This window comes from Ferrimonas balearica DSM 9799, from assembly GCF_000148645.1.
GTDB lineage: Bacteria > Pseudomonadota > Gammaproteobacteria > Enterobacterales > Shewanellaceae > Ferrimonas > Ferrimonas balearica.
The window spans coordinates 568,851-795,524 of the sequence record NC_014541.1; the positions used below are offsets into that span (position 1 = coordinate 568,851).

Consider the following 226,674-nt stretch of genomic DNA (forward strand, 5'->3'; position numbering starts at 1 on the left):
TTCTGGTTTTGGTCCGAACCACATCGATTACGTACTGGGCATCGTTAAGGCCTACACCACCCGCGTGGGCGGTGGTCCGTTCCCGACTGAGCTGGATTGCGAAGTGGGTGAGCACCTGGGCGTTAAAGGTCACGAGTTTGGTGCCACCACCGGCCGTAAGCGCCGCACTGGCTGGTTTGACGCTGTGGCCATGCGCCGCGCCGTTCAGATCAACGGCATCACCGGTTTCTGTCTGACCAAACTGGACGTACTGGACGGTCTGAATGAGCTGAAGATCTGTACCGGTTACCAGATGCCGGACGGCACCGTGCGTGACGTACCGCCGATGGACGCCGAAGGCTACGAAGTGGCTGTACCGGTTTACGAGTCCATGCCGGGTTGGGACGCCAACACCTTCGGTGTGACCGAGCGTGACCAGCTGCCGAAAGAGGCTCTGGATTACATCGCTCGCATCGAGCAGTTGCTGGAAGTGCCGGTGGACATCATCTCCACAGGTCCGGACCGCAACGAAACCATGATCCTGCGTCACCCCTTCGCGTAAGGGTTGAAAACGGGGCCTGCGGGCCCCGTTAAAGTATCTTCTGGCCGTGTCGATAACCTGATCATGAAACGGACTCTACTGACTTTGCTGATGCTGATGGCCCCGGGCGCCCTGGCACAAGAGATGCGGGCGGTGGAGCTGTACGGCCAGGACGAACTGCTGAGCATGATTCGCGCCAATACCCACCTGATGCGGGTGAAGCGTGACGACTGCCAGTTGGTTCAGGATATCCAGGCCCGAGCCGATGTCCTCAAGCTGCCGGCCTACCAGTTTCTCTGGGCCGATATGAAGCTGTACGGGGTGTGCGTTGAGAAGGACGTGCAAACCGGTTTTGATTACCTGCGACTGGCCGCCGATCAGGGGCTGCCGGACGCACTCGAGCAGTTAGGGCGCTACTATCTCGAAGGGCGCTTTGTGGTTACTGACGAGGCCATTGGCCTGCGTCTGACCCGGATGGCCGCCTCCCTTGAGCACCACCGGGCCCTACTGACCCTCGCCCGCTACTATGCGGATGGCGAGGGCAGTCCACTCGATTATCCCGAAGTGTATCGCTGGCTCCACCGTGCTGTGTTTGAGACGGAAGCGGAACGTCGGGAAGCCGAACAGTTGAAAAATCGCCTGGCCCAACAGCTGCCGCCCAGTGTGCGCGAGCAGACCCGCCAGGCCGCCCTGGGTCGCTAAACGACCATTAGGGTTATACTTTCACCCACTTTCCAATCATTGGCAGTCAAATGAGTCACGATCCCCATTTTCAGCGGGAGGCGGAAAAGTACGCCAACCCGATCCCCAGCCGTGAATTTCTTATCGAGCGCATGCGCGAGCACACCGGTCCGGTGTCCCGAGAAGAGTTAGCGGCCCATTTTCAACTTGAGGGCGACCAGTACGTCGCACTCTGTCGCCGTCTGCGCGCTATGGAGCGCGATGGCCAAATCGTTTACACCCGCAAGGGCCGCTACGGCCTGCCGGAGCGGATGGACCTGCTGACCGGTGTGGTGCTGGGTCACCGCGACGGTTTCGGTTTCTTCCGTCCCGATGATGGCTCGGACGACCTCTACCTGTCCGAGCGCAGCATGTACTCCGTGCTGCACGGTGACCGTGTGCTGGCCCAGGTGGACGGCATGGACCGTCGCGGCCGCAAAGAGGGCCGCATCGTTCGCATCATCGAAGAGCGCAGCAAAGAGCTGGTGTGCCGTTACTTCAATGAAGACGGCATCGGTTTCGCTGTGCCGGATGATGCCCGCATCTCCCAGGACATCCTGATCCCGGAAGATGGCCGCGCCGGTGCCCGTGATGGCCAGGTGATCGTGGTTGAACTGGTTAAACGACCGGCCCGTCACACTCACGGCATTGGCCGGATCAAAGAGGTACTGGGTAACGAGATGGCCCCGGGCATGGAGATTGAGATCGCCCTGCGCAGCCACGACCTGCCGCACCAGTTCTCTGAAGCGCTGTTGCAGGAAACCGCCGCCATCCATGACGAGGTGCAGGAAGCGGAGAAGCAGGGTCGTAAAGACCTGCGTCACCTGCCGCTGGTCACCATCGACGGCGAAGACGCCCGCGACTTCGACGATGCGGTCTTTGTTAAGCCCAAGAAGGGCGGCGGCTGGCGCCTGTACGTGGCGATTGCCGACGTGAGCCACTACGTGCGTCCGGGTACCCACCTGGATGACGAAGCGCTGGCCCGCGGTAACTCCGTGTACTTCCCGGCTCAGGTGATTCCGATGCTGCCGGAGAAGCTGTCCAACGGCCTCTGCTCGCTCAACCCGCACGTGGATCGCCTCTGCATGGTGGCGGAGATGACCGTCTCTGCCGCTGGCAACCTGTCCGGTTTTGAGTTCTACCCTGCGGTGATGCACAGCCACGCCCGCCTGACCTACACCAAGGTGGCGGCGATGCTGGAGGGCGATCAGGCCCTGATCGAACAGTACGCTGAGGTGTTCCCGCACCTGGAAGAGCTGAATCGCCTCTACATGGCGCTGGACCATGCCCGTCAGGAGCGTGGTGCCCTGGTGCTGGAAAGCGAGGAAACCCAGTTCCTGTTTAACGCCCAACGTCGCATCGAGCGCATTGTGCCGCGCACCCGTAACGTCGCGCACAAGATGATCGAAGAGTGCATGATTCTGGCCAACGTGGCAGCCGGCAAGTTCGTGAAGAAGCATCAGGGTGAAGTGCTGTACCGGGTCCATGAAGGCCCGAGTGCTCAGAAGCTGGAAACTCTGCGCGACTTCCTGGGTCAACAGGGCCTCTCCCTGGGTGGCGGTGAAGAACCGACCCCGCAGGACGTGGCGGAGCTGCTGGCCAAGACCGAAGGTCGAGCCGATGCTGAGCTGATCCAGACCATGGTGCTGCGCTCCATGAAGCAGGCGGTTTACAGCCCGGAGAACATTGGCCACTTTGGCCTGGCGCTGCCGAGTTACGCCCACTTCACCTCGCCGATCCGTCGTTACCCGGACCTGGTACTGCACCGTGTTATCCGTTACCTGCTGGCCAAGCAGGAGAACCCGGCGTTGCCGCTGCAGGTGCTGCAGGCGGATGGTGCCTTCGGTTACGACAGTGGCCCGCTGGCGGAGCTGGGTGAGCACTGCTCCATGACCGAGCGCCGTGCCGATGACGCCACCCGTGACGTCTCCGATTGGCTTAAGTGTGAGTTTATGCTCGACCACGTTGGCGATACCTTCGATGCGGTGGTCAGCGGCGTGACCAGCTTCGGCCTGTTTGTGCGACTGAAGAACCTGCACATCGACGGCCTGGTGCACATCTCCACTCTGGAGAACGACTACTACCACTTCGATCCGATCCGCCAATCCCTGATCGGCGAAGGTGGCGGCCGTCGCTACCGCCTGGGTGACCCGGTGGAAGTGAAGGTGCTGGCAGTGAAACTGGACGATCGCCAGATCGATCTGGGCCTGCTCGAAACCGGCAAGAAGGCCAGCAAGAAAGGCCCGCGCAAATCCAGCAAAGGCAAATCCGGCCCGGCCAAATTCGGTAAGCCCCGCAGCGGTGAGAGCACCGAAAAGCGTGGCACCAAGAAACCCAAATCCAAGCGGAACAAGCGGTAAATGAAACACGAAATGGTGTTTGGCCTCCACGCGGTGGAGGCCTTGATGCAGCGCCAGCCCGAGCGGGTGATGGAGCTGTGGGTGATGAAAGGGCGTGACGATGAGCGCCTGACCCGAATTGCCGAACTGGCACAGCAGTTTGGCGTGCGGCCCCAGCTGGCGGCCCGCAAGGTACTGGACGACAAAGCGGAATCGACCCAGCACCAGGGCGTCGTGGCGCGCTGCAAGCCAGAGCCGGTGAAAGGCGAGCACGAACTGGACCAGCTGCTGGATGGCGTCGATACGCCCTTCCTGCTGGTGCTGGACGGTGTGACCGACCCGCATAACCTCGGCGCCTGTCTGCGCAGTGCCGATGCGGCCGGCGTTCACGGCGTGATTGTGCCGAAAGACCGCTCCGCCAGTCTGGGTCCCATCGTCCGCAAAGTGGCGGTGGGCGCCGCGGAATCCATTCCGTTGTTCCAGGTCACCAACCTGGCCCGCACCCTGCGTTCGCTGCAGGAGCGTGGCATCTGGATCGTTGGTGCGGCAGGTGAAGCCACCCACACCGTTTACCAGAGCAAACTGACCGGCCCGCTGGCGATTGCCATGGGAGCGGAAGGGAAGGGCCTGCGTCGACTGACCCGCGAACATTGCGATGACCTGATCAGCATCCCGATGGCCGGCGCAGTATCCAGCCTGAACGTGTCCGTTGCCACCGGCATCTGCCTGTTTGAAGCGGTGCGTCAGCGCCTGGGCTAAGCCCTCTGGTCCAACAAAAACGCCTCCATCATGGAGGCGTTTTTTTATGGGCGCTTACCGGAACGAGTAGATCAGGTTCACCGTCGACACCACATCGTGGTTTTCCGTGCCCACCGGCACCTTGTCGGTGTACTTGATGTCAAACCCCACCTTCAGCGCCAGGTCGGCCCAGAACTGGTTACGGTAAGCCAGGTTCAGGTTGGCGATGGTATTGCGGTTGCCGGTTTCCACCGAGGCGTCGGCGTTGAAGGTGGTGTACTCCTGCAGGCGGTGCTCCAGCTTACTGGCCAGACGGACAATCCCTTCGTCGTTGGTGGGGTCGCTCATGTCGTCAGAGTTGGACAGGTTGGCTTCGTTGTAACGGTAACCGGCACCCACCTCCAGGGTAACCTTGGTGCGCTTGGCATCCAGCGGGGTGTAACCGTATCCGAAGGAGTAGGTGAACTGCTTCAGGTAGGAACCGAATCGATCCCACAGCATGTCGCCACGACCATAGAGGTACTGAGTGCCCTCCAGTTTGTAGTCAGACTGATACTGAAGCTGGTACTGCTCCGCCGTGGTTTTTTCATCATCGGCGGCGAAATAGGCGCGGGCCACCGCTTCCTGTCGGGCATTCTCTGTGTCGTACACCAACTTTCCGCGCGTGTTGAAGTTGGCGGAGTTGGTGTTGCCGCTGTTGTATTGCATGCCCAGTTCCACTTCGGCGTCCAAATCCGTCGGTGGATCAGAGTAGTTGGGCGGCACCAGCGCCAGACTCGGGGCGCTAAACAGCAGGGCGGGCAAATAAAGAAGCGGGCGATTCACAGGGGGTGGTTCTACACTTTCCAGGCCATCAGGGTCCGCTCAGTCTATCTCTCAATGGGCTGAAATTGCTACTCAGTTTAAAAATGGTTAATGCGCTGCGCCGGCCCGCCAGATTGCTGCATTTTTGATTGTCTTCTGAGTCCCGTTCCGGTAACATGCGCCGGCTAATTCGGCCAAACCCCTTTTGTTCCTTGCCTCATAGGTCGGGCCGAGCCATTTGAGGCTAACTAACCGTAAGGAGCGATAATGCGTCATTACGAAATCGTCTTCATGGTTCACCCTGACCAGAGTGAACAGGTTCAAGGCATGATCGAGCGCTACACTGCGACCATCGAGAAAGACGGCGGCAAAATCCACCGTCTGGAAGACTGGGGTCGTCGTCAACTGGCTTACCCGATCGAGAAGCTGCACAAAGCACACTACGTGCTGGTAAACGCTGAAGCGACTGCTGAAGCCGTTGCTGAGCTGGAAACCAACTTCCGTTACAACGACGCGGTTATCCGCAGCATGGTTATCCGTACCAAAGCTGCTGTAACCGAAGCTTCTCCGATGGCCAAAGCCAAGGAAGAGCGTCGTGAGCGCGAAGAGCGTCGTGAGCGTACTGAAGCCAAGCCGGCTCAGGAAGCTTCTGCCGAGTAAGGATTGAGTTCCGTCAACCGCCTGGTGCTGACGGGCACTGTGCCCAGAGCGCCCAAGACCCTGACCGGGATTAACGGTGTCCCCCACAGTTATTTTCTGTTGGAACATCGCTCGATGCAGATGGAAGCGGGCCATAAACGCCCGGTTTACTGCAAGATTCAGGTGGTCTTGAGTGGCCATGACACTCAACCGTTACTGCGCTATCTGGAATTAGGCTGCAATATCACCGTCGCTGGCTTCGTAGGCTGGCAGCAAGGCCGAGATGGCCAATCAAAGCTGGTATTGCACGCCGACACGATAGAACCGATTTGCTAGGAGACTGCCCCTATGGCACGTTATTTTCGTCGTCGCAAGTTCTGCCGTTTCACCGCTGAAGGTGTAACTGAGATCGACTACAAAGACATCGCTACTCTGAAGAACTACGTTACTGAGAGTGGCAAAATCGTACCGAGCCGTATCACTGGCACCAGCGCTAAGTACCAGCGTCAGCTGGCTCGCGCTATCAAGCGTGCTCGTTACCTGGCTCTGCTGCCGTACACTGACCTGCAAGGCTAAGTCCTTACACGTTCAACTTTAAGTAGAGGAAAGGTAATGGACGTTATTCTGCTGGATAAGGTTGCCAAACTGGGCGGCCTGGGCGACAAAGTTACTGTTAAATCCGGTTACGCTCGTAACTACCTGCTGCCGCAAGGCAAAGCAGTTGTAGCCAACGCTGCTAACCTGGAAGTGTTCGAAGCTCGCCGTGCCGAGCTGGAAGCCAAAATGGCTGCAGACCTGTCTGCTGCTGAAGCTCGCGCTGAGAAGCTGGCTGCTCTGGAAGTGGTAGAAATCGCCTCCAAAGCTGGTGACGAAGGCAAGCTGTTCGGCTCCATCGGTACCCGCGACATCGCTGACGCTCTGACCGCCGCTGGCGTTGAAGTAGCGAAAGCTGAAGTACGTCTGCCGGAAGGCGCTCTGCGTCAGTGCGGCGAGTACGACATCGTTATCGCTCTGCACAGCGACGTAACTGCGACCGCTAAGATCGCCGTTGTTGCTTCTGCCGAGTAAGCGATTACGAACGCAAAAAAAACACCGCCTCCGGGCGGTGTTTTTTTATGCCTGAAATTCGGTTTCAGGGTTGGACTTTGGCCCGCTTCTCTACGGCGTTCAACACGTCGTACAGTCCCACGGTGTTGGCCTGGTTGGCCAGCCAGCCCGGGATCTTGCCGCCGGGATCGGTGTAGACCCAGTAGGTGGCTTTGGTTTTGCCATCGGGCAGGCGGCTCAAGGCCCAGCTGCCGTCGCAGATCTCCAGTCGTACCACGCCCTGTTTCGGCTCGGGGCCAAACTGGTTCATCTGGGTCCAGTAGCGGTAGTACTCGCCCGCTTCGGCATCGGCCTCATTGACGATCAGCAGGGTGTAGTCGCGCTTACTGACCAGCGGCGGGTCGACCCGGTGATAGACGTACTGGCCCCCATTGTCGGCGTCACCGACGATCTCGATGTCGTCGATATAGGGCATAAAGTCGGGATAGTGCTGGATATCGCTGATGGTCTGCCAGACCTGTGCCACCGGGGCATCGATCACCGCCTCCATCTTGACCTCTTTGACCTTGGTGCCTGGCACCTTGCGGGTAAAGACCTGAGCCTGACTCCGGTCGGACGCCAGCTCCCACTGGCCCCCTTCGGCGGGCTCAATGCGAACCGTGTTGGCGGCCTGCACCAGGCCGGTAAAAGCCAGTGCCAGCACCAATGACCATATACGGCGGGTTACCATAGCAGGATACCTCCCCACACCACGGCCACCTGACACAGGGCGATAAACACGGCGGCAGAGCCGATGTCCTTAGCCCGTCCGGACAGTTCATGATGCTCCGGGCCGATGCGGTCCACGACCGCCTCTACGGCGGAGTTCAGCAACTCCACAATCAGCACCAGCACCACTACGGCGATCATAAACAGCCGCTCCAGCACGGAGACGTCAAAGAAGAAGGCGGCAACAATGAGCACCACAGCAAGGAACAGTTCCTGACGGAACGCCTCTTCGTGGCGGTAGGCGGCTTTCAGGCCCTGCATGGAGTAGATACCGGCCTGAAAGAAGCGCATCACGCCGCGGTTTTTGTTTTCCGGTTGAGTCATATAGGTCTCTCACTGTTACACGATAACAATGATACCTCTCCGCTTCGTATTCGCGCCAAATCCATTTTCAGATTGACCATTTCCGGTTCAGACAGCTTAACCATTCCCCCGTTTACTTTTGGTGTGATTCGGTTGCCTTGTTGAGTAAATCACTGTTTTTTAAGGTTCTTAAAATGTTTCGCTTTCGTTATACTCCCTCGCTCTTGGGTTGCGTCGGAATATTGACGCATCGGTGACAAAAAAACGTCAGCAGGGGATGGGCAGGGAACCGCTGACGACTCATAGGGATGAGTGGATGGCTACGGATTGGCAAAAACGGCATGGCTTGGTGTTGTGTGCGGCGTTATTCAGTTTTGAACTGAGTGCGGCGCCCATTGTTCTGAATGGACCCTCGTCGGGCTGGATTCCGGTTCTGGCCGGAGCGCGGTTTGACCCGATTGATGACGAGCAAGCGCAGACCACCGGCCTCGATCTGGTCGGCGATGCACAGCATCCCCAGTTCTATACCGTCTACGACGACAACAATAGTGTCGACGAGTCCGATGACGTGGTGGCTTATCGCTTTCGGGTTGGCAGTGGCAATGACAGCAATGTCTACCTGATGGGGGTGGACTCCGATGGCGATGCCGTGCTGGATATCTTTATCGCGGGCAGCGGCAAAGAAGGCAAGATCTACATCTGGGGCAGCGACGACAAAAAGAACATCCCCGCCGGCCGGGTTGCCAATGACGGTCCCAGCACCACCACCATCGACACCAAGAATCCCCCGTACGAAATCGCGACCGACCCGCAAAACTACTCCCTGAACCCCGTCAGCAGCGTCGACAGTGACGCCTCCACCACCGACTTTGGCCCGCTGGATGGCGAAGACCACTTTGTCAGCTTTACGCTGCCGTTTTCGGCCATCAAAAGCGCCCTCAACAGCGTGAAAGGCCAGGTGGTCAGCAAAGACACCACCCTGCGTTACGTGGTGTTCTCGCTGAACCAGACCAACAGCATTAACGGCGATTTTTCCGGCATCAATGACAAAGATCCCGGTGTCTATGACAAGACCTACGAAGAGCTCGGGTTGTTTGTTCCGGTGGCACCGGATTACGTACCGCCCAGCAACGAGGCGCCGATTGCCGTTGCTGACACCGCCTCGACTCTGGAAGATTCCTCGGTTCTGGTTGATGTCCTTATCGGAGACAGCGACCCTGACGGTGACCCGCTGACCATCATCGGTTTTACGCAGCCTGCGTTCGGCATCGTTACCCAGGAGGGCGAGCAGCTCCGCTATGCCCCGTCATTGAACTTCCATGGCAATGACAGCTTCACTTACACCATCAGTGACGATGGGGGGCTCAGTCACAGTGCTGCAGTGGCGATTACCGTGACGCCGGTGAACGATGCCCCTATGGCCAACTACGTTGAGAAAACCATTGCCGAAGGCGCCAGCCTGGTGGTGGCGATGGCGGAGTTGGGGTCGGATGTCGATGGTGATGCGCTGACTCTGGCGTTGGGTGCTCTGCCTGAGGGCTGGAACCACACCGTGACCGCAAGCAGCGTCACGATCGTCCCGCCGGTGGACTTTAACGGAAGCCAAAACATCGGCTTCACCGTCACCGATCCCGCAGGTCTTTCCGACGGCAACACCATCAAGGTGATCGTCACGCCGGTGAACGATGCGCCGGTGGCGATGGATGACAGCACACGTACCTCTGAGGAGACGGCGGTTAATATCGACGTGACTGCCAACGACAGCGACGTGGATGGTGATGCGTTGCGGGTCGAGAGCATCAGCAATCTGGATCCGGCTAAGGGCAGCGCCACATTCAGCGGCGGCACCATCACCTTTACGCCAGCCCAAGACGTGACCGGCGAGGTCAGCTTCAGCTACACCGTGACCGACGGGGCGGTTGGGGCCGCAGGCCTGACCGACACGGCGACTGTGACAGTCACCATAGACCCGGTGAACGATGCACCGGTGGCGATGAATGACAGCGTGCGCACCGCCGAGGAGACGGCGGTCAATATCGACGTGACTGGCAACGACAGCGACGCGGATGGTGATGCGTTGCGGGTCGAGAGCATCAGCAATCTGGACCCGGCAAAGGGCAGCGCCACGTTCAGCGGCGGCACCATCACCTTTACGCCGGCCAAGGATGAGACCGGCGAGGTCAGCTTCAGCTACACCGTGACCGACGGAGCGGTTGGGGCCACAGGCCTGACCGACACGGCGACCGTGACAGTCACCATAGATCCGGTGAACGATGCGCCACAAGCCAATGATCTCAGTCGCACCATTGAGGCGGGCGCCAGCCTGACCGTACCGGTGTCCGAACTGGCGAAGGACGCTGACGGTGATGCCCTCGACTTCACCTTTGTGACCCTGCCCCAGGGCTGGACGGCCAAAGTGGAGGGCGGCAATGTGGTGGTCACGCCAGTGGCTGACTTCAGCGGCAGCCAAGGGGTTGAGTTTACCGTTGCGGATCCCAGTGGAGCCCAGGCATCAGCCACCATCACGATTACCGTGAACCGGGTAAATGAAGCCCCCGTGGCCAATAACATCAGTCGTACCATCGCCGAAGACAGCAGCCTAACTGTGGCGGTCTCCGTATTGGCATCAGACCCGGATGGTGATGCCTTCGAACTCACTTTTAGCACCCTGCCACAGGGCTGGGTCGCCAAGGTCGAGGGCGGTAACGTCGTGGTGACGCCACCGACCGACTTTAACGGCAGTGAGCCGATCCCTTTCACCGTTACGGATCCCAGTGGGGCAGAGGCCGCGGCAGTCATTACGGTCACGGTCGAACCGGGTAACGATGCCCCCGTGGCGGTTGATGATACGGCCACCACTACGGAAGACACGCCGGTCGCGATCGACATCCTCAGAAATGACAGTGACGTCGATGGCGATGCGCTGTACTTCAACGGCGTCACCGGACTGGCTGCCGACAAGGGCCGTGCCGACTTCGCCAATGGCGTGCTGACGTTTACTCCGGCCGCCCACGTGTTCGGCGAGATCCGGTTCGATTACACCATCAGTGATGGCGATAATGGCCAGACCGACAGCGCCAGCGTGACGGTTACTGTCGACCCGGTGAACGATGCGCCGGTAGCCGTTGCCGACAGCACCACCACCGAGGTGGGCTCGCCGGTGGTGATCCCGGTGCTGGACAATGACTCCGATGTTGATGGCGATGCGCTCAAGGTTATCAGCGTGGTACTCGGCGACCCTGCCCAGGGCAGCGTCAGCTTCAGCGACAACAGCATCACCTTCACCCCGGCAGCAGGCTTTATCGGCAACGCCAGCCTGACCTACACCATCGCCGACCCCAGTGGCGCTGAAGCCTCAGCCAACGTATCGGTACAGGTTGTTGCTGCCGATTCGGAACCGGTGGCAGTCGATGATGAAGCCTCGGTCAACGAGGATGAATCGGTACAGATCCGCGTACTGAATAACGACAGTCACGGTGGTGCCGGCCTCAACCCGGCCAGTGTCCAGGTGGTTGACGCGCCGTTGCACGGTGAGGTCAGTGTGGATGTTGGCAGTGGTGTCATCACCTACCGCCCGACTGAAAACTATGATGGCAGCGACAGCTTCACTTATCAGGTGCAGGACAACGGTGAGCGGGTTTCCGCACCGGCGACTGTCCGGATTGAAGTGTTGCCGGTCAACGATGCGCCGGTTGCGGTAAACGACACCTTTGATGTGACCGAGGATGGTGAAGTCCTGCTGACCCTGCTGAATAACGACAGTGACCCGGACAGCGGCGATGCCCCTCAGCAGGACAGCATCGAGTTCCTGTCCCAGCCGGAACAGGGCACGCTGACGCTGCGTGATGGCCAGTGGTACTTCCAGCCTGAGGCTAACCAGACCGCGTCGGTCGAGTTCGAGTACCGGGTCGCTGATGGGGAAGGGGTTTACTCTGACGGAGCCAGAGTGTTTGTGCGCATCGAGGCCGTTAACGATGCCCCGGTTGCACGGGCCGATGAGGCTTCAACCGACGAAGATACGGCGCTGCTGCTGGACCTTCTGACTAACGACGAAGATGTCGATGGTCAGTTGCTGCCGGGCCAGATCGAGATCACCGTACCGCCGACTTCGGGCACCGTCTCGCAGGACAGCGAGGGTAACTGGTACTACACCCCCAACCCCAATGCTTCCGGTCAGGACAGCTTCGAATACCGGCTGGTGGACGAAGAGGGGCTGGCGTCTGAGAGCGTCGTGGTGACCGTTACCATCAACGCGGTCAATGACATTCCGGTCGCCAATGATGACGCCGTGACCCTGGCGGAAGATGGCGATTTCGCCATTAACGTGCTGGGCAATGATGAGGATATCGATGGCGTCTTGCTGGCGGCCTCCGTCACTGTCGTGGCTCAACCCGAGCATGGCACCGTCGAACTGGACCGTACCACCGGCCTGCTGCGCTACCAGGCCGGCGATAACTATTTCGGCGAAGACCGCTTCCAGTATCGGGTGCAGGATGACGCCGGCGCCTGGTCCAACGATGCCACTGTGGTGGTGACCATCAGCGCCGTTAACGATGCGCCGTTGGCCAATGCTGACCGGGTCGAGATGGATGAGGACCAGGGGACAACCTTAAACCTGCTCGGCAACGACCAGGACGTTGATGGCCGCTTGGATCCCACCTCCATAGAACTGAAAGACCTGCCAGAGAGCATCCGCGTTGAGGTTCAGGCCGATGGCAGCCTGCAGATCTCCCCGGCGCAGGATTTCAGTGGTGAGGTGACCTTCAGTTACCGCGTTGCCGATGATGAGGGTGAGTACTCCGATTGGGCGCTGATCACCGTGGTTGTCCGAGCACAGAATGACGCGCCGGTCGCGGTGGCGGACCGCTTTGAGCTGGATGAAGGCGGCGTCCTGCAGGCCAGCGTGACCGACAACGATTTTGATGTGGATGGTGACGCGTTCAGTGCCCAGCTGGTGAGCCAGCCGCAGTATGGCGCGGTAACCCTGCAAAGTGACGGCAGTTTCCGCTATCAGCATGATGGCGGCGAGCAAACCCAGGATCGCTTCGAGTACCAGATTCATGATGGAGAGTTCGACTCGGCGCCCGTGACTGTGACCCTGGATATCCGCGCGCTTAACGATGCGCCGGTGGCGCAAGCGGATGCAGTGAGCACCCGCGAAGACGAATCGGTTGCGATCGCCGTACTGGCCAATGACAGCGATGCGGATGGTGACCCGCTGACGGTTGCGGTCACCGTGGCGCCCAAGCTCGGGACTGCCGACGTGGTGGAGGGTCTCATTCACTATCAACCACAGCCCAATCGTTCTGGTGTGGATTCGCTGAGCTATCAGATCAGTGATGGCAAGGGTGGAGTCGCGACCGCGCAGGTCACCATTGAGATTCGTGCGGTTAACGATGCACCGGTGGCCAACGATGATGTGGCTGAAACCGCAGAAGATCAGGCGGTCAGCATTGATGTGCTGAGTAACGACAGTGACCTGGATGGCGATACGCTGAGCCTGTCTCTGGTGAACCAGCCGGCTCGGGGGGAGGTGCAACTCTCCGCTGGTCAGGTCCGCTACCAGCCTGAGCCCAACGACCATGGCGAAGTCACCTTCCGCTATGCCATTGACGATGGCAATGGCGGCCGGGACGAAGCCCAGGTGCGTGTGGTTGTGGTGCCGGTCAATGACCCGCCGGTAGCGAACGATGACTGGACCGCAACCTCGGTACGCCAACCAGTCGTGATTGCTGTGCTCGATAACGACGTCGATGTGGATGGCGATGCCCTGGTGGTGGTTAACGCATCCGTGGATTACGGACAGGTCGAGGTGCTGGCGGATCAGACTCTGCGCTTTACCCCTCAGCCGGACCGACTGGAAGCCAGCCGTATTAGCTATCGCATCAGCGATGGCAAAGGCGGCGAGTCCTCAGCGCTGGTGCAGGTGATGGTGGACAGTGATAACCGCGCCCCGGTGGCACAGGACGATGAGGTCATTCTTGCCAACGGGCAGTGGCAGGCCCGCATTGCGGTGCTGGATAACGACAGCGACCCGGATGGCGATGCGCTTACCGTCATCGGCGCCGCTGGCGGCTATGGCGAGGTGATGATTGAGGCGAACCAGCTGGTTTGGCAGGGCGACAGCAACATGCCGGGCAGCGTCATCATCGAGTACCGCATCAGCGATGGCTTCGGTGGCGAAGACAGCGCCATCGTGCAGCTGCTCAGTGACGATGCCCTGCGTCCCGTGGTGACGGCACCGGCACCGGTCTGGGTGGACGCCGAAGCGCTGTTCACCAAGGTGGACCTTGGCACGGCGACCGCGGTTGACCGTTTTGGTACGCCGCTGCCGGTGAGCCTGGTGGATGGCGTGCCGTTCTTCCAGCCCGGTGAAAACACCGCGCTTTGGGAGGCCTGCGACGACGAGGGGCGTTGTGGCACTGCGCCCCAGAAGGTCTATGTGCGCCCGCTGGTGTCCCTGGCCAAAGATCAGGTGGTGCTGGAAGGCCGCGAGGTCGAAGTGGAGGTGGTGATGAACGGCCCCCACTACCAGTACCCGGTGGTGGTGCCTTACACCCTGAGCGGCACGGTGGATGACAGTGAGCACACCCTGGTTGAGGGTGAGCTGCTGATTGAGTCCGGCACCTCCGCCCTGCTGACCTTCGAGACCCTTGAGGATGGGGTTGCCGAAGCGGATGAGACCCTGGTGGTTCACCTGGACCCCAGCGTGAATCCCGGCAACAAGCGTGACCATCAGGTCACCATTACCGAGGGCAACCTGCCGCCGGAGCTGGCGTTGAGTGCGGCCCAGGATGGTGAACCCCGTCTGGTGGCCAGCCAGGAGCTTGGCATGATGGTCATCGCCGCGACCCTGACCGACCCCAATGCCGGGGATCAGCATCAGTGGCAGTGGCATCACGACAGCATCCTGGCGGATCTGGATGTGACGGAGGAGCGCTTCGAGTTTGACCCGGCAGAGGTTGATCCGGGCCTCTACACCCTGACCGTGGAAGCCTGGGATCAGGCGGGACTGACCGACATCACCAGCATCACCATTGAAGTGGTGGCGGCGCTGGCTCCGCTGGAGCCGGGTGCTGACAGTGATGGTGACCTGATCCCGGACCTGGATGAAGGTTACGTTGACCGTGACTTCGATGGCATCCCGGATTACCGCGACCAGGTGGTGGACGAGTGCAATGTGCTGCCGGAAACCGGTGACAACTGGGATGGCTATATCGTAGAGGCGGATCCCGCGGTGTGCCTGCGCATCGGCCGGTACACCACCAACGGCGCCTCCGGTGGTGCCCAGGTGCTGGCTCAGGACATCGGCACCGCCCGCAATGATCTGGTGGAAGACACCGAAGCCACCAATGTCGGCGGCATCTTCGACTTCATCGCGTACAAGCTGCCGGAAGCCGGCCAATCGGTACAGGTGGTGCTGCCCCAGCGCCTCGCCATTCCGGCCAACGCGGTGTACCGCAAATTCCTGCCTGAAGAGGGCTGGGTCACCCTGATTGAAGATGGTGATAACCGCCTGCACTCCGCGCCGGGCGAGCCGGGCTTCTGCCCGCCTCCGGGTGGGGATGTCTGGACGCCGGGGCTGAATGAAGGCCACTGGTGTGTGCAGGTCACCCTTGAGGATGGGGGACGTTACGACGCGGACGCTCTGCGCAATGGCAGCGTGACTGATCCGGGTGGAGTCGCGGTGATGCTGAACAACAACCGTCCGCCCCTGGCGAATGGCGATGTGGCGCGGGTGCGTGACGGTAAGCGCATCGTTATCCCGGTACTGGACAACGACAGCGACCCGGATGTGGACCCACTGCGCATCGTCGCGGTCAGCGCGGCATTGGGTGAGGTCAGCATCAACGATGACCAGACCCTGGACTACCGGGCGCCGCTGGGTTACCTCGGTGCTGATACCTTGTCCTACAGCATCAGTGACGGCCAGGGCGGCAGTGCCCAGGCCAATGTGGCGGTGGATGTTTACCTCAACCGAGGCCCGCTGGCGGTGAATGATGTGGCTGAGTTGTACAACAACGATACCGCCCTGGTGAGTGTGATGAGTAATGACAGTGACGCCGACGGTGACACCCTGCAGCTGGTGTCGGCCAGCGTTGATATTGGCAGCGTCACGGTGGAAGCCAATGGCCAGTTGCGTTACCAGCCGCCGCAGGACTACATCGGCCCGGCGCTGGCGACCTACACCATCACCGATGGTGAGGGGGGTGAAGCCAGTGCTGAGGTGCAGTTCAGCGTGCTGGGTAAACAGCTGGTCAAAACCGAAGGGGGCAGTTCCGGCAGCCTGAATGCCATCGGTCTGGCCCTGCTGGCCTTGCTCGCACTGGGGCGCCGCCGCGTTCTGCCCTGGTTGGCTTTGGTGCTCGGGGCGTCCGCCCCTGCACTGGCGGAGGAGAAACCGCTGGACCCGCTGAAACCCTGGTTCGTCACCGGTAATCTGAGCTGGGCCAGCAGCGATGTGTCCACCTCCGACCTTAATCGCGACCTGGCCGATGCCGGACTGAATGCTCAGGTATTGTCTCTGGACAAAGAGCGACTGGGTTGGGGCGTGGGCCTGGGGTACCGCGTTACCGAGCGATGGTTTGTGGAGGCCGGCTACCTCAATATCGACGAGGTGGACCTCACCATTGAAGGCGTGTTTCAGGATCCAGCGACCTTCTTCGATGCGGTGGAGCACGTTTACCCCGAATCCGGCCATGGCCCCTATGCCCAGCTGGGTTATCGCCTGCCATTGAGCGAGCGCTGGGGGTTGACCGGCAAGGTCGGTGCCTTCTTCTGGGAGGGGGACTACGAGTCTGTGGCGCTCAATACCGGTATGGGCACCGGCAGTGATAATCCTGATGGCACTGATCTGCTCTATGGGGTGACGCTGGATTATCGGGTCAGCCGCGATTGGCTGGCGTCCCTTCAGCTGCAGCGGGTCGAGTTTGACCGTTACCCCGCCATGCTGCTGGGCTTCAACCTCAGCTACCACTTTGGCGGCAGTGCCGCACCCGCTCCGGTGCTGGCCCCAGTGCCGGTGGACAGTGATGGCGATGGCGTGATCGACCCGCAGGATGCTTGCCCGGATACGCCGATGACCCATGCGGTGGATGGTCGAGGCTGTACCCTGTGGCGCACTGAGGCGATGGAGCTGGAACTGGTGCTGCTGTTTGCCAACGACAGTGCAACGATTCCGGCCACTTACGACGTGGTGCTTCAGAACCTGAGCGAGCAGCTTGCCCCGCTGGCGGACTACCAGGTGGTGATTGAAGGCCACGCTTCTGCCCCGGCTTCCTCCCGCTACAACCTGAGTTTGTCAGAGCGGCGTGCCCAAGCGGTAGGCGAGGCGCTGAATCAGCGTGGAGTCGAGTCCGCCAACATCACTTATGTCGCCCGAGGGGAAGAGATGCCTGCGGTGGCGGGGAACACCGAGCACGCTTACGGTCAGAACCGCCGGGCGGTGGTGATGGTGAGCTTCACCGAGAAAACGCCGGTGCCGCGCCCGTAATCTCGAGCCTCCGTAACAAAAAAGCGCGACCTCAGGGTCGCGCTTTTTGTGTGCATCAGGCCGGTTGTGCGGCGGGCAGGGGGCGCTCCACCGGTTTGGCGTTGATGGGCAGGTGCAGCACGGCGGCAATCAGCGCCATCACGACGGTCAGCCACCAGATGGGGGTATAGCTGCCGGTGGCGTCATAGATGCGACCGCCGAACCAGGCGCCCAGGAAGCTGCCAACCTGGTGGGTAAAGAACACCAGACCATAGAGGGTGGCCAGGTAGCGCGGGCCGAAGATCTGCCGTACCAGGCCGGAGGTCAGCGGTACGGTGCCGAGCCAGCAGAAACCGATGGCGGCGCCGAACACGGTGGCACTGTGGGTGCTGATGGGGAACATCACAAAGGCGGCGATCACCGCGGCACGCAGCACGTACAGGGCAAACATCACGTGGCGCTTGTCGTAGCGGTCGCCCATCATGCCCCAGAAGTAGGAACCAAAGATGTTGAACACACCCACGTAAGCCAGAGCCATGGCGGCGGCGTTGCTGGGCAGGCCGAGATCCGCCAGGTAGCTGGGCAGGTGGGTGGCGATAAACATCACGTGGAAACCACAGACAAAGAAGCCCAAATGGATCAGCCAGTAACCGGGGTGACGGAACGCTTCGGCCAGCGCCTGCTTCAGGGTTTGCTCTGGCGCGTCGTTGCCGGTGCTGGTGTCGGTTTGGGGCATCCGCATAAACGCACCAAAGGCCACAATCAGGGCACAGCCGATGGCAAACACCTGCAGCGCACTCTGCCAGCCAAACTCGGTCAGCAGGGTTTGGGCGCCGGGGATCATGGCGAACATGCCAAAGGAGCCAGCGGCGGTGGTCAGGCCGAACGCCTTGGCGGCGTGTTGGGCCGGCACCACACGGGCCACCGCGCCCAGCACGATAACGTAACTGGTGGCAGACAGGCCCAGGCCAACCAGCGCGCCCAGAGTCAGGTACAGCCACTCCGGTTGAGCCGCTACGGAGGTCAGCGCCAGACCGAGGCCGTAAGCCAGGCCACCGCAGACGATCACCCGGCGCGGACCATAGCGGTCAGCGGCCATGCCAACAAAGGGCTGGAACAGGCCAAACAGCAGGTTCTGCAGGGCGATGGCCAGGCTGAAGAACTCGCGGCCGACATCAAAACTGGTGCTGATGGGGGCCATAAACAGGCCGAAGGACTGACGGATCCCCAGGCTCAGGATCATGATGGCGATGCCCAACCAGACCAGGGCAGGGTAACGACGCAGGCTCATGACTGACCCTCCGCCATGTGGTGGTCCTGATGACCACCCTGGTGGCAACCGGCATTCACGGCTTGCCCCGCCAGGGCCTGAACCATGCGGGGGGAGTGGTGAAGGGTAAGCAGGGTCGCTGCCAACAACAGGCAGGGGCCCAGCAACTCTCTGAACAGGGAACGGTGTTGCATCGTGTATCCAGTGTTTTAGGGGAATAAAAAACACCCCCCTCAACTGAGGGGGGTGTCCTTGTTAATCTGTCAGGCGTTGGCGTCTCCGCGCCGTCGCGTCAGGGGCACCAGTCTGCGGTGCCCTGCTGAACCAACTGCTCCTGTAACAGGCGTTGGTCCAGCGCTTGGTTGTCCAGCCATACCCGGGCGGTGAAGCCGTCGGCTTGCTCCTGCAGCTCTGATAACTCAATGGTGTGAGCGTCGGCCAGCAGGGTTTCAACCCGTTTCAGCGCCACCGCTGCCGCCCCCGCTTCGTCGGCACACTGGCCGGGAAACTGGGGAAATGCTGCGCCAGTGACCTGCAGGGTCAGGGTTTGGTCCGCCATCTCGGGCCAGTCCGCCATCTGCACTCGCAGGCGGTCGGCGCGTTCAACCGCCAGCACCTTGCCAACGGTCAGCCGTTCACTTGGCTGTGGCAATACCAGCGGCTCCACCGGCGGTACGTAGGGGCGGTTAAAGGTGGTGTTAGTGACACCACAAGCACTGAGCAGGCTCACCAGAATGAGCGGAACAAGCGTTTTCATGGGCGAAAGACTCCGTTTTCAATGGCGCCGTTTATACCACAACTTGCCATCTCCCGGCGCGCCTTCCCGCTCAGACTCAGGCCCGGGCCCGCATCTGTGCCGGTTCGCTCTCCGCCTGCCACTCCGCCAGCTTGTCGCGGATCTGGGCCAGCGACGGGCCACGTCGGTCAGAGCGGCCCAGCAACTGGCACAGCCCGTAGGCGTACTGGTCATAGAGGGCCGGGTCTTCGGCGCAGCGCTCGTCATCGTCGCACTGGATCAGCGAGCCGCGAATGTAGCTGCCCACCAGCGCCACCCGGTCAAACGCCCGGTCAGCACTGAGGTCCGTGACCCAATGGCGATAGGCGTCGTTGTAGTGACGCTGCGCTTCCTTATAAGCGGCACGGTGTGGCTCAGAGCCCGCCTCCAGAATGTCCGGGTTGGGCATCAGGCGGTGCAGGACAAAGCGCTTATGGAAGCGCTGGTCCCACAGCAGCCAGCACTGGTGCAGCAGAAACGCGTCCAGTGGTGACTGAGCTTCCGCGGCCAATTGCTCAGCGCGCTCCAGGCTTCGGGACCAGCGATGGCGGCACAGCGCCAGAACCAGATCCGCTTCCTGAGGGAAGTGGTTGTAGATGGTGCCGCGGCTGATGCCGGACGGTGCCACCAGGTGGGAGCGCCGCAGCGTGAAGGTTTTCTCACCCTCAAGCAGTCGTTCAGCAACTTGTGCCAGATAGCGGTCCCGTTTGTTCCAGTCACCCATGATTTCCTGCCTTATCGCCAGTAGCCTTCACTGTCCTTGCTCACGTTTCCAGCATAGTGACGAGCAGTACAGGGGTAAATCGAGTTATTCTCATAGCCCTATTTCCTGAGTTAATACCCATGCTGAAAATTGAGCTGTTAGAGAGTTTCATCGCCATTGCCGAACTGGGCAGCCTGTCACGGGCTGCGGAGCGGCTGTGCCGCACCCAGTCAGCGGTGAGCCTGCAGCTCAAGCGGCTGGAGGAAGCGGTAGGGCAGCAGTTGCTGAACCGGGACCACAAGGGGGTCAACCTGACGCCCAGTGGCGAACGCCTGCTGAACTACGCCCGCCAGATGGTGAAACTGAACCAGGAAGCGTTGAGCGAACTGAGTCAGGAGCCGGAGCGGGAAGTGATCCGCCTGGGCCTGCCAACCGATTACGTGGTGCGTTACCTCACCACCTCGCTGCTGGAGTTTATCCGTGAGTTCACCGCCATTGAGCTGGTGCTGGATACCGACGTCAGTGGCAATCTGTACCGCCGCCTGGAGCAGGGGGAGCTGGATCTGGTGATCGGCACCCATTGGGAGCCACAGCCTAATGCCGAGATCCTGGTGGAGCGTCGTTTCCACTGGGTCGGCAAAAAGGGCGGCAACGCCAAGACCCGTCGCCCCATCCCGCTGGCGCTGTACCCGGAGAACTGCCCGATTCGGGCCCAGGTGTTCGCCCATCATCACCTGAACATGGTGCCGGTGCGGGCGGTGCTGTCGACGCCGTCGCCGGAAGCGATCTGCATGGCGGTGGAGAATGACCTGGCCATCGCGCCGATCGCGGACTTCCGCATCCGTGACACCATGGATGTGCTGGAGCCGGAGGAGACCGGCCTGCCCAAGCTGCCCACCTTTAATGAGGCGGTGTACCTGGGCAAGACCGTACCCACCCCGGCCATCAGTCAGCTGATTGAGCTGTTGCGTACCCACCGCCAGGCGATCATCGGCGAGTGAACCCCGAATCAGAGACAAAAACGGCGCCCAATGGGCGCCGTTTTGACGTTCTGGCCTGAGTGGATCAGTACTTGGTCTTGGTCAGGTCGCAGCGAATCGCCTCACCGCGCATCGCCGGGGTATCCGGGCGCTCGGAGGACTCACACAGACGGGTGGTGCCGTAGTCGTTGCGTTTGTCGTGGGCATTGGAGCGGGCCCACACGGTCACAATCGCTTTCTCTTCCGGCTTGGCATGGCAATCGGCGCCGTTGTAGTTAAAGGCGTGGATGGTGTTCTGATGGAAGTAAACCAGGTCATCCTTGTGCGGTGAGGTGGAGGTCCAGAACATCGCCTCATTGTCCATGCCCGCATCAAACTCCACTTCCCGCAGGGTGTCGGTTTCGCTCAGGGTTTTCACCAGCGGGCTGTTCTCGCGCACCGCAAAGTTCTGGAACTCGTCGGCACAGGCCGGCTCGCGGATGGTGTAGTAGATCTCGGAGATGGCGTGGTTGTGGTAGGGGTAGAACGAGTCGATGCGCTGGGCCACCATGCCCACTTCGGCCCCCACCTTCTCGCCGTTGATGGCCTCGATCCGCAGCAGGCCCCAGTGACCAAAGACTTCGGCGTAGGCGTAGCTGCCGCGGGTTTTGTCGAAGTTGCGCAGGTTGCGCTGACTCTCTTCGGCGTACATCGGGAACCAGCCCACCGAGGCCCACAGGTTGGGCAGGGCATTGGCGCTGACGTCATAGGGGAAGGCCTTGGGCATCACTAGATCGTCGCCGGTCACCATCTTGGCAAAGTGCTTGGTGAACTCACGGCCGTAAGCCTGCACCTCCGGGTCTGTCACTTTGGTTTCGAAGAACTCGCTGAAGGTGGTGCGGTTCAGCCACTGGGCCACCGGTGAGCGTCGCTCCAGCTCGCCGCCGGGGCTGTAGATCCAATCCACGTCCTCGCGGGCACCAAAGCAGGCTTTGGCCTTGTCCGGGTTATTAATCACCGCGTAGATGTGCTTCACCATCAGCTGCATATCGCGCTGGTCCATGATGCACATGTACTGGGGGCCTTTGAGGTCGTGGGTGTTGGTTTCCACCATGCTGAGGTCGGAGTGGCGGCAGTTGCCGTCGGTGCTACTCAGAGCCACGGCGTAGGCTTCGAGGTATTTGAGGGTTTCGTCCCACAGCTGGTCGACATAGGGCTGCGCTTCCGGGCTGTACTCGGCGGGCGCATCGAGGCAGGTGAACGTGGCGTTGTTGATTTCGTCGGGGTCCAGAAAATCCGGGACAGGGGCGGCCAGCGCGCTCTGACAGCAGAGCAGCGTCGCCAATAGGGCAATGGGTTTCATGGGAGTACCTTCCGCTCGGTGAAACGGTTGGGGAAAAACGGGGTGGAAGGAACAACGGGCGGGTTCCGGGAGAGAGTGGAGGCGCCCGAGGTTCCCCCTGCGTGAGTCTGGGGAAAGGGCCCGCTGCAGGGGGCAGGCCCTTATCCGTCAGGTCCGGCGCTTACTGCTTATGGGCCGGGTATTTGAAGGTGTGGCACTGGTCGCACATCGGCGGCTTGGTGCCGTGCTCGGAGTGACACTCCACGCACGGGATGTCTTTGCCGTAGTGCAGGTTGTTGTGCGGGTTCTGCCATTTGTCCTCTTCCGGACGGGCGGTCTGCTCAGCCAGTTCGTCCACGTCGTGGCACACCTGGCAGGCGTCGTCCGCCGGGTAGCCCTTGGGGGCGCCCTGGTGACAGGTTTTGCAGTCGAGGCCGGCGTCTTTGTGCCAGTCGCGGATCTCCATGGCCTGGGCAGAGAGAGCAACAGAGCCCAGCACCAGGGTGGACAGCATCAGTGTAATTGCGCGTTTCATGGTCATTTCCCCTTATGCTTTGCCAGCGGCTGCGGTGCGTGCGGCAGTGATGCCCATCACCATGCACTCCGGAATGGAGCAGCTGCCCAGACGGCTTACGCCGTGGATACCACCGGCCACTTCGCCGGCAGCCAGCAGGCCCTTGATCGGCTTACCGGTCAGTGAGTCCTCCACCTGTGCCATCTGGTTGACCTTCACGCCACCCTGGCAGTAGTGCACTTTCGGCCACAGGCGAACCACCATAAACGGTGCCTTGATGTGTTTGCCCTTGGCTTCGCCCATCGGCTTGCCAAACTGCTCGTCCACACCGCTGTCGACGTAGCGGTTGTACTCTTCGATCTGTGCCTTCAGCGGCTTCAGCGGTACGTCGAAGTGCTTGGCCAGGTCTTCCAGGGTGTCGAATTTCCAGCCCACACCGTACTTCAGTACCTTCTTGCAGTTCGGGTGCTTATCGGCATCGTGGTAGTGGGTGATCATCAGCGGCGGCACCGGGTTGCCTTCGGCATCGCGGTTGCTCAGCTCGGCGTCGGCACGGGTCTTACGGTCCGCAATCTCGTTCATAAAGCGCTGGCCGGTCAGGCGGCTGACGGCGATGGAGTGCGGGAAGTTGAAGATGGAGTAGTTGGACACGTAGCCGAAGCCACCCTCATCCGGAGAGGCCCACGGGCCGGACTGGATGTGGGCCAGGTGCACCGGTACGGCACCAATGCGGAACATCTCCAGCATCGCTTCGCCGGTGGCACCTTTGATGTTGGTGCAGCCTACGTCGCTGGTTAGGGTCGGGTCCTGAGCCATGCGCAGGGCGATGTTCTGGGAGAAACCACCGGTGGCCACCAGCACGGCAGTGCGGGCGCGTACGTTGAGGGTTTCGCCTTCAGACACTTTGCGGTCGGCGTAGTAGCGGGTTTCGATGGTCACCCCTTCGATGGCGCCATCTTTGCCACGGATAAAGCCACTCATCCGGCAGCGTTTGTTCATCTCCACACCTTTGCTCAGCGCCATCTTGTAGAGGGGCTGGGTGATGCCGGCGCCACAGGCGACGGTGGTCTGGTAGGTACGCGGGGCGCTGTGGCCACCGAGCTGCTGCAGGTAGGGCAGGTATTCGGCGCCGGCGTCGAAGGTCATCTGCAGGGCTTCGTTGGCGTGTTCCGCCACGTGACGCAGCAGGGCTTCATCGGCGATGCCGCGGCCGGATTTGAGCTGGTCGGCCACCATCTGGTCAACCGAGTCTTTCACGCCCTCTTTCTTCTGCATCGGGGAGCCGGGAACCGCGAACAGGCCACCATTGATGGAGGAGTTGCCGCCAAACGTCGGCATCTGTTCAAAGATGGCAACGGACTTGATGCCCTGCTTTTTCGCTTCGATGGCAGCGGCCAGCGCGGCAAAGCCGGAGCCGATGATGACGAAGTCGTAGGTTTTGTCCCACTGGGTGTCCTTGCTGGAGGTGCCAGCCAGGGTGGGGGCAGCGACAGCGGCCAGGCCGGTGGCGCCGAGACCCTGCAGCAGTTTGCGGCGGGTGTTGTTAATGGTTTGCTCACTCATGGTGTATACCTCGTAAGTCGGTTAGCCAGAGCAAGGTTAAAGTCGGAACGCGTTCCAAACTGTGGTGCTGGGGTAAAGGTTCCCGAAAGCCTTGTTTTTTCCGCTCCTTTTGAGCGGGTGAGCAAGAAATGAACAGAACTTGGGGGTGGGGCACGGATTGGAACCCGGTGCAAAAACGGGTGGGCGTCCGGTTTGCCGGGTGAGGGACAAAAAAGGGTTTTTTATCCGACACAAAGCTGTGGAGCAGGCCCATGTTTCTGGCGGCGGACCACCGCATGAACAGGATTAAAGCGCGGATGGACAATTGTCCTATTGCCCGGTCGTCAGCGAGGATACACTTCGCGCCGTTTGCCAATCCGGCCTGTCTTTTTAGGGTACGCTTCAGTGAATGTCCTGTTGATCGATGGTCACCCCGACCTCAGCACCTCCACCGCGAACGCGGCGATCCTGTCCCAATTTGACGCTAACACCGACTGGCGCATCCACCACCTGGGTGGGCGTGAACTGGTGGTGGCGGATGAGCAGGCTGCACTGCTGGCCGCCGACCTGGTGATTGTGCAGTTTCCACTGTACTGGAGCACCTTCCCCCACGTTCTGAAAAAGTGGATCGACGACGTCTTTACCTACGACTTCGCCTTCGGTCCCAACGGCAGCAAGCTCAAAGGCAAAAAGCTGCTGTTCTCAGTGACTGCCGGTGCCAAAGCCAGTTCCTACAGCGAGGAAGGCTTCAACCTGATGCCGTTCTCCGCTTACCAGCGCGCTTTCGAGCACGCCTTCGTTGCCGCCGAGATGACCCTCCTCGACACCGCCATCACCTTTGAGATGAACGCGGACCCGAACGAGGGCGGGGATAAGGACGCCTGTCTTGCGCTGGCCCAACAACACGCTGACAACGTGATGTCGATTGTCGCTTCATTGAACCACTAATCTTTCCGGGAACCTCTCATGTTTCAATCTCTGTTGGGTGTTATCGCCCTGCTGGCCGTGGGCTACGCCTGTTCGGAAAACCGCAAAGCGATCAGCTGGCGCCCGGTGATCGGCGCGTTTGCCATTATCCTCGGCATCGCCGCTTTCGTTCTGGCCACTGACACCGGCGGCCAGGTGCTGCTGAGTGTATCCAGCGCCGTGGGCCAGGTGTTTGGCTACGGCGCGGAAGGCATCAAGTTTGCCTTTGGCAGCCTGGTGGACTTCAGCGTTGAAGGCATCGGCTTTGTCTGGGCGCTGCAGGTGCTGCCGCAGATCATCTTTACCGCGTCCCTGACCTCACTGCTGTACTACCTCGGCATCATGCAGTGGTTCGTGCGCATCATCGGTGGTGGCCTGCAGAAGGTGCTGGGCACCTCCCGCGCCGAATCCATGAACTCCGCCGGCAACATCGTGCTGGGCCAGACCGAAGCGCCGCTGCTGGTGAAGCCGTACCACCCGGTACTGACCCGCTCCCAGATCTTCGCCGTGATGGTGGGTGGCGTTTCCTCCATCGCAGGCTCCATCCTGGCCGGTCTGGCGGGCATGGGCGTCGACCTCAACTACCTGATCATGGCGTGCTTTATGTCCGCGCCGGCGGGCCTGATGTTCGCCAAGCTGATCCTGCCGGAAACCGAGCCGACCATCGACGAAGTGCCGGAGCTGCCGGACGATGAGAAGCCCACCAGCTTTATCGACGCCATCTCCAAAGGTGCCATCATGGGTATGGGCATCGCTGCCATCGTGGGCGCGGTGATCATCGCGTGTATCGGCCTGATGGCGATGCTGAACGGTGGCCTGGGCGCCATCGGTGCCAAGATTGGCTACGAGCAACTGAGCGTGGACGTGATCCTGGGCGCGCTGTTCTACCCGGTGGCCTGGCTGATCGGCATCTCCGCCGATGAAGCGATGATGGCCGGTTCCTTCCTGGGCCAGAAGATCGCCATGAACGAGTTTGTGGCCTTCGCCAGCATGAACAATGTGGAACTGAGCGCCCGCTCCACCGCCATCATGACCATCGCCCTGTGTGGCTTTGCCAACATCGGCTCCGTGGCCATGGTGGTGGGTGCCCTCAGCAAGATGATTCCGGAGCGTTCCGGCCTGATCGCCCAGCTGGGTATGAAAGTGCTGCTGGCCGCCACCCTGGCCAACCTGATGAATGCCGCCATCGTCGGTCTGTTTGTCTGAGCCGGAATCGATGAGCGAGAAACAGCCGCACATTCTGGTCAGCGCCGCTGACGTTTCTGAGCGGGTGATTGTCTGCGGTGAACCCAACCGGGTAAACCGCATCGCCGCCCACCTCAGCGAACCGCAACTGCTGGCGGACAACCGCGAGTACCGGGTGATGAAGGGCCAATACAACGGCGTGACCATCACCCTGTGCAGCACCGGCATCGGCGCCCCCTCCGCCATGATCGCGCTGGAGGAGCTGCACCAGTGTGGCGTTCGCCAGATGGTGCGGGTGGGCTCCGCCGGTGCCCTGCAGCCGGAGATCGAGCTGGGTGAGCTTGTCATCGCCGAAGCGGCGGTACGCGACGAAGGCGGCTCCAAAGCCTACGTCGATGCCGCTTATCCGGCGGTGGGCGACCGGGAACTGACCCAGGCGCTGGTGCAGTACTGCCGCGACGCTGGTGTGCCGCATCACTGTGGTGTGGTGCGCTCCCACGACAGCTTCTACACCGACGATGAAGCCCGCCTGTGCGACTACTGGCACGGCAAGGGGGTGTTGGGGGCCGATATGGAAACCGCTGCGCTGATGACTCTGGGCCGGCTGCGCGGCATGGCGGTGGCGGCGGTGCTCACCAACGTGGTGCGCTACCAGCAGGACGTCAAAGCCGGGGTGGCCGACTATGTGGCTGCGGATGAGGCGATGGCCGAGGGCGAAGCCCGGGCCATCCGCGCGGCGTTGGCGGCACTGACCCGCTAAACCGGTCTTCTCATCGGGAAATCACGGGCAGTCGTTTCGGCGACTGCCCGTTTTCGTGCGCGGACAGGTGTTATTACGCGGCAAAAATGCGTATGTTGCGGCAAGTTTGGTTCGAAGCTGACGTTATGCGACTGAGCCCCTACTCCTCGACCCGTTTTGCCCCGTTGCTTGAGCAACACCACGACGCTTTTACCGCCGCGCTGTCCGAGTGCCGGGTGGGGGCCGCCCAATTCCAGGCGGACGACCTGCTGTTGACCCAGGGACAGGCGGTGGACCGGCTCTACATCGTGCCTACCGGCAAACTTGCCTTTCACATCACTGCCATCAATGGCCGCCGTTTTCAGCTGGGCGAGGTGCAGTGCGAGCACCACATCATTGGTGAGATGGAGTTCTTCACCAACACCCCCTGCCAGTGGAGTGTGATGGCGATGGAGCCGCTCCAAGCGGAAGTGCTGTGCGTTCAGCGCCTGCAGCAGCAACTGACCGCCAATCCCATTCTGTCGCTGTTCTTCGCCTCGGCCTTGGCGTTCGATTACCAGGAGTCGCTGGCCATCTCTACCCACCGCCTGCTGCACCCCATCGCCTACAACATCGCCTTTGACCTGTGGCAGCGTCGCCACAGCAAGATGACTTTGGACGCCTTCAATCGCGTGGAGCAGGAAGCGGAGCGCTTCGGCACCTCCAGCCGGGTGTACCGCCGGGCGGTGAAATCGCTGATAGAGCAGGGCCTGGTCGAGAAACGCGGGCACAGCATTGAGGTGGTGGACTGGCCCAAGCTGGAGCGGTTTATTGCGCTGACGGTGGAGTAGGGCAGTAAAGCCGCTGTTCAAACATCACAACGCCCCGGGCTTTTCTGGCCCGGGGCGTTTTTTAGTCTGCAGCGGCCCGTTCGGTATCTTGCTGCCCCAGATCGGCCTGGTTCAGTACTTCAAGAATATGCTGGTGCACGGCAACACGGCGTTTCTCCTCGACCGTCATCCAGTAGATCAGGTCACGTACCGCGTTATTGGCAAACAGGAACAGCGCCATATAGTTGATGCGGTAGTCCCCATAGGCCGCCTTGGCCAGGGATACGGCAGCCACCACGCCGTAGGCGATGGCGCACATACGGGTGTACACCACCTCGTTGATGCCGGTCAGCTTCTTCCATACCCACAGCATGATTTTGGGGATGGCGATGGCCAGCCCCTGGCTCATCCAGGCGCGGAAGTCATAGCCCTCCAGGTAGGCTTCCCGGGCCAGGTCAGCGGCGCCGGTTTTGATGCCAACCGGATTCATCAGCATCGAGTAGCCGGGGAAGCCCAGGCCAGCGCCGCCTCCGGCGGTGGTGTTGCTGCCGTTGATGTCCGAAAGGATGTGGCAAAAGAACGTCATCAGCGCGGTCAGGATGTTCTCGACGCTGTATCCGCCCTGCATCGCCCGTCCCGGATTGGCCACGGTGACCATCTGCTGCAGCTCCGGCGAGTAGAGGGTGCAGGTGCCCTGGATCTGGTCGCGGATGGCGTGCACCGCGCCGAGCAGGTCATGGGCCGGACTGTCGAAGTGGTGGCCTTTGCAGTTGAGGTTGCTGAAGGCACCCTGTTCATACAGTTCCCGGTTATGGGCGAAGGCTTTTTTGTATTCTCCCAGCTGGTTTTGCAGGTCTTCTCCCTGCAGCGACGACAGCAGCTTCTTGTCGGAACCGGTCAGGTCCTGCCAGTCCATCTTAATGTGACCGCTGTTGGCGGCGTCGTAACTGACATGGTGCTGGGACTCCAGTGACTGGATGCCCGATTTGTCGAGCCCCGCCTGCTCCATGGCGCTGCCGATCTGAACTTTACCCACAAAGAGTTCAACCAGACCGCCCAGCAACCCCGCAAAGCTGGCCACCCACAAGTCGGCGTCACTCATGCGCAGCGTGTTGTCCTCGCGGATGCCGATGATGGTTTGCTGGCAGGCCAGCAGATGCTCCGGCGTGGTCAGGTCAAACAGGGTGGCGGGCGGCGCTTCATCGATCAGTTCGGTGATCGACTTGCGCCGGATGGTGATGGTGGACTCGCAGGGCGCTTCCCCCAGTGCAGCCAGCGCCGCAGCGGTGGCACTTCGGTCTATGGTGCTGCCCAGGGCATCGCGGCTCAGGATGGAGCGGGTGGCGATGTCACCCTCCTCCAACCCCAACGTGGCCAGTGCGGCGTGGGTGGCACTACGATCCGTCGGCGCAAACTCCGATTGTTCGACCCGGCGCTGCAGGTCAACCTGGGCGTTCAGCAGCCCCTGCCAAGTGACGTTTTTAGTCATTGTCTGCTCTTCTTCGGGGCGGTCAGGAACGGGTTTCCGCTTCCAGTTGCTGAATGCGGTCGGTCAGTTTGCGGATCACCACGGCGTCGAATTCGCTGTTGCGCAGCAGGAGTTCGCGTTCCTGGTAGAGGTGTTGCAGCTCGACCAGTTTCTCGGCCATCGCCAGTTTGACGATCTCGGTGCGGATCACATCGTTGTTTTTAAAGTCGTCCAGATGCCAGGAGAGCCAGCCGGCGGCCAGCAAGGGTTTCAGCTTGGCCGGGACATCGGCCTCGTCAATCTGGCGGATGGCATCGGGGAGCTCACTCAGGATGCAGACACCGATGGCCAGGTAGACCTGGAAGGTCAGCATCAACAGCGGGGAATCCTGGGCTTCGCGGGCACTGGAGCCGTATTTGATTTTGCCCAGTTCCGCTTCGAGATAGGCGCGTGGTGTCTTGCCGTAGGTGGCCAGGTCCAGTGTGCTGTGCAGGTAGCAGTATTCGTACAGCTCACGCACCTCCTCGCGACGGTACTCCTGATGCAGGCAGGCGGTCAGGTCCGATTCACGGCCGATAAGGCGTCGGTTTTTGAGCATGGCGCAGGCAAAAAACGCCGCCCAGGTGTTGCCTTCATACTGACCACGGATCAGTTCGTTAGCGAGATTGTCTTTCTTAATGTCGAACAGCAGGTTCAGGTCGCTCATGATTCAGCGCTTACTCTTGTTATGTTGTGCCACTGGGGATCACCGGCTCAGGTAACGGGTCAAATCGGCCCGTACCGCAGCATCAATCGAGGGCGGGTCGAGCACCTCCATCTCCGGTGCCCAATACTTGATGAGAGGGATGATCTGGCGGGGGTGGTGGACCTCGCTGCGCAGGATCATCCCGCCGTCGGGTAACGTTTCAATCGTTTCCTGGTAGGGCAGCAGTGACCGCCGTTGGAAGTAACTGGCCACCTCGGCGGACACTTTGACGGTGACGCCGAGACGTTCGGAGCCGAAGAAGATGCCATCCGCCTCTTCAATGGCGCGCTGGATGGCCGGGTCAGGCTCAAAGGTATCCGGCAGAGACAGTTGATTGCGGATGGCGCTGAGCTGGAAGGCTTTCAGCGCAGCCCCATCGACCGCGGCCAGATACCAAATCCCCTTGTTATTGACCAGCCGGTAAGGCGCCAGTCGCGGATAGACCTTGCCTTTATAGTGCAGGCTGACGCAGTGGTGGGCGTTGATGGCCCGGGTCAGCTTGTCCAAAGATTGGCGCAGGCCTGGATTGTCTTCGTAGTGGTAGCCCTTGATCAGGTAGGGGCTGGCTAAGGTGTTGCTCAGGATATTGGCGATAAAGCCCGCATCCAGGCTGGGAAACAGTTGGCTCACCCCTACCAGGCTGGAGAAGTTGCGGATGTCCTGATTGGACAGTTTTCCCATGGCCGCAGCGGCGAGGTGGAAACGGTCACCCGACTTGTCGATTGGGAGAAACGCCAGCCGGGCATTGATGTCCCGCTGCAGGGTGCGCTTGTTGACCCCGTATTGTTCAGCCAGGGCGCTCATGCTCAGGGATTCCCCCGAGTTCAGGCGCACCAGAATATCGGCGAGGCGATCCGCCAATGTGGTTTTATTGCTCATGCTATCCAGCACTGTGTGGTGATGTTCCGGCAACCTTACCGAATGAGGGTGACAGCCGGTGTCACCCTGTACAAAACGGGATGGGCGTTAACTCATTGTTTAGAGGGTTTGTTTCCCGGAGCGGATAGATAGCAAATCGCGGTGTTCAATTCCGTCGGATAGCGCCAGCTTCCTGAATATTGTTTGCCTTTTTCGGGCTGTGGGGGATCTGGAGGGCGGGAAGGCGTCGGTGTTTGTCCTGATTGGCCGATGGAACCAGCCACTTGGTTATTGCGGTTTCCGTCTTTGTTTCAGGCTTCGAAGCCAACCAGACAATCGTTTCGCCCAGCGACGCCAGAATGTGGGGGGAGGGCAAGCGGCGCTAAGCGTTGTGTCGCGACGCGAAGTTACACAGCATCAAGAAGCTGACAGCACGAATGGTGCATACGAAAAAGCCCCAGTCTTTCGACTGGGGCTTTCTCTGTATCTGGTACCGGGAGGGGGACTTGAACCCCCAAGGTGTCACCACCGGCGGATTTTGAATCCGCTGCGTCTACCAATTCCGCCATCCCGGCTTAGGAGTGGGCATTATATACCGAAGTCACTGCGCGGCAAGTCCAATTCCGCTGTTCGGGCAATTTCTGCGCACTCCCCGGTGAAACGCTCTGGTACACTGCCCGCAGTGACCAAACAAGGAGCGAAGATGTCATCCCTTGCCAACGCCCCGCGGGCGTCTCTGGGTCGTCGACTGGCGGCCTGGGTATACGATTTTATGGTGGCCCTGGCGGTCTATATGCTGGCCGGTGCCGTGCTGTTTGCGCTGTTTACTGTGCTGGTGTCGGTGGGCGTCGTCGATAAGGGCGGCATGACCCACACCGTGGATGTGCTGCAATCCAGCCCGGTCTGGCTGACCCTGAACGAAGTGGGCAAGCTGCTGGCGGTAACCTGGCTGTTTGTCTGGAGCTGGAAGAAGAAGGGCCAGACCCTCGGCATGAGGGCCTGGCGCCTGCGGGTGCAGCGCACCGATGGCAGCGAACTGGATGCCCGCCAGGCGTGGTTGCGTGCGGTGGTTTCCTTTGGCGGCCTGGCGATGTTTACCCTGCTGTGGGATGACGAAGGCGCCGCGATGAATGACCGCATCAGCGGTTCTGAAGTGGTGATGCTGACCGTGGAGCAGAACCGCTCGCTGATGGAACGCGACTGACCTTGCCTATCTGATTCAGGCTGTTAGCTTGGGGGTCTGCCCAGATAAGGAGATCCCCATGCCGCTGCTTGACCCGCTTCCGCCGGAAACCACCCCCGAATTGGCGGAGGATTTCGCCCTCTTTACCCGCATTCTTGGTTTTATCCCCAACAGCCTGCTGACCATGCAGCGGGTGCCCGCCATGGTGCACGGTTTCGGTGCCCTGACCCGCGCCGTGATGGACCCCAACGGCAGTGTCGACCCCGGTTTTAAGCGGTTACTGGCGCACTTCTGCAGTCGTGCAGCGGGCTGCCAGTACTGCGAGGCACACTCGTTGATCGCGGCGGAGCTGCACGATGTGCCCCACGATAAGGTGGTGGCGCTGTGGGAGTACCAGACCAGCCCGCTCTATAGTGAGGCGGAACGGGCCGCGCTGGATTTTGCCCTGGCCGCCGGGGCGGTGCCCAATGCGGTGGATGAGCCGTTGATGGCAAAGATGCGCGAGCACTGGCGCGAGGAGCAGATTGTCGAGATCCTCGGGGCCATCGCCCTCTATGGCTTCCTCAATCGCTGGAACGATTCCATGGCGACGGAGATTGAAGCGCCGGCCCAGGCGATGGGCGATGAGGTGCTGGCCAAAGGCGGCTGGACCGGCGGCAAACACAGGGCCGGGTAATCACCCTAAAGAGAAAGGGGCGCATGATGCGCCCCTTTTTTGTGCCGGTTTACCGGGTTATCAGCCGTCACCGAGGGACAGCAGGGTGGCATTACCGCCGATGGCGGTGATGTTGTTGCTGATGGTTTTCTCGGTGACAAAGCTGTGCAGGTAGTGCGGGCCGCCGGCTTTGGGGCCGGTGCCGGACAGGCCATTGCCGCCAAAGGGCTGCACCCCAACCACCGCACCAATCTGGTTGCGGTTGATGTAGGCGTTGCCGGCGTTCACCTTGTGGGCGATGGCCAAAGCCTGGCCTTCATTGCGGCTGTGTACGCCCAGAGTCAGGCCGAAACCGGTGCTGTTGATCTCGTTGATCACCCGATCCAGCTCAGAAGCTTTGTAGCGGATGACGTGGAGAATCGGGCCGAAGTGCTCCTTCTCCAGCTGACCGATGTGCTGGATCTCCACCGCAGTCGGCGGCACAAAGTGGCCATGCTCGCACTCGTCGGAGAAGGCGGTTTGGCCAATCAGGCGACCCTCTTTGCTGATGCGCTCGATGTGCGCCAGCAGGCCCTGCTGAGCGGTCTGGTCGATCACCGGGCCGACGTCGGTTTTGAACAGCCCGGGGTTGCCCACGTGCAGTTCGGCCATGGCGCCTTTGAGCAGGTCGATAACCCGCTCGGCAATGTCCTCCTGCACGTACAGCACCCGCAGGGCGGAACAGCGCTGGCCTGCGCTCTGGAAGGAGGAGTGCACCACGTCGGTGATCACCTGCTCCGGCAGGGAGGTGGAGTCCACCACCATGGCGTTCTGGCCACCGGTTTCCGCCACCAGCTTGGCGATGGCGCCATCGCGGGCCGCCAGAGAGCGGTTGATCACCTTGGCGGTTTCGGTGGAGCCGGTAAAGCAGACGCCGACAATGCGCTCGTCGGCGGTCAGCAGGCCACCAATCTCGCGGCCTTTGCCGGGCACCAGTTGCAGCACGTCAGCCGGGATGCCCGCTTCGTGGGCCAGCTGGGTGGCACGGTAGGCCACGATGTTGGTTTGTTCTGCGGGCTTGGCTACCACGGTGTTGCCGGTCACCAGTGCCGCCACCACCTGGCCCAGGAAGATTGCCAGCGGGAAGTTCCAGGGGCTGATGCAGAGGTAGGGGCCGCGGCCCTGCACAAACAGTTCGTTGAGTTCGCCGGTCGGGCCCGGCAGTACGGTGTGCTCGCCCATCAGGCTGCGGGCCTGCACGGCGTAAAAGCGACAGAAGTCCACCGCCTCGCGCACTTCGTCGATGCCATCCTGCAGGCCTTTGCCCGCTTCACGGGTACAGAGGGCAATCAGCTCTTCACGGTTGGCTTCCAGCTTGTCGGCCAGCTCCTCAAGGGCACGGGCACGCTGCTCTACCGGCGTGTCACGCCAGGCCGGGAAAGCAGCAGTAGCGCGTTCGATGGCGTCCTGGATGTCTGCTTCGTTGGCAAAGTGCACTTCGCCCACCTGCTTGCGCTGGTCCTGCGGGCTCAGTACGGCGATGGCGTCGCCGCTTTGGCGGGTTTCGCCGCCAATCAGCGGGCCGGCGTGCCACTGTGTGGTTTTAAAGGAGTCCAGTTTGGCGAAGAAGGGGCGGGCTTCCTGGGCGATGTTCATGTTCAGTCCTTGCGAATTGGGGCGCTCCTTGCCGAAGATCGCTTCCGGCAGCACGATTTTGTGGTTGGCCAGGGTGGGGTAACCCTTGAGCGTGGTCAGCGGGTAGCTGATCAGGCTTTCAATCGGGGTTTTGGGGTCCACCAGCTTGTGCACAAAGGAGGTGTTGGCGCCATTTTCCAGCAGACGGCGCACCAGGTAGGGCAGCAGGTCCTTATGGGCGCCCACCGGGGCGTAGATCCGCACCTTCAGCCCCTTCTGCTGTTGCAGCAGGGTGTCGTACAGCTCTTGGCCCATGCCATGCAGGCGTTGGAATTCGTAGTCGCGCTGGCCAGCCAGATGCTGGATGGTGGCGGCGGTCTGGGCGTTGTGGGTAGCAAACTGCGGGTAGATGTTGCCCACAGTGGCGTCAGACAGCAGGAAGCGGGCGCAGGCCAGGTAGGAGACATCGGTGCCCGCTTTGCGGGTGAACACCGGGTAACCCTGGGCACCGCCCTGCTGGCACCATTTCAGTTCACTGTCCCAGTACGCGCCTTTCACCAGACGCAGGGGGATCAGGTCGCCCTGTTCACGGGCGAGGGCGTTGATCCAGACCAGCACCGGCAGGGCGCGCTTGGAGTAAGCCTGGATCACCAGGCCCAGGTTGCCCCAGCCCTTGGCTTCATTGCTGCGGTAGAGCTTTTCAAACAGCTTGAGGGAGAGCTCCAGCCGGTCCATCTCTTCGGCATCGATGGAGATGCCCACATCCAGGCTACGGGCCTGCTTGATCAGACGCAGTACGCTGTCGTACAGCTCGGTCATGACCCGGTCTTCGTTGGCCACTTCATAGCGCGGGTGCAAGGCGGACAGCTTGATGGAGATGGTGGGGCGGGGTGCCTGGCTGACATCGTAACTGTGGGCGCCCAGCGCGGTGATGGCGCGGCTGTAGCTGTCGAAGTATTTGGTGGCGTCGGCGGCGGTCAGGGCCGCTTCGCCCAGCATGTCGTAGGAGTGGGTGTAACCCAGGGCACGGTTGTCGTCACTGTTCTTCAGTGCTTCACCAATGTCCCGGCCCAGCACAAACTGCCGGCCCATGATCTTCATGGCGGCGTACATGGCCTGACGCACCACCGGCTCGCCCAGTTTGTTGACCATGCGGGCCAGCAGGTTGTTGGGGCTGCCGTCGATCTTTCGGTCAAGGGTGATCACTTTGCCGGTCAGCATCAGGCCCCAGGTGGAGGCGTTCACCAGCACCGAATCACTGCCTTTCATATGGCGGGCCCAGTCGGCGCCGGACAGCTTGTCCTCAATCAGGGCATCGGCGGTGGCGGCGTCCGGAATGCGCAGCAAAGCTTCGGCCAGGCACATCAGAATGATGCCCTCCTGGGTTTCCAGGCTGTATTGCTGCAGGAACGCGTCGATGCCCACCATCATCCCCTTCTTCTCGAAGCGACGAACGGCGGCCACCATCTGGTGCGCATTTTGGGTGATGGTCTCGATGCTTGCCGGATCGGCAGGCACCAGGGCGATCAACTCTTCCAGGTATTGGCTTTCATCAACGCCATAGTTAGGGCTGATCAGCTCGAACAGGGCGGCGGGGTCCTGATTGTGGAGCGCCGGGTCCAAAACGGTGCTGGCTTTAAACATGTGGGGTCCTCGTAATGCCGCGAGTCAGCGTGTTATCTGTTTTTGTATACAATCCTTGCTGACGGCGGGCTCAGTATACCTGCAAAATGTGAGGTCGGACAGGTTTTGCAGGGCTGGTTGGAACAGTTGTGTTAGCGCTTGGTTGTAATGCCTTGAAAGTCGGGGATTAGGCACAAAAAAAGCAGGCCGGGAGGCCTGCTTTTCAGAAGCATATTCAGGGTTGGGCTCAGGCCCAGCCGTCGTTCTTACGCTTGCGCTTGGGACGGGGCAGGTAAGCCACGATCAGGCCCAGGATAAGACCGGCACCGGCGACCATGCCGCCTTGTTGCATCCAGATAAAGCGTTCGCTTTGGCTCAGGGTTTCAACACGCTTGCTCAGCTCGGCGTTTTTCTGTTCGAGGGTGCTCATGGCGCGAGCCTGCTCCTGAACTTCCGCCTTCAGCTCGGTCACCTTCGCTTCGGCATTGGCGCTGGCTTCCTGATTGGATTGCAGCAGCGCGTCGCGCTCAGCGGTAACCGACTCGAGCTGGCTGCGGGTTTGCGCCAGGGCTTCGGTCAGCGCCGGAACCTTGGTGCGGAAGCTTTCACCGCGACCCATCTGCTCAGTCTGGATCCAGCCTTTGCGGCCTTTCTCGTCGATGACTTCACTGTACTCACCCTGAGTTTTGCCAGTGGCGGTCAGGGCCTCACCCGCTTTCAGGCTGCCCAGGATCCGGTACTGGGTGCTCGGGCCAGCCAGCAGGTAGATAAAGATGTCTTCCGAGACGGTATTCGTGGCTTCCCGCGCCACGGAGGTGCCGCTCACGGCCAGCAGGCAGATAAGAGCGGAGATAATGCGTTTTGTCATAGTGCTACAACCCGTGGAATGGGGCGACCATGCTAGGAGATCAGGCCAGATGTGGCAAGGGCTGGAGACGCAAAAAGGGAGCCAATGGCTCCCTTTTGAGTGGTCTTCAGTCTCAGGCCATGATGGCTTTGATGATGGTGAAGAACAGAATGGACAGTGCGGCACCGGCTGGCAGGGTGATTACCCAGCTTACAACGATGTTACGCACTACACCCAGATTCAGGGCGGCGATACCGCGGGCCAGGCCCACACCCAGTACCGCACCCACCAGAGTTTGGGTGGTGGAGATCGGCAGACCGGTACCGGACGCGATCACCACGGTAGAGGCAGCAGCCAGCTCAGCAGCGAAGCCACGGCTCGGGGTCAGGTGGGTGATGTTCTTACCAATGGTGGTGATAACACGCTTACCCAGAACCGCCAGACCGATAACGATACCGACCGCACCCAGCGGCAGGATCCACCATACCAGCGGGGCTTTGTCCGGGATTTCACCACCAGCGTGGATGATGGTAACAACGGCAGCCAGCGGACCGATGGCGTTAGCCACGTCATTGGAGCCGTGCGCGAAGGCCATACAACAGGCGGTGACCACCATCAGGATGGCGAACACTTTTTCCACGTTGGCAAACTGGGTGTCACGGGAGCCTTTGGTGTCGAACTTCATGCGGCCGATCATGGCCTTACCCATCAGGCCAACCAGCGCAGCCAGGAGCATCGCCAGACCGTAAGCTTCCACGGTGGAGAAATCCAGACCAACGTGCTTCAGACCTTTGGTGATGGTCACCAGAGACATGATGAAGGCAGCCAGACCCATGTAGAACGGCACGTAACGCTTGGCGTTGTCGAGCGGGTGGTCGGTGTCGAAAATCAGCTTCTGGGCGCTCTGGAAGATCAGATACGCAATGAAGGCGGCGATGGCGGGGGTCACAATCCAGGAGCCGACGATGCCAGCCACTTTGCCCCAGGAAACGGCGTCAACGCCCACACCCACAGCAGCGAAACCGATGATGGCGCCGATGATGGAGTGGGTGGTGGATACCGGCCAACCCAGGTAGGACGCGGCAACCAGCCAGATACCCGCAGCCAGCAGCGCGGAGATCATGCCGTACACCAGCAGGTCTGGAGAGTCGATGAAGTAGGAGGAGTCGATAATCCCTTTACGGATGGTGTTGGTCACTTCGCCGCCGGCCAGGTAGGCCCCTGCGAATTCGAACACCATGGCGATGATGATGGCCTGTTTGATGGTCAGGGCGCCGGATCCCACCGAAGTGCCCATTGCGTTGGCTACGTCATTGGCTCCGATGCCAAAGGCCATCAGGAAGCCAAAAAGCGCCGCAGCCATAATCAGCCACGGGCCGTAAGTTACCAGTACGTCTACCATGGTAAAACCTTGTTAGGAAAACAAATTTTGTCGGATTGGAGGTTAGGATCGGGCCAGCATGAGTTCCAGACGAGAGCCAGTGCGCTCGGCCAGATCCGCCAGATCACCCACCCATTCGAGGATCTTGTAGAGGAACATCACGTCCACCGGGTTCAGCTCTTTTTCGATCTGGAACAGCTGGCGGCGCAGTGAAATCTGCATAGAATCGGTGTCGTCTTCGATCAAATCCAGTTGCTGGATCATCTCTTCGACCAGGTCAACTTCGCGACCGCGGAAACCAGTTTCCAGCAAGTCGTCCAGTTCATTGATGGCCTTGCGGGCCTGTTTGACGGCGTCGATACAACGGACCACATACGCGGTGAAGTCCTCTTGCATCGGTACCGGGATCTGCATTTGACGGCCAATTACACGGCCGGCGATGTCTTTGGCTTTGTTGGCGATCTTGTCCTGTTGGGTCAACATCTCCAGCAAGTCAGTACGCTGCATGGGCATGAAAATGCCACTCGGCAGACTCATGCGGATCTCCCGCTTGAGTTGGTCGGCATCGCGCTCCAGCTGGCTGATCTCTTTTTGCAGCGCAGTGGCTTGGTCCCAATCTCCGGCTTTTACGGCCTCGAAGAAAGGCACCAGACGCTTAGCGGCCTGGGTGGTCTTGTCAATGTGCTGCTCAAGCGGTTTGATAGGTGACTTGGCGAACACGCCCAAAAAATTTACCGGCATAGCCTTGTTCCTTAATGGAGCCAAAATGGGATCGGCGCGCGAATAATACTCACCTTTGCAAGATTCGCAAGAACCAGAGCCGACGCGATCCCCTAAAGTTTAATGCGTGTGGCCCCGATTCGCCTTGGGACCCCAATCGGATGCGGATCCTATGACTGTTTTATGACAGTTAGGTGACAGCATGACATTTTCATTTCTGATGGATGATATTTTGATGAAATTTGGAGCGCTATGGAAGTTGAGTTGAAGCTGTTATTGGCCCCTGAAACCCCGGTTGGGGCCTTGTCCAGTCTGGAATTCCCCGCCGCTTTGACTCAAATCAAACGGGCTTCACTGGGCAACGCCTACTTCGACACCCCGGATCTGGCCCTGCGCCAGCGCGACATGGGATTGCGCATTCGTCGCCGGGGGGATTTCCGTGAGCAAACCCTCAAAACCGCCGGTCGGGTGGAGGGCGGGTTGCACGCCCGTCCCGAGTACAACACTGAGGTGTCAGGGGAATGTCCGCAGCTGGAACGTTTTCCTGACACGCTCTGGTCAGAAAAAGACCGGGAGGCCATCCAGTCTGCCCTGGCCGTGCAGTTTCATACCGACTTCGAGCGTCAGCAGGGTGAGTTAAGCCTGGCCGATGGCGTCCGGGTCGAGTTGGCGCTGGACAGTGGCACCATTCGGGCCGGTGAACGAAGCGAGGTGATTGCGGAACTGGAACTGGAGTTGATCAGCGGAGAGGCCAGTGCGCTGATGCCGCTGGCCCGTCACTTGATGAGTCAGTGGCCACTTCGCCTGGGGCTGGATTCTAAAGCGGCCCGGGGTTATCGGTTGGCCGGACTGGCGCCCTGGCCGGAGGTGGTGGAAAACGCCGCCACCCAACCGTTGGCGCTGCTGGCGGCATGGCAGCGCAATGAAGAGCGCCTGTTGGCGGGTGAACTGGCCGCGGCCGCGCCCATGTCGGCACAGCTGCAGGCGGTGGTCACACTGCTTGGCGAATCCGCTGAGGGGCTGCGGCCGTTGGTTCAGGCACTGCAGGGCGACGCGCCCCGCCAGGCGCTGCAGGCTGCACTGGGCTCAACCGAATACGGGTTGATTCAACTGTCGTTGCTGGCCTTGTCGCTGGACTGAGCTTCGAGGCTGGCGCGCAGCGCTTTGATCTCCTCCAGCAGGTCGGCCTGCTGATGCTCCAGCGTTTCCTGCTGGGCCTGAAGACGCGCCATCTCCGGCGCGTCTTTTTCATCATCCTGAACAAACAGCGAGGCCAGGAATCCGGCCACCACCCCAAAGAAGCTGACGCCGGTAACGATCACCACGGCGGCGATCACCCGTCCCTCGGTGGTGACCGGGTAGTAGTCGCCATAGCCCACGGTAGAGATGGTGATCAGTGCCCACCAGATGGCCGATTCTGCCGAGTCGATATTGGCGCCGGGGGCGCCATCTTCCACCAGCAAAATCAGCACCGAGGAGAAGGTGATGATGGTGATCATCGCCAGCAGCAGGCTGGTCAGGGTGGTTTCCCGCTTCTGCTTAAGCAGCGGCGCCAGCACCGAGCGGCTCATGCGGATCAGCCGCACCACCCGCAGGATCTGGAAGATCCGGACAAAGCGCAGCTGCTCCACCACCGGAATGGAGGCCACCAGGTCAATCCAGTGGGTGCGCAGGTATAACTTCCTGTCCGTGGCGCGCCACAGGCCGTAGAAGAAGTTGAGGATAAAGATCATGCAGATCGCAAAGTCGATCTTGATCAGCAGCCGCACGGTTTCGCGGTCGGGGTCGCTGAACACGATGGTCAGCACCACGATCACCGAAAACAGCGACAGCAACATCATGCCCAGTTCGCGTGGGCTGAGGGTGAACTCCGTCTCTCGTTGCACCTTCGCTCCTCAGGGTTGAATCAGATTGGCCAGCAGCAGGGCGGATGCGTACACCAGGGCACCGTCGAGGATGGCGATGCCGCTGTTATTTTGCAGCTCCACTTCGCGGCTGACCTTGATCTGGGCCAGCACGACGTAACGTAATCCACTGGACAGGGCCAGCAGCAGGGCCAGGCCGATGGTCGACCACATCAGCCAACCGCCCACATTCAGCATTGGGGTTGCGGGGTTATAGGGGTTGAGTGCCCCAGCCGTTGCGATGATTTTGCCGCAGGCCAGCAGATAGGCGCTGTGACGCAGTGCTACGGCGCGATGGTCCTGAGCCAGGGCCCGTTGCAGGCTGCCCCCCTGATTGATGCGCTTGAAACGGTGCTCCAGTATCCGGGTGATCACCACCAGCAGGGTCAGGGCGATAAAGTAATCGAGGCAGAGCAGAAACAGGGCGGCCAGGCTGATTTCGCCCAGCCAGCGCAGATTGGCCAGCAACACCGTGGCGGTGGCGATGGCGATGGCCGCATCCACCATCGCCATGGCGATATTGCCCTCAAGGATCAGCCCCTGTTTGTCCACCTGGTGCAGCGCCAGTTTGTCATACCACCAACGCCCCAACCGGATCAGCGCCAGCGTGGCCAGCCCCATGGCACCAATCCAGGCGGCTTTCCACCCCATCGACTCCGGGCCGGGCAGGTGGAACACGCCGGACAGCACCAGGCAAAGGCCGGTCATGCCACCCGCTAAACTGATACCAAAGGCGATATTGTCCCGCTCGGCGAGCTCCTCCCGGGTGCTGACCCCACTCCACCAGCCGTGGGTGTAACGGGCAATCACAAACAGCACCAGGATCAGGGCCAGCTCCACCGCCAACAGCGGCAGAGACTCCCCCGCCAAGCGTTCAAACTCCGTCAGTGCTGACGCCATGTTCATCGAACCATCCTCCCAGCTTGCAGGGTGCCGTGATATGGTTGGGCCACTGCAAGAAGTTAAGGTTAACAGGACGTTATTATGACCAGCGTGCCCCACGACAACAAGCTCAGCCCGGCCCTGACGCAACAGGCGCAACGCGCCTGGGAGCGACTAGATCCGGCGCTGCTCGGCCAGTTGGACGAGTCGGGTCAGGCCAACTTGTGGCGCTTGCTGGCCCTGTCTGAATATCTCGGCCAGGTCTGGAGCCGTGACCCAGAGGCTCTGGCTCAACTGTTGCTGCAGGGCCAGTTGAACGAGGGGGCCGAGGCCGACCAGTATGGCCCGGAACTGGCCACGGTGATGGCCGGGTGTCCCGATGAAACCCAGGCCATGGCACGGCTGCGCCGTTACCGTCATCGCGCACTGGCCCGCATCGCCGCCCGTGACCTGCTTAACCTCGCCCCGGTGGAGGAAACCCTGGCCCTGCTGTCGGCCCTGGCCGAAGCGATGGTGGTGGCGGCGCGGGAATTCCTGGCGGCCCATCTGGCGCCGCAGTGGGGCGTGCCCACCGGTGCGCAGGGACAGCCCCTGCAGCTGATGATTCTGGGTATGGGCAAGCTGGGTGGCGGCGAGCTGAATTTCTCCTCCGACATCGACCTGATCTTCACCTACCTGGAAAACGGGGTGACACAGGGCGGTCGGCGGGAACTCGACAACCAACAGTACTTTATCCGCCTCGGACAGAAGCTCGTCAACCTGTTGGCGCAAACCACGGTCGACGGTTTTTGCTATCGGGTGGATATGCGCCTGCGCCCCTTTGGTGATGCGGGCCCGCTGGTGGTGTCACTGGCGGCGCTGGAGGACTACTACCAGGAACAGGGGCGGGAGTGGGAGCGCTACGCCATGGTTAAGGCCCGCCTGCTGGGGGCGACGCCGACGGAGTCCCAGGCCCTGCACGAACTGTTGCGGCCCTTTGTGTATCGCCGTTATCTCGACTTTTCCGCCATTGATGCCCTGCGTCGGATGAAGGGGCTGATCGAATCCCAGCTGCGCCGTCAGGCACTCTCCAACAACATCAAGCTGGGACGCGGCGGCATCCGCGAGGTGGAGTTCGTGGCCCAGACCTACCAGTTGATCCGTGGTGGCCGCGAGCCCAGCCTGCGGCAAAGCCCGCTGCGTCCGGTGCTGGCCGAGTTGCAGCGACTGGGGCTGATTGACCATCGCAGCCACCGTGCCCTGATCGAGGGTTATGACCTGTTGCGCCGGGTGGAGAACCGCCTGCAGGCGCTTAACGACAGCCAGACTCAAACCCTGCCCGCCGACCCCGATAATCAGCTGCGGCTGGCTCTGGCGATGGGGGAGGACAGCGCGGAAACGCTGTGGCAGCGGATCCAGCAGGCGATGGCCGATATCCACCAGGTGTTTCGGGACACCATCGGGGCGGAGCAGGACGAAGAGAGTGAATTGGGCGGTCTGCCAGCGTTGTGGCAGGGGCCTGGACTGGATGTGGATGCCGAAGCGATTCTGGCGGAGCATGGCCTTGAGGCCACGCTGTGGCCGCGCATCCGCACCGTCCGGGATGAGTTCAGCCAGCGGCGTACCGGCCCGCGTGGTCGGGAGGTGCTGGATAAGCTGATCCCACGGCTGCTGCAGAAGCTGGCGCGGCAGAAAGATCAGGAGTCGGTGTGGCTGCGCGTCACCTCCGTGCTGGCCACCATCCTCACCCGCACCACCTACCTTGAACTGCTGCTGGAGAACCCCGGAGCGGCGCGCCAGCTGGTGACCCTCTGTGCCGCCAGTCCCTGGATTGCGGAGCAGTTATCCCGTTACCCCATTCTGCTGGATGAACTGATTGACCCGGTGGCGCTGTACCAGCCCCTGCCGCCGGAGGGCTACGCCGCCGAACTGCGCGAATATTTGCTGCGGGTGCCGGAGGACGATCTGGAGCAGCAGATGGAATCGTTGCGCCAGTTCAAGCAAGCCCATCAGTTGCGCATCGCTGCCGCAGACGTTACTCGGGTGCTGCCAGTGATGAAAGTGAGTGACCACTTAACCTGGCTGGCTGAGGCAATCATTGAGCAGGTGGTTAACCTAGCCTGGCAGCAGCTGACCGACCGTCACGGTCGTCCCAGTCTGGCGGGTGAAGGGCGCGGTTTCGCCGTCATCGCCTACGGCAAGCTGGGGGGACTGGAGCTGGGCTACGGCTCGGACCTTGACCTGGTGTTTCTGCATAACGCGGGTGCCGGCGAGACCGATGGCGCCAAGCCCATCGACAACAGCCACTTCTACGTCAAGCTGGCCCAACGCATCCTCCACCTGTTTGCCACCCGCACGGCGTCGGGCGTGTTGTATGAGGTGGACACCCGGCTGCGCCCCTCCGGCAGTGCCGGTTTGTTGGTGAGCCAGATTGACCGCTTTGAGGAGTATCAGCAGCAGGAAGCCTGGACCTGGGAGCATCAGGCGCTGGTGCGGGCCCGCTTCGTCTACGGTGACGATGACTTGGCGGCGCGCTTTGCCCAGTTGCGCCGTCGCTTGCTGTGCCAGCCCCGGGATGCCGCCAAGCTGAAAGAGGACGTGGTGTCGATGCGGGCCAAGATGCGTGACCATCTGGATCGTTCCGACAAGCAGCAGTTTGATCTGAAGCAGGGGCCGGGCGGCATTACCGATATTGAGTTCATCACCCAGTATCTGGTGCTCAAAGAGGCGGCGGCTTGTCCGGCACTGGCCTTGTGGTCCGATAATGTGCGGATCCTGGAAACCGCGCTGGCGGAGGACAAGCTGGGGCCACAAGCCGCCGATCGCCTGATCCAGACCTACATCGACCTGCGTGACACCAGCCATCACAAAGTGCTGGCCGGGGAAGGGGGGACCGTGCCGCTGGCCGAACGGCCCGATGCCTGTGAGGCGGTACTGGGGATATGGGACGAGCTGTTGGGTGAATAAAAAAGGGAGGCTGGTGCCTCCCTTTTTTTTCAGTAGATCTTCGGGTCGTCCGGATTGGGCCGCGTTTTAAAGCGGCGGTGCAGCCACATGTACTGCTCCGGACGGCGTCGTACCAGTTGTTCGGTCACCTCGTTGCAGCGGGTGGTGTCAGCCAGTTCGTCGCCGCTGGGGAAGTTCTCCAGCGCGGGGCTGATCTCGATGTGGTAGCCGCTGTGGTCCGCTTTGCGCTCCACAAAGAACGGCAAGACCCGGGCCTTACCCAGCTTGGCCAGCGTCGCGGCCCCGGCAGCGGTGGCTGCAGGGACGCCAAAGAAGGGGGCAAACACACTGCCGCGTCGGCCTGCGTCCTGGTCCTGGGTGTACCAGATCACCTCACCCGCTCGCAGGGCTTTCACCATCTGACGGACTTCGCGCTTCGGGATCAGCCCCTTGTTGGAGCGCAGCCGGCCTTTCACCTGCAGGTACTCCATCATCGGATTGTTGTGTGGGCGGTATACCCCGACCCCGGGCTTCATCTGGCCAAAAACCCGGGCTCCGGGCTCCAGCATCAGGCAGTGGGCGGCCATCAGGATCACGCCCTGGCCCGCCTGTTCAGCCGCTTCGACGTGCTCCCAGCCAGCCACCGTCATGTGGGCCTGAACCTTGGCGTCAGACCACCACCAGGCGTTGGCGGTATCGAACAGGGCCATGCCGGTCTCTTCGAAGTTTTTACGGATCAGCGCGTCGCGTTCCGCATCGGACAGCTCCGGCATACACAACTCAAGGTTGCGACGGGCCACGTGGATGCGCTTGCCCATCAGGCGCTGAATCAGCCGGCCCACAGCCGCACCAAGGCGGTATTGAATGGACAGGGGAAGCATAATCAGCAGGCGCATGATGACGGTGCCGAGCCAGTAACCCCAGTACTTGGGGTGCAGCAGTGCCCGACTGAAGGGGGCGGTGGTGTTCATGAGAGTGATATTCGGCCTTTTTTATTTGGCGTTAGTGTACCTCAATCGGCCGGGAACGGCACAGCACAGCGGCATCCACCATGTTACACTGGCGGTTTCTTTGTGATTTTTGCTGGACGCTGAATGAAAGTTACTCTGCCCGATTTTTCCCAGGCCCGTGTGTTGGTGGCTGGCGATGTGATGCTTGATCGCTACTGGGTCGGGCCGGCGGATCGGGTCTCTCCGGAAGCGCCGGTGCCGGTGGTTCAGGTGAATCACTGCGATGACCGGGCCGGCGGTGCCGCTAACGTGGCGCTGAATGTGGCGGCACTGGGCGGCCAGTGTCGGCTGTTGGGGCTGGTTGGGGAGGATGAGAGTGCCGAGGCACTGCGTCAGGCCATTAAAGCCGGCGGCGTGGATGCGGAACTGTTGGTGCAGTCCGGCAGCAGCACCACCACCAAACTGCGGGTGATCTCCCGGGACCAGCAGTTGATCCGACTCGATTTCGGCGATCATTTCCAACCCTCCGACGCCCTTAACCGGGCTGCCACCGGGCAACTGGCACAGCATCAGGTGCTGGTGCTGTCGGATTACGCCAAAGGGGCGCTGGTCGACCTGCCTGCGTTGATCGCCTCGGCACGTCAGGCGGGCGTTACCGTTCTGGTTGATCCCAAAGGCAGTGATTTCTCCAAATACCACGGTGCCTCCCTGCTGACCCCCAATATGACCGAGTTTCAGGCGGTGGTGGGGCCGGTGCGCGATGATCAGGAGCTGGAGCAGAAAGGCCAGCAGCTGGTGCGCGAACTGGCGCTGGATGCCCTGTTGGTGACCCGCTCCAAGAAGGGGATGACCCTGCTGCGAGCCGGGCAGGACGCGCTCCACCTGCCAGCCATGGCCCGCGAGGTGTACGACGTGACCGGTGCCGGCGATACCGTGATCAGTACCCTGGCGGTGGCTCTGGCGGCGGGCAGCGAGCTGCCCCAGGCCTGTGCCCTGGCCAATGCGGCAGCGTCGGTGGTGGTGGCCAAGCTGGGCACTTCCACGGTTTCGGCACTGGAGCTGGCGGCGATGGTGGACTCTCTGCATCACAGCGACGGTGTGGGTGTGGTCAGTGAGAATCAGCTGCTTAAAGCGGTGGCAGAGGCTCAGGCCCGTGGCGAAACCGTGGTGATGACCAACGGTTGCTTTGACATCCTGCACGCCGGCCATGTGGGTTACCTCGAACAGGCCCGGCGCCTGGGTGACCGCCTTATCGTCGCGGTCAATGACGATGACTCGGTGCGCCGCCTTAAGGGCGCGTCCCGCCCGGTTAACGGTGTCGAGCAGCGCATGCGGGTGTTGGCCGCGTTGGGCGCGGTCGATTGGGTGGTCCCCTTCAGTGAGGACACGCCGCAGCGCCTGATCGGTGCGGTGTTACCCAACTTGCTGGTGAAGGGGGGCGACTATCAGGTGCATGAGATCGCTGGCCACAAAGAGGTGCTGGCCAACGGCGGTGAGGTCAGGATCCTCGGCTTCGAGGATGGGCTCTCCACCAGCGCCATCATCAACACCATCCGCAAGGCCGACTGAATGCGATGGCTGGGCGCGGCACTGGCACTGGGGGTGTGGCTTTGGGCCCTCCCGGTGCTGGCAGCGCCCGCCCATCAACTGTGTCGGCTGGACGCACTGGATGAGTGTGTTGAAGGGCTCAGTCCCCAGTGGCGGGGCATTCTCCAGCGCTTGTGGCCGGGGCCGCTGGCGGTTTCGGTAAAAACCGCGCTGGCCGGACAGGGGGGCGTCACCCTGCTTACCGACACCGACGCTTTGATTCTGCTCGACCCCCAAAGCCTGAAACGGCCCCACCTGGTGTTGCTGGATAAGCAACTGATTGAACGTCCCCCGCTGCGCACCTTCCGTACCACCTACTATCACGAGCTGGGTCATGTCGCGACCCGCAACTCCCCCTGGCTGCAACGCCTTGCCCGACCCAACTGGCCACAACACTGGCCCGAAGAGGTGCTGGCGGATCTCTACCTGTTCTGGACCCAACTGCGGGAGGGAGCCAGTATGGATGCACTGTGGCAGCAGGTGCATCTGCGTAATCTGGGCCTGATCCAGGCTCGTCCTGACTGGACTCACTGGACCACGCCTCTGCTGGTGCCCCTGTTGTGCCAGCCTGAGGCACTAAAAGCCTACTCCCAGCGTCCACTGGAACAGTTTCTTGATGCCACCCTGGGGCCACAGAGTGCGCCGCCACTGGCTCAGTACCGGCTGCTGGGCGAGCGGCAATTCGCGCTGACCACGCCGGGCATCGCCCAGCCCTATCTGGCGTCAGCCCACCGTGGCCACTGGGCGGCGATGCTGCAGCCGACCCTGGATTGGCTGGGGGTCGACAGCGCCACCTATCTGCAGCATCACCATCTGCCTTACCACGACGACATCTGCCAGATTCTGCGATAACGCTCGTTGGTGGGATTCACTATTGAGCGGCGGGCCTCACCACCCCCTGAATCAGCGACATTCCAATAACCCATTTAAAATCATCGGGTTGGTTTTTTGGCACGGGATCTGAATAGGTTAGCCCGCCTGGTGAAGTGGTACGGGCATGGTTAGGACTTTCCTGGCCGATGACGACATTGACACCCGGCCCCCCAGTGGGGCCTCCCATTCTGGCTCCCTGCCTTGACAGGTTCGGGCGGGGGGCCGATGTTTGAACGCTAAGTTGACCAGAGATGCAGTGAAGGAGCGCGTATGTCGGGAACAACCATGGTCGTGGTGATTGTGGCCATCGTAATGGGGTGTGTGCTGGAGATGAGCCGCCACTGGGCGCGCTCAGGTCGCAAGCACAGCAAAGATACGGAAGCGGCGCTGGAGCAGTTGCGTCAGGAGAATGCCAAATTGGCTGAGCGGGTTGCCACTCTGGAAACCATCGTGACCGATCGTGGCTTCGACCTGGATCAGCAGATCCGCAAGCTGGGTTAACCCCCACCGGACAGGGAGACAGGATGATGGCGGAAGTGGTTTTGGGCTTTTTGTTGGCCGCGGCCATTGTGGCGATGGTCTTGGCCTGGCGGTCACCCAGCCGTTTTGCTCAGTGGGCCAGAGTGCTTGGAATGAGTCAGGACCGCGGGTCTGCAATGGCGGAGGATCTGGCTGCCCGGGAACGCCTGGCGGAGCTGGAAAAGGAAAACGCCGACATTAAGGCACGTTTGGCGGTGTTGGAATCCATTGTGACCGACAGCAGCTATGAACTGGACCAGCGCATTCGCAAGCTGAGTTAAGGAGGCGGTATGACCCTTTGGACGTTTTTAGCGATTTTCTTCGGTGGCGCGTTTCTGCTGGAAGCTTACAAGACCCACAGAAAGAGCAAGCTTAAGGCGGGTCAGAGCAGTGAGCTGGCCGCGGTAAAAACCGAGCTGGATGCTTTGAAGGCCGAGAACCAGGCGATGAAAGCGCGGATCCAGACGTTGGAAGCCATCGTGACCGATGGCCGGTTCGATCTGGATCAGGAGTTTCGTAAGCTGGGCTGAGGCCCAGCTTCGCCGACGGCTTTAAGCCATCAGGGTGGCGATCAGAATGCCACCACCCACCAGAGTGAACAGGGCACCACAGATCCCGTCAATGTAGGGCGTCAGGCGTTGCAGCTGACGCTGCATCCGGGCGCCGGTCAATACCCAGGCCAGCCCGGAAAACCACGCCAGTGACAACCCCCACAAGATAACGATGGCCGCGACCTTGCCCTCGCTGGAGACCGATGGCGGCACCAGGGAGGTCAGCAGGCTCAGGAAAAACACCAGCGCTTTGGGGTTGAGCAGATTGGTGGTGAACCCTTTAACCAGCGCCGCCCAGGGCGACACCAGCGCGGTGGCCGGTCCCAGGCTGCCGACGCTGCCGACCCGCCACTGCTGGTAAGCGGAGCGCAGTGCACCCAGCCCCAGATACAACAGGTAACTTCCCCCGGCCACACGCATCACCACCGGCAGCATCGGGTGCTGTTGGATCAGCAGGCTGACGCCGGTCAGCGCAAACACGGAGTGCAGCAGGATGGCCAGTGAGATGCCCAGCGCAATCGCCAGGCCGATGCGGCGGCCGTAGCGGCTGGCATTTTGCACCACCAGGGCAAAATCCGGGCCCGGACTGGCCAGGGCCACCAGGTGCACCAACGCCAGGGTGGTCAGCAAAGAGAGTTCGTTCATGGTGAGTCAGGAGGGGAGTAAAGACGCCAGAATACTGCGCTCCGGCGCCGGGTGTAAATCCTCGAATGGGGTTTGTCGCGGCGTTACTGCCCGCTCAGAGCCCACTCAACAGCGGCCTCGGCATGGAGTGCCGTGGTATCGAACAGGGGCACGTCGGTGTGTTCAGGCTTCACCAGCAGGGCAATCTCGGTACAGCCCAGAATGGCGCCCTGCGCCCCTTCGCGGTGAAGGCGTTCAATGATTGCAACATAGTCCCGGCGAGCGTCATCGTTGAACTGCCCCTGACACAGTTGGTCGAAGATCACCTGATGGATACGTGCCCGCTCTGCCGCATCGGGGAGCCGCACTTCAATGCCGTAACCCTGCTCCAGTCGCTCACGGTAGAACGCCTGCTCCATGGTGAAGCGGGTGCCCAGCAGAGCCACACAGGTGATGCCGTCGGCCTGCAGGCGGGCGCCAGTGGCATCAGCAATGTGCAGCAAAGGGATGGAGATGGCGTTGGCGATCTGCGGTGCCACTTTGTGCATGGTGTTGGTGCCGATCAGCAGCCCCTCTGCCCCTGCACGCTCCAGAGCCTGCGCTGCCAGGGCCAGATGCTCTGCGGTTTGATCCCACTCACCCTGGTGTTGCAGTTCGGCAATGTCGGCAAAGTCGACGGAGTTGATCAGCACCTTTGCAGAGTGCAGGCCTCCCAGTCGTGCCTGGACGCCCCGGTTCAGGGCCTGGTAATAACTGACGGTGGATTCCCAGCTCATGCCGCCCAGCAGGCCGAGGGTTTTCATTGCCGATGTCATGGTTCCGATACTCCGTTGCAGGGATGCCCCATTGTGCCGACTGAGAGGGTGGGGAAACAGGCGCCAGCGCATAAAAAAACGGCGCACCAGGCGCCGTTTTTTCGAAGCGATTCGACTCAGTCGTCGTACTCGTCATCGTAGTCGTCGTAATCCGCGTCATCGGTTTCTGCAGCGGCGGCACGCTCGGCACGCTTCTGCTCAGCTTTGGCGGCCTGGCGCAGGGCCTGGGCTTCGCGCTCGGTACGTTGAGCGGCTTTACGCTGGTTACGCTCTACCTGCTGCTGCAGGAAGCTGTTGAGGGTCTCTTCGCCCCAGCTTTGTGCTTCCGCTTCGCTGCCAAAGCCATCCTGGCGCTTGGTTACCTTGGTCTTACGGGTGGAGATTTTGCGGACAATCTCAGCGGTCCAGCTGCCGTCGTTTTCAGTAACGCGGATGTCGTACTTTTTGCCTTGAGCCATGATGGTTTCTGTCCAAAAGCGGGGATGGATGCACGGCCGGACTGGCCGTCAGTTGGCGCTCTCGACACTCAGGCCCGGAGCGCATCGCGCCAACGGTGGTCGCGAGGGGCCGAAGTATACACTGCGGTGGCACCAGGACGCATCCGATTCCAACAGTAAAACCATGGCGGGACGGTTTCGGCCCCGCCGTGGTGGTCGCTCAGCGGTATTGCAGCTGCGAGTCGACATCTTTGCGGGTGCCGCGGATTGGGTAGTGGTTACCGGGATCGCGGATCCAGCGCAGGCCATTGACCAAAGCCTGCAGTTCAGGCCGGACAAAGGGGTTGTTGGACAGATCCACCACATGGAGGTTGCCCTCTTCATTCACCACAAACAGGCCGGGTTCGGCAAAGTTGTGGTCGGTCTCCTGCTCTGAGCGGGGCAGGGAGATGTACACCCCCAGTGCTTCCATCTGGTCCTGGGTCAGGCCATACGCCAGGGGGAATCCGACCTCAAGTTGACTCTTATGGGCTGCCAGCTGGGCCTGTGAGTCGGCAGACACTGCAACGATATCGACGCCAATCTCCAGCAGCTCTTCGCGGAACCCTTCCAGTTGATTCAGGTATTTGGTGCACAGTGGGCAGTGACGGCCACGGTATACCACCACCATCTGCCAGTTTGCACCGCTGTCCGGTCGGGGCTGTCCGAGGCGAACGCTTTCGCCTTCGAAGGTGGTGACGTGCAGCTCTGGAAAGCGATCGCCGGCGGCAAGTTTGTGCTGATCCATCAGAGACTCCTTGAGTGCTTACAGGTGTGGGGCCAGATGCTGTTGGAAACGAACCAGGTCGTTCTCAGTATCGGGGTTTTTCATCACATCAAAACTAGCAAAGGTGGGCAGCGCTGACATACCGAAGAATCGGAAGTTCATGTGCATCGGGAACATCAGGTCATCCACGCCTTTGCCTTCAAACAGGAACTGATCTTCGTCATCAAAGGCTGCCTGGGGCGCATTGAAGGTGAGTGACATCAGGTATCGGCTGCTGAGCTTTCCGCCACTGCCATACTGCTTGCTGGCGTCCTCCCGGCTGCGGCCATCGCCATCGCACAGGACGCCCATCATGCCGGTGGTGTAGACCTCGTCCATGTACTTCTTGAAGGACCAGGGCACGCCCATCCAGTTCACCGGGATCTGAAGAATCACCAGGTCGGCCCACAGGTGCTTTTCGACCTCGGCTTCAATGTCGTAGGCCTCGGTCATGGTGGTGAGTTGCACCTGGTGACCTTTGCCTCTGGCCAGCTCAGCCGCGACATCGACCATGGCGGCGCTGAGTTTGCCTTCGGAGAAGGGGTAGGGTTGGTGGGTGTTGATGATCAATACGTTCATATCACTGGCTCCGGTAATGGGTCGCTGTGGTGTTGAGCGCATTGTGGTATCGTGTGGTTACCAACGTCAACCAGTATACTTTTAGTAACCTAACTGATGGTGTTCCGGTAGGGAGCCGTCAGGAAACAGGAGCAGTGATATGGCCGACACCCATCCTCAAGCCCGTGTCGAGGTGAATGCTCAGGGACAGAAGCGGGCGATCTCCCCCTGTCAGGAGCCCTGTCCGATTGAGCGCGGCATGCGCATTATCGGCGGGAAGTGGAAAGGCTCGATCTTGTGGCATCTGAAGGATGAACCGGTGCGCTTTAATGATCTGGCCCGCATGTTGGGCGGAGCCAGTAAGAAGATGGTCAACCAACGTCTTAAGGAGATGGAGGAGCAGGGGCTGATTCGGCGCGAGGTGTTGAGTGAGCGCCCGGTGGCCGTCTCCTACCAGATCACCGATTTTGGACGCTCCAGCCTGGCGGTATTGGAGCTGCTGAAAGACTGGGCCATTGAACACGACATTTGATGCTCTGGGCCCGGGATTTGCGCTGCCGTGGGCTGAAAGCCCACGCTACGATGCGGTGCCCGGCTGGAGCGAGGAGTGAATGCGGCGGGCTTCGATTCGGCTCTGAGTTCCGAACAGGCCACTTTCTGAGGATACAAAAAAGCCCCGGCTGATGCCGAGGCTTTCTCGTGTCTGGTCGGTGTGAGAGGATTCGAACCTCCGACCCCTTCGTCCCGAACGAAGTGCGCTACCAGGCTGCGCTACACACCGAATAAACTGGCTTAAAAAACCCCGCTTTGGCGAGGCTTTGGAAATCTGGTCGGTGTGAGAGGATTCGAACCTCCGACCCCTTCGTCCCGAACGAAGTGCGCTACCAGGCTGCGCTACACACCGATTGATTGTCGCATTGCAACGGCGACGTATTCTAGCGATTTTCCCCCGCTGCGCAAGCACTCGATCCTGCATTTGTGTTTGTTTGCCGCTTTTGTGCCCGAACTGATGCGCATATGGCCAATGGGCCCGCCCTTATATTCACTTTTGTTATTAAGGGTAATGATTGACTCTTTGTTGTGGAATATAGATGGCAGTTAGGCTTACTTCATCGTTTTCGATGGAGCCCTGCTCGTGTCTCTATATTCCCTCTCTCAACGCCGCTCAGATACGTCGCCCGGACAGGTGGTGCTGGTGGGCGCCGGCCCGGGTGATCCGGGATTGCTGACCCTGCATGCCTATCAGGCACTGAAGGAGGCGGAAGTGGTGTTGTACGACGCGTTGGTGTCGCAACCCATCCTGGACCTGATCCCCCCGAACGTCGAGTGTATCGCGGTGGGCAAACGCTGTGGTGCACACAGTCTGCCCCAGGCCGAGATTGAGCGGGTGATGCTGGCCAAGGCGGCAGCGGGTTATCGGGTGGTGCGCCTTAAAGGCGGCGACCCGCTGATGTTCGGTCGTGGCGGCGAGGAGATGTTGGCGTTGAAACTGGCGGGCATCCCGTTTCGGGTGGTCCCCGGTGTCACGGCAGCCAGTGCCTGTGCCGCTTATGGCGCGATGCCCCTGACTCACCGTGGGGTGGCGCAAGGGGTGACCTTTGTTACTGGCCACGGTAAGGATGGTCAGCCCATTTCGGATTGGTCGCCCTACGTGATCCCCGGCCACACGTTGGTGATCTACATGGGCCTGAAGCGGGCGGCAACCATTCAGCAGGGCCTGATGGCGGCGGGCATGGCGGCACAGATGCCGGTGGCGATCGTGGGACAGGCCAGCCAGAGTGGCCAGCAGCGGGTCAATGGCACGCTTGGCGAATTAACCATACTGGCGTCCCAGCCTCACTTGCCCAGCCCGGCTGCGATCCTGGTGGGAGAAACCACGGCGCTGGCGGACTCGTTGGACTGGTTTGTGGCGGAGGCTCAGCCTGCCATCAACTCGAAGTCTCTCGACAACATTTTCGACAGCGCGGCGATGTAGTCGGCGTCACCCTGGTCCAGCACCAGCCGGGCCAGTTCCAGTCCCAGCGGGGTAAACCGGTAATAGCGCAGCCGCAGGCGGTTGTGGCGGGGGCGCAGCAGCAGGGTCTGGTTGAGCAGTCGCAGTCGCAGCGGTTCCCCCTGAGTGAGCAGGCCGGTCTCCAGCTCGGCGGCAAACAGGATGCCCTGTTCCCGCAGGGTGAGGATGGCGCTGTAGGGCAAGCCGAAGCGGGACAGAGAGAGGCTGGGCTGACCGGCGGGCAGTAAGCCGCCGTAACCGGGCATCCGGCGGTAGCCCAGCAGAATTTTCCGGTTTGGCTCGCTGTTGAGCATGCTGGAGAGGGCCACGGCGCGGCCCAGCAACAGGGCGTCTTTCTGGGTCATCTGACGGAGGGTGTCGAGGGCCCGCAGGCTGAAGGAGCCGGGTTGGGACAGCTCGGTGGCCAGGATCTTACCCCACAGCTCCTGCATTCTGGGGGAGTGGACCTTCTCGGCCAGGGAGAGAAACTGGTGCAGCCAGTCGGGGTCAGGCTCGTGGCCGGCGACGTCATTGTCGCTGTGTTCAACGGCGTGATGGAGCACCGCCTCAACGTTCAGTTGGTACTGCTCATGCAGGCGCTTTACGCGCTGCTCGGCCCGCTGTAACAGGGTGCCCTGCACCCCGTTTTCATCAAGGCTGAGGCCCATCAACCGGGTTAATGCGACGGCCTGATGGCGGGTACTGCGGTGCTTTGGTGGGCTGAAGGCCTCGGTCATGGCCGCTCACTCTCCTGGCTAGGTTGCTGTTCTACCAATCTTTTTAATCGCTCCAGTCCCTGCTGGAACTGCTCGCCAATCATAACATCCGCCATCATGGCCAAATAGGCACCGACCACCGGGATTTGCATTTTTCCGTTCATCTCCCAGATCACCACGGTGTCATTGCCCTGGGTGCGATAGCGAAAACCGGCCTGCATGGGCTGGGGGCTGCCGTTAAAGTGCAGGTCATACTGGATGCCGACGGCGGGCGCACTCTGCACAATCCGCAGTTCCCCACTGCCGGTGTCATCCTGCCAGGTCTGATTGGCGCCAACGCCCGCACTGGGACGTCCGACGCTGATGCGAACCTCGTTGCCATAAAACGGGCTCCACAGCGGCCAGAGGGTCAGGTCATTGAGATAGGGGTGGATCTGTTCCGGCGTGGCGCTGATCCGCACGCTGCGGCGCACATCAAACTCATCCGGCAGGATCACACCGGCCACGAGCACCACCAAAAGCACCACCAGCAGGAGTTTTAACAGGGTTTTCATTCGACTGCTCCCCGACAACGACTCCTGTTGAGTTTAGGTGGGGTTTTGCTCGCTGCGGGCTCGCAATCGAACGGGCGCCCACCGAACCGGGTTATCGGCATCGGGGTGATCGGGGATATTGCGGCACAGCAGCAGGGAGGTCAGCGCAAAGCCGGTGCCGATCAGGAACACCGCTGCCGGGGCGGTCAGCCACAGCAGCCCCAGCAGGGCGGGGATCACTACCGCGGCGATGTGGTTGATGGTAAAGCTGACCGACGCCGTGGCGGCGAGATCTTTGGGGTCGGCAATCTTCTGCAGGTAGCTCTTGATGGCGATGGCCAGCGCAAACAGCAGGTGATCAATCACGTAGAGGGCCCCGGCAAAGGCGGCGTTCTCGACAAAGGCGTAGCTGGTGAACACCAGCGCCAGCCCCACGTATTCCACGGTCAGGGCCCGGCGCTCCCCGGCCCGCTGAACAAAGCGGCCAATGGCCGGGGCAAACAGCAGGTTAAACAGGTAGTTGATCAGGAACAGGCCGGTAATGGCGGCCACGTTGTAACCGAACTTCTCCACCATCATAAAGCCAGCAAACACCATAAAGATCTGGCGTCGTGCCCCGGACAGAAAAGTCAGGCCGTAGTAGAGCCAGTAGCGGCGTCGCAGTATCAGGCGCTTGTGCTGAGGGTGGGGATTGTCAAACCGGGGAAAGCGGGTGATCAGATAGGCCAGCATTGCTAGCCCCGCCAGGCCGGACACCAGATACATGGCGCGATAGTCCCAGCCCAGTCCGGTCATCAGCAGCCAGATGGCGGCATAGGCCAGCAGGGCTCCAGCCGCTTTGACGGACAGTGCCCGGCCCATAAATTCGGCGGTTTTCTCTTTGGGCAACCATTGCAGGGTGAGCGACTGGTTAACGGTTTCGTAGTAGTGGAAGCCGATGGACATCAGCACTGTGGTGGCATACAGCCCGATGGCCGAAGGGAAGAAGCCGGTCAGGGCGACACCGACACAGAGCAGGGCCATCGCCACCAGGGCGAGGGTTTGTTCCCGTATCACCAGCAGGACAAAAACGGCGGTAAAGGCGAGAAAACCGGGCACCTCGCGCAGTGACTGCAACAGACCAATCTGGGCGCCATCAAACTGCGCCACCTCAACCACGAAGTTGTTGAGCAGGGTCTGCCAGGTGGCAAACACCATCGACATGATAAAGGTCAGCCCCAGCAGTAACTGGGCGCGGCGAGGGTCGCTGGTCACATCTGCCTCCTGCATCTGTGGTCACTTGGGGACGGCGGGGTCCGTCCGGAACCGGTCACGCAGCGTAACACGGTACGCCAATCCGACCGAGCACCGCACGCTTCGTTAGCAGCTTCCCATGACAACAATATGATATTGAGGTGACCGTGTTGGGGGCGAGCGGCGCCTTGAGCTAGGGTTACACCATGCTTGTCCGAATTCTGCTCATAACAAGCTGGCTGTGCAGCTGCGCAGCGGCACCCCCAACCGGCGTGGCACCGTCGGATCTCTTTGCTGATGAGGCGTTTCAGCACGCTCAGCCTGTGCCCACTCCGGACTCGATCTTTGCCCTCAGCCCCGAGATGGAGCAGGTGGTGGAGCACCTTCGCCATTCGCCGGACCCGAAATCCGATCTGCTGGCGTTGATCCGGGAAGACGAAGGGATCCGCTACGACAACCGTTTGACCCAAAATGCCGCCACCACCTTTGCCCAGCGCCAAGGCAACTGCATGTCACTGGTGGTGATGACCGCCGCGCTGGCGGATGAGCTGGCGATGCCGGTGCGATTTCAGTTGGTCAAGTCGCCGCCGGTGTGGGATCGGCAGGGGGCGCTTTACCTGATCAACGGACATGTGAATCTGCGCCTGGCAGCCCCTTACCGGGCCAACCAGATGCGGATTACTGACGGTGGCGTTACCGTGGATTTCCTGCCGGGCAATCAGTTGCGCGGCTACCAAACCGAACCGCTGTCCCGCAACGAACTGGTGGCACGCTACTACAACAATCTGGCGGCGGAGGCGATGGTGGACGGCGAGGCCGATTACGCCTACCAGCTGCTCAAAGCGGCCCTGTTGCAGGCGCCGGACTATGGCCACGCCTGGAATACCCTTGGCGTACTGTACCGCCAAAACGGCATGAGTGAGCGGGCGGAAGCGGTGTACCGTTATGCGGTCGAACTGCCGGACAGTGAACTGGATGCACTGCACAATCTGGCCATTCTGCTGGCGGCGCAGGACCGATTGATCGAGTGGCAGGAGGTGCATGGCCGACTCGAGCTGAAGCGGATCCGTAACCCCTATTACCACTTCGATATGGGCGAGTTGGCTTATCAGGCCGGAGAGTACGACAAAGCGGTGCGGTTCTATCGCAAAGCGGTTGACCTGGCCGACTACCGCCATGAGTTCCATTTCGGCCTGTCCCGGGCCTATTACCAACAGGGCAATCTGGTGCTCAGTGCCCGTCACCTGAACCGGGCCGAGGACCTGGCCCCCGCCGATGAGCGTCAACGCTACCAGCTGAAGCTGCTGGCCCTGCAGGGGGGACGCCCCTGAGTCGCTTCACTTAATCCGAGTCCGATCCTCAGCTATTCCCGTCTCCAGCCTATTTTTGTTAAAATCGCCGCAAATTTTGAGGAGACGATCTCTATGCCGATTTACTGCGTGGGTCACAAGATCCCGGATTCCGATTCCATCTGTGGTGCAATTGCCCTGGCTTACCTGAAAAACCAGATTGGCGAAGAAGCGGTGGCCACTCGCCTGGGCGAGCTGTCCCCGGAAACCGCTTTCATCCTGGACAAGTTTGGCCTGGAAGCCCCTGAGCTGAAGCTGAGCTACGCCGGTGAGCAGGTGTACATCGTTGACCACTCCGAAGTGACCCAGGCCCCGGACGACATCGCCGAAGCCACCATCGTCGGTATTGTTGACCACCACAAACTGGGCGACCTGACCACCTCCACCCCGCTGGAGTGCTGGATCCGTCCGGTGGGTTGCTCTAACACCGTGATCAAGATGATGTACGACTTCCACGGCGTTGAGATCCCGAAAGCGATCGCCGGCATCATGCTGTGCGCCATCCTGTCTGACACCGTGATCTTCAAATCCCCGACCTGCACCACCGCCGACATCCGTTGCGTGGAAGCGCTGGCTGAGATCGCTGGCATTGAAGACTTCAAAGGCCTGGGCATGGAGATGTTCAAGGTGAAGTCTGCTGTGGAAGGCACCCCGGCGCGTGACCTGGTGCTGCGTGACTTTAAAGACTTCGACATGAACGGCAACCTGGTGGGCATTGGCCAGCTGGAAGTGATCGATCTGGCGGTACTGGATGCGGTTAAACCGGCTCTGGTGGAAGACATCGCCAAGCTGAAAGCCGAAGGCAACCGTCACTCCGTTCTGCTGCTGCTGACCGACATCATGAAGGAAGGCTCTGAGCTGCTGGTGATCAGTGATGACCTGTCCGTGGTTGAGCGCGCTTACGGCCAATCCATCGAAGATGGCAAAGTGTGGCTGGACGGTGTACTGAGCCGCAAGAAGCAGGTGGTTCCGCCGCTGCAGCAAGCCTTCGCGTAAGCGAATACGATAAAAAAAGGCGCCCGATGGGCGCCTTTTTTGTGCCTGTTACCGACTCAGCGGTGGTATTCCAGGCAGGTGTTCACTTCATTTTTAGAACCGAGAATCACCGCCACACGCTGGTGAATGCCCTCAGGCTGGATCGCCATAATGCGCTCGTAGCCGGTGGAGGCAACGCCGCCCGCCTGCTCCACCAGGAAGCTCATCGGGTTGGCTTCGTACATCAGGCGCAGCTTGAACGGCTTCTCCGGATTCTTGGTGTCCTGCGGGTAGGTAAACAGGCCGCCACGGGACAGCACCCGGTGCACATCGCCCACCATGGCCGCAATCCAGCGCATGTTGAAGTTCTTACCACGCTGGCCCTCTTTGCCCAGCAGGCAGTCGGCGATGTAGTTCTGCATGGCCGGTTGCCAGAAACGCTGATTGGACATGTTGATGGCAAATTCGGCGGTGTCGGCCGGGATGCTGACCTGCTCTTCCACCAGGATGAAGTCGCCGGTTTTCGGGTCCAGGGTAAACATCTGGGTGCCATTGCCGGTGGTCAGGGCCATCACGGTGGCCGGGCCGTACAGCATGTAGCAGGCGGCCAGCTGGTTTTCGCCCGGCTGCAGGAACGCCGCCTCGTTCACCTCACCTGCCGGGGCGGGCAGCACGGAGAAGATGGTGCCCACCAGAGAGTTGATGTCGATGTTGGAGGAGCCGTCGAGCGGGTCGAAGCTCACCAGGAAGCGGCCATCGGCATTGGCGGCGACCACATCATCTTCCTCCTCGGAGGCCACACCCTTGACCAGAGGCTGAGCCTGCAGCGCCTGCTTGATCAGTTCGTTGGCGATCACGTCCAGTTTCTTCTGGGTTTCACCCTGAACGTTTTCACTCTGGGTGGCACCCAGTACCCCTGCCAGTGCACCGCCGCGCACCAGGGCGCTGATCTCAGTGGCGCAGCTGGCCAGGGACTGGATCAGGGTAAGCAGTTCGCCGTCGACACCGCGGCGGGACAGGGTCTCTTGAAGAGTGTGCATGGAAGGGTCCTGTAAGGCTGATTTTTATAGGGCATTTAATGGCCGCAATGATAGCGGATGCCGATGCGGATTGCAGTGTGCAATCGTGGTTTCAGTCACAAGAGTTCACAGCGAGGGCGGGCAGAGAATGCCCGCCTTATCGGGAATGGGGTTCAATTCGGGGGCGGGCGGTGTGGTGCTCAGGCCGTGCGCTGTTGTTGGTAACGGCGAACGGTTTGCCACAGCCGATTCAGCAGCAACAGACCCGCGCCACCGACAGCGAAGTAGCAGGAGAACAGGGCCACCGGTGGCGGCAGGAAGGTGAGGATAACCACAAAGAAGCCGACACCAACGGGCCACATCCACCAGCGGCCGGAGCACAGACAGGCCAGCAGCAGGTAGGGGGCAACCAGCGCCATCAGGCCGGTGTAGCCGTACAGGACGGCCAGGGTCAGGGTAGACATGGGAGGGCCTCTATAAAGTTGTTGTTTAAATGCAAGTTTAAAGGGCCGACCCTGGATTGGCCGTGAGCAGGATCAAAAAAGCCGACCCAAAGGGCCGGCTTTTTCAATGTGGGCCGGTCAGAACATCAGCTGCTGGTTCTGCCAGATAAACAGGCCAATCAACAGCAACGGCAGCAGGGCCAGGAACAGGGCCGCCACCGATTGCCCCTGTGGGCCCTGGCGCAGTGACTGGATACTGAACACCACACTCATCAGGCAGCTGGCAACGCCACCGAGGGCAACCAGTGCCGCCGAGATGGCGCTGACCATGCCTACGGTGCCACCCATAATCTCAGCCGCTTCCTTGCCGCCATCGGCAAAGGCGTAGGGGCCAAAAGCGAGGAAAAAGGCGGTGATAAACAGGGCGTAACCCAGGCCAGCCAGTTTCGTTTCTCGACGCAGTTCGTTCACGTGACGCTCCTTTGGACGATTCAGAGCCATTGTACAAAAACGGCTGCCTCTGTGGGCAGCCGTTTGGCAAAAAGGTTCCGGGCTCAGTGACTTTGACGGCCACGCCACAGGATGGCGCCAATGGCGAAGGCGGTCAGCAGCATGCAGTACCAGCCCTGGGCCACCACCGCGATGGGGGAGAGCGAGAAGGTGGCTGCCAGCAGCAGGGCCTGGGCACCGTAGGGGATCAGGCCCTGGATGATGCAGGCGAAGATGTCCAGAGTCGCCGCCGCGCGGCGGGGCGCCACACTGTTCTGCTCAGCCAGAGAGCGGGCCACCGGACCGGCCACAATGATGGACACGGTGTTGTTGGCCACACAGGCGTTGGTGCTGGCCACCAGGGCGCCCATGCCCAGCTCGGCTGCGGCGCTGTTACCGCGGCGGCTGAGGCGGGTGATCATTGCGGCCACCTTGTCGGTCAGCCAGGCCAGGCCACCCTGCGCGCTCATCAGAGCCGCCAGGCCACCCACCAGCATGGAGAGAATGAAGATCTCCTGCATCTTGGCGAAGCCACTCATCAGGTCTTTGCCCAGGGTCATCAGGCTGTAGTCGCCGCCAACAAAGGCGGTGAGGGCCGCCAGTACGATGCCGAGCGACAGCACCACAAACACGTTGATGCCGATCACCGCCAGTACCAGGATGGCCAGGTAGGGCAGGACTTTGATCAGGTCGAACTCTTGCGGGGCGATGTCCGCTTTACCGCTGCCGGCGATGGCAAACAGCACCACGGCAACCAGAGCAGCCGGGGCCGCGATGCGGATGTTCTCGCGGAACTTGTCCTTCATCTGCGCGCCCTGGGTACGGGTGGCGGCGATGGTGGTATCGGAGATGATGGACAGGTTGTCGCCGAACATGGCGCCGGACAGCACCACACCGGCCATCAGCGCCGTATCGATGCCGGTTTGCTGAGCGATGCCCAGGGCGACCGGGGCGACCGCGGCAATGGTCCCCATGGAGGTGCCCATGGCGGTGGAGATAAAGGCGCTGATCAGGAAGATGCCCGGCAGCAGCAGGGACGCGGGGATCAGGGTCAGGCCCAGAGCCACGGTGGCGTCGACCCCACCGGTGGCGGAGACCACGGCGGCAAAGCCACCGGCCAGCAGGTAGATCAGGCACATGGCGATGATGTTGTTGTCACCGATGCCCTTGATAAAGGTGTTGATGCCGGTTTCCAGCGGCTGCTGGAATTTCAGCGCGCCGAGGGTCAGGGCCAGCACGATGGCAGGCAGGATGGCGATCACCGGCGACAGCTCGTAGAACGCGAACTCCACACCCTGGTAGGTGAGGTAGGAACCGGTGCCGACAAACAGCACCAGAAACAGCACCAGGGGCAGCAACGCCAGCGGAGTGGCGTTGGGGGTATCGATGGCGGTGTTGGCCGGGCAGGCCTGGGTTTGACTCATGGGGCTCTCCAACCGGCCTTGGCGGAGGCCGCGGCACGTTACTGCAATGGCCGCGACTGTAGTGGAATTCCAGAAGTCCGTCAATATAGACGTCTAAACGTCTTGTGCGGGTCGGGGATCCGCCTCCGGATCTGTGATCCTGTTCGAATTCCTGTCCTGCCGCGCCAGCCACCACATGGGGGTGATGATCAACACCGCCCCGGCCACCATCGGCAGGTCTGGACGTTCGCCAAACCACAGCAGTCCCACCAGCCCCGCCCAGATCAGCGCGGTGTATTCGGCGCTGGCGATCTTGCTGCTGTCAGCGGCCCGGTAGGCCACCACACAGAGGCCGGTGTAAACCATGATCATGGCACTGGAGCCCACCGCCGTGGCGGCGGGGGCGAAATCCCATGGCTTGCCCTCCCAAATCGCCAGCAGCGTGGCCACCGGAATGGCAAACAGGTTGGTGAGCAACAGCGTCTGCAGCACCCCATGCTGGCGCGGCAGTTTGCGCACCAGCAGGTTGTTGCAGGCCAGCGAGAACGCCACCAGCAGGGCCGCCAGGGCACCGATATTGATCTCGGTAGGGCGCACCACCACCAGCACACCGATAAAGCCGACCAGTGCCGCGGCAATGGCGGCCCGACTCAGTTTCTCGCGATACCACAGCACCGCCAGGGGCAGCATCATCAGCGGGGCTGAGTGGAACAGTGCGGCAGCCGTGGCGATGGGCAGGTGGGTCATCGCTGGCACCATGCACATGGCACCGAGCAACAGAATATGGGCCCGCAGCAGGTGCCACTTCAGGCCCACCCGCCAGTGCCCGGGGTTAAACCAGAGCACCAGCGGTAACAGGAAGGCCGCGGCAGCCAGCAGGCGAAACAGCACAAACTGGAAGATCGCCACCTCCCCCTCAAGGGTTTTGATAAAGGCATCGGAGAGCACTCCGGCGAGGTTTCCCAGCACCAGCAGCACCATGGCATGGCGGGCAGTAAGCGGCGACATTTTCACACTTCCAGTGAGACAGCAAAACGACTGTCCGGCAGGGTAGTGTCCCTCTTTCATTATGTATAATGATGAAAATTAACCCTTTATGAGCTGAGCTAATGAAACTGCCGCCCCTGCGTGCCACCCAGTGTTTTGAAGCCGTCGTGCGCCTGAACAGCTTCTCCAAAGCCGCCGAGGCGCTGCACATCACCCAAAGCGCGGTCAGCCATCAGGTGCGTCAGCTGGAAAGCTATCTGGGGGAGAGCCTGTTGGCCCGACAGGGACGACACTGGACATTGACCCCGACCGGCCAGCGTTACTACGACGCGATCAGTCCGGCACTGCAGGGGCTGGCTCAGGCCAGTTCGGTGATACGCGAAGGGGCCAGTGGACCGCTGCGACTGGCGCTGTACAGCTCGTTGGCGGTGAAGTGGCTGATCCCCCGGCTGGCGGATCTGCGCAAGGCCCACCCCGAGATAGAGCTCAGCCTCAATATGACCGCGGACGATCCGGTTTGCAGCGACGAGGTGGGGGATTGCTTTATCACCATCAGCCCTCCGTCGGTCGGGGTGGTCAGCCATCACCTCTATCAGGAGCGTCTGCTGCCCGCCTGTGGGCCGGGGTTGTGGCAACAGCTGCGTAATCAGGCGTTGCCGCAGGCCTTGTGGCAGCACCCGCTGTTGTCCGTGGAGTCCAGCTTTCGCCAGCCCGGCGCAGACTGGCTGGCCTGGTGTCAGCAGTGTGGCTGCCCCGCTCCCGAGCCGGGGCAGTTCCAGCACGTCAGCCATATGCTGCTGGCGGCGGAGGCGGCGCGCTATGACCAGGGCATCGCCTTGCTTAACCATTACATGCTCAATGACGAGGGGGCGGCCGGGCTGGTGCGCCTGCCATTGCCGGAGTTGGCCACCGGCGATCACTTCTATTTTGTTTACAAAGCCTCCCGGGCGCGACAGCCTCATCTGGTGACGTTGGCCCACTGGCTGACTCAGCAAGGTTTCCATACCGAGGCCGGATAACCGCGCAGGTTTTGAAGCGCGCAGGGCAGGGCGGTTACAATGGCGCTTTTCGGCGAATCAGGACAGGCCATGCACGTTCACATCCTTGGGATTTGCGGCACCTTTATGGGGGGCCTGGCACTGCTGGCCCGGGCCCAGGGGCATCGCGTTACCGGCTCGGATGCCAATGTTTATCCGCCCATGAGCACCCAGCTGGAGGAGCAGGGGATCGAGCTTATCGAAGGCTTTGACCCGGCCCAGCTCAACCCGGAACCGGATCTGGTGGTGATCGGCAACGCCATGAGTCGTGGTAACCCCTGCGTCGAAGCGGTGCTGGAGCGGGGCATGGCCTACACCTCCGGCCCCCAGTTCCTCTGTGAACACGTACTGCCGGGGCGTTGGGTGCTGGCGGTGTCCGGCACCCATGGCAAAACCACCACCGCGTCGATGTTGGCCTGGCTGCTGGAGGATAACCAGCTGGCCCCGGGCTTTTTGATTGGCGGCGTGCCGCAGGAGTTTGGCGTCTCTGCCCGCCTGGGGGACACGCCTTTCTTTGTGGTGGAAGCGGATGAATACGACAGCGCTTTCTTCGACAAACGCTCCAAGTTTGTGCACTACCGCCCCCGCACCCTGCTGATCAACAACCTCGAGTTTGACCACGCCGACATCTTTGATTCTCTGGCGGACATCCAGCGTCAGTTTCACCACCTGGTGCGTACCGTACCCGGCTCCGGCCAGATCATCTGGCCAGCCGCGGACACGGCGGTGGCCGAGGTGCTGGCCAAAGGCTGCTGGAGCGAACAGGCGCTGCTGGGCCCCGGTGGCTGGGAGGCCCGTAAGCTGGCACAGGATGGCAGCCGGTTTGAAGTCCTGCTCGGTGGCGAGGTGCTGGGTGAGGTGCAGTGGAACCTGATGGGGGACCACAACATTCAAAATGCGCTGGGTGCCCTTGCGGCCGCCCGCCATGTAGGGGTTCGACCCGCCGATGGCATCGCCTCGCTGGCCCGCTTTGCCGGACCGAAGCGCCGCATGGAGCGCCGTGGTGAAGCCGCTGGCGTGACGCTGTATGACGACTTTGCCCACCACCCCACCGCCATCACCACCACCCTGGCGGGGCTGCGCGCCCGGCTGGGCAGTGAGTCCCGCATCCTGGCCGTGCTGGAGCCGCGCTCCAACACCATGAAACAGGGGGTACACCAAGCCACTCTGGCGGCGTCGCTGGGACAAAGCGACCAGGCCTTTGTGTTTGCGCCGCCGGGGCTGGGCTGGGATCTGACTGCCGCCATGGCCGCAGCGCCGGTGCCGGTCACCGTGCGCGACTCGGTTCAGGACCTGATTGACGCCATCGTGGCCGAAGCGCAAACCGGCGATACCGTGCTGGTGATGAGCAACGGCGGCTTCGAGGGCATACATAACCGACTGCTTGAGGCACTGGAGCCTTCCCATGACAAAGCGTGAGCAAGCCATCACTTTGGCCTTTACCGGCGCCTCCGGGGCGCCCTATGGGCTGCGCCTGCTGGAGTGTTTGCTACAATCCGGCCTCCAGGTTCATCTGATGGTCTCCGCCGCCGCCCGCGTGGTGCTGCTGGAGGAGGAACAGATGAGCCTGCCCGGCAATCCCAAAGCCTGCGAAGCGATGCTGAGTGAGCGCTTTGGTGCCGAACCCGGCCAGCTTCGGGTGTATGGCAAAGAGGAGTGGTTTTCACCGGTGGCTTCCGGCTCCGGTGCGCCCCGGCGGATGGTGATCTGCCCCTGCTCAACCGGGACGCTGGCGGCCGTCGCCACCGGCATGAGCAACAACCTGATTGAGCGTGCCGCTGACGTGGTGTTGAAGGAGCGTGGCCAGCTTATCCTGGTGCCGCGGGAAACCCCATTCAACGCCATTCACCTCGAGCACATGCTCAAGCTCACCCAACTGGGTGCCACGGTGATGCCGGCGGCGCCGGGTTTCTACCATCAGCCGCAGTCGATTGCGGACCTGGTGGACTTTATGGTGGCCAGGATGCTGGACCACCTCCAGATTGAACATCGACTGATGACCCGCTGGGGTTACGGTCCAAACTCTGACTCAAACAACGGCAATTAAGACCATGAGCGAACTGAAGAAGCACAGCCTCAAGGAGATGATCTCCGAGGACCAGATCAACACCATCCTGGATAACCTGGCGGAGCAGATCAACCGTGACTACGCCGATGTGGATAACCTGCTGCTGGTGGGTCTGCTGAAGGGCTCTGTGGTCTTTATGACTGACCTGGCCCGCCGCCTGAAGGGCGACATCCGCTTCGACTTTATGACCGCCTCCTCCTACGGCAACGGCACTGAGTCCTCCGGCGAAGTGAAGATCGTGATGGATCTGGCCAACAACATCCATGGCCGCCATGTGATGCTGGTGGAAGACATCATCGATACCGGCCGCACCCTGGCCAAAACCCGTGAGCTGCTGATGACCCGTGAGCCGGCCAGCCTGAAAATCTGTACCTTCCTGGATAAGCCGGAGCGCCGCGTGACCGACGTGCCGGTGGACTACGTGGGCATCCAGATCCCGGATGAGTTTGTGGTGGGCTATGGCCTGGATTACGCCGAGCGTTACCGCCAGCTGCCTTACATCGCTACCGTGATTCACCACGACGAAGCGTAAGCCGCAAAGGCCACCAAAAAGGCGCCCATCGGGCGCCTTTTTTCGTTCGGTGTCGACTCACTCGCTGTCACTTTGGGGCGGTGTCAGGGCCGACTCCAAAAGTTCGACCAGCGCGGCGCCGAGGTCGCCATCGCGCCAGTGTGTGTCGTCACCCGTACCGTGGGGAAGCTGTGGCTCAGTCATGGATTCCTCTCTGCGTATTCCGCGTGGGGTTGAGCCGACAGGGTAGGCAATGGGCCTGACCCGGCTCCATTCGACTTTGGTCTAACCGGCCTATTCCGATTCCGGTGGCGTCCGGTAAGACTCCTCCAGCAAGTCCACCAGTTGCTGGCCCAGCTGACCGTCGCGCCAGTCTGCACCGTTGTCGCTTTGTTCCTGGTTCGGAGTGTGTTCTGCCATGGTGATACCCCCTATCAAGGCCCTCCTTCTCTGTGTAACACCCCATTGGCCCGGGATCGAGTCGGGATCGCACTGGTCTGGCCTTTGAGCGGGTGATGGGGCTGGGTTATCGCCACCCCTGATGCTGGTTATAACTCAGTCGCATCGTCTCTTTTTCCCACCAGGGCTTGCGGTTAGAGTAGAGGGCCCGCGAGTTAGGACGGTCAGAAGGAGAGCAGGGCATGTTGAAGGTGGGATTGGTTGGTTGGCGTGGCATGGTGGGTTCGGTGCTGATGCAGCGAATGACCGAAGAGTCGGACTTTGATCGGATCACGCCGAGTTTTTTCACCACCTCGCAGGTGGGCATCACTGGCCCCCATGGCGACCCGCTGAAAGACGCCTATGACCTCGATGCCCTGGCTGAGCAGGAGGTGATCCTGACCTGTCAGGGCGGCGATTACACCAAGGCGGTGTACGGCCCGCTGCGCCAACGGGGCTGGCAGGGTTACTGGATCGACGCGGCCTCCTCGCTGCGGATGGACGACGACGCGGTGATCGTGCTGGACCCGGTCAACCGCACTGTCATCGACGACGCCCTCGCCGCCGGCCAGCGCACCTTTGTCGGCGGCAACTGCACCGTCTCGCTGCTGCTGATGGCACTGGGCGGGCTGCTGGAGGAGGACCTGATTGAATGGGTCAGCCCGATGACCTATCAGGCCGCATCCGGTGCCGGGGCCCGCAATATGAAAGAGCTGGTCAGCCAGATGGGCGCACTGCACCACAGCGTGGAAGAGGCGCTGGCGGACCCGGCCAGTGCCATTCTCGACATCGATCGCACCATTACCGAAACCCTCGCCAGTGACGCGTTCCCCACTGCTCAGTTTGGCGCGCCGCTGGCGGGCAGCCTGATCCCCTGGATCGACACCGCTCTGCCGTCCGGCCAAAGCCGTGAAGAGTGGAAGGCTCAGGTGGAGGCCAACAAGATCCTGGGCCACCCGGAGGGTCATGTACCGATCGACGGCATCTGCGTGCGCATTGGCGCCATGCGCTGTCACAGCCAGGCGCTGACCATCAAGCTGCGTCAGGACCTCTCCATCGAGGAGATTGAGCAGAAGCTGGCGGCCCATAACCCCTGGGTGAAGGTGGTGCCGAATGAGCGTGAGGCAAGCATCGCCGAGCTCTCTCCCGCCAGAGTCACCGGCACCCTGAGTGTGCCGATCGGACGTCTGCGCAAGTTGAATATGGGGCCACAGTATCTGGCCGCCTTTACTCTGGGCGACCAGTTGCTCTGGGGGGCGGCGGAGCCATTGCGGAGAATGTTACGAATTCTCGTGGCGCAGGGCGGATAAAAGGAAACTGAGGGAGCTAAAATAGCTCCCTTTTTTTGTGCATTAGCTCCAATTTTGACATTTTGTCCCTATCCCAAAGGGAAAAATTAGCCTCAGCGCACAGTTGTGTTAAGAAACCGGACGTAGAGTGTGGTCACTCAATACGGCGTTAAGGCAATCCTCATGCATACTGTGTCGGCCATGGAGGCCAGCGGCACGTCCAGCTGGAGTTCTCCAACACAAACCCGCTTCCGGCAGCGGGACCAAGTGCTAATTCGTCTGGCGGAGCAACTGATCCGGGATCAGGGCCTCGTCTCTTTCCGTTTCTCCGAGCTGGCACCGCTGGCAGGATGCAGTGCGGGAACCCTCTATAAGCACTTCTCCAGCAAAGAAGATTTGCTGGTGGCCATCTTCGCCCGTCATGTTGAACAGATGGTGGAGCGCCAACCCCACTTTATGACCAGTCAGCTCAGCTTTGCCGAGCGTTGGGTTGCCATGCACCTCTGTGCCGTTGTGGCGGTGAACCGGTCCGCCTGGACCCTGGGTTTCAACACCCTGGGTGGCGCACCGAAAGTGGTTGAGCGTGCCAGTGAGTATCGGGTTCAGGAACTGAAAATGTACCTGGAGCAGTTTTACACCGCGATTCTGCGTGTGGTGGAAGGGGCCCGTATCCAGGGTGAACTGAACGCCACCGACGAAGAGGTGAAAACCCTGCATGCCATGATGGCCTGCTTCCAGCGTGGTGCGTCCGGCGTGATTCACAACCCGCTGATGAGCAACGCCGTGAAGCAGCTGGATACCCGTGAGATCTTCTCCGCCTTCGCCATTCTGGTGGGTACCCTCGACTGGCAGCGTCCGCTGCAGGAAGACTCCTACCAGCGCATCATCGCCGAAGTGGAGCATCAGCTCTCCGCCAGCGAAGAAGATCAGGCCATGGTGGCCGCGTTCTAAGCGGCGTGACGCCGGCCTCTGGTGAGGCTATTGGCAAACTCCGGACGGGCGGCCAGCAGGGCCGCCCGTTGTGTTTCTGACGGTGTCCCCTCCGGCAGGCGCAGCAGTTGGCGGGTGAGCCGGGTGCGCGCCACGGTGGTGATCTTCATCGGTGCCACCGGCCCCTCAATGGCGTAATGCTCAACGCCGCCGACCTGTTCCAGCACGCCCGCCTGTTTCAGCTCCTCCACCGCCGGGTGGTTCAGGGGCATCGCCACCAGCGATTTGCTCTGCAGGAAGAACTCCCGCAGTACCGCACGTTCACCGCCATCCAGAACCGACAGCTTCTCCATCACCAACTGCTTACGGCGCTCCTGCTGTTGGCGACTCAGCAGCTCGCCCACGCCCAGGCGCAGTGCCGAAGCCAGCAGATAGCAGGCGCTGGCCACCACGCCAAGGCCCAGCCAAAAGCCCTGCTCAGCCACCCAGGCTTGCAGGTAGAGGGATTGCAGCGTCGACAGCGGCAGCCACAGCAGGGCCAGGCAGGTCAGCAGGAGCCACAGCGCCAGTTGGCTGCACAGGGGGCCAACGGGCAGTTGGCGAAGCAAAGTGAGAAATTGGGCCATGGGCACTCCCTAGCGACAGAAACTCGTCATCTTCCGATGGGGATCAGTGGGTAAGCAAGCTTGGTGCCATCGTTCTTGGCAGAACGATGGCCTCGGTCACATCAGTGGGGTGATGGTGAACTTGCCCTGCTCGTTGCGCAGGCGACTGGGGCCGGTCTCTTTTTGAGTGTGGCCGTGGGCCGGGCCGATTTCGCACTCCACCCGGGGAAACAGCTTGGACTTCACGGTAACCTGCACGTGTTCGAAGAAGCGCTCGATCTGCTCATCCAGCTCGTTGCGCTGTGCCAGCAATGCGGCGTGCTGGGCATCGACTCGCTCCCGCCCCAGGGTCAGCTGCTGGCGCAGGCTTTGCAGCGGATCGGGGGCAGACTCGGGAACCGGAGACAGTTTGCGCTGGGCCAGTCGCAGCTTCATCGCCTGGTCTTCCAGTGCTTTAAGTTTGGTGGTCAGCTTCTCCTGCTGTGTCTTCAACTCATGGATGCCATCGCCGAGCCGCAGGTGGGTCTGGGTGCCAGCACGGGCGCCGAGGGTCACCGCTTCCACCGGCCCGGCGCAGCGGATATCACCGCCCACCAGGTCGCCTTTGCGACCCTGTTCGTCGCCCACCACCAGGCTGCCACGACAATGCACCTGACAGTGCATCAACTGGCGTTCAACCCGGATGTCGCTGCCGCTGTCCAACAGGCTGTACTGGATAAAGCGGGCCACGATCTGACCCTGAGCCACCAGGCTGCAGGTCAGGCTGCCGTCGTCCCGCAGTCGGCCGACCACGCCCTGGGTAACCACAATGTCGCCACCCGCCTCGAGCCTGGCGCCATCGACAAAGCCGCCGACGGTGATGTCACCGGTGGCGCGGATCCGCATCCCTTCGCTCACTTCGCCGTGGATGATCACCGAACCCTCGTAATCGATATGGCCATGCTTGGCGTCCACCTGTTTGACGGTGAGCACTTCATCCACCGCCATGCCATTGCGGCTCTCGACCGGTTGGCCCGCCATGGTGGCGCGCAGCAGATCGGAGTTATTGGGGTCGAGCACTGTGCCTTTGCCGGGTTGGATGGCCAGGTCTTTGGCGGCTTTGGCTTTCAGCGGTTTGCCGGTGACGGTGTAGCCATCCTGAGCCGGCTTGGCCGGATGGCGCTGCATCAGAGGGTCACCGTTGCGCACCATGATGACGGAGCCCAGATCCCGCATGTCGACCTTACCCGTATCCTGCTCCTGAGGTTTCAGCAGCCGCTCACGGGCCAGCGGCACCAGGCGCTCAAGACGGGCGCTCTCGCCATGACGGGGCGGACGGCCCCGGGCAATCTCCGCCTGATGGACACTGCCGGGTGCCCCACGCTGTCCCAGGGCGATCAATTCATCGATAGCGGGGCGTAAGAGGCCCTGGCTGATGGAGAGCGCCTGCAGGGCTTCGAGCAGTTGGGCAAAAGTGGCATGCTGACCGCCATGGGGACAGATAAGCTCTGCCCGCAGGCTCATCTGGTCGGCAGACAGGTGCAGCTTCCATTGGCCGTGGCGGCGCTCAGCGATTCGGATTCGGACGGGGGTTTCGGGATGATCACCCTGGCGTCGAGCGCTCAGGTCCTTGAGCCCCTGCTCGATGTCGCTCTTGAGTAGGGCGTAGTTGGCAAACGCGCTACCGCTCAGCAGCGTCTGAAAGTCAGTCAGGGTGAGGCTTTGGCATTCGGCGGGGACCAGGTCCAGGCAAACCGCATCGTGCTGCTCATCCGGAATGAGCATGTGATTACTGAGCATGGCGAAATTGAGTGAGTTGTTGTTATGAGCGCCGGGCCAGTATAACGAGAGGATTTTTCAGGGAAAAGCAAAAACCCCGGCCTTTTGGGCCAGGGTTCTCAAATTTGGTGCAGATGGGGAGACTTGAACTCCCACGTCCGTTAGGACACTAGCACCTGAAGCTAGCGCGTCTACCAATTCCGCCACATCTGCAAATGTGGTGCACAAGGGGAGACTTGAACTCCCACGTCCGTTAGGACACTAGCACCTGAAGCTAGCGCGTCTACCAATTCCGCCACTTGTGCAATGTAATCAACGTCGATGGTGCAGATGGGGAGACTTGAACTCCCACGTCCGTTAGGACACTAGCACCTGAAGCTAGCGCGTCTACCAATTCCGCCACATCTGCTCTGCGATGCATCGTCGTTGCTACGGGGGCGCATTATAGGGAGATTTCAGAATCGGTCAACAACGTTTTTCAGTTATTTTTGCTGTCTGCGTAGATTTTGAACTTATTGTTCGCCGCCACAATCTGCACTCGACCAAATACGTGAGCGAAATCATCACCATAGGGTAAATGATGGTTGGCGACGATAATCAATTGACCGCCGGGCTTCAGGGCTTTAGCGGCGTCCCGGATGAACTGCCGTGCGGTATCGAAGGTTTGTGTCGCGCCATGGTGAAACGGGGGATTGGAGACGATGAGGTCAAACTGCCCTTCGACACCGGAGAGACCGTTGGAGGGGTAGACCTTACCCTTCAGTCCATTTTGCGCCAGAGTTTGCTGGCTGGCCGCCAGAGCCATGGCGTTGATGTCCACCATCTCCAGCTCAATGGCCGGATTGCGCCGGGCCAGGAACGCGCCAATAACACCATCGCCGCAACCAAAGTCCAGCACCCGGCCAACCGGATGTTCCGGCAGATGCTGAAGCAGCAGCTCGGTGCCCTCGTCCAGTTCACCATGACTGAACACGCCCGGCAGCGAGGCCAGGGACAGCGGACCATCCGGCGTGCTGACCTCATAAGGCAGCCACCATTGGGCCATATCCAGGGCTTGATCGGATTGGGTGTGTCCCTCCAGCAGCTGACAGTGGTTGCCCGACGCCAGCTTGCCGCAGTTGCCGAGGAAGGGCGCCACGGTTTTACCGGCGCTGCGGATGCCGCCCTTATTTTCACCCACCAGATAGACCGGCGCCCCTTGCGGCAACACGGCGCAGGCCAGTGCCGCCAGATAACGCAGCTGCTCACGGGCCTTGGGAATGCGCAGGATGGCGGCATCGGCCTGGATACCCTGACCATCCACGCCAAAGTGGTTATGGGCGGCCGGACATTGCTTGCTCAGCTGCTGATGGTTAAGGAAGTCCGGAGTGAGGATATGGACGCTCTTACCGGCTTCGATCAGGGCCTGGGGCAGGGCATCGCCGTCGGCATTCAACAGCAGCAGCTGTTGTGGCAGACGGTTTTGGTGCTTGAGCACCAGTTGGCTGGGGTTGGTCAGGGACATAGTTGACGGGTCGCGATTGACAATGGCGCCAAGTATACCCTCGCGTAGTCGACTGGCCTAACCGCAAGCCGCGACTAGGGTCGTGGTGTGAACGGGGGAGGGGGCGAATTCAGTTCGGAAAACCGTACGCTAAGCTTGCAAAGCAACGGGATAATGGAGCCATTGGATGGCGAAAGGTCTGTTTTTCATCGCATTAATGACGGCTGCTCTGGCCAGCCCACCCCTCTGGGGGCGCAGCAACAGCTCGGTGCAGGTGGTGGCCAATGCCAGGGTGGCTGAGCGGGCACTGAGCCGTGAGCAACTGCGCGCCATCTTTACCCTGAAACAGCCTTTTTGGGCCGATGGCAGCTCGGTGGTGGTGGTGCTGCTGCCCCAGCGTCACCCGGTGCATCACCAGTTCTGCCGTCAACATCTCAGGCTGCTGCCCTACCAGCTGGATCTGGCCTGGGGAGGGCGCCATTTTGAGGATCGTGAACACCGCCCGTTGGTGGTGGGCAGTGAGAAGGAGATGCGCCAGACCCTGGAGTCCACACCGGGGGCCATCGGTTACCTCTCCGGCGATACCCAGCTGAGTGCCAATCTGGTGCGACTGGCCTTTTGAGTGTGAAGGGGCGTTTGTCCGCCGGAGATCGGAATTTGCGGCTATTCTTCTCAGTAACACGACAGGGATGGCGAACGATGTCCCGATGCGCCCAAGCATCGGGGAACCGCCCAAGAACAGTGGCTCTGACACTGCGGAACAGACCGTAAGTGTCGGGGCCCTTTTTCTCTCATTGTTCAGGATATGGCAGCAGCATGATGCATTGGGCCAGAGGGCGGTTTGTCAGCTTACGTTGGAAGCTTGTCCTCGCCACGATCACCTTACTTCTTCTGATCAGCCTGGTTATCGGGTTGCTGGGGCTGCGTCGTTTTGACGAGCAGGTCGGCAATGTTCTGGTGAGCCAGCACCATGCCCTGTGGCGGGACTACAGCATCCGTCTCAAAGCCACGGAGCAGCGCCTGGTCAGTCTCAGCCACGAATTTCACCTGATGCTGGGCGAGGATGGTCGGCTGACCCTGGCGGGCATGTCAGACAAAGTGGCCCACCATTGGCAAGACTTTGAGCTGTTCTGGCGCCTGGAGGGGTTGGGGCTGTTTACCACCGACCTGACCCCCGTGCTGCGCCAGGGCGCCGTGGCCACCGACGTCAGCGAGGTGACGTTGTGGATGCGTGAAACCCTCAGCCTGGGCGAGCCCAGCTTACGGCTTCGCTGCCAGCTGGAGTGCCTGGTGGATGTGGCCATTCCGGTGCTGGTGGATGACCAGATCCATCTGATGGTGATGGTGTCCGACCTATCCGAGGTGCTGGCGCCGATGGCGGAGCACCACCAGATTGAGGTGGCGCTGCTCAGCGCTGAGGCCGGTGCCGGCCCCTGGAGCCGTCGGGTTCTGAGCATCACGGATCGCGCCCATACCCAGCCGCTGCTGCGCCGCTTTGCCGAGCAGACCGAGTTGGCCGGTTTGCAGCAGGGCCCCACTCAGCTTGAGTGGGACGGGCGCCACTGGGCACTGTTTGCCTGGCCCCTGGGGCCCGCAGGTGAACAACTGATGCTGTTGCGGGACGTCAGTGACCTGACCCTGGGAGAGCGCGCCTTTGTCGGGGATCTGGTGGGCATTCTGCTGATGGCGGTGCTGTTGGCCGGCGGACTTGGCACCTTGGCGTTGTGGCGTCCGCTGGCTCGTCTGCATCGGCTCGGCCGGGCCCTGCCGCTGTTGGCACAAAGCCGTTATGACGATCTGCGGGATCGACTGGATCACCGGCCGGGCTGGACCAAGGATGAGCTGGACCAGCTCGAACGCACCACCCTTGAGGTGGCGGGTCAGCTGGAGCGGCTTGAGGGCGACGTGGATCGCTACACCAATGAACTGCAGCGGATGGCGATGATGGACGCGCTGACCGGGTTGCCCAATCGGGCCATGTTCCATCATGAACTGGCCAAAGCCCTGGGCAGCATTGGCCGGACCGATGACCAGATCGCCCTGCTGTTCCTCGACCTGGATGAGTTTAAACGGGTCAATGACACCCTCGGCCATGACATTGGCGATGAGTTGCTGAAAACCGTCGCCAACCGCCTGCAGAAAAGCATCCGCAGCATGGATACCGTGTGTCGCCTTGGCGGCGATGAGTTCACCATCATCGTGCGCGGCCTGGAGTCCGAGGGTGACATCCACCGCATCATCCATCAGATTTTTACCAGCCTGCAGCAGCCGCTGCAGCTCGGGCGGCACACGCTGATCATTACCACCAGCATTGGCGTGGTGTTCTGCGACAACCCGATGATGCGGCCAGAGGAGTTGCTGAAACGGGCTGATCTGGCGATGTATCAGGCCAAGCAGGCCGGCCGCTCCAACTACCGGGTGTTCAACGAACAGATGCTGGAGAGCGCGTCCCGCCGGTTGATGCTGGAGCAGGACATCCGCATCGCCCTGAAGGAGCGTCAGCTGGCGCTGGCGATGCAGCCCATCCTGACCATGGACGACAACCGCCTGGTGGGCTTTGAGGCGCTGGTGCGCTGGTATCACCCCAATCGGGGCCTGGTGATGCCCTCGGAGTTCATTCAGGAGGTGGATGAGAGCAAAGAGGGGGTGGAGCTGGGCAATTATGTGCTGGAGTACGCCATCGACCTGTTGGCGCGCTACACCCGACAGTTGGGCAGCGACCAGTTCTATGTGGCGGTGAACCTGTCGCCGAATCAGTACATGAGTGCCGATCTGGTTAAGTACCTGCAGGGGTTGCTGGAGCGTTACCGCATCCATCCCAGCCGACTGGTGCTGGAACTGACCGAAGAGAGCCTGATCAAGAACCTCGACCGGGCCATGGCCATCATGCAGCAGCTGAAATCCATGGGGGTGCGCATCGCCATTGATGACTTCGGCACCGGCTACTCCTCACTGAGTTACCTGAAGCAGCTGCCGTTTGACCTGCTGAAGGTGGACCGGGGCTTTGTGGCGGATCTGGACAACTCTGATGTGGATCGCAACATCGTCACCAGCGTGATCGACCTGGCCCACAACCTGAAGCGGCAAGTGGTGGCGGAGGGGGTGGAAAGTCATGACCAGCGCCAGTTCCTGCGCCAGATAGGGTGTGATTATGCCCAGGGCTACCTGTTCTCGGCGCCATTGGATGAGCATCAGACCCAGGTGTTGCTGGCGCAGCTGGATGAGCAACTGCGCTGGCCCGACGACGAACGCGGCGTGCAGTTGCTCGGTCGGCAGAACCGTTAATCCTGCAGTTGCAGGATCTGGCCCAGCTCGGCGTCGGTCAGCTGATAGCTGGCGGCGATCCGCTCCAGCTCTTTGTCGCGCAATGCCTTGCCCGCCACCGTATCCGGCACCGCCTGCAGGTGGGCAAAATCCGGTGGACAGACACACACCATCCGCGCCCCATCCTCACCCGTCACCGACAGGTAGCGCAGGTTGGGGCAGGGCTGTTCGCGCCAGGGGGCTTGCAGGCAGGCGTCGGCAAGCGCCGGGCCCGCCAGCAACGCCAGCAGCAGTAATCCGGCTCTCACGCCAGGCGCTGCTCAATCGCGTCCATCAGGCGTCCGGCGATATTGATGTCAAAGGCTGCCTCAATCTCGCGCACACAGGTGGGGCTGGTCACGTTCACTTCAGTCAGGCGATCGCCAATCACGTCCAGGCCCACAAAGATCAGGCCCCGTTTTTTCAGCTCCGGTGCCACCGCCTCGGCGATGCGGCGATCGCTCTCTGACAGCGGCTGGGCCACGCCACGGCCACCGGCAGCCAGGTTGCCACGGGTTTCACCGCCCTGGGGGATGCGGGCCAGGCAGTAAGGTACCGGCTCACCATCCACCACCAGAATGCGCTTATCACCCTCCTTAATCTCAGGGATAAACTTCTGGATCATGGCGTAGTTCTGGCCGTGATTGGTCAGCACTTCGATGATCACGCCCAGGTTGCTGCCATCTTCACGCACGTGGAAGATGGAGGCGCCCCCCATGCCGTCCAGCGGCTTGAGGATGATGTCACCGTGCTCCGCGTGGAAGGCACGGATGCGCTCAGCGCTGCGGGTCACCAGGGTGGTGGGGGTGTGTTCCGCAAACCAGGCGGTAAACAGCTTCTCGTTGCAGTCACGCAGGCTCTGGGGCTTGTTGACCACCAGCACCCCCTGCTCCTCGGCACGCTCCAGCATGTAGGTGGCGTAGATGTACTCGGTGTCGAACGGTGGGTCCTTGCGCATCAGGATCACGTCGAGCTCAGCCAGCGGGGCGTCTTTCGCCTCACCAAACTGGTACCACTGCTGCGGGTTCTCCTCCACGCTCAGCGGCTGCATTTTGGCCCGGGCTTCGCCCTGATCCAGGTAAAGGTCAGCCATCTCCATATAGAACAGGGCATAGCCGCGGCGCTGCGCTTCCAGCAGGAAGGCAAAGCTGGTGTCTTTCTTGATGTTAATGGTCGAGATGGGATCCATCACGATGCCAAGCTTGATCATCCTGGACTCCTTATCCAAGGTCGCCAAAGCGTACCTGCAATGCAGTCATAGCGGTCAGGGCCGCGGTTTCGGTGCGCAGCACCCGGGGCCCGAGAAGAATATCAGTAAAGTCGAACTCACGAGCGGCCGCGATCTCCTCCGCGGAGAGGCCGCCCTCCGGGCCGATCAGCAGGCGCAGTGCCTGTACCGGCTCGGGCAGGGTGTTGATGCTGTACTCGGCGCGGGGATGCAGATTCAGCTTGAGGCCCTCAAAGGGCTCCGCCATCCACTGGTCCAGCCGCATCACCGGACGAACCTCCGGCACCACGTTGCGGCCACACTGTTCGCAGGCGGCGATGGCGATCTTCTGCCACTGGGCCACCTTCTTGTCGAGGCGGTCGCCGGCCAGCTTGACGCCGCAGCGCTCCGACCACAGCGGCGTGATGCTGGCTGCACCCAGCTCCACCGATTTCTGAATGGTGAACTCCATCTTTTCGCCACGGGAGATCACCTGGCCCAGGTGCAGGGCCAGCGGCGATTCCACGTGGTGCTGTTCGACAGACTGGACCGTCACCAACACGTTTTTCTTGCCCGCTTCGTCGATGATGGCCGGGTATTGCTGACCGTCACCGTTAAACAGCATTACGGCTTGGCCCGGCTGCATCCGCAGCACGCGGCCGATGTGGTTAGCGCCATCGTCATCCAGCGCCAGCTGTTGGCCGGCGGCGAGAGGGACGGGTTGATAGATACGTGGTACGCGCATAGAGGGTTCCGGTTCAGGGGTTGCACTGCTCGGCGACAAATCGGTTGGGGTGGCCTTGCAGCTTGCTGATCTCACGGTGGCGCTGGCACTCGGCCGCGTCAGCCGGGTAGCTATTATGCCAACCCTTCAGCAGTTTTTCCTGCTGAGTGGACAGAGACACGTGGTACTGCTCCGCCATGTAGAGATAGGCTCGGGCAATGGTCCCCCGAGCGGCCACCGGAGGCTGGGCCTGGCGCGCCTTAAAGTCGATCACCATGGCGCATTGGCCATACTGTTTCGGCTGCCCGTTCCAGTCGCTGAAGCGGTAGTTTGAACGATCGCCGTTGACCTCGCCAATGGCCGGATACAGGTTGTGCAGGTCCGCCTCCATCACTTTGAATTTGGGGTCTTTGCGGCACTCGGAACGGCCGCCCTTCTGCCAGCACTGCAGCTGATGGCCAAACTGCCAGGCGGGCATCACGTGCTCCCACTCGATGCGGTTGGCGCGCCGCTCCTGTTTGCGCACCTGATAGCCGCAGCTGGCCAGATCGGGCACCAGTTTGCGCTGGTCGGCGCGGAAGTCACAGCCGCAGTATAGGGTTTGTGGGGCGAGTGGGCCGGTGTAGAGGGTAAACAGCAGGCGCTTGGCCTGGCTAAAACTTTGGGGCGCGGCAAGCGCCGGGCTGGCCAACAGCGCCAGCAGTAACAGGGCTCGAATCATTCGGTGGTGTCGTTACGGTGATATGGGCAATAGAGCGACCGGGAGTCAGGCCGGTTGAAGGGCGCTGCCACAGTGGCGGCACAGGTAGCGGGTCTGGCCGCGCTGCACCTTGTTGTGGCGTCGGATGGTCAGATTGTGGTCACGACACTGGCAGCGGTAGGCGACCGTGCGTGGGGCCACGTTGCTGACATCGAAGAGATGGCGGGTGTGGGGTTCCAGGCCAAACACATCCCGCATCATGGCCTGCCACTGGCGGCCATGGGGGGCGACTTTGCCAAAGCTGTGCCAGACCAGCAGGTGCGCCACCTCATGGGGCACCACCTCGTCGAGGAAGGCGTCAGGATTCTCCTCCAGCAGCACCGGATTGAAGCGCAGACGATTGTCCTGCAGGTGGGCCGCGCCGGCACTCTGGCCCCGCATCTTCAGGCTGACGCTGGGGCGGGGGAAAGGGCGACCCAACCGTTGCTCGGCTTTCAGATAACAAGTTTCCACCCGCGACAGCAGCAACTGATGCAGGGTTTCAGTGGGAAGAGTGGAGGGGGGCATTGCGGGCTCCGGCAGGTCAGTCGGGCTCACTATACCAGCCCCCGCAATGCTGTCTATCGCTTCACTGGGCCTGAGCGGCCTGGTTCAACATGGCGCGCACCTGGGTCAGGATGGCGGCGCTGGTTTCGGCGTCATGTCCGGTGATTTTCGGGGTGTGGATGTGTCCCACTGCCACCCGGCTGCCCAGCAAGTCACGCAGCAGGATGCTGCGGTAGCTGATCTCGTTGGAGAGGTAGCCACCACCCGATCCCTCCACGGACACGTCCTGATTCAGCTGCGCCAGGCTGCGGGCAGCGACGGGGCCATTCAGGGTGCTGATGTTGCGGTTGTCATTGATGTCGAAGGCGCCCGGTGCGGTTTGCATGGCGCTGACCGGCAGGCTGAACTCAACAAACTCCGGGCCATTGAGCGGGCCACCGTTGAGGGACGGCGGCAGCGGCTGTTTTTTATTGGCACCGGTCAGCACATTGCGGTTATCCGGCGCGGTGGCGCTGCGGTTGCGGCCGGGGAAACGCTCGAGATCGAACTGCTCCCGGCCCATGGAAACGGTCACCACCATATCGACCCGGTTGTCCCGCAGGTAGGGGGTCAGCAGGGCCTCGATCATGCCGTTATCAAAGTCTTCAAAGCGCACCGGGATCATCGCGGTTTCGACCTGAACCTTGCGGCCATTCACCTGCCAGCGCTCACCGTCCAACGCCAGTGCCACAATGCCCGACGGGTTGGACTGGGCGATGTCCCGATCCAGCAGGAAGGGATCAAAGCCGGTCAACAGGATGCGGAAATGGGCGTCGTCATCAAAGCGGATGTCACTCATGCCCCGGGAGGCGTTTTCCAGGGTGTTGAGCAGCACGGTGCGCTGCCACTCGGCCATGCGGAAGTCGGGGTTGTGTTGCTTAATGGCCGCGCGGGCCGCCAGCCGGGCCCAGTAGAGGCTGCGGTCGTCCAGCTGACCCGCCTGCACGTCTTCCACCGCGGCACGCCATAGCGCCTGGCCATCCTCGGCCATCTGGCGGGTGACGCTGAGTTCATTGCGGTCGGCCTGGTAGTGGCCGAGCAGGGTGGCCACCTGTGACTGGTATCGTTGGGTGACGCTGCTGCCCAGCGACTCGGTGGCACTGGGCAGGCGTTGCTCCTCAATATCCAGAGGGGCGGCGAGACTGGCGGCACTGAATAAGCTCAGTGCCAGAGTGGTAAGCGACTTCATGGCGGTCCTTGTCATGGCTCCATCGGGTGATCCGAGGTTACCCCATGGTGCCGCCAGACGAAAGACAGCGCCGCGTCAGTGGCCGGTTAAGCTATTGAGATAGTGCAGGATAGCCCGGATGGCGTGGTGTTTTTGCGGCGCCTCGCCGGGGTCCAGTTCAAGTGGCTGCTTAACGTGCATGCCGGTTTCGTCCTCGGCGATGTGCACCCAGTCAGGGTGCCAATAGAAGCTGTGGCCATCTTTGGTCATCCAGTTATGGACCCCACAGTTCTCGCCCCGGTAGTTGATGTCGTGAGCCTGATAGAGATCGCTCATGCGCCCTCCTGTGGTCGTACCGACCCGATTCGATGATTCAGTGTAGCCCCGGTATAAACAATGCCGATGGCTGATTGGAGTTTGGCTATTTCCCGTCAGTGGGCTGCCATTGCTATTTTGTAGACCTCTCAAGTTGTTATGAGTTTCCTGCCATGATTGAACCCGGTACGCCTGATTACCGGTCAGCCAGTCGCGCCCTGGCGCTTGGTTCCCTGCTGGTGTTCGCCAATCTCTATCTGTTTCAGCCGCTGTTGCCGGTACTGGCCGCCCATTTCGGTGTGGCTGCTACCGCCGCCAACGGCATTCACGCCGCCACTACGCTGGGGCTGGCCATCGGTCTGCTGCCCTGGGCACTGCTGTCAGAACGCTGGGGGCGGCGCCCGGTGTTGCTGGCCAGCCTGATGCTGGTGGCGCTGGTTGGGCTGGTGCAACTGCTGGCGGACAGCCTGGCGCTGTTGGTGGTGGCGCGATTGCTGATGGGGTTGGCTCTGTCGGGGTTTGTGGCGGTCGCCGTGGCTTATATGGCGGAGGAGTTCTCCCCCATTGCGCTGGCGCTGGCGGTGGGCAGCTACGTGGCGGCCAATTCGCTGGGGGGCATTGCCGGACGGATCTACGGCGGCATGGTGGGGGACTGGCTGGGCTGGCAACCGGCGGCGCTGGCACTGGCATTGTTGACCGCACTGGCCACCGCCTGGGTGTGGCGAACCTTGCCACCGGCCCGGGCCTTTCGGGCCAGTCGGGCACCGCTGCGCAGTGACCTAGGCCGGGCCATCGGCCACCTGGTCAATCCCCGACTGTGGCTGGCGATGGCCATTGGCGGCCTGAACTTCGCCCTCTTTGTGAACCAGTTTACGGTGATGGGGTTCCGCCTGGTGGCCGCCCCTCATCATCTGCCGGTGGCGGTGGCGTCGCTGATCTTCCTCTGTTACCTGAGCGGTACCCTGACATCGCGGCTGAGTGGGGCCTGGAGCCTTCGGTATGGCCCCTTATCCGGGATGGCACTGGGCACCCTGATCGCCATGGCCGGTTGCCTGTTGGCCCGCATCGATGCGCTGTGGGCGATGGTGCTGGGGTTATTGCTGATCAGTGCCGGGGCGTTTCTGGTGCACGCGCTGGCGTACACCTGGGTCAGCCAGCATGCCGAGCAGGCCAAGGCCAGCGCCACGGCGCTTTATCTGGTGCACTACTACCTCGGTGCCAGCTTAGGGGGCTTCTGGTTGTTGTACTGCTATGAACAGGGCCAGTGGGATGGCGTGGTGGCGGGCAGCGGCATACTTTACACCCTGATGCTGATGGCGCTGGCGGGATTGCAGCGGCGCCAGCGGATGACCGTGCCAGTCTGAACATCCGCCAGGGTTCAGGCATAAAAAAAGCCCCGCATTGCGGGGCTTTTTTTGTCGGCGAGGCGGGTCTTACAGACCGGCGTCGGCGCGCAGGGCTTCAGCTTTATCGGTTTGTTCCCACGGGAACTCAACACGGCCGAAGTGACCGTAGGAGGCGCAGAATTAATGATTTATCAATATTAATCATTAATTAGCATAGCCTAGATTCTACTTATTGAGTTTAATTTAAATTCGTGAATACTCTGTGAACGGTTGCCGTCATACGGTCACTCATGGAGGAATATGCTTTGACTTTGTTTAGAGAGGATGTGTCAAAAGCTCAAAGCGCTAATAGCTTGTATGGGGTAATTGTATTGACACAACCCTTTTCCATCTATTTTGTTATTATCGTCATTTTTCTGTTTCTATCATTGTGTCTGTCTTTTTTGTCATTTTCCGAATACGCTAGAAAAGAGCGTGTTAAAGGATTTTTAGTGCCTGATTCGGGAATAATAAAGGTCTATCCGGGTCGTTCTGGAAATATTGATAAAATTTATGTGAGCGACGGACAAAGCGTCCAAAAGGGGGACTTGATTGCCAAAGTCAGTCTGTCGAGAGTGCAATTAAATGGCATTGATTTAAGTGTATCTTTGATCTCAAGTCTTGAGTCTCAAATAAGTTCGCTCGAGCAAGATTATAAATCCACATTATTAATGTCCGACCTGGATTTAATTGAGCTTAATCAAAGATTGAATGATTATACAGAATCTGTAAAGGTACTAGAGCGTCAACAGAGATTACTTAAAGAAAAACAGCATTTGCAGAACGTTGAATATGAACGATTTTCGAAAATCTATCATGATGGATATTTATCAGAAGCGGAATACCATCTTCAAGAACAAAAGTTATTGCAGATTGCTCAAGAGATTGAATCAAACTACGCCAATATCGTTAGTATTAATTCTCAGCTTAATGAAACTCGTGCTGAGGTTTCCAGGCATCCGCATAAAACTGGGTTAATGTTGGCGGAAATTGAAAGAAGAAAGGCCGATGTTAAGCGACAATTGGATGAAATCCACAATGGATATCAGTTTCGTGTTGTGGCTAATGAATCCGGAGTTGTAACGTCAATATCGGTAAAGGAAGGTGAATTTATGTCAGCGGAAAGGCCGATTTTAAGCATCATCCCTGATGGGGGTGAATTGATTGCTGAATTATTACTTCCCACGCGTTCGGCAGGATTCGTTAAATTACATGATGAAGTACGATTGAGGTTTGAGGCATTTCCTTATCAACGGTTCGGGCACATAAGTTCTGAGGTTTCAAGAGTTGATAAATCTCTTATTGTTCAAGGAGAGGTTGATATACCTGTACATCTCAGCGAGCCAGTATATCGTGTGCAGGCCAAACTATCTAGGCAAGTTATTAATGCATACGGTGAAGAGTTTTCACTCAAACCAGGCATGTTGCTGGAAGCAGACATTATTTTGGATAGGCGCTCTTTGCTAGATTGGCTATTGGATCCGATTTATAGCCTAAAGGGGAGGATTGGCTAATTAAATATCCCAAAATAAATCCATTCACACAAATTTTAAAGGAGGTTTTTACGATAGTTAAATTTATTTAAATTGTATTATTTAATTTTTTATATGAGGTGATTTATTATGCAGGAGTTGACATGTGATGAATTAGATCTGGTTAACGGCGGTATGCCAGTAGCTATAGCTTGGGCGGTCCTTGAAGGGGCTGCGGGATTAGCCGGACTATTTAGTGGAGGCTGGGCTCTTGGGCATTATCTATATAGTGAATAATACAGGTGAACATCATGAAAGAGCTAAGTGTTAGTGAGTTAAATATTGTTGTTGGTGGACACCCAATTGCAATTGCTGCAATGTGGTTAGGGAGAGCGGGCGCAGTAGGAAGCCTGGGGGCACTCGCTTACTATTTTTATGAACGTTAATTTAAGGTGTTGATATGAAGAATTTAACATTTGAAGAAACACAAGAAGTAGCAGGTGGGATGGTATTTTTTGTATATTTTGCCGCTGGATATTTAGGGGCGTTTTCGCTATCTGCTGGTTTTGCTTATGGCGCCGTAGATGCCATGTCTGAAAATAGATGAATATCTATCAGGGGGGAGACCCACTGAAATTTCCCAAAATTGTTATGATTAATAGAATTTTTTTATATCTTGGTCTAGCTCTTCTTTTTATATGGATTTTTTGGGTTAAGGATTATATTAAAGATGATTGGAATTGCATTTTTTCTTTGCCACTTGACAAGATAAGCGTTTTGATAATTGCCATTCCGGTTTTGGCTCTTTCTAACATATTTAGAGGGGTCGTGTCGGGAAATAGTAAATTTGATAGGTCCTCGGTTTTTGTGTCTTTATTGGTCGCGATTTATATTTTTGCCTTTCAGTAGGGCTGATGATTTTATTATTAGGCAACGATAATTATTTCATGATCTATTTAATGTAATCCCTATCTACATTTTTAATTTTGATGGTAAATGGTTCTAATGAGAGAAATTTAATTTGATAGTAGAAAGTGAACCCTCAAATAACGCACCTTCATCTGATGATGATGAAAATAGCCTAGAGCTTCTGGAGTTTTCTAGCGCGCGTCGAGTTCCGCTTGTCATGCAAACTGAAGTCGCGGAGTGTGGCCTGGCCTGTCTGGCGATGGTGGCGAGCTTTCATGGTTCTAAGCAAGATTTGCCTTCACTAAGGCAGCGGTTTAATACTAATCTCGTCGGTATGAACCTGCAGCAAATGATCGCTTTGGCTGATGGTTTAGGTCTTGCTAGTCGTGCACTTAAGTGTCCATTGGCAGAGGTTGGAAAACTGGCGATTCCTTGTGTGCTGCATTGGGATATGAATCATTTTGTTGTGTTGACGGGGGTGTCCAGAACCGACATAAAGATTAACGACCCGGCGCTGGGAAAACGCCAGATGAGTCTGGCTGAGTTTAGTGAGCATTATACTGGTATTGCGCTGGAGTTAACGCCAGCGAGTAACTTCAAAAAGCAGGACCAGCGGGTGCGAATGAAATTATCGCAACTGTGGAGCAAAATCGTTGGCCTCAAGTCCGGCTTAGTCTCATTACTGCTACTTTCGATCGTACTGCAAGTTTTTGCTCTTGCTAGTCCTTACTACATGCAGTGGGTGGTGGACGAGGTGCTACTCAGCAATGATCAGCCCCTTCTCACCGTGCTTGCTATCGGCTTTAGTTTACTAGTGTTGTTCACTGTAATCTCTACTGGAGTTCGTAGCTATCTTATATTACGCCTATCTAGCATGATGAATATGCAGATGGGGGTTAACCTGTTAAGGCATCTTCTTAAGTTGCCTATGGCTTACTTCGAGAAGCGACATATAGGGGATCTAGTCTCACGTTTTGGCTCGCTGGCGCAAATTCGAGAGCGTTTGACAACGGGGCTCATTGAAACGGTTGTCGATGGGTTAATGTCGATGACCGTATTGATAATGATGTTGCTATACTCGCCTAAACTGGCTGCAGTGGTGGTAGCGGCTGTCGTTCTTTATACTTTGCTTCGGCTTGCTTTATACCAACCTCTCAGGCGCCAAACTGAAGAGTATATTCAAGCACAAGCCAAGGAGCAAAGTAACTTTCTCGAGAACATCCGTGGTATTCAAACAATTAAACTATTCACCTGTGAATCGATGCGTCAGAGTCTATGGCAGAATCGATATGCCGAAGTCGTTAATAGCGAAATTCGTCTCGGAAAGTTGAAAATTAGCTTTGATGTAATAAATAAGTTTCTCTTTGGCATTGAGAATGTAGTGGTTGTATATTTGTCCGCAACTTTGGTAATGGAAGGCCTGTTAACCGTTGGGATGATTTTTGCCTTTATCGCGTACAAAAATCAGTTTACTGATCGAATGGCGAGCTTCGTTGAGCAACTGATTCAATTTCGAATGCTAAGGTTACACCTTGAGCGGATATCAGACATTGCTCTGGCCGAAGTTGAGCCTCACCGAGAATCTCGATTATCTCTGGCGGAGGTTCTTGGCAAACTTGAGCTTAAGGGAGTGAGTTTCCGCCATGCTGAAAACACACCTTGGATAATCCGGGATTGTAACCTTTGCGTTGAGCCGGGTGAATCCGTAGCTATCGTCGGACCGTCGGGCTGTGGCAAAACAACACTGATTAAATTGATGCTGGGACTGCTTGAGCCGTCTGAGGGTAAGGTATTGTTGGATGGTAAGGATATTACTCAGATTGGCCTTACTGAATATCGTCGTCAAATTTCTGCTGTGATGCAAAACGACACTCTGCTATCTGGCTCGGTATTGGATAATTTGAGCTTTTTTGATCCCGAACCAAACTTGGTTAAAGTGCAGCGCTGTGCTCAACTTGCTGCCATCGACGCTGATATTAGTCGGATGCCTATGGGCTACAACACTTTAGTCGGCGACATGGGGAATCAGTTTTCAGGAGGACAGGTACAGCGTTTACTGCTAGCGCGGGCACTGTATCAGGAGCCTAAGGTGCTCTTTATGGATGAGGCAACCAGTCATTTGGATGTGCAGAACGAAATCAGCATCGGTGAACATATTAAAGATCTTGCGATGACCCGAATCATCGTTGCACATCGGCCAGAGACCATTAAGCAAGCCGATCGGGTGATGGTGATGGATGCCGGTAAATTGTTAAGTCTCGAAGCGCTGCAAGCTTTGCATAAAGAGACATCGAACTGCCCACCTTAAGTTGCGTTAGAGGGCAGGTAGAGAGGCCAGCCCTGAATCTAAAAAAGCCCCGCATTGCGGGGCTTTTTTTGTCGGCGAGGCGGGTCTTACAGACCGGCGTCGGCGCGCAGGGCTTCAGCTTTATCGGTTTGTTCCCACGGGAACTCAACGCGGCCGAAGTGACCGTAGGAGGCGGTCGGCTGGTAGATCGGGCGCTCCAGGTGCAGCATCTGGATCAGGCCGTACGGACGCAGGTCAAAGTGCTTGCGTACCAGCGCGATCAGGGTGTCTTCCGGCAGTTTGCCAGTGCCGAAGGTTTCGATGCTGATGGAGGTCGGCTCAGCCACACCAATGGCGTAGGAAACCTGGATCTCACAGCGGTCGGCCAGGCCGGCAGCGACGATGTTCTTGGCAACGTAGCGGGTGGCGTAGGCGGCAGAACGGTCCACTTTGGACGGATCTTTACCGGAGAACGCACCACCACCGTGACGAGCCATACCGCCGTAGGTGTCTACGATGATCTTACGGCCAGTCAGACCACAGTCACCCATCGGGCCACCGATAACGAAACGGCCGGTCGGGTTGATGTGGAACTTGGTGTCTTTGGTGATCCACTCAGCCGGCAGTACCGGCTTGATGATGGTTTCCATCACGCCTTCACGCAGGTCTTCGGTGGACACGCTGTCGCAGTGCTGGGTGGACAGTACTACGGCGTCGATGCCAGCGATCTTGCCATCTTCGTAGGCGAAAGTGACCTGAGACTTGGCGTCCGGACGCAGCCACGGCAGGGTGCCGTTCTTGCGCACTTCAGCCTGACGCTTCACCAGACGGTGGGAGTAGGTGATCGGCGCCGGCATCAGCACGTCGGTTTCGTTGCTGGCGTAGCCGAACATCAGGCCCTGGTCACCAGCACCCTGCTCACGCGGGTCAGCGCGGTCAACGCCCTGGTTGATGTCCGGGGACTGTTTGCCGATGGCAGACAGAACGGCGCAGGAGTTGGCATCAAAGCCCATGTCGGAGTGGGTGTAACCAATCTCGCGAACGGTTTGACGGGTGATCTCTTCGATATCGACCCAGGCGGAGGTGGTGATCTCACCGCCGACCATGACCATGCCGGTCTTTACGTAGGTTTCACAGGCCACGCGGGCTTTCGGGTCTTGAGCCAGGATGGCGTCGAGCACCGCGTCGGAGATCTGATCCGCAATTTTATCGGGATGACCTTCGGACACCGACTCGGAGGTGAACAGGTGACGTGCCATAGGGAAATTCTCTCGTCTATCTATACTGAAAAACGTGTAGAGGCTTCTACATCTGGACGGCTATTCTATGGATTTTTCATTCCAATACCAGTGCGGCGGATCAAAACTTCGTGACTCCGCTGGAAAGCGCGTGTCGGAATGACAGTTTAGACTGTGTTTGAGTCGGTGGATTTTGCCCCACAAAGGGGGTATAACTGCGCGCCTCGGCGTCAGGCCGACAAGTACTGAGTTCAATTTTGAGGCTTTATGGTTCTAGAGGCATAAGCCGTGTGGCGCGTTCGCACCGCACGGCAACGGATGAATATGACGATGTTTGCTCAATTTTACCCCCCCCTCTCGGGAGGATGGCGCCCGCCGTCCGCCTGCACCACACTCTCTCATTGTACCCCTGACTTGTCTGGAACCGCCGACGCGGCCGGAGTGTTCCCTGCTGTCACTGTGACCCATTACCGCCCCCAAGGGCGGCAGTTAGGAGTAGAAAAACAATGAGCGATAACCGCTACCTGGAAACCCTGTACCCCTCTTATGGCCAGTCGTTTGCGATGGAAGAAGTGCTCTTCCGTGCGCCGACTGAACATCAGGAACTGATCATCTTTAAAAATGAACGGTTCGGACGGGTAATGGCTCTGGATGGTGTTATCCAGACCACCGAGGCGGATGAGTTCATCTACCATGAGATGCTGACTCATGTGCCGATTCTGGCTCACGGCAACGCCAAGCGCGTGCTGATCATCGGTGGTGGTGACGGCGGTATCCTGCGTGAGGTGCTGCGCCACGAGTCCGTAGAGCACGTGACCCAGGTGGAGATCGATGATCAGGTCATCGAGATGTGCAAACAGTACCTGCCGAACCACAGCAATGGTGCCTTCGATAATCCGCGCGCCCACATCGTTATCGACGATGGCAAAGCGTTCGTGATGAACTGCACCGAGAAGTTCGACGTCATTATCTCCGATTGCACCGACCCGATCGGGCCGGGCGAAGCGCTGTTTGAGTCTGACTTCTACCGTGGCTGCAAAAACTGCCTGACCGAAGGCGGTGTGTTTGTGGCCCAGAACGGCGTGCCCTTTATGCAGCCGGATGAAGCGGAAACCACCAAGGCGCGCCTCAAGCCGTTCTTTGCTGACCGCACCTTCTACTGTGCACCGGTACCGACCTACATCGGCGGCGTGATGTCCCTGGCCTGGGCCTCCGACAACGCCGAACTGCGCCAGCTGTCCAGTGAAGTGATTGCTGAGCGTTTTGCCAAGGCTGGTTTCAAGACCCGTTACTACACCCCCGCGGTGCACACTGGCGCCTTCGCGCTGCCCCAATTCCTGATCGACCGCCTCGACGCGGTGGAATAACTGAGGTTTCCGGCATTGAACTGGACCGTAGACGACGCGCTCAACCTGTACAACGTGCCCTACTGGGGCCGTGGTTACTTCCACATTAATGAGCAGGGCCAGGTGGTGGTTCGCCCCAACCGGCAAGCCCCGGAGCAGGCCATTAACCTGGCCGAGCTGACCGACAGCCTGGTAAACCAGGACGGCGTTAAATTGCCGTTGCTGGTGCGTTTTCCGGAGATTCTGCACAGCCAGGTTCAAGGGTTGTGTGGTGCCTTCCGCAACGCCATCAGTGACTATGGCTACAAGGGCGATTACCTGGCGGTGTACCCGATCAAGGTTAACCAGCAGCGCAGTGTGGTGACCGAGCTGATCGCCGGTGGCCGCGAGCAGCTGGGCCTGGAAGCGGGTTCCAAGGGTGAACTGATGGCGGTGCTGGCGATGGCCCAGGACGCGGCATCGGTGATCGTGTGCAACGGTTACAAGGATCGCGAGTACGTCCGTCTGGCGCTGATTGGCCAGAAGATGGGCTACGAAGTGTACCTGGTGATCGAGAAGATGTCCGAGCTGGACCTGGTGCTGGAAGAGGGCCGCAAACTGGGCGTGATTCCGCGCCTGGGCGTTCGTGCCCGTCTGGCCAGCCAGGGCAAAGGCAAGTGGCAGTCCTCCGGTGGTGAGAAGTCCAAGTTTGGCCTCTCTGCGGCGCAGATCCTCAAGCTGGTGGAGCGCTTGCGCGCTGAAGGCCAGCTGGATTGTCTGCAGCTGCTGCACTTCCACCTGGGCAGCCAGATGTCCAACATCCGCGACATCCAGAAGGGCCTGACCGAGTGCGGCCGCTTCTATATGGAGCTGCGCAAGATCGGTGCCCCGGTGGCGATCGTCGATGTGGGCGGTGGTCTGGGTGTGGATTACGAGGGTACCCGCAGCCAGAGCAGCTGTTCGGTGAACTACTCACTGCAGGAGTACGCCAACAACGTGGTGTACGCCATCGGTGATGTGTGCCGCCAGTACCAGCTGCCGCACCCGCGCCTGATCTCTGAGTCCGGTCGCGCCATGACCGCCCACCACGCCGTGCTGATTGCCGACGTGATTGGTGTTGAAGCGTACCAGCCGGAAGAGGATCTGGCCGCCCCCGGTCCCGGTGCGCCGCTGGTGCTGAACAACATGTGGCAGACCCTGAAAGAGGTGCAGGCCCATACCGACCTGCGCGCTCTGGGTGAGATCTTCCACGACACCCACAACGATCTGGCCGATGTGCACGCCAAGTACAACTACGGTCTGCTGGACCTGGCGCAGCGCGCCTGGGCTGAGCAGGTTCACCTGGCGGTGTGTCACCAGGTGGCGCAGAAGCTGACGCCGAAGAACCGGGCCCACCGTCCCATCATTGATGAACTCAATGAGAAGCTGGCGGACAAGTTCTTTGTGAACTTCTCGCTGTTCCAGTCGCTGCCGGATGCCTGGGGCATTGACCAGGTGTTCCCGGTGTTGCCGATCAGTGGCCTCGATACCAAGCCGGACCGTCGCGCGGTGATCCTCGACATCACCTGTGACTCCGACGGCACCATCGATCAATACGTGGATGGTCAGGGCATTGAAACCACCCTGCCGATGCCGGCCTGGCAGGCGGAGCAGCCGTACTATATCGGCTTCTTTATGGTGGGCGCGTACCAGGAGATCCTGGGCGACATGCACAACCTGTTTGCCGACACCGAAGTGGTGGATGTGCGCCTGGATGAGCAGGGCCAGTGGCAGGTGGCAGACCGGGTTGAAGGCACCACCGTGGCTGAGGTGATGGAGTACGTGAACCTGGATCCGAAAGCGATCCTGGATCGCTACCGCTCCCGCCTGGACGGTCGTGACCTCGACGCTGACACCCGCACCGCCATCCTGGCGGAGCTGGAAGCCGGCCTGCAGGGCTACACCTATCTGGAACCCTAAGCGTCGTCGCGCAAATGAAAAAGGCCCCGAATGGGGCCTTTTTTTGTATCAGGAGCTGGCGATAGCTATTGGTGGCTTGGCTTAAGAATCGACAGGCGAAAGCCACGCTACCATTCGAACCAAGCCGAACGGGGTTGTGATAACCGCAGGCACAAAAAAGCCACCGTCATAACGGTGGCTGAGGGCCGACTGTGCGCCCGGGGGCTAACTCGCTGGCGCAACGTCTGACACAAAAAACGCCCCCCGAAGGACGGGGGGCGCAAGGGCGATCAGTTGACCCGGTACTTGGCGATCAGCGCTTCATCCAGCACCACGCCCAGGCCCGGCTGGTCCGGTACGGCCACGAAGCCGTTGTCGAACTGCAGCTGGTTCTTCACCAGGCTGGTGAACAGCGGGCTGCTGCTCTGGGAGAACTCCATCAGGGTGCCGTGCTCACAGGCCGCCAGGAAGTGAACGGACGCCGCCAGCAGGATACCGGTGCTGAACCCGTGCGGGATCAGCTGGGTGCCGTGCAGTTGGGCGATGTCGTAGATCTTCTTCATCTCGGTGATGCCGCCACAGCGGGTGATGTCCGGCTGCACGATGTCGGCATTGGACTTGGTGATGAACTCCTGGAACTCGTAGCGAGTGGTCAGGGACTCACCGCCCGCGATCTTCTGGGACACCTGGCGGGTCAGCTTGTTGTAGCTGACCAGGCTGTCGGCCAGCACCGGCTCTTCGATCCAGTTGAGGTTAAACGCTTCCAGACGCTTGGCCATCATGGCGGAGTGACCACAGGTGTGCCACTTGGAGGCGAGGTCGATCTGAACCTCCATCTCCGGGCCCGCCGCTTCGCGCACCGCTTTGACGATTTGGTAGTCGGTGTCCGGGTCGTCACCCAGAATGCCACCGCCGAACTTGATGCTGGTGAAGCCCTGGTCTTTCAGACCCTGCACGATCGCCTTGTTGTCTTCCGGCTTGTCGGCCGGAATAAAGGTGCCGTAGCAGCGGATCTTCTCACGGTACTTACCGCCCAGCAGGGTGTGCAGCGGTACGCCGTAGAACTGACCGGCGATGTCCCACAGGGCGATGTCGATGGCGCTGATGGCATGGATGCCCGCACCGCGACGGCCCACGTAGTTGGAGCCCCAGTACATCTTGTTCCACAGGCGCTCGATCTCCAGCGGATTTTCACCGATCAGCAGGCGCTTGAGGCCATTGCAGTAGAAGTTGGTCTGCGGCGCGTCGATGCAGGCCTGCACCACCAGCGGGCTGGTGTCGGCTTCACCGACACCGACGATGCCCTTGTCGGTGTGCACTTTCACGATCACCGCGTCTTCGCCCCACTCACACTCCGCGTCCATGGCCGGAACGCGCAGGTGAATCACTTCGATATCCGTAATTTTCAACATGGTCAGGCTCCCGGCTTATTGCTCGAACTTGTGGTTGGAAAGGAACTTCTTCAGGCCCACCAGGCACAGCAGCAGAACCACGACGAAGGGGGCGGCGGTCAGGGTTACCGCGGTTTTCAGGGTGTCCAGAGAGGCGTTGATGTAGAGCATCGCCAGCGGCAGCAGACTCAGCATCACACACCAGAACACGCGCAGGCCGCGGGTCGGATCCTGGCCCTGTTTCAGGTTCTTGGTGCTTACCGCAGCCACGGTGTAGGCGGTGGCGTCCAGATGAGAAGCCAGGAACACCATCATCAGCACGAAGTAGAACACGGACAGCAGGGTGCCGAACGGCAGGTTGGCGATCAGCTGGGCTACGGCGATGTCACCGCTGGCGGTGGTCAGCAGTTCCGGCGCGTTGATGATGCCGGAATTGAACATGTCGACGGAGTAACCGGTCAGGGCGCTGAAGAAGAACCAGCAACCGGCACAGCCACCGGCGATCAGGCCGAAGATCACCTGGCGCAGGGTACGACCCTTGGAGATGCGGGTGACGAAGATCGCCACACCCGGGGTGTAGGTGATCCAGTACAGCCAGTAGAACACGGTCCAGTCTTTGTTAAAGGTGCCTTCGTTGGTGGCGTCGGTGAACAGGCTCATCTCAACGAAGTTGGTCAGGGTCAGGCCCAGGGAGTTAACAAAGAAATCCAGGATGAAGGAGGTGTCGCCCAGAACCAGCACGATCATGGCGAACACAAAGCACATGCCACAGGCGGCGTGGGCGATCTTCTGCAGACCCTCAGCGATGCCGATGTAGGAGCTCAGGGTAAAGGTCAGGGTGATCAGCGCCAGCAGCACGGTCTTCAGCAGGAAGGTGTTCTCGATGCCCATCAGTGAGGCGAAACCGGTGGAGACGGTGTTCACGGTCACGGTGGTGGTCAGCACCAGGCCGCCGAAGGTGGCGAACAGGAAGATCAGATCCAGCGCGCGGCCGATGATGCGGCTGCTGTTGCTGTCCTCTTTCAGGCCGAGAATGGACACGACCAGGGAGGAGAGGTTCAGGCCTTTGGCACGGTTAACGTGGAAGTGGTACGCCATGGCGATGGAGGCCAGCGCGTAGATCGCCCACGGGGTGATGCCCCAGTGGAACAGCACGTAAGAGAGGCTGGTGCGCAGGGCTTCATTGGTCTGGCCCGGGATGTTCAGGCCGATGCCGTTGTAGTAGTACGCCCACTCCATAAAGGCCCAGTACATGGTGGCGGAGCCCAGACCGGCACAGATGAACATGAACAACCAGCTCATGTTGGAGTATTCCGGGGCCCCTTCGCCCAGCTTGATGTCGCCGAAGCGGCTCATGCCGACAAAGAACACGGTACACACAGCGGTGAAGGCGAACAGCTGGATCAGCGAGCCTACGTTGTTGGTCAGGGCGGTGAACATCGCCTTGCCGGTGGCCTGAGATTGCTCAGGGTAGAACACCAGCATCATAACTACGGCAAAAACAAACACCAGGCTGATGCTGATGAGGGTCTTATCGTTTTGAATTACGCCTTTGTTGTCGGCGGGCGGCACCGCTTGGGTGGCGGCCGGTGAAGCGGCTACGTCAGTCACAACTGCATTCCTCAGTAAGAAAAAGCCTACCCTCGTGGGGTAGCCAATAAGCGTGAAGCTCGATTGGCGCGGATTCTCAGCCAGCCCCGGACTTTCCAACAGCAATAAATCCTTATTCAGCAATTACGTGGCGTTATGGATGGGCGCCAAATCAGTCAAAAAGTGGACGGATCCATTTTCAAATGCGCGCAATTGCCGTGGATTGATAAGCGGGTGGCGGGAGTGTAGAGGGCTGGCATAACGCTGAAATGCCTCTGAAACCCCCGCCATTTCAGGGTTTGCGATTTTCGCGGCGCGGCATTTTGGCGACCTGACGAGAAAAAGGACAGCCTTTTTCACCTGAATATCCCTCAGGCGAACTGGGCGAGGGCATGGATGAGCGAACCTGATGCGAATGCGCGAAAACGCCAGGCCGGTCACGATTCGCGATTGTCGTTGGTTTGGGGAATATCGCGGCATGATCGTGATCGCATTTTTGTGGGCGGGGGTCGGGTAAAAAGTCGATTGTCCGACAATCCTGGGTAATCGAATCCATGCATAACGCGATTCAACTGGCCGCGGGTGACAACGTCGCCACTTTGCTGGCCGACGCGGCCAAGGGTGACCGTGTGGCCATTCTCTCCGCCAACAACGATATCATCGGTGAACTGACCTGCCTGCAGGCGATCCCCTTTGGCAATAAGGTGGCGGTATCCGCCATCGACGAGGGGCACACCATCATTAAGGGGGGCTACCCGGTGGGCCGGGCCATCGCCGCCATTCCTGTCGGCCAGCTGGTGCACGTGCAGAACGTGCGCAGCCTGCGCCTGGACATTCCCGACAACATCATCGACGAGATCATCAAGCAGATGGGGATTGAAGCATGACCCTGCCTACCTTTACCGGCTTTGGCCGCGCCGACGGTAGCGTCGGCATCCGTAACCACGTGCTGATCATGGCGGTGGATGAGTGTTGTGAAGGGATCGCCCGGGCCATTGCCGACAGCATCGACAGCGGCATTGTGGTGACCAACTACAACACCTGCATGTACGGCGGCAATGAAGAGATGATCAACACCATGATCCACACCGGCGTGAACCCCAATGTGGCCGGGGTGCTGGTGTTGGCGATGGGCTGTGGCTCCATCGATCCGGAGCTGGTGGCGTCGCCTATCCGCGCCAGTGGTCGCCCGGCCCACTCGCTGGTGTGCGTCAAGCAGAAAGGCACTCGTGCCACCATCAACGAAGGCAAAGTGCTGGCGGCCCAACTGCAGGCCGATGCCGATGCCGCACCGCGTCTGGAGCGGCCCATCTCTGAACTGGTGATCGGGGTGAAATGCGGCGGCTCCGACACCAGCTCCGGCATCGCCTCCAACCCCAGTGTGGGGGCGGCGGTGGATCGCCTGGTGGATCTGGGCGCCACCGCCATTGCGGGTGAGCTGATCGAGCTGATCGGCTGTGAAGCGATCCTGCGTCGACGTGCGGTCAGTGGCGCGGTAGCGGACAAGCTGGAACAGCTGATCCACGAGGAGGAGCATCGCTGGCATATTGAAGGGGCCGAGGTGGAAACCATGAGCATCGGCAACAGTGTCGGTGGCCTCACCACCCTGGAGGAGAAATCCTTTGGTGCTTTGAATAAGACCGGCAGCCGGCCGATCCAGGATGTCCTGCGGATCAATCACCGCATCCACGAGAAACCGACAGCGCCGGGCCTGTATCTGTCTGAAGCGACCCACCTGTGTGGGGGCGCCGGGATGCACTTTGCCGCATTGGGCGCCCACCTGGTGCTGTGGACCACCGGCGGTGCCGGTTTCAACAACGCCATTGTGCCGGTGATCCGGGTCAGCGGTAATGCCCAGCTGATCAACGACGACATCGATGTCGACGCCTCCGGCATCATGCGGGCGGAAGAGGGGATCGACAGCGTGGCGGAGCGGATCGTCGCCAAAGCGGTGGCGGTGGCGCAGGGCGAGCAAACCAATATCGAGTCCATTGGTTACGCCTACTGCACCCTGTACCAGAAGGACCAGCGGCTGGAATCGCTGTTGCGGATCAAGCCGGGTTGCTGAGAGGGCGGGCCTCCGGGGTGTTCCCGGCGGCCCGCTGGGATCCGCCGCAAAGATCCGCCACGCCGGACTTATCTCGCTGGCGGATGCATCGTACTCTGTGCGCCGTTGCCCACTGCGCTTGGCCAAGGCCCCATGTCGACAAACAAACCCGTTGTAACCCCCTGCAGCACCGCCCGCTTGCCACACCTCTCCTGGTTTATGGCGTTCAAGGCGGTGGCGGACCGGCAGAGCTTTACCGAAGCCAGCCGTGACTTGCACCTGACCCAGCCTGCCATCAGCCAACAGGTGGCCAAGCTGGAAGCGTTGCTGAAAACCAAGCTGTTCTTCCGCACCTCACGCACGGTTGCCCTGACCGACGAGGGCAAGCGCCTGTACGACAAGATCGACATGCCGATCAACACGCTGCTCAATGTGGTGGACGAGTTCCACGCCCACTCCGATTACTACACCCTGCACATCGAAACCGAGCCGGTGTTCAGCCGTCAGGTGGTGAGTCAGTTGTTGCCTCAGTTTCTTGGTCGCCATCCCAATCTGCTGGTGGCGCAGATGCTGACCACGCAGCACCTGGACTTTCTGCCGCAGACCGAACTTGCCATCAAGTGGGGGGAGAGTCATTGGGAGGGGTTTGATTCGCAGTTTCTCTGTGGCCTGGATTACGTGCCGGTCTGTTCACCAGAGTACTTGGCGAAATACCCGCTTAACTCGCTGGCGGATCTGAACAAGGCGGTGCTGATCCACGACCGCGATACCACGGACTGGCAATACTGGCTCAAGTACTACCCGGTACCGGGGCTCGACCTGCAGAAAGGGCACGTGGCCAGTGAGTGCAATGTGGTGATGTCACTGGCGATGAGCGGACTGGGTGTGGCCCTGTGTGCCTATCAGCAGATCCAGGAGCATCTTGCCGATGGCACTCTGGTGCTGCCGTTTCCGGAGCACAAGGTGCGGCACAGTCGCGCCTATTACATCCTGACCCGCAAGAACAAACCGCTGTCGCCGGAGGCGGTCAGCTTTGTCCAGTTTATGCACGAGGCGATGCTCAGTGCCTCCCAGCCGGGGCTGTACAGGGATACAATCGACTGAGTTTATGGCGTAATGCCACCCACTGTTCAGCCGGAGCGTGAAGACCCAAATGACCATCAGTAAAGAGAGCCTGGAGTCCCAGGCCACCCGATACCTGCGTGAGCGGATCCTGGATGGCACCCTGGCGCTGGGGGAGAAACTGGTGGAAAGCGCGCTGTCGAAACAGCTCGACCTGTCACGCAGTACCGTCAGGATGGCCCTCAACTCGTTGGTGCATGAGGGCTTGGTGGTGCAGAAGCCCTATGCGGGCTGGCAGGTGGTGGATATCGACGAGTCCGACCTGTGGGAGCTGTATCACCTGCGTCTTGCGCTGGAGGGCGAAGCGGCTGCGATGGCCGCGGAGTGGGCCAGCGCCGAGCAGAAAGCGGGATTGATGGCACTGTTCCAGAGCTACCAGGCGCTGTGTCGGGAGCATCCGGAGGATAACCGTGCCATCAGCGCCATGGACTGGCAGCTGCATCAACACATTGTGGCGATCTGCGGCAGTGAGCGGATGCAGACGCTGTATAAGCAGATCCTCTATCCGCTGCAGGCCTATATCGGCATCTCCCACCAGGATTACGATTTGTCGCAAAGCGCCAACAGCCATGAGGCACTGGTGACGGCCATCTGCGCCGGAGACGCCTCGGCCGCCGCTGAGGAGGCGCGGGCCAACATCACCCCCTTCTCGCGGTTGCGTGCCGCACGATAACTCAAAAAAAGCCGGGCCCATGGCCCGGCTTTTTCTTAGTCAGCGTGTTGGTATCGTACCTGCGCCAACGTGGGGTTCTGACGCATCCGCGCCATGGCGGCGACAAACTCCGCCCGTGGCGTGATAAAGGCGTCGGTGGAGTAGAGGGTGCCGGCTTCGTAGTGGCCCACCTCCAGTCGTACCGTGCCACTCATCTTTGCCGCCAGGGCATCGTCCACTTCCACTTTCAGCAGCTGATTGGAGTCGATGCGACCCAGCTCTTCGGTATCACCATTGGCTTTGACCATGGTAAATACCGACTCGCAATTCATATGGGCGGCTTCACAGGTTTGTGGCGTGTCCCAGGTGTGGTTTTCCAGGGTCAGGGTAGTGCGGCCAGTCACGTCATCTTTGCGCAGGTCAAAGGCGAGTGAACCGCTGCCGTTGTTGTGTTCGTTGTCCACAGCCAGCTCACCGGAGATCACCGCCACATCATGGGGGATCTCATCTTCGCTGTAGCGCAGTTCACAGTTGATTTGCGGCAGCTCGGGGTCGAGGCAGGTGGCGGCCAGGTCGTCGGCATCCCATTCGAAGGTGTCGGCCAGTTGAGCCAGGTTTTCGCTCAGCGGAAGGCAACCAAAATCCACGGCCACTTCATTGGCCTTGCACTGGATGGGGGCGGGGGCTGAGGCGATAATGTCGTTGTTATTGCTAGTGTTTTCGATGTTTTTGTTCTGTTCGGAACCGTTGCACGCTGCGAGGGTCATCAGCAGGGCAATGGCTGTCATTGTTCGGTGCATGCTGTGTCGAAATCTCAGTTAACGGGCGCACAGGCGCCGGGGGGCACGTCGATGGGACGTGGCCAGAATCAAACGAAAATGGTTGGGGGGGCTTCCGATGTTGGGGAGTACCGGTTACCCGATCACTGGGTGGCTACGGTTGCCGGTAAGGCCTGAGAAAAAACCGTAGGTGTGCGTGGGACCGACCATGGATGGCCGGAACAGATTCAGTTGTCATAGCGAGCCCCTAAAAAGCTGGTTAAAGCACTGGCCATCTCAGCAAACTCCATCCCGCTCAGGGGACGCATGCAGGCATATTTTTGTGGGGATGCCTGTCTCTGGTTTGACTGTTTACCGCCAGCACCATGGTGCCGTGAACATGATTCATGGCCTGATTATACACATCGGCGACTTTATGACCAGACCCGCAGCTCAATTTGTGAGCTGCGCAGTTTTTGCCCGCAAGACACTGAACCCTTGGGTGAACTCCCGGTTAACCCAGTGTCACTGTTCATCGCAAACGGGAGAGCTAGTGTGAGTCAGGCACACCATGCATGGAGGCGACCCGATGAGACCATCCATTCCTTTGGCAGGAGCGACCCTGCTCTCCTGCGTTTTTCCGGCCCAACTCTATGCCGGCGGCCCACCGCTGATGCTGGCCCAGCCCTATCAGGCGGTGGCGTCACTGACGCCCTATCTGGTCAGCGAGAAGTTCGATGGCATGCGGGCTTACTGGGATGGCCAGCGCCTGCTCAGTCGCTCGGGCAAGATCATTGCCACCCCCGCGGGGTTTACCGAAGGCTGGCCGCACCATCCACTGGACGGTGAACTGTGGCTGGGGCGAGGCCAGTTTCAGGCACTGATGCGTATCGTCCGTGACCAGCAGCCGGACTCCCGGGCCTGGCAGTCGGTGCAGTTTCTGGTGTTTGACCGGCCTGATCTGGCCCAACCCTTTGCCCTGCGTTATCAGGCATTGGCGTTGGGCCTTGAGGCGATGGCATTGAACCACGTCCAGCTTGTGCGCCAGCAGACGGTGGCCAGCCATGAAGCTCTGGCTGCCAAACTGGACGAGGTGGTGAATGCCGGTGGTGAGGGGCTGATGCTGCGTCATCGTGATGGTGTGTATCGCCCCGGCCGGGATTCGGGCCTGCTCAAGCTCAAACCCAAATGGGACGCGGAAGCGAAGGTGGTTGGTTATGAGCCGGGGCAGGGCCGCCTGACCGGCATGATGGGGTCGCTGATCGTTGAAGATGCACAAGGCCGGCGCTTTCGCCTGGGTTCCGGTTTCAGTGATGAGCAGCGTCTCAGCCCACCCCCTGTCGGCACAGTGGTGACCTACAGTTACAGTGGTCGCACGGAGGCTGGCCTGCCACGGTTCGCCCGGTTTGAGCGGATTTTCGTCGGACTTTAGGGCGCCGGAAGGGGGGAATATTTGTCTTATCTGCCCATACGGTTGCGTTTTTTCGTCCCGGATTTGCGTCCGGTGCCGGAAGCGTTGAAAATATGCCCCGCCTCAATCCTATAATCTCTGAACCAGGAGCCAAGATGTCTTCCCGCAAAGAGCTTGCCAATGCGATCCGTGCCCTCTCCATGGACGCTGTCCAGAAAGCCAACTCCGGTCACCCCGGTGCCCCGATGGGGATGGCGGACATTGCCGAAGTGCTGTGGCGCGACTTTATCAAACACAACCCGGCCAACCCGGAATGGGCGGATCGCGACCGCTTCATCCTGTCCAATGGCCACGGCTCCATGCTGATCTACTCTCTGCTTCATCTCACCGGTTACGATCTGAGCATCGAAGACCTGAAGCAGTTCCGTCAGCTGCACTCCCGCACCCCGGGTCACCCGGAATACGGCTACGCGCCGGGCATTGAAACCACCACTGGCCCGCTGGGCCAGGGCATCACCAACGGCGTGGGCATGGCCCTGGCCGAGAAGGTGCTGGCAGCTCAGTTTAACCGTCCGGGTCACGACATCGTTGACCACCACACCTACGTGTTTATGGGCGACGGCTGCCTGATGGAAGGCATCTCCCACGAAGCCTGCTCTTTGGCTGGTACCCTGGGCCTGGGCAAGCTGATCGCGTTCTGGGATGACAATGGCATCTCCATCGACGGTCACGTTGAAGGCTGGTTCAGCGACGACACTCCGAAGCGTTTCGAAGCTTACGGCTGGCACGTAATCCCGGCGGTTGATGGCCACGATCCGGAAGCGATCAAAGCCGCCATCGAAGCCGCCCGCGCCGAAACCAACAAGCCGACCCTGATCTGCACCAAGACCGTTATCGGTTATGGCAGCCCCAACAAGTCCGGCTCCCACGATTGCCACGGCGCCCCGCTGGGTGACGACGAAATCGCCGCCGCCCGTGACTTCCTGAACTGGCCGCACGGTCCGTTCGAAATCCCGGCCGATATCTACAGCGCCTGGGACGCCAAAGCGCAGGGCGCGGAAGTGGAAAGCGCCTGGAACACCCGTTTCAACGCCTACGCTGCCGAGTTCCCGGAACTGGCTGCCGAGCTGAAGCGCCGCCTGGCTGGTGAACTGCCGGAAGGTTGGACCGCCCACGCCGACGCTTACGTGGCGGAACTGCAAGCCAACGCCAACAAGGTCGCTACCCGTAAAGCCTCTCAGGACTGCCTGAACGCCTTTGGTCCGGTTCTGCCGGAACTGCTGGGCGGCTCCGCTGACCTGACTCCGTCCAACCTGACCAACTGGTCCGGCTCCAAGTCCATCAGCGCCGAAGACGCGTCCGGCAACTACGTCCACTACGGTGTGCGCGAGTTCGGCATGAGCGCCATCATGAACGGTGTGGCTCTGCACGGCGGCTTCAAGCCCTACGGCGCCACCTTCCTGATGTTCATGGAGTACGCCCGCAACGCGGTTCGTATGGCGGCCCTGATGAAGCAGCCCTCCATCTTCGTTTACACCCACGACTCCATCGGTCTGGGTGAAGATGGCCCGACCCACCAGCCGGTGGAGCAGGTGGCTTCTCTGCGTATGACCCCGAACATGAGCACCTGGCGTCCCTGTGACGCGGTGGAGTCTGCGGTAGCCTGGCGCCATGCGATTGAGCGCACCGACGGCCCGACCTCCCTGATCTTCTCCCGTCAGGGCCTGGCCCCGATGGCGCGTGACACCGAGACTCTGGCCAATGTGGCCAAGGGCGGTTACGTACTGAAAGACAGCGCCGGTAAGCCGGAGCTGATCCTGATCGCCACCGGTTCTGAAGTGGAGCTGGCCATGGCCGCTGCGGCGGAACTGGAAGCGGCAGGCAAAGCGGTACGCGTGGTGTCCATGCCGGCCACCGACGTGTTTGACGCGCAGGACGCGGCTTACAAAGAGTCCGTGCTGCCGTCTGACGTGACCAACCGCATCGCCATCGAAGCCTTGATCGCCGACTTCTGGTACAAGTACGTGGGCCTGGATGGCCGCGTGATCGGTATGACCACCTTCGGTGAATCCGCCCCGGCAGACCAGCTGTTCAAGCTGTTCGGTTTCAGCGTGGAAAACATCGTGGATACCGCCAACGAGCTGCTGGCCTAACCCCCACCTCGTTGCCAAAGGAAACGCCCCCGATTGGGGGCGTTTTTTTATGCCTAGCGTTCGATGATCTCCTGGATCTCATCCTGACGGATCATCTGCTCCTTGCCTTCCTTATCCTCGTAACGATACATCCCGGTTTCACTGTCCAGCTCCGGTTTCCCGTAGGTGGGGATCAGGCGCCCGTCGTGGGTGCTCATGATGTACTCGGTGCTGCTGCAGGCGGTGAGAAACAGGGCGATAAGCAGAACAAGCGTCGCGCGCATAAATGACTCCAACTCCTGACAGAATTTTCAGTGTAGAACAGTGCGGTGGTAACGGCGTTAGGATTCAAGTGCTTGGGGATTTGGGTCGCCATCAATCGGGATAAATAGTACTGTTTATCCGTCACTTATCTCTTTGCGCCAAGGCTGTTTTTGTGAGTAGTTCCGATCGGATCCTGCTGATCCTGTTGCTGTTATTGATCCCCACGGCGTTGTGGGCACCGGGCTACCTGGTGATGCACTACCCGGAACTGACCGACCCGCTGCTCTACCTGCCCTGGTTAACCCTGGGCGCCACCCTGCTGCTGAGCCAAATCTACCACCAGGGCCGACTGGGCTTTATGGTGATTCTCACCATGCTGATCTACGGCCTGATCCAGTCGCAACTGCAGGCTCCTTTGCACCTGGAGGGGAAGCGTCTGCTGTTCTGGCTGATGGGGTTGATGGGACCATTGCTGGCGCTGTTGCTGGCCCTGCTACCGGAACGGGTGCCGTTCAGCCGCCAGAGCCTGGGACACTGGCTGCTGCTGGCGGCGGGCTCCGGACTGCTGCTGGCCCTGAGTCAGGTGCCGGTGCTGGCGCAGTGGACGACCGGGTTTCTTACCCCCCGGGCGTTCCTGCTGACCGAGCACAGCCCGGCGCCGTTGTTGATGCTGGCCTGGCAAACCCTGATTGCGGTGGGCCTGTGGGCACTGTATCTGCGCAAGCGGGAGTCGGCGTCGATGGCGGCCCTGCTGGTGGTGGTGGGGCTGATCCTGGTTTGCCTCGGTTTTGCCCGACCGATGATCTCAGCCACCCTGCTGGCGGTGGTCGGGGTGGCGCTGTTTGTGGTGGTGTTGCAACAGGGCCACCAGATGGCGTTTCTCGATGAGCTGACCGGCATCCCCGGACGCCGTGCCCTGAATATGGCGCTGAAACGGGTAGGGCGGCGCTACAGCTTGGCGATGATGGACATCGACCACTTCAAGAAATTCAACGACACCTACGGCCACGATGTCGGTGATGAGGTGTTGAAGCTGGTGGCCAGCCGCCTGACACGGGTAAAAGGCGGGGGACAGGTGTTCCGCTACGGCGGGGAGGAGTTCACCGTGTTGTTCCCGGGTAAGGCGCCGAAAGCCTGTGCGGCGCATCTGGAGGCGATCCGCGAGGACATTGCGGATTACCCCTTTGTGGTGCGCAAAAGCAAAAGCCGACCGGACGATGAAAAAGCCGGACGTCAGCAGCGTGGCCAGGGTGGGGGCGGCAAAACCGTGCAGATCACCATCAGTATGGGGCTGGCGGAGCGCACCGGCGAGCAACCGGATGCCGAGGCGGTGATCAAGGCCGCCGACCAGGCCCTGTACAAGGCCAAGAAGGCGGGCCGTAACTGCCTTAAGCTGGCGTAGCGGGCTGGCCCATCATGGTTTTGGCCAGGGCCAGAAACGCTTCGGCTGGCGCGTCCAGCGGCAGGCGCTGACGCCAGATCAAACCAATCTCCCAGTTCAGGGCGGGGCTTAACGGACGAAACTCCAGCTGCCCTGCGGGCAGGCGCTCACAGATGGGCTGAGGCAGGATGGTCAGCCCCAGTCCCACCTCCACCATGGCACCAATAAAATCCCACTGGGCGCTGCGCAGCACCACATTCAACTCCACACCGGCCCGCTGGCTGAGGCGGGTCAGCCACTGGGTCAGGGCAAAATCCTCGTTGTAGAAGATCACCGGATGGCGGGCCAGTGTGGCCCAGTCCAGCGCCGGGTAGTCCGCCAGTGGGTGGCCTTTTGGCAGGCACACCCACAGGGGGTAGCGCACCAGCGACTGACTGGCGAACTCGCCCAGGTGGGTGGTGGGCAGCGCGGTAAAGGAGATCGCCAGACGGTCGTTCAACAGCGCCTTCTCGCAGCCGTACCCCCCATCTTCATAGAAATCCAGGGTGATGCCGGGATAACGCTGTCGGTAGGCGCTCAGCAGAGGGGCGGCCAGCGGGCTGACCATCGGGCAGATCCCCAGTTTCAGGGTGCCGCGCTCCAGTGCCGACAAGGCGTTGACCTGCCCCTCCAGTTGCTGCCATTGGGCCAGTATCTGAGCGGCGGTCTGGGCCAGGTGCTGGCCCGCTTCGGTCAGAGCGATGCCATGAGGCTGGCGGCGCACCAGATTCTGGCCCAGCTGCTGCTCCAGTTTTTGCACCATCTTACTGACCGTTGGTTGGGTCAGGTGAAGCTGCTCAGCGGTTCGGGTGAAGTTGCCGGTACGGGAGAGGATGAGGAAGCATTCCAGCGATTTGAGATCCATGACATTCCTCTTTGGAATGGTGGTAATAGCATTTATTCATTTTATCTATTGCTGGTGGCGCCGTACCATGATCTCGACCCGGATATCCCATACAGGAAACCCAGCATGTCCCATACTCAGTCACTTTGGGTCGGTGCCCTGGCCGGGATTTTCACTCCTGACGGCGAAGCGGAGCAGGCCCCCTCGCAGTCGGATGAGGAGTGATCCCTCAGGTCATCGCGTGTAAATGAAAAAGGCACCCATCGGGTGCCTTTTTCGCGTTTCAGGGGCGGATGCCCCGGCGTACCGAGGTTTCATCGGTAAACCACAGTGTCTCTTTGCGCTTGCGGCCCACCACCAGCGTCTCTTCGGCGGCAAACAGGAACGCTTTCCAGCAACGCTTAAACACGCCGTAGCGGGTTTCCAGGATGTGCTCCGGGTCGTAGCAGATGTACACGATGGTCTCACTGTTCCAGACCAGGTGGCTGCTCAGCGCCTCCGGCAGTTCCGCTTCGTCGCTGTCAAAGGCGTCATCCCAGCGGACGGTGTCTTGCCAGACATCGCCGCGACGGGGCCAATCCTTGTTGCCGAGGCGGTCCAGTTCGGCACCGTCATCACTGACCTCACGCTGCCAAACCTGTTTGGCAAAATGGCGGGCGAGCGGGCGGATCTGGGCTTTGTCCTCGTCACTGATGGCGAGGTCGGCCCGGCGGAACACCCAGGCGAAAGGATAAGCGTCGAGATCGGTGTAGTTCATAGGATTGGATTCAGACTGATGCTGGCGCCTAGAGTACCAGAGCACGGCAGTCTATGCTGGGTTTTTCGCTGTATCCCGGTGGCTTGAGTCAGTATGCTGGTCACTTCCCTAAAACCCTGAGGACAATGATGTCGATATGGAAACGTCCGGTCTGCCTGGACCGGCTTAATCAGCAATCTGAGAACACCCTGGTGGCGCACCTGGGCATGCGCTACAGCGGTTTTGATGAGCAATCGCTGTCCGCCACCATGCCGGTAGACCATCGCACCCACCAGCCGCTGGGCATGCTGCATGGCGGCGCGTCAGTGGCGCTGGCGGAAACCGTGGGCTCTCTGGCCGCCAATCTCTGTGTCAGTGAGGATTACTACTGCGTTGGCCTGGACATCAACGCCAACCACGTGCGCGCCATGCGCTCCGGTCAGGTGGTGGGCACCGCCACCCCCATCCATCTGGGCGCCACCACCCAGGTGTGGCAGATTGAGATCCGCGATGAGCGTGAGCGCCTGGTCTGCACCAGTCGCCTGACCATGGCTGTGCTGAAGCACAAGAGGCCGGAATGATTCTGGAATTCAGCCAGGGCAAGCTGATTGCCAATGCCCATGAGCTGATGGTGCGACTCAATGGGCCGGGTCGCATCACCTTTCAGGCTGCCGCGGACGCCATTGAGCTGGTGGGCATCGCCAACGTGGTGACCGCCTTCGGCGGCGGCATCAGCTGGTCAGTGCAACTGGACAGTGCCGACCAGCTTGAAGCCCTGGCCGAGGAGCTGGGGGTGAAGATCAAGGGGCTGCGCTGAGCCTCACTCCACCATCAGCCACACCCCGAGTGCCGCCATCATGGTGCCCGCCAGGCGGTTGATCCACTGCACCTTATCCGCACTGAGCAGCCGACGCAGGGTACTGCCGCCACTGGCGTAGATCAGCATGCAACTGAGCTCACAGGCCAGGATGATCGCCACCAGAATGGAGAGCTGCGGCAGCAGGGGTCGCTCCGCCGAGATAAAGGGCGGCAACAGGGCAATCATAAAGGCCCAACCTTTGGGGTTGGCGATGGCGGTCAGCCAGCCACGCAGAAACAGGCCGCGAGCCGTCACATCCACCACTGTCTCCGCTTTGCCGAGTCGCCCCTCACTGCGCCACATCTGGATGCCCAGGTAGAGCAGGTAAGCGCCGCCCACCATCTTCAGCACGGTAAACAGCATCGGCAGGTTCAGCATCAGTGCCGCCACGCCAAGCACCGCCGACAGGGACACCATCGCCACCCCGAGCAGCTCACCAGCCATCATCGGCAGGGTGCGGCGCACCCCGATGCTCATGCCCAGGCTCAGGGCCAGCAGCATGCACATGCCGGGGGTGATGGCGACCGTAAAAAAGGTGGGAATAAACAGCAGCAGAACGGCGGTGTCGATCATGGTCGTGATGGTCTGAAATCGGGGCCGGCATTATGCCACGGCCCCGCGTCCCGGCAAGGGTTATCCCGCAAGGTCAATCAATCCCTCGGCCGTGGCGATGGCGTCCATCGGCACATCCCAGGGCGCCACCGGCAGCTGATCCACCCGCTGACATTCGTGGGCCAGGCCAATCAGCTGTGGCCGCGCGCCCATATCCAAACAACCGAGGGTGCGGTCGTAGAAGCCGCCCCCCATCCCCATCCGGTTGCCCGCGTTATCAAACCCCACCAACGGCAGCAGGATCAGGTCCAGCTCCGCCATCGGCACCACCCGGGTTTTGTCCAGGTCCGGTTCCGGGATGCCGTAGCGATTGGTCCGCATTGGCTGGCCGGGCAGGTATTCCAGAAACAGCAGGTGCTGAGAGTGGAAGGGGTGCAGGACCGGCAGGGCCAGGCGTTTGCCGCGGGTGTGCAGCACCTCCGCCAGCAGGTGGGGATCCAGTTCACCGTCGTTGGCGATGTAGAGCGCCACGCTCTGCGCGTGTTGAACCAGGGTATGGTCGGGCAGGTGCCGGGCGAGGCCGATGGCCGCCTGTTTCTGTTGCTCGGGACTCAGGGCACGACGGGCTTGGCGCAGCTGATGACGGCAGGCCGCCCGCGAGAGGGTATCGACAGACATGGGAGACTCCACAGCAAAGCGTGGATTCAGGGTGCCGCGATTGACGGGCAATAACAAGTCAGGGGAAAAGGACGGGCCGAATGGCCGCAAAATCAGATGAGTGCTCCCCGGGAGTGCCGCTGCGGTGGGACGCCCGTGAACCGTAAGTTCAGGGCGGGTGAACCATTCACGCTTTCGGCTTCTCGGTCAAGCCGAGCCTGCACAGCCGCATGAAGCGGAACACCCTTTAGCAAAAAGCATCGGCCAGGGACATGTACCGCTGGCGAACACCTCAGGGAGCGGGTTCAGTGTAGGAAAAACGTGGGGCTTTTCCTAACCGTCGTGGTCAGTGTATGGCGTGGCTGAGTCGGCTTCAACCCCTTTCGGACGGTTTTGCAGGCGTTCGGACAAAGCCTGTTCAATGGCGTCCTGCAGCACTTGAATTCGGGTTTCCAGCTGGCGTTGTGAAACCGCCTGTTGCTGTTGGGCCAGCAGCAGCTCGTGGCTCAGGTTGAGGGCAGCCATGACCGCCAGTTGCTCCAGGTTGCCGGTGCCGGTGCGCTGACGCAGTTGATCCAGGCGCTGGCCCAACTGTTCTGCCACCATGCGAAGCTGATTTTCCTGGCCCGTCGGACAGGCCACGGAGAACGCCTTGCCCAGTAGATGGATTTCCAGTGTTTTATTACTCATTTACCCGCTCCGATGCGCCTTGGGTTGGCGACTATAATACAGGGCCGCCGCTGCCGCCAGCGGGGCCCGTCAACAGCGCTTTTTTGTTGGCCGAAAAGGGTGTTATTGGCCAGTGCGCTGCCGATGGTGCCGCCACTTTGGCCATGATAGCATGGGCCCACTTGTAACCGCGGATCTTCAACCATGAAATGCAACTCTCCCCTGCTGCTGAGCAAACTGCAAACTGCCCTCGATGACGCCAAAATCGCGGTCCTGCCCGCGGAGGTGCACGGGGTGCTGACCGGACTGGTTTGCGGCGGTGTTCCCATGGATGGCCAGAGCTGGCAAAAGCCGTTTCTGGAACTGGTGAACGACGGAGAGCCGGCCCCGGAGCCGGTGATGACCATCGTGAAAGAGCTGTACCTGGATGTCATCAATACCCTGGTTGACCCGTCCATGAGCTTCTCGCCGCTGCTGGCCGATGAGGACGACCCGCTGCAGGACCGCCTGGAAGCCTTTATCAACTGGGTGCAGAGCTTCCTGACCGGCCTGGCCATGATGCAGCCGGCACTGGATAAAGCCTCCGCTGACGTTAAAGAGCTGATTCAGGACCTGACCGATTTCACCCAGGTGGAACTGGAAGTGGAAGAGAACGAAGAGAATGAAGAGGGCTTCGCCGCTCTGGTGGAGCACGTTCGCATCGCCGCCTGGGAATGCCTGCGGGAGTTCCGTGGCCTGGACGATGATGAAGAAGCGGCGCCCAAGACGCTGCACTGAGCACCAACAATAAGAAAAGGATCCCCCAAGATGGAACGTATCGACTTTGCCGCCCACCGCCGGGCACTGATGGCCGAACTGCCCGAAGGCAGTGTGGTGGTGCTGTGCGCCGCCGAGGAAGCCACCCGCTCCAACGACACCGAATACCACTTCCGCCAGGACAGTGACTTCTTCTACCTGACCGGCTTCAACGAGCCGGATGCGGTGCTGGTGCTGCGTCCGGGCCAGAGCCCGGAGTCGGTGGTGTTTGTGCGTCCCAGCGACAAGCTGGCGGAGATCTGGCACGGCCGTCGCCTGGGGAAAGACAAAGCGGCCGACACCCTGGGGGTGGACGTGGCCTTCGAGGTGGGCGAGCTGGACAGTGAGTTGGCCGGTCTGGTCAGCGGCGCAGAGAACCTGGCCTACCTGCCGGGCCACAGCGCCCGTGGCGACAAGCTGGTGGGGGATCTGTTGGCGAAGCTGCGTGGCGGCTTCCGTCAGGGCCTGGTGGCCCCGGCGAAGATGCAGGACCTGCGCCCGCTGCTGCACGAGCTGCGCCTGTTCAAAACCGACGCCGAAGTGGCGCTGATGGCCGAAGCGGCCCGCATCAGTGCCCGTGCCCATGTGCGCGCCATGCAGGCGTGCCAGCCGGGTCTGTACGAATACCAGCTGGAGGCGGAGATCCGCCACGAATGCGCCATGGCTGGCGCCCGCGATATGGCGTACAACAGCATTGTGGGTGCCGGCGACAACGCCTGCATCCTGCACTACACCGAAAACAACGCCCCGCTGCACGACGGTGATCTGGTTCTGATCGACGCAGGCTGTGAGTTCCACGGCTACGCCGCCGACATCACCCGTACCTTCCCGGTGAACGGCAAGTTCAGCGAGGACCAGAAAGCGCTGTACCAGATCGTACTGGATGCCGAGAAAGCGGCCATCGAGATGCTGAAGCCGGGCGTGTCCATCAAAGACGCCAATGCCGAGGTGCTTAAGATCCTGGTCTCCGGCCTGGTGGAGCTGGGCATCCTGGAGGGTGAGGTGGAGGCCCTTATCGAGCAGGAAGCCTACAAGCCTTACTACATGCATGGCCTGGGTCACTGGCTGGGCATCGACGTGCACGATGTGGGCGACTACCGCACCCCGGACCGTGGCCGTCAGCTGGAGCCGGGCATGGTGATCACCGTGGAACCGGGCCTCTACATTGGCCCCGATGCCGACGTCGATCCGCGCTGGCGCGGCATTGGTGTGCGGGTTGAGGACGACATCCTGATCACCGAGGAGGGCCATCGCAACCTGACCGCTGATGTGCCCAAAGAGATTGCCGATATTGAGGCCCTGATGGCGGGATAACCCATGGCAACGCAGTGTGATATTGCCATTGTTGGCGGTGCCATGGCCGGGGCCACCCTGGCTCTGGCACTGGCCAATCAGCGCCGCCCCGATGGCGGCAGCTGGACCATTGCGCTGATTGAAGCGCATCCGGCGGCGGCGCCCAGCCACCCCGGTTACGACAGTCGTGCCATTGCTCTGGCGGAAGGCTCGGTACGCCGGCTGCAACGCCTTGGCCTGTGGCCGGCGCTGGCGCCTCACGCCCAGCCCATCAGCCAGATCCAGGTGTCTGACAGCGGCCACTTCGGTGGCCTCAGCATGAACGCTGACGAGTATCAGGTGGACGCTCTGGGGCAGGTGGTGGAACTGGAGCGGGTTGGCCCCGCGCTGTGGCAGGCTCTGGCCCGCCACGACAATGTGCAGCTGCTCTGCCCTGATGGTTTGGCAGAGCTTCAGCAGCACCAGGACCATGTCAGCCTGACCCTGAACTCCGGCACCACCATCAAGGCTCGCCTTGTCGTCGGTGCCGATGGCACCGGCTCTGTGGTGCGGCAGCAACTGGGCCTCGGGCTCACCCGTCAGCCCTATGGCCAGCATGCCCTGATCGCCAATATCAGCTGCGAACGCCACCCCGGCATCGCCTTTGAACGTTTTACCTCGGAAGGCCCACTGGCGCTGTTGCCGATGAATGAGCAGCGCTACTCGCTGGTGTGGGTGCAGCAACCGGAGCAGGCCGAGCGTCGACTGGCGCTGTCGGACGAGGCCTTTTTGCAGGCGCTGCAAAACGCCTTTGGTTACCGTCTCGGTCGCCTGACCAAAGTGGGCCAGCGGGCCCAATATCCGCTGGCGCTGTGCCGGGCCGAGCGCACCCACCACCATCGCTGTGTGCTGGTGGGCAACGCCGCGCAAACCGTCCATCCCATCGCTGGCCAGGGTTTTAACCTGGGATTGCGGGACGTGGAAGCGCTGGCAGACCGTCTGCAGCAGGCGCTGCAAAACGGCGCCGACCCGGGCGCATTCAGTCTGCTGGCTGACTACAGTGAGCAGCGCGCCGATGACCGCAATATGGTCACCAGCGGCACCGATGCCCTGGTCAAACTGTTTTCCAACCCGGTGCGCCCGCTGGCGCTCGGTCGCAACCTTGGCCTGTTTGCCATGGCCCTGTTTCCCGATTTCAAAGCCAGCCTGGCCAAACGGGCCATGGGCTGGCACGGGGGGCGTCCCCGATGAGTACTGAGATGATGATGTCACGCGTTCGTGGCCAGGAGTGGCCTGCATGTTGAAAACCGGTTCTGTGGATATCGCCGTCGTTGGTGGCGGCATGGTGGGGATGGCGACCGCCGTTGGTCTGGCCCGCTCTGGCTTTAAAGTGGCGGTGGTGGATCCGGTTCAGCCGCAAGCCCCCAGTGGTGAACCGGATCTGCGGGTCTCGGCCATCAACCGTGCCAGCGAGCGCTGGCTGCGTCAGCTGGGCGCCTGGGATCACCTGCCTGCGGAGCGACTGGGCCCTTACACCGCCATGGCGGTATGGGATAAAGACAGCATCGGTAAGATCGGCTTTGATGCCGCTGATCTCGATGAGCCCAACCTGGGCCACATCATTGAGAACCGCGCCATCGCCCACGCCCTCTGGCAGGCCGCCAAGCGCCACAATAACCTGACCATCCACCACACTAAGCCGAAAGCGGTGGCGTTGGGGGAGCGGGATGCCCTGCTGAATCTGGAAGACGACACCCTGCTCAGTGCCCGTTTGCTGGTGGCCGCCGATGGCGCCAACTCCTGGCTGCGTCAGCAGGCCCAGGTGCCGCTGACCTTCCGCGACTACGGTCATCATGCCCTGGTGGCCACCATCCGTTGCCAACGTCCCCATGATCAGGTGGCCCGACAGGTGTTCCTGCCGGAAGGCCCGCTGGCGCTGTTGCCGCTGGCCGACCCGCATCAGTGCTCCATCGTCTGGTCCTGTCCCCCGGCCCGGGCGGAGCAACTGGCCGCTGTGGACGCCAGGGCGTTTGGCCAGCAACTGACCGCGGCCACCGAGGCGCGCCTGGGTACGCTCACCCTTGAGTCTGAGCGCGCCACTTTCCCGCTGACCATGCGCTATGCCCGGGACTTTGTTCGTCCGCGCCTGGCTCTGGTTGGCGATGCGGCCCATACCATCCATCCGCTGGCAGGGCAGGGTGTGAACCTGGGTCTTGGCGACAGCCAGGCACTGGTGAACCTGCTGGCCCAGGCCGGCGAGCGTGACCCCGGCGAGTTGCGCCTGCTCAACCGCTACGGCCGCGCCCGTAAGGCCGCGGCTCAGGAGATGCTGGCCGCGATGGACGGATTCCGCTGGTTGTTTGATGGCAGCAACCCCGTGAAGAAAGGGGTGAGGGACCTGGGCCTGAATCTGGTCGATCATGCTATGCCGCTGAAGAAACGGCTGCTAAGTCACGCCCTGGGGCTGGGTTCCCAGAGCCTTGTGTCCTGGAACCGCTAACGAGCGGATGAATTGTATACAAAGCGAGTGTGATCGGTATAATGCGCCGAAAAAGAACAATGTGATCCAGCGCTCAGGGTGAGAGCCCGGTGTGAAGGTCGCCGCTGTAGCCTTTCCAAGGAACCGATATGGCAAGCAAGACTGTACTCTACGATAAGCATCTGGAATCCGGCGCCAAAATGGTGGATTTCCACGGTTGGGACATGCCGTTGCACTATGGTTCACAGGTGGAAGAACACCACCACGTGCGCCAGGACGCCGGCATGTTCGACGTTTCCCACATGACCGTGGTTGACGTGGAAGGCGACGACGCGCGTGCCTTTTTGCGTAAGCTGCTGGCCAATGACGTGGCCAAGCTGACCGTACCGGGTAAAGCCCTGTATGGCGGCATGCTCAACGAGCAGGGCGGCGTGATCGACGATCTCATCACCTACTACCTCTCTGACACCCAGTACCGACTGGTGGTGAACTCCGCCACCCGGGTCAAAGATCTGGAGTGGATCGGCCGTCAGGCTCAGCCCTTTGCGGTCACCATCACCGAGCGCCCTGAGCTGGCGATGATCGCGGTACAGGGCCCCAATGCCAAAGCCAAGGCCGCCACCGTATTCAACGCCGAGCAAAATGCCGCCGTTGAGGGCATGAAGCCCTTCTTTGGCGTACAAAGCGGTGATCTGTTTATCGCCACCACCGGGTATACCGGTGAAGCGGGCTACGAGATTGTGGTGCCGCAGAACCAGGCCGCAGACCTCTGGCAGGCGTTGCTGGACGCGGGCGTTAAGCCGGCAGGCCTGGGCGCTCGTGATACCCTGCGTCTGGAAGCGGGCATGAACCTTTACGGCCAGGATATGGACGAACAGGTGAATCCGCTGGCCGCCAATATGGGCTGGACCATCGCCTGGGAACCGGCAGACCGTGACTTTATCGGTCGTGAAGCGTTGCTGGCCGCCAAGGCGGCGGGCACCGACAAGCTGGTGGGCCTGGTGATGACCGAAAAGGGCGTATTGCGTGCCGGTCTCAACGTGTTTTTCACTGACGCCGATGGCGTCGAACACCAGGGGGTGATCACCTCCGGGACTTTCTCTCCCACCCTGGGGCACGCCATTGCCATGGCGCGCGTACCCAAGGGCATTGGCGAACAGGCCGAAGTGGAGATGCGGAAGAAGCGCGTGGCGGTGCAGGTAGTCAAACCCTGCTTCGTCCGCAATGGCCAGAAAGCCTTTTGATCTTGCTGATAGGGAAGCGACAACATGAGCAACATTCCGTCTGAACTGAAGTTCACCAACTCCCACGAGTGGGTTCGCGCCGAAGGCGACGGGACTTACACCATCGGGATCTCTGAGCACGCCCAAGAGCTGCTGGGTGACATGGTATTCGTTGAGCTGCCGGATGTGGGCGATGAAGTGAACGCTGGTGAGGATTGCGCCGTGGCCGAATCGGTCAAAGCCGCCTCCGACGTTTACAGCCCGCTGACCGGTGAAGTAGTGGCCGTGAACGAGGAGCTGGAAGACAGCCCCGAGCAGGTCAACAGCGACCCGTACGGTGACGGTTGGCTGTTCCGCGTTAAGGCCAGCGATGAGTCTGAATTGGCTCAGCTGCTGGACGCGGAAGGCTACCAGGCCGTCATCGACGAAGAATAATAAGAAAAACAACAACGAAGCCCCAAATGGGGCTTCGTTTGTTTGGCATTCTGTACCCTAAGGAAGTCGTCAAGCATGAACGAGAAGTTGACCCTGGCGCAGTTGGATACTCATGATGAGTTCCTGCGCCGCCATATCGGCCCCGATGCCGCCGAACAGAAGGCGATGCTAAGCGCCATTGGCGCCGATTGCCTGGAAGATCTGACCGCCCAGATCGTGCCCGAAGGCATTCGCCTGAATCGCGACCTGGCCGTGGGCCTGCCCACCTCCGAAGTGGACGCCCTGGCGCGCCTCAAGGCGATGGCCAGCAAGAATGACGTTCGCAAGAGCTACATCGGCATGGGCTACTACGGCACGCTGGTACCCCACGTGATTCAGCGCAATGTGCTGGAAAATCCGGGTTGGTATACCGCCTACACCCCTTACCAGCCGGAGATTGCCCAGGGCCGCCTCGAAGCGATCCTGAACTTCCAGCAACTGACCATGGACCTGACCGGTCTGGACCTGGCGTCCGCCTCGCTGCTGGACGAAGCCACTGCGGCTGCGGAAGCGATGGCCCTGGCCAAGCGCACCTCCAAGAACAAGAAGTCCGATACCTTCTTCGTTGCTGACGACGTTTACCCCCATACCCTCGACGTGGTGAAAACCCGCGCCGAGATGCTGGGCCTCGACGTGGTCGTGGGCCCGGCCAAAACTGCCGCGGACCATGACGTATTCGGCGCCCTGCTGCAGTACCCCAACCAGTTTGGTGAGGTGGAAGATTACCGCAAGCTGGCCGATGCCCTGCACGCCAACAAGGCGCTGGTGTGTGTGGCTTCTGACCTGCTGGCCCTGATTAAGCTGGTGGCTCCGGCCGAGTGGGGCGCGGACGTGGTATTCGGTTCCGCCCAGCGCTTTGGTGTGCCGATGGGCTACGGCGGCCCGCACGCCGCGTTTTTTGCCACCCGTGACGCGCACAAGCGCTCCATGCCTGGCCGCATCATCGGGGTGTCCAAGGACACCCGTGGCAAGCCGGCGCTGCGTATGGCGATGCAGACCCGCGAACAGCATATCCGTCGTGAGAAAGCCAACTCCAACATCTGTACCGCTCAGGTGCTGCTGGCCAACATGGCTTCCTTCTACGCCGTTTACCACGGCCCGGAAGGGCTGAAGAAGATTGCCGAGCGCACCCACCGCCTGACCTCCATCCTGGCCGCCGGCCTGATGCAGCGCGGCGTCAAGGTGGTGAACAGCAGCTGGTTCGACACCCTGACCGTTAACGTGGATGACCGTGACGCGGTTTTGGCCCGTGCCGATGCGGCCAAGCTGAACCTGCGCATTGATCTGGCGGACTCTCTGGGCATCAGCCTGGATGAAACCACCACCGCCGCCGATGTGGCGCTGCTGTGGGACGTCCTGCTGGGTGACGGCCATGAGCTGACCGTCGATGCCGTGGATGGCATGGTCGACAGCGTGCTGGATGAGCGCCTGGTGCGCCAGGACGCGATCCTGACTCATCCGGTGTTCAACGCTTACCACAGCGAAACCGAGATGCTGCGCTACATCCGTCGCCTGGAAGGTAAGGATCTGGCCCTCAACCACTCCATGATCTCGCTGGGCTCCTGCACCATGAAGCTCAACGCGACCGCCGAGATGATGCCGGTCAGCTGGCCGGAGTTCGCTAACCTGCACCCCTTCTGTCCGCAGGAGCAGGCTCAGGGTTACCGCGAGCTGGTGGACAGCCTGAGTGCTTACCTGCTCGACATCACCGGCTACGATGCCATGTCGATGCAGCCCAACTCCGGCGCTCAGGGCGAGTACGCGGGCCTGGTGGCGATCAAGAAGTACCAGGAGTCGATTGGCCAGGGCCATCGCGACGTCTGTCTGATCCCCTCATCTGCCCACGGCACCAACCCGGCTTCTGCGATGCTGACCAGCCTGAAAGTGGTGGTGGTGGCCAGTGCCAAAGACGGCACCGTGGACATGGACGATCTCAAGGCCAAGGCAGAGGAGTACTCTGATCGTCTGTCCTGCATCATGATCACCTACCCCTCCACCCACGGGGTGTATGAGGAAAAGATCCGTGAGATCTGTGAGCTGATCCACCAGCACGGTGGTCAGGTCTACATGGACGGCGCCAATATGAATGCTCAGGTGGGCGTGACCACCCCGGGCATGATCGGTTCCGACGTGTCTCACCTTAACCTGCACAAAACCTTCGCCATCCCGCATGGTGGCGGTGGCCCGGGCATGGGCCCCATCGGCGTAAAAGCGCATCTGGCGCCCTTTATCGCCGGCCACAGTGTGGTCAAGATTGGCGGTGAAGCCCAGAGCAACGGTGCGGTATCCGCGGCCCAGTACGGCAGCGCCTCCATTCTGCCCATCAGCTGGATGTACACCGTGATGCTGGGCAGCCGGGGTCTGAAAGAGTCCACTCAGGTAGCGATGCTCAGTGGTAACTACCTGGCCGCTGAGCTGGGCAAGCACTACCCAATCCTCTACACCGGCCGAAACGATCGCGTGGCGCATGAATGCATCATCGATCTGCGTCCGTTGAAAGAGGAGACCGGTGTCACCGAGATGGACGTGGCCAAGCGCCTGATGGATTACGGTTTCCACGCCCCGACCATGAGCTTCCCGGTGGCAGGCACGCTGATGGTGGAACCCACCGAGTCGGAGTCCAAGGTGGAGCTGGACCGCTTTATCCACGCCATGGTGAGCATCCGCGAAGAGATCGCCAAAGTGGGCCGCGGTGAATGGCCGGCGGACAACAACCCGCTGCGTAACGCCCCGCACACTCTGGACGACATCATGGACCCGGCCTTCGACGCGCGCCCCTACAGCCGCGAAGAGGCGGTGTTCCCGGTGGAAGAGATCCGCGCCAACAAGTTCTGGCCTACCGTTAACCGCATCGATGATGTGTTTGGTGACCGCAACCTGTTCTGCGCCTGCGTACCGATGGACGCTTACCAAGACTGAGCGCCAGCGTACTGAACAAAAAGCCCCGGCCAATGGCCGGGGCTTTTTATTGTCCCCCCTAAACCACCGCCGATGGCGGTGGTGAATGGAACTTCGGGGCTATGGCCGCAGAGTGCCGGTGCTAGCGAGTTTGGTTCGTGCGCCATAGGCGCACGCTACGGCCGAATCCGTACTCAAAACCGAAGAAGCGGCATAGTCCGTAGCGTGCGGCTGCGCCGCACGGAAGCCAAGGGGGTTCGGGTCATCAATCCGGTGAATCGCAGGGGGAATCTTCCAGGGGGCGAATCAAAGCCACCTGCGATGCAGGTGGTCTTTTACTGGAGCCGCTGATTACGCGTCGGGCTGGAGACGTTCAAAGTCCAGATGCCACTGGCGCAGGCTGGCGTCGAGCAGGGGGCTGGGTCGCTCGGACCAACGCACCAGCAGGGCAGAGCCACGCTCCATCAGATCATAGCCACGGCTGCAGTAGCGGACATCGTCGCCGTGTTCCGCTTCGCCGGGCAGACGCTCCTCGAGCCACTGAACCCGTGTTGCCATCAGCTGCACCCGCTGGCGACGGGCACGGGCCAGGCGGGTGGCCCGCAACCAGGCGCTCAGCGCCCGGAGAGGGTAGGTCACGCGAAGGCGTGGCGTCACGGCGGTTAACACGGTATGGCTCCAGTAAGCGGGATTTATCAGCCGGCCATGCTAGGGCTGAACTGTGACGGAAATATGTCATTTGCTCCGCCTTGGTGCGTCTGAGGCGGTTTAGTGACCGATTCGTGGACAAAATCACACAAACTGGTCATTAACCACTCCGGCACCGCGCCCTCCTCTTTACGGCCAATCACATAGTAATTGGGCGGCGGGCAGCGATCATGGAGCAGGTTGAACTCCGGCTCCGACATCTCCCGCATGGTGACACCGGGGAAGTGTTGCAGATATTCCGCAGCGGTAGTGGCACCGATAAAGGTGATCGCATCGCTGTCCATCAGGTAGTCACTGACTTCGGACAACACACCGGCCTTTCCTGCCAGTTTGAGTTGGCGGCCCTGATCGAGGGCATACAGTTCCAACGGGTCGATGCGGTCGTTAAAGGCCGGGCACTCGGTGACCAGGAAGGGATAGTTGATGATCGCGTCGAGCATGTTGTTGGGGGGACGTTGCCAGATGGGGTGATCATCCCGGGCAACGATATAGAGTCGCTCGCCGGTGGCGATAAAGCGCGAATCGAGGCGCTCCTTTTCACTGGCTTTAAAGCTCAGCATCAGATCAGCCCGGCCCTGAAGCAGGTCTTCCGGTCCGGTGGCGGAGAGCGGTCGAACGCTGAGCGACAGCTCCTGACGCTCCTCGGCAGCCCGCTTCTTCAGCACCGTACCAAGGCGGCAGGAGAGCGTGGGCGGCGCGTAGATGATGTAGTGACGCTGCGGTGCGGTGCCGGCCTCACCGGTGTTCTCATTGATCTGGCCCAGAAGGCACAGGATCTGCTGGAAGTAGGGGTAAAGCTTGTCGGCAGTGGGGGTGGGCTCAAAGCCATACTGCCGGCGGATAAACAGGGGGTCACCCAGGGCATGGCGCAGGGCACTGAGGCACCGGCTGATTTTTGAGGGGGCGACATTCAATGCATTGGCGACCGAGAGTGAGTTTAGAGATTCATACACCATTACGAATACGCGAATGGTGAATAAGTTGATATCCCGCATCTTATCCATTTTATGCCCCCAATTAATTAACAATGTAATTATGTCGAAAATTAAAATATCGGATAACTATTGCTGTAAATGTGTTCTAGAACAAAAGTTCACAGATTCTTGTGTCAGGATATTCGATTCGTGAGTCGATAGCGTTAAGTGAGTGCGTGGGAGTAAAAACTTTCGACCCGTTGGCTAGGTTAATATGATGTTGTGTCAAATGTTGTTACATTTTGACCAGAATTCCTGTTTGTAAAATTGCACTTTTATGCTTGCCGATTTGTAAATTGGAATATGAACTTTGGCGATAGTGTAATTGGAATGGCATTCTTGTTTTTAAAATCAGAATTCGCAGTGATATTTCATTGGTGATCAAGATCAATTTTATCCAAGTGAGCTCACTTTAATAATGACCTCGGGGATTGGGAATACTCCCAAAGAGGGTCCCCTAATTTGCAGGAGGTTACTATGAGCTTCGGTACTTTCTTATCAGTTGTTGTTCCTTACCTGTTCCTGTTCTTCGTTCTGTTTATCGGTGTGCCTTACCTGATCTCCGCTCTGGTGGTGGGCGGGTATGAGTACTTCAAGAAAGAAGAGACTGCGGACGAAGCCCAACAGGCTCAACAGAAAGCCCTGGGCCACTAAGCCCTGTTGAAGGCGCCGCTTGTCGGCGCCTTTTGATTGGATTGAGGACATGATGAGCAGAACCTTGATTTTTGGCTTGTTGGCGGTGGTGGGCCTGTCTGGCCCGGCCTTCGCCTCGGACGACGCGTGCATGCGTTGCCACAAGCGCAATGGGACCATGGAAGGGCTTCATGGTCAGATCGGCAGTGATGGATTGAGCTGCGTCCGTTGCCACGGTGAACAGGATGGTCACCCACGCAATAAAGAGGCACTGGTGTATTTTGGCGAGGAGACCAAAACCCCAGTGGCCGAGCAAAACGCCAGCTGTGTGCGTTGCCACAGCGCCACCAAACTCCGCGATGCAGACTGGACCCACGACGTCCACCAGGCCAAGTTGGCCTGTGCAGCCTGCCACCAGTTGCATCCGGCGACCGACCCCATGCAGGGCTTGTCTGAGCGCGCCCGCACTCAGACCTGCGTGGAATGCCACAGCAATATGAACCCGGTGGAGGTGGAGTGATGACGATCTCCAGACGACGTTTTCTGACCGCCAGTGCCCTGACCATTCCGGTGGTCACACTCACCGGATGTGGTGCCAATGCCAACCCCAACCAACGCAACCTGGCGATGGTGTTTGACCAGACTCGCTGCATCGGCTGTGAGGCCTGTGAGCAAGCCTGTCGTGACGCCAACCAGGTGCCTGAAGGGGTGACGCGCCTTCAGATCCAGCGTACCGGCCCGTTCGGTGAGGGCGCTGACACCAACTACCGCTTTGACCGCAAAAGCTGCGTGCACTGTGAAACCGCCGCTTGCATTGCGGTGTGCCCCACCGGCGCCTGCTTCCGCGACGAGAACGGCGTGGTGGACGTTGACCCATACAAGTGCGTCGGATGTCAGTACTGCATTGCAGCCTGCCCCTATCGCGTGCGTTACGTCGACCCGGTCACCAAGGCGGTGGATAAGTGCGACTTCTGCCGCAAGAGCCGGCTGGCCGAAGGCCGTCTGCCCGCCTGTGTGGAAGCCTGCCCGACCAAGGCGCTGACCTTTGGCGACCTGAACGACCCGAGCAGCGAGATTGTGCAGGTGCTGCGCAGCAAGCAGACCTATCGCGACAAAGTGGACCTGGGCACCCGGCCCAAGCTCTACAAAGTGCCTCACGGTAAAGGGGAGGTGATCTGATGAACCCGTCCATTAATGCGGTGCTCAACTTTGACACCATGGTGTGGCCCTGGCCCATCGCCATCTACCTGTTCCTGGCCGGGGTTTCCGCCGGTTCGGTGATGGTGGCGGTGGCGGTCAAGCGTTACCGCGAGTTCCACGGTCAGGCGGTGGCCGACAGCGGCATCGTCAAGGCGATGGCCCTGATCGCGCCGATCTCGGTCATCCTGGGCCTCGGCATCCTGATTGTCGACCTGACCAAGCCGCTGGAGTTCTGGAAGATGATGATCTTCTGGAACCCCACCTCAGTGATGTTCTGGGGGGTGATGGTGCTGTCGGTCTACATCGTGGTGCTGTTCCTCTATATGGCCGCGCTGTTCCATCAGCCGCTGATGGTGTTCGGTCGTCGCTTCCCGGTGGTGGGTAAGCTGTTGAACCTGATTAAGGGGTTCGAGGGCGGTATGCAGTGGGTGTTGGTCCTGCTGGCGGTCGCGCTGGGTGCCTATACCGGCTTCCTGCTGTCGGCCCTGAAGGGCTTCCCGCTGCTGAACAACCCGGTGTTGCCGGTGCTGTTCCTGGTGTCGGGGATCTCCTCCGGTGCGGCAGCCACCATCCTGTTCAGTTTGCTGTGCTTCAAGGAATCGGCGCACAGCCAGGACATCCACTTCGTTCACACCATCGAGAAACCGGTGCTGATGACCGAGATCTTCCTGCTGATCACCTTCTTCCTGGGCCTGGTGTTTGCTGGCGGTGCCAGTGCAGAGGCCGCCCGGGTGGCGTTGATGGGCGAGTTCTGGTCCACCGTATTCTGGGTGCTGGTGGTGTTCTGCGGCATGGTATTGCCCTGGATTCTGCAATGGACTCTGCCCAAGACTCTGACCGGTCGCTCCGGCTTCGTTGCCGCGCTGTGCCTGCTCAGTTTGACCGGAGTGTTCGCCCTGCGTCACTTCATTCTGTATGCCGGTCAGATGACCGTAGCCTGATCCTGCCGTTAAGGAGCTAACGTGAAAAAACTCATCGCTTTACTCGCTTTCTGCCTGCCCATGAGCCTGTTGGCTGCGCCCATTGCAGACACCCACACTGAGATGGCGGGTTGTGAAAGTTGCCACGAGGGCGGCACGCCCTCCTCGGATCTGGCCCACGAGAATCAGACCTGCATCGACTGTCACGGTGACCTCAATGCCCTGGGTGGCGTCCACGCTGACCACGCCGGCATGATGGAGTGCACGGATTGTCACATTACCCACGAGGAACACGACGCTAACAGCGGTTGTGAGAGCTGCCACTGAGCCCAGTTTAAGGAAGCTCATCGCAGGGACGCGCCTCAATCCGGTGCTTCGGTGCTGGAGCGTAAAAGCCACACTTCGGTGTGGCTTTTTTTATGTGAACTCAGAAATAAAAAACGATGAATTAGGCAAATGACATTTTAAAGTCACTGTCAGGTGGAATATAATTACCGCGGTAATTATTCGGATATTGTGTGAGTCGGGAATGGATATCCCGAGCTGATCAAAAATATGCTAATAAAGCGTTTCGAGTGCGCTTCGATACAATAAACAAAACATTAACAGAATTGCACTCCGTGAAAAGCTTAATTTCCGATACCGGAAAAGTATTCGACTCCTGTTAGAATAATATTCTGGTCAATTTGTCCTGCTCCCATTTTTAGAGTCATCCATCCGCTTTGGTTTTGCATTATGTTTCGAATGCCAGTTATTTACTGGTCTTTTCTGCTGCCCTTATTTTTATCTTGGGTTTGGTGAACTGACTCACCTCACTAATACGACCAAGCCGATAAGGTCTTGAACAGGTGCAGACGCACCGGGAAGAAAAATAATGGGAGTGATGATGAAACAATTCAGGAAGCCTCACCTGGCGTTGCTGGTGGCTGCTGCGATGGCCGTTGCTGGCTGTGCGGATGACGGAAAAGACGGTGCACCGGGCGAGCCGGGCGAACCGGGACCGCCGGGTCCGGGCACGCCGCCACCCACCGTTGATGTCACCGAGACCACCCATGTCAAAGTACTGAACTTTGCCGTGGAAGAGGGCCAGGTGGTGTACGAGATTGAAGTGACCGATCAGGAAGGCACTCTGGTTGAGGGGCTGGAGGCCGCAGAAGGCAAGTTCGCCGCCTGGACTGAGCGCGGTTACGTGCTGAGCCGCAGTGGCGAAGGCACCCTGGGTGGCTACGGTTCCATGAGCACCGAAGGCGCCACCCTGGAGATGGGTGAACCGGGTCAGTACACCTTTACCCTGCCGATGGAAAACGTCACCGCCGGCCAGGAAGGGATGCTGTGGTTGCGTGTAGGGGACCGTGAAGGGCCCATCATGCGCTCCATGCCCTTGGTCGTGGATAAGCCGGAAGGCACCTACAGCACCAGCGACGCAACCTGTAACGCCTGTCACGTGGACTACGCGGCCGGCTCTCGTCGTCACGCCAGCTACACGGCAATGGACATTGAGGGTGAAGGCGATCTGGTGGGCGGATGTCTGGTCTGTCACAACTCGGTTTCCCGTGCGGATGAGAATGGCGGCTACGCCACCAACACCCTCTCCAAGATTGCCCACGTCAATCACCCGGAAAAAGGGTTTGAGCGTGACTTTACCGTGTTGAACTGCACCACTTGTCACGAAACCACGCCGCTGAACACCAGCATTGCCGGTCCCGGCTGTGTGGATTGTCATAACCCGGGTGCGCCGGTAGGACCAATGAGCCCGAACACCGACCCGAGCTTCGACATTCGCGCCATCCATGCCCAGAAAGTGGCGTTGCCGGAGATTGAACAGATCCGCGAAAGCCACTACACCACCACCTCTGCCCCGTACTGGGATGCGGACGTGACCTGGGACAGCGGTACCGGTGCGGTCTGTACCGACCTGAAACTGTTCAAAGTGGAAGGGGAAACCGAAACTCAGCTCAATATCGGTGATATGTACGCGGCCGGTGAGCTGACCTACGCCGGTGCCTACATCCACGGCTACGATGGCCAGGGCATCACCGGACGCGCCATTGCCCGCGGCAGTGACCAGTACGTTGCCCGCGCTGACGGTACCCGCTCCATCTGCTTCCCGCAGTTGCTGGCGGTAGAAGGCAGCGATGGCACTGACTTCACCGCAGGCAACTTTATGGCCAGCACCCGAGTGACCGTCCCGCAAACCGGTTGGGTTAACGACGATGGCAAAGATGGCGTCTCCTTTACCACCTACTCCGTCGTGGTCTCTACCGACTACTTTGATGTGGATCCGGCCGTGACCGCGCCGACCTTTACCGAAGTCAGCGACTTTGATCGTCGCCAGGTGGTTGCGGCTGACAGCTGTGTGACCTGTCACAACAGTGAGACCAACTACCACAAGAACGGCAGCTATCAGAACGGCGGCTGGGACTGCGTGGCGTGTCACAACAATGGTCAGAACCGTAACTCCGGCGGTTCCGCCCCGGGCTTCGGTCCGATGGTGCACTCCATGCACTGGGGTGTGGGCAGCGGCATCGGTACCGATGACGCCAACTCCGCCACCAAGCTGAACGCGGAAAACTGTGTGGCCTGCCACGCCGACGGGATCGACCTGTACGCCATTCCGAACCAGTATCAGCTGGCCCGGGCTTACCATGAGGGCACCCGCGGCATGATGGCCAGCCCGGTCACTGCCAACTGCTTCGCCTGTCACGACAGCGAATCCGCCCTGAACCACATGGTACAGAACGGCGGTGAGATCGATGCGGTGGCAGACCCGCTCTGGTACACCACCAAATCGGCAGAGTCCTGCGCCACCTGCCACGCTGAAGGCAAGACCTTTGGCATTGAGAAATACCACGTGTTTGAGCGGTAACTCACCGCCAAACCAGGGAGAGCCCTCTCCCTGCCCTGCAAATGATAAGGCCCCCGATTGGGGGCCTTTTTTGTGGCCGTTAGAGCAGCACTCCGGCACCGGGTTGTGCAAAGCGGAATTGGCTTTTTTGTGATTGGAAACCCGATCTATCCGGATCCGGCAACATTGCGGGCAACCTCTTCATTTGCCGTGTTAAACCGGGCTTACTGTGAGGGCGTCCAGCGGTTAACGGAGGTGGTCATGAGCTTAGGCAGCGCATTAGTGGTGGGGTTGTCCTACCTGTTTCTCTATACCGTGATCTTTCTGGCGGTACCCTTTGTCATCTTTGGCTTGGTCTGGGGCATGATCGAGTGGTATCAGGGCCGCTCGGCACCAGCGTCTGTACCGGCGTCAGTGCCGGCGGATCACAAGCATTGACCCGCGTCGCTCGCACTTGGGGATTGGCCGCCGTCTGGGCGGCCTTTTTTATTTGCGCCGCGACCGGGGCTGGCGTACCCTGCGGCCAACTGCCGGAACCTCCGGCGCTAATTTGAGGAAGGCTTCATGTCCATTATCGCCGTACCTGAGCAGGCCAAACCGGCCATCAAATCTCACCACAAAGCCCGTCACCTGAAGAAGTTCGCTTTGGGCCCGTTCGCGGAGACCTGTGTCGAGTTTCGTTTTGCCCAGGACATCGAGCAGTTTGATGCACTGGACGACGCCCTGACTGCGCTGCAGTTTGAGCAGGGCTGGGACCTGTTTATTGCCTACTTCAACAACCAGTTCCACGTTGCCGTGACCTACTACACCGAGCAGAGCAGCGTTGACGCTGTGGTGGAAGCCGTTTCTGCGGTTCTGGCTCAGATCTTCGGCCAGGCGCCGGAACTGACCATTCTGGCCGGCGACGCCAACTACGGTGACTGGGAAGGCAGCTACCACCAGGAGTAATGCCCGCCCCGCACAAGAAGCCCGCCATCGGCGGGCTTTTTTGTGGTTCATCGCATATTTCCGTGGAAACCTTGGCTCCGGGCCCGATGCTACCTATCGAGCCATTGCCGGGATGCCCCGGCGGGCACCAGAAGGGCGTTGCCCGGCTGCGCGCCCCGCTCTTGACACCCCTGCCTCCGGCGCGGCGAAAGCCCCCTCGCTCCCACTCCTTCCCGTTCAGCACTGGCCAGACTCGCTTTATGAAAAGGCCTTTCCATGTCCTTTTCAAAAGTCCGGCTTCGCCCTCCATGGCTCCGCGTTCACGCCTTTCGGCGTTCACCCCTGCTCGGCTGGCACTCGGGCCTTCCCTGGCCCTCGGCTTCACTCCCAGTCGCTCCCGCTCGGCGCCGCGAGTCGGCCTTTGGTGGACGGCTGCGCCGTGATAGCTGGGTGCTCACTCTTATTCGGAAACAGCATCAGTCCCTCAAGGCGAGCAGAGGCCATGAAAAGGTATTTTGTTGGAGAAGTCGCTTCTGTCTTCTTTCCCCGCTAATCCGCGAAGAACTTTTTTGTGCCTAGCGTAAAGGGGTTATCGAAGTTTTGATTTAGAACAACATTTACAATCGCAAAAAGCGAACGTCGCGACCTTGGTAACTTGTTAGATTCGATTACGGATGCCGCCTATTATCGTTTCCAGAGATTGAGAGGAGGCCCCCCATGTGGCACGGCCTGTATGACTGGATGGCGTCCCTGGTGGCGGCCCCGAGCGAGGATACCGATTATGAACCAACGACTGACTAGCCAAAATGGCGCACCCATTGCCGACGATCAAAACAGCCTGACCGCAGGCGCCCGTGGTGGCGTCATGCTGCAGGACTGGCAGCTGATTGAGAAGCTGGCTCACTTTAACCGCGAGCGCATCCCTGAGCGTGTGGTGCACGCCAAGGGCTCTGGCGCGTACGGCACCTTCACCCTGACCCGGGACCTGTCCGAATTCACCCTGGCGGATCACTTCCGCGGTGTCGGCAAGCAGACCGAAGTGTTCCTGCGCTTCTCCACCGTCGGCGGCGAGTCCGGTTCCGCGGACGCTGAGCGTGACCCCCGTGGTTTTGCGGTGCGCTTCTATACCGCCAATGGTAACCACGACGTGGTGGGCAACAACACGCCGGTGTTCTTCCTGCGTGATGGCATCAAGTTCCCCGACTTTATCCACACCCAGAAGCGCAACCCCAAAACCAACATGAAAGACCCCGAAGCGATGTGGGACTTCTGGTCACTGAACCCGGAGGCGTTGCACCAGGTCACCATCCTGATGTCTGACCGGGGCATTCCGGCCAGCTACCGCCATATGAACGGCTATGGCAGCCACACCTTCTCGTTCTGGAATGAGCAGGGTGAGCGGTTCTGGGTCAAGTTCCACTTTAAGACTCAGCAGGGCATCAAAAACCTCTCCAACCAGCAGGCGGACAAGCTGAAGGGGATCGACCCGGACCACGCCCAGCGTGATCTTTACGGTGCCATTGAGGATGGCGAGTTCCCGAAATGGTCGGTGAATGTCCAGATCATGCCGGAGGCGGATGCCGAGAAATACCACCTCAACCCGTTTGACCTGACCAAGGTGTGGCCGCACAAGGACTACCCGCTGCAGGAGATCGGTGTGCTGGAGCTGAACCGCAATCCGGAGAACTACTTCAACGAGGTGGAGCAGGCGGCGCTGGCCCCGTCCAACCTGGTACCGGGCATCGGCGCGTCACCGGACAAGATGCTGCAGGCCCGACTGTTTGCCTACGCCGACGCTCAGCGTTACCGGATTGGTGCCAACTACAACCAGCTGCCGGTGAACTGCCCGCACGCCAGCCAAGCCAACCACTACCAGCGTGGCGGTGCGATGGCAGGAACCGGATGCCCGTTCCACGGCCGCAGCCCGGACAGCGCCGGCAGCGTGAACTACGGCCCCAACAGCCAGAATGGCCCGGCTCAGCAGGCCCAGTACGCCGAGCCGCCGATGGACATCGCCGGTGCCATGGCCCGCTATGACAAGACCGTCGAGGACGACTACCAGCAGGCGGGGGATCTGTTCCGGCTGATGAACGCCGAGCAGCAGCAAGCGCTGTTCGACACCATCGCCGCCACCCTGGAGCAGGCCAGTGAAGCGGTACAGGCCCGGATGCTGAGCCACTTTGAGCAGGCGGACCCGGCCTACGCCGAAGGCATCCGTGCGGCCATCGCCGCCGCATAAGCGCCAGAGCCGACACGCCGGCATAAAAAAGCCCGCCAGTATTGGCGGGCTTTTTCGGTTTGGTGCACCGGGGCTTATCAGGCGTCGTCGGTGCCCTGCAGGCGCGGGGACAGACCGTAGTGGTGAACGTCGCACTGCGGGAAGGGGATGGTGATGTTGTTGTGGTCGAACGCCACTTTCACCTTCTCCATCAGGTCAAAATAGACCGGCCAGTAGTCCTCGGACTTCACCCAGGGACGGGCCAGCAGGTTGATGGAGCTGTCGGCGTGGGCGCCCACGTAGATCTCTGCGCCCGGCTCTTTCAGTACGCGCGGATCTTCCGCCATCAACTTGGCCAGTACCTCTTTGGCGATGGCGATGTCATCGTCGTAGCTGATGCCGAAGGTCAGGTCGACGCGGCGGGTCGGCTCGCTGAACAGGTTCTTGATGCAGCCGTTGGACAGCAGGGCGTTGGGGATAACGACCTTCTGGTTGTCCATGGTCAGCAGGATGGTGTTGAAGATCTGGATCTCGTGCACCCGACCCAAGAAGCCCTGGGCTTCAATCACATCGCCAAACTTGAACGGTTTGAACAGCAGGATCAGCACGCCACCAGCGAAGTTGGCCAGACTGCCCTGCAGGGCCAAACCGATAGCCAGACCGGCGGCACCCAGCATCGCGACCAGGGAGGCGGTTTCCACCCCAATCATGGAGGCGAAGATCACCAGCAGGATAAACTTCAGGCCGACATTGATGATGCTCAGCAGGAAGCGCTGCAGGGTGATGTCCACCTTGGCGCGATCCATCGATTTGTCGACCACTTTCACCAGACCGCGGATAAACCACAGGCCACCCAGCAGGACCAGAATGGCCAGCAGCAGTTTGGGGCCGTAGGCCAGGGCCAGGTCGATGCCCTTATCGGTCAGGGTACTGACCAGCTTCAAGCTCTCTTGAACGTTCTGTTCCATCTCTTCCATGGAAGCATCCTCACAAAGCACATAACCGGAAGTGGGTTCAGTTCAGTCTGGTAAGGGACTGAAAGGGCGGCAAGTTTATCTTCACAAACCGGACGGAACTGTGATCAGGATAGCGTCTGTGAGGCGGAAACCGGGGGCAGGGCACCCCCGTTAACTCAGGGGATGGCCAGGGAGGGGTGGGCGGACAGTTGGTCTTCCATGGTGTGGTAGTCGAGGTAGTCGATCTGCTGCTCGACACGACGGTTCTCCATGTCCAGCTTGAGGGTGGTCACCCCGGGCAGACTGAAGGTTACGGACTCACCGGGGTAGCCGAACAGGTCGCCCCGGGCCTTATAGTAGTAGTTCCCAATCATCACCACCCGCGACCCCTTGTAGAACAGGTGGTCGGCGTTGAAGTAGTACTCCTGGGTGTAGGTGTGGACCCGGCGCAGGAAGGCCAGGATGTCGCGGCTGCCGGTCAGGCTTTTGCCCGCCATCTGATCAGTCAGCACGGTTTCCCGGTCATAGAACTGGGCCAGCTTGCTGTAGTTGCGGTTGGTCAGGGCCGCCATGTACTCCTCTGCCAGTTGAATGGCGGCGGGCTTCTGGGGGCCGGGGTCCACCTCTTCGGCGGCCTGGCTCAACAAAGGCAGGAAAAGCATCATCAGCAACAGTGCACGCACGGGTCCGGTTCCTCCTGTCAGGGTGACTTGGGATTATCGAGGGCAAAGGCGGGCAGTGACAAGCCCAGAAAGATCCCGGCCAGGCGTAACGCCAGAGTGCCCAGCATCGCCAGTGACGCCGCCAGCTCGGTGCCCATGCCCAGATGCAGGGTCAGGGTATAGAGAATGCCACCGACAATGCAGGCGGTGGCGTAGATCTCGGTGCGCAGCACCAGCGGGACTTCGCGGCACAGCACATCGCGGATCACCCCACCGACCACACCGGTCATGGTGCCCATCATCACGGCAATCATCGGCTCGGCGCCGGACATCAGGGCTTTCTGTGCCCCGATCACGGTAAATACCGCCAGACCCAGGGCATCCGCCACCTGAAACCAGCGACCGCTCAAGCGGCGCGGGCACCGCACCAGCGCCATCACCAGTGCAGCGGTCAGCATCACCAGCCAGATGTAGTTGGTGTCGGTGATCCAGAACACCGGCGTGGTGCCCAGAATGGTGTCACGTACCGTGCCACCGCCAACGGCGGTGACCAGCGCCAGCACCAGCACGCCGAAGGGGTCCATGCGTAACCGTCCCGCGGCCAGTGCGCCGGAGATGGCGAACACCGCGGTGCCAAAGAGATCCATGGCATAGATGAAGTCATTCATCGTTTGAGACTGTCCAGAAAAATGTCGATGGCCTTCTGGGAGATGCGGATCTCCACCACTGACAGCATCAGTGAGTAGATCAACAGCGCCAGGCTGGCGCCAAAACTCCAGAAAGCGAGTCCATGTTTATCAAGATATATCAGCAGCATGCTTAATACACACAGGGTGAAGCTCAGTACCCCCGCTTCCTGCATCCAGCGGATCAGGCGGATGCGTTGACGCAGGTTGGCGATCTGGGCGTCGGCAACGCCACAGGCGCCCGCCTGGTTGCCGAGTGAGCGGATCAGCGCCGCCAACGACAGAAAGCGGTTGGTGTAGGCCAGCAGCAGCAGTGAGATGGCCGAGAACAACAGGGCCGGAGTGGTCAGACTTAATTGCATGGTCGGGTTCGATCAGTGCAGGTGGTGCCAGGTCAGGGCCAGACTGGCACCCAGCAGAAACAGCAGGGCCAGCCACAACCAGGTGGCAAAACTCAACAGACGCCGGGTGCGGAGCAGGTCCTCCGGCTCGGGTAGGGTGGTGGGCCCCAGACGGGGACGCAGGTGGCGCTGGCCGCCCAGCTGCCACGGGCCACCAAGCTGGCGATCCAGGCTGCAGGCGAGGCACAGCTGTGGCCACTGTTGGCTGCGCAGCAGGCCGGGGCCGGTCAACTGGTAGCGCGCCCGCCAGGGCGCCAGCGGGTTGCCATACAGTGACAGGGTTAAGCCCAGCAGCACATTCACCGGCACCATCAGCAGTGCCGCGAGGCGGCTGGGCCAGTGGCCAAAGTTGATCTGCTCCGGTCGGCCCGGATGCCAGTGCCGACTCAGCTCATTGCAGAGCCAGGCCAGGCTGGCGGCCAGGGGGCCGGCCAGGGCATACCAGAACATCACCGCAAAACGCTGGCTGCGGGCCTGCTCCAGCTGCACCTCGATGCCCGCTTTGACCAATCCCAGCGGCGACAGGCTGTCGGTGTCCCGTACGGTCCAGTGCGCGAGCGCGCCCCGGGCCTGGGTTTTCTGTCCGGACAGCAAGCGGGAAAACAGGGAGTCGGTGTCGCGGGCCAGAGCCGGGCCCGGCAGTAGCCAGGCCAGCAGGGCCAGTTCGAAGGGCAGGGGGTAGGCCGCCAAGCGGGTGACGACCCACACCAGCAGCAGCACCGGCATCAGCACCAACAACAGCGCCAGGGTGCCCGCCAGTCGTTGCTGTTGCGGCAGTCGGCCCGGTTTATTGGTTTTGCGTGCCAGGCTGTCGGCCAGTGGCGCCAACAGATAACGGGGACGCCAGGCTTCCGGGATCAGCATCGACAGCAGATAAGCCAGCGCCAGGATAAAGGGCGGCGCCAGCAGGCTGTGATAGGGGCCCAGCGTCTCCATTGGCGGGGGATCAGCTCAGCTTGGTCAGCATCGCCATGACCACCTTGGCGGAGTGTTCGCCAGCTTTCACGATAAAGCTGTCGAAATCCACGGCGCCGTCGTCGTTGGCGTTGTCGGAGATGGCGCGGATCACCACAAACGGCTTGCCAAACTGGTGGCAGGTTTGGGCGATGGCGGCGGCTTCCATTTCACAGGCGGCCATGGCCGGGAAGTTGGCCAGCATAACGGCGGTGCGCTGCGGGTCGGCAATGAAGCTGTCGCCGGTGCAGATCAGGCCTTCGATCGCCTTCACTTCACCCACTTCCGCGATGGCCGCCTTGGCAGCGTCAACCAGTTTCGGCTCGGGACGGAAGGCCGCGGGCTGGCCCGGCAGCTGGCCAATCTCGTAGCCAAAGGCGGTGACGTCGGCATCGTGGTGGCGCACTTCGGAGGAGATCACCACGTCACCAATGGCCAGCTCCTGGGCGAAGCCACCGGCGGAACCGGTGTTGATGATGCAGTCCGGGTTGTAACGCTCAATCAGCACGGCGGTGGCAACGGCGGCGGTCACTTTGCCGATGCCGCTGCGGGTCAGTACCACATCGGTGCCGTTCAGGCGGCCCTGGTAAAACTCGATGCCGGCGATGGTGTCGATGCTCAGATCATCGAGGTGGCTGCGCAGCAGGGCAACTTCCTGCTCCATGGCGCCAATGATGCCAATTTTCATGACGATAAGTCCCGTTCGAAATGGAGGTCAATTGGCGGCAAGGATACCACCAATGTTCAGGACCCGTCACCGCCCCCGAGAGGCCGTTTTAGCGGCTGTATACGCAGGAGCAGACCGCCTGACTGGGCAGGAAGCGCACCACCATGGACTGGCTGTCCGGGTCATGTTGCAGCACCTCAATGCTGGTATTGTGAACCCCGTCATTGGCCAGGTTGCGATCGCTGAAATTCACCAGTTGGTTAAAGTGGGCGGGCAGCGCGTCCGGTGGCCCCAGCCTCTCGTGTTTTACCGTACTCATCGCCAGCGGGAAGTGGTCATCTTCCCGGCTCAGCCGTTTGCCCTGCATGATGATGTTGGCCACCGGTTTGCCCTCGGTGGTGAAGTAGCGGTAGTAGATGCGGGCAGCGGAACCGTACAGCACAAAGTCGGCGATCATGTAGTGTTGGAGCTGGTCGGAACGGCGGGTGTCGTACAGTTCGTTGTGGCAGTTCAGCAACCACGTATTGTCGCCACGGGGCCAGAAGTGCACTGCCAACAGAGGGATCAATATCAGGGGCGGCAGCGCCCAAAGCCATTTGGGGGAGAGGCGCTCAGTCACACAGATGCTCCTGGGTTTGCCAGCTCAGGGGCAGGAAGTCGGGGCTGCTGCGCTGGTCGGTGATTTTCAGATTGCGCAGGCGGGTGTGGTGATCATCGCGACCATAGAGGGTCAGATTGAGCACCTGCTGGTCACTGGAGAGTGAGGCGTACACCGCTTGCCAGGGGGGATTCTTACAGGGGGCGAACAGGGCGGTCAGGCGTTCGGCCAGTTGCCCCAGATTGATCACATGGCTGCTGATGGGGCTGAGCCAATACAGGGCCAGATTGTCGCCATCGGGCACATTCAGCTCGATGGGGTCGGGCAACTCGGGGCCGATCAGAGCGTGCTCCCATTGTCGTACCGGGCCGTGGATCAACAGCAGCAGCAGGGCCAGGACGGCAATGCCCCAAACCCAGCGCGGTGGGCGCGGGCGAAATCGGCGGGCTTGGCTTGCTGCCGGGGCTTCTGTCTGGGCACTGGGTGTTGCGACCAGGCATAAACGGTAGCCGACGCCTTTGATGGTCTGGATCAGGCAGTGGTCGTCATCGCCCAGAAAGTGGCGCAACTGAAACACGGCGCGCACCACCGCCGACTCGCTGATTTGCGGGGTGTCGTATCGACCGCAGCGCAGTTGTTGTTTGTCCACCGGGTGCTCCTGGTGGGCCAACAGGGTGGACAGCACCATCTGCTCTGCCCGGGGCAGCTCCCAGCGTTCGCCGTCGCTGTTGGTCAGGCTGTGCTGGTCAGGTTGATAGCGGCAGGAACCGATCTCGATCATCGCCATATTGTGGTTTTTGTGGGCCGGTTGGCCCGAGTCTAACGGTCCGGGAAGGGGATCGCCGTGATCTGGATCCCCGCCTAAACGGACGAATTTTTGTCGAATGGCGGCTCGAATTTTTGCCCCCTGTCGACACTGTGATTCGGGTCCGCAAATTCACTCCGGTGGGATTTGCCAAATTTACCGCTAATTTACCCGCCATCCCATTAGTGTCACATTCGCCGGTGATTTTCGACCTTGGGACGGCAAAAAATGGGTCTGATGTCACCGATTCGCCTCGCTTTCCGATTCAAATTTTCATCACAACACCGGCCTGCTTCGCCCTTTTTGAGGTCCTGAATTAGTGTGATCCGGCGCGCATAGCCCCTTTTTCCCCCTGCCTAGACTGGCTCCATCTCAGGGGACGCCCCCTGGGAACCAAAAAAACATTCCATTGCAGGGGATAGAGAAGATGACACTAGACAGACGCCAGGCCATGGGCCGCATTATTGGCATTGCCGGTACCGTTGCAGGTACTGCCCTTATCGGGCCGAAGGCGATGGCCGCCGAAGGATGCAGTGGCGACAGCCAGATTGGCATCGGCAGCGGTGGCGGGGGTGACCTTGGCCAGAACCTGCTGACCTACGTACAGCTCGACCCGATGAAAGTGGCGAACCGCGCTTACGCCGGTTACGGCCGGGGTGGCTGCATGTACGGGGTGTTCGACGCCATTGTGCAGGAGCTGGCGGTGCAGGGCCATGAGGATGCCTGCCAGTTCGCCGCCATCCCCACCAACTTTGCGGCCTATGGCGGGGGCGGTATCGCCGGCTGGGGCACCCTGTGTGGCTGTCTGAATGCCACCGCGATGGCGGTAAACGTACTGGGTGGTGTCGATCGGGCTGCGGTGATCCGCTCGGTGTACCGTTACTACGAGAAAACCCCGATGCCCCGTGGCGATGCGGCATTCCTGGAAGCCATTGGCGCGCCGACCTACAAAGACGATGGCGGTGCCCTGCTGACCCCGGATAAGGTGGGTCAGTCGGTGGCCAACTCCATTCTGTGTCACACCTCAGTTTCGCTCTGGTCCAAAGCCAGCAAGTACGGCTCCAGCCATAACGCCAAGTTTGAGCGTTGCGCTCAGGTCACCGCGGAGATCGCCTACATCACCGTGAAGTACCTGAACGAGTCTCTGGCCGGCACCCTGAATGCCGAGACCCAGTCCCCGGACAACGCCAGCTGCATGGGCTGTCACGCCAGCAGCAAGGCGGAGCCGGAGGCGTACATCAGCACCGATGTGGCCAGCCAGATGGAGTGTAAGACCTGCCACAGCCCCCACGATGTGGAAGCGGGCCTGACCGGCATCCATGAAGGTGCTACTTGTAACGACTGCCACTAACCATACGCGAGGAGAGGGATATGACAGCTCGTATACTTACGGCCGCTGCGTTGACACTGGCTCTGGCCGCCTGTGGTAGTGACGATGACAGCCCGGCACCACCGGCCAGCGTGCCCATCGACGAGGCGCAATCGTTGGTGCTGACCCTGCACAGTGTTGGCGAGGACGCCAGTGTGGTGTTCACCCTGGATAACGGTGCCGGGCTGGCCGTGACCGGAGCCAAGGATTACGCCATCACCTACCTGGGCTATCCGGGGGCTTATGACAGCGCCTTCGATATGCCCTGGCACACCAGTGACCGATTCGGCTGTGGCCAACTGGTGCCGGAGTGCCTTGGTGAATTGACCGAAACCGAGCCGGGACGTTACCAGTTTATGCCCGATACCGCGCCCCAGTTGGGAGACCGGGTCGACCAGTACAAACTGCTGGTTCAGGTGTTCGGTGCGTTGGCCACCAACGCGCCCGAGGTGGTCAGCCCGCCCGAGCCTGAAGCCTGACATCTGGTTTCTGGTCATTCGCACTCTGGTGCCATCGAACAGCCCCCGCCATGTGCGGGGGCTTTTTTGACGTTTTGATGAACCCGGAAGCGGCGTTGATCCCCGGCAATATTGGCGTTCGTAAAGCGGTCATAATCAACAGAGGAAAGCCGCAGGGAGGTCGCAAAATGGTACTGCAAATACTGAGTGTGCTGTTGGCGCTGGCACTGTTGATGTTGCTGGGGGCGGTGTTGATTCCGATGAGCAAGCAGGGGCAAGCCCTGCTGCGGTGGATACGCCAGGGCCCATTAGAGCGGCGTCGGATGACGGGCAAAAAAATCCCGCCTTGGCGGCGGGATAAGCGACGGAACGCACTACTGAGGTAGTGTATCCAGGTAATCGAGGATGCCGGCGGCAGCCCGTCGGCCCTCATCAATGGCGGTGACCACCAGGTCGGAGCCCCGCACCATGTCGCCCCCGGCAAACACCTTGGGGTGGCTGGTCTGGAAGGCGTAGGTGCCCGCTTCCGGTGCCCGCACCCGGCCCCATTCGTCGGTGATGATGCCGTGCTCCCCCAGCCAGGCTGGCGGGCTGGGCTGAAACCCGAAGGCGATCAACACCGCATCGGCTTTCAGCAGCACTTCGGAGTCCGGCACCGGCTCGGGACGGCGACGGCCGTTTTCATCCGGTTCGCCCAGTTGGGTCTGGCAGCAGCGCACCGCCACCACTTCACCGTTGGCGTTGGTCTCAATGCCCAGAGGCTGGCGGTTAAACAGGAACTCCACCCCCTCCTCCTTGGCGTTCTGCACTTCGCGGGCAGAGCCCGGCATATTGGCTTCATCCCGGCGGTAGGCGCACTGCACACTGGTGGCGCCCTGACGCACGGCGCTGCGCACGCAGTCCATGGCGGTATCGCCGCCGCCTAGTACCACCACGCGTTTGCCTTTGAGGTCGATGTAATCGTGCTCGGTGGGGTAGCCCTCCAACTGAGCGGTATTGGCGATCAGGAAGGGCAGCGCCTGGTGCACGCCCTTGGCAGACTCGCCGGGCAGGCCACCGGCCATCGCTTTGTAGGTTCCCATGCCGAGGAACACCGCGTCGTGCTCCGCCAGCAGGTCGTCGAAGGTTTTGTCGCGGCCAATGTCGATGCCCAGCTCAAAGCGGATCCCCATCCCCTCCAGCAGGGTACGGCGCTTGCGCACCACGGATTTCTCCAGCTTGAAGCTGGGGATGCCAAAGGTCAGCAGGCCGCCAATCTCCGGCATGCGGTCATACACGGTGACCTGCGCGCCGTTACGGCGCAGCACATCGGCACAAGCCAGGCCGGCGGGGCCGGCACCGACGATGGCGACATGTTCCCGGCGCGCTTCCACACCGGAGAGATCCGGTTTCCAGCCCATGGCGATGGCGGTGTCGGTGATGTACTTCTCCACCGAACCGATGGTGACGGCACCAAAATCGTCGTTCAGGGTACAGGCGCCTTCACAGAGGCGGTCCTGCGGACAGACCCGGCCACACATCTCCGGCAGGGAGTTGGTCTGGTGGGACAGTTCCGCCGCTTCCAGAATGCGCCCCTCCTGAGCCAGGCGCAGCCAGTCCGGGATGTAGTTGTGTACCGGGCACTTCCACTCGCAGTAGGGGTTGCCACAGTCGAGACAGCGGTCCGCCTGTTGGCTGACCTCGGCGTCATCAAACGGCTGGTAGATCTCGACGAAGTCGGTTTTGCGGGTATCCAGCGCTTGCTTGGCCGGGTCCTGGCGGTCGACGTCGAGGAATTGGAAATCGTTGCTCATTGTTCTGTCCTCCTTAGCCGGCCTTAACCTTGAGTTCCTGACTGGTTTGCAGTGCCAACAGATCGGTCAGGGCGCTGGCGCGCGGCTTAACGATCTTGAAGCGGGGCAGCCAGTTGGTCAGGTCCTGCAGCAGTTCGTCGGCACGTTCGGAGCCAGTGGCTTCCAGATGCGCCTGCAGCAGCTGTTTCAGGTGGTGCTGGATCATCGGTTCGGTGACCTGCAGCGCCTCCACCAGCTCGGTGTTAAGGCGGCGGTCCAGATCATCGTGCTGGTCGAATACGTAGGCGAAGCCACCGGTCATGCCCGCGCCGAAGTTGACGCCGGTCTGGCCCAGAATGGCCACCACACCGCCGGTCATGTATTCACAGCCGTTATCGCCACAGCCTTCGACCACCGCGACCGCACCGGAGTTACGCACAGCAAAGCGCTCACCGGCCTTGCCGGAGGCGAACAGCTTGCCGCCGGTGGCGCCGTAGAGGCAGGTGTTGCCGATGATCACCGACTCGGCACCATCGTAGGCCACGCCGCCAGGGGTTTTGATGATCAGCTCACCGCCGGTCATCCCCTTGCCGACGTAGTCGTTGGCGTCACCGGACAGCTCCAGCTTGAGGCCGCCCACGTTCCAGACCCCGAAGCTCTGCCCCGCGGTGCCGGTAAAGCGGAAGTGCAGGGTCTGGCCCGCCAGGCCCTGGTTGCCCCAGGCCTTGGCGATGTGGCCGGACAGGGTGGCGCCCACTGAGCGGTCGGTGTTGCGGATCGGTAGGGTCCATTCGCCATCCTGCTTTTGGGCCACCGCCTCGCTGGCCAGGGCCAGCAGTTGCTGGTTCAGTTCGCCCTGATCCAGCGGCGGGTTGCGCTCGGTGCTGTAGCTGGCGGTGTCCGCTTCCGGGATGGCGCGTTCGAGCAGATCGGCCAGATCGAGCTTACCCTGGCGCGGGGTCTGGCCCGGCAGTTGGCCGAGCCAGTCACTGCGGCCAATCATGGCGTTAAAGTTGGTGACGCCCAGGGCGGCCATATGGCGACGCACGTCCTCGGCCACAAACTGGAAGAAGCGCATCACTTTCTCCGGTGTGCCGTGGTAGTGCTGGTCACGCAGGCGCTTGTCCTGAGTGGCCACGCCGGTGGCGCAGTTGTTGAGGTGGCAGATGCGCAGGTATTTGCAGCCCAGCGCCACCATGGGCGCGGTGCCAAAGCCGAAGCTCTCCGCGCCCAGCAGCGCGGCCTTCACCACATCGAGGCCACTCTTGAGGCCACCGTCCACCTGCAGGCACACCTTATGACGCAGGCCGTTGGCGACCAGTGCCTGCTGCACTTCGGCCAGGCCCAGTTCCCAGGGGCTGCCGGCATAGTGGATGGAGGTCAGCGGGGAGGCCCCGGTGCCGCCGTCGTAACCGGAGACGGTGATCATGTCGGCGTTGGCCTTGGCCACGCCACAGGCGATGGTGCCGATGCCCGGCTCGGACACCAGCTTCACGGACACCCGGGCGGCCGGATTGATCTGCTTAAGATCGAAGATCAGCTGAGCCAGATCCTCAATGGAGTAGATGTCGTGGTGGGGCGGCGGTGAGATCAGGGTGACACCCGGGCGGCTGAAGCGCAGGGTGGCGATCTCGGCGCTGACCTTATGGCCGGGCAGCTGCCCCCCTTCACCGGGCTTGGCGCCCTGGGCCACCTTGATCTGGATGACGTCGGCGCTCATCAGGTAGGCGGCGGTGACGCCAAAGCGGCCGGAGGCCACCTGCTTGATGCGGGAGTTGCCAGCGTTGTTAAAGCGGCGCGGGTCTTCACCGCCCTCACCGGAGTTGGAGTGGCCACCGAGGGTGTTCATGGCCACGGCCAGAGCTTCGTGGGCCTCCGGACCCAGCGCGCCAATACTCATGGCGGCGGTATCGAAGCGCCAGTAGAGCTTGTCGGCCCCTTCAACCTGGTCGGCGGCCACCGCGTCCTGGCCCGGCTTCAGGGTGAGCAGGTCACGCAGGGTGGCGGTGGGGCGCTGGTCAACCAGCTCGGCGTAGCGGTCGTAGGCGGCCTGATCGCCGCTGTTGACTGCCTGCTGCAGCGCCTGCACCACGTCCGGGTTAAAGCAGTGGTATTCGCCGCCGTGGACAAACTTGAGCAGACCACCGTGGGCCAGCGGCTGGTGGCGGCGGAACGCGGCCTTGTGCAGTTGAGCCTGGTCGGCCTCGATGTCGGTGAAATCGGCACCCTGAATGCGGCTGGGCACCCCTTTAAAGCAGAGTGAGATCACCGCTTCCGACAGACCAATCGCTTCGAACAGGTGCGAGCAGCGGTAGCTGGCGATGGTGCTGATCCCCATCTTGGAGAGGATCTTCAGCAGCCCCTTATCGATGCCGTTGCGGTATTGCAGCAGCAGTTCCCGGGCCTGTTCGGTCTGGCCCTTGGACTTGGCCAATTCGGCGATCGACTCATAGGCCAGATAGGGGTAGATGGCGGTGGCACCAAAGCCCAGCAGCACAGCGAAGTGGTGCGGGTCACGGGCGGAGGCGGTCTCCACCAGGATGTTGGTGTCGCAGCGCAGCTGTTGGGTGACCAGTCGACGCTGTACCGCGCCAACCGCCATAACGGCGGGCACCGGCAACTGTTGGGCGTCGATGGCGCGGTCCGACAGCACCACCATGGTGGCGCCTTCCCGGGCCGCGGCTTCCGCTTCATCGGCGATGCGGACGATGGCGGCTTCCAGACCTTCGGTCGGGTCGTAGTTCAGCTCAATCAGCTTGGAGCTGAAGTGGTCGTTGTCCAGCGACCGCAGCTGAGCGAAGTCGCTGTAGAGCAGCACCGGAGAATCGAAGATCACGCGGTTGGTATGGCCGGTGGTCTCGTTAAAGGGGTTCTGCTCCTTACCGATGCAGGTGGCCAGGCTCATCACGTGCTTTTCCCGCAACGGATCGATGGGCGGGTTGGTGACCTGGGCAAACTGCTGACGGAAGAAGTCGTAGAGGGAACGCACCTGGGTAGAGAGCACCGCCATCGGGGTGTCGTCGCCCATTGAGCCCACCGCCTCGGCCGCGCCTTCGGCCAGCGGCCAGAGGATTTCACGCAGCTCTTCGCGGGAGACATTAAACAGCTTCTGGTAGCGCACCAGCGTGGCGTTATCCCACTGGGCCTGACCGGCCGCTTCCCGGGGCAGGTTGTCGCCGGGCACCAGGCGGCGGGAGTTGGTTTTCATCCATTCGGCGTAGGGGTGGCGGCTCTTCAGATCTTCGTCGATCTCGAAGGAGCGCAGCAGCTTACCGGTAAAGGTGTCCAGCACCAGCAGCTCACCGGGGCCAACCCGACCCTTCTCCACCACCTCATCGGGCTGGTAGTCCCAGATCCCCACTTCGGAGGCGAGGGTCAGGATGCGATCTTTGGTGATGACATAACGGGAGGGGCGCAGGCCGTTACGGTCCACCGCGCAGGCGGCGTGGCGACCGTTGGTCAGCACCACCCCGGCCGGGCCATCCCAGGGCTCCATGTGCATGGAGTTGAAGTCATAGAACGCCTTAAGGTCCGCATCCATGTCGGGGTTGGATTGCCAGGCGGGCGGGATCAGCAGGCGCATCGCCCGCTTGATGTCCATGCCGCCTGCCAGCAGCAGCTCCAGCATATTGTCGAGGCTGGAGGAGTCGGAACCGGACTGGTTGACGAAGGGGGCCGCGTCCTGAAGGTCCGGCAGCAGCGGTGAGGCAAACTTATACTGGCGCGCCAGTGCCCACTGACGGTTGCCGGTGATGGTGTTGATCTCACCGTTATGGGCCAGGTAGCGGAATGGCTGGGCCAGTTGCCAGCGCGGCTGGGTGTTGGTGGAGAAGCGCTGGTGGAACAGGCAGATGGCGCTCTGCATCCGCAGGTCGGCCAAGTCGGGATAGAAGTTGGGCAGGTCGCGGGGCAGCATCAGTCCCTTATAGACGATGACCTGGCCGGACAGGCTGGAGACGTAGAAGTCGGGGTCGTCGCAGAGCTGCTTTTCAGCCCGGCGACGGGCCATGTAGAGGCGTCGCTCCAGATCACGGCTGCGCCAGCCAACCGGGGCATTGATAAATACCTGGGCAAAGGTGGGCACGGAGCGGGCGGCGATCGGGCCGAGGCTGTCGAGGTTGACGGGCACCTCACGCCAACCGACCACACTCAGGGTTTCCCGTGCCAGTTCCTGTTGCAGAACCGACTTGGCGTGGTGGGAACGCACCGGGTCCTGGCCCAGCATGATCATCCCCACCGCGTACTTGTTGGAGAGGCGCCAGCCTTGCTCGGCGGCAATGTGCTGGAAGAAGCCGTCGGGTTTTTTCAGCAACAGGCCGCAGCCGTCGCCGGTTTTGCCGTCGGCACCGATGGCCCCGCGGTGTTGCAGGCGATCCAGTGCACTGATGGCGGTACGGACCACCCGGTGGCTGGCCTCTCCCTCCATATGGGCGATAAGGCCAAAACCGCAGTTTTCCCGTTCATACCCAGGTTGATACAGCGCCATTCCAATCCTCCAAGGTTGCCCTAACGCATGCCCGACGTGGGTGCAACCAACATAATTATGCAATCGAACCAACTAAATTACTGCCGTGGCCAGAGGTTGGTCAATCGGATACTGCCCCGAGATGGGGCGATAACACCATGCCGATTCGGTATAACGCCGCTTGACGAAAGCAAAAAGGCAGGGCAGGGCGCGGCGGCACAATATGCAGTTTGACCGCATTATCGCCGTTCGGTTGCGTTGCGGTGGGGCATGGCTCCGGAGTGGGGCCCCAGGGTGTGGCCCCACTCTGAGGCAGGCAGGCTTATTGGCCGATAAGGAACGATTATCGGGCTGTGATCAGGATCGGCGTCGAATCCGCGTCGGATTGCTATGATTGCGCGCTTTTTCATCAACCCCCGGAGCGCTCCTTGGGACTCAACCGCTACGTCCATACCCTGGGCCACTATATGACGGCCCGATACGGCCAGAAGATCCATAAGCTGACCATCGATGCCGCGTTTACCTGCCCCAACCGGGACGGCAGCCTGGGCGTGGGCGGCTGCACCTTCTGTAACGTGTCCTCCTTCAGTGCCGAGCACGGCAGCAAGGCCAGTGTGGCGGAGCAGTTGCAGGCGGGCCGGGCTCGCCGTGAAGGGGAGCAGCGCCGGGCGGATAAGCGCTACCTGGCCTACTTCCAGGCGTACACCTCCACTTACGACGAGTACGCGGTACTGAAGCGCAAATACGAAGAGGCGCTGGCGGTGTCCGACATCGTCGGCATCTGTGTGGGCACCCGTCCCGACTGTGTACCGGACGAGGTGCTGGCGCTGTTGGCGGGCTACCAGCAGCAGGGGATGGAGGTGTGGCTGGAGTTGGGGCTTCAGACCGCCAATGACAGCACGCTGAAAAAGATCAACCGTGGCCACGACTTTGCCGCCTATGCGGACACTGTGGCGCGGGCCCGCTTATACGGCCTGAAGGTGTGTACCCACCTGATCCTTGGGTTGCCCGGTGAGACCCCGGCCGACGCGGAACAGACCCTGCAGCAGGTGCTGGCGGTGGGGACGGATGGCCTGAAACTGCACCCTCTGCATGTGGTGGAGGGAAGCATTATGGCGAAGCAGTGGCGGGCGGGTCGTTTGGCGCTGTGGGACCAGGACACCTATATGGATTGCGCCGCCAGGCTGATCCAGCACACCCCGGCTGAGGTGGTGTACCACCGGGTCAGCGCCTATGCGCGTCCGCCGGAGTTGATTGCGCCGGATTGGTGCGGCGACAAATGGCTGGTGATGAATGGCCTGATTGAGCGCCTGAAGCGCGATGGTGGCCAGGGCAGCGCGTTGGGCCAGCCCTTTACCGCCTGACCCCCGAGTCGGCCGGCACCCGTCCACGATATCGGCCCCGACGGATTCCAGACGACCAACAAAAAAAGCGCCCCATCGGGCGCTTTTTCTATTGAGGGGCTCAGTACGGCTGGTAGCCGCCCTCAACCCCTTTGGTGTCCACGGCCACGGCGTCGTGGGCGTGCAGGCTTTCGAGGTGATTCACCCGCAGCCAGAAGTCGTTGAAGCTCTCGCTCTGGTCCAGGGTGTGCTTGAGGCGACGGGCCGCGTCTTCCACAAACATCAGGTTCTGACCGTTGAGGCGGGCAAACTCCTGCTCATCTTCCCGTTTTACCGCGGCCTGAACCGGGGTTTTCAGCGCGTTTTCAATCGCCTCCACCAGGGCCAGGATCGGCAGTTCATTCAGGGCGTCGTTCAGCTTAACCTTCACTTCGGCGATGCTGCGCTGGCTGTGAGGGGTGGCGACGATGCCGCTGGTGGTGCCGAGCCATTGGTGCACGGTATCCAGGTCAATCTGCTGCTGGCCGTGGAACTTAGCTTCAAAGGCGTCCTGGATCAGCTGGCGCGCCAGCGCGGCCGAGCAGGGGCAGGTGGAGGAGTAGGCTACGTCCACCTTGAGTTCCAGATCGAGCTGGCCCTTGTCGAGACGACCGGTCAGAACAACCGGGTAGTTGCGCCAGCCGTGGTTACCGGACAGCAGCGCCGGACGGCGCAGGTGGTAATCAAAGGCAAAGGAGACGTGGGCGCGGTCAGACAGGGCATCGTGGCTGCTGATAAAGGTGTCCAGCAGGGCTTTGAGGCTCTGCAGGGTCAGTTCCTGTTCCAGCGACAGTTTGTCCAGCGCCAGGTACAGGCGGGACATGTGGATCCCCTTGGCCTGGGGCTCTGCCAGATTTACGAAGGCTTCGATCCGGGTGCTGATCTGCCGTGCCTGGCCGTCATCGGCCTTAATGGTCATCGGCATTTCGATGTTGCTCATCCCGACCCAATCCAGCGTGCCGGTGACTTGCGCCTTAGCACTGGTGGCCACATCGGGCATCTTTGTCGGCATGTTGAGGTTCTCCGTCATCTGTATTCCACCCGGTACTGCATGAAGGGCGGCGATTATAACACGCGGTCGGATGTCGACACATGGTTAAACCCTACGAAACCTTGCATAGGAGTGTTCCAAAAAGTCGATTAGACCGCGTTTTGGCAACTCGACCCGCTGCGCGGGGGGCCACACGTTAGCGCAGCTGGCGGACCCCTCGCAACCATGGATTTTGTGGGGCCTTGGGCAACGCCTCCAGCGCCTGCTGGGCGCTGGCCTTGTCGGCAAAGCTGCCCCACAGGATCTGGTACCAGCCATTGTGCTGGTGGATCGCCACCGGTTGCGGCAACTGGTGCTGACGGATAAAGGCTTCGGCACTGGCCAGCCCCTTGGTGGCGGCCATCTGCCAGGTCAGGTTACCGGCGGGTTGGGCAGCCAGCCAGGCATCGGCGTTGCTGGTGTCGGTTGCGGCCGCTGCGGTTGTCGCCGCGCGCGTCGGTGCCGCGGACGGTGCCGGGGCATCAATCGCTTCCCGCTTCAGGTCACCCACGCGGCGCACCAGAGGCAGGTCGTTGGCAAACTCCTTGGGCAGGTCGCGCAGACCAAATCGAGCGGAGCGCTCGCTGGGATACTGGCCGGAGAGCAGCAGGTGCATCGGTTTGCCAGCGCGCATCACGGTGATCTGCTCCAGCGAAAGGGCCGGGAACTGGGCCTTAAGGCGCGCCAGGTTAAATACCTCGCGGCTGGCCGCCAGTTGCAGGGTGTAATCCTCGTCGGCCATACGCGCCAGCGGTGCTTCGGCTTTGGGCAGTCTGGCCACCGGGGTGACCGCTTTGGGCTGGTCAACAATCGGCTGCGGCGGGGCGATAACCGGGGCCACCACCTCAGCAGCCGGTTGCATGGGGCTGCCGGCCAGCACGTCGATGGGGATGGTCCAGTCCCGGCGGGGTTCGCCCTGGCCACCGATGTTGAGCGGGTGGATCGGCACCTGCGGTTTGAGTTTGCGGGCTTTCAACTGGCCTTCATCCAGGATCACGTAGTAGTTGCCCGGCGGAATCGCAGGCAGGGCAAACTGACCCTCGGCGTTGGAGCGGGTTTGCAGCAGCGTATTGTGGTTGAGGTCCACCAGGGTCACCGGCATGTTGGCTACTGGGCCGTAGGGGGTCATCAGGGTGCCATCCACATCGGTGACCCGCACCAGAGCCAAGTCGACTTCGGTACGTTGGCCCGGCAGGGGCATCACCTCAACCGGGCCGCCACGCAGCGCAGTGCCCGGCGGCAGATGACGCGGGTCGATCTCGATGCGGTAGAGGCTGTTGGCCGGCACCTGGCGCAGCAGGATCTCGCCCTGATCGTCACTCACTTCACGGGGCCAGCTCGGCGCGGTGCTGATGGCCAGGCCGGCCATCGGCTGGTCGTGGCGGTCGAAGTGGCCGTTGTTGTTGCTGTCGAGGAACACCCGAACCACCATATCGGACAGTTGCGGGCGCAGCGCTTCGGCCGCCAGACCATCGCGGTTGTCGCGGTAGTTGATGGCGAAGGTGGCGGTGGTGTTGACCTGCCAGTTGCCGCGGGTATCCACGCCGCCCTGCAGACCGAGGGTAAACCAGCGGTAGCGGTACGCCACCTCATGGCCGAGGCCGAAGCGGCTCTTACGCTCTTCCGGGTCGAGGTACCACAGCTTGGTCTGGTTGTAGAACCCGTACATCGGGCGCCAGCGCAGGCGGGTTTCCAACTCTTCCACCCCTTTGCCCCACTGGTACTTGGCGTTACCGGACAGGCTCCAGTCGTAACCGGTGGTGCTGAACAGCACCTCACCGCTTTGGCGTTCAAGACGCGTGTCGTACTGGGTGTCGTAACGGTACAGGTGGCTGAAGCTGACCGGGCCGAGCTGGGAAGAGATGCGGTTCTGGTAAACCGAGAAGGTTTCACCACCGTCCTGGGGGCTGTACTTGGCGGCACCAAAGGCATACTGCCAGCCGCCCAGACGCCAGGTCTGGCCCTCCAGCCAGGCTTCGGTTTCCCGCTTCAGCGCGCGCTCCTGCTGGTCGATGCGATCGTTGCGCATGTCGCCGTTGTAGTGGTGGTCGATGCGCAGGTGGTGGTTGGCGCCGAGGCGACGGGTCCAGCCCGCCATGTAGGCGTTGTTGCCCTCATCATCGCGCAAACCTTCCACCACCCAGCTGCTGCCAAACAGGTCGGCGGAGACGTTGGCGCCGTAGAAGTGGCGACTCTCCAGTTCCACCCGGCCCCAGTCGTCGTAGGCCAGCTCCTGGTTGTAATAGCTGAGTCCGGCGCTGATGGCGTTGGTGATGCCGTAATCGGCACGGATCGCCATCTGGTTGCGGGCGCCCAGTTCACTTTCCTCTTCCGGGGTCAGATTGTTGAAGATGAACTGGGTGTTGTCGATGTACATGGCATTGAAGCCCACCTCCCCCTTACCGACATGCTGTCCGGCCTGGATGGTTTCCCGGCGCATCTGGTGTTCGCCGTTATTGCCATAGAGGTGCAGTTCAAAGACGTTGGCACCGCCGAGCAGCGGCACGTCCAGAAAACGATAGCGTCCGGACTCATCGGCCTGGGTAAAGGCCAGCAGCACGCCGTTGCGGTACAGGTGGATCTGCCAGTCCGGTGGCGCGTTACCCTCCAGTGCGGTGGTGCCGAAACGGTGGCTTTTGGGGGTGGCCAGGTTGCTGATCTGGAAACCCAGACCTTCGCTGGCGCCGGACATGATGTTGTCCCCCAGGTAGCTGACGTCACCGGCCTGGTAGCGGCCCAGGTTGAGCGGCAGCGCTTCGCTGACGTCCCCCAGGTCGCGGGAAAAGCGCAGCCGGTATTCACTGCGCTCATTGGCCAGCTTGGTGTAGTTGAACTCGTAGCTCTGTCCCAGTACGTCACCGGTGCTGATCAGGCCGAACTGGTAGTCCTCGGTCAGCATATCCTTGCCCATCACCGCGGCGTTGCCGTAGGCGAACACCATCGGGTCGGACAGGTCCTCGTAGGGGTGGGGATGGATCGGATCGAAACCGGCGCTGTGGAAGCGATGCTGCAGGCCGAGCTGGGCCATCTGGGATTGTTGCTTCTCCAGCCGAATCACCGCAGGCAGCGGGTAGGGGCTGGTGATGGAGAGGCGGCTGGCCGGGCGGTTAAAGCTGAGACTGATGGGCAGCAGCTGCTGGATCAGTTCGGCGTCGAGATAGAGGTCGGCGCTGTCGCGGCCCCAGGGGCGCGCGGGATCCAGCTCAAAACGCTCCAGCCCCCGACGGGCTTCGTCCTGGTTCAGGTCGAGCATAAAGTTGGCGTTCTCCCCAGCCACCCAGCCATTGGCACTGGCGGTGTTGGGGTTAACCTGAATCTCCAGCCCCAGTGCGGCGCTTAACGCCTGCAGGGGAACCAGTGTCCGCTGTTCGTAGCGGTAAACCACCAGTGGTTGTTCCAACTGGTGACCTTGGCTGAACAGGGTAAAGGTCTGGATCTGTTTCGGGGCCAGGGGGACTTCCCGGGCTTGAACGGTTTGAGCGCAGGTCAGCGCACCCACTACGGCTAAGGTGACAGCTCGCATCTTCCCACAAGAACGTTGAGGTTATCGATTTTGGTCGGGAGGATACCATTGATTAACTTACAAAGTGATGGGAAAACGCGCGTGTTGTGACCCTTAGCTTGCCGTGATAGTTTGAGTCTGGACTCGAATTTCACCTCCGGACCTTGGAGAAATACATGACAGCTGCTGCCCACGAGCACTTGGACACCGTTACCCTCGATCAATACTGCGCCGCCATCGGGGCTGCCACCCTGCTCAAATCCGTCGTGGTATTTGAACAGATGGCCCCGGAATACGTGGATGCCATCGCCCGTGGCCTGGAGTCCGGCGATAAGGATCAGGTGCTGTCTGAGGCGCATAAGTTGAAGGGGGCGGCCGGTTCGGTTGGCCTGAAGCGCATCCAGGAGTTGTCTCAGGCCCTGCAGTGTGGTGATGAACCGCGTTGGGAAGGGGAGCATCAGCAGTGGTTCGCGGCCATTCGTGAGCACATGGACAACGACCTGACCAGTCTGAAACATTACCTGACTGAGCGCGCCTGAACCGGCGCACTCAAACAAAAAAGGCTGCCCGAAGGCAGCCTTTTTTTATGACTGAAGCGAGTGCTTAGTGCTCGTTCAGGGCACCACAGAAGCGGTAGCCTTCGCCGTGAATGGTGGCGATGATCTCCGGAGTTTCCGGGTGGCTTTCGAAGTGCTTGCGGATGCGACGGATGGTCACGTCCACAGTACGGTCGTGGGGCTTCAGCTCACGGCCGGTCATCTTCATCAGCAGGTCGCTGCGGGACAGGATCTTGCCCGGGTTCTCAACAAAGTGCAGCAGAGCGCGGAACTCAGAGCGCGGCAGCTTGAAGGGTTCGCCAGTCGGGCTGATCAGGGAGCGGCTGTTGATCTCGAGAGTCCAGTCGTTGAAGTGGTAGTACTCAACCTGGGGCTTCTCTTCGCTGGTTTTGCCAGCGTTCACGATGCGGTTCAGCAGGTTGCGAGCACGGATGGTCAGCTCGCGCGGGTTGAACGGCTTGGTGATGTAGTCATCAGCACCAATCTCCAGACCCAGAATCTTGTCCACTTCGTTGTCACGGCCGGTCAGGAAGATCAGGGCGATGTCATCCTGCTCACGCAGCTCACGGGCCAGCAACAGGCCGTTTTTGCCAGGCAGGTTGATGTCCATGATGACCAGAGAGATCTTGTGGGTCTTCAGGGCGTTGTGCATCTCATCACCGTCGACAGCGACAGTAACGTTGTAGCCTTCGGCTTCGAAGATGCTTTTGAGGGTGTTGCTGGTGACGGCTTCGTCTTCAACGATGAGGATGTGCGGATTTTGCATGTTAGCTACCTAAAGCGCTGTTCGACACAAATCAAAGCCAGTGGCGTACCACTAACCATTAAGCGTATGCAAAGTCCCTTTTATTGCCACATACAGCCAGTCAGGGGATGTAATCGTGGCTGCAGTTTCCTGCAAGGTGTGCTCCGACATTCAACGCGTTACCGCGTTCGGGGCTGTTCACCTTGTGGGACTGAAAATACCCCAAAATGGTTCAACAGTTCGCCAACTTTTGTTAACGGGCCGCCTTTTTTGGGGCGCGGATCACAAATTGTTCGACTTTTGACGAGGCGCAAAGATGAGTTTGTTTCGAATTTCCACTGGTTTATGCCAGTGAAAGTCGTCAGCTCGTTAATCGATGGCGCCATTCTACCTGCGCGGGTTGCCAGAACCAGCGGAACCCGGAGGGTTTGGGTTAAAGTTGTGATCGCTTTCGGTTTTATCCCCGGCTTTGGGGGCTGTCACGGTATCCACACCCTGCTTAAATGTAAACACTGAACCCGGGTTGTGACAGTGATCACGACAGGTCCGGTTAAGAAACGGACAAAAGTTTGACAGTGACCGGCCATTTGCGGTGTGATGTGTGCCTCTCTCGCCAAGCGGGAGAAACAGAAGAGGTGCGTTGCCCAGGTAAGCCGGAGCAGGAGAGCGAACTCCGCCAATGCCGGCCCAGGGGGAGCAACGCCGAGATGGTGAACCGTTCGACTCGGAACACCGTCGGCCACCGGGGCTGAATCTCCGGGGCTGTCACCATTGGATGTAGGTGGAGAGCTTCTGGAAGAAACCCCGTGATTGCACGATGTTTGCGGGTGCCCCATCCAGACTCTCCGAACGGCTATATTGGTTCGGAGCACAATGAACACACACACTTTTTCCCCTGTCTCTCTGACGGTTGCCAAGTTTGGCGGCACCTCGGTGGCTGACTATGCCGCCATGGATCGCTGTGCCGATATTATCCTCGCCGATCCCAGCGTTCGGGTTGTGGTGGTCAGCGCTTCCAGCGGGGTCACCAACTTGCTGGTGGCGCTGTCTGCGGGTGTGGCAGAGAACGACAAACGCCTGGCCCTGTTAGGGCAGATCGCCGCGATTCAGTACCAGATCCTCGATGCCCTGGGGCGTCCGGCGGAAGTGGCTGCCACTCTGGATCAGCTGCTGACCGAGATGGACAAACACAGTGCGTCCCTGGCTCACCTGCCTGGCGAACCGGCCAGGGTGGATGCCCTGCTGGCGCTGGGGGAGCAGTGTTCCTCGCTGTTATTTGCCGAGTTGCTGCGCCAGCGTGGAGAGCCGGCCCGAGCCCGGGATGTGCGCGAAGTGATGCGCACCGACAGCCATCATGGTCGCGCGACCCCTCAGCTGCAGGAGCTGGCTCAGCTGGCTCAGGGCCGCTGGGCCGTGGGGTTGAACGCGGAACGGATCGTGACCCAGGGCTTTATCGGGGCTGACGCCGATGGCAATACCACAACGTTGGGCCGGGGCGGCTCCGATTTCAGTGCAGCCTTGTTGGCCGAGGCGTTGGGGGCGGACAACCTGGCGATCTGGACCGATGTGGATGGGATATACAGCTGCGATCCCCGCTTGGTAAGTGGCGCCCGTCCCATCCCGGAGCTCTCCTTTGATGAAGCGGCGGAGATGGCCACCTTTGGCGCTAAGGTGCTGCACCCGGCCACCATTCTCCCGGCAGTGCGCTCGGGTTGCGCGGTCTTTGTGGGCTGCAGCCGCAGTCCGGAACTGGGCGGTACCTGGATCCGCAATCAAACTGAACTCAACCCGGTCTACCGGGCGGTGTCGTTGCGCCGCAACCAGACCCTGCTGACCGTACACAGCCTCAATATGCTGCATGCCCAGGGTTTCCTGGCGGAACTGTTCGCCATCCTGGCGCGTCACCGCATCAGTGTGGATTTGATTACCACCTCCGAGGTGTCGGTGGCGCTGACTCTGGATAGCACCGGTTCTGACAGTGGTGGCCGCGAACTGCTGACGCCAGCCTTGCTGGAGGAGTTGGGCCAGATGTGCCGGGTTGAGGTGGAGACCGGTCTGGCTCTGGTGGCGGTGATCGGTAACCGCATTGCGACCACCGCCGGAGTGGGCAAGCGGGTGTTTGAAGTACTGGAGAACCATAACGTGCGGATGATCTGTCAGGGGGCCAGTGCCCATAACCTGTGCTTCCTGGTGGATGGTAGCGAGGTGGATCCGGTGGTGCAGGAGTTGCACGGTCGATTGCTGGAGCAGGTATAAAAAGGGGCGCCGTATGGCGCCCCTTTTGGCTGATGAATCGTTGCCCTTTGCCTTGGTTACCGGATAACGCAGCCCGCCTTATTCAGCGGTAGGCTCGACGCCGACGGAAGGCCATCAGCACAGGCAGGAGCCACAGTCCGATGGTCAGGCTGCCCCCTCCTTTCTCTGCCGCTTCTTCCGTCTGTTTTTGAGGCGGTGTACCGGGAGATGTTCCTGAAACCACGTTGATACTGGCGGTTACTGGCTCGCTTTCGACGACCCCATCGCTGGCGACAACGGTGAAGGTCAGTGTCTCCTCCTTTGCTCCTTCCGCTAAGGTGATGACCAGCTTGTTGTCGTTTAATGTGTAATGGGCACTGGTACCGGAACGTTGCGTCGCGCCCCAATTCAATACGTCGTTGTCGGCGTCCTCTGCTGACAGCAGGATCTCGACTGTCTGGCCGGGGGAAGCGCTTTGCTCAGCGATGGGGTCGATGATCGGCCGGTCGTTAACGTTGGCGATCTCAATATTGATGTCGACGAACCCCCAGGTGGTCCCATCGCTGTCCAGCAAGCGGTATTGGAGTGAGTCGGCACCGTAATAGTCGCGGTTGGGCTGATAGAGCAGAAGGTGTTCCGCATTCATCTGCGCTGTCCCATGTTCGGGTTGGCGTACCAGGGCAATGTCATGGATTTCCGGATAGATCAAATCAATCAATTGCATGGCTTGCACCTGAACACCTTGATGCTTAGCGGCAAGGATAATTGGGACGTGTTTCAGTTGGCTGTGTAATTCCAACAGGTCAATGCGTAAGGGCACATCCTCCTGCGCCTGGAATTGCTGGTTTGTTTTGAACTCGGCCGCTTGATTGGCCAGGACAAGATCGATATCAACATGTCCGGCGGGCTGGGTATCCACCTTGAGAGTTTCGCCCGCTTTAGGCTCAAAGCCCTGGCCATTGAAGTAGCGAACGGCGCCATTATTCCCTTCTGAGTCTTCGACACCGACGGTTAACTGAGAGGGGAGGGGACCAAGCTGGTAGTAGGTCATCAGGTTGGTGCCCTTATTGGGGCCCGTACCCAGCCAAACACCAAAACTGTACTGTTGTGCTGAAGAGGCACCATAGGCCTGAACATCAATCCAATCGACGACCAGCCAGAGCGGCTCATTATCATCGCCGAGCACCTCATAAAGGTGCATTGAGCCGTTGCCGCTGGTGCTGCTGTATGCCTCCTCGTCCCCCAGCAAATTCAGGTCGGTCCAGAAGGGCGCGATGACGCCATTGGGCGTGTCGATATCCGGCAGTTTCTGATTGCGCCAGCCCGAGTTGATCTGGGTTTCTCCAATCACCAAAAAGCCATTACTGGACAGGGTGATAACCTCATAGTCATCGCCATTAAATTTGAATGGTACGCGGGCGCGATAAACCAGCGAGGCTTCGTCACACCCATCTGGACAGGGGACACGGTTGGTTTGGTGAGCTTGAGTTGCGATGCCTGGAACATGGGTTTGTTTGATGGCGATGAACTGGGTATCGAGAAGCCCGGTCCATCTGACCGCATTGAGTTCGTGGTCAATGTTGAGCTGCCCTCCGGAACTGCTGTTGCTCCGGATACGAATGCTGTCGTGATCGAAGGTCAAACTTTGGCTGACCTGCAGTTTAATATCGATCTCTTCGTGAAAGCTGTTGTTGGTGAAACGGGCGTGATAGTCGCTCTGCTCACCGTAACCCAGGCTGCTTTTATCCCCATACAGGGCCGTCATCCCTCTGTTGCTGGAAAGCGTATGCAGAATTGCCAGAGGCAGATGGGCATCACTGCTGCCTGAGAAGGTCAGTTCGCCAAAATGCCAGCGATCGGTCTCCATATGGAGTGAGTTAAATTTTACCGTTATCTCCTGTGCCACACCGGGGGCTAATAACACACGGGCTGGTGTGATGACGACTTCCGCATTCGGCAGTTGTGCAGATACCTCCCAGCTTGCTTCACGGTTTCCCCGGTTGGTTGCGACCACATTGAACTGGCACTGGGTCACACAATTTGGGTTGGTGTAGGAGGCTTTATCAAAGGTCAAAACGGCGCGTGCAGCGGCGTCCAGATCGAGTCTTCCTGCGCCCACATCAAAAGGCGTCGCCGCTGAGTTGTTATCCTCCTTACGCAGATTGTCCCGATGACTGGAGCTGGTCAGCGCGGTTTTGATCTCAATGGCACTCCAGTCAGGATGAAGCTGTCGCATCAACGCCGCTGCTCCGGCGACGTGGGGGGCGGCCATTGAGGTGCCACTGAGCATCGCATAAGACGAGGTCTTACCATTGGCTTGTTGTGTGGGGATGGCCGACAGGATGTTGGTGCCCGGTGCGGTAATGTCCGGCTTGAGAATATGGGGGTCGCCATTGGGACCACGAGAGCTGCTGGGTGAGATATGGTCGGCGAACGCTTTAGCCACCAGGCGGAGCTCCTGATCAGAGAGCGAGGCCATAACGGAGGCACCATTGTTGGCGATTGACAGGAGTGCGGCGCCATCAAATTGGCTGATCATGGCGGCAGGAATGGGAGATGAGTGCATCGCCATAGTAATGGGCTCGCCCGGCCGGTCGTTGAAAACCAGCATCGCGACGGCTCCGGCGGCGTGGGCGTTCTGGGCCTTCACGATAAAGCCGCATGTTCCCCGCTGAAGCAGCACTATCTGCCCCTGTAAACTGTTGGCTGAAAAGGGTTCACAGCCTTCAATATTGCTCAGTTGATTAATGGTGGCGATCGGAGCACGGATCTCCCGTTCGGTGAGGTTGGTCAGGGCGGGTGCAGCAACCATTGGGTCAAAGCCGTCTGGCTTTAAAAAGTGACTGATAAAGCGCCCATGAGAGCTGTTTGCCACAGTGATCCCGGCCTCGATGCAGCCTGGGCAGCCGATGGTGTTGGCACTGGGGCCGGAGTTGCCTGCCGAGTTGACCACCACGATGCCGGCGGCCTCAGCGGCTTCAATGGCGTCTTGAAATGGGGATAGGGCCGGATCCATGCCAACCGCGCCGCCCCAAGAGTTATTGATTACATCGGCACCATCATTAACGGCATGTTCAAGCGCCTGAAGCAGCATAATGTTGGAACCGGACGCGCCGTTAGGGTTGTTAGCAGAGGCATAAAGTGCCTTATAGACCATCAGATAGGCACCCGGAGCGACGCCTGAAAAGTCCAGCTGTTGTCCCTTAAACTCCGTGGTGACCGGGTTGCCGGCTGCGATGCCTGCGACATGGGTGCCGTGACCATTGAATCCCCTTGGACTCATATATTCATCTTGCCAGACTGGAAACGTTGGCGAGATCCAGCGGGCCGCGATCACCTTGTTGTTGCAAAAGGTGCTGTCGACGGTGGCGCAGTAATCGTCCTGGGGCCGGTGTTGTGAGGCAGGTTGAAAACCCTCATCGGAAAACATGGGGTGTTCGGGGTAGATGCCGGAGTCAATGATGGCGATCTTTACCCCTTTGCCAGCATGATTAGGCTGGCCAAGGCGCTCCCACAGCACTGGGGCGTTGATCAGGTCCTGAGAGGCATCCAAAGAGACGCTGTAATAACGTTCAGGAAAGACCGCTTTGACAACGGGAATCGCAGCAATCTCTGAGGCGTTGAGATTGCTGCCTGAGAGGACGACACCGTTCATCACAGTGCTGAATCGGTGCGCAATGCCGGCGTTAATGCCTTCGGTATTGAGGGCGTCTGACAGTGCACGATATTCTGTATTCAATTGCTCTTGATGTTGCCAAACCCGATCCCAGTGGTCGGTGTTCTGTGTTTGCGAAGTTTGCCAGGTAGCGGCCGAGCCGCGCACGCCCAAACTGATCAGCGGGGCGGACTGAAACTGCACAATAAACCGTTGCTGCTTTTGATTTGGGATTTCGGTTCGGAGTGGTGGCTCCCAATGAGTACGGGTGGCCAGCTGTTCAAAATGAGCGTAGGTGTTTATTGGCTGCTCGCCCCATGCAAAGAAGCTACAGCACCACACTGCAAAGGTGATGGAAAAGGCTATTTTGGTTTTGCTCATATTGGATCCCTGTCATTTCATCCCACCCAACTCGCACTGGGCGCATCCCTGCTCTCTCATCTGTTGCATTGTGACATGGCCAAAGGGCTGCTTTTGGGAGCCATTGAGCCGGTCAAGGAGAGCGTCAGGATTCAAGGGAAGCTGGGGGCAGGGACGCCGTTAGGATAGGTCGTGTGAAACGAGGAACCGAGGGGCAGAACAAAACAAAGGGCGCCGTTAGGCGCCCTTATTCATTGGTTCCGTTTAGTGGCTACGGCGGCGTATGGCGGCCAACGGAGTCAGCAACAGCACCAACCAACCCAGGCTGCCGCCATCGTCATCGGTGTTGTTGACGGTGACGGTGATGGTGGCGCTGCCATCACGGCCGCCATCGCTGGCGGTCAGCTGGAACACCAGCTCGGTGCGTCCCTCTACCGCAGGCAGTTCAACACGGGCCTGGGCCTGGCTGGTGCCGGACAGGGTGGCGGCGGGGCCACTGGTCTGGATCCAGCTCAGAGTCAGGGCGTCACCATTGGGGTCAGTGGCTTCACCGGCCAGAGTCACAGTCGTGCGCTCATTGGCGGTCAGGGTAGCGCTCTTGCTGCCTGCGATGGTCACGACCGGTGCCCCTTCCACTTCAACGGTACCGGCGGTTTCATTGCTCTCCGACTGAGTGCCATCGGCATCGGTTTCGGAGGTCAGAACCATGGAGATGGGGCCGCCGGTAAAGTCTTCGGCCACGGTGCCGCTGAAGTTGAATTCGGTGGGTTCAATGTTCAGCTGCTGGTCGAAGCAGAGCAGGGTGCCGTCGGCAATGTCCACGTTCAGGTCACCGATGGCGCCCTGGGGATCATTAAAGGCGTGATAGATCATCATATCCCCTGTGGTGCCGGTAGCGTCCTCGTAGCCGATGGTGGCGCCGAGGATGGAACCGTACTGGTGCTCCACATTGTCAAAGGCGACGATGATCTCGGGGCCTTCGCCAGCGCTGGGCATCAACAGGATCTCGACGTCCATCACGTCGGCGGCTGCGGCGTCGGTGAATTGGTAGTAGGTCACCAGGTTGTCGTACTCGATCAGGCTGATGTCGCCGGCTGCGGCCAAGGTCACTCCGCTGTTGCTGGCTTCGTCATACACCACCACCCCGTCCCGCCACAGGAAGGCCAACAGGTTGTTGGGGTCGAGCATGTCCGGCAGGGCCTGATTCTCGAAGGGCCTTTCACCGGCACTGTTGCTAAAGGTGATAAAGCCATCGTCACCGAAGTACAGGGTGTCGTACTGCTTACCCAGGAACTCGTGGCTGCGATCCCAGCCCCACAGCACATTGTCACCCTCCAGATCCGGATTGGTCTTCACCTCAATCAGGGTTTCCAGGTCGACGTAGCCTCCGCCCTGGCCAAAGTCCGGCATCACGCAGCGGGCGTCATCCGCGTTGCTGGTCATGGCGTAGCTGTGCAGGGGCACACCGGCCAGAGAGGGCATCAGCACGGTGGGCAGCGTCAGGGTGCTGCCGCTGAAGCTGGCCCCTTCCGGCAGGCTGGCTTCATCCACAATGATGCCGTCCGGCACAGTGAGGCTGATGTCGTAGCTGCGGTCTTCAATGTTCAGGTTCGGCTTGACCGTGACGGTGAAGTTGACTGGATCGCCCGCTTCTACCCGTGCGCCGTCTTCGAGGTTGCTGGAGAGAACCACATCGTCTTCACCCCGCTCCAGGTCGATTCGCATCATGCCGAGGTTGGTTTCGTCATCGGCATCGGTACCCAGTTCAACGGCACCGTAGAAGCGATCGCCCTCCATCATGTCGTCGTTCCAGAGGATGCGAAGATCAAAGGTTTCCAGTGCGCCGACGGTAGCTGGACCCTCAATGGTCAGGTTGTCCCCAGTGGTACCGTCCACCAGAGCCGTTGCCAGAGTGTAGGTGTCGCTGGCCCCTTCGGCGGAGGCGGCGTAGTTCTGTACCAGAATCCAGTAGTCACCCGCCTGCGGTGAGGCCAGGTCCACTTTCTCCATGGCGGTGCTGGTCGCACTGTATGCCAGCAGCTCTTCAGCCTGGGCCACACCATCACCGTTGGTATCGATGCCGACGAACAGGTCGAGGTCCGGAGAGCTGGAGGCCAGGATCTCAGCCACCATGCGTTTGCTGCCCTCTGCCACGGTCAGCAGCTGAACCTCAACACCATCGGTAGTGTCGTCAAACGGTGAGGTCAGGTCGCTGTCTTCGGCCAGGCTGCCGTCGGTCTGGTCGGCCTTGGTCAGGCCGTAGGAGGTCACCGTAAAGTCGGTGATCGCGACGGCGGTGATGTCCGGCAGCAGGATGCTGTCGGCATCACGGTGTGCCGTGATGGCCACATGGTCCGGCAGATTACCGGTGGAGGCAAAGGCGACGACCGGCATGCGCAGGGTTTCACTGCCGTTGCTCAGCTCGATGTTGCCCATGTTCCATTCGTTACGTTTGGCGTCCATCACATCGGCGGTGATCTGCAGCGTCTGGCTTTCACCGGCAGCCAGGGTGAAGCTGGCAGGTTCGACACTGAGGGTCATGCCCGCATCCAATGCCACCCCACTGGCGGTAAAGCTGCCACCCTGGGTGGCTTTAACGGTACGGGTCCAGCTGCAGCTACCGATGCAGTCGCCTTTGGCGAGGGAGGCCATATTGATCTGGCTCGGGTCACCCCCCTGAGCGGGGTCAGCGGCGAGGTAATCGTCGCGGCTCTCGTCCAGCACCAGCGGTGAATTGATCGCTTTGTCGATCTGGATCCGGCCCGCGCCCATGTCGAAGAAGTCAGCGCGGGTGCTGCCATCCTCTTTCCAGGCGGCCTGGGTCGCGGTCAGCATCAGCGCCGACTGCGCTTCCGCCGGGGTCCAGTCCGGGCGGGTACCGGCGATCAGCGCCAGCGCACCGGCCACGTGTGGGCTGGCCATGGAGGTGCCGCTGAGGAAGGCGAACTCGGCGCCATCCGGGGTGCCTTTGAACGGGGTGGTCGGGGCGTAGGCGGCGTAGATGCTGACGCCCGGGGCGGCCACATGGGGTACCAGCACATCCGGCACACTCGGGTTGGGGCCACGGGAGGTGAAGTCAGCGGCGATGTCCGCCACATTGGGGTTGGAACCGACGGTGGAGGCCGGAATGGCGGCGGTGTGGCCGTCTCCGGTGGCCAGCCAGGCTTTCAGCGCATCGCCGTCATTGGCGTCGATGTGCAGCGCCGGGATCACGTGGGCATCTGCGACAACACTGGTGGCACCGTCCTGAAGGTTGGCCAGGATAAAACCAGCAGCACCACCAGCGGCCACGTTCTGGCCCTTGGCGACGCGGGCAATCTCGCCACGGTCACAAATCACGATCTCGCCGTTAAAGGTGCCTTCGGGGAAGGGTTGCAGACACTGGGCAGGGTCGTTGTCCGGATCGTTGGCGTTGTCGAAGTCGCCGGCGTAGACCAGCGGTGTGGCCGCCAGCGCACCGGTGATGGACTTACCGCTGATGCCGGTCGGGACCGGCGTGTCGCCACCGGACAGGGTCAGCGACTTTTCGATGAAATCACGGTCATGGGTAAAAGCGCCCACTGAGGTCAGCCAGGGGTTGTCCCCCGGGGAGCCGACGGTAGCCGGACCGGGGCCGTCATTGCCGGCAGAGGTGGCCACATGAATCCCGGCGGCCCGGGCATTCAGGAAGGCGATGGACTCGCTGTCATTCCAGGGGTTACTGGAGCTGCCGCCGACGGAGTAGTTGAGCACTGAGATGTTGTCGGCAATGGCCGCTTCGACAGACAGAACCGCCAGTGAGGTAAAGCAGCCGGACAGGGGATCGTCGCTTTCGCCGGGCAGACAGGTCTGGAAGGAGACCACGTTGGCGTGCGGGGCAACGCCAGAGATCTGATCAAAGGAGAAGGTGCCGGGCTTACCATCGGCATCCAGTACCGGCACATCGTACAGCACGTTACCGGCGGTGGTGCCAGCGGTGTGGCTGCCGTGGCCGTTATAATCCTGGCCATTGGCGGGCACTTCACCCTGATACTCGTCAGTGATTTCCGGCCAGCTGTAAACGCCAACCAGTTTGGCGTTACACAGGCTGGCATCGGTCAGGCAGTCGCCTTTGTAAATGCCTTCGCCATAGGGGTTGGTGTGGGTGTAGCCATCATCACCAGTGGCGGCAAAGGAGCGGCTGTTGGTGTCTACGCCGGTGTCGAGGATACCGACGATGATCCCTTCGCCCTTGTACTCCACTCCGGTGACGGTGCCGTCCCAGACCTTATTGGCGCCAATCCAACCCGGACCACGGTCGGTGTGCAGCTCATGGCGTTTGTCGCGGGTGATGCTGCGAACGTCCATCATCTTGGCCAGCTTCATCATCTCGGCCTGGGTGCCTTCGACAATCATGCCGTTGAGGGCCAGCTGGGTCTGGGCCAGGACATTGAATGATCCGCCAAGGGTTTGGCTGGCCTTACCGATAAAGCGCTGCTGCTCATCCATCAGGTGGGCGCGGTAGTCGAGACTGGCCTGACTGCGAACATTGAGGCGAGGTTTGCCGTCCTGTCCGGTCAGTGCGTTGCTGCGATTGGCCTGGATGTTGGTGGCGGTCAGTCCACTGATGCCGCCTTTATAATTGGGCAGGGCCGGTGATGCTAACTGTATGATGTAGCGGTGCACACCGCCATCATCGTTAGGGTCAGCCTGGAATCGTTCGATGGCCAGAGGTGCGTGCTTGACGCGAGAGGCTTTGTCACTGATGGCGGCGGGTTTCAGCGGCGTATAACCCTGCGGTCCAACTTGGACCGCCGCCAGAGCCCCTGCGCTGTAGCAGGCTGCTGCGATGGCCAGTGCGAGTTGTTTTTTCATTATTTTCCTTCCATGTCGTAATGACTGCCTGACGACGACATCCTGTCTGGCATTGCGTTCAAAGAATGAACGTATGCTTTTGTAACATCCCACCTACATTAAGGCGAGCGCTTTGTTTTGGTGGCAAAGCGTTCGACAAAATGCTGCGTAACTTAAGCTTTACGGTGTCATCTACTGGTATAGGACGGAAATGGATCACTTTGCCATTTAAGGCGTCACCTGTCGCTGGATCGGCTGCTGCAGTGACAGCAGGGTTTCAGTGGACTGAATCTGTGGAATCGCCTGGATCTGATTGACCAATAGGTGGTGCAGGGCGTCGATGCTGCGGGTCTGGATCTTGGTAAAGATGCTGTAATGGCCGGTGGTGTAGTAAGCCTCCACCACCTCCGGCAGGGCTTGCAGTTTGGCCAGCACCTTTGGGTAATCGCCAGCGGCTTTGAGGTTGATCCCGATAAAACAGCACACCTGATACCCCAGCGACTTCGGGTCTACCATCGCTTGGGTTCCGGTAATGATGCCGGCCTGTTTCATCTTCTCCACCCGCACATGCACGGTACCGGCGCTGACGCCATGACGTTTGGCGAGTTCGGCGTAGGGCACCCGGGCATCCTGCTGAAGGGCGCTCAACAGCGCTTTATCGAGATTGTCGATTCGATAATTTTCGGTCATTTTTCCGCTCCGGATTTAACGATCATGGAATGAAATCGGCATTTCATTAAGGATAATTTTTCAATGTCAGTTTTTCTTTGATGATCTATTGATGAAGTGGTTTTGGCAATGAAGAATCCTCTGCACGAACTGAGTTTTTATGAGGATTCACCAGCATGAAACGCGCCTACATCGAGAAACAGCAAAAAATCGCTCTTATCCGTGACACCTTTGCCCGGGAGCTGAGCGCGCGTTTGAATCTGCTGGAGGTGCAGGCCCCGATTCTCAGCGAGGTGGGCAGCGGCATTCAGGATGGCTTGTCCGGAACTGAGAAAGCGGTGTCTGTACAGGTAAAGACCCTGCCGGAGCGCCGCTTCGAAGTGGTGCACTCACTGGCGAAGTGGAAGCGGGCGACCCTGGGCCGTTACCAGTTCGGCCCTGGTGAAGGGATTTTGGCGCAGATGAAAGCCCTGCGTCCGGACGAAGCGATCCTGGGCCCGAAGCATTCGGTCTACGTTGACCAGTGGGACTGGGAGCAGGTGATGGGCCGGGAGGAGCGCACCCTGTCCGGCCTGAAAGCGCGGGTTGAGGCGATCTGGTCGGCCCTCAAGGCCACTGAGGCCGCCCTGCAAGCCCAACACGGTATTCCGGCACAACTGCCTGAAACGCTGACTTTTATGCACGCTGAAGCCCTGCGTCAGCACTACCCGGATCTGCCGGCGTCTGAGCGGGAGCGCCGTATCTGTCAGGAGCTGGGGGCGGTCTTCCTGATCGGCATCGGCGGCGAGCTGGCGGATGGCCAACCCCACGACATGCGGGCTCCGGATTACGACGATTGGAGCAGCGAAACCGAACTGGGCCGTGGCCTCAACGGTGACCTGCTGGTGTGGAACCCGGTGCTGGGGGATGCCTTTGAGCTCTCATCCATGGGGGTGCGAGTCGACAGCCTGGCGCTGCAACACCAGATGCGCGTGGCGGGCAGTGAATCCGGCCTGGCCCAGCCGTGGCATCAAAGCCTGCTGGGTGGCCAGTTGCCGCAGACCATCGGTGGCGGCATCGGTCAGTCACGATTGGTGATGCTGTTGCTGGGCGCCGAGCACATCGGCCAAGTGCAGTGCGGAGTGTGGGCGGAAGCGTGCCCGAGCCGCCTGTAACGGCCCGGGCCGAGACTCAGGCAAACGGCGCGGCGGCTTCAAAGCGCAGCGGTTGGCCGGAGTAGGGCTGTTTGATCTCGAGGGTGTGGGCGTGCAGCAACAGTCGGTCGGCGGCGGCCAGTGCCTCACCCTCGGCATAAAAACCGTCACCCAGAATCGGGTGACCCAGCGCCAGCAGGTGCACCCGAAGCTGGTGTGAACGCCCGGTGATGGGGGTCAGCTCCAGCAGGCTGGAGTGGTCATCGGTACTGAGCACGCGGTAACGGGTCAGTGAGGGTTTGCCGGTGTCGTGGCAGACCTTCTGCTTGGGCCGGTTGGGCCAGTCGCAGATCAGCGGCAGGTCGATCTCCCCTTCCGGCTGGGCCAGGTGGCCCCACACCCGAGCCAGGTAGGTCTTGCTGGTTTCCCGGTCGCGGAACTGGCGTTTCAGCTCCCGCTCGGCGTTCTTTCGCAGCGCCAGCACCATCACCCCGGAGGTGGCCATATCGAGACGGTGCACGTCGTAGACGGTGCCGTAGCGCTCCGCCACACGAGAATAGACGCTGTCACGGTGGGCCGGATCCCGGCCCGGCACCGACAGCAGTCCGCTCGGCTTGTCCACCACCACGATATCTTTGTCTTCATAGAGCACCGTCAGGTAGGGCTCCATCGGTGGCTGGTACTGAAACTCCGTCATGATCTGGTTCGGGCTACTGTGTCAGAAAGGGGCGCACACGATATGAGAAGGGGCGGTGGGATGCAAGTCAGAACAGGTCGCCGCCGGTGGCGTGAAGCAGACAGAAGGTCCACACCACAAAGGCCAGTGGCAGGTGCACCAGAGCGTAAAACACGGCGTCGAGTTTGCCCATCGCCTGATCATCCACAATCAGGTACAGATGCAGCAGGCAGATGATCGGCAGTGACGCCACCAACGGCCACACCACCAGGGCTGAACCCGGCAACAGCAGGCGCCCCAGCAGGGCGATCACCACCATGGATGCGGTGAGCAGCGGAGCCGCACCAATGCGATAGTGAACCGGGTACCATTGCAGCATCTGTCTCTCCTTTTACACAGGCTTGCGAGCGATCAACCGGGCGGTGGCCCGATCCGGATTGCGCCATATTCCTTCACGGTAGTGGATAGGCGTCATGGAAGCAAAGACCTCCGCCAACTCATTCGGTTCCAATAAGAACGCGGGATTGTTGGGGCGACCGAAGGCGCGATTGGCGGTGGTGAAGGTTTCATAGATCAAAACCCCACCCGGTCGCAGGGCCGCCATCAGGTCGGGCAGCAGCGGTCGGTGCAGGTAGTGACACACCACAATGGCATCAAACTGACGCTGGCCCAGCGGCCGCGCCGTAGCCTCCAGGTCCAGTTGCCACAATACGCCGTTCAGGCGCTCTTCGCTCAGGCGAGCCTGGATGGCTGACAGGGCCTCACGGTCGCGGTCGGCGAACCACACCACATGCCCGGCCCGGGCCAGGGCCAATCCATTGCGGCCGTAGCCACAAGCCAGGTCCAGCACGGTACTCTGCGGTGCCAGATGCGGCATCGCGTCAAGCACCAGCTGCGCCGGTGTCTGGCCCTGATGACTCATCCCTTGATCTCCTTGCCACGCAATTCACGGCGGTGCCAGATGGAGTAGTGGCGCAGCTGCGATGGGCCATGGGCGGTGATGACAGACATCAGCACGATGATGCTGAACAGCTCCGCTTTCCATTGCGGCAGCGGCACACACAGTGCCAGCAGCGCGAGCTTTACCAGGGTCAGCACCCCTTTCATCTGGACCAGGTAGAGGCGGCTGCGCCAGACCTCCCACAGCAGCAGCGCGGTGCCGGATGCCATGGCGAGGATCCACCAGTTGCGCCACATCTCGATGGGCAGGGCGAAATAGAATCCGCCGGCAGCGCCGCAAAGGCCGAGAACGTGGAGCGCGCGCAGAGTGGTTTTGCCGAAGCGCAGCAGGTAGAACTGGGATTGGGTGGGTTGTTGGCGCATGTGCGGGCCGGAATTCAGGACAGGTGTTGGCGACGATAGTACCCTCTCACCCTCAGGTGTGTGAAGGGACTCACAAATCCCATGCGCTTGCCGCCCGGGCAGGGAACTGCCAGAGTAGAGTGCAATCACATATGACTCTCTTCAGCATATTTCAGGACGCATAAAGATGAAGAAAATTGCCCTTGCACTGCTGGCCGCTGGCCTGGTTTCCGGCGTTGCTCAAGCCCAACCGCTGGACCACAAGCGCATGCTGGCCACCATGGGCGGTGTTGACCAGCCCACCATGGCCAATCCGCACGGCAGCCCGCACGGAGCGGCGCCCATGCAGGACGCCGTCCTGACCGGTGAGCTGGACCCCAATAAACTCATCTTTGAACTGGTGCCGATGGGTCGCAGCTACCTGGAATACCAGGTGGATACCGCCGCACTGGCGCCGCTGCAGGGCTATGACAAGCCGACCGAAATCACCGTAGTGGTGGGCACCTGGTGCGGCGACTGCCATACCCATACCCCGGCCTTCATCAAGATCATGAAAGCGCTGAACAACGCCAACATCCAGGTGCGTTACATCGGCGTGGACAAGCAGGGTAAAGCCGGTGACGTCTCCCTGGACAGCATCGAGTTTGAATCCATCCCCACCTTTATTGTCAGCCAGGGCGGCAAAGAGATCGGCCGCATCGCTGGTGCGCCGAAAGCCTCTCTGGAGCAGGATCTGGTCGCCATCCTGACCCAGTAATCTGCCCCCGCCAACGGCGCCTTCCGGCGCCGTTGGCACTTTGCTCCCATTTGCTTTAGTATCCCCCTCGCTGAATCGGCCCCCTTGGCCCGGTTCAAGGTTGCGTTGTGGTGCGGCACACTTCCTGTGCGTCTCGCCTGGGCCCTCTCCGGCCCCCGTTGACTTAACGTAACCCCCTTCTGTCGCGGTCATCGTTCCGTGTTCATACGCCCTTCGGCGTCTTATATCGCGCGTTTTTGCGTTCATTTGAGTCAGGCCTGCGTGCCACTGGGATCCAGGACGGATCGGCGTTGCCTATTGCTTATTGGGCGATGGGATTGGGCGTGGTCTGACGGTCTTGGTGAGCGGGAGTGCAATGGCTCCCGCGTAAAGAGGAGCCTTTTGAATGATCACCAATTGGGAGCTGTTTACTGATTTTGGTATCGCGGGGGGGCTACTGTTGTGCGGCAAACTGCTGCGTGCGCACATTACCCTGCTGCAAAAGCTCTATCTGCCTGCGGCGTTGATCGCAGGTCTGTTGGCCCTGCTGTTGGGCTCTGCCGGTCTGGACTGGCTGCCCTGGAGTGAGCAGTTTGCCAGCAACGCCAGCATCCTGACCGTGGTGCTGTTTGCCTCGCTCGGCCTGGCCACCGATTTTCCCTCGGCCCGAACCCTGGTGACCCGTTGCGGTAGCCTGTGGACCTTTAACCAGCTGGCCAACGTCGGCCAGTGGGCCTTTTGTGCCCTGATGGGGCTGGCCCTGATGACCTTTATCTGGCCCGGTCTCAGTCCCGCTTTTGGCCTGGTGCTCTCCGCCGGGTTTATGGGCGGCCACGGCACCGGTGTGGTGGTGGGGGAGACTCTGGGCAGCATGGGTTGGGAGGATGCCCTGACCCTGGCGCTGACCACCGCCACCGTGGGGATATTCGTCTCCATCCTGGTGGGGCTGCTGCTGATCCACCTGGGCCTGCGTAAAGGCTGGATCACCGATTTCGCCCGCTTTGAAACCATGAGCAAAACCGCCCGCAAAGGGTTGGTGCCGGCCGACGAACAGGGCCACCTGGGCCGGGAAACCGCCGCCTCCATCTCCATCGACGCCCTGGCCATGCATGCGGCGTTGCTGATCGCCGTTTCGGTGGCCGCCTACCACGCTGCGGTTTACCTGTCCGGTTTCCATGAACTGGTGCGGGTGCCCGCCTTTGTTACCGCCTTTGGCCTGGGGCTGGCGGCCCGAACTGTGCTGAAAAAGCTCGGTGGCAAAATCTATTTTGACGACAAGATCTTTGGCCACTGTACCGGCACCGCCAGTGACTTTCTGGTGGTGTTCGGTATCGCGGCGATCAAGATCACCATCCTGCTGAACTACGCCGTGCCGCTGATCCTGATGGTGCTGCTGGGCATCGTCTTCAACCTGATGATGGTGCTGGTAGTAGCCCCGCGGATCCTGGGGGAGAACTGGTTTGAGAAAGCGGTGTTTTCCTGGGGCTGGCTGACCGGCACCGTAGGGATGGGGATCGCCCTGCTGCGCATTGTCGATCCTAAGATGCGCTCCCGGGTGCTGGATGACTACGCCATCGCTTACGTGCCGGGGTCGCTGGTGGATATGGTGATGATCTCGCTGGTGCCGGTTCTGATGATGAAAGGGATGGCGTTTGAGGCGATCAGCGGCATGCTGATTTACCTGCTGTGCATCGGCCTGATGTGGCGGGTGATCAAACGGCGTCAGGCCGCACTGCAGCCAGCGACAGCCTAAGGGCACCGAGCGCCGGTATCACGGCGAAAAAACCCGGAATTGGGCGTTTTTCACTCGTGCAGCGATAGCGCATATCGGGTACAATTTCGGGTTTGGATCTTCACCTCGTTTGTAAAGAAAGAAGCAGGACGATCATGTTCGAAATCAATCCGGTGCTGAACAGCATCAAGGAGCTGTCTGAGCGGACAGAACTCCTTAGGGGGTACCTTTGACTATGACGCCAAACAAGAGCGTCTGGAAGAAGTAAACGCGGAGCTGGAGCAGCCCGACGTCTGGAATGAGCCTGAGCGCGCCCAGGAGCTGGGTCGCGAGCGCAGCAACCTGGAAGCGGTGGTGAAAACCATCAACGACCTGGATCAGGGCCTGGAAGACGTCCGTGAGCTGCTGGACCTGGCCGTGGAAGAGCAGGACGAAGAGAGCTTCGAGGAGGCCAAGGCCGAACTTGAAGGTCTGGAAGCTCAGCTGGAGAAGCTGGAGTTCCGTCGTATGTTCTCCGGTGCTCAGGATGCCAACGACGCTTACCTGGATCTGCAGGCCGGCTCCGGCGGTACTGAAGCGCAGGACTGGTGCAACATCCTGCTGCGCATGTACCTGCGTTGGGCGGAAGCCAAGGGCTTCAAAGCCGAGATCATCGAAGTGTCCGAGGGCGAAGTTGCGGGCCTGAAGAGCGCCACCGTGAAGATTTCCGGTGAGTACGCCTTTGGCTGGCTGCGTACCGAAACCGGCGTACACCGTCTGGTACGTAAATCGCCGTTCGATTCCGGCGGCCGTCGCCACACCTCGTTCTCCTCGGCGTTCGTGTATCCCGAAGTGGATGACAACATCGACATCGAGATCAACCCGGCCGACCTGCGTATCGACGTATACCGCGCTTCCGGTGCCGGTGGTCAGCACGTAAACACCACCGAATCTGCGGTGCGTATTACCCACATGCCGACCAACACCGTGGTGCAGTGTCAGAACGAACGTTCTCAGCACAAGAACAAAGACCAGGCGATGAAACAGTTGAAAGCGAAACTGTTTGAGCTGGAGATGCAGAAGCAGAACGCCGAAAAACAGGCGGCTGAAGATGCCAAATCCGACATCGGCTGGGGTAGCCAGATCCGCTCTTACGTGCTGGACGATTCCCGCATCAAGGATCTGCGCACTGGCGTGGAAACCCGCAACACCCAAGCGGTGCTGGACGGGGATCTGGACCGCTTTATTGAGGCCAGCCTGAAGTCTGGTCTGTAAGGATTGAGAAGATGACTGAACAACTGCAAGACGAGAACAAGCTGATTGCCGAGCGCCGTGGCAAGCTCGATCTGATCCGTCAGAACTGCAAAGCCAATGGCCACCCCAACAGCTGGCGTCCTGAGCACAAAGCCGCTGACCTGCAGGCCGAATTTGGTGAGAAGACCAAAGACGAACTGGAAGTGATGGCCACCACCGTGTCCATCGCCGGTCGCATCATGGCCAAACGTGGCCCGTTCCTGGCGATTCAGGACGTGTCCGGTCGCATCCAGTCCTACGCCTCCAAAGAGGTTCAGCAAGAACTGAAATCCATCGGCGGTCTGGACATCGGCGACATCATCGGCGTTAAAGGCCAGCTGCACAAATCCGGCAAAGGCGACCTGTATGTCGACATGGCCGAATACCAGCTGCTGACCAAAGCCCTGCGCCCGCTGCCGGAGAAGTTCCACGGTCTGACTGACCAGGAGCAGCGCTACCGTCAGCGTTACGTGGACCTGATCGTCAACGAAGAGTCCCGTAACACCTTCAAGGTGCGTTCCAAAGTGATCGCCGCGATCCGTCAGTACATGACCGACCGCGACTTTATGGAAGTGGAAACCCCGATGATGCAGGTCATCCCGGGTGGTGCCTCCGCACGTCCGTTCATCACTCACCACAACGCCCTGGATCAGGACATGTACCTGCGCATCGCGCCGGAACTGTACCTGAAGCGTCTGGTCGTGGGTGGTTTCGACCGCGTGTTCGAGATCAACCGTAACTTCCGTAACGAAGGCCTGTCGCCGCGTCACAACCCCGAGTTCACCATGATGGAGTTCTACATGGCGTACGCGGACTATCGTGACCTGATGGACCTGACCGAAGACATGCTGCGCACTGTGACCGAACAGGTACTGGGTTCTGCCAAGGTGAAGTACGGTGAAGAGGAGTTTGACTTCGGCGCACCGTTTGCCCGCATGTCCATGCGTGAAGCGATCCTGAAGTACAACCCGGAAGTGACCCTGGAGATGCTGAGCACCTTCGAGAGCGCTTGCGAAGTGGCCAAAGACCTCAAGATCGAGGTTGAGAAGTCCTGGGGCCTGGGTCGTGTGATCACCGAGATCTTCGAAGAGACCGCTGAGCACCGCCTGATCCAGCCGACCTTCATCACCGAGTACCCGGCCGAAGTGTCTCCGCTGGCTCGTCGTAACGACGACAACCCGGAGATCACCGATCGCTTCGAGTTCTTCGTCGGTGGCCGCGAGATCGCCAACGGCTTCTCCGAGCTGAACGACGCTGAAGATCAGAAGCAGCGTTTCCTGGACCAGGTGAAAGCCAAAGAGTCCGGTGACGACGAAGCGATGTTCTTCGACGGTGACTACGTGACCGCACTGGAGCACGGCCTGCCGCCGACTGCAGGTCAGGGCATCGGTATCGATCGCCTGGTGATGCTGTTTACCGACAGCCACACCATCCGCGATGTGATTCTGTTCCCGGCCATGCGCCCGCAGGCGTAAGTCACCCGCAATGAAAAAGCCCGCCCATTGGCGGGCTTTTTTTTGGTTCATCGCATATTTCCGTGGGAACCTTGGCTCCGAGCCCGTTTCCACGTACCGAGCCATTGCCGGGATGCCCCGGCGGGCACCAGAAGGGCGTTGCCCGGCTGCGCGCCCCGCTCTTGACACCCCTGCCTCCGGCGCGGCGAAAGCCCTTCGCTCCCACTCCTTCCCGTTCAGCACTGGCCAGACTCGCATCCCTGCTCGACTGGCACTCGGGCCATCCCTGGCCCTCGGCTTCACTCCCAGTCGTTCCCGCTCAGCGCCGCGAGTCGGCCTTTGGTGGACGGCTGAGCCGTGATAGCTGGGTGCTCATTCTTATTCGGAAACAGCATCAGTCCCTCAAGGCGAGCAGAGGCCATGAAAAGGTATTTTGTTGGAGAAGTCGCTTCTGTCTTCTTTCCCCGCTAATCCGCGAAGAACCTTTTTTTGCCCGGCGCTTCGCTCACCAGTGCGCCCCAAAATGCTCTGGTCGGTCCAGCGGGAAGATGACTGACAGCGTTGGACAAATTTGCGGAATGAACTGCCTGGCGAGTTGAGCGTGGGCTATTGATGCTCTTTGTTGGGCCATGTCTGGTGTGATGTAAATATCGGGAAATTGACGCCAAATCTTTGTTGTTGAAAGTGTTTTTGCGGTGGCCATACCATCCGCTGGCGTATGCGGTGCACCGCATACCGACGTGATAAAGGCAAACCCGGCGAAAGCCGGTGACGCAAAGCCACCGGCCTAAGGTGCCCCTGTAGGGGGTGCGATGGCAGCGGGGCTACCGCAGAAACCCTCTGTTTCTGCCTTTGGTAATAACCCTTTGCTTGAGGCAACTCGATGAAAAAAACACTTTGGATGGGCGGCGTCCTGCTGCCGGTGCTGCTTTCCCCGCAATCATTGCAGGCCCATGGTTGGGTGGATTTCCCGGCCGCGCGTCAACACATCTGTAATGACGATGGCGGGTTCTGGAGCAACAGCATCCCCAACGCCGCTTGTCAGGCGGCCTACGACCGCTCCGGCGCCTACCCCTTTGTGCAGCAGAACGAAGTGGCGGCCAATGTGGTGGATTACCAGAACATGGCGGCAGTGCGGGCCCAGATCCCGGATGGCACTCTGTGTGCCGCGGGCAGTGACGCAAAGGATGGCCTCAATGTGGCGTCCAGCCACTGGCAGAAAACCACCGTGGTGCTGAATGAACAAAATCAGTTTGAGCTGGTGTTCCATGCCACGGCGCCCCATAACCCCTCTTTTTGGCAGTTCTACCTCAGCAAGCCGGACTATGACCCGTCAGGCCGCCTGAGCTGGGATGATCTGGAACTGATCGATACCGCAGGCAATGTTCAGGTGGATGGGGACAAGAACTACCGCATCACTGTGACGGTGCCGGCTGGCCGTGAGGGGGATGCGCTGTTGTACACCCGCTGGCAGCGCAACGACGCCGCCGGTGAAGGCTTCTATAACTGCTCCGACATCCGCCTGACCCACGATGGTGAAGTGGACCCGGGCAACCCCGGTGGCGGCACCGACCCGGAACAGCCGGATGGGGACACCCTGACGGCACTGGGGTACTTCCTGCCTCAAGGGTTTATCGACAGTGTTGAGGTGGGAGACACAGTACGCTTCCGGACCTTCAATCAGTACGGTGAGGAGACCACAGACCTGCGTCTGTTGGTGGAGGGCAACATCATTGCCACCTGGCCGGCCGTGCTGGCTGGCCAGTTTAACCAGATGAAACCGGGCAAATGGTTTATCGGGATCTGGCACGAGGCGATGAACCACTACATGTTCGACAGTCAGAATCTGTACGCCAACCAGGTGTTGGCCAGCTCCGCCAACCCCACCTATCAGTTGTCGCTGGTGAAGGGGGAGCCGCTGCCGCCGCCGGTGGTGCCGGAAGGAAGTTGGCGTGCCGATGCGATCTACACCGAAGGTGACCGGGTTGAGTATGCCGGACAGACCTGGCAAGCCCATTGGTGGACCCGTGGTGATCGGCCCACGGACAGCGGGGAGTGGGGCGTATGGCGCCTGGTTGCTGGCGAGGGTGAGCAGCCTCCGGTTCCCTCCGAACCGCAGCCCTGGCAGGCTGAACAGGTCTATACCGAAGGGGATCGGGTCAGCCACAATGGCGCCATCTGGACAGCCCATTGGTGGACACAGGGGGAGAGCCCCGACGAAAGTGGCCAATGGGGCGTGTGGCGACGCTAAGTCCGATTGACAGAGAACGCCCCGGAGAGATCCGGGGCGTTGGCGTTTCAGGCGGCTTGCTGCAGATGGCGTTGCAGGCGTTTCAGCAGCCAGGTTTCCCGGGCGATGGAGAGGCCCGCCTTGGGGCTGCCCGCCATCACCGCTTCGTTGTGGGCAATCGCCTCGGCCAGCTTGACCCAGCGGGGCTCCATGCCATTGGCCACTTCATAGTGCTCCAGAGCGGTTTGACCCAGCTCAGGCAGGGCATCGCACAGGTAGCAGTACGAGAGCATCCGCACGTTGTCGTAGTCCGGCTTGTACCAGGGGCGCAACTCCTCCACCAGACCAAACTCGGCCAGTACGGTCAGTCCCCGGGCACCGGTTTCTTCTGCCACTTCCCGCAGCAGGGCCTGTTGCAGAGACTCGCCATCATCCACACCGCCTCCCGGCAGACTGTAATCGTCATAACGGGCGGTATAGAGCAGCAGCACCTGGTCGCCGTGGGCGATCAGAGCGCGCACGGAGAGGCGGGTGTATTCGCTGCCACCAACGACGGCGTCAGGGTGGTGCAGCGTTTGGATCAGTTCCATGGGCGGCTCCCGGTTGGCAAAGTCGCGCATTGTACGGATTTGCCCCGGTGACGGCCAGAGGGGGCCGGGGCCGCGTGCTACACTGGCGCCAACAAGGAGGGCCCATGCTGCCACTGGCACCGGATTATTACCGTCGTAACTTCCGCTTTCTTATCGATTTTGTCCGTCGCCACCGTGGCCACCTGGTGGACGAGGCGCTGGCGGGCTTCATCGACCGTTTTGAAGGGCTGCCGGCACCGGCCCAGTGCCTCTTTGTGCGCCTGCTGACCCGCAAGGGCGAGTGGTTTCGCAGTGACCAGCTGAATTACCAGGAGGTCGGCCCGATTGAGCCCGCCCTGTCGGCGCTGGCCGAGGCTAATCTGGTCCAGCTTGACCCACAGATCGACATCGTCGCACTGGCACGCCTGCTGCGTCACGGCGAGCTGAAAACGCTGCCACAGGTGCAGCCGATGCTGGCCAGCCACCGCACCAAGACCAGCCTGGTGAACGCCTTGGTGGCACAGCAATGGGACAGCGCCCCGCTGACCCGATGGTGGCCCGACGCGCCATTTCAGCTGTTGGCGCAGGGCGAGGCGCTAATGGTCGAGCGATTGCAGCTGCTGTTCTTCGCCAATCTGCACCAGAGCCTGAGTGAGTTTGTGGTGGCGTCGCTGGCCCATGTGCGTTACCCCGAAGTGCCGCTCTCTCCCGAAAGCTTTCCTTTTGCCAGTGCCGACGTAGTGGCGCAGTACCAGGCCCGTGAGCGGGCAGCGCGGGCCTGGGAATCCGGTGAGCTGGACCATGACGCCTGGGGCCGCCAGCTTTGTGACCGGCAACACGACGCCCGGCTGGAGCGCCAGCGTCAGCGCCACGCCTTTGTTCTGGCCCGGCAGCTTGAACGTGAGGCACATTCCGAACCGGCTCTGACCCTGTACCGGCACTGCCACCACGGGGAGGCGCGGGAGCGCCGTCTGCGTCTGCACTTTGCCCGCGGTGATCATCCGGCGGCGCTGTCGACCGCTTTGGCGATGCAGGCCCAGCCTCAGAGTGAGCAGGAACGGGTGGTGGCTGGCCGCTTTCTGGCCCGGCTGGCCCGACAGATGCCGATGCCCGGACTGAAGACAGAGCGCCCCAAACTCAACGAGGACCAGACCGAACTGGCGTGGGAGGGCGCTGTGGAGGAGGCGGTGGTGGCCGAGCTGCGGGCTCGGGGCCAACAGGCGTGGCATACCGAAAACGCCCTGCTGAATGGTGTGGCCGGGTTGCTGCTGTGGCCGGTGATCCATGCCCCCCTGCGCGGCGCCTTTGTGCAGCCGTTTCAGCATCGCCCGCTGGACCTCTACCACACCGACTTCCTCAGCCGGCGCCGCGAGTTGCTGGTACGAGAGTGGCGTTATTGGCGGCAGCTGACTCGTGCCGAATTTACTGCCGGACTGCTGGCACGCTACCGCACTTATCAGGGGATCCGCTGTGCGCTGGTGAACTGGGCCCGTTTGCCGACCGAGGCGCTGGAAGCGGCACTGCCCACGCTGGCACCTCAGCAGTGGCTGCAGTTGGTGGACTATCTGATGGCGGATCTGTCCCAGCGCCGCAGCGGTCAGCCTGACCTGATGGTGGTGGACAAGGGGGCGCTGACGCTGGTGGAGGTCAAGGGGCCGGGGGACAGTCTGCGCGACCATCAGCGCCGTTGGCTGGCGGAGCTGGATCGACTGGGGGTAGCCAGTCGGGTGTTGTGGGTGAGCAAAAGCGGCGCGCCTGACAGGTGACGAACATCACGCCGCAGGGCAAACAATGAGCAGAATGAAACGTCTGGATAACATCTCTGCCCATGTTAAGGAATTTGAGTGAGATTAAGTGCTGCCCGGAGCTCTTAGTGTGGTGCAAGTGGCGATTTGAGCGGTCTCCGTTAGAGTAATTCACCATCGTTTTTGCATTCACTGGTGGTGAGGTCCCGCAGACCGATGAGTGTGATCGGTGTCACAAAAAGAGTTGTGAGCCACATTGGCTTTAAGCTGCAGTGAAATCGACTGCCCATATTCGACTTTTGTGGTCTGTCAGGGAGTGGGATCTCGGAAAGCGCAGTGGGCTGTTTTACTTTCTGCGGCATTTTGGCGCCTGTTGTTGGTTAAAAAACCACAGTAGACTCCACTGGCATTACAACAGACTGGCCTAAGCCAGCAGGGGTGCCCAAGGGCACAGATGCACACCCAGCCAAGTGACACTGACTATGCAATCAAACTCCCTCTCCAAGAAGATCTTTATGGGTCTCTTCTCCGGTCTGGCGATCGGTGTGGTGATTCAGGCGTTTCTTTCCGATATCCCCTTTTTCAATGACACTCTGGTTGGTCTGGCCTCCATGGCCGGCACCATGTTCGTCAACCTGATCATGATGCTGGTGGTCCCCCTGGTGTTTGTCTCCATCATCAGCGGCATTACCGAACTGCCCAACGCCAACAGTCTGGGCCGACTGGGTGGCAAAACCTTCGGCCTGTACCTGGTGAATACCCTGATCGCGATCTCCGTGGCGCTGGGGGTGGCTCTGCTGCTGCAACCGGGCCAGGGCGCGGACCTGCCCCATGTTGGTGAGCGCGCCATTACCGCCACTGAACTGCCCAGCATCAGCGGGCTGATTGTCGACATCATTCCGCGTAATCCCATCGAGGCCTTCGCCACCGGCAATATGCTGCAGATCATCTTTATGGCACTGCTGCTGGGCTTTGTGATCAAGCTGCTGGGCAAAGAGATGGAAGGGGTGGCTGAGGGCTTCCGTAAAGCCAACACCATCATGATGACCCTGATCACCCTGGTGATGAAGCTGGCTCCCTATGGTGTATTTGGCCTGATGCTCAATCTTGGCGCCACTCTGGAGTCCGATACCTTCCTGTCGGTCGCCGGTTACATCGGCTTGATCGTCAGCTTGCTGGTGGTGTGGCTGTTTGTGGTGTATCCGATGGCGGTTGGGGCGCTGACCAACATCAGCGCGGCAGAGTTCCGTCGTAAAACCCGTGAGCAGGTGATGTTCTCCCTCTCCTGCGCCAGCTCCAATGCCACCATTCCGGTGACCATGCGTACCCTGACCGAGAAACTCGGTGTGTCCAAGGCCACGGCCGGTTTCGGTGTGCCGCTGGGCGCCACCATGAACATGAGCGGCGTGTCCATCTACATCACCATCGCAGCGGTGTTCCTGGCGAACGCCTACGACGTGCCGCTGGGCATGGAGCAACTGCCTGCCCTGGTGGCGTCCGTATTCCTGCTGTCCGTGGGTGCCGGTGGCGTACCGGGTGGTGGCGCGGTCATGATTGGCGTACTGATTCACCAGATGGGGCTGCCGGCGGAAACCGCATTTGCCCTGGTGATCGCCGTAGACCGCATCATCGACATGTTCGTCACCTCCGCCAACGTGGTGGGCGATGCCGCCGTGGTGACCATCGTGGACAAGAGCGAAGGTGAGTGGCTCGAGGCTGAGGCCCGCCAGCCGATCTCCTGAGCGGCAACCCTGCCCCGCAGCATCAGAACAGCGCCCGTATTGTACGGGCGCTTTTTTGTGGGACGCGGCTGGGCCACACCGGGCCCGGTTGCGTAGAGAAAGGTGTGGATTTGGCAATGATGAAATAAGGGTCTGACCAGGTTGACAAAGTGGCAATTTGTGCAGGGTTTTTCTTTGTTAAAGACGGCGGTATGCTGCTTATCAGGTTCACTTTTTGACCACAGGGAGATGGGATGAGCACGTGGGTTCAGGGTCGTGTTGTTGAGCGCATTGACTGGAATGACAAGCTGTTCAGCCTCAAGGTTGAGGCGGAGGTGCAGCCCTTTGTCGCCGGCCAATTTACCAAGTTAGCGTTAGAGCAGGGCGGAGAACGGGTGCAACGAGCTTACTCCTTTGTTAATCCGCCGGAAGCGGAGTACCTCGAGTTTCTTGCGGTGTCGGTGGAAGAGGGGCAACTGTCGCCACGGCTGCAGGACCTGCAGGAGGGGGATAATCTGATGGTCAGCCCCCGGCCCAGTGGCTTCCTGACGCTGGACGAGGTGCCTGCGGGGCGGGAGTTGTGGATGTTTGCCACCGGCACGGCGGTGGGCCCCTTCCTGTCGATTCTGGGCAGCCCGGATTGCTGGGATCGCTACGAAACGTATGTGCTGGTCTACGCCGTTCGGTACGAGCGCGACCTAGCCTACCTGGAGCAGATTAAAGCGCTGGCGGCTGAGCGTCCCGAGCGGTTCCGCTTTGTGCCGGTGGTCAGTCGAGAGGCGGTTGACGGTGCACTGCAGGGGCGGATCCCGGAGCTGCTGAGCAGCGGCGCCATTCAGGAAGCGGCAGGGATACCGATAGCGCCTGCCCGCAGCCAGACTCTGATCTGCGGCAACCCCGATATGATCCGCGACACGCTGGCGGTGCTTGAAGGGATGGGGCTGCGCAAGAACCTGCGCCGAACGCCAGGCCAGATCACCATGGAGAAATACTGGTAAATCCTCGCCCTCGCAACGCCCGCTGACCCTCAGCGGGCTTTAAACTGATTGCTGCCGGGCTGGTAGTAAAACCCCAGTTCGGCCAGCCTCGCTTCCAGCTCAATACTGCCCATCCCCAACTCAGCCGCCAGATCATTAATGTCTCCGTGGCCCAGGCGCAGACGCTCATTGACGATCCCCAGCAGAATGGCGGGATCCATCTCCTGTGCATTGAGTATGTCCATCATGCCTCCCCTTCGCTTTGCGGGTTCCCTTAAGCGTAGTGGCCGCGGGGACCGGCTTCAGGGCTTCACATTGAGCTAACCTCAAGTTAATATTTCTTTATGGAATTTTATATTCCCTAAAGTTATTAAGGGTTTCCCCGCCCCGGAGTTTTCGATGTCACAGCAGGAATTTTATCTCGACAGCAACGCCACCACCGTGGTGCTGCCGCCCATTGCCGATGCGGTGATGAAGGCACTGACTCAGGAGTTTGGTAACCCCAGCTCCTCTCACGTTACCGGCATCCGGGCCAAGGCCCGGATGGAGCGGACCCGGGCGCTGGCCCGTCAGGTGATGGGGGCTCACAGCGGCCAGGTGATCTTCACCAGTGGAGCCACAGAGGGGATCCAAACTGCGGTGATATCGGCCCTGCAAACCGCCAAAACCCGACCGATGCCTGAGGCGCCGTTGCTGCTGTACGGCGCCACCGAACATAAGGCGGTGCCGGAAACCCTGAAGCACTGGGCCCGACTGTTTGATATTCCTGCCGAGGTGCGGGCCATTCCGGTGGATGGCCGTGGTCGCCTCGACCTGGACTTTATTGCTGGTCACATCGACCGTGCCCTGATGATCTGCACCATGGCGGCCAACAACGAAACCGGCTGCTTTCAGGATATGGCGGCGCTGGAGCGGGTGATCCGCAGTGGCAACCCTCAGGTGCCCTGGATGGTGGACTGCGTGCAGGCGTTGGGTAAGTTGCCTCTGGCTCTGGCGGAAACCAGCATCGACTATGCGCCGTTCAGCGGCCACAAGCTCTATGCCCCAAAAGGGATTGGCTGGCTCTATGTGCGTGAAGGGGTGCCACTGACACCGGTGATTGCCGGCGGCGGTCAGGAGAGTGGCCTGCGCAGCGGTACGGAGAACGGCGCAGGCATCGCGGCACTGGAGGTGCTGTTCGGTATGATGCTGAGCCAGGATGGTGCGTTCGCGGACCACGCCACCCTGTTGGGTTACCGGGCCCAGTTGGTGAACACCTTGCGCGGCGTGTTCCCGGAACTGGTGTTTAATCAGGACCACGACTGTTCGGTGCCTACCACCCTGAACTTCTCCGTTCCCGGCTTCTCCAGCAAAGAGCTGATGGACCTGTTTGATGCCGCGGGGATCCGGGTCAGCTCCGGTTCCGCCTGCTCCTCCAAGGTGACCCGCAGCTTTGTGCTGGATGCCATGGGACTGCCTGCCTGGCAGAGTGAGTCCGCCATCCGCTTGTCGTTTGGCCCGGCGATGACCCAGGCGGAGCTGGATGCGGTGTGTGAGCGTATCGACAGCGCCGTTGCCGCCCTGGCAACCAGCTGCCTGCTGGAGAGTGACCGGGATGCCGAGAAACATGGCTTAAAGGGCCTGATCCAGTTCAAGGCGGGCAGCAGTTGCTGCTGGCTCTATGTGGACCCGGACAGCAATCACTGTGTGGTGGTGGATCCGGTCGACAGCCTGAATCAACGCCTGGAGCGGTTGATCCGCTGTCAGGACCTGGTGCCGTTGGCCATCCTGGATACCCATGGCCACGCCGACCACGAATCCAGCGGTGTGGCGCTGCGAGAGGCGCTGTTTGACCGCATTCCGGCAGAGCTGATGGCGGTGGATGCGCTGGGTTGGCCCAACAGTTGCGGCACTCGCCGAACTCTGGCCGATGGCCAGGTGATGCCGGCTCTGACCCTGGGCAACAGTGTGCTGGTGCGGGCGCCTCTGCCGGGCCACACCGACGATTCGGTGGCGTTGCTGCTCAGCCGCAACGCCTGCGATACCCTGCTGGCGGAGGACATCGATTTTGCCTTCTGTGGCGATACCGTACTGGCGGGGACGCTGGGGCGCACCAACTTCAGCAACAGTCAGCCGCTGTCGATGTACCACAGCCTGAATCAGCTTAGTGTCTGGCTGCACCCGGACAGCCTGATCTGCCCTTCCCATGATTATCACCATCAGTTCGCCACCTCGCTGGCGGCGGAGCTGCGTGAGGGCGGGCTGCTGGCTGAAGTGCTGTCCGGCGGCATGGGGGAGCACGCCTTTATGCTGGCCAAGGCCGAGCTGGACAGCGGCCTGTGTGATCAGGCGGGCAGTGAATTGATGTGTGGTGCCACCGTGGCGCAATCCGGTGGTGCCATTCCTGAGCTGAGAGCCGCCGAGTTGCAGCAGTGGCGCCGTGAAGGACGCCGCCTGTCGCTGCTGGACATTCGTGAGCCCCACGAGTTTGCCCTGAGTCCCACCTCGGACGCCGACAACGTGCCGCTGTCACGCCTGGTGGATTTTATCGGCCAGCAGCGCTACCGCCTCGACAGCGATCCCATGGTGCTGGTCTGCCGCAGCGGCAGCCGCAGTCTGCTGGCCTCGCAGAGCCTGCGCCGCCTTGGGGTCACCAATATCCACCATATCGCCGGTGGGCATGCGTTAAGTTAAAGCCAGCAAAAAGGCGCCCATCGGGCGCCTTTTTTGATCGGCTTGAGCCTTATTGCTCAAACAGCGGGTAGGGGCGGGGCAGCAGGGTTTGCACCTCTTCACCGCGACGGAACGCGGTGTCCGGCTCCAGCTCTTTGCTCATCACCACGGCGATGTAACGCTGGCCACCCCAATCGGCTTCCGCCACCAGGGTGCCGGCACGGCGCCAGTTTTCACCCAGCTGCATCTGCAGGTCGCCTTCGGCCGGGGCACCGCACAGGGCGTACATGGCGCGCTTGTTGCCACCACGGAAGTGCATCCGCGCCACGGTTTCCTGGCCGATGTAGCAGCCCTTGTCGTACTGGATACCGCCGATGGCGTCCAGGTTCAGCATCTGCGGCACAAACTCCAGGCACTGTGCTTCGTCAAACCAGGGGCGTCCGGCTTCGATCTCGCTGGCGATCCACAGCGCTTCCGCCTCCTGCGGCAGTGCCGCCAGAGCCTCCGGCAGAGACGCGTCTGCCGCCATCACCACCACCGCACGCTCACCATCGATCAGCGCAACCCCACCCTCGAGGGCACGGACGCTGCCTTCACCGGGCAGCAGCGCCAGGGCGTTCTGACCCAGCAGGCCATACACCTTGTAGTCGGCACTGGCGTCGCTGATCTCCACCTTGTTGAACACCGCGTATTTGTTCAGCGCGGGCAGGTCCTGGTTGAGCTGGCCCTTGGGCATCAGCATCAGGACACCGTCTTCAATTCGGGTCAGGCGGAAGGCGGTAATCAGTTTACCCTTGGGGTCACAGTGGCCGCCCCAGGTCCAGGCGTCAGGGGCCAGTTTAACCAGGTTGCAGGTCAGCTGACCCTGCAGGTAGGACTGGGTATCCGGGCCGACAGCGCGGATAACGCCGAGGTTGGAGAGGGGGACCAGAGTAGGAGTGATTTCAATGGGCATGAGGGTCACCGGGTTGAATACATTGGCTCGGATTGTACGCCTGTGGAGGCAAATAACCAGCCTCCACAGGCCAATAGTCAGGGGGACGTCGTACCGATTCGGCCACGGTAGGCCAGGGTAAAAGCGATGTCGGTGCTGTTGTCCATATTGAAGATGCTCTCAATCATGGTGAATTCAATCGCGCCCCGCTTGAGGTGGTCGTGGTAAGCCAGCAGCAGCTCGTCAGCTTCACCGCTGAAGCCGTGGTACTCCAGCAGTGGGCTGTAGCCGGTGTCGGAATAACGGCCTTGATTGTGGTCAGTCCGGGTTAAGCCGGAGTGCGATAGCGGTGAACGGTTTCCCCCGCATCCTCAAACTGGCACAACCAGACCATGCCCAGCCCTTCGATGATACGGCGTGAAGCCCGGTTCTGTTCGACCACTTCGGCATAGATGGGGTCGAGGCCCAACACCTGCTGGCCATAGCGCAGTGCAGCTTCCGCCGCCTCCCGGCCAAGGCCCTGGCCCCAGTACTCCGGCAGCATGCGGTAACCCAGGTCCGCCCCTGCAAGGTGGGGTTCATACTTCAGGCCGCAAAAGCCAATGACTCGCTGGCTGGCCTTGTGCACCAGGGCATAACGGGCATAACCGTGGCGTTGGTACTCCGCCTGCCAGATCTCGCGGATAACGCGGCGGGCATCGTCCAGGTTCTGTATGGCGCCGTCATCGCCGGTGTAGCGGGTGACTTCCGGGCCCGAGAACGCCAGCACGGCATCGGCATCGTCCGGGGTAAAGTGGCGCATCTGCAGGCGCGGGGTGTCGATCAGAATGGTCATCAGCGGTCTGAGCAGGGTGTAAGGCTTCATGGGGTATTGCGAACTTATCAAAGATAATCGGGACTATCGATCCGGTGACGGTTCTCAACCGCAGTATGGGGCTCGCTGTTCGGTATCTGTCGCTCGAATCCCCGGGCGCCATCGTGGCGCTGTTGGGGCAGAGGGGGGCGATGATGATGAGGGCTATCCGTTAAGTTCGTCACTTACATGTAAGCGATCCAAGAAAAATCCTTCAAAAATAATGGCTTGATTAAAATCTGCGACAATCCGTCGCACCTGAACAAAGCAAAAGGCTTTTAGTATCAGCTCCGTTTTTTCACGGATTTTGGATACGGCTTTATGCAACTACAACGGACGTTCGCGCCCCTTTTCACCCCCTCAGTGCTCGCTCGGGCATTGTCCTGCCTGTTGGCTGCGGCGCCAGCTCTGGTCTATGCCGATGACGCCACCGAAACCCTGGTGGTGGTGGGCAGTCGCCAGGCGGCGGCAATCAGCGATGTTAGCGGCAGTGTGGCCGCCATCGACAGTGACACGTTGCGCCGCCAGATGGCGAGAAACCTGCAGGACGCCATCACGTTCGAGCCGGGCGTTGAAATGTCGGGCATTGGCAAGTTTGGTCTGGGGGCGTTCAATATCCGCGGCATGACCGATGACCGCGTCAAAGTCCTGATTGACGGCATTGAGCAGCCCATCTTCTTCAATGCCGGTAAAAACGGTAACTCACCCCACATTGATGTGATCAACGAGTACGGCACCGGCATCGAGATCGATACCCTGACCGCCATCGAGATCAACAAGAACGCCGCCTCGAGCCTCTTCGGCAGCGATGCCATCGGGGGGGCCGTGATGCTGCGCACCAAGCGGCCGGACGACCTGCTGCTTGGGCAACGCTCGGCGCTGGGGGTGATTCTTGGTTATAACGGCGCGAACCGGGAGTTTAAGTCGACGGTGGAGTCGGCGCATGACTTTGGCGCTTGGCAGGGGCTGGCGATATACACCTACCGGGATGGCCATGAAACCGAAACCCACGATGACGGGGCCGATGTGATTGGGGTTACCCGTGGGCAGGCGGACCCCGCCGCCTTCCGCAGCCATAACCTGCTGCTCAAAAGCGTCAGCCAGTTGAACAGCGACCATGAGTTATCGCTGACCGCGGAGCTGTATCAGCGTGATTACGACACCGACCTGCTGTCGATGGAGGGGTATGAGATCCCCAGTCGACGGCCCGGCGCCCTGCCCACCATCTACACCGATAACCGCATGGAGCAGCAACAACGGCGACTGCGCCTGACCGCAGAGCATCGCTGGCATGCGGACCTCGATTGGTTCGATCAAAGTCTTCTGCAACTGAGCTGGCAACAGGCTCAAAGTGACAATGACAACTACCGAACCAAGAACATCGATTGTCTCGAAGGCTGTGTGCTGGTCAGGAACCGTGAGGACAGCAACCTGCAGCTGCATAGTCAGTTTGATAAAGAGATTCTTTGGTCCAGCCTGGCTCAGCGACTCAGTTACGGGGTGTCGGTGATCCGCAGCGAGTTCGACTCCTTCTATGAGGACATTGAGCTGGCTACGGGGGAGCACCAGAGCAGCACCACCACCATGCCCAAAGCCCATGCCTGGCGCACGGGTCTCTTTGCCAAGCAGCAGCTGGAGTTGGACAACCTGCCCCTGCAGTGGGACATGGGGTTGCGTTACGACCACTACGAAGCCCGCCCCGACAGTGACCTGCCGGAGCACAACAGCGACGCGCTGACCTTCAATCTGGGGGCGCTGTACCGAATGACCGCACAATGGTCAGGCTACGTTACGGTGAACACCGGGTACCGTGCCCCGTCGCTGTACGACCTTTACTACCGTCTGGACCTGCCCCACGTCACCGTGGCCCCGAACCCGGATCTGGAGGCGGAACACAGCATCAACTACGAGCTGGGTCTGCGCTGGATTGGCGATAACGCCACGCTGGAATGGGCCACCTACCTCAACGACTATCGCGACTTTATCGAGGTGGCGATCATTGAGCACGGCTACCCGGAGATCCGTCAGGCCGTTAACGTCGGCGAAGTGCGCATCTACGGCAGCGAACTGAAAGCCAACTGGCAACCGGCAGCACTGCCGGGCGTCTCCCTGCAAGGTGGGTTGGCCTGGTCGGAGGGTGAGAACCGACTCACAGGAGAGTCACTGGATACGGTGGCGCCCGTTAATGCCAGCCTGATGCTCGCCTACGATGCCCCCGGCGAGGCCTGGGGAGTGGCGCTGCAGAACAAGTATTCGGCGGAGAAATCCGGCAGCGACTGGGGCACCGAAGGCAATCTTACGGCCCCCTCCTATTTCGTGATGAACCTCACCAGTTACTGGCAGGCACGGTCTGACCTGCGGTTAAGTTTTGGCATCCACAACCTGACCGACGAGCAGTACTGGCTCTATGGCAACCTGACGGGACGCATTGAAGACCCCCAGCAGAACATCGATCGTTTCAGCCAGAGCGGGCGTTACGTCAGCGCCCAACTGCAGTACCAGCTCTGAGGTGGCCATGGCAAACCGAGAAGCAAAGGCACCGGCGCAGCCACGTCGCTGGATAGCGCCACTGCAATGGACGGTCGTGACGCTGTTCCTGATGTTGCTGGTGTTGGGGTGGGGCTGGCCGGAGCAGGCCGACGGCGTGGTTCGCGCAGCGTTTTGGGGGCTGTTCTGGCCCCTGCTCACTGTGCTCACCCTGGTGTTGTTTGGTCCTCTGTTTTGTGGGGTTTGTCCGTTGGGCACGCTGGGCCGCTGGGTGAGCCGTCGGGGCCGGCAGGCGCGCTTGCCGAGGAGGTGGCTGTGGGCAGGCACCAGCCTGTTGACCCTGTTGCTGAGCTATTGGCTGGTGGACAGCATCACCGGGGGCTATGGGCGGTTGCCGCTGGTCGCTACGCTGGTGTTCTTTACTGGTTACCTGTTGGTCTGTCTGGCGCTCTCCTGGGCCTATCGGGATGCCCCGTTCTGCCGCAGCGTTTGCCCCTTCGCGCTGCTGGCCAAAACCATGGGGCGGCTGGCACCGCTTCGGCCTTACCGAAGTGCGGCCCGGTGCGGTGACTGCTGCCATACCCGCTGCCTGAAAGCCTGTCCCTCCTGTCTGACTGTCCCCACCGATCGGGAGCGACTGCGCCACAACGACTGTAACCTGTGTCTGGCCTGCGTCAGTGCCTGCCGTGAGGTCAAACTGGCGCCCCGCTGGCCACGCACTCTGAAGGGGGCGGCGCGTCTCCAGGCGGTGGTCAATATGACGCCGGTGCAAGGGTGGGGCATCGTGTTGCTGTCCGCCTTAGTGGTGGTGGGCTCGCAGCTGGAACACCGCTGGGATCGAAGCGTTCTGCATCCACTGCTGCCCTGGAACCGACTGGCCGAGTGGAGCGGAGGGGGCGCATCAGTATGGCTGATGCTGTTTACTCTCGGACTGACTCTGGCCTGGACCGGTCTGGCACTGTGGGGCGTGCAGCGGGCCAGTGGTCATCCCTGGCGCCAGCTTGGGCCCGCGATGGCGGCGACGGGATTGCCTCTGCTGCTTTGCCTGTTGCTCTCCCACGGACTGGTCGCATTTATCCTGCGCGGCGCACCGCAACTGTGGGCGGGGGTGACGGAACTGATGCCGGGCCAATGGGCACCGTGGCCCTGGACGCCATCCCGGGGCTCCCCGTGGATGGTGGGTTTGGCGTCGCTGGTTTGGCTAGGCGTGGGCTGGAGCACGTTGTTGGCCTGGCGCCTGGCCGGTACCCTGATCCGGGGGGAGGCGTTCCGATGGCAGCAAGTGAGTTTGTGGCTGGGGCTGAATGCCATGGTCTGGCTCTTTCTGCTGCTGCGGATGGTCGGCGTAGCGTTGCCGGCGGCGGGTCAGGCCGCGTGCCACTGAGCCAAGAGAAAGGGCCGGTATCTGCCGGCCCTTTTCTGTCAGTGCAGCAGACGTGCCCGGATGGTGCCGGGGATGTTTTTCATCTGCTCCAGCGCCTGGTCGGCCTGGTTGGTGTCCACATCCATCACCACGTAACCGATCTCGGGGGTGGTTTGCAGGTACTGGGCGGAGATGTTGATCCCCTTCTCGGCAAACGCTTGGTTAATCTGGATAAGGATGCCGGGCTGGTTGCGGTGCACGTGCAGCAGGCGTGAGGTGCCGGAGTGGCCGGGCAGGGACACTTCCGGGAAGTTCACCGCCGACAGGGTGGAGCCGTTGTCGGAGTATTTCACCAGCTTGGAGGCCACTTCGAGGCCGATGTTGGCCTGGGCCTCCTGAGTGGAGCCCCCCACGTGCGGAGTCAGGATGACGTTGTCGAACTCGGTCAGCGGGCTGACAAAGGGATCGTCATTGGATTTGGGTTCCACCGGGAATACGTCGATGGCGGCGCCGGCAAGATGGCCGCTGCGCAGGCTGTGGCACAGGGCATCAATCTCCACCACGGTACCGCGGGAGGCGTTGATCAGGATGCTGCCAGGCTTCATGGCGGCCAGCTCGCGCTCACTCATCAGGTTCTTGGTGGCAACGGTTTCCGGCACATGCAGGCTGACCACATCGGCCTCATTCAGCAGCGCGGTCAGGCTGCCCACCTGGTAGGCGTTGCCCAGCGGCAGCTTGTTCTCAATGTCGTAGAACTTCACCCGCATCCCCAGCCCTTCGGCCAGCACACCCAGTTGGGTGCCAATATGGCCGTAGCCGATGATGCCCAGTACTTTGCCCCGGGCTTCGTAGCTGTTGGAGGCGGATTTCAGCCAGGTGCCACGGTGAGCCAGAGCGTTTTTCTCCGGAATGCCGCGCAGCAGCAGCAGGATTTCGCCCAGCACCAGTTCGGCCACCGAGCGGGTGTTGGAGAACGGCGCGTTAAAGACCGGAATGCCCGCCAGTTCGGCGGTACTGAGGCTGACCTGATTGGTGCCGATGCAGAAGCAGCCGATGGCCACTAGCTTTTCGGCGGCATTCAGTACGGTTTCGCTCAACTGGGTACGGGAACGGATGCCAACAAAGTGAACATCGCGGATCTTTTCGATCAGCTCGGCTTCGGACAGCGAACCTTTCAGCGACTCCACCTGGGTGTAGCCGGCCTCGGCAAACACTTTCTCCGCCTGCGGGTGTACCCCCTCAAGCAACAATACCTTGAGCTTGTTCTTATCGAATGACAGCTGATCCATGACTTCCCTAACGCGTCCTGAAAAATGGGGAAAACAGCATACCAAATGCCCTGCATAAGTGGCGAAAAAGCCTGCAGGGCGGAAGCATCAAGTCATTGGTTCTGTTAATAAGCCAGGCTGCGCCAGAACAGACCGAAGGCGGCGTCCTGGTAGCTGGGGTTGTCGGCCTTGTCCGGCTCGGCGATGAAAAAGGCCGCCGCACTCATAAACTGGCTGTGGCACTGCTCCAGTGCCAGATCGGCCGGGATCGGGCGCAGCACCCCCTCGGCCTGACCCCGCTGCAGCAGGGCCGGGATAAAGGGCAGCAGTTCACTCATGGTCTGGTGGCGCAGAGCGCGATCCTCCATGCCCTGCAGTCCCGCCAACTGGAGAAACTGCAGGGCCCGGGGCTGAGCCTGGGCCCAGGCCAGCCCCCGTTGCCAGTACTGCTGGGCCTGGTGTTCCAGCGGGCCTTGCGGTGGCGCCGCGGCCATGGCGTCGGCCAGTTGCTGTTTGACCCGGCGGTAGAGCGCCGCCACCAACTCCGCTTTGCTGGGGAAGTGGTGGAACAGCGTGCCGGTGGCCACCCCCGCCACCTTGGCGATCTGGGCGGTGGCGGTGGCGGCGATGCCCTGTTCCACAAACAGGGTCAGCGCGGTGTCGAGGATCTGCTCGCGTTTGCTCATATTACTTACGCAGGAAGAAGCCGAGCATCAGCTTATGGATGGCGTTGCCGTAGGGCGGGTGGACAAACTTGGCGCTGTTGAATTTGCCCCGCTTCAGCACGGTCTTCGCTTTGCTGAAGGTGAGGAACCCTTCATGGCCGTGGTAGTGGCCCATGCCGGAGGGACCAATACCGCCAAAGGGCGCATCCTCGGCGGCCACATGCAGCACCGTGTCGTTAATGCTGACGCCACCGGCGTGGGTCTGCTCCAGCACCCGCTGCTGCAGGGCTTCGTCAAAGCTCATCAGGTAGAGCGCCAGCGGACGGGGCCGATCCTGGATGTAGTCCAGAGCCTCGTCGATGCTGTCATAGGGCACCAGCGGCAGCAGCGGGCCAAAGATCTCCTCCTGCATCACCCGCATTTCGTCGGTGACGCCGGTCAGCATCACGGTGGCCAGGCGGTGGCCGTCGTCGTCACGGTAGGACTCGGTGGCGGGCAGGGCCTGGGCGCCCTTGGCCACGGCATCGTCGAGGGTCTCCACCAGACGCTGGTACTGACGGGCGTTGACCACCGAGGTGTAATCCTGGCTGGCCAGGCCCTTGGGATAGAAGCGGGCGAAACGGGTGCAGTAGGCGCTGACAAACTCGTCCACTTTGGCCCGGGGCAGCAGCACGTAATCCGGAGAGGTGCAGATCTGGCCAGCGTTGAGGCATTTGCCCCAGATCATCCGCTCCACCGCAGTGTCGATCGCCATATCCGGGCCGATGATGGTGGGGGATTTACCGCCCAGCTCCAGAGTCACCGGGGTGAGGTTGTCAGCGGCAGCGCGCATGACGTGCTTACCGACGGCGGTGGAACCGGTAAACAGCAGGTGGTCGAACGGCAGGGCACTGAAGGCCGCGGCGGCATCCGCTTCCCCTTCCACCACGGCGACTTCGTCTTCATCAAACGCGTCCGCCAGCAGGGCACGGATCGCCTTATTGGTGGCCGGGGTAAATTCGGACAGTTTGATCATCGCCCGGTTGCCGGCGGCCAGCACGGTGATCAGCGGGCCGATGGAGAGCATCACCGGGAAGTTCCAGGGCACCAGGATGCCAACCACGCCCAGCGGCTGGTAGTGCACGGTCACGCTGGCAGGGCTGAGCAGCAGTCCGGGGCTGCGCTTGGAGGGCTTCATCCAGCCGCCCAGGCGCTTCAGTGTGTAATCGATGTTGCCGACGCAGGGCATGATGTCGGACAGCAGGGTGTCGTACTGGGCACGGTGGCCAAAATCCTGGCTGAGGGCATCGCAGAGGGCGTCTTTGTGGTTCAGCAGGGCGGCCTTAAGCAGTTCCAGCTTGGCTTTGCGCTGCTCCAGCGAGGGCATGGGTTCAGCCCGATAGGCTTCGCGCTGGCGGGTCAGCAGGGCCTTCATCTGGCCGGGATGGAAGTGCAGGGCGTCCTCCTGGACGGCGGAATCGGTGACGTGGGTCTGCTCGCTCACGGAAGCTCCTTGTGCTCAAATAATACTCGACTGATTGGTCGGTCTAAAGGTAGCGAACAAAAAACGGCACCGCAAGGTGCCGTTGATATTTTGCTCAGGAGCCGTTCAGCAACGACTCAATGGCCCCGGTGATCTCCGGATCGCTCGGGTCGGTTTTCGGGGACCAGTAGTCCACCAGTTTGCCGTCCTGATCCACCAGGTATTTGTAGAAATTCCACTTCGGTGCGCCGCCCTGGCGGGCCAGTTCGGCAAAGATGGGGTCGGCGTCGGAGCCACGAACCGCTGCCGGGGTCAGCATGGTGAAGCTGACGCCGTAGTTGCGGTAACAGACTTCGGCGGTTTCCGCTTCGTCATCCGCTTCCTGGAAGAAGTCGTCAGAGGGCATACCAATCACCACCAGGCCATCCGCACCGTACTGTTGGTGCAGGGCCTCAAGCTCTTTGAACTGGGGGGTGAAGCCACAGTGGCTGGCGGTATTGACCAGCAGTACCGCCTTGTTGGCGGTCAGTTCGCACAGGTTCACACTCTCTTTGGAGTGCAGGCGGCGCTTTTCGGTGTCGAGCCAGGCCGGACACTGGGCAGCAGAGACGCTGGCACTGGCCAGCAGCAGGAGAGGGAGTAGCGGTTTCATGGTGAGGCTCCTTGCCAATCGTCGATTCCGTTACAACGTGCCCGGCGCTGAACACGATCACCGCCGGGCCACTGATCCGCTTAAGCGGTGATGGTTTTGACCCCTTCGGCGGTGCCCAGCAGCAGCACATCGGCGCCGCGCATGGCGAACAGACCGTTGGTGACCACACCCACCAGGTTGTTCAGCTCCGCTTCCAGTTTCTTCGGCTCGGTGATGCGCCAGCTGTGCACGTCCAGGATCTGGCAACCGTTGTCGGTGATGCAGCCTTCACGGTACACCGGGTCACCCCCCAGCTTAACGATGGCGCGGGCCACCGCAGAGCGGGCCATCGGGATCACTTCCACCGGCAGCGGGAACTCACCCAGGGTATTAACCAGCTTGCTCTCGTCGGCGATGCAGATGAACTTCTGCGCCACCGAGGCCACGATCTTTTCGCGGGTCAGGGCGGCGCCGCCCCCTTTGATCATCGCCATCTGGTGATCGATCTCATCCGCGCCATCCACGTAGATGGACAGGTCGCTGACGCTGTTCATGTCGAACACCTCGATGCCCAGCGCTTTGAGGCGCTCGGTAGAGGCTTCAGAGCTGGAAACGGCACCGCGGATCTGGTCGCGGATGGTGCCCAGGGCGTCGATAAAGTGGTTTACGGTACTGCCGGTGCCAACACCGACAATGCTGTCGCGTTCTACGTAGTCCAGCGCAGCCAGGGCCGCGGCTTTTTTCAGAGCGTCTTGAGACATGAGGGTTCTCCAGAGGGCGTTTTTTTGCCGCGATTATAGAAGGGTTGGGCGGCGCTGTCGCCACCGCTGCGAGCGGACACAAAAAAGCCAAGGCCGAAGCCTTGGCAAAAAACAACAAGAACAGGGAGGGGAGCGTGTTTATGACGCTTTGGCTTCAATCACCTTCGGCGCGCTGTCGCCGATGCTGATCTTGCGCGGCTTGAGGGCTTCCGGGATCTCGCGCTCCAGCTCAACGTGGAGCAGACCGTTTTGCAGGTCAGCGCCCACCACTTTGACGTGGTCGGCCAGTCGGAAGCGGCGCTTAAAGTTGCGCTCGGCAATGCCCTGATGCAGGAATTGGCGCGGGGCATCGCCCTTGGCCTTGGTGCCTTCGATGCGCAGGGTGTCACCCTCCACTTCAATGTCCAGCTCATCTTGGCTGAAACCGGCTACGGCCATGGTGATTCGGTATTTGTCCTGTTCCACCAGTTCGATGTTATAGGGAGGGAAGCCTCCTTGTTCGGCACGCATCGCTTCGTCCATCACCTTGGCGAAACGGTCAAAACCGATGGCGGATTTGTACAGGGGGGTCAGATCGATAGTACGCATTATGTGTGTCCTCTATTGAGCAACAAAATTGAGAATTACGGGCCTCCATTGAGCACCCGTGCCAGAGATCTGGGGCCGGCAAAATCGGTTTCAAGGGGCACAGGCAAAAAAATGCATGGGCGGATCCGCGTAAGGGAAGGTAAAGAGGGGGCCGCTCGGTTTTACAATGGCCGGGGGGCTTGTTAGCGTGTCGACACAAAAAAGTGATCATGGACAACAATAGGGATAAACCCATGACCCAAACCTCCTCCTCTACGGAACCTTCACCGTCAGGTGTTCTCGGCTTTATCGAACGGATTGGTAAAGCCATTCCCGACCCCGTCATCATCTTTATGAGCCTGCTGGCACTGAGCTTTGTGCTGACCGCTTTTATTGGCGGGCTCACCTTTGAAACCCCGGGCACCGATGGGGGGGCGGTGGTGCACACCATCAAGGACATGACCGACGCTGAGCATGTGCGCTGGATGTTCGACAATGCCCTGCTGAAAAACTGGCTGGGCTTTGGTGGCGGCGTACTGGGGGTGATCCTGATTGTGATGCTGGGGGTTGGGGTGGCTGAGCATTCCGGCCTGCTGACCGCGGTGATCAAGAAACTCGGCACCCGTTTGAGTGATCGTTTCCTGGCCCCGGCGGTGGTGTTCCTCGGCATCATGAGCTCCATCGCCACCGACGCCGGCTATCTGGTGCTGGTGCCGCTGGCGGGCCTGCTTTACGCCGGTTTGGGCAAGAACCCGTTGATCGGTATGGCGGCCGCGTTCGCCGGGGTGTCGGCGGGGTTCAGTGCCAACCTGATCCCCGCCACGCCGGTGGATGTGATCATCGGCCTGAACGCCCAGGTGTTTGCCGAATCCCAGGGGGTGCCATTTGAGACTGCCGATGGGCGCACCCTGACCCCGGCCACCATGCACTACTACTTTATCTTCGTCTCCACCTTTGCCCTGGCGGGCCTGGGGGCGTGGGTGACCCAACGCTTTGTGGCGCCGCGGCTGGAAAAGATGGATTACCAGCTGCCGGAGGGGATGGACCTGTCCGATTTCTCCGTGACCCCGGCCGAATCCCGTGGCCTGAAGGCCGCCTTCTGGGGCCTGCTGGTGGCGCTGGGACTGGTGGCGGCACTGGCGCTGGGTCCGTTGGCGCCCTACGTCGACGAGAGTGGCCGTACCGTCACCCCCTACCTCAATAACGTCATCCTGCTGATTGCACTGGTGTTTACCGTGGTTGGTGTGGCCTTTGGCACCGCCACCGGCCAGTTCCGGTCGCTTAAGGATGTGGTGCAGGCGATGGTGAAGCAGATGAACACCATGGGCTACATCCTGGTGCTGACCTTCTTCTGCTACAACTTCCTCGGTTTGCTGGGTTACTCCGGGCTGGGCACCTACGTCACCTACCTCGGGGCCAGTTTCCTCGAAGCGCTGGGGCTGCAGGAGTTTCCGATCCTGCTGATCATCGGCTTTATCTTCACCACCGCTCTGATCAACCTGTTTGTGGGCGGCCTGACCTCCAAGTGGATGCTGCTGGGGCCGATCTTTGTGCCGATGCTGTATCAGGTGAATCCGCAGATGACGCCGGATCTGGTGGCGGCGGCTTACCGGGTGGCGGATTCCTCCACCAACATCATCACCCCGATGATGAGCTACGCCGGGGTGATTCTGGCCTTTATGCGCAAGTACAAGCCGGACCTCAGCTTTGGCGACATGATCGCCATGATGGTGCCTTACTCCGTGGTGTTCCTGATCGCCTGGACTGGCCTGCTGGTGGGCTTCTTCGCCTTGGGCATCCCGCTCGGGTTCTGAGTCTGGATAGCGGTTCTTTTCCGGAATAACGGGGCGGCCAAAGGGCCGCCTTTTTTTCGCCCTGAGCAAAAATATGTGCCTGAGTAACTGTTCTGAAAGCAAAAAACAGAAGGGTTCGAGTCGAAGGCGGAAATTTGGGTGCCCGGTCGCACTTTTTCCGCACCGGCCTAGGCAAACTGGCGTTCAGTTACGAAAATGCTAATAACGAGTTTCAGATACCCGCAGTCGCGGACGAGGAGACGGGATGGAGATGGCAACGGTTTGGGAGTGGGTAGGGTACGCGGCATCCATTGTGGTGGCCTACTCCCTGATGATGTCCGACATCAAGAAACTGCGTTGGTGGAACCTGGTGGGCGCGGCGCTGTTTGTCGCTTATGGCCTGGCCATCAGTGCCTACCCGGTTGCGCTGGTAAACGGCTTTATTGTGTTCATTGATGCTTACTATCTGGTGAAGATCTACCAGCACGAAGCCAGTCAGGTCTAGGCGCAATGCATCAGGCGTCGTGAACAAAGGCGCCGTGACGGAGGAAGTGGTTGGTCTGGCGCGCCACCGGTTCTGACAGCAGCATGCTGGTGTGCGTCACCGGCAGCACCACATGATCGCTCATCCCTTCGATACGGGTTTCCGGCAGCAGCACGGTGCCATCGTGTTCGGTATCGGGGGGCATGCCCCCCAGCAGCTGGCCAAAACCAAAGCCGGCATTGCCGGCCAGGCTGCCCAGCCGCGCCGGGTTTTCCCAGCGGCGGGGGCCATCGGAGAACAGACCGTTGTGACCGGCGTTGCCGATCACTCCGGCGATGTGCCAGCGGGCCAGGCGATCCGCCAGTAGGGCGCCCTGCAGCGGGCTGCCCAGTGTGACCACCCGGCTGCCTTGCGGCAGGGCGCGGCTCTGGGCGTAGCGGTGGAGCAATACGCCGCCAAGGCTATGGCCAACCAGATAGGCCGGACCCTCGGGCCGGGCCTGGTCGAGACGGTGGAACAGGGCCTCGGTATCGATGCTGACGCTGTTGTAGCTGAGGCACTCGGTCTGCCAGCCGAGCCGGTTCAGGCGCCGGGCCAGCGGCCACATCACCAGCTCGTGCATGTACAACCCATGCAGCAGAATCACCTTATCCGCCATAACCCCTCCGTTCGACCGTCCGCCTGAGCCTACCAGTGGGCAGGCCAAATCGTCCATGACTTTGCGTGACTTACACGCTGAACAGGGTCACCAGACCAAAGGCCGCGAACAGTGCGGCACTGCCGCGATGGATCCAGGCCATCGGCAGCTTGTCTGCGGACAGCTTACCCGCCAGTACCACCGGCACATTGGCCAGCAGCATGCCGATGGTGGTACCGGTGATCACCATCCACATGGCATCGTACTTGGCGGCCAGCAAGACCGTGGCGATCTGGGTTTTGTCGCCGATCTCGGCCAGGAAGAACAGGATGAAGGTGGCTACAAAGGGGCCAAAGCGGTAGAGCGGACTCTCCTCGGCTTCCACTTTATCGGGGATCAGCATCCAGGCGGCCATGGCCAGGAACGAACCGGCCAGCAGGTAACGGCCGAGATCGCCATTAAGCCACTCGCCCAGCCAGGCGCCAAAGTAGGCCGCGGCGGCGTGATTCAGCAGGGTGGCGGCAAGAATGCCCAGGCAGATCACCAGCGGTTTATGGAACCGGGTGGCCAGGATAAAGGCCAGCAGCTGGGTTTTGTCGCCAATTTCGGCGATCGCCACCGCCAGGGTGGAGGAGAACAGAGCTTCCATTTTTCAGAGTCGGACGGGGCGGCATGACCAATTCAACGGCACAATGACACGCGCCGCCCCGAACGTCTGTTGGGCGGGCCATTGTGCCGCGAGTCTTGCCAAGTCCGGAGGCGGGCAGGGGAGAACCCTGGGCCGGGACCGCGACCACCATGCTCTGCGGAGCAATTATGTTGATGGCCGCCAACGTGAAAGGAGAGGCTACTCCCCCGAGGCGGCGCCATTATAGACAGGCTGGTGTTGGCGGAGCAACCGTTTCAGAAATTGTGAAGTGGGATGAAAAAGTGTGAGCGAAAGCACTTGCGGCGGGGAGGCACCTTGGCATAGCCTGAGTGGGCATTTTACGAGAGATGATTCATGCACCACCAAGCGTATTATTACGCTCGATTTTGCCAGCCCTGATGGCATCGTCGAGTGTGAGTTAACCCCCACAGCCACGACGCCATTAGGGCTAATTGAAACCGACCGACGGTCGGGGATCAATTGGCAAGACGGTGTGGTGGCGGACGCGCAACCTTCTCTCCCCTTCTCCCCAATATTCCCTGCCCTGACGTCAGACGTTTACCCATAACGAACGACGACAATATGACACGCAGTAAATTGATTGGTGCCACCCTCATTGTGGCGGGAACTTCTATTGGGGCAGGCATGCTGGCCCTGCCCATCTCCACCGCCGCCATTGGCTTCTGGCCCGCACTGGCCCTGATGACCGCCGTTTGGGCGCTGTCCGGCTACTGCGCCCTGCTGGTGATGGAAGTGAATCTGAAAGTGGGTTCGGACGTGAACCTGCACGGCATGACCGGCCAGGTGCTGGGGCCAATGGCCCAGGGCATCGGTGCCTTTGCCATGCTGGCCCTGTTGTACGCCCTGACGGCGGCCTACCTGACCGGTGGCGCTTCGCTCCTCAGCCTGAAACTGGCTCCCTGGCTCACTCTGCCTCCGGCGGTGGCCACCGCCATCTTTACCGTGCTGGTGGGGGGCGTAGTGCTGTTGGGCATGGCGTCAGTAGACCGGCTGGTGCGGGTGCTGTTCGGCCTGAAAATGGTCGCGCTGGTGGCCGTACTGCTGACCCTGCTGCCCCAGGCCGAGGGCGCCAACCTGATGGTGAACCTGGCCAAAGCCGCTCAGGATGGCGGTGTTTGGGTGGCAGCGCTTCCGGTGATGATCACCTCGTTCGGTTTCCACGTCTGCATCCCGCCGCTGGTGCGCTACCTCGATGGCGACGTGAAAACCCTGCGCACCGCGCTGCTGGTGGGGTCCGCCCTGCCGCTGGCCTGCTACAGCCTGTGGCTGCTGGCCGCTTTGGGCCCGCTGAGCCCCTCCGAGCAAAGTGCGCTGGGTCAGGGCGATGCGCTGGCTGGCCTGGTTAAGGCGCTAAGCCCGGAGTCCGGCTGGCTGGGCCAGGTGCTGACCGCCTTTGCTGACCTCGCTCTGCTGACCTCCTTCCTCGGCGTCACCCTGAGCCTGTTCGACTACCTGGCGGAGCTGTGCCGTCGCGACCGCACCGTATCCGGCCGCGGCCAGACCTGGCTGCTGACCTTCCTGCCACCGCTGGCTCTGGCCATCTACCTGCCGGAGGGGTTTGTCGCGGTGTTGGGGTTTGCTGCACTGCCGCTGGTGGTGCTGATGGTGCTGCTGCCGGTGGCCATGGCCCATCGTCTGCGCGGCCAGAGTGAGGGGTACCAGGTGGCCGGTGGTCGTCCGGCGCTGGCGTTGGCGCTGGTGGGTGGACTGACCGTTATGGGCGCCCAGCTGGCCACAGCAATGTAATCAGATGTGTCTGGCTGGTTAACCACATATTGATCTTCGTGTTACTCTCGCGGGCGCGACGGGTGTCGTGCCCGCAAGGAACTCGGAGATCATAATGAAAAAATGGATGAGTACATTGGCTCTGCTGTTGCCGCTGGGCGCCAGTGCCAATGAGGGGATGTGGCAGCCCCATCAACTGCCGGCATTGGCGGACGAACTGAAGGCGTTGGGCCTGGAGATGGACGCCAACAGCATGACCGACCTGACCGCTTTCCCGATGAATGCGGTGATCAACTTCGGTGGCTGTACCGCGTCATTTGTGTCGCCCAAAGGCCTGCTGGTGACCAACCACCACTGTGGTTACGGCGCCATTCAGTACCACTCCACCGAGGAAGACAACATCCTCGAAACCGGTTTCCTGGCCAAGACCCTGGCCGATGAGAAGCTGCCGGTTCCCGGCTACAAAATCTGGATCACCGAGTCCATTACCCCGGTCACTGACCAGGTGGTGGGCGCGGTGGACCCGGCCCTCACCGGCGCCGCTTACGCTGAAGCCATTGATGGCCGCACCAAAGCCCTGGTGGCCGAGTGTGAAGCCGAGCCCAATACCCGCTGCGACGTCTACAACTTCCATCACGGTGCCCAGTACTTCCTGATCAAGGAGCTGGAGATCAAGGATGTGCGTCTGAGCTACACCCCGGCCCTGAGCGTGGGCAAGTACGGCGGTGACATCGACAACTGGATGTGGCCGCGCCACACCGGTGACTTTGCCTTCTTCCGCGCCTATGTGGGCCCGGACGGCAAGCCGGCCGAGTACAGCGAAGACAACGTCCCTTACACCCCGAAGCGTTTCCTCAAGGTGTCCGCTGCCGGCCTCAGTGATGGCGATTTCGTGATGGTGGCAGGCTACCCGGGCCGCACCAACCGTTACCGCACCGCCGAAGAGGTGCAGACCTACTTCGAGACCGTCTACCCCCAGGCCAAGGTGCTGCGCGAAGAGCTGATCGATCTGATCAAAACCCACTCTGAGCCGGGTTCCAACGCCCGCATCAAGTACGAAGGCACTCTTGCCGGTCTGGCCAACTACGCCAAAAACTACCAGAGCATGATCGAAGGCTACGCCAAAACCGGCATGCTGGCGGCCAAGCAGCAGGAGCAGGATGCCCTGTTGGCCTGGATCCGTGGTGAAGGGGATCGCGCTGCCAAATATGGTGACGTGATGAACCAGCTCGACCGACTGGTGGCCGAAGAGTGGGCCCACGCTGAGAAGGACCTGATCCTCGGTTACCTGCGCTACAACCAGATGACCAATGTGGCCCAGCGTCTCTACCGCCTGGCCAACGAGAAGCAGAAGCCGGATCTCGAGCGTGAGTCCGGCTATCAGGAGCGCGACTGGGATGGCATTAAGGCCGGACTGGAGCGGATGGATCGTCGCTTCGACGCCGAAGTGGATAAGATGATCCTGCACCACCTGCTGCTGCGTTACGCGGCACTGCCGGCCTCCGAGCGTGAGCCGGTGCTGGACCGCGTATTTGGCCTCGGTGCCGAGGTGGATGCCGACAAGCTGAAAACCAAGCTGGACAGCATGTACGCCACCACCGAACTGACCGATGCTGAGGCTCGTCTGGCCTGGTTCGACAAAGCGCCGGAGGCGTTTGAGCAGAGCAACGATCCCTTTATCCGTTTTGCCGTGGCCAACTATGACACCGTGATGGCGAACGAGAAGAAGGAGAAGGATCTGGCAGGGCAGCTGATGAAGGTGCGTCCGGATTACATGGCGGCCATCATCGCCTTTAACCAGTCTCAGGGTCACCCGGTGTACGCGGATGCCAACTCCAGCCTGCGTCTGACCTACGGCACCGTGGGCGGCTACAGCCCGCAGGATGGTCTGGTGGCCACGCCGTTCACCACCATGGAAGGGCTGGCCAAGAAAGCCACCGGCGTGGTGCCCTTTGATGCCCCGACCAAACAGCTGGAGCTGATTGCCGAAGGCCGCTTTGGTGAGTTTGCGGACAAGGCGGTGGGTTCGGTACCGGTGAACTTCCTCTCCAACCTCGACACCACCGGCGGTAACTCTGGCTCCCCGACCCTGAATGGTCGTGCGGAACTGGTGGGCCTGCTGTTTGATGGCGTATACGAGAGCATCACCGGTGACTGGGCCTACAACCCGGAACTGAATCGTTCCATTCACGTCGACAGCCGTTACATGCTGTGGGTGATGAAGTACCTCGACGGTGCTGAAAACCTGCTGGATGAGATGGAGATCGTCGACTGAATCCCGTCGGGATTCGGCGCTGGCTGAATAAAGAAGCGGCAGTCGGGAGGCTGTCGCTTGCATTCGCTACCAGCAGTTGCATAAAGTAAACGCCTGACGCGGCTATCGTATAATGGCCATTACCCAAGCTTCCCAAGCTTGTGATGTGGGTTCGATTCCCACTAGCCGCTCCAGATTCGCAAAAAAAACCGACTCAACAGAGTCGGTTTTTTTGTGCCTGTGGCCAGCCCCTCAGTAGTGCCAGGGGAACTTACCAAACTCCTTCGGACGCTTCTCCAGGAAGGCGTCACGGCCCTCCTGAGCCTCCTCGGTGCCGTAGGCCAGGCGGGTGGCTTCGCCGGCAAACAGCTGCTGGCCGACCAGGCCATCGTCCGGCAGGTTGAAGCCGTACTTCAGCATTCGCATGGCGGTGGGGGACTTGGAGTTGATCGCCGCACCCCAGCGCAGGGCTTCCTCTTCCAGCTCAAAGTGGGGCACCACTTTGTTGACCATGCCCATCTCAAACGCTTCCTGTGCACTGTAATCAAAGCCGCAGAAGAAGATTTCGCGGGCGCGCTTCTGGCCAATCATCTTGGCCAGGTAGGCGGAGCCGTAGCCGGAGTCAAAGCTGGCCACGTCCGGGTCGGTCTGTTTGAACACCGCGTGCTCTTGCGAAGCCAGGGTCAGATCGCACACCACGTGCAGGCTGTGGCCGCCGCCAACCGCCCAACCGGGCACCAGCGCAATCACCACTTTGGGCATAAAGCGGATCAGGCGCTGCACTTCAAGGATGTGCAGGCGACCCATACGGGCCAGATCCGCGGTACCGGCTTCGGCGCCTTCGTATTTGTAGCCATCCTTGCCACGGATGCGCTGGTCGCCGCCGGAGGAGAAGGACCACTGGCCCTTTTGCGACGGACCGTTGCCGGTGATCAGCACACAGCCAACGTCAGACCACTGACGAGCGTGGTCGAGGGCGGTGAACAGCTCATCCACGGTCTTGGGGCGGAATGCGTTGAGGCAATCCGGGCGGTTAAAGGCGATGCGCACGGTACCCTGGTCTTTGGCACGGTGGTAGGTGATGTCTTCGAAGTCGAAACCCGGGACCTGGTCCCACAGATCAGGATTGAAGATGTGGCGCTTGGTGTCAGTCATGATTCCAGCCAATGGCAGTTAGGATGCCCAAAAGGCTAGGGAGTTGGCGGTTTGGCGTCAACACTGCCGAATGGGTATCGGGCGCTGGATCGTACCGTTGACCGGTCAGGAACTGTCTTTTGACCAGACAGTTACAGTACTATGACAGCCTGAGTGAACCGGGGTGTTGCTATGGCATCCGGAGAATCATTAAAGCGGTACTACAGGGGAAGTGCATGTTCGAACGGTGGGTAGTCAAACCGCTGGAGCGGGTTAAGATCCGCACCAAATTGGTGGGCGTCTTTATCTTTGGGATGGGGCTGATTGGCGGCGCCTTTGCCCTGATGCTGGTGGCCCAGATGCAGGTGGCCAGCCATTTTCAGGCAGAGATGGCCGCGCAAAAAGCCGCACAGAACGGCGTCTACGCCCTCAATAACGGCTTTAAGACTCAGGTGCAGGAGTGGAAGAACCTGCTGCTTCGGGGTCGGGTCCCCACCGATTACTGGCGCAAGGTGGAGGTCCACCAGGCTCAGCTGCAGGGTGATGCCGACAAACTGGCGCAGGAGTTGACGGCACTGGGAATGAACACTGAAGCCAGTGAGATTGCCCGTTTCCGGCGTGACCATGCCGCCCTGTTTGCCGGATACCAACGCGGCGCCCAGGCCCTGGCTGAGGGCGCGGCGCTGACCGAGGTGGATGCCAGTGTGCGCGGCCTGGATCGGGCCCCGACTCAGGCACTGTTGAGCCTGGCTGAGGCGATGGAGGCCAAGCGCGAGGCTAACCTGGCGGCGGTGGCTGTGGCGGTGAAAGAGACGCTGTTGGTGGGGGGCTCGGTGATCGGTGTCCTGATGGTGCTGTTTGTCTGGGGCGGGCGCACCCTGGCCATGCGTGCTGTGGTGCTGCCCACAGAACAGATCCGTCGTTTCCTGGGGCGCCTCGCCGAAGGGGACTTCCGTACCACCCTGACCCTGGATCGGGGCGATGAGATGGGCGATCTGGCCCGTCATGCCAATGCCCTGCAGCAGCAACTCAGTAGCCTGCTGAAGTCGGTCGAACACAGTGGCCATGCGGTCAGCCTGGCCTGTGAAGAGCTGGAGCGGGTTGGTGAGCAGAACGTGGCGCGGGCGCAGATCCAGCGGGATCAGACTCACCAGGTGGCGTCCGCCATGTCACAGATGACCACGTCGGTGGTGGAGGTGGCCCGCCATGCTCAGCACGCTGCTGACCAGGTGGCCCTGTCGGACCAGAAGTCCAGTGACGGTCAGGCGATCCTCAACCAGACCATCGGCGATCTGGAGACGCTGGATCAGACCCTGAATCAGGCTGGAGAGGCGGTGTCGCGTCTGGCCAGTGAGAGCCTGGAGATTGGTGGCATTCTGGATGTGATCCGCAACATTGCCGACCAGACCAACCTGTTGGCATTGAACGCCGCCATTGAAGCGGCCCGGGCGGGTGAACAGGGCCGGGGCTTTGCCGTGGTGGCGGACGAGGTACGCAGCCTGTCGCTTCGGACTCAGGAGGCCACCGGTGAGATCCAGCAGATGATCGATAAATTGCAGGCGGGCGCCCAGGATGCAGTGGACGCCATGGGCGCCGGCCAGGCGGGCAGTCAGCGTGGCCTGAATCAGACCCGGGAAGCGGGCCAGACCCTGGCGGAGATCAGTCAGCAACTGAGTGAACTCAATGGCATGAACGCCCAGATCGCCACTGCAGCGGAAGAGCAGAGCAAGGTGTCTGAGGAGATCAACCACGCGGTGGGCCAGATCCGTGAACTGGGTGACCAGGTGGCGGACGATGCCAAGACCGGACAGGCTGTGGCCAGCGGCCTGCACGACAACGCTGAGCGTCTGGAATCCCAGCTGCGGCGTTTCCAGCTGGCTTAAACGCGGGCGTTCAGCAGCGCCTGCAACAGGGGACGGTCGGCTGGCGCCAGACCGTCCATCGCCACCTGCTCTGGCTGGCACCACTGGATGGCATCGTGGCTGTCGGTCAGGGTGATGTTCTGTGGCGTCCAGTAGCAGCAATAGCCGTACAGGCGCACCACCTTATCGCCGTAGTCATGGGTGTGGGTGGCGATGTGCGCCTGCACGGACACCTCAATTCCCAACTCCTCCTCAAGCTCGCGCTCAAGCGCGTGCTGATGACTTTCACCCTGTTCAATTTTGCCGCCGGGAAACTCCCACCAGCCGGATTGATCGCGGTCAGGGTGGCGGCGGGCGATCAGCAGCTGGTCCTGGTGCATCAGCAGGGCAGCCACCACCTCAATCGGTTTTGCGGACATCGTTAAACTCACGGACGTTTGTAAATAGTCACTAATATTCTGAGCCAGCCGGGGTATTTGGAGAATGTTGCGATTTGGTTGCGTCATTCTGTCCCGGCATCGGGCATGGCGGGGATTTTATCCCGATATTGTGTCGTTTTAACCCCTTGGATCGAGTTGAAGCTTTGACACAAGACTGTCATGTTGAGCTCAACCCGGGTGGTTGCACCCGGTACCGACCCAACCAGTCTGGTCGGGTTGTGGGGGACCTGATACCCGGCTTCGGCCGGGTTTTTTTTGCCTCAAAACCAACAACGGCGCGTCCAGAGACGCGCCGTTGCTGTTTCACCGGGCCTGCTTATTTACTGGCAGACTGGTGGGCTTTCGGATAGGGGTGAGCGACACCGCGGTGGCAATCCACACAGGTCTTGCGCTCATCTTCCGGTTTCGCGTAGTTGCGCTCGTGCATGCGACGGGCGATCGGCTTCATGGACTCCGGCGGGTTCTCAATCACGTGGTTGTGACAGTTGCGGCAAGTGGAGGAGTCGATCTTACGCAGGTATTCCAGAGCCAGGTCTGCCTGCTCGCGACGGTTGGCATCGAGCCATTCCTGGGTGTTGAAGCCATCGATGGTCAGGTAGCCCCAGATGTCCTTGGACACGATGATCTTCTTCATCAGGTAGTTCAGGGGTTCCTGAGCGATGTGACATTGCTGACACTGAACCACCATACCAGCACGGTTGTTACCGTGGGCAGAAGCCAGAACTTCATCCTTGAGAGAATGACGGCTGTGGCAGGTCATACAGAACTCATCGGTGCTGGTGGCGTGCAGAGTCTGCTGGGTGACAAAGTAGCCAGCGACACCAACGATGATGCCCACAGCAATGAGAGTAAAAACGGAGTATTTGACGCTGGGTTTAAACAGGTTTCGCCAGTTCATAGTTACCTCGAGGGATTGTTTTGCCAGACTGGATCCGCACTCTCGATAGAGACAATTGTAGTTCCAGCTGATGCATTCCCTGTTTCTATACTTTTATCCTGCGCAAGAGGATAACGGTTATGACTCATACCTACAAACTCATTGAATTGACCGGTTCGTCCACGGTGGGCACCGATGACGCCATAAAAAACGCCATTGCCACGGCATCCCAGTCGCTGCACCGGCTGCGTTGGTTTGAGGTGGTGGAGACCCGAGGCCACATTGAAGCGGGGCAGGTGGCACATTGGCAGGTCACCATCAAAGTGGGGTTTACCCTGGACGAGTGATCAGGCGTCCCGGGGCAATCCTTTCTCCACCACCCGGATAAGGCGCTGCTGCTGGCGATTGGCGACGGGGTCCTGGCTGGCTTTGTCCGCCTGTTGCGCCAGCGCCCAGTGGATGTGTTCATCCACCATCTCGTCCACCCGCCCCAAGCCTGCTTTCAGTGCCGCCACGGTAGCGTCGCTGTGGGGCGCGTTGCCCAGTGCCACCGCCAGGTTACGCTGCCAGCGTCGATAGCCGATGCGGCGGATGGGGGAGCCCTCGGTGGCTTTGAGGAAGTGGGCCTCGTCCCACTGCCACAAGGTCAGCAGGTCGGGTTGTTGCAGGTCCGGCCGGGTATGGAAGTCCGCTTCCCGGGTCAGTGGGGCGACGCGGTTCCAGGGGCACACCAGCTGGCAATCGTCACAGCCATAGATGCGATTGCCCATGGGGGCACGTAACGGCTCCGGGATCGGCCCGTCCAGCTCAATGGTGAGGTAGGAGATGCAACGGCGGCCATCAACCACATAGGGTTCGACGATGGCGCCGGTGGGGCAACTGGTGATGCAGGCGGTGCAGTGGCCACAGTCGCCCTGGTGGGGCTGGTCCACCGGCAGCGGCAGGTTGATCAGTAACTCGCCCAGGAAAAACCAGCTTCCCGCCTTGCGATTCAATAGTAGTGAGTGTTTGCCAACCCAGCCCAGCCCGGCATTACGGGCCAGAGGCCGCTCCAACAGGGGGGCGGAATCGACAAAGGGGCGAAACGCCAGTTCCGGCAGTTCGGCGTGGATGCGCTGACCCAGCTGCTTCAGGCGGTTGCGCATCAGTTTGTGGTAATCACGCCCCCCGGCATAGCGCGAGATATAGCCCTTCTCCGGCGCTTTGAGGGTTTGGGCAAAGCCGGCGTCGGGCGGCAGGTAATCCAGTGCCACGCTGATCACCCGCAAGGTGCCGGGGTGTAACTCATCGGGACGCACCCGCATCTGGCCATGGCGGGCCATGTAATCCATCTCACCGTGGTAGTGGTTATCGAGCCAGCGCTGCAGGTGGGGCCACTCGGCCTGCAGATCGACATCGGCGATGCCGACGGCACAGAAGCCCATCTCCAGGGCGAGGGATTTAATGTGGGCCGCAATGGCGGCCCAGTCGGGGTTGGTCACGCTCATGGGCGCAAGGGTAGCACTGCCGCTGTCACGGCCCCATCACTTTTTCAGTTGCAGGTCGCCGCTGACGGTGTTGAGTCGCACCCGCGCCTGGCCCTGGCCGAGGCGGAGATCGAGGTTTTCATTACTGACGTAGCGTCCGCGGCTGGGTTCGTCGTCGCTCCAGCCATTGCGGATGCTGCCCCCCGGGCCGGTATCGGCGGTGACCTGGGCATCAATGGCGCCCTGATGACGCAGGCTGATGTCGCCACTGACGGTTTCCAGGGCGATCTCACCGCCGCTGTCCAGCTGGGCCAGTTCGATGGTGAGCTCGCCGCTGACGGTACCGCCCCGAAGCTGGTCGATGTTGCTCAGGCGGGCATCGATATCGCCGGAGACGCTCTCCAGGTTGACCTGGCTGGCGTCACTTTTCAGGTTGATGTCGCCGCTGACGGTGTGAACCCGCAGAGCGCTGCCGCTGAGGTTGCCCTCCACGTCACCGCTGACCGTCTCCAGGTTGGCTTCGCCGGTCAGGTTGCGTGCTTCGATGTCGCCGCTGACGGTCTCAATCTGGCTGCGCCCCTGGATGCTATTCAGCATAAAGTCACCACTGACGCTCTCCATCCGGATTTCACCCAGCTCATTGGCCTCGGTGTCGGCGCTGATGGTGCTGTACTGCAGTGCGTTGTTACGGGGGTAGCGAATGGTCAGCCTGGCACCGCGATCGCCGCTGCCGTCCCATTGCTTTTCCATGGAGGAGGGCAGGCGCAGGATCACCACCACCTCATCGCCACGGGTGGCAAACTCAAAGGACTCGGTGTCTTCATCCAGGCTGCCCTGAACCGACACCTGGCCGTCGTCGCTGGCCATCAGGGTGACTTCACCCCGGGGGATCTCAACCCGCAGGCGCTGATCCGGTTGGATCGGCTCACTGCGGTCAATGGATTCGGCCGCCATCAGCGGGGCGATGAGCGCGATGCTCAGCGCGATACCGGTGAGAAATCGTTTCATCCTTATCTTCCTTACAGTTGTTGCAGCCGACGATGTTGCTGCTGTTGTTGTTCAATCAGGTCCAGCTCTTTCTGCTGCACCCACAGCCACAGTTCTAACAGGGCCGGGTTAAAGGGGTCCTGGCGCAGTGCCTGCAACAGCTCCTGACTGGCCTGTTTCAGGGTTTGCTCACCCTCACTGGATTTGCCCTCCTGCTCGCCGACCTGGAAAAAGGGTTGGCGGGCATTGGCCAGTCGGGCCTCATGCTGACGGGCCATCACCTCCAGCATTGCCACCATCGCCTGCGGGTCCTGGCCCGGCTTGTGGCCAACCCAGTAGCCGCCTCCCAGCCCCAGAAGGGTGCCGAGCAGCAGAGGCGTCAGCCAGCCGGCGACCCGCTGCCAGGTGGGTTTGGGCTCAGAGCGGGGGCGATCCAAGCCGCGTTCAATGCCGGGCCAGAGGTCGCGCTGGACCGGCAGCTCATCACTGAGATTGCGGGCCAGCGATTCAATGGGGTCGTGGCTCATGACAGCATCTCCTTAAGCAGTTCGCGGGCACGGTGATATTGCGCTTTGCTGGTGCCCGTGCGGATCTTCAACAGGGTGGCGATCTCGTTGTGCTGGTAGCCCTCGATGGCATACAGCACAAACACCTGGCGGGCCCGCGTGGGCAGGCGCGGCAGCAAACGGTCGAGTCCTTCAAGGTTGGGGTCGGCCTGGGCGGGCTCCTCGACGCCATCCAGTGGCAGTACCTTCTGCCACCAAGGCTGTTTCTGTTGCTCATTCAGCACCAGATTGACCGTCAGCCGATGCAGCCAGGTGGTAAAGCTGGACTCAAACCGGAACTGAGGCAGCTTCTGCCAGACCCGGATATACACCTCCTGCACCGCATCTTCCGCCTTGGCCGGGTGGCCCAGCAGGCGCAGGCACAATGCATAGGTGCGTCGGTGGTGGCGCTGGTACACGCGGGAAAAGGCGTTGCGATCCCCCTGTTGGGCACGGTGCAGTTCGGCCTGTTCGATCTCGTTGGGTGGGTCCGTTGGCGCCAGCACGGTGGGCTCCTTTCTCGGTGGCATGTCATCTTTGACAAAGTGAGGGCAACAAAGGGTTTACATCACCATGAAAAAAAACTGAACACCAGTTAAATGGCGCCGAAATTTCGGTCAAAGAGTGACCGTTCTCCCAGAAAATGGCGGTGGCCTTTGGCATCCTTCCCGGCTCGCTTTTTTGATGTACCAGACGGCCAGGGACTGCAGCCATGAAATCCATTCGAGCCACGATATTGACGGGGTTTACCCTGTTGGTCCTTCTGACCAACGGACTCGGATTGCTGGGTTCCTATCTGGTCGCCAAAGAGGAGCAGCAAGCCCTTGTCGATGCCTCGCTGGCACAACGTGCCCGGGTGATGCTGCGACTGATGGAAGAGTACCCCTCGGTGGGGGACAAAAACCTGGTGGACTGGGCGGTGGCGGCGTTGGTTCGGCTGGGCATGGATCAGGAGCCGGACTGGGCCCTGAGCGATGCCACCATGGAGGGCAACCAGACCATGTGGGTGCAGGTCTGGATCAATGGCCGTTGCTATGCGCCTTTCGATGATGCCCTGTGCGATCCCGACAACAGCCTGACCCTCTACGACAGCGGCTTTGGCACTCAAGCCTTCGCCGGTGAAACCTGGCGGACCTTCTCGGTTTACTCGGTCCATCAGAACGCCTGGGTGCAGACCGCGTTCCCCAAATCCATCGCCAGTGATCTGCTGGCCCAGCGCATGCGTGAAGCCTGGGGCATGCAGATGCTGATCCTGACGCCACTGACGCTGCTGTTCTCGGCATTGATTGTTGCCATGGCGCTGCGCCCCCTGCGTGACCTGGCCGGAAAGGTCAGCGATGACAAGGAAACCCTGCCCAGCCCGGAAAGTGTGAATTCGGAACTGAAGCCCATCGTCACGGAACTGCGTGCCCTGCGTCAGCGCGCGGTGGAGATGCGTCAGCAGCAAACCCGGCTCGGTAACCTGATGGCCCAACGTTGTCAGGCTCAGGTGGACGGGGTCACCATGGCGATCTCCGAAGGCCCGATGGGGCAACGCCGGGCCCGTTTCCATCTGGAAAAGCTGGAACGTCAGCTGTTGCAGGCGCGCTTATGGCTGTTACTCTCCCGCCCCGGTGAACCGGAAGCCCATCAGTTGGACCTGTACCGCAAAGCGTCACTGAGCGTGGCCCGCCATTATGGTCTGGCCCGGCGGCGTGGCAGCCGACTGGTGCTGCGCGGCATGGACCGGGGGTTGCTGGTGCGGATACCGGAAGTGGCAGCGCGAGCGCTGTTGGACGCGCTGATCGATAATGCGCTGCGGTTTTCCCCACCGGACAGTGAAGTGCTGGTCAGCCTGCGCCGTGGCAGTGATGGTCGCGCCTGGTTGACGGTATCGGATTCCGGCCCGGGCCTGACGCCTCAGCAGTGGGCGCAAGCGCCGGACCTCAGTCAGGCGGAAGCCTGGTATCGGACCGGTTTGGGGCTGGGAATTGTCAGTACGGTGGCAAACCGATTCGGCGTTCAGGTTGAGCTGGGGCGCAGCGAACTCTATGGCGGTGCCAAGTTCCGGCTCGGGTTCGTGGTGGAGCCGCAGGCACAATACGAGAGTACGGCAACCCAGGCCGAGGCTGAGGCTTTTGCTACCGCGCCGTCTCAGTCTGAACCGGTGATCTAACGCCGTTATACCGCTCACGTTGGCGAACGCCCCCTGCGCTTCCCCCGTCGCCATCAATGGGGTGGCCAGTTGGGCGTCAGTGTGCCATCGTCGTCCTTGAGTCATTGGCGGGTCTCGTCGCTTATCCTTGTTATGCTTACGATTGAGCGCGGACCCGCAATCCAGTCGGGTGCGTTGCGCACCCCGTAACAACCGCAGAGGAAACCCCATGCAACCGGTGTTTTTTGCCCTGATGTCCCGCATGCAGAATGTGCATCGCTGGGGCAAGTCCAATCCGACCCGGGCTGAGAATGTGGCGGAGCACAGTTTCCAGGTGGCAATGTTTGCCCATTGCCTGGGCCTGATCCGCAATGAAGTCTTTACCGACGCCCCCAAAGTGGACCAGAACCATCTGGCGGTGGTGGCGATGTTCCATGATGCCGCCGAAGTGGTGACTGAAGACGTCAACAGCGGCATCAAGTACGGTGACCCGCGAATGCTGGAACTGTGCCGGGAGATGGAGTCGATCGCCTCCCATATGCTGATTGGCACTCTGCCGAAGAACCTGCAATCCCACTATGCGCCGTTGATTCTGCATGGCGAAGACAAGGAGACCGCCCGTTTTGTCAAAGCGGCGGACCTGCTGTCGGCGTACACCAAGGCTCTGGTGGAGCTGCGGGCCGGCAATAAGGAGTTTGAGGGAACTGAGCGCAAGGTGATGGCCGCACTGCAGCCCTACCGTGATGAGATGCCTGAGGTGGAGTGGTTCCTGACTCACCTGGTACCGGCGTTCCAGATGACCATTGACGATCTGGTGGAAGCGGCGTTCGCTCAGCCCCAGTGAGTGGGGATCGGGTTCTGTGATCCCGATCCTGCCTGACAGGCTGACATCTGGTTAAAAATCGAATAGCTTTGTCATACTCAATCGGTATCTTTGAAGGCCAGTATGAACAAGCTTCCCAGCCTGAAAAACCTCTACTACCTGGTGCAGCTGCATCGGGAGCAGAACTTTAACCGCGCCGCCAAGGCCTGCCACGTCAGCCAGTCCACCCTCTCGTCCGGTATCCAGAACCTGGAAGAGCAGCTGGGTGGCCAGTTGATTGAGCGTGACCATAAATCCTTTATGTTCACCGCGCTGGGCGAAGATGTGGTGACCCGGGCCCGCAATCTGCTGGCGGAGGTCCAGGAGATGACCGATCTGGCCCGCAGTGCTGGTGAACCGATGGCCGGCACCATTCGTCTCGGCTGTATCCCAACTATCGCCCCGTTCCTGTTGAACCGCGTGGTCAAGGAAGCGGGCAAGCAGTTCCCCAGCCTCTCCCTGCTGCTGCGGGAAGACACCACTGAAAACCTGATTGCGGCGCTGGGCAATGGCGAGCTGGATCTGCTGTTGCTGGCTCTGCCGGTGGACACCAGCGGTTTCCACAGCATGAAGGTGGGTCAGGACCCGTTTAAGATGGTGGGCCACCCGGAACAGATGGCAATGGGCGAAGTGAAGTACGAGTCCCTGCCGGACCACAGTATCTTCCTGCTGCAGCGTGAGCACTGCATTACCGGCCACGCCATCAGTGCCTGTGAGATGAAGAACAGCACCAAGGTGAACCCGTTTGCGGCAACCAGCCTGCACACTCTGGTGCAGATGGTGGATTCCAAGTTGGGCACCACCTTCCTGCCGCAGATGGCGATCGATTCCGGCATTCTTAACGGCACTGAGCTGGAGATCTACCAGCCGCCGGGTGAAGCACCGTATCGGGATATCGGCCTGGTGTGGCGTCAGACCTCAAGCCGTCTGCGTACCTTCAGGACGTTGGGGCAGATGATTCAGGGATTGCTGCCGGCAGCGTCAGAGTGATGGCGTAAACCTCCACCTCCTGCTGCTTCCCTTTCAGGCGCATGGGTCCGAGGGCTTCGATATCGAACTCCTCGGACTCGCTCACCATGGCGCGAACCCGTCCGGAGATCAGCAGATCCCGCTTCAGCGGTCCGCACTGATCCTGCAGACGAGCCAGAGTATTGAGGACGTCAGAGAAGTAACTGATCTCCTGCTTATCCACCCCCACCACGGCCGCCATCACCTTGCCACCGTGCAGTGCGCCCTTAAAGCGCGGCAGAAAACCGTACTGCTCAATAAAGTAGTGACGGTTCCACTCCAGATTCTGAACAAAGTCGAAGTACAGCCCCAGTGAGCGGGTTTGGTCCTGGCCCGGTTTGATCTTCCAGCTGACGATCACCGCATCGCCGATATAGCGATAGATCTCACCTCCATGACGCTGCACGGTGCCGGAGAGCAGATCAAAGCAATCCTGCACCAGGCGGCTGAAGCGGTAGTCACCCAGCGCTTCCGCATGGGGGGTGGAGCCCACCATATCGAGGAACAGGAACAGTCGCTCCTCCTGGCGCGGGCGGTGGTATTTGCCCAGCCCCATATTGACCAGGTTGCGACGGCCTACCAGCAGGATCATCTGCTCCAGGAAGGCCAGCCACAGTCGCACCAGCACCAGGTACACCACCAGGATCTGGGTCGAGGCGGAGTTGAGGATGGACTGGGTCAGCTGTTCATAACGCAGGTCGAGATTGGGATCCGGTGCCCAGGTGTTGAGCCAGAGGGTGATTTTGATCAGCACCAGGGCGCCGATCATCAGGAACATCCCCTTAAACAGCACCACCATCAGGTAGCTCATGCGACGGATCGGGCTGACCGAGGTAATCAGGTTGGAGAGCCAGTGCAGACAGCCAAGAATGGTACCAAGGTAGATCGACAGGGTGGTCATATCCGCACCCGTTACCGCCCAGTCCGGAGCAACCGGGCTGAGGGCATAGCGGAAGATGACAAATGCGGCCATCGCCAGGGTCCAGGCGATTACCGCGAACAGAAGTTTTTGTAGCTCTTGGCCTGCTTGCAAGATTCGTTACTGCGCAAAAGTCGATAAAACGGGGACGAGATGTACCGCCCAAACGGTACAGGGCGCAGATTGTAATCAATATCCAGAACCGCCTCCAGTGATCTCGAACAAAAATCGGTGGGGTTCAGTGTGAGGGATCACAAGTAATGCTGGGCCAGCAATTCGGCGGTAAAGCGGCTGCGCAGATAAAAACCACGGGGCAGAGTCTGGATCTTGTGGCCGTCGGGACCAATGGCTTCGGTCAGTACACGACGATTGGCCGCCTTGGGACGCAATTGAAGAATCTCGCCCTGGTGAGCGGTGATCTGCTCCACCTGGCCAAGCGCCACCTGTTCCATCAGCTCTTCCCAGTCCCGCCGCAGGGTGGCTTCCTGATCCGGGTCCGGTTGCCACAGCAGCGGCATGCCGACTCGTCGTTCCGCTACCGGAATGGTGCGGCTGCCCTCCACCGGGATCCACAACACTCGGCTGAGTTTGTGGCACACCACGGAGTCCTGCCAGCGCAGACCGCGCAGGTCGGTCAGTGGGCAGACACAGATGTAGGTGGATTCGAGGGGTTTGCCCTGCTCATCGATCGGCAGACTTTTCAGTTCAACGCCAAGGTGGGGAAAGTCGGGTTCCGGCCGTGAGCCAGCGGAAGCACCGAGCCACAACTCCAGTAACTGGCCGCCCCAGCCTTTGTGGCGTTTCAGGTCCGCCGGTACGGTAACGCCGAGTTGTGCGGCGATCTCGCCCAGGGTGAGCCCGGCCATGGCGTAGGCACGATCCATCAGTTGGTCGAGAGATTGGGGGGAGGAGTGAGGCATCCCGCCAGTCTACCCGAAGCGGATCGAGTAGGGCCATAACGTGCTGAGCAAAAAAAGCGCAAACGCGACAATGGCAAGTTATCTACAGCGGTGTATCGCACCTAAGTGCATGATCAATCAGATCAAAATATTATTTAGTGTGCACAGTCGAAGCATTGAGCCGGATTTATCCTTGGGATCCAATGGAATTACCAACAGGGTTATGCACAGGTTGGTGGGATAACTTGGTGTTTGGGGGGCTTATCAGAGATCGTTGCCCCTTACAATCCCCAATATTTGCCTTGTTCTGTGGACAAAAACGACGGAAAAGTCGGCGATATGAATTTGTTCCTCCGGTTGGGCGATCTTTAAGCGATCTGTCGCTTTTTCCCTTGGGGATGAATTTAGAATGTTTCTAAGTCATTGAAAGTAAATGGTGTCGTTACGTTCCGGCCAAGATCGTACCTGATGCTTTTTAGCGCTATTCGCTGGATATCTCTGCAAATACCAAAGTTACAAACACCGTTATCCACAGAGTTGGTGGATATCTTCTGTTTATAACTGGCCGTCACACCCTGAGATGCTGCTGTTTGCCGCCGCCTACCCTTTGTGGAACAATCGCAATAAGTTAGGAATTCAACCGGATGAACGCGTGATCGACAACGATGGCTTCCGTGCCAATGTCGGGATCATCATCTGTAATCGTCAAGGTCAGGTGCTTTGGGCCAGACGATTCGGCCAGCACTCTTGGCAGTTCCCTCAGGGGGGTGTCAATGAGGGCGAGAGTCCGGAACAGACGATGTTTCGTGAGCTCTATGAAGAGGTAGGGCTAAAGAAAGAAGATGTACGGATCCTGGCGCGCAGCCGCAGTTGGTTGCGCTATCGCTTGCCCAAGCGCCTGGTCCGTCAGGACAGTAAGCCTCTGTGCATTGGCCAGAAGCAGAAATGGTTTCTGCTGCAACTCACGGCCAAGGAGTCGCAGATCAATCTGTCGGCCTGTGGCCGCCCAGAATTTGATGACTGGCGTTGGGTCAGCTATTGGTATCCGGTGCGCCAGGTGGTGTCGTTTAAGCGCGATGTCTACCGCAAGGTGATGAAAGAGTTTGCTCCTGTGGTGCTGCCGATGCAGGCTGGGGAGAAACAGCAGGAACGTTCCAATCAACCCCGCCATCGGCGTCGGCGTCGGAAAAGATGATCAGTACTCTGCGACACATAGTGCAGCGGGTGTCGCAGGCCAATACTGTCGAGCAGGCAATGGCAGAGTTGGTCCAGTTGACCCGCAATGCCATGGACACCGATTGTTGCTCCCTCTATCTGGTGGAGTCTGACTCCCTGTTGCTCTCCGCCACCGAAGGGCTCTCCGTCAGTGCCGTTGGCCACTCCCGTCTGGCCTGGGGCGAGGGCATAGTCGGCCTGGTGGCCCAGCGGGAAGAACCGATCAATCTGGCGGATGCGCCCAGCCATAAAGCCTTCAAATTATTGCCCGAGGTCCAGGAAGAAGCCTTCCGGGCCTTTTTGGCTGTGCCTGTCATTCACCGCCGCGAAGCGCTGGGTGTCCTGGTGGTGCAGCAGAAGATCGCTCGCCAGTTCTCCGAAGAGGAGGAGTCGTTCCTGGTGACGCTGGCATCACAGCTGGCCCCACAACTGCGTGAGCGGGCGCTGAACCGCGATCAGGATCCACAATCCTGGATCTTCCCCGGCCTGGTGGCCGCCGAAGGGATCGCGATTGCGCCGGCTCGTCTGGCCCGACCCAAGCTTGATCTGGTTCAGCCGGCGATTGAAACGGATGATCCGGAGCGGGAGTGGCAGCGTCTGGACCAGGCCCTGCTGGTGACCAGCGAGGAGCTGGCGGAGCTGGGGGGACGCCTCAGTGATGAGGTGGCGTCAGAATTGGGGCTGCTGTTTGACTGTTATCAGGCCCTGCTGGCTGACCCTCAGTTAAGGCAATCGCTTCAGGCCTGTGTCGCCGAAGGCTGGATGGCGGAAACCGCGGTCTCCAAGGTGGTCTGTCAGTACGTGGGCCAGTTTGAGTCCATGGGCGATGAGTATTTTCGTGAACGGGCCGCCGACATCCGTGAACTGGGCCAGCGCCTGCTTGACCAGTTAGCCCGTCCGGGCCTCGCCTCCTCGGCGCCTGAGCAGCCGGTGATTCTGGTGGCGAAGGAGATCACAGCGCCGATGCTGGCGGAGATCCCACGGGATAAACTGGCCGGCATCATCAGCATGAAAGGCGGGGTGAACTCTCACGCCGCCATTCTGGCTCGCGCCATGGGCCTGCCAGCGCTGGTGGCGGTCGAAGGGGTCCGAATCGAGGACCTGGCCGACAAAACCCTGGTAGTGGATGGCCTGGAGGGGCGGCTTTGGATCGACCCCACCGACGAAGTGGTGCGGGCGTTTCGTTCGCTGGAACGGGGCCTGGAAGCGCGCTCAGAGCGATTCCGTCGCCAGTTGGCACGGCCCTGCATCAGCGCCGATGGCGAAGCGGTGACACTGCTGCTCAATGCCGGCCTGGCCACCGAGGAGCGGGTGCTGTGCAAACCCGGCATCAGTGGGGTGGGCCTGTATCGTACCGAAGCGCTGTTTATGGCGTTTAATCAGTTCCCCACCGAACAGCAGCAGGAGCGGGTGTATCGCCGTCTGCTCAGTGGCGCCGAGGGCAAGTCGGTTACCGTGCGCACGTTGGATGTGGGTGGCGACAAGCCGCTGCCCTATCTGCCCATCCGTGAAGACAATCCCTTTTTGGGCTGGCGGGGGGTACGCCTGTCGCTGGACCATCCGGACCTGTTCCTGTCCCAGATCCGTGCCCTGCTGCGGGCCAGCCAGGGCTACGATAATCTCAAAATCATGGTGCCCATGGTGTCGCGGCTGGATGAGATCCAAAGCTGCCGCCGCCTGCTCGAACAGGCGGTTGCCGAGCTGTCGGAAGAGTGGGGCAGGGCGGTGATACCACCGCCGTTGGGGATTATGGTGGAGGTGCCGGCGGCGCTGTTCCAGTTGGGTAACTGGTGGCCGTGGCTTGATTTCGCCTCAGTGGGCAGTAACGACCTGACCCAATACCTGCTGGCGGTGGACCGCAATAACGCTCAGGTCAGTGCCAGTTTCGACAGCTTCCACCCCGCTGTGGTGGCAGCACTGGACCAGATCGCCCGTGCCTCGCAGGGACGTGAACTGGGCCTGTGCGGTGAGCTGGCGGGGGAGGTGCTCGGCGCCCTGATGCTGCTGACCCTCGGCTATCGCCAGCTCAGTATGAACACCCAGTCGCTGGGCGCCATTCACTACCTGGTGGAGAATCTCGACCTCTCAGCACTGGCCCCTCTGCGCATGGTGCTGCTGGCGCAACGGGATGGTGAAGCGGTGCGTCACTGCCTGACCGAACACCTGCAGGCAGCCGGGCTGAACGAACTGCTGCCGAAGACTGGCCGATGACATCGAGCCAGCAACTCTCTATTCTAGGGGCCCGTTCGCCCCATCTTGTTAGAACACGAAGGTTTCGACCCCATGTCTGAACAGTTTTTTACCTTTCCCCAGATCGATCCGGTGATCGTTGAACTGGGCCCGCTGGCGCTGCGCTGGTATGGCCTGATGTACCTGCTGGGTTTCCTGGCCGCCATGTGGCTGCTGAACCGACACGCCGATAAGCCCGGCTCCGGCTGGACTCGCGAGCAGGTGTCGGACCTGCTGTTCTACTGCTTCCTCGGGGTGGTGCTGGGTGGCCGCCTGGGTTACGTCCTGTTCTACGGCTGGCAATGGCTGCTGGAGGATCCGCTCTACCTGTTCCGCATCAGTGAAGGGGGGATGTCCTTCCACGGCGGCCTGCTTGGGGTGATCGCCGCCATGGTGTTTATCGCCCATCGCCAGAAGCGCACCTTCTGGCAGGTGGCCGATCTGGTCGCACCGACCGTGCCGATCGGGCTGGGTTTGGGCCGCATCGGTAACTTTATTAATGGCGAGCTGTGGGGCCGCACCACCGACGTGCCCTGGGGCATCGTCTTCCCCAGCGGCGGACCGCTGCCACGTCACCCCTCTCAGCTGTACGAAGCGGTACTGGAAGGACTGGTGCTGTTCCTGGTACTGCAATGGTTTATGAAGCGCACCGACAAGCCGGGCGCGGTGGCGGGGCTGTTCCTGGTGGGGTACGGCATCTCCCGCTTCCTGGTGGAGTTTGTGCGCGAGCCGGACGCCCATATGAGCCTCTACTGGGGCTTCTCCATGGGCCAGTTGCTGACCATTCCCATGCTGATTTTTGGCGCCTACCTGATGGTGCGCCCTGTTGTTAAGGAGACCGCTCGATGAAAGCCTACCTGGACCTGCTGAACCACGTGATGACCAATGGCGTGGACCGGGATGATCGCACCGGTACCGGCACCCGTTCGGTGTTTGGCCACCAGATGCGTTTTGACCTGGGCGAAGGGTTTCCGATGCTCACCACCAAAAAGTTGCACTGGAAGTCCATTGTCCACGAGATGCTGTGGTTCTTAAGCGGTGACACCAATGTCCGTTACCTGCAGGAGAATGGGGTACGCATCTGGAATGAGTGGGCCACCGAGGAGGGGGAACTGGGGCCGGTTTATGGCGTTCAGTGGCGTCACTGGAAAACCCCGGATGGCCAGGAGATTGACCAGATCGCCAAGGTGATTGAGGACCTCAAGGTGCGCCCCAACAGCCGCCGTATCATCGTGTCCGCGTGGAACCCGGCGGATCTGCCGGACGAAACCTGCTCCCCCGCAGCCAATGCAGAAGCCGGTAAGATGGCGCTGGCGCCCTGCCACGCCTTTATCCAGTTCTATGTGGCGAACGGTAAGCTCTCCTGCATGCTGACCCAGCGTTCAGTGGATTGTTTCCTCGGCCTGGCGTTCAACATCCCCAGCTACGCGCTGCTGACCCATATGGTGGCGCAGCAGACCGGTCTGGAGGTGGGGGAATTCATCTGGAGCGGGGGCGACGTGCACATTTACAAGAACCACTTCGAACAGGTGGCCACGCAGCTGCAACGTCAGCCGGGTGCCTTGCCGAAGCTGGAGATCCTGCGCCGTCCGGACAGCATCTTTGACTACCGTTTCGAAGACTTCGCCCTGCACGATTACCAGGCGCAACCTCACATTCCGGCCCCGGTCGCGATCTGATCCCCATCACGAACGCTTCGGGATTTTCGGTCCCAGGCGTTCGTACAAGCGAATTTTTGTCTTGCCTCAGGCCCATTACACTTCCTATTGGTTGGATTAGGAGAAGTGTAATGGGACTGACACTGGACACGTTTTCCCCGCGGACAACTGCCCGCACTCCCATCCTGCTCCGTTGCGGAGGCGGCCCACACGCCGCTTTTTCCACCATTCCGTTGAGCGACTCCGGCGTGGCTTCTCACTCCTCTCCTGTGGTTTCGCCGTCGTTTCATCGGGCATTCCGCCTCAATGCCAGCGCAAGCCGGAAGCGATTCGCCATTTCTCCGGTTGATCTGCATGTTCCAAAATCGGTCAAATGTTATCGCATTGGCTTGCAAAGTGTTGCCCACAAAGCATTTTCTGGAATATTTTTGGGGGTCGCCTATTGCAGAACTATGTAATCCGAACGCATATTGCGGCGCAGCTCGCAAACTCCACAACTTGCGACGTGAACTGGCTCACAATTCGATAATCCCGAACTAAGTCGGCGATAGAAACGAATTTCTCATTGGTTGCGAGGCGACTACACTCATTCTGTTAAATTCGGAGGAGTGTAATGAAGCACGCAATTAAAGACTTCCTGAGCCAGGAGTCGTCCGGCGGTATCATCCTGATGATCGTCGTGGCGGTTGCTATGGCTCTCGCCAATTCACCGCTGGATGCCATGTACGATGCCTTCCTGAACACCCCGGTTCAGGTGCGAGTCGGTGCATTGGACATCGATAAGCCGATGTTGCTTTGGATCAACGACGGCTTAATGGCGTTGTTCTTTATGCTGATTGGTCTGGAAGTGAAGCGTGAGCTGATGCAAGGCGCGCTGTCCAGCCCCAGCAAAGCCGCCCTGCCCAGCTTTGCCGCCATCGGCGGTATGGTTGCACCGGCCCTGGTGTTCCTGGCGTTCAACTTTGACGACACCACCGCTCGCAACGGTTGGGCCATTCCGGCCGCCACCGACATTGCGTTTGCGCTGGGTGTTCTGGCCCTGCTGGGCAGCCGTGTACCGGCCACCCTTAAGGTGTTCCTGCTGGCTCTGGCAATCATTGATGACCTGCTGGCCATCCTGATCATCGCCCTGTTCTACAGCGACTCCCTCTCCACCACCAGCCTCGCGGTTGCCGCCGTCGCCATCATCGGTCTGATGATGCTGAACCGTCGCGGAGTGCGGGACCTGATGCCCTATATGCTGATCGGTCTGGTGTTGTGGGTGGCGGTACTGAAGTCTGGCGTGCATGCCACCCTCGCCGGTGTGGTGCTGGCCTTTACCATCCCGCTGAAAAAGGATGAGCACGGTCACTGCCCGAGTGAGCATCTTGAGCATACCCTGCACCCGTGGAGCACCTTCCTGATCCTGCCGGTGTTTGCCTTTGCCAACGCTGGGGTAAGCCTGGATGGCCTGGGTCTGTCCGACCTGACCTCGCCGCTGCCGATGGGCATCGCCCTGGGCCTGCTGCTGGGTAAACCGCTGGGCATCATGCTGTTCAGCTGGCTGGCTGTGGTGCTGCGTGTTGCCACGCTGCCGGAAGGTCTGCGCTGGATTCACCTGTTCGGTGTGTCGCTGCTGTGCGGTATCGGCTTCACCATGGCGATGTTCGTTGCCTCCCTGGCATTCGAAGCGGGCCTGCTGAACTACGGTGACCTCTCTCGCCTCGGCATCCTGATTGGCTCCGGTCTGGCTGCGGTACTGGGTTACCTGGTGCTGAAGAAGACGCTGCCGGATCCCGCGCGCTCCGCCTGACGGTTCACAACAATAAGATGAGTGAGGGATTATGAAAAAAGCGATTGGTGCCTTCTTGGCATTGGCGATAAGCCCGTCCGTACTGGCCGATGACCTCAACCTGGCGATGTGCCAGGAGGAGCCCAAAAGCCAGACCTGCCTGGCCTACCTGGAGGGTGCCGTAGACGGCGCCCTGGCGTTGGGGGCAATGATGAAGGTTCCGGCGTTGGACACCAGTTCCTACGCTGAGCGGGCACTGAAGTACCGTTCCGGTCGACGTTTCCAGCAGGCCAATAAGGCCTTCTGTGAAAATCGACTGCCGGAGCGGGACCAGATGGTACTGGCACTGGATGAGCTGGTTGAACAGGGTCTGTTGACCAGCCAGGAAGAGCTTCAGCAGGCGTTAGTGGCACTGTTCCACTGCCAGGCGAAGTAATATGGCGCACCTCAACTACAACCACCTGTACTACTTCTGGATGGTGAGAAAGAAAGGCTCGGTGGCGAAAGCCGCCGACGCCCTGTTCCTCACCCCCCAGACGGTTACCGGCCAGATCCGCCAATTGGAGCGGCGTTTGGGTGGCAAGCTGTTCAAACGCCAGGGCCGGGCTTTGGTGGCCTCGGAGTTGGGGGAAGTGGTGTTCCGCTATGCGGATAAGATGTACAGCCTCTCCTACGAGATGCTGGACCTGCTGAACTACACCAAAGACAGCGCCATTCTGTTTGAGGTGGGGATCTCCGACGCATTGTCGAAATCGGTGGCCAGCCGGCTGCTGTTGTCGGTGATGCCCGACGGCGACAACCTCCACCTCAACTGTTACGAGTCCACCGATGAAAATCTGGTGGACCGCCTGTCGCAGCATAAGCTCGATGTGGTGCTTTCCGGCAGTGATGCGGAAAGCCTGAAGCTGCCCGAGATCCTCAGCAAGAAGCTGGGACAGTGTGGCATCAGCTTTATCAGCAAAGCGCCACTGGAGGGGGACTTTCCGGTCAATCTCGGCAAGGCCAAGCTGCTTATCCCGCACCGTAAAACGGCGCTGGGTCAGCAGATGTTGCGCTGGTTCGATGAGATCGGCCTGGAGCCCCGCATCACCGGTGAGTTTGACGACTCAGCGATGATGAAAGCCTTTGGTCACTACACCGACAGTGTGTTTGTGATCCCCTCACTTTACCGCGATGAGATGCTGGCCCAGGGTTTCCACCTGATTGGCGAGACCGAAGAGGTTCAGGAGGAGTACTACGTGATGTTTGCTGAGCGGATGATTCAGCATCCGGCAGTACGTAGCCTGCTCGAGACCGATTTTGGTGAGTTCTTCCGCGGCGAAGAGGCGCCCGCTTTTCCGCTTTAACCTTGCTCATGGGCTGGCCTTGATGGGATGATGGCCAGTCCTGCATAGTGTTTCGCGGTATCATGCACTCTCAAACCTCCTCTCAACCACGGCCTCCGTACGTGGTGCTTATCGCCCTGTTGGGCGCACTGGCCGGGCTGACGCCTTTGGCCATCGACATGTACCTGCCTTCCATCCCCACCATGGCCGGTGAGTTCTCCGTGCCTGTGGAAGTGATGCAATACACCGTCAGTTTCTATCTGCTCGGCTTCGCCTTTGGCCAACTTCTGTATGGACCCCTGACCGACAGCCTCGGCCGCATGCCGATCCTGATAGGTGGGTTGGGCCTGTTTGCCGTAGCCAGCGTTGCTTGCGCCCTGGCACAAACCGTGGAACAGCTGATCGTCGCCCGGGTGTTACAGGCGGCCGGGGGCGCGGCGGGCTCGGTGATCGTGATGGCCCTGCTGCGGGACCTGTTTGAGCGTGACCAGTTTGCCCGCGCCATGAGCTTCGGCATGTTGGTGATGAACCTGGCCCCCTTGGCCGCGCCGGTTCTGGGGGGCTACCTGCTGCTGTTTTTCGGCTGGCACAGCATCTTCTGGGTTCTGGCTATTGTTGCGGCAGTGCTGGCCATCAGCATCGGTCTGGTGATCGGCGAGACCCTGCCGAAATCCGCCCGAGCGCCGCTCAAGCTGAGCAGTGCGCTGGCCACCTACGGTCGCATCCTCAAACATCGCCGTTGCATGGGGTACCAGCTGATTGGCATCGGCGCCTCCGCCGCGCTGTTTGCGTTTATCACCGGCTCCCCCTTTGTCTATATCCAGTACTATCAGGTGCCGCCGGAACAGTTTGGTTACTACTTTGGCGCCAATATCCTGATGATGATGACCCTGACCAGCCTCAATGCCCGCTACGTGGCCCGGTTGGGATCGGTAAAAATGCTGGGGATAGGTTTGGCCATCGGTGTTACCGGGGCAATGTTGCTGATTCTGGGGCAGTGGCTGGCCATCGAGAGCGTCTGGGTAGTGGTGCTTCCGGTGGTGATGATCATGGGGCCGATGGGCCTGATCTCCGCGAATGCTGCCGCGCTGAGTCTGGATGAGTTCGACGGGGCGGCCGGTTCCGTGTCCGCGCTCGGTGGCTTTATGCGTTTTCTGGCCGGGGCGCTGATTGGTGGCCTGATGGGGCTGGTGCACAGTGATTCCCCCTGGACCCTGGTTGGCGCAATGAGTTCCTGCCTGATTGGTTCCGGCCTCGTCTATCTGTGGATGGTTCGTGGTAGGATGGCGGCGCAAGGAACGTCCTGATGGAGAGAACAATGACAACCGAGGAATTCGAGGTGATCAAACGCCTAAAGTGGGCGTGTCGCCGCGGCATGTTGGAGCTGGATGTATTGCTGGAACCCTTCGTTGAGCGTCATTTCCTGGGTTTGAGCCCGGCGCAGCAACAGGCGTTTGAGCGGTTGCTTAAGGAAGATGACCCGGATCTGTTTGCCTGGTTTATGGGCCACGCCCCCTGTCCTGACCCGGAGCTGGCCGATATGGTGGCGCTGATCCTTGAGCGCAATCAGCCCTGAACGACCTGGCCAACCGCGCCAGCGTTACCAGTTCTATCCAACGGCGTCCCATCTGGGGCGCCGTTGGCGTATTGGCGGCCTGGGCTTGTTGATCTTGAGTGTGGCGTGGCAACCCACAGGAATGATGCCGTGGCTTTCGGTTTTAAAGCTGGTTGTGATTGTGAGCTTGCTGGTGCTGTGCTGGCGCCATCGTGGTTTACCGGCGGTACCGGCTTTTGCCCTGGATGAGCGGGGCAGGGCGCACTGGCTGGCGGATGGGACGGCGTTTCAGGTGTTGCCAGCCTCGCGATTGATGCCGGGGGTGGCGTTACTGGTGTGGCGGCAGGATGGCAGGCGGCAGTGGGGCTGGCAGTTTGAGGACAGTTACGACAGAGCCGGCTGGCGCCGGCTCTGTCGCTTGCTGCTGATGATTCAGCGCGGTGACAGGATGGTGGGGCCGGACTCCGGCAGCAGTTCCGGGTAATCCAGGGTGTAGTGCAGGCCCCGGCTCTCCTTGCGTGCCATGGCACAGCGTACAATCAGCTCGGCCACCTGCACCAGGTTACGCAGCTCCAGCAGGTCATTGCTGACCTTAAAACCGCTGTAGTACTCGTGGATCTCAGACTTCAGCATCTCAACCCGGCGCAGGGCCCGCTGCAGACGTTTGTCGGTGCGGACAATGCCCACGTAGTCCCACATAAACAGGCGCAGCTCGTGCCAGTTGTGGGCAATGACCACGTGTTCGTCGGAGTTGATCACCTGGCTCTCATCCCACAGTGGCAGCGGGGGCAGCTCTTCGGATTTGGCCTCAGCGAGGCCGGCTTTCATCTGACGTGCCGCCGCACGAGCGAACACCAGGCACTCCAGCAGCGAGTTACTGGCCATGCGGTTGGCACCGTGCAGGCCGGTGTAGGCCACTTCGCCAATGGCGTACAGGCCCGGCAGGTCGGTTTGGCCATCCAGGTCGGTCATCACGCCACCGCAGGTGTAGTGGGCGGCGGGCACCACCGGGATCGGCTCTTTCGTGATGTCGATGCCCAGTTCCAGGCAGCGCTCGTGGATGGTGGGGAAGTGGTGCTGAATGAACTCCGCCGATTTGTGGCTGATGTCCAGATACATGCAGTCGGCACCCAGGCGCTTCATCTCGTAGTCGATGGCGCGGGCCACCACATCGCGGGGGGCCAGTTCGGCGCGCTCATCAAAGTCGGGCATAAAGCGGGTGCCATCAGGACGACGCAGCAGGGCGCCTTCGCCGCGCAACGCTTCGGTCAACAGGAAGTTGCGGGCGTCCGGATGGTACAGGCAGGTGGGGTGAAACTGGTTGAACTCCATATTGGCCACCCGGCAGCCAGCCCGCCATGCCATGGCGATGCCATCGCCAGAGGCGATGTCCGGGTTCGAGGTGTACTGGTACACCTTAGAGGCGCCACCGGTGGCCAGTGCCACAAAACGGGCGCGCACCGTTTCCACCTGTTCTTTGTCGCGATTCCAGACGTAGGCACCCAGTACGCGATTGTCGCCTTCCAGCCCCAGCTTTTCGGCGGTGATCAGGTCCACGGCATTGAACCGTTCCAGTACCGTAATGTTGGGGTGGGCCAGCGCCTGCGCCTGAAGGGTTTGCTGTACCTCTTTACCGGTGGCGTCTGCGGCATGGAGGATGCGACGATGGCTGTGGCCACCTTCGCGGGTGAGGTGGTAGCGGGACTGTCCTTCGCTGTCGGTTTCCTGATCGAAGTCGGCCCCTTTGCGGATCAGCCACTCCAGAGCCGCGCGCGCTTCCCGGGCGGTGAACTCCACCGCCTTTTCATCGCACAAACCGGCACCGGCCACCAGGGTGTCAGCGACGTGGGACTCGATGGTGTCCTGTTCGTCAAAGACCGCGGCGATGCCACCCTGGGCGTAGTAGGTCGAGCCCTCTTTCAGTTTTCCTTTGGCGATAACAATCACCTTGGCCTGGCTAGCCATTTTCAGCGCCAGGGTCAGTCCTGCCGCGCCGCTGCCGATCACCAGGAGATCGGCGTGGTGTTCAAGCCCTTGATTCATCCGTTATCATGCGTTGGAAAGTCAATTGGCCTATGGTACTCCCAGCGGGGGCAAAGGCCCACCCCCCAAGGGGCGAACGACTTTGTGATCGGGATCGGAAAAATTTACGAACTTTTACGAATTGGCGCAGTCTGAATAGGTGCGCTTAAGACGAGTGAAAGAAAAATCAGCAAGTTATGTTTTAGGAGTGAGCTCTCGAGTGAGTGAGCCGATTAGTGATCAGCAACTGGTCGAGCGCGTACAGCGGGGGGATAAACAGGCGTTTAATCTCCTCGTGGTTAAGTACCAGCATAAGGTAGCCAATCTGATTGGTCGGTACGTGAAAAACCCGGGGGACGTGGCGGATGTGGCGCAGGAAGCCTTTATCAAAGCCTACCGCTCGTTGCCGAATTTCCGGGGTGAAAGTGCTTTCTATACCTGGCTGTACCGAATCGCGGTCAATACCGCAAAGAATTACCTGGTGTCCCAGGGTCGTCGGCCGCCTGCCAACGACGTGGATGCCGAAGAAGCGGAATTTTATGACGGTGCCGATGCTCTAAGAGAGTCGGCAACGCCAGAAAGGCAGCTGCTGTCCGATGAGATCAAACGCACCGTGTTTGCCACCATCGAAAGCCTGCCGCAGGAACTGAAAGTGGCGATCACCCTTCGGGAAATCGAAGGCATGAGTTATGAGGAGATCGCCGCCGTTATGGATTGTCCGGTAGGGACGGTGCGTTCACGGATTTTCCGTGCACGTGAAGCGATCGACAAAAAGATCCAGCCTTTGCTGGAGCGGTAATTGAACCTAAGGTGAGCAATGACTGAACGTAAGGAAAAGCTGTCAGCATGGATGGACGATCAGCCGGTTGAAGGTCTGTACCAAGACCTGCTGGCGGACGCTGAACTGAGCGAACGCTGGCACCGATACCACCTGATCGGTGATGCCATGCGTAACGAATTGCCGGAGTCTCTGCAGCTCGACATTGCCGCCAACGTGGCCAATGCGCTGGAGTCAGAGCCCGCCATTCTCGCGCCTCAGTCCCGTCGTCGCTTTGCCATCCCTGGCAAGGTGGTGGAGCTGGGCCAGCGCTTTGGTCAGTACGCCATCGCCGCTACCGTTGCCGCGGTTGCCGTGGTCGGCGTTCAGCAGTACAACGCCCAGGAGGCGGTGACGCCCCTGCCGGTGCTGGAAACCATGCCGATGCTGGGCGCGCCGAGTCCGGCCAGCTACCAGGTTCCGGGTATGGGTCAGCCGCAACAGCAAGCGGTGGATAAGGAGCGTGAGGCGATTGAACAGCAACGTCGTGCTAACGCCTTCCTGCGCGATCATCTGTTGCAACAGCGCCTCAATGGCAGTAATGCTATCGATACCGCCGCCCGTGAGGACCAGTAAACCCAGTGCGAGCCCTTCTTTCTGTTGTTCTGTTGGCGGCCACCATGGCCGCCAACGCACAAGAGGCCGTGAGTGCCCAAGCCTGGCTTGAGCGCATGGCGTCTGCCCTCAATACCCAACCGTTCCAACTCTCCTTTGTTCAGCTTCAACGTGATCAGATCCGCGCCCTGCGCTATCTCCACGGCGTGGTGGATGGCGAAGAGGTGGCCTATCTCGACCACCTGAATGGCCCCGCCAAGAGCGTGGTTCGCGTTGGTGAGCAGGTGACGTACCTGGAGCACGACGTGGCGCCTTACTCGGTCGCTGCCGCCCGCATTCGCGGCTGGCTGCCACCGGTGTTTGGTGGTCAGATTGAGCGCCTGGTGCCCCATTACCAATTTGTTCTGGCCGGTCGTAACCGGGTGGCAGGACGCACCGCCCAGCTGATTCGGGTGGTGCCCAACGACAGCTTCCGGTACCAGTACCGGGTCTGGCTTGATCTGGAAACCGCACTGCCACTGCGGGTTGACCTGCTCGACACCGACAACAACCTGCTGGAACAACTGCTGGTGATCGAACTGCATAAGTTTGACCAACCGCTGCCGGCCCTGGCGGAGCTCAAAGGCCGCAAGTGGCCGGATGTGGTTTTGCCGCCGCACCAGAAAGACACCCCGCGCTGGCAGTTTGGCTGGCTGCCCCACGGCTTTGAGATGACCCATTACGATCGCCATATGCTGCTGGGCCTGAATGAGCCGGTGGAGTACCTGTCGCTGTCCGATGGGTTGGCTGAACTGTCGGTGTATATCGGCCGGGTCGGCCAGGTGGAACTGCCCACCCACCTGACCACCACCAATGGCCTGGCTCTGGCGACCGCCATTCACGGCGACGTGGAAGTGGTGGTGGTGGGCAAGATGCCGGTGGATACCCTCAGTAATGTGGCCAACAACATCTATCCGGTGCAGGGCACCGAGCAGGGTGGCGACAGTGATTGAGGCCATTGGCACGGTGGTTCGCTGCGAGACCGGCAAGGTTTGGCTGAGCTGGCAGAGCCAGTCCGCCTGCGGCCACTGTGAGCAGGGCGATGAATGCGGTACCGGTGTGGTGGCCAAGGCGCTGAAGCCGAAGCAGAACACACTGGCGCTGCCCTGTGACCGCCAATACCCGCCCGGGACGCAACTGCGCCTGGGCATCGCCGAGTCGGATCTGCTGTCCGCCTCGGCGCTGGTCTACCTTTCTCCTTTAGTGGGTCTGCTCTTGGGTGCTGCTCTTGGGCAAGCCCTGTCCGGACAGGAGGGCTGGACCATTCTGGCCGCTTTGGCTGGCGCTGCCGTTGGCAGTGGCTGGGCCCGAAAGCGGGCGAGAAACCGGCCTCAGCAGATCACCATCCTGGGCGTACTCGGTGTGCCGGTGGGCAATACGTAGCCCACCGTCTGAAAATCCGCTAAAATCGCCCCCCTTATACCGAATCACGACATATGCGAAGCAGCGGAACCGATGAAGCACATCCGAAATTTCTCCATCATTGCTCACATTGACCACGGCAAGTCCACCTTGTCCGATCGCCTGATCCAGGTGTGTGGCGGCCTGACCGAGCGGGAGATGGCGGCTCAGGTTCTGGATTCTATGGATCTGGAACGTGAGCGTGGCATCACCATCAAGGCCCAGAGCGTAACCCTTAACTATCAGGCCCAGGATGGAGAAACCTACCAGCTTAACTTCATTGATACCCCCGGACACG

General features: G+C 60.5%; 208 protein-coding genes, 7 tRNA genes, 1 other RNA gene and 3 riboswitches (2 of these 219 running past the window's edge). Of the genes, 109 read left to right on the plus strand and 107 right to left on the minus strand.

Annotated elements, in window-relative coordinates:
* The 4 genes from FBAL_RS02715 to rlmB form a co-directional block, all read left to right on the plus strand.
* Positions 1-541, plus strand: the end of a protein-coding gene (locus FBAL_RS02715; RefSeq protein WP_013344041.1) for an adenylosuccinate synthase. It extends 755 nt beyond the left edge of the window; only the last 541 of its 1,296 coding nucleotides appear in the window; its start codon lies off the left edge, out of view; it ends in the stop codon at positions 539-541.
* A 63-nt stretch (positions 542-604) separates the two neighbouring features.
* The gene (locus FBAL_RS02720; protein ID WP_013344042.1) at positions 605-1,222 is read left to right on the plus strand and encodes a tetratricopeptide repeat protein; all 618 of its coding nucleotides are present in this window, start codon (positions 605-607) and stop codon (positions 1,220-1,222) included.
* Positions 1,223-1,272: 50 nt separating this feature from the next.
* Positions 1,273-3,600, plus strand: a complete 2,328-nt coding sequence (gene rnr / locus FBAL_RS02725; protein ID WP_013344043.1) for a ribonuclease R — start codon at positions 1,273-1,275, stop codon at positions 3,598-3,600.
* Positions 3,601-4,338, plus strand: a complete 738-nt coding sequence (gene rlmB, locus FBAL_RS02730) for a 23S rRNA (guanosine(2251)-2'-O)-methyltransferase RlmB (protein WP_013344044.1) — start codon at positions 3,601-3,603, stop codon at positions 4,336-4,338.
* Positions 4,339-4,392: 54 nt separating this feature from the next.
* Here the strand turns inward: rlmB and FBAL_RS02735 are convergent, their stop codons facing one another.
* The gene (locus FBAL_RS02735) at positions 4,393-5,142 is read right to left on the minus strand and encodes a DUF481 domain-containing protein (RefSeq protein ID WP_013344045.1); all 750 of its coding nucleotides are present in this window, start codon (positions 5,140-5,142) and stop codon (positions 4,393-4,395) included.
* 246 nt (positions 5,143-5,388) lie between these two features.
* On the opposite strand from FBAL_RS02735, the gene rpsF reads away from it, so the two are divergent.
* The 4 genes from rpsF to rplI are packed head-to-tail and all read left to right on the plus strand — an operon-like array spanning position 5,389 to position 6,828.
* Complete coding sequence (gene rpsF, locus FBAL_RS02740; RefSeq protein ID WP_013344046.1) at positions 5,389-5,781, plus strand: 30S ribosomal protein S6; 393 nt, start codon at positions 5,389-5,391, stop codon at positions 5,779-5,781.
* Between the two features lie 24 nt (positions 5,782-5,805).
* A complete protein-coding gene (gene priB, locus FBAL_RS20780; RefSeq protein WP_371877171.1) occupies positions 5,806-6,096 on the plus strand; it encodes a primosomal replication protein N in 291 nt (96 codons plus the stop codon).
* A 12-nt stretch (positions 6,097-6,108) separates the two neighbouring features.
* Positions 6,109-6,336 carry a 30S ribosomal protein S18 gene (rpsR, locus tag FBAL_RS02750; protein ID WP_013344048.1) on the plus strand — a complete coding sequence of 76 codons (228 nt, stop codon included), beginning with the start codon at positions 6,109-6,111 and terminating at the stop codon, positions 6,334-6,336.
* Between the two features lie 36 nt (positions 6,337-6,372).
* Positions 6,373-6,828 carry a 50S ribosomal protein L9 gene (rplI, locus tag FBAL_RS02755; protein ID WP_013344049.1) on the plus strand — a complete coding sequence of 152 codons (456 nt, stop codon included), beginning with the start codon at positions 6,373-6,375 and terminating at the stop codon, positions 6,826-6,828.
* 64 nt (positions 6,829-6,892) lie between these two features.
* Here the strand turns inward: rplI and FBAL_RS02760 are convergent, their stop codons facing one another.
* Both FBAL_RS02760 and FBAL_RS02765 read right to left on the minus strand, forming a co-directional pair.
* Positions 6,893-7,537, minus strand: a complete 645-nt coding sequence (locus FBAL_RS02760) for an START domain-containing protein (RefSeq protein ID WP_013344050.1) — start codon at positions 7,535-7,537, stop codon at positions 6,893-6,895.
* Complete coding sequence (locus tag FBAL_RS02765; protein ID WP_013344051.1) at positions 7,531-7,899, minus strand: diacylglycerol kinase; 369 nt, start codon at positions 7,897-7,899, stop codon at positions 7,531-7,533. Before FBAL_RS02765 ends, FBAL_RS02760 begins: the two co-directional genes overlap by 7 nt.
* A 295-nt stretch (positions 7,900-8,194) precedes the next feature.
* Here FBAL_RS02765 and FBAL_RS20170 point away from each other — a divergent pair, with 295 nt between their 5' ends.
* The gene (locus tag FBAL_RS20170; protein WP_013344052.1) at positions 8,195-17,371 is read left to right on the plus strand and encodes an Ig-like domain-containing protein; all 9,177 of its coding nucleotides are present in this window, start codon (positions 8,195-8,197) and stop codon (positions 17,369-17,371) included.
* A 55-nt stretch (positions 17,372-17,426) separates the two neighbouring features.
* On the opposite strand, the gene FBAL_RS02775 is transcribed toward FBAL_RS20170, so the two are convergent.
* From FBAL_RS02775 to FBAL_RS02785, 4 genes are all read right to left on the minus strand, one after another.
* On the minus strand, positions 17,427-18,641 hold the full coding sequence (locus tag FBAL_RS02775) for an MFS transporter (RefSeq protein WP_013344053.1): 1,215 nt from the start codon (positions 18,639-18,641) through the stop codon (positions 17,427-17,429).
* Complete coding sequence (locus FBAL_RS20380) at positions 18,638-18,814, minus strand: hypothetical protein (RefSeq protein WP_013344054.1); 177 nt, start codon at positions 18,812-18,814, stop codon at positions 18,638-18,640. The genes FBAL_RS02775 and FBAL_RS20380 overlap by 4 nt, the downstream gene beginning before the upstream one ends.
* Before the next feature lie 98 nt (positions 18,815-18,912).
* A complete protein-coding gene (locus FBAL_RS02780; RefSeq protein ID WP_013344055.1) occupies positions 18,913-19,377 on the minus strand; it encodes a hypothetical protein in 465 nt (154 codons plus the stop codon).
* A gap of 76 nt (positions 19,378-19,453) precedes the next feature.
* Positions 19,454-20,119: a TetR/AcrR family transcriptional regulator gene (locus FBAL_RS02785; RefSeq protein ID WP_013344056.1), complete on the minus strand. Its 666-nt coding sequence runs from the start codon at positions 20,117-20,119 to the stop codon at positions 19,454-19,456.
* 119 nt (positions 20,120-20,238) lie between these two features.
* Here FBAL_RS02785 and FBAL_RS02790 point away from each other — a divergent pair, with 119 nt between their 5' ends.
* The gene (locus FBAL_RS02790) at positions 20,239-21,099 is read left to right on the plus strand and encodes a LysR family transcriptional regulator (protein ID WP_013344057.1); all 861 of its coding nucleotides are present in this window, start codon (positions 20,239-20,241) and stop codon (positions 21,097-21,099) included.
* Between the two features lie 64 nt (positions 21,100-21,163).
* On the opposite strand, the gene dddY is transcribed toward FBAL_RS02790, so the two are convergent.
* The 3 genes from dddY to ardA form a co-directional block, all read right to left on the minus strand.
* Complete coding sequence (dddY, locus tag FBAL_RS02795) at positions 21,164-22,420, minus strand: dimethylsulfoniopropionate lyase DddY (protein WP_013344058.1); 1,257 nt, start codon at positions 22,418-22,420, stop codon at positions 21,164-21,166.
* A gap of 160 nt (positions 22,421-22,580) precedes the next feature.
* Complete coding sequence (locus FBAL_RS02800) at positions 22,581-22,934, minus strand: cytochrome c3 family protein (RefSeq protein ID WP_013344059.1); 354 nt, start codon at positions 22,932-22,934, stop codon at positions 22,581-22,583.
* A gap of 12 nt (positions 22,935-22,946) precedes the next feature.
* Complete coding sequence (ardA, locus tag FBAL_RS02805; RefSeq protein WP_013344060.1) at positions 22,947-24,476, minus strand: acrylate reductase flavoprotein subunit ArdA; 1,530 nt, start codon at positions 24,474-24,476, stop codon at positions 22,947-22,949.
* 384 nt (positions 24,477-24,860) lie between these two features.
* On the opposite strand from ardA, the gene FBAL_RS02810 reads away from it, so the two are divergent.
* The 4 genes from FBAL_RS02810 (at position 24,861) to FBAL_RS02825 (ending at position 28,175) form a co-directional block, all read left to right on the plus strand.
* Complete coding sequence (locus FBAL_RS02810; RefSeq protein ID WP_013344061.1) at positions 24,861-25,403, plus strand: NAD(P)H-dependent oxidoreductase; 543 nt, start codon at positions 24,861-24,863, stop codon at positions 25,401-25,403.
* Positions 25,404-25,421: 18 nt separating this feature from the next.
* Positions 25,422-26,627: a NupC/NupG family nucleoside CNT transporter gene (locus FBAL_RS02815; RefSeq protein WP_013344062.1), complete on the plus strand. Its 1,206-nt coding sequence runs from the start codon at positions 25,422-25,424 to the stop codon at positions 26,625-26,627.
* Positions 26,628-26,637: 10 nt separating this feature from the next.
* Complete coding sequence (locus tag FBAL_RS02820) at positions 26,638-27,366, plus strand: nucleoside phosphorylase (protein ID WP_013344063.1); 729 nt, start codon at positions 26,638-26,640, stop codon at positions 27,364-27,366.
* 92 nt (positions 27,367-27,458) lie between these two features.
* Positions 27,459-28,175, plus strand: coding sequence for a Crp/Fnr family transcriptional regulator (locus tag FBAL_RS02825; protein WP_245544369.1), 717 nt, complete (start codon positions 27,459-27,461; stop codon positions 28,173-28,175).
* Positions 28,176-28,236: 61 nt separating this feature from the next.
* Here FBAL_RS02825 and FBAL_RS02830 read toward each other — a convergent pair whose 3' ends face one another.
* The 4 genes from FBAL_RS02830 to FBAL_RS02845 form a co-directional block, all read right to left on the minus strand.
* Positions 28,237-29,643, minus strand: coding sequence for a hypothetical protein (locus tag FBAL_RS02830; RefSeq protein ID WP_013344065.1), 1,407 nt, complete (start codon positions 29,641-29,643; stop codon positions 28,237-28,239).
* Positions 29,644-29,665: 22 nt separating this feature from the next.
* Positions 29,666-30,328 (minus strand): hypothetical protein, encoded by a 663-nt coding sequence (locus FBAL_RS02835; protein ID WP_013344066.1) that lies wholly within the window; start codon positions 30,326-30,328, stop codon positions 29,666-29,668.
* Positions 30,329-30,367: 39 nt separating this feature from the next.
* A complete protein-coding gene (locus FBAL_RS02840) occupies positions 30,368-31,246 on the minus strand; it encodes a helix-turn-helix transcriptional regulator (RefSeq protein ID WP_013344067.1) in 879 nt (292 codons plus the stop codon).
* A gap of 467 nt (positions 31,247-31,713) precedes the next feature.
* Positions 31,714-31,800 (minus strand) — tRNA-Leu (locus FBAL_RS02845).
* Positions 31,801-31,928: 128 nt separating this feature from the next.
* Here FBAL_RS02845 and FBAL_RS02850 point away from each other — a divergent pair.
* Positions 31,929-32,429: an RDD family protein gene (locus tag FBAL_RS02850; RefSeq protein WP_013344068.1), complete on the plus strand. Its 501-nt coding sequence runs from the start codon at positions 31,929-31,931 to the stop codon at positions 32,427-32,429.
* Positions 32,430-32,487: 58 nt separating this feature from the next.
* Complete coding sequence (locus FBAL_RS02855; protein ID WP_013344069.1) at positions 32,488-33,084, plus strand: carboxymuconolactone decarboxylase family protein; 597 nt, start codon at positions 32,488-32,490, stop codon at positions 33,082-33,084.
* 60 nt (positions 33,085-33,144) lie between these two features.
* On the opposite strand, the gene putA is transcribed toward FBAL_RS02855, so the two are convergent.
* The 4 genes from putA to FBAL_RS02875 all read right to left on the minus strand — a co-directional run bounded on the left by putA (position 33,145) and on the right by FBAL_RS02875 (position 39,269).
* Positions 33,145-36,321 carry a bifunctional proline dehydrogenase/L-glutamate gamma-semialdehyde dehydrogenase PutA gene (gene putA, locus FBAL_RS02860; RefSeq protein WP_013344070.1) on the minus strand — a complete coding sequence of 1,059 codons (3,177 nt, stop codon included), beginning with the start codon at positions 36,319-36,321 and terminating at the stop codon, positions 33,145-33,147.
* A 226-nt stretch (positions 36,322-36,547) separates the two neighbouring features.
* Positions 36,548-37,168: a TIGR04211 family SH3 domain-containing protein gene (locus tag FBAL_RS02865; RefSeq protein WP_013344071.1), complete on the minus strand. Its 621-nt coding sequence runs from the start codon at positions 37,166-37,168 to the stop codon at positions 36,548-36,550.
* Positions 37,169-37,280: 112 nt separating this feature from the next.
* On the minus strand, positions 37,281-38,549 hold the full coding sequence (locus FBAL_RS02870) for an inorganic phosphate transporter (protein ID WP_013344072.1): 1,269 nt from the start codon (positions 38,547-38,549) through the stop codon (positions 37,281-37,283).
* 42 nt (positions 38,550-38,591) lie between these two features.
* Positions 38,592-39,269, minus strand: a complete 678-nt coding sequence (locus FBAL_RS02875) for a TIGR00153 family protein (RefSeq protein WP_013344073.1) — start codon at positions 39,267-39,269, stop codon at positions 38,592-38,594.
* Positions 39,270-39,500: 231 nt separating this feature from the next.
* Here FBAL_RS02875 and FBAL_RS02880 point away from each other — a divergent pair, with 231 nt between their 5' ends.
* A complete protein-coding gene (locus tag FBAL_RS02880; protein WP_013344074.1) occupies positions 39,501-40,388 on the plus strand; it encodes a CYTH domain-containing protein in 888 nt (295 codons plus the stop codon).
* Here FBAL_RS02880 and FBAL_RS02885 read toward each other — a convergent pair.
* Both FBAL_RS02885 and FBAL_RS02890 read right to left on the minus strand, forming a co-directional pair.
* A complete protein-coding gene (locus FBAL_RS02885; RefSeq protein ID WP_049779314.1) occupies positions 40,355-41,089 on the minus strand; it encodes a potassium channel family protein in 735 nt (244 codons plus the stop codon). The genes FBAL_RS02880 and FBAL_RS02885 overlap by 34 nt on opposite strands.
* A gap of 54 nt (positions 41,090-41,143) precedes the next feature.
* Complete coding sequence (locus FBAL_RS02890; protein WP_013344076.1) at positions 41,144-42,058, minus strand: DUF350 domain-containing protein; 915 nt, start codon at positions 42,056-42,058, stop codon at positions 41,144-41,146.
* A 78-nt stretch (positions 42,059-42,136) separates the two neighbouring features.
* Here FBAL_RS02890 and glnE point away from each other — a divergent pair, with 78 nt between their 5' ends.
* Positions 42,137-44,980: a bifunctional [glutamate--ammonia ligase]-adenylyl-L-tyrosine phosphorylase/[glutamate--ammonia-ligase] adenylyltransferase gene (gene glnE, locus FBAL_RS02895; protein ID WP_013344077.1), complete on the plus strand. Its 2,844-nt coding sequence runs from the start codon at positions 42,137-42,139 to the stop codon at positions 44,978-44,980.
* 29 nt (positions 44,981-45,009) lie between these two features.
* Here the strand turns inward: glnE and lpxL are convergent, their stop codons facing one another.
* Complete coding sequence (gene lpxL / locus FBAL_RS02900; protein WP_013344078.1) at positions 45,010-45,930, minus strand: LpxL/LpxP family Kdo(2)-lipid IV(A) lauroyl/palmitoleoyl acyltransferase; 921 nt, start codon at positions 45,928-45,930, stop codon at positions 45,010-45,012.
* A 123-nt stretch (positions 45,931-46,053) separates the two neighbouring features.
* Between lpxL and hldE the strand changes: the two genes are divergently transcribed.
* The 5 genes from hldE (at position 46,054) to FBAL_RS02925 (ending at position 49,418) form a co-directional block, all read left to right on the plus strand.
* A complete protein-coding gene (hldE, locus tag FBAL_RS02905; protein ID WP_013344079.1) occupies positions 46,054-47,478 on the plus strand; it encodes a bifunctional D-glycero-beta-D-manno-heptose-7-phosphate kinase/D-glycero-beta-D-manno-heptose 1-phosphate adenylyltransferase HldE in 1,425 nt (474 codons plus the stop codon).
* Positions 47,479-48,348 (plus strand): hypothetical protein, encoded by an 870-nt coding sequence (locus FBAL_RS02910; protein WP_013344080.1) that lies wholly within the window; start codon positions 47,479-47,481, stop codon positions 48,346-48,348.
* Positions 48,349-48,639: 291 nt separating this feature from the next.
* A complete protein-coding gene (locus FBAL_RS02915) occupies positions 48,640-48,870 on the plus strand; it encodes a hypothetical protein (RefSeq protein WP_013344081.1) in 231 nt (76 codons plus the stop codon).
* 23 nt (positions 48,871-48,893) lie between these two features.
* Positions 48,894-49,169, plus strand: a complete 276-nt coding sequence (locus FBAL_RS02920; protein ID WP_013344082.1) for a VIT1/CCC1 transporter family protein — start codon at positions 48,894-48,896, stop codon at positions 49,167-49,169.
* A gap of 9 nt (positions 49,170-49,178) precedes the next feature.
* Positions 49,179-49,418: a hypothetical protein gene (locus tag FBAL_RS02925; protein WP_013344083.1), complete on the plus strand. Its 240-nt coding sequence runs from the start codon at positions 49,179-49,181 to the stop codon at positions 49,416-49,418.
* Positions 49,419-49,439: 21 nt separating this feature from the next.
* Here the strand turns inward: FBAL_RS02925 and FBAL_RS02930 are convergent, their stop codons facing one another.
* The 5 genes from FBAL_RS02930 to FBAL_RS02950 all read right to left on the minus strand — a co-directional run bounded on the left by FBAL_RS02930 (position 49,440) and on the right by FBAL_RS02950 (position 52,699).
* Complete coding sequence (locus FBAL_RS02930; RefSeq protein ID WP_013344084.1) at positions 49,440-50,084, minus strand: LysE family translocator; 645 nt, start codon at positions 50,082-50,084, stop codon at positions 49,440-49,442.
* An 83-nt stretch (positions 50,085-50,167) separates the two neighbouring features.
* The gene (locus FBAL_RS02935) at positions 50,168-50,866 is read right to left on the minus strand and encodes an aspartate/glutamate racemase family protein (RefSeq protein WP_041251155.1); all 699 of its coding nucleotides are present in this window, start codon (positions 50,864-50,866) and stop codon (positions 50,168-50,170) included.
* Positions 50,867-50,994: 128 nt separating this feature from the next.
* Complete coding sequence (locus tag FBAL_RS02940) at positions 50,995-51,336, minus strand: DUF3622 domain-containing protein (RefSeq protein WP_013344086.1); 342 nt, start codon at positions 51,334-51,336, stop codon at positions 50,995-50,997.
* A gap of 199 nt (positions 51,337-51,535) precedes the next feature.
* The gene (locus FBAL_RS02945) at positions 51,536-52,102 is read right to left on the minus strand and encodes a redoxin domain-containing protein (RefSeq protein ID WP_013344087.1); all 567 of its coding nucleotides are present in this window, start codon (positions 52,100-52,102) and stop codon (positions 51,536-51,538) included.
* Positions 52,103-52,120: 18 nt separating this feature from the next.
* Complete coding sequence (locus FBAL_RS02950) at positions 52,121-52,699, minus strand: NAD(P)H-dependent oxidoreductase (protein ID WP_013344088.1); 579 nt, start codon at positions 52,697-52,699, stop codon at positions 52,121-52,123.
* Positions 52,700-52,838: 139 nt separating this feature from the next.
* Between FBAL_RS02950 and FBAL_RS02955 the strand changes: the two genes are divergently transcribed.
* Entirely contained in the window at positions 52,839-53,210 is a 372-nt protein-coding gene (locus tag FBAL_RS02955; RefSeq protein WP_013344089.1) for a winged helix-turn-helix transcriptional regulator, read from the plus strand.
* Positions 53,211-53,382: 172 nt separating this feature from the next.
* Here the strand turns inward: FBAL_RS02955 and FBAL_RS02960 are convergent.
* A tRNA-Pro gene (locus FBAL_RS02960) sits at positions 53,383-53,459 on the minus strand.
* Between the two features lie 46 nt (positions 53,460-53,505).
* Positions 53,506-53,582: transfer RNA gene (locus FBAL_RS02965), tRNA-Pro, on the minus strand.
* Between the two features lie 231 nt (positions 53,583-53,813).
* On the opposite strand from FBAL_RS02965, the gene cobA reads away from it, so the two are divergent.
* On the plus strand, positions 53,814-54,653 hold the full coding sequence (gene cobA, locus FBAL_RS02970; protein ID WP_013344090.1) for a uroporphyrinogen-III C-methyltransferase: 840 nt from the start codon (positions 53,814-53,816) through the stop codon (positions 54,651-54,653).
* On the opposite strand, the gene FBAL_RS02975 is transcribed toward cobA, so the two are convergent.
* Genes FBAL_RS02975 through FBAL_RS02985 form a run of 3 tightly spaced genes read right to left on the minus strand, consistent with a single transcriptional unit; the run spans position 54,596 to position 57,189 of the window.
* A complete protein-coding gene (locus FBAL_RS02975) occupies positions 54,596-55,408 on the minus strand; it encodes a TIGR03899 family protein (protein WP_013344091.1) in 813 nt (270 codons plus the stop codon). The two genes, cobA and FBAL_RS02975, sit on opposite strands and share 58 nt — an antisense overlap.
* Positions 55,405-55,941 (minus strand): SRPBCC family protein, encoded by a 537-nt coding sequence (locus tag FBAL_RS02980; protein ID WP_013344092.1) that lies wholly within the window; start codon positions 55,939-55,941, stop codon positions 55,405-55,407. Before FBAL_RS02980 ends, FBAL_RS02975 begins: the two co-directional genes overlap by 4 nt.
* 33 nt (positions 55,942-55,974) lie before the next feature.
* Positions 55,975-57,189 carry an MFS transporter gene (locus FBAL_RS02985; protein ID WP_041251156.1) on the minus strand — a complete coding sequence of 405 codons (1,215 nt, stop codon included), beginning with the start codon at positions 57,187-57,189 and terminating at the stop codon, positions 55,975-55,977.
* Between the two features lie 236 nt (positions 57,190-57,425).
* Between FBAL_RS02985 and FBAL_RS02990 the strand changes: the two genes are divergently transcribed.
* Together FBAL_RS02990 and FBAL_RS02995 are read left to right on the plus strand one after the other, a co-directional pair.
* Positions 57,426-58,484, plus strand: a complete 1,059-nt coding sequence (locus tag FBAL_RS02990; RefSeq protein ID WP_049779319.1) for a tetratricopeptide repeat protein — start codon at positions 57,426-57,428, stop codon at positions 58,482-58,484.
* 93 nt (positions 58,485-58,577) lie between these two features.
* Positions 58,578-59,498 (plus strand): manganese-dependent inorganic pyrophosphatase, encoded by a 921-nt coding sequence (locus tag FBAL_RS02995; protein ID WP_013344095.1) that lies wholly within the window; start codon positions 58,578-58,580, stop codon positions 59,496-59,498.
* Positions 59,499-59,554: 56 nt separating this feature from the next.
* Here the strand turns inward: FBAL_RS02995 and FBAL_RS03000 are convergent, their stop codons facing one another.
* From FBAL_RS03000 to FBAL_RS03020, 5 genes are all read right to left on the minus strand, one after another.
* A complete protein-coding gene (locus FBAL_RS03000) occupies positions 59,555-60,517 on the minus strand; it encodes a class 1 fructose-bisphosphatase (RefSeq protein WP_013344096.1) in 963 nt (320 codons plus the stop codon).
* A 179-nt stretch (positions 60,518-60,696) separates the two neighbouring features.
* Positions 60,697-60,960 carry a hypothetical protein gene (locus tag FBAL_RS03005; RefSeq protein ID WP_013344097.1) on the minus strand — a complete coding sequence of 88 codons (264 nt, stop codon included), beginning with the start codon at positions 60,958-60,960 and terminating at the stop codon, positions 60,697-60,699.
* A 117-nt stretch (positions 60,961-61,077) separates the two neighbouring features.
* Positions 61,078-61,410, minus strand: coding sequence for a hypothetical protein (locus tag FBAL_RS03010; RefSeq protein WP_013344098.1), 333 nt, complete (start codon positions 61,408-61,410; stop codon positions 61,078-61,080).
* An 83-nt stretch (positions 61,411-61,493) separates the two neighbouring features.
* Entirely contained in the window at positions 61,494-62,852 is a 1,359-nt protein-coding gene (locus FBAL_RS03015) for a Na+/H+ antiporter NhaC family protein (protein ID WP_013344099.1), read from the minus strand.
* A 93-nt stretch (positions 62,853-62,945) separates the two neighbouring features.
* Positions 62,946-63,839 (minus strand): DMT family transporter, encoded by an 894-nt coding sequence (locus FBAL_RS03020; protein ID WP_013344100.1) that lies wholly within the window; start codon positions 63,837-63,839, stop codon positions 62,946-62,948.
* 101 nt (positions 63,840-63,940) lie between these two features.
* On the opposite strand from FBAL_RS03020, the gene FBAL_RS03025 reads away from it, so the two are divergent.
* The 4 genes from FBAL_RS03025 to hpt all read left to right on the plus strand — a co-directional run bounded on the left by FBAL_RS03025 (position 63,941) and on the right by hpt (position 67,455).
* On the plus strand, positions 63,941-64,837 hold the full coding sequence (locus FBAL_RS03025) for a LysR substrate-binding domain-containing protein (protein ID WP_013344101.1): 897 nt from the start codon (positions 63,941-63,943) through the stop codon (positions 64,835-64,837).
* 69 nt (positions 64,838-64,906) lie between these two features.
* The gene (mpl, locus tag FBAL_RS03030; RefSeq protein ID WP_013344102.1) at positions 64,907-66,274 is read left to right on the plus strand and encodes a UDP-N-acetylmuramate:L-alanyl-gamma-D-glutamyl-meso-diaminopimelate ligase; all 1,368 of its coding nucleotides are present in this window, start codon (positions 64,907-64,909) and stop codon (positions 66,272-66,274) included.
* Positions 66,261-66,902, plus strand: a complete 642-nt coding sequence (locus tag FBAL_RS03035) for a flavin prenyltransferase UbiX (protein ID WP_013344103.1) — start codon at positions 66,261-66,263, stop codon at positions 66,900-66,902. The genes mpl and FBAL_RS03035 overlap by 14 nt, the downstream gene beginning before the upstream one ends.
* 4 nt (positions 66,903-66,906) lie before the next feature.
* Positions 66,907-67,455: a hypoxanthine phosphoribosyltransferase gene (gene hpt, locus FBAL_RS03040; protein ID WP_013344104.1), complete on the plus strand. Its 549-nt coding sequence runs from the start codon at positions 66,907-66,909 to the stop codon at positions 67,453-67,455.
* Between the two features lie 57 nt (positions 67,456-67,512).
* Here hpt and FBAL_RS20690 read toward each other — a convergent pair whose 3' ends face one another.
* Both FBAL_RS20690 and FBAL_RS20695 read right to left on the minus strand, forming a co-directional pair.
* Complete coding sequence (locus tag FBAL_RS20690) at positions 67,513-67,638, minus strand: hypothetical protein (protein ID WP_013344105.1); 126 nt, start codon at positions 67,636-67,638, stop codon at positions 67,513-67,515.
* Positions 67,639-67,728: 90 nt separating this feature from the next.
* Positions 67,729-67,854, minus strand: a complete 126-nt coding sequence (locus tag FBAL_RS20695) for a hypothetical protein (RefSeq protein ID WP_013344106.1) — start codon at positions 67,852-67,854, stop codon at positions 67,729-67,731.
* Between the two features lie 221 nt (positions 67,855-68,075).
* Here FBAL_RS20695 and asd point away from each other — a divergent pair, with 221 nt between their 5' ends.
* Positions 68,076-69,182, plus strand: a complete 1,107-nt coding sequence (gene asd, locus FBAL_RS03045; protein ID WP_013344107.1) for an aspartate-semialdehyde dehydrogenase — start codon at positions 68,076-68,078, stop codon at positions 69,180-69,182.
* 246 nt (positions 69,183-69,428) lie between these two features.
* Entirely contained in the window at positions 69,429-70,112 is a 684-nt protein-coding gene (locus tag FBAL_RS19470) for a TetR/AcrR family transcriptional regulator (protein ID WP_171814246.1), read from the plus strand.
* Here the strand turns inward: FBAL_RS19470 and FBAL_RS03055 are convergent.
* The 6 genes from FBAL_RS03055 to FBAL_RS03080 all read right to left on the minus strand — a co-directional run bounded on the left by FBAL_RS03055 (position 70,109) and on the right by FBAL_RS03080 (position 73,958).
* A complete protein-coding gene (locus tag FBAL_RS03055; protein ID WP_013344109.1) occupies positions 70,109-70,717 on the minus strand; it encodes a superinfection exclusion B family protein in 609 nt (202 codons plus the stop codon). The genes FBAL_RS19470 and FBAL_RS03055 overlap by 4 nt on opposite strands.
* Positions 70,718-70,813: 96 nt before the next feature.
* Complete coding sequence (locus tag FBAL_RS03060; protein WP_013344110.1) at positions 70,814-72,475, minus strand: flagellar assembly protein A; 1,662 nt, start codon at positions 72,473-72,475, stop codon at positions 70,814-70,816.
* Between the two features lie 105 nt (positions 72,476-72,580).
* A tRNA-Leu gene (locus FBAL_RS03065) sits at positions 72,581-72,667 on the minus strand.
* A gap of 5 nt (positions 72,668-72,672) precedes the next feature.
* Positions 72,673-72,759 (minus strand) — tRNA-Leu (locus FBAL_RS03070).
* A 17-nt stretch (positions 72,760-72,776) separates the two neighbouring features.
* Positions 72,777-72,863: transfer RNA gene (locus tag FBAL_RS03075), tRNA-Leu, on the minus strand.
* Between the two features lie 69 nt (positions 72,864-72,932).
* On the minus strand, positions 72,933-73,958 hold the full coding sequence (locus FBAL_RS03080; protein ID WP_013344111.1) for a methyltransferase: 1,026 nt from the start codon (positions 73,956-73,958) through the stop codon (positions 72,933-72,935).
* A 166-nt stretch (positions 73,959-74,124) separates the two neighbouring features.
* Here FBAL_RS03080 and FBAL_RS03085 point away from each other — a divergent pair, with 166 nt between their 5' ends.
* The gene (locus FBAL_RS03085) at positions 74,125-74,559 is read left to right on the plus strand and encodes a hypothetical protein (RefSeq protein ID WP_013344112.1); all 435 of its coding nucleotides are present in this window, start codon (positions 74,125-74,127) and stop codon (positions 74,557-74,559) included.
* A 194-nt stretch (positions 74,560-74,753) separates the two neighbouring features.
* On the plus strand, positions 74,754-77,222 hold the full coding sequence (locus FBAL_RS03090) for a putative bifunctional diguanylate cyclase/phosphodiesterase (RefSeq protein ID WP_013344113.1): 2,469 nt from the start codon (positions 74,754-74,756) through the stop codon (positions 77,220-77,222).
* Here FBAL_RS03090 and FBAL_RS03095 read toward each other — a convergent pair.
* The 7 genes from FBAL_RS03095 to FBAL_RS03125 all read right to left on the minus strand — a co-directional run bounded on the left by FBAL_RS03095 (position 77,219) and on the right by FBAL_RS03125 (position 81,960).
* Positions 77,219-77,509 carry a hypothetical protein gene (locus tag FBAL_RS03095; RefSeq protein WP_013344114.1) on the minus strand — a complete coding sequence of 97 codons (291 nt, stop codon included), beginning with the start codon at positions 77,507-77,509 and terminating at the stop codon, positions 77,219-77,221. The genes FBAL_RS03090 and FBAL_RS03095 overlap by 4 nt on opposite strands.
* Entirely contained in the window at positions 77,506-78,450 is a 945-nt protein-coding gene (gene gshB, locus FBAL_RS03100; RefSeq protein WP_013344115.1) for a glutathione synthase, read from the minus strand. The genes FBAL_RS03095 and gshB overlap by 4 nt, the downstream gene beginning before the upstream one ends.
* A 10-nt stretch (positions 78,451-78,460) precedes the next feature.
* Positions 78,461-79,192 (minus strand): 16S rRNA (uracil(1498)-N(3))-methyltransferase, encoded by a 732-nt coding sequence (rsmE, locus tag FBAL_RS03105; RefSeq protein ID WP_013344116.1) that lies wholly within the window; start codon positions 79,190-79,192, stop codon positions 78,461-78,463.
* 13 nt (positions 79,193-79,205) lie between these two features.
* Entirely contained in the window at positions 79,206-79,892 is a 687-nt protein-coding gene (locus FBAL_RS03110; protein ID WP_013344117.1) for an endonuclease, read from the minus strand.
* A 45-nt stretch (positions 79,893-79,937) separates the two neighbouring features.
* A complete protein-coding gene (locus tag FBAL_RS03115; RefSeq protein WP_013344118.1) occupies positions 79,938-80,438 on the minus strand; it encodes a SprT family zinc-dependent metalloprotease in 501 nt (166 codons plus the stop codon).
* 61 nt (positions 80,439-80,499) lie between these two features.
* Positions 80,500-81,645 (minus strand): C15 family peptidase, encoded by a 1,146-nt coding sequence (locus FBAL_RS03120; RefSeq protein ID WP_013344119.1) that lies wholly within the window; start codon positions 81,643-81,645, stop codon positions 80,500-80,502.
* A gap of 75 nt (positions 81,646-81,720) precedes the next feature.
* Positions 81,721-81,960 carry a hypothetical protein gene (locus tag FBAL_RS03125; RefSeq protein WP_013344120.1) on the minus strand — a complete coding sequence of 80 codons (240 nt, stop codon included), beginning with the start codon at positions 81,958-81,960 and terminating at the stop codon, positions 81,721-81,723.
* 152 nt (positions 81,961-82,112) lie between these two features.
* Here FBAL_RS03125 and FBAL_RS03130 point away from each other — a divergent pair, with 152 nt between their 5' ends.
* The 5 genes from FBAL_RS03130 to FBAL_RS03145 all read left to right on the plus strand — a co-directional run bounded on the left by FBAL_RS03130 (position 82,113) and on the right by FBAL_RS03145 (position 88,013).
* Complete coding sequence (locus FBAL_RS03130) at positions 82,113-83,303, plus strand: MFS transporter (RefSeq protein WP_013344121.1); 1,191 nt, start codon at positions 82,113-82,115, stop codon at positions 83,301-83,303.
* Positions 83,304-83,611: 308 nt separating this feature from the next.
* On the plus strand, positions 83,612-84,838 hold the full coding sequence (locus FBAL_RS03135) for an HlyD family secretion protein (RefSeq protein ID WP_245544370.1): 1,227 nt from the start codon (positions 83,612-83,614) through the stop codon (positions 84,836-84,838).
* Positions 84,839-85,107: 269 nt separating this feature from the next.
* Positions 85,108-85,242, plus strand: a complete 135-nt coding sequence (locus FBAL_RS20700) for a hypothetical protein (protein WP_280963582.1) — start codon at positions 85,108-85,110, stop codon at positions 85,240-85,242.
* Positions 85,243-85,256: 14 nt separating this feature from the next.
* Positions 85,257-85,403, plus strand: coding sequence for a hypothetical protein (locus tag FBAL_RS20385; protein WP_171814247.1), 147 nt, complete (start codon positions 85,257-85,259; stop codon positions 85,401-85,403).
* A 414-nt stretch (positions 85,404-85,817) separates the two neighbouring features.
* Positions 85,818-88,013 (plus strand): peptidase domain-containing ABC transporter, encoded by a 2,196-nt coding sequence (locus tag FBAL_RS03145; RefSeq protein ID WP_013344123.1) that lies wholly within the window; start codon positions 85,818-85,820, stop codon positions 88,011-88,013.
* An 86-nt stretch (positions 88,014-88,099) separates the two neighbouring features.
* Here FBAL_RS03145 and metK read toward each other — a convergent pair whose 3' ends face one another.
* Positions 88,100-89,251 carry a methionine adenosyltransferase gene (metK, locus tag FBAL_RS03150; protein WP_013344124.1) on the minus strand — a complete coding sequence of 384 codons (1,152 nt, stop codon included), beginning with the start codon at positions 89,249-89,251 and terminating at the stop codon, positions 88,100-88,102.
* A gap of 485 nt (positions 89,252-89,736) precedes the next feature.
* Here metK and speE point away from each other — a divergent pair, with 485 nt between their 5' ends.
* On the plus strand, positions 89,737-90,597 hold the full coding sequence (speE, locus tag FBAL_RS03155) for a polyamine aminopropyltransferase (protein ID WP_013344125.1): 861 nt from the start codon (positions 89,737-89,739) through the stop codon (positions 90,595-90,597).
* On the plus strand, positions 90,598-92,514 hold the full coding sequence (gene speA, locus FBAL_RS03160; RefSeq protein WP_371877172.1) for a biosynthetic arginine decarboxylase: 1,917 nt from the start codon (positions 90,598-90,600) through the stop codon (positions 92,512-92,514).
* 269 nt (positions 92,515-92,783) lie between these two features.
* On the opposite strand, the gene FBAL_RS03165 is transcribed toward speA, so the two are convergent.
* Together FBAL_RS03165 and FBAL_RS03170 are read right to left on the minus strand one after the other, a co-directional pair.
* Positions 92,784-93,905 (minus strand): mandelate racemase/muconate lactonizing enzyme family protein, encoded by a 1,122-nt coding sequence (locus FBAL_RS03165; protein ID WP_013344127.1) that lies wholly within the window; start codon positions 93,903-93,905, stop codon positions 92,784-92,786.
* 15 nt (positions 93,906-93,920) lie between these two features.
* Positions 93,921-95,495: a BCCT family transporter gene (locus FBAL_RS03170; RefSeq protein ID WP_013344128.1), complete on the minus strand. Its 1,575-nt coding sequence runs from the start codon at positions 95,493-95,495 to the stop codon at positions 93,921-93,923.
* 533 nt (positions 95,496-96,028) lie between these two features.
* On the opposite strand from FBAL_RS03170, the gene FBAL_RS03175 reads away from it, so the two are divergent.
* The 4 genes from FBAL_RS03175 to FBAL_RS03190 all read left to right on the plus strand — a co-directional run bounded on the left by FBAL_RS03175 (position 96,029) and on the right by FBAL_RS03190 (position 99,316).
* The gene (locus FBAL_RS03175) at positions 96,029-96,361 is read left to right on the plus strand and encodes a UxaA family hydrolase (RefSeq protein ID WP_013344129.1); all 333 of its coding nucleotides are present in this window, start codon (positions 96,029-96,031) and stop codon (positions 96,359-96,361) included.
* Complete coding sequence (locus FBAL_RS03180) at positions 96,358-97,542, plus strand: UxaA family hydrolase (protein WP_013344130.1); 1,185 nt, start codon at positions 96,358-96,360, stop codon at positions 97,540-97,542. The genes FBAL_RS03175 and FBAL_RS03180 overlap by 4 nt, the downstream gene beginning before the upstream one ends.
* A gap of 132 nt (positions 97,543-97,674) precedes the next feature.
* Positions 97,675-98,625 (plus strand): LysR substrate-binding domain-containing protein, encoded by a 951-nt coding sequence (locus FBAL_RS03185; protein ID WP_013344131.1) that lies wholly within the window; start codon positions 97,675-97,677, stop codon positions 98,623-98,625.
* Between the two features lie 49 nt (positions 98,626-98,674).
* On the plus strand, positions 98,675-99,316 hold the full coding sequence (locus FBAL_RS03190; RefSeq protein ID WP_013344132.1) for a GntR family transcriptional regulator: 642 nt from the start codon (positions 98,675-98,677) through the stop codon (positions 99,314-99,316).
* A gap of 35 nt (positions 99,317-99,351) precedes the next feature.
* On the opposite strand, the gene FBAL_RS03195 is transcribed toward FBAL_RS03190, so the two are convergent.
* Positions 99,352-100,083, minus strand: coding sequence for a hypothetical protein (locus FBAL_RS03195; protein ID WP_041251160.1), 732 nt, complete (start codon positions 100,081-100,083; stop codon positions 99,352-99,354).
* Between the two features lie 559 nt (positions 100,084-100,642).
* On the opposite strand from FBAL_RS03195, the gene FBAL_RS03200 reads away from it, so the two are divergent.
* Together FBAL_RS03200 and tkt are read left to right on the plus strand one after the other, a co-directional pair.
* A complete protein-coding gene (locus FBAL_RS03200) occupies positions 100,643-101,485 on the plus strand; it encodes a DNA ligase (protein ID WP_013344134.1) in 843 nt (280 codons plus the stop codon).
* A 134-nt stretch (positions 101,486-101,619) separates the two neighbouring features.
* On the plus strand, positions 101,620-103,617 hold the full coding sequence (gene tkt / locus FBAL_RS03205) for a transketolase (protein ID WP_013344135.1): 1,998 nt from the start codon (positions 101,620-101,622) through the stop codon (positions 103,615-103,617).
* Positions 103,618-103,670: 53 nt separating this feature from the next.
* Here tkt and FBAL_RS03210 read toward each other — a convergent pair whose 3' ends face one another.
* Positions 103,671-103,880, minus strand: a complete 210-nt coding sequence (locus tag FBAL_RS03210; protein WP_013344136.1) for a YgdI/YgdR family lipoprotein — start codon at positions 103,878-103,880, stop codon at positions 103,671-103,673.
* A 152-nt stretch (positions 103,881-104,032) separates the two neighbouring features.
* Between FBAL_RS03210 and FBAL_RS03215 the strand changes: the two genes are divergently transcribed.
* Positions 104,033-105,262, plus strand: coding sequence for a GGDEF domain-containing protein (locus FBAL_RS03215; RefSeq protein WP_013344137.1), 1,230 nt, complete (start codon positions 104,033-104,035; stop codon positions 105,260-105,262).
* Here the strand turns inward: FBAL_RS03215 and FBAL_RS03220 are convergent.
* Both FBAL_RS03220 and FBAL_RS03225 read right to left on the minus strand, forming a co-directional pair.
* On the minus strand, positions 105,249-106,145 hold the full coding sequence (locus tag FBAL_RS03220) for a LysR family transcriptional regulator (RefSeq protein ID WP_013344138.1): 897 nt from the start codon (positions 106,143-106,145) through the stop codon (positions 105,249-105,251). The two genes, FBAL_RS03215 and FBAL_RS03220, sit on opposite strands and share 14 nt — an antisense overlap.
* A gap of 262 nt (positions 106,146-106,407) precedes the next feature.
* Entirely contained in the window at positions 106,408-106,881 is a 474-nt protein-coding gene (locus tag FBAL_RS03225) for a DUF2947 domain-containing protein (RefSeq protein ID WP_013344139.1), read from the minus strand.
* 125 nt (positions 106,882-107,006) lie between these two features.
* Here FBAL_RS03225 and FBAL_RS03230 point away from each other — a divergent pair, with 125 nt between their 5' ends.
* Both FBAL_RS03230 and FBAL_RS03235 read left to right on the plus strand, forming a co-directional pair.
* Positions 107,007-107,441, plus strand: coding sequence for a hotdog fold thioesterase (locus tag FBAL_RS03230; protein WP_245544371.1), 435 nt, complete (start codon positions 107,007-107,009; stop codon positions 107,439-107,441).
* On the plus strand, positions 107,438-107,677 hold the full coding sequence (locus FBAL_RS03235) for a DUF3389 domain-containing protein (protein ID WP_013344141.1): 240 nt from the start codon (positions 107,438-107,440) through the stop codon (positions 107,675-107,677). Before FBAL_RS03230 ends, FBAL_RS03235 begins: the two co-directional genes overlap by 4 nt.
* A gap of 3 nt (positions 107,678-107,680) precedes the next feature.
* Here FBAL_RS03235 and FBAL_RS03240 read toward each other — a convergent pair whose 3' ends face one another.
* The 4 genes from FBAL_RS03240 to FBAL_RS03250 all read right to left on the minus strand — a co-directional run bounded on the left by FBAL_RS03240 (position 107,681) and on the right by FBAL_RS03250 (position 109,618).
* Entirely contained in the window at positions 107,681-108,292 is a 612-nt protein-coding gene (locus tag FBAL_RS03240) for a LysE family translocator (protein ID WP_013344142.1), read from the minus strand.
* Between the two features lie 60 nt (positions 108,293-108,352).
* A complete protein-coding gene (locus FBAL_RS03245; RefSeq protein WP_013344143.1) occupies positions 108,353-108,949 on the minus strand; it encodes a 5-formyltetrahydrofolate cyclo-ligase in 597 nt (198 codons plus the stop codon).
* Between the two features lie 100 nt (positions 108,950-109,049).
* Positions 109,050-109,230, minus strand: a non-coding RNA gene (gene ssrS / locus FBAL_RS19845) — 6S RNA.
* Positions 109,231-109,261: 31 nt separating this feature from the next.
* Positions 109,262-109,618, minus strand: a complete 357-nt coding sequence (locus tag FBAL_RS03250) for a cell division protein ZapA (protein ID WP_013344144.1) — start codon at positions 109,616-109,618, stop codon at positions 109,262-109,264.
* Between the two features lie 183 nt (positions 109,619-109,801).
* Here FBAL_RS03250 and FBAL_RS03255 point away from each other — a divergent pair, with 183 nt between their 5' ends.
* The 7 genes from FBAL_RS03255 to gcvP all read left to right on the plus strand — a co-directional run bounded on the left by FBAL_RS03255 (position 109,802) and on the right by gcvP (position 118,759).
* Positions 109,802-110,374 (plus strand): UPF0149 family protein, encoded by a 573-nt coding sequence (locus tag FBAL_RS03255; protein WP_013344145.1) that lies wholly within the window; start codon positions 109,802-109,804, stop codon positions 110,372-110,374.
* A gap of 30 nt (positions 110,375-110,404) precedes the next feature.
* Positions 110,405-111,706 carry a Xaa-Pro aminopeptidase gene (gene pepP / locus FBAL_RS03260; protein ID WP_013344146.1) on the plus strand — a complete coding sequence of 434 codons (1,302 nt, stop codon included), beginning with the start codon at positions 110,405-110,407 and terminating at the stop codon, positions 111,704-111,706.
* 3 nt (positions 111,707-111,709) lie between these two features.
* The gene (ubiH, locus tag FBAL_RS03265; protein WP_013344147.1) at positions 111,710-112,915 is read left to right on the plus strand and encodes a 2-octaprenyl-6-methoxyphenyl hydroxylase; all 1,206 of its coding nucleotides are present in this window, start codon (positions 111,710-111,712) and stop codon (positions 112,913-112,915) included.
* A 46-nt stretch (positions 112,916-112,961) separates the two neighbouring features.
* Positions 112,962-114,164, plus strand: a complete 1,203-nt coding sequence (locus tag FBAL_RS03270) for an FAD-dependent 2-octaprenylphenol hydroxylase (RefSeq protein ID WP_013344148.1) — start codon at positions 112,962-112,964, stop codon at positions 114,162-114,164.
* Between the two features lie 128 nt (positions 114,165-114,292).
* Positions 114,293-115,387, plus strand: a complete 1,095-nt coding sequence (gcvT, locus tag FBAL_RS03275; protein WP_013344149.1) for a glycine cleavage system aminomethyltransferase GcvT — start codon at positions 114,293-114,295, stop codon at positions 115,385-115,387.
* A gap of 24 nt (positions 115,388-115,411) precedes the next feature.
* Positions 115,412-115,801 (plus strand): glycine cleavage system protein GcvH, encoded by a 390-nt coding sequence (gene gcvH, locus FBAL_RS03280; protein WP_013344150.1) that lies wholly within the window; start codon positions 115,412-115,414, stop codon positions 115,799-115,801.
* A 75-nt stretch (positions 115,802-115,876) separates the two neighbouring features.
* Positions 115,877-118,759, plus strand: coding sequence for an aminomethyl-transferring glycine dehydrogenase (gcvP, locus tag FBAL_RS03285; RefSeq protein WP_013344151.1), 2,883 nt, complete (start codon positions 115,877-115,879; stop codon positions 118,757-118,759).
* A 330-nt stretch (positions 118,760-119,089) separates the two neighbouring features.
* Here the strand turns inward: gcvP and FBAL_RS03290 are convergent, their stop codons facing one another.
* Positions 119,090-119,407: a hypothetical protein gene (locus FBAL_RS03290; protein ID WP_013344152.1), complete on the minus strand. Its 318-nt coding sequence runs from the start codon at positions 119,405-119,407 to the stop codon at positions 119,090-119,092.
* A gap of 26 nt (positions 119,408-119,433) precedes the next feature.
* A complete protein-coding gene (locus FBAL_RS03295; protein ID WP_013344153.1) occupies positions 119,434-120,441 on the minus strand; it encodes a LysR family transcriptional regulator in 1,008 nt (335 codons plus the stop codon).
* A 456-nt stretch (positions 120,442-120,897) separates the two neighbouring features.
* Between FBAL_RS03295 and FBAL_RS20390 the strand changes: the two genes are divergently transcribed.
* The 9 genes from FBAL_RS20390 (at position 120,898) to FBAL_RS03330 (ending at position 129,184) form a co-directional block, all read left to right on the plus strand.
* On the plus strand, positions 120,898-121,074 hold the full coding sequence (locus tag FBAL_RS20390; RefSeq protein WP_013344154.1) for a hypothetical protein: 177 nt from the start codon (positions 120,898-120,900) through the stop codon (positions 121,072-121,074).
* Positions 121,075-121,123: 49 nt separating this feature from the next.
* A complete protein-coding gene (locus tag FBAL_RS03300; RefSeq protein WP_041251161.1) occupies positions 121,124-121,573 on the plus strand; it encodes a cytochrome c3 family protein in 450 nt (149 codons plus the stop codon).
* Entirely contained in the window at positions 121,573-122,232 is a 660-nt protein-coding gene (locus FBAL_RS03305) for a 4Fe-4S dicluster domain-containing protein (RefSeq protein ID WP_013344156.1), read from the plus strand. Before FBAL_RS03300 ends, FBAL_RS03305 begins: the two co-directional genes overlap by 1 nt.
* Positions 122,232-123,194, plus strand: a complete 963-nt coding sequence (nrfD, locus tag FBAL_RS03310; protein ID WP_013344157.1) for a cytochrome c nitrite reductase subunit NrfD — start codon at positions 122,232-122,234, stop codon at positions 123,192-123,194. The genes FBAL_RS03305 and nrfD overlap by 1 nt, the downstream gene beginning before the upstream one ends.
* A 21-nt stretch (positions 123,195-123,215) precedes the next feature.
* Positions 123,216-123,500 carry a cytochrome c3 family protein gene (locus FBAL_RS03315; RefSeq protein ID WP_013344158.1) on the plus strand — a complete coding sequence of 95 codons (285 nt, stop codon included), beginning with the start codon at positions 123,216-123,218 and terminating at the stop codon, positions 123,498-123,500.
* Between the two features lie 559 nt (positions 123,501-124,059).
* Positions 124,060-126,039, plus strand: coding sequence for a multiheme c-type cytochrome (locus tag FBAL_RS03320; protein ID WP_013344159.1), 1,980 nt, complete (start codon positions 124,060-124,062; stop codon positions 126,037-126,039).
* A gap of 240 nt (positions 126,040-126,279) precedes the next feature.
* Positions 126,280-126,456, plus strand: a complete 177-nt coding sequence (locus FBAL_RS20395) for a hypothetical protein (protein ID WP_013344160.1) — start codon at positions 126,280-126,282, stop codon at positions 126,454-126,456.
* A 126-nt stretch (positions 126,457-126,582) separates the two neighbouring features.
* Positions 126,583-126,966, plus strand: coding sequence for a hypothetical protein (locus tag FBAL_RS03325; protein ID WP_013344161.1), 384 nt, complete (start codon positions 126,583-126,585; stop codon positions 126,964-126,966).
* 757 nt (positions 126,967-127,723) lie between these two features.
* Positions 127,724-129,184 carry a catalase gene (locus FBAL_RS03330; protein ID WP_041251481.1) on the plus strand — a complete coding sequence of 487 codons (1,461 nt, stop codon included), beginning with the start codon at positions 127,724-127,726 and terminating at the stop codon, positions 129,182-129,184.
* Between the two features lie 77 nt (positions 129,185-129,261).
* Here FBAL_RS03330 and FBAL_RS03335 read toward each other — a convergent pair whose 3' ends face one another.
* The 8 genes from FBAL_RS03335 to FBAL_RS03370 form a co-directional block, all read right to left on the minus strand.
* Positions 129,262-130,140, minus strand: coding sequence for a mechanosensitive ion channel family protein (locus FBAL_RS03335; RefSeq protein WP_013344163.1), 879 nt, complete (start codon positions 130,138-130,140; stop codon positions 129,262-129,264).
* A 155-nt stretch (positions 130,141-130,295) separates the two neighbouring features.
* Positions 130,296-130,802, minus strand: a complete 507-nt coding sequence (locus FBAL_RS03340) for a nuclear transport factor 2 family protein (RefSeq protein ID WP_013344164.1) — start codon at positions 130,800-130,802, stop codon at positions 130,296-130,298.
* Between the two features lie 17 nt (positions 130,803-130,819).
* The gene (locus FBAL_RS03345) at positions 130,820-131,449 is read right to left on the minus strand and encodes a trimeric intracellular cation channel family protein (protein ID WP_013344165.1); all 630 of its coding nucleotides are present in this window, start codon (positions 131,447-131,449) and stop codon (positions 130,820-130,822) included.
* The gene (locus FBAL_RS03350; RefSeq protein WP_013344166.1) at positions 131,446-131,829 is read right to left on the minus strand and encodes a DUF2721 domain-containing protein; all 384 of its coding nucleotides are present in this window, start codon (positions 131,827-131,829) and stop codon (positions 131,446-131,448) included. Before FBAL_RS03350 ends, FBAL_RS03345 begins: the two co-directional genes overlap by 4 nt.
* Positions 131,830-131,841: 12 nt before the next feature.
* Positions 131,842-132,804 (minus strand): cobalamin biosynthesis protein CobD/CbiB, encoded by a 963-nt coding sequence (locus FBAL_RS03355; protein ID WP_013344167.1) that lies wholly within the window; start codon positions 132,802-132,804, stop codon positions 131,842-131,844.
* Positions 132,805-132,814: 10 nt separating this feature from the next.
* Positions 132,815-133,510 (minus strand): 5'-methylthioadenosine/S-adenosylhomocysteine nucleosidase, encoded by a 696-nt coding sequence (gene mtnN, locus FBAL_RS03360; protein ID WP_013344168.1) that lies wholly within the window; start codon positions 133,508-133,510, stop codon positions 132,815-132,817.
* Between the two features lie 88 nt (positions 133,511-133,598).
* Entirely contained in the window at positions 133,599-134,108 is a 510-nt protein-coding gene (locus tag FBAL_RS03365) for a hypothetical protein (protein WP_013344169.1), read from the minus strand.
* Positions 134,101-134,874 (minus strand): winged helix-turn-helix domain-containing protein, encoded by a 774-nt coding sequence (locus FBAL_RS03370; protein ID WP_013344170.1) that lies wholly within the window; start codon positions 134,872-134,874, stop codon positions 134,101-134,103. The genes FBAL_RS03365 and FBAL_RS03370 overlap by 8 nt, the downstream gene beginning before the upstream one ends.
* A gap of 445 nt (positions 134,875-135,319) precedes the next feature.
* Here FBAL_RS03370 and FBAL_RS03375 point away from each other — a divergent pair, with 445 nt between their 5' ends.
* Both FBAL_RS03375 and FBAL_RS03380 read left to right on the plus strand, forming a co-directional pair.
* Positions 135,320-136,243: a cytochrome c3 family protein gene (locus tag FBAL_RS03375; RefSeq protein WP_013344171.1), complete on the plus strand. Its 924-nt coding sequence runs from the start codon at positions 135,320-135,322 to the stop codon at positions 136,241-136,243.
* Between the two features lie 20 nt (positions 136,244-136,263).
* Positions 136,264-136,740 (plus strand): hypothetical protein, encoded by a 477-nt coding sequence (locus tag FBAL_RS03380; RefSeq protein WP_013344172.1) that lies wholly within the window; start codon positions 136,264-136,266, stop codon positions 136,738-136,740.
* Positions 136,741-137,093: 353 nt separating this feature from the next.
* On the opposite strand, the gene FBAL_RS03390 is transcribed toward FBAL_RS03380, so the two are convergent.
* Both FBAL_RS03390 and gltB read right to left on the minus strand, forming a co-directional pair.
* Entirely contained in the window at positions 137,094-138,512 is a 1,419-nt protein-coding gene (locus tag FBAL_RS03390) for an FAD-dependent oxidoreductase (RefSeq protein WP_013344174.1), read from the minus strand.
* A 13-nt stretch (positions 138,513-138,525) separates the two neighbouring features.
* The gene (gene gltB, locus FBAL_RS03395; protein WP_013344175.1) at positions 138,526-142,977 is read right to left on the minus strand and encodes a glutamate synthase large subunit; all 4,452 of its coding nucleotides are present in this window, start codon (positions 142,975-142,977) and stop codon (positions 138,526-138,528) included.
* 407 nt (positions 142,978-143,384) lie between these two features.
* Here gltB and mnmL point away from each other — a divergent pair, with 407 nt between their 5' ends.
* A complete protein-coding gene (gene mnmL, locus FBAL_RS03400) occupies positions 143,385-144,320 on the plus strand; it encodes a tRNA modification radical SAM protein MnmL/YtqA (protein WP_013344176.1) in 936 nt (311 codons plus the stop codon).
* A gap of 100 nt (positions 144,321-144,420) precedes the next feature.
* Here mnmL and folE2 read toward each other — a convergent pair whose 3' ends face one another.
* Positions 144,421-145,350 carry a GTP cyclohydrolase FolE2 gene (gene folE2 / locus FBAL_RS03405; RefSeq protein WP_041251484.1) on the minus strand — a complete coding sequence of 310 codons (930 nt, stop codon included), beginning with the start codon at positions 145,348-145,350 and terminating at the stop codon, positions 144,421-144,423.
* Positions 145,351-145,525: 175 nt separating this feature from the next.
* Positions 145,526-148,891, minus strand: coding sequence for an SPOR domain-containing protein (locus FBAL_RS03410; RefSeq protein WP_013344178.1), 3,366 nt, complete (start codon positions 148,889-148,891; stop codon positions 145,526-145,528).
* 155 nt (positions 148,892-149,046) lie between these two features.
* Here FBAL_RS03410 and FBAL_RS03415 point away from each other — a divergent pair, with 155 nt between their 5' ends.
* Positions 149,047-149,409, plus strand: a complete 363-nt coding sequence (locus FBAL_RS03415; RefSeq protein ID WP_013344179.1) for an Hpt domain-containing protein — start codon at positions 149,047-149,049, stop codon at positions 149,407-149,409.
* A 64-nt stretch (positions 149,410-149,473) separates the two neighbouring features.
* Here FBAL_RS03415 and arcA read toward each other — a convergent pair whose 3' ends face one another.
* Complete coding sequence (arcA, locus tag FBAL_RS03420) at positions 149,474-150,193, minus strand: two-component system response regulator ArcA (protein WP_013344180.1); 720 nt, start codon at positions 150,191-150,193, stop codon at positions 149,474-149,476.
* Positions 150,194-150,794: 601 nt separating this feature from the next.
* Positions 150,795-150,972: riboswitch (Lysine riboswitch) on the plus strand.
* 73 nt (positions 150,973-151,045) lie between these two features.
* Between arcA and lysC the strand changes: the two genes are divergently transcribed.
* Positions 151,046-152,428: a lysine-sensitive aspartokinase 3 gene (gene lysC / locus FBAL_RS03425; protein ID WP_013344181.1), complete on the plus strand. Its 1,383-nt coding sequence runs from the start codon at positions 151,046-151,048 to the stop codon at positions 152,426-152,428.
* Positions 152,429-152,510: 82 nt separating this feature from the next.
* Here lysC and FBAL_RS20705 read toward each other — a convergent pair whose 3' ends face one another.
* From FBAL_RS20705 to asnC, 3 genes are all read right to left on the minus strand, one after another.
* Positions 152,511-156,443: a S8 family serine peptidase gene (locus tag FBAL_RS20705; protein WP_013344182.1), complete on the minus strand. Its 3,933-nt coding sequence runs from the start codon at positions 156,441-156,443 to the stop codon at positions 152,511-152,513.
* Positions 156,444-156,686: 243 nt separating this feature from the next.
* Entirely contained in the window at positions 156,687-161,255 is a 4,569-nt protein-coding gene (locus FBAL_RS03435) for a S8 family serine peptidase (protein ID WP_013344183.1), read from the minus strand.
* Positions 161,256-161,462: 207 nt separating this feature from the next.
* Positions 161,463-161,924: a transcriptional regulator AsnC gene (gene asnC, locus FBAL_RS03440; RefSeq protein ID WP_013344184.1), complete on the minus strand. Its 462-nt coding sequence runs from the start codon at positions 161,922-161,924 to the stop codon at positions 161,463-161,465.
* A 155-nt stretch (positions 161,925-162,079) separates the two neighbouring features.
* Here asnC and asnA point away from each other — a divergent pair, with 155 nt between their 5' ends.
* Positions 162,080-163,057, plus strand: coding sequence for an aspartate--ammonia ligase (asnA, locus tag FBAL_RS03445; RefSeq protein ID WP_013344185.1), 978 nt, complete (start codon positions 162,080-162,082; stop codon positions 163,055-163,057).
* A 16-nt stretch (positions 163,058-163,073) separates the two neighbouring features.
* Here the strand turns inward: asnA and rluA are convergent, their stop codons facing one another.
* The 4 genes from rluA to FBAL_RS03465 all read right to left on the minus strand — a co-directional run bounded on the left by rluA (position 163,074) and on the right by FBAL_RS03465 (position 165,035).
* A complete protein-coding gene (gene rluA, locus FBAL_RS03450; protein WP_013344186.1) occupies positions 163,074-163,733 on the minus strand; it encodes a bifunctional tRNA pseudouridine(32) synthase/23S rRNA pseudouridine(746) synthase RluA in 660 nt (219 codons plus the stop codon).
* Between the two features lie 67 nt (positions 163,734-163,800).
* Positions 163,801-164,091 carry a hypothetical protein gene (locus tag FBAL_RS03455; protein WP_013344187.1) on the minus strand — a complete coding sequence of 97 codons (291 nt, stop codon included), beginning with the start codon at positions 164,089-164,091 and terminating at the stop codon, positions 163,801-163,803.
* A 12-nt stretch (positions 164,092-164,103) separates the two neighbouring features.
* The gene (locus FBAL_RS03460) at positions 164,104-164,634 is read right to left on the minus strand and encodes a class I SAM-dependent methyltransferase (protein WP_013344188.1); all 531 of its coding nucleotides are present in this window, start codon (positions 164,632-164,634) and stop codon (positions 164,104-164,106) included.
* On the minus strand, positions 164,631-165,035 hold the full coding sequence (locus tag FBAL_RS03465; protein ID WP_013344189.1) for a hypothetical protein: 405 nt from the start codon (positions 165,033-165,035) through the stop codon (positions 164,631-164,633). Before FBAL_RS03465 ends, FBAL_RS03460 begins: the two co-directional genes overlap by 4 nt.
* Before the next feature lie 166 nt (positions 165,036-165,201).
* Here FBAL_RS03465 and FBAL_RS03470 point away from each other — a divergent pair, with 166 nt between their 5' ends.
* From FBAL_RS03470 to FBAL_RS03490, 5 genes are all read left to right on the plus strand, one after another.
* Positions 165,202-165,771, plus strand: coding sequence for a thioredoxin family protein (locus tag FBAL_RS03470; RefSeq protein ID WP_013344190.1), 570 nt, complete (start codon positions 165,202-165,204; stop codon positions 165,769-165,771).
* A gap of 385 nt (positions 165,772-166,156) precedes the next feature.
* Positions 166,157-167,503, plus strand: a complete 1,347-nt coding sequence (locus tag FBAL_RS03475) for a sodium/glutamate symporter (RefSeq protein ID WP_013344191.1) — start codon at positions 166,157-166,159, stop codon at positions 167,501-167,503.
* A 134-nt stretch (positions 167,504-167,637) separates the two neighbouring features.
* Positions 167,638-168,736, plus strand: a protein-coding gene (gene prfB / locus FBAL_RS03480) for a peptide chain release factor 2 (RefSeq protein WP_013344192.1) whose coding sequence is annotated in 2 segments (ribosomal slippage) — positions 167,638-167,712 and positions 167,714-168,736 — 1,098 coding nt in all. Because the reading frame shifts where the segments join, the coding sequence is not laid out codon by codon here.
* Positions 168,737-168,747: 11 nt separating this feature from the next.
* Positions 168,748-170,229 (plus strand): lysine--tRNA ligase, encoded by a 1,482-nt coding sequence (lysS, locus tag FBAL_RS03485; protein ID WP_013344193.1) that lies wholly within the window; start codon positions 168,748-168,750, stop codon positions 170,227-170,229.
* Between the two features lie 717 nt (positions 170,230-170,946).
* A riboswitch (cyclic di-GMP riboswitch) is annotated at positions 170,947-171,040 on the plus strand.
* Positions 171,041-171,091: 51 nt separating this feature from the next.
* Positions 171,092-172,459 carry a lytic polysaccharide monooxygenase gene (locus FBAL_RS03490; protein WP_013344194.1) on the plus strand — a complete coding sequence of 456 codons (1,368 nt, stop codon included), beginning with the start codon at positions 171,092-171,094 and terminating at the stop codon, positions 172,457-172,459.
* Between the two features lie 47 nt (positions 172,460-172,506).
* Here FBAL_RS03490 and FBAL_RS03495 read toward each other — a convergent pair whose 3' ends face one another.
* Positions 172,507-173,028, minus strand: coding sequence for an NUDIX hydrolase (locus FBAL_RS03495; protein WP_013344195.1), 522 nt, complete (start codon positions 173,026-173,028; stop codon positions 172,507-172,509).
* A gap of 104 nt (positions 173,029-173,132) precedes the next feature.
* Here FBAL_RS03495 and FBAL_RS03500 point away from each other — a divergent pair, with 104 nt between their 5' ends.
* The 3 genes from FBAL_RS03500 (at position 173,133) to FBAL_RS03510 (ending at position 177,471) form a co-directional block, all read left to right on the plus strand.
* A complete protein-coding gene (locus FBAL_RS03500) occupies positions 173,133-174,773 on the plus strand; it encodes a VRR-NUC domain-containing protein (protein WP_013344196.1) in 1,641 nt (546 codons plus the stop codon).
* Between the two features lie 461 nt (positions 174,774-175,234).
* Entirely contained in the window at positions 175,235-176,494 is a 1,260-nt protein-coding gene (locus FBAL_RS03505; protein WP_013344197.1) for a dicarboxylate/amino acid:cation symporter, read from the plus strand.
* A gap of 233 nt (positions 176,495-176,727) precedes the next feature.
* Positions 176,728-177,471, plus strand: coding sequence for a ferredoxin--NADP reductase (locus tag FBAL_RS03510; protein ID WP_013344198.1), 744 nt, complete (start codon positions 176,728-176,730; stop codon positions 177,469-177,471).
* A gap of 29 nt (positions 177,472-177,500) precedes the next feature.
* Here FBAL_RS03510 and FBAL_RS03515 read toward each other — a convergent pair whose 3' ends face one another.
* Positions 177,501-177,698 (minus strand): DUF4250 domain-containing protein, encoded by a 198-nt coding sequence (locus FBAL_RS03515; protein ID WP_245544372.1) that lies wholly within the window; start codon positions 177,696-177,698, stop codon positions 177,501-177,503.
* A 151-nt stretch (positions 177,699-177,849) separates the two neighbouring features.
* Between FBAL_RS03515 and FBAL_RS03520 the strand changes: the two genes are divergently transcribed.
* Positions 177,850-180,123 (plus strand): aminotransferase class V-fold PLP-dependent enzyme, encoded by a 2,274-nt coding sequence (locus FBAL_RS03520; RefSeq protein ID WP_013344200.1) that lies wholly within the window; start codon positions 177,850-177,852, stop codon positions 180,121-180,123.
* Positions 180,124-180,172: 49 nt separating this feature from the next.
* Here FBAL_RS03520 and ygfZ read toward each other — a convergent pair whose 3' ends face one another.
* From ygfZ to FBAL_RS03530, 3 genes are all read right to left on the minus strand, one after another.
* Positions 180,173-181,057 (minus strand): CAF17-like 4Fe-4S cluster assembly/insertion protein YgfZ, encoded by an 885-nt coding sequence (gene ygfZ / locus FBAL_RS03525; protein ID WP_013344201.1) that lies wholly within the window; start codon positions 181,055-181,057, stop codon positions 180,173-180,175.
* A 77-nt stretch (positions 181,058-181,134) separates the two neighbouring features.
* A complete protein-coding gene (locus tag FBAL_RS19850; protein WP_083771153.1) occupies positions 181,135-181,314 on the minus strand; it encodes a DUF3187 family protein in 180 nt (59 codons plus the stop codon).
* A 50-nt stretch (positions 181,315-181,364) separates the two neighbouring features.
* On the minus strand, positions 181,365-181,901 hold the full coding sequence (locus FBAL_RS03530; RefSeq protein WP_013344202.1) for a GNAT family N-acetyltransferase: 537 nt from the start codon (positions 181,899-181,901) through the stop codon (positions 181,365-181,367).
* Positions 181,902-182,210: 309 nt separating this feature from the next.
* Between FBAL_RS03530 and FBAL_RS03535 the strand changes: the two genes are divergently transcribed.
* Both FBAL_RS03535 and FBAL_RS03540 read left to right on the plus strand, forming a co-directional pair.
* Positions 182,211-184,397 (plus strand): TonB-dependent hemoglobin/transferrin/lactoferrin family receptor, encoded by a 2,187-nt coding sequence (locus tag FBAL_RS03535; RefSeq protein WP_013344203.1) that lies wholly within the window; start codon positions 182,211-182,213, stop codon positions 184,395-184,397.
* Positions 184,398-184,404: 7 nt separating this feature from the next.
* The gene (locus FBAL_RS03540) at positions 184,405-185,760 is read left to right on the plus strand and encodes a 4Fe-4S binding protein (protein ID WP_013344204.1); all 1,356 of its coding nucleotides are present in this window, start codon (positions 184,405-184,407) and stop codon (positions 185,758-185,760) included.
* A gap of 38 nt (positions 185,761-185,798) precedes the next feature.
* Here the strand turns inward: FBAL_RS03540 and serA are convergent, their stop codons facing one another.
* The 6 genes from serA to FBAL_RS03570 all read right to left on the minus strand — a co-directional run bounded on the left by serA (position 185,799) and on the right by FBAL_RS03570 (position 191,114).
* A complete protein-coding gene (gene serA, locus FBAL_RS03545) occupies positions 185,799-187,028 on the minus strand; it encodes a phosphoglycerate dehydrogenase (protein ID WP_013344205.1) in 1,230 nt (409 codons plus the stop codon).
* Positions 187,029-187,132: 104 nt separating this feature from the next.
* Positions 187,133-187,693 carry a TetR/AcrR family transcriptional regulator gene (locus FBAL_RS03550; RefSeq protein ID WP_013344206.1) on the minus strand — a complete coding sequence of 187 codons (561 nt, stop codon included), beginning with the start codon at positions 187,691-187,693 and terminating at the stop codon, positions 187,133-187,135.
* A gap of 1 nt (position 187,694) precedes the next feature.
* Positions 187,695-189,086, minus strand: coding sequence for a coniferyl aldehyde dehydrogenase (locus FBAL_RS03555; RefSeq protein ID WP_049779627.1), 1,392 nt, complete (start codon positions 189,084-189,086; stop codon positions 187,695-187,697).
* A gap of 163 nt (positions 189,087-189,249) precedes the next feature.
* Positions 189,250-189,786: a glutathione peroxidase gene (locus tag FBAL_RS03560; protein WP_013344208.1), complete on the minus strand. Its 537-nt coding sequence runs from the start codon at positions 189,784-189,786 to the stop codon at positions 189,250-189,252.
* Positions 189,787-189,866: 80 nt separating this feature from the next.
* Positions 189,867-190,526, minus strand: a complete 660-nt coding sequence (rpiA, locus tag FBAL_RS03565; protein WP_013344209.1) for a ribose-5-phosphate isomerase RpiA — start codon at positions 190,524-190,526, stop codon at positions 189,867-189,869.
* Between the two features lie 138 nt (positions 190,527-190,664).
* A complete protein-coding gene (locus FBAL_RS03570; protein WP_013344210.1) occupies positions 190,665-191,114 on the minus strand; it encodes an Hsp20 family protein in 450 nt (149 codons plus the stop codon).
* Between the two features lie 233 nt (positions 191,115-191,347).
* Between FBAL_RS03570 and FBAL_RS03575 the strand changes: the two genes are divergently transcribed.
* Both FBAL_RS03575 and FBAL_RS03580 read left to right on the plus strand, forming a co-directional pair.
* Positions 191,348-192,907 (plus strand): AbgT family transporter, encoded by a 1,560-nt coding sequence (locus FBAL_RS03575; RefSeq protein ID WP_013344211.1) that lies wholly within the window; start codon positions 191,348-191,350, stop codon positions 192,905-192,907.
* A 244-nt stretch (positions 192,908-193,151) separates the two neighbouring features.
* Positions 193,152-193,391 (plus strand): YgjV family protein, encoded by a 240-nt coding sequence (locus tag FBAL_RS03580; RefSeq protein WP_013344212.1) that lies wholly within the window; start codon positions 193,152-193,154, stop codon positions 193,389-193,391.
* A 10-nt stretch (positions 193,392-193,401) separates the two neighbouring features.
* On the opposite strand, the gene FBAL_RS03585 is transcribed toward FBAL_RS03580, so the two are convergent.
* Together FBAL_RS03585 and FBAL_RS03590 are read right to left on the minus strand one after the other, a co-directional pair.
* The gene (locus FBAL_RS03585; RefSeq protein ID WP_013344213.1) at positions 193,402-194,028 is read right to left on the minus strand and encodes an esterase/lipase family protein; all 627 of its coding nucleotides are present in this window, start codon (positions 194,026-194,028) and stop codon (positions 193,402-193,404) included.
* A 70-nt stretch (positions 194,029-194,098) separates the two neighbouring features.
* Entirely contained in the window at positions 194,099-194,656 is a 558-nt protein-coding gene (locus FBAL_RS03590) for a TMEM165/GDT1 family protein (protein ID WP_013344214.1), read from the minus strand.
* Between the two features lie 100 nt (positions 194,657-194,756).
* Positions 194,757-194,868: riboswitch (yybP-ykoY riboswitch) on the minus strand.
* 370 nt (positions 194,869-195,238) lie between these two features.
* Between FBAL_RS03590 and FBAL_RS03595 the strand changes: the two genes are divergently transcribed.
* The 3 genes from FBAL_RS03595 to FBAL_RS03605 all read left to right on the plus strand — a co-directional run bounded on the left by FBAL_RS03595 (position 195,239) and on the right by FBAL_RS03605 (position 198,850).
* A complete protein-coding gene (locus tag FBAL_RS03595) occupies positions 195,239-196,423 on the plus strand; it encodes an aromatic amino acid transport family protein (protein ID WP_013344215.1) in 1,185 nt (394 codons plus the stop codon).
* 94 nt (positions 196,424-196,517) lie between these two features.
* Positions 196,518-198,677, plus strand: coding sequence for a S46 family peptidase (locus FBAL_RS03600; RefSeq protein WP_013344216.1), 2,160 nt, complete (start codon positions 196,518-196,520; stop codon positions 198,675-198,677).
* 98 nt (positions 198,678-198,775) lie between these two features.
* Positions 198,776-198,850: transfer RNA gene (locus FBAL_RS03605), tRNA-Gly, on the plus strand.
* A 58-nt stretch (positions 198,851-198,908) separates the two neighbouring features.
* On the opposite strand, the gene FBAL_RS03610 is transcribed toward FBAL_RS03605, so the two are convergent.
* Complete coding sequence (locus FBAL_RS03610; protein WP_013344217.1) at positions 198,909-199,811, minus strand: 1,4-dihydroxy-2-naphthoyl-CoA synthase; 903 nt, start codon at positions 199,809-199,811, stop codon at positions 198,909-198,911.
* A gap of 215 nt (positions 199,812-200,026) precedes the next feature.
* Here FBAL_RS03610 and FBAL_RS03615 point away from each other — a divergent pair, with 215 nt between their 5' ends.
* Complete coding sequence (locus tag FBAL_RS03615; RefSeq protein WP_013344218.1) at positions 200,027-201,673, plus strand: methyl-accepting chemotaxis protein; 1,647 nt, start codon at positions 200,027-200,029, stop codon at positions 201,671-201,673.
* Here the strand turns inward: FBAL_RS03615 and FBAL_RS03620 are convergent.
* Positions 201,670-202,071 carry a (deoxy)nucleoside triphosphate pyrophosphohydrolase gene (locus FBAL_RS03620; RefSeq protein ID WP_013344219.1) on the minus strand — a complete coding sequence of 134 codons (402 nt, stop codon included), beginning with the start codon at positions 202,069-202,071 and terminating at the stop codon, positions 201,670-201,672. The genes FBAL_RS03615 and FBAL_RS03620 overlap by 4 nt on opposite strands.
* A 337-nt stretch (positions 202,072-202,408) precedes the next feature.
* Positions 202,409-202,990 (minus strand): NapC/NirT family cytochrome c, encoded by a 582-nt coding sequence (locus FBAL_RS03625; RefSeq protein WP_013344220.1) that lies wholly within the window; start codon positions 202,988-202,990, stop codon positions 202,409-202,411.
* A 119-nt stretch (positions 202,991-203,109) separates the two neighbouring features.
* Between FBAL_RS03625 and FBAL_RS03630 the strand changes: the two genes are divergently transcribed.
* Positions 203,110-203,316, plus strand: a complete 207-nt coding sequence (locus FBAL_RS03630) for a dodecin (protein WP_013344221.1) — start codon at positions 203,110-203,112, stop codon at positions 203,314-203,316.
* On the opposite strand, the gene queG is transcribed toward FBAL_RS03630, so the two are convergent.
* Genes queG through FBAL_RS03650 form a run of 4 tightly spaced genes read right to left on the minus strand, consistent with a single transcriptional unit; the run spans position 203,317 to position 206,473 of the window.
* Positions 203,317-204,456 (minus strand): tRNA epoxyqueuosine(34) reductase QueG, encoded by a 1,140-nt coding sequence (gene queG, locus FBAL_RS03635; protein WP_013344222.1) that lies wholly within the window; start codon positions 204,454-204,456, stop codon positions 203,317-203,319. It abuts the gene before it with no gap.
* A gap of 36 nt (positions 204,457-204,492) precedes the next feature.
* Entirely contained in the window at positions 204,493-205,443 is a 951-nt protein-coding gene (locus tag FBAL_RS03640) for a DUF4097 family beta strand repeat-containing protein (RefSeq protein WP_013344223.1), read from the minus strand.
* Positions 205,444-205,454: 11 nt separating this feature from the next.
* Positions 205,455-205,949: a hypothetical protein gene (locus FBAL_RS03645; protein WP_013344224.1), complete on the minus strand. Its 495-nt coding sequence runs from the start codon at positions 205,947-205,949 to the stop codon at positions 205,455-205,457.
* Positions 205,946-206,473 carry an RNA polymerase sigma factor gene (locus tag FBAL_RS03650; protein WP_013344225.1) on the minus strand — a complete coding sequence of 176 codons (528 nt, stop codon included), beginning with the start codon at positions 206,471-206,473 and terminating at the stop codon, positions 205,946-205,948. The genes FBAL_RS03645 and FBAL_RS03650 overlap by 4 nt, the downstream gene beginning before the upstream one ends.
* Positions 206,474-206,679: 206 nt before the next feature.
* On the opposite strand from FBAL_RS03650, the gene FBAL_RS03655 reads away from it, so the two are divergent.
* From FBAL_RS03655 to FBAL_RS03665, 3 genes are all read left to right on the plus strand, one after another.
* Positions 206,680-208,122, plus strand: a complete 1,443-nt coding sequence (locus tag FBAL_RS03655; RefSeq protein WP_013344226.1) for an ATP-binding protein — start codon at positions 206,680-206,682, stop codon at positions 208,120-208,122.
* 208 nt (positions 208,123-208,330) lie between these two features.
* Positions 208,331-208,945 carry a 5'-deoxynucleotidase gene (gene yfbR / locus FBAL_RS03660; RefSeq protein ID WP_013344227.1) on the plus strand — a complete coding sequence of 205 codons (615 nt, stop codon included), beginning with the start codon at positions 208,331-208,333 and terminating at the stop codon, positions 208,943-208,945.
* Between the two features lie 102 nt (positions 208,946-209,047).
* A complete protein-coding gene (locus FBAL_RS03665; protein WP_013344228.1) occupies positions 209,048-209,953 on the plus strand; it encodes a hydrogen peroxide-inducible genes activator in 906 nt (301 codons plus the stop codon).
* Here the strand turns inward: FBAL_RS03665 and FBAL_RS03670 are convergent.
* Both FBAL_RS03670 and mutH read right to left on the minus strand, forming a co-directional pair.
* Positions 209,901-210,944: an adenylate/guanylate cyclase domain-containing protein gene (locus tag FBAL_RS03670; protein ID WP_013344229.1), complete on the minus strand. Its 1,044-nt coding sequence runs from the start codon at positions 210,942-210,944 to the stop codon at positions 209,901-209,903. The genes FBAL_RS03665 and FBAL_RS03670 overlap by 53 nt on opposite strands.
* A gap of 197 nt (positions 210,945-211,141) precedes the next feature.
* Positions 211,142-211,810 (minus strand): DNA mismatch repair endonuclease MutH, encoded by a 669-nt coding sequence (gene mutH, locus FBAL_RS03675; protein ID WP_013344230.1) that lies wholly within the window; start codon positions 211,808-211,810, stop codon positions 211,142-211,144.
* 631 nt (positions 211,811-212,441) lie between these two features.
* Here mutH and rppH point away from each other — a divergent pair.
* From rppH to FBAL_RS03725, 10 genes are all read left to right on the plus strand, one after another.
* Positions 212,442-212,984, plus strand: a complete 543-nt coding sequence (gene rppH / locus FBAL_RS03680; RefSeq protein ID WP_013344231.1) for an RNA pyrophosphohydrolase — start codon at positions 212,442-212,444, stop codon at positions 212,982-212,984.
* The gene (gene ptsP / locus FBAL_RS03685) at positions 212,981-215,215 is read left to right on the plus strand and encodes a phosphoenolpyruvate--protein phosphotransferase (RefSeq protein WP_013344232.1); all 2,235 of its coding nucleotides are present in this window, start codon (positions 212,981-212,983) and stop codon (positions 215,213-215,215) included. The genes rppH and ptsP overlap by 4 nt, the downstream gene beginning before the upstream one ends.
* A gap of 72 nt (positions 215,216-215,287) precedes the next feature.
* The gene (lgt, locus tag FBAL_RS03690; protein ID WP_013344233.1) at positions 215,288-216,082 is read left to right on the plus strand and encodes a prolipoprotein diacylglyceryl transferase; all 795 of its coding nucleotides are present in this window, start codon (positions 215,288-215,290) and stop codon (positions 216,080-216,082) included.
* Positions 216,079-216,912, plus strand: a complete 834-nt coding sequence (locus tag FBAL_RS03695) for a thymidylate synthase (RefSeq protein ID WP_013344234.1) — start codon at positions 216,079-216,081, stop codon at positions 216,910-216,912. The genes lgt and FBAL_RS03695 overlap by 4 nt, the downstream gene beginning before the upstream one ends.
* 592 nt (positions 216,913-217,504) lie before the next feature.
* A complete protein-coding gene (gene nhaA, locus FBAL_RS03700; RefSeq protein ID WP_013344235.1) occupies positions 217,505-218,683 on the plus strand; it encodes a Na+/H+ antiporter NhaA in 1,179 nt (392 codons plus the stop codon).
* A 31-nt stretch (positions 218,684-218,714) separates the two neighbouring features.
* Positions 218,715-219,098 carry a hypothetical protein gene (locus FBAL_RS20400; protein ID WP_013344236.1) on the plus strand — a complete coding sequence of 128 codons (384 nt, stop codon included), beginning with the start codon at positions 218,715-218,717 and terminating at the stop codon, positions 219,096-219,098.
* Position 219,099: 1 nt separating this feature from the next.
* Positions 219,100-220,008: a transcriptional activator NhaR gene (nhaR, locus tag FBAL_RS03710; protein WP_013344237.1), complete on the plus strand. Its 909-nt coding sequence runs from the start codon at positions 219,100-219,102 to the stop codon at positions 220,006-220,008.
* 62 nt (positions 220,009-220,070) lie between these two features.
* Entirely contained in the window at positions 220,071-221,294 is a 1,224-nt protein-coding gene (locus FBAL_RS03715) for a Bcr/CflA family multidrug efflux MFS transporter (RefSeq protein WP_013344238.1), read from the plus strand.
* Positions 221,295-221,305: 11 nt separating this feature from the next.
* Positions 221,306-221,563, plus strand: a complete 258-nt coding sequence (locus FBAL_RS03720; RefSeq protein WP_041251172.1) for an FAD assembly factor SdhE — start codon at positions 221,306-221,308, stop codon at positions 221,561-221,563.
* Positions 221,544-222,026 (plus strand): protein YgfX, encoded by a 483-nt coding sequence (locus FBAL_RS03725; RefSeq protein ID WP_425357358.1) that lies wholly within the window; start codon positions 221,544-221,546, stop codon positions 222,024-222,026. The genes FBAL_RS03720 and FBAL_RS03725 overlap by 20 nt, the downstream gene beginning before the upstream one ends.
* Here the strand turns inward: FBAL_RS03725 and nadB are convergent.
* Positions 221,975-223,585 carry an L-aspartate oxidase gene (gene nadB, locus FBAL_RS03730; protein ID WP_013344240.1) on the minus strand — a complete coding sequence of 537 codons (1,611 nt, stop codon included), beginning with the start codon at positions 223,583-223,585 and terminating at the stop codon, positions 221,975-221,977. The genes FBAL_RS03725 and nadB overlap by 52 nt on opposite strands.
* 199 nt (positions 223,586-223,784) lie before the next feature.
* Here nadB and rpoE point away from each other — a divergent pair, with 199 nt between their 5' ends.
* The 5 genes from rpoE to lepA all read left to right on the plus strand — a co-directional run.
* Positions 223,785-224,363 carry an RNA polymerase sigma factor RpoE gene (gene rpoE, locus FBAL_RS03735; RefSeq protein WP_013344241.1) on the plus strand — a complete coding sequence of 193 codons (579 nt, stop codon included), beginning with the start codon at positions 223,785-223,787 and terminating at the stop codon, positions 224,361-224,363.
* A gap of 18 nt (positions 224,364-224,381) precedes the next feature.
* The gene (locus FBAL_RS03740) at positions 224,382-224,957 is read left to right on the plus strand and encodes a sigma-E factor negative regulatory protein (RefSeq protein WP_013344242.1); all 576 of its coding nucleotides are present in this window, start codon (positions 224,382-224,384) and stop codon (positions 224,955-224,957) included.
* Positions 224,958-224,962: 5 nt separating this feature from the next.
* Positions 224,963-225,928, plus strand: a complete 966-nt coding sequence (locus FBAL_RS03745; RefSeq protein ID WP_233538327.1) for a MucB/RseB C-terminal domain-containing protein — start codon at positions 224,963-224,965, stop codon at positions 225,926-225,928.
* Positions 225,921-226,358 (plus strand): SoxR reducing system RseC family protein, encoded by a 438-nt coding sequence (locus tag FBAL_RS03750; RefSeq protein WP_013344244.1) that lies wholly within the window; start codon positions 225,921-225,923, stop codon positions 226,356-226,358. The genes FBAL_RS03745 and FBAL_RS03750 overlap by 8 nt, the downstream gene beginning before the upstream one ends.
* A gap of 72 nt (positions 226,359-226,430) precedes the next feature.
* Positions 226,431-226,674: the 5' portion of a translation elongation factor 4 gene (gene lepA / locus FBAL_RS03755; RefSeq protein WP_013344245.1), read on the plus strand. 1,550 nt of this gene lie beyond the right edge of the window; only the first 244 of its 1,794 coding nucleotides appear in the window; its start codon is at positions 226,431-226,433; its stop codon lies beyond the right edge, outside the window.

Excerpts from the sequence above, each read along its gene's own strand:
- FBAL_RS02720 (WP_013344042.1), top strand. The coding sequence starts at position 605 with ATGAAACGGACTCTACTGACTTTGCTGATGCTGATGGCCCCGGGCGCC.
- rnr (WP_013344043.1), top strand. The coding sequence starts at position 1,273 with ATGAGTCACGATCCCCATTTTCAGCGGGAGGCGGAAAAGTACGCCAAC.
- rlmB (WP_013344044.1), top strand. The coding sequence starts at position 3,601 with ATGAAACACGAAATGGTGTTTGGCCTCCACGCGGTGGAGGCCTTGATG.
- rpsF (WP_013344046.1), top strand. The coding sequence starts at position 5,389 with ATGCGTCATTACGAAATCGTCTTCATGGTTCACCCTGACCAGAGTGAA.
- rpsR (WP_013344048.1), top strand. The coding sequence starts at position 6,109 with ATGGCACGTTATTTTCGTCGTCGCAAGTTCTGCCGTTTCACCGCTGAA.
- rplI (WP_013344049.1), top strand. The coding sequence starts at position 6,373 with ATGGACGTTATTCTGCTGGATAAGGTTGCCAAACTGGGCGGCCTGGGC.
- FBAL_RS02760 (WP_013344050.1), bottom strand. The coding sequence starts at position 7,537 with ATGGTAACCCGCCGTATATGGTCATTGGTGCTGGCACTGGCTTTTACC.
- FBAL_RS02765 (WP_013344051.1), bottom strand. The coding sequence starts at position 7,899 with ATGACTCAACCGGAAAACAAAAACCGCGGCGTGATGCGCTTCTTTCAG.
- FBAL_RS20170 (WP_013344052.1), top strand. The coding sequence starts at position 8,195 with ATGGCTACGGATTGGCAAAAACGGCATGGCTTGGTGTTGTGTGCGGCG.
- FBAL_RS02775 (WP_013344053.1), bottom strand. The coding sequence starts at position 18,641 with ATGAGCCTGCGTCGTTACCCTGCCCTGGTCTGGTTGGGCATCGCCATC.
- FBAL_RS20380 (WP_013344054.1), bottom strand. The coding sequence starts at position 18,814 with ATGCAACACCGTTCCCTGTTCAGAGAGTTGCTGGGCCCCTGCCTGTTG.
- FBAL_RS02780 (WP_013344055.1), bottom strand. The coding sequence starts at position 19,377 with ATGAAAACGCTTGTTCCGCTCATTCTGGTGAGCCTGCTCAGTGCTTGT.
- FBAL_RS02785 (WP_013344056.1), bottom strand. The coding sequence starts at position 20,119 with ATGGGTGACTGGAACAAACGGGACCGCTATCTGGCACAAGTTGCTGAA.
- FBAL_RS02790 (WP_013344057.1), top strand. The coding sequence starts at position 20,239 with ATGCTGAAAATTGAGCTGTTAGAGAGTTTCATCGCCATTGCCGAACTG.
- dddY (WP_013344058.1), bottom strand. The coding sequence starts at position 22,420 with ATGAAACCCATTGCCCTATTGGCGACGCTGCTCTGCTGTCAGAGCGCG.
- FBAL_RS02800 (WP_013344059.1), bottom strand. The coding sequence starts at position 22,934 with ATGAAACGCGCAATTACACTGATGCTGTCCACCCTGGTGCTGGGCTCT.
- ardA (WP_013344060.1), bottom strand. The coding sequence starts at position 24,476 with ATGAGTGAGCAAACCATTAACAACACCCGCCGCAAACTGCTGCAGGGT.
- FBAL_RS02815 (WP_013344062.1), top strand. The coding sequence starts at position 25,422 with ATGTTTCAATCTCTGTTGGGTGTTATCGCCCTGCTGGCCGTGGGCTAC.
- FBAL_RS02820 (WP_013344063.1), top strand. The coding sequence starts at position 26,638 with ATGAGCGAGAAACAGCCGCACATTCTGGTCAGCGCCGCTGACGTTTCT.
- FBAL_RS02825 (WP_245544369.1), top strand. The coding sequence starts at position 27,459 with ATGTTGCGGCAAGTTTGGTTCGAAGCTGACGTTATGCGACTGAGCCCC.
- FBAL_RS02830 (WP_013344065.1), bottom strand. The coding sequence starts at position 29,643 with ATGACTAAAAACGTCACTTGGCAGGGGCTGCTGAACGCCCAGGTTGAC.
- FBAL_RS02835 (WP_013344066.1), bottom strand. The coding sequence starts at position 30,328 with ATGAGCGACCTGAACCTGCTGTTCGACATTAAGAAAGACAATCTCGCT.
- FBAL_RS02840 (WP_013344067.1), bottom strand. The coding sequence starts at position 31,246 with ATGAGCAATAAAACCACATTGGCGGATCGCCTCGCCGATATTCTGGTG.
- FBAL_RS02850 (WP_013344068.1), top strand. The coding sequence starts at position 31,929 with ATGTCATCCCTTGCCAACGCCCCGCGGGCGTCTCTGGGTCGTCGACTG.
- FBAL_RS02855 (WP_013344069.1), top strand. The coding sequence starts at position 32,488 with ATGCCGCTGCTTGACCCGCTTCCGCCGGAAACCACCCCCGAATTGGCG.
- putA (WP_013344070.1), bottom strand. The coding sequence starts at position 36,321 with ATGTTTAAAGCCAGCACCGTTTTGGACCCGGCGCTCCACAATCAGGAC.
- FBAL_RS02865 (WP_013344071.1), bottom strand. The coding sequence starts at position 37,168 with ATGACAAAACGCATTATCTCCGCTCTTATCTGCCTGCTGGCCGTGAGC.
- FBAL_RS02870 (WP_013344072.1), bottom strand. The coding sequence starts at position 38,549 with ATGGTAGACGTACTGGTAACTTACGGCCCGTGGCTGATTATGGCTGCG.
- FBAL_RS02875 (WP_013344073.1), bottom strand. The coding sequence starts at position 39,269 with ATGCCGGTAAATTTTTTGGGCGTGTTCGCCAAGTCACCTATCAAACCG.
- FBAL_RS02880 (WP_013344074.1), top strand. The coding sequence starts at position 39,501 with ATGGAAGTTGAGTTGAAGCTGTTATTGGCCCCTGAAACCCCGGTTGGG.
- FBAL_RS02885 (WP_049779314.1), bottom strand. The coding sequence starts at position 41,089 with ATGATGTTGCTGTCGCTGTTTTCGGTGATCGTGGTGCTGACCATCGTG.
- FBAL_RS02890 (WP_013344076.1), bottom strand. The coding sequence starts at position 42,058 with ATGAACATGGCGTCAGCACTGACGGAGTTTGAACGCTTGGCGGGGGAG.
- glnE (WP_013344077.1), top strand. The coding sequence starts at position 42,137 with ATGACCAGCGTGCCCCACGACAACAAGCTCAGCCCGGCCCTGACGCAA.
- lpxL (WP_013344078.1), bottom strand. The coding sequence starts at position 45,930 with ATGAACACCACCGCCCCCTTCAGTCGGGCACTGCTGCACCCCAAGTAC.
- hldE (WP_013344079.1), top strand. The coding sequence starts at position 46,054 with ATGAAAGTTACTCTGCCCGATTTTTCCCAGGCCCGTGTGTTGGTGGCT.
- FBAL_RS02910 (WP_013344080.1), top strand. The coding sequence starts at position 47,479 with ATGCGATGGCTGGGCGCGGCACTGGCACTGGGGGTGTGGCTTTGGGCC.
- FBAL_RS02915 (WP_013344081.1), top strand. The coding sequence starts at position 48,640 with ATGTCGGGAACAACCATGGTCGTGGTGATTGTGGCCATCGTAATGGGG.
- FBAL_RS02920 (WP_013344082.1), top strand. The coding sequence starts at position 48,894 with ATGATGGCGGAAGTGGTTTTGGGCTTTTTGTTGGCCGCGGCCATTGTG.
- FBAL_RS02925 (WP_013344083.1), top strand. The coding sequence starts at position 49,179 with ATGACCCTTTGGACGTTTTTAGCGATTTTCTTCGGTGGCGCGTTTCTG.
- FBAL_RS02930 (WP_013344084.1), bottom strand. The coding sequence starts at position 50,084 with ATGAACGAACTCTCTTTGCTGACCACCCTGGCGTTGGTGCACCTGGTG.
- FBAL_RS02935 (WP_041251155.1), bottom strand. The coding sequence starts at position 50,866 with ATGAAAACCCTCGGCCTGCTGGGCGGCATGAGCTGGGAATCCACCGTC.
- FBAL_RS02940 (WP_013344086.1), bottom strand. The coding sequence starts at position 51,336 with ATGGCTCAAGGCAAAAAGTACGACATCCGCGTTACTGAAAACGACGGC.
- FBAL_RS02945 (WP_013344087.1), bottom strand. The coding sequence starts at position 52,102 with ATGGATCAGCACAAACTTGCCGCCGGCGATCGCTTTCCAGAGCTGCAC.
- FBAL_RS02950 (WP_013344088.1), bottom strand. The coding sequence starts at position 52,699 with ATGAACGTATTGATCATCAACACCCACCAACCCTACCCCTTCTCCGAA.
- FBAL_RS02955 (WP_013344089.1), top strand. The coding sequence starts at position 52,839 with ATGGCCGACACCCATCCTCAAGCCCGTGTCGAGGTGAATGCTCAGGGA.
- FBAL_RS02975 (WP_013344091.1), bottom strand. The coding sequence starts at position 55,408 with ATGACCGAGGCCTTCAGCCCACCAAAGCACCGCAGTACCCGCCATCAG.
- FBAL_RS02980 (WP_013344092.1), bottom strand. The coding sequence starts at position 55,941 with ATGAAAACCCTGTTAAAACTCCTGCTGGTGGTGCTTTTGGTGGTGCTC.
- FBAL_RS02985 (WP_041251156.1), bottom strand. The coding sequence starts at position 57,189 with ATGCAGGAGGCAGATGTGACCAGCGACCCTCGCCGCGCCCAGTTACTG.
- FBAL_RS02995 (WP_013344095.1), top strand. The coding sequence starts at position 58,578 with ATGCCGATTTACTGCGTGGGTCACAAGATCCCGGATTCCGATTCCATC.
- FBAL_RS03000 (WP_013344096.1), bottom strand. The coding sequence starts at position 60,517 with ATGCACACTCTTCAAGAGACCCTGTCCCGCCGCGGTGTCGACGGCGAA.
- FBAL_RS03005 (WP_013344097.1), bottom strand. The coding sequence starts at position 60,960 with ATGTCTACCCTGACCCTGGCCGTCCTGTACGGCTACACCGGCCTGATG.
- FBAL_RS03015 (WP_013344099.1), bottom strand. The coding sequence starts at position 62,852 with ATGAGTCAAACCCAGGCCTGCCCGGCCAACACCGCCATCGATACCCCC.
- FBAL_RS03020 (WP_013344100.1), bottom strand. The coding sequence starts at position 63,839 with ATGTCGCCGCTTACTGCCCGCCATGCCATGGTGCTGCTGGTGCTGGGA.
- FBAL_RS03025 (WP_013344101.1), top strand. The coding sequence starts at position 63,941 with ATGAAACTGCCGCCCCTGCGTGCCACCCAGTGTTTTGAAGCCGTCGTG.
- mpl (WP_013344102.1), top strand. The coding sequence starts at position 64,907 with ATGCACGTTCACATCCTTGGGATTTGCGGCACCTTTATGGGGGGCCTG.
- FBAL_RS03035 (WP_013344103.1), top strand. The coding sequence starts at position 66,261 with ATGACAAAGCGTGAGCAAGCCATCACTTTGGCCTTTACCGGCGCCTCC.
- hpt (WP_013344104.1), top strand. The coding sequence starts at position 66,907 with ATGAGCGAACTGAAGAAGCACAGCCTCAAGGAGATGATCTCCGAGGAC.
- FBAL_RS20690 (WP_013344105.1), bottom strand. The coding sequence starts at position 67,638 with ATGACTGAGCCACAGCTTCCCCACGGTACGGGTGACGACACACACTGG.
- FBAL_RS20695 (WP_013344106.1), bottom strand. The coding sequence starts at position 67,854 with ATGGCAGAACACACTCCGAACCAGGAACAAAGCGACAACGGTGCAGAC.
- asd (WP_013344107.1), top strand. The coding sequence starts at position 68,076 with ATGTTGAAGGTGGGATTGGTTGGTTGGCGTGGCATGGTGGGTTCGGTG.
- FBAL_RS03055 (WP_013344109.1), bottom strand. The coding sequence starts at position 70,717 with ATGGCCCAATTTCTCACTTTGCTTCGCCAACTGCCCGTTGGCCCCCTG.
- FBAL_RS03060 (WP_013344110.1), bottom strand. The coding sequence starts at position 72,475 with ATGCTCAGTAATCACATGCTCATTCCGGATGAGCAGCACGATGCGGTT.
- FBAL_RS03080 (WP_013344111.1), bottom strand. The coding sequence starts at position 73,958 with ATGTCCCTGACCAACCCCAGCCAACTGGTGCTCAAGCACCAAAACCGT.
- FBAL_RS03085 (WP_013344112.1), top strand. The coding sequence starts at position 74,125 with ATGGCGAAAGGTCTGTTTTTCATCGCATTAATGACGGCTGCTCTGGCC.
- FBAL_RS03090 (WP_013344113.1), top strand. The coding sequence starts at position 74,754 with ATGATGCATTGGGCCAGAGGGCGGTTTGTCAGCTTACGTTGGAAGCTT.
- gshB (WP_013344115.1), bottom strand. The coding sequence starts at position 78,450 with ATGATCAAGCTTGGCATCGTGATGGATCCCATCTCGACCATTAACATC.
- rsmE (WP_013344116.1), bottom strand. The coding sequence starts at position 79,192 with ATGCGCGTACCACGTATCTATCAACCCGTCCCTCTCGCCGCCGGCCAA.
- FBAL_RS03110 (WP_013344117.1), bottom strand. The coding sequence starts at position 79,892 with ATGATTCGAGCCCTGTTACTGCTGGCGCTGTTGGCCAGCCCGGCGCTT.
- FBAL_RS03115 (WP_013344118.1), bottom strand. The coding sequence starts at position 80,438 with ATGCCCCCCTCCACTCTTCCCACTGAAACCCTGCATCAGTTGCTGCTG.
- FBAL_RS03120 (WP_013344119.1), bottom strand. The coding sequence starts at position 81,645 with ATGAAGTCGCTTACCACTCTGGCACTGAGCTTATTCAGTGCCGCCAGT.
- FBAL_RS03125 (WP_013344120.1), bottom strand. The coding sequence starts at position 81,960 with ATGAGCGATCTCTATCAGGCTCACGACATCAACTACCGGGGCGAGAAC.
- FBAL_RS03130 (WP_013344121.1), top strand. The coding sequence starts at position 82,113 with ATGATTGAACCCGGTACGCCTGATTACCGGTCAGCCAGTCGCGCCCTG.
- FBAL_RS20700 (WP_280963582.1), top strand. The coding sequence starts at position 85,108 with ATGAAAGAGCTAAGTGTTAGTGAGTTAAATATTGTTGTTGGTGGACAC.
- FBAL_RS20385 (WP_171814247.1), top strand. The coding sequence starts at position 85,257 with ATGAAGAATTTAACATTTGAAGAAACACAAGAAGTAGCAGGTGGGATG.
- metK (WP_013344124.1), bottom strand. The coding sequence starts at position 89,251 with ATGGCACGTCACCTGTTCACCTCCGAGTCGGTGTCCGAAGGTCATCCC.
- speE (WP_013344125.1), top strand. The coding sequence starts at position 89,737 with ATGAGCGATAACCGCTACCTGGAAACCCTGTACCCCTCTTATGGCCAG.
- FBAL_RS03165 (WP_013344127.1), bottom strand. The coding sequence starts at position 93,905 with ATGTTGAAAATTACGGATATCGAAGTGATTCACCTGCGCGTTCCGGCC.
- FBAL_RS03175 (WP_013344129.1), top strand. The coding sequence starts at position 96,029 with ATGCATAACGCGATTCAACTGGCCGCGGGTGACAACGTCGCCACTTTG.
- FBAL_RS03180 (WP_013344130.1), top strand. The coding sequence starts at position 96,358 with ATGACCCTGCCTACCTTTACCGGCTTTGGCCGCGCCGACGGTAGCGTC.
- FBAL_RS03185 (WP_013344131.1), top strand. The coding sequence starts at position 97,675 with ATGTCGACAAACAAACCCGTTGTAACCCCCTGCAGCACCGCCCGCTTG.
- FBAL_RS03190 (WP_013344132.1), top strand. The coding sequence starts at position 98,675 with ATGACCATCAGTAAAGAGAGCCTGGAGTCCCAGGCCACCCGATACCTG.
- FBAL_RS03195 (WP_041251160.1), bottom strand. The coding sequence starts at position 100,083 with ATGACAGCCATTGCCCTGCTGATGACCCTCGCAGCGTGCAACGGTTCC.
- FBAL_RS03200 (WP_013344134.1), top strand. The coding sequence starts at position 100,643 with ATGAGACCATCCATTCCTTTGGCAGGAGCGACCCTGCTCTCCTGCGTT.
- tkt (WP_013344135.1), top strand. The coding sequence starts at position 101,620 with ATGTCTTCCCGCAAAGAGCTTGCCAATGCGATCCGTGCCCTCTCCATG.
- FBAL_RS03210 (WP_013344136.1), bottom strand. The coding sequence starts at position 103,880 with ATGCGCGCGACGCTTGTTCTGCTTATCGCCCTGTTTCTCACCGCCTGC.
- FBAL_RS03220 (WP_013344138.1), bottom strand. The coding sequence starts at position 106,145 with ATGGATCTCAAATCGCTGGAATGCTTCCTCATCCTCTCCCGTACCGGC.
- FBAL_RS03225 (WP_013344139.1), bottom strand. The coding sequence starts at position 106,881 with ATGAACTACACCGATCTCGACGCTTATCCTTTCGCCTGGGTGTTCCGC.
- FBAL_RS03230 (WP_245544371.1), top strand. The coding sequence starts at position 107,007 with ATGATGTCGATATGGAAACGTCCGGTCTGCCTGGACCGGCTTAATCAG.
- FBAL_RS03235 (WP_013344141.1), top strand. The coding sequence starts at position 107,438 with ATGATTCTGGAATTCAGCCAGGGCAAGCTGATTGCCAATGCCCATGAG.
- FBAL_RS03240 (WP_013344142.1), bottom strand. The coding sequence starts at position 108,292 with ATGATCGACACCGCCGTTCTGCTGCTGTTTATTCCCACCTTTTTTACG.
- FBAL_RS03245 (WP_013344143.1), bottom strand. The coding sequence starts at position 108,949 with ATGTCTGTCGATACCCTCTCGCGGGCGGCCTGCCGTCATCAGCTGCGC.
- FBAL_RS03250 (WP_013344144.1), bottom strand. The coding sequence starts at position 109,618 with ATGAGTAATAAAACACTGGAAATCCATCTACTGGGCAAGGCGTTCTCC.
- FBAL_RS03255 (WP_013344145.1), top strand. The coding sequence starts at position 109,802 with ATGAAATGCAACTCTCCCCTGCTGCTGAGCAAACTGCAAACTGCCCTC.
- pepP (WP_013344146.1), top strand. The coding sequence starts at position 110,405 with ATGGAACGTATCGACTTTGCCGCCCACCGCCGGGCACTGATGGCCGAA.
- ubiH (WP_013344147.1), top strand. The coding sequence starts at position 111,710 with ATGGCAACGCAGTGTGATATTGCCATTGTTGGCGGTGCCATGGCCGGG.
- FBAL_RS03270 (WP_013344148.1), top strand. The coding sequence starts at position 112,962 with ATGTTGAAAACCGGTTCTGTGGATATCGCCGTCGTTGGTGGCGGCATG.
- gcvT (WP_013344149.1), top strand. The coding sequence starts at position 114,293 with ATGGCAAGCAAGACTGTACTCTACGATAAGCATCTGGAATCCGGCGCC.
- gcvH (WP_013344150.1), top strand. The coding sequence starts at position 115,412 with ATGAGCAACATTCCGTCTGAACTGAAGTTCACCAACTCCCACGAGTGG.
- gcvP (WP_013344151.1), top strand. The coding sequence starts at position 115,877 with ATGAACGAGAAGTTGACCCTGGCGCAGTTGGATACTCATGATGAGTTC.
- FBAL_RS03295 (WP_013344153.1), bottom strand. The coding sequence starts at position 120,441 with ATGCGGGATATCAACTTATTCACCATTCGCGTATTCGTAATGGTGTAT.
- FBAL_RS20390 (WP_013344154.1), top strand. The coding sequence starts at position 120,898 with ATGAGCTTCGGTACTTTCTTATCAGTTGTTGTTCCTTACCTGTTCCTG.
- FBAL_RS03300 (WP_041251161.1), top strand. The coding sequence starts at position 121,124 with ATGATGAGCAGAACCTTGATTTTTGGCTTGTTGGCGGTGGTGGGCCTG.
- FBAL_RS03305 (WP_013344156.1), top strand. The coding sequence starts at position 121,573 with ATGACGATCTCCAGACGACGTTTTCTGACCGCCAGTGCCCTGACCATT.
- nrfD (WP_013344157.1), top strand. The coding sequence starts at position 122,232 with ATGAACCCGTCCATTAATGCGGTGCTCAACTTTGACACCATGGTGTGG.
- FBAL_RS03320 (WP_013344159.1), top strand. The coding sequence starts at position 124,060 with ATGAAACAATTCAGGAAGCCTCACCTGGCGTTGCTGGTGGCTGCTGCG.
- FBAL_RS20395 (WP_013344160.1), top strand. The coding sequence starts at position 126,280 with ATGAGCTTAGGCAGCGCATTAGTGGTGGGGTTGTCCTACCTGTTTCTC.
- FBAL_RS03325 (WP_013344161.1), top strand. The coding sequence starts at position 126,583 with ATGTCCATTATCGCCGTACCTGAGCAGGCCAAACCGGCCATCAAATCT.
- FBAL_RS03335 (WP_013344163.1), bottom strand. The coding sequence starts at position 130,140 with ATGGAAGAGATGGAACAGAACGTTCAAGAGAGCTTGAAGCTGGTCAGT.
- FBAL_RS03345 (WP_013344165.1), bottom strand. The coding sequence starts at position 131,449 with ATGAATGACTTCATCTATGCCATGGATCTCTTTGGCACCGCGGTGTTC.
- FBAL_RS03350 (WP_013344166.1), bottom strand. The coding sequence starts at position 131,829 with ATGCAATTAAGTCTGACCACTCCGGCCCTGTTGTTCTCGGCCATCTCA.
- FBAL_RS03355 (WP_013344167.1), bottom strand. The coding sequence starts at position 132,804 with ATGGAGACGCTGGGCCCCTATCACAGCCTGCTGGCGCCGCCCTTTATC.
- mtnN (WP_013344168.1), bottom strand. The coding sequence starts at position 133,510 with ATGAAAATTGGCATCATTGGCGCCATGGAGCAGGAAGTTGCCCTGCTG.
- FBAL_RS03370 (WP_013344170.1), bottom strand. The coding sequence starts at position 134,874 with ATGGCGATGATCGAGATCGGTTCCTGCCGCTATCAACCTGACCAGCAC.
- FBAL_RS03375 (WP_013344171.1), top strand. The coding sequence starts at position 135,320 with ATGACACTAGACAGACGCCAGGCCATGGGCCGCATTATTGGCATTGCC.
- FBAL_RS03380 (WP_013344172.1), top strand. The coding sequence starts at position 136,264 with ATGACAGCTCGTATACTTACGGCCGCTGCGTTGACACTGGCTCTGGCC.
- FBAL_RS03390 (WP_013344174.1), bottom strand. The coding sequence starts at position 138,512 with ATGAGCAACGATTTCCAATTCCTCGACGTCGACCGCCAGGACCCGGCC.
- gltB (WP_013344175.1), bottom strand. The coding sequence starts at position 142,977 with ATGGCGCTGTATCAACCTGGGTATGAACGGGAAAACTGCGGTTTTGGC.
- folE2 (WP_041251484.1), bottom strand. The coding sequence starts at position 145,350 with ATGCCGACAAAGATGCCCGATGTGGCCACCAGTGCTAAGGCGCAAGTC.
- FBAL_RS03410 (WP_013344178.1), bottom strand. The coding sequence starts at position 148,891 with ATGCGAGCTGTCACCTTAGCCGTAGTGGGTGCGCTGACCTGCGCTCAA.
- FBAL_RS03415 (WP_013344179.1), top strand. The coding sequence starts at position 149,047 with ATGACAGCTGCTGCCCACGAGCACTTGGACACCGTTACCCTCGATCAA.
- arcA (WP_013344180.1), bottom strand. The coding sequence starts at position 150,193 with ATGCAAAATCCGCACATCCTCATCGTTGAAGACGAAGCCGTCACCAGC.
- lysC (WP_013344181.1), top strand. The coding sequence starts at position 151,046 with ATGAACACACACACTTTTTCCCCTGTCTCTCTGACGGTTGCCAAGTTT.
- FBAL_RS20705 (WP_013344182.1), bottom strand. The coding sequence starts at position 156,443 with ATGAGCAAAACCAAAATAGCCTTTTCCATCACCTTTGCAGTGTGGTGC.
- FBAL_RS03435 (WP_013344183.1), bottom strand. The coding sequence starts at position 161,255 with ATGAAAAAACAACTCGCACTGGCCATCGCAGCAGCCTGCTACAGCGCA.
- asnC (WP_013344184.1), bottom strand. The coding sequence starts at position 161,924 with ATGACCGAAAATTATCGAATCGACAATCTCGATAAAGCGCTGTTGAGC.
- asnA (WP_013344185.1), top strand. The coding sequence starts at position 162,080 with ATGAAACGCGCCTACATCGAGAAACAGCAAAAAATCGCTCTTATCCGT.
- rluA (WP_013344186.1), bottom strand. The coding sequence starts at position 163,733 with ATGACGGAGTTTCAGTACCAGCCACCGATGGAGCCCTACCTGACGGTG.
- FBAL_RS03455 (WP_013344187.1), bottom strand. The coding sequence starts at position 164,091 with ATGCTGCAATGGTACCCGGTTCACTATCGCATTGGTGCGGCTCCGCTG.
- FBAL_RS03460 (WP_013344188.1), bottom strand. The coding sequence starts at position 164,634 with ATGAGTCATCAGGGCCAGACACCGGCGCAGCTGGTGCTTGACGCGATG.
- FBAL_RS03465 (WP_013344189.1), bottom strand. The coding sequence starts at position 165,035 with ATGCGCCAACAACCCACCCAATCCCAGTTCTACCTGCTGCGCTTCGGC.
- FBAL_RS03470 (WP_013344190.1), top strand. The coding sequence starts at position 165,202 with ATGAAGAAAATTGCCCTTGCACTGCTGGCCGCTGGCCTGGTTTCCGGC.
- FBAL_RS03475 (WP_013344191.1), top strand. The coding sequence starts at position 166,157 with ATGATCACCAATTGGGAGCTGTTTACTGATTTTGGTATCGCGGGGGGG.
- lysS (WP_013344193.1), top strand. The coding sequence starts at position 168,748 with ATGACTGAACAACTGCAAGACGAGAACAAGCTGATTGCCGAGCGCCGT.
- FBAL_RS03490 (WP_013344194.1), top strand. The coding sequence starts at position 171,092 with ATGAAAAAAACACTTTGGATGGGCGGCGTCCTGCTGCCGGTGCTGCTT.
- FBAL_RS03495 (WP_013344195.1), bottom strand. The coding sequence starts at position 173,028 with ATGGAACTGATCCAAACGCTGCACCACCCTGACGCCGTCGTTGGTGGC.
- FBAL_RS03500 (WP_013344196.1), top strand. The coding sequence starts at position 173,133 with ATGCTGCCACTGGCACCGGATTATTACCGTCGTAACTTCCGCTTTCTT.
- FBAL_RS03505 (WP_013344197.1), top strand. The coding sequence starts at position 175,235 with ATGCAATCAAACTCCCTCTCCAAGAAGATCTTTATGGGTCTCTTCTCC.
- FBAL_RS03510 (WP_013344198.1), top strand. The coding sequence starts at position 176,728 with ATGAGCACGTGGGTTCAGGGTCGTGTTGTTGAGCGCATTGACTGGAAT.
- FBAL_RS03515 (WP_245544372.1), bottom strand. The coding sequence starts at position 177,698 with ATGATGGACATACTCAATGCACAGGAGATGGATCCCGCCATTCTGCTG.
- FBAL_RS03520 (WP_013344200.1), top strand. The coding sequence starts at position 177,850 with ATGTCACAGCAGGAATTTTATCTCGACAGCAACGCCACCACCGTGGTG.
- ygfZ (WP_013344201.1), bottom strand. The coding sequence starts at position 181,057 with ATGCCCATTGAAATCACTCCTACTCTGGTCCCCCTCTCCAACCTCGGC.
- FBAL_RS03530 (WP_013344202.1), bottom strand. The coding sequence starts at position 181,901 with ATGAAGCCTTACACCCTGCTCAGACCGCTGATGACCATTCTGATCGAC.
- FBAL_RS03535 (WP_013344203.1), top strand. The coding sequence starts at position 182,211 with ATGCAACTACAACGGACGTTCGCGCCCCTTTTCACCCCCTCAGTGCTC.
- FBAL_RS03540 (WP_013344204.1), top strand. The coding sequence starts at position 184,405 with ATGGCAAACCGAGAAGCAAAGGCACCGGCGCAGCCACGTCGCTGGATA.
- serA (WP_013344205.1), bottom strand. The coding sequence starts at position 187,028 with ATGGATCAGCTGTCATTCGATAAGAACAAGCTCAAGGTATTGTTGCTT.
- FBAL_RS03550 (WP_013344206.1), bottom strand. The coding sequence starts at position 187,693 with ATGAGCAAACGCGAGCAGATCCTCGACACCGCGCTGACCCTGTTTGTG.
- FBAL_RS03555 (WP_049779627.1), bottom strand. The coding sequence starts at position 189,086 with ATGAAGGCCCTGCTGACCCGCCAGCGCGAAGCCTATCGGGCTGAACCC.
- FBAL_RS03560 (WP_013344208.1), bottom strand. The coding sequence starts at position 189,786 with ATGAAACCGCTACTCCCTCTCCTGCTGCTGGCCAGTGCCAGCGTCTCT.
- rpiA (WP_013344209.1), bottom strand. The coding sequence starts at position 190,526 with ATGTCTCAAGACGCTCTGAAAAAAGCCGCGGCCCTGGCTGCGCTGGAC.
- FBAL_RS03570 (WP_013344210.1), bottom strand. The coding sequence starts at position 191,114 with ATGCGTACTATCGATCTGACCCCCCTGTACAAATCCGCCATCGGTTTT.
- FBAL_RS03575 (WP_013344211.1), top strand. The coding sequence starts at position 191,348 with ATGACCCAAACCTCCTCCTCTACGGAACCTTCACCGTCAGGTGTTCTC.
- FBAL_RS03580 (WP_013344212.1), top strand. The coding sequence starts at position 193,152 with ATGGAGATGGCAACGGTTTGGGAGTGGGTAGGGTACGCGGCATCCATT.
- FBAL_RS03585 (WP_013344213.1), bottom strand. The coding sequence starts at position 194,028 with ATGGCGGATAAGGTGATTCTGCTGCATGGGTTGTACATGCACGAGCTG.
- FBAL_RS03590 (WP_013344214.1), bottom strand. The coding sequence starts at position 194,656 with ATGGAAGCTCTGTTCTCCTCCACCCTGGCGGTGGCGATCGCCGAAATT.
- FBAL_RS03595 (WP_013344215.1), top strand. The coding sequence starts at position 195,239 with ATGACACGCAGTAAATTGATTGGTGCCACCCTCATTGTGGCGGGAACT.
- FBAL_RS03600 (WP_013344216.1), top strand. The coding sequence starts at position 196,518 with ATGAAAAAATGGATGAGTACATTGGCTCTGCTGTTGCCGCTGGGCGCC.
- FBAL_RS03610 (WP_013344217.1), bottom strand. The coding sequence starts at position 199,811 with ATGACTGACACCAAGCGCCACATCTTCAATCCTGATCTGTGGGACCAG.
- FBAL_RS03615 (WP_013344218.1), top strand. The coding sequence starts at position 200,027 with ATGTTCGAACGGTGGGTAGTCAAACCGCTGGAGCGGGTTAAGATCCGC.
- FBAL_RS03620 (WP_013344219.1), bottom strand. The coding sequence starts at position 202,071 with ATGTCCGCAAAACCGATTGAGGTGGTGGCTGCCCTGCTGATGCACCAG.
- FBAL_RS03625 (WP_013344220.1), bottom strand. The coding sequence starts at position 202,990 with ATGAACTGGCGAAACCTGTTTAAACCCAGCGTCAAATACTCCGTTTTT.
- FBAL_RS03630 (WP_013344221.1), top strand. The coding sequence starts at position 203,110 with ATGACTCATACCTACAAACTCATTGAATTGACCGGTTCGTCCACGGTG.
- queG (WP_013344222.1), bottom strand. The coding sequence starts at position 204,456 with ATGAGCGTGACCAACCCCGACTGGGCCGCCATTGCGGCCCACATTAAA.
- FBAL_RS03640 (WP_013344223.1), bottom strand. The coding sequence starts at position 205,443 with ATGAAACGATTTCTCACCGGTATCGCGCTGAGCATCGCGCTCATCGCC.
- FBAL_RS03645 (WP_013344224.1), bottom strand. The coding sequence starts at position 205,949 with ATGAGCCACGACCCCATTGAATCGCTGGCCCGCAATCTCAGTGATGAG.
- FBAL_RS03655 (WP_013344226.1), top strand. The coding sequence starts at position 206,680 with ATGAAATCCATTCGAGCCACGATATTGACGGGGTTTACCCTGTTGGTC.
- yfbR (WP_013344227.1), top strand. The coding sequence starts at position 208,331 with ATGCAACCGGTGTTTTTTGCCCTGATGTCCCGCATGCAGAATGTGCAT.
- FBAL_RS03665 (WP_013344228.1), top strand. The coding sequence starts at position 209,048 with ATGAACAAGCTTCCCAGCCTGAAAAACCTCTACTACCTGGTGCAGCTG.
- FBAL_RS03670 (WP_013344229.1), bottom strand. The coding sequence starts at position 210,944 with ATGGCCGCATTTGTCATCTTCCGCTATGCCCTCAGCCCGGTTGCTCCG.
- mutH (WP_013344230.1), bottom strand. The coding sequence starts at position 211,810 with ATGCCTCACTCCTCCCCCCAATCTCTCGACCAACTGATGGATCGTGCC.
- ptsP (WP_013344232.1), top strand. The coding sequence starts at position 212,981 with ATGATCAGTACTCTGCGACACATAGTGCAGCGGGTGTCGCAGGCCAAT.
- lgt (WP_013344233.1), top strand. The coding sequence starts at position 215,288 with ATGTCTGAACAGTTTTTTACCTTTCCCCAGATCGATCCGGTGATCGTT.
- FBAL_RS03695 (WP_013344234.1), top strand. The coding sequence starts at position 216,079 with ATGAAAGCCTACCTGGACCTGCTGAACCACGTGATGACCAATGGCGTG.
- nhaA (WP_013344235.1), top strand. The coding sequence starts at position 217,505 with ATGAAGCACGCAATTAAAGACTTCCTGAGCCAGGAGTCGTCCGGCGGT.
- FBAL_RS20400 (WP_013344236.1), top strand. The coding sequence starts at position 218,715 with ATGAAAAAAGCGATTGGTGCCTTCTTGGCATTGGCGATAAGCCCGTCC.
- nhaR (WP_013344237.1), top strand. The coding sequence starts at position 219,100 with ATGGCGCACCTCAACTACAACCACCTGTACTACTTCTGGATGGTGAGA.
- FBAL_RS03715 (WP_013344238.1), top strand. The coding sequence starts at position 220,071 with ATGCACTCTCAAACCTCCTCTCAACCACGGCCTCCGTACGTGGTGCTT.
- FBAL_RS03720 (WP_041251172.1), top strand. The coding sequence starts at position 221,306 with ATGACAACCGAGGAATTCGAGGTGATCAAACGCCTAAAGTGGGCGTGT.
- nadB (WP_013344240.1), bottom strand. The coding sequence starts at position 223,585 with ATGAATCAAGGGCTTGAACACCACGCCGATCTCCTGGTGATCGGCAGC.
- FBAL_RS03740 (WP_013344242.1), top strand. The coding sequence starts at position 224,382 with ATGACTGAACGTAAGGAAAAGCTGTCAGCATGGATGGACGATCAGCCG.